The sequence below is a fragment of the Bradyrhizobium sp. HKCCYLRH1034 genome, assembly GCF_051168375.1.
Taxonomy (GTDB): Bacteria; Pseudomonadota; Alphaproteobacteria; order Rhizobiales; family Xanthobacteraceae; genus Bradyrhizobium.
The window spans coordinates 1-230,686 of record NZ_JBNPUW010000007.1; the positions used below are offsets into that span (position 1 = coordinate 1).

The 230,686-nt window shown below is 64.6% G+C and carries 194 protein-coding genes, 4 tRNA genes and 1 pseudogene (1 of these 199 cut by a window edge); 98 read left to right on the forward strand and 101 right to left on the reverse strand.

Features of this window, described 5'->3' with window-relative positions:
* Nucleotides 1-504: 504 nt before the first annotated feature.
* Together ACQR0W_RS17770 and ACQR0W_RS17775 are read right to left on the reverse strand one after the other, a co-directional pair.
* A complete protein-coding gene (locus tag ACQR0W_RS17770; RefSeq protein ID WP_315712623.1) occupies nt 505-897 on the reverse strand; it encodes a hypothetical protein in 393 nt (130 codons plus the stop codon).
* 72 nt (nt 898-969) lie between these two features.
* Nucleotides 970-1,761, reverse strand: coding sequence for a transporter substrate-binding domain-containing protein (locus ACQR0W_RS17775; RefSeq protein WP_316167958.1), 792 nt, complete (start codon nt 1,759-1,761; stop codon nt 970-972).
* An 84-nt stretch (nt 1,762-1,845) separates the two neighbouring features.
* On the opposite strand from ACQR0W_RS17775, the gene ACQR0W_RS17780 reads away from it, so the two are divergent.
* Nucleotides 1,846-2,361 (forward strand): DUF1993 domain-containing protein, encoded by a 516-nt coding sequence (locus ACQR0W_RS17780; protein ID WP_315751578.1) that lies wholly within the window; start codon nt 1,846-1,848, stop codon nt 2,359-2,361.
* Between the two features lie 124 nt (nt 2,362-2,485).
* Here ACQR0W_RS17780 and ACQR0W_RS17785 read toward each other — a convergent pair whose 3' ends face one another.
* The 6 genes from ACQR0W_RS17785 to ACQR0W_RS17810 form a co-directional block, all read right to left on the reverse strand.
* Nucleotides 2,486-2,872, reverse strand: coding sequence for a hypothetical protein (locus tag ACQR0W_RS17785; protein ID WP_315711965.1), 387 nt, complete (start codon nt 2,870-2,872; stop codon nt 2,486-2,488).
* Nucleotides 2,873-3,065: 193 nt separating this feature from the next.
* On the reverse strand, nt 3,066-4,064 hold the full coding sequence (locus ACQR0W_RS17790) for a hydroxyacid dehydrogenase (protein ID WP_315751577.1): 999 nt from the start codon (nt 4,062-4,064) through the stop codon (nt 3,066-3,068).
* 28 nt (nt 4,065-4,092) lie between these two features.
* On the reverse strand, nt 4,093-5,193 hold the full coding sequence (locus ACQR0W_RS17795) for an ABC transporter ATP-binding protein (protein ID WP_315711961.1): 1,101 nt from the start codon (nt 5,191-5,193) through the stop codon (nt 4,093-4,095).
* A gap of 19 nt (nt 5,194-5,212) precedes the next feature.
* On the reverse strand, nt 5,213-6,124 hold the full coding sequence (locus tag ACQR0W_RS17800) for a carbohydrate ABC transporter permease (RefSeq protein WP_315711960.1): 912 nt from the start codon (nt 6,122-6,124) through the stop codon (nt 5,213-5,215).
* The gene (locus ACQR0W_RS17805) at nt 6,124-7,059 is read right to left on the reverse strand and encodes a carbohydrate ABC transporter permease (RefSeq protein WP_315711958.1); all 936 of its coding nucleotides are present in this window, start codon (nt 7,057-7,059) and stop codon (nt 6,124-6,126) included. Before ACQR0W_RS17805 ends, ACQR0W_RS17800 begins: the two co-directional genes overlap by 1 nt.
* Nucleotides 7,060-7,183: 124 nt before the next feature.
* Nucleotides 7,184-8,524 carry an ABC transporter substrate-binding protein gene (locus tag ACQR0W_RS17810; protein WP_316172048.1) on the reverse strand — a complete coding sequence of 447 codons (1,341 nt, stop codon included), beginning with the start codon at nt 8,522-8,524 and terminating at the stop codon, nt 7,184-7,186.
* Between the two features lie 469 nt (nt 8,525-8,993).
* Here ACQR0W_RS17810 and ACQR0W_RS17815 point away from each other — a divergent pair, with 469 nt between their 5' ends.
* The gene (locus ACQR0W_RS17815) at nt 8,994-9,638 is read left to right on the forward strand and encodes a Spy/CpxP family protein refolding chaperone (protein WP_316172049.1); all 645 of its coding nucleotides are present in this window, start codon (nt 8,994-8,996) and stop codon (nt 9,636-9,638) included.
* Between the two features lie 363 nt (nt 9,639-10,001).
* Nucleotides 10,002-11,333, forward strand: a complete 1,332-nt coding sequence (locus tag ACQR0W_RS17820) for a hypothetical protein (protein ID WP_316172047.1) — start codon at nt 10,002-10,004, stop codon at nt 11,331-11,333.
* Between the two features lie 603 nt (nt 11,334-11,936).
* Here the strand turns inward: ACQR0W_RS17820 and ACQR0W_RS17825 are convergent.
* A tRNA-Ser gene (locus ACQR0W_RS17825) sits at nt 11,937-12,026 on the reverse strand.
* 339 nt (nt 12,027-12,365) lie between these two features.
* Here ACQR0W_RS17825 and ACQR0W_RS17830 point away from each other — a divergent pair.
* Both ACQR0W_RS17830 and ACQR0W_RS17835 read left to right on the forward strand, forming a co-directional pair.
* Nucleotides 12,366-12,620: a hypothetical protein gene (locus ACQR0W_RS17830; RefSeq protein ID WP_316167964.1), complete on the forward strand. Its 255-nt coding sequence runs from the start codon at nt 12,366-12,368 to the stop codon at nt 12,618-12,620.
* A gap of 332 nt (nt 12,621-12,952) precedes the next feature.
* The gene (locus ACQR0W_RS17835; RefSeq protein WP_316172046.1) at nt 12,953-13,870 is read left to right on the forward strand and encodes a septal ring lytic transglycosylase RlpA family protein; all 918 of its coding nucleotides are present in this window, start codon (nt 12,953-12,955) and stop codon (nt 13,868-13,870) included.
* An 87-nt stretch (nt 13,871-13,957) separates the two neighbouring features.
* On the opposite strand, the gene ACQR0W_RS17840 is transcribed toward ACQR0W_RS17835, so the two are convergent.
* Nucleotides 13,958-18,376 (reverse strand): beta strand repeat-containing protein, encoded by a 4,419-nt coding sequence (locus ACQR0W_RS17840; protein ID WP_434840756.1) that lies wholly within the window; start codon nt 18,374-18,376, stop codon nt 13,958-13,960.
* A 617-nt stretch (nt 18,377-18,993) separates the two neighbouring features.
* Here ACQR0W_RS17840 and ACQR0W_RS17845 point away from each other — a divergent pair.
* The 4 genes from ACQR0W_RS17845 to ACQR0W_RS17860 all read left to right on the forward strand — a co-directional run bounded on the left by ACQR0W_RS17845 (nt 18,994) and on the right by ACQR0W_RS17860 (nt 21,277).
* Nucleotides 18,994-19,536: a phage tail protein gene (locus ACQR0W_RS17845; protein ID WP_315751569.1), complete on the forward strand. Its 543-nt coding sequence runs from the start codon at nt 18,994-18,996 to the stop codon at nt 19,534-19,536.
* A gap of 83 nt (nt 19,537-19,619) precedes the next feature.
* On the forward strand, nt 19,620-20,147 hold the full coding sequence (locus tag ACQR0W_RS17850; RefSeq protein WP_315751568.1) for a phage tail protein: 528 nt from the start codon (nt 19,620-19,622) through the stop codon (nt 20,145-20,147).
* 49 nt (nt 20,148-20,196) lie between these two features.
* A complete protein-coding gene (locus ACQR0W_RS17855; RefSeq protein ID WP_316187114.1) occupies nt 20,197-20,745 on the forward strand; it encodes a phage tail protein in 549 nt (182 codons plus the stop codon).
* A 55-nt stretch (nt 20,746-20,800) separates the two neighbouring features.
* Nucleotides 20,801-21,277, forward strand: coding sequence for a GNAT family N-acetyltransferase (locus ACQR0W_RS17860; protein WP_315711946.1), 477 nt, complete (start codon nt 20,801-20,803; stop codon nt 21,275-21,277).
* Here ACQR0W_RS17860 and ACQR0W_RS17865 read toward each other — a convergent pair.
* Complete coding sequence (locus ACQR0W_RS17865) at nt 21,274-22,227, reverse strand: alpha/beta fold hydrolase (protein WP_316187115.1); 954 nt, start codon at nt 22,225-22,227, stop codon at nt 21,274-21,276. The genes ACQR0W_RS17860 and ACQR0W_RS17865 overlap by 4 nt on opposite strands.
* Before the next feature lie 179 nt (nt 22,228-22,406).
* Here ACQR0W_RS17865 and ACQR0W_RS17870 point away from each other — a divergent pair, with 179 nt between their 5' ends.
* The 7 genes from ACQR0W_RS17870 to ACQR0W_RS17900 all read left to right on the forward strand — a co-directional run bounded on the left by ACQR0W_RS17870 (nt 22,407) and on the right by ACQR0W_RS17900 (nt 29,929).
* On the forward strand, nt 22,407-23,666 hold the full coding sequence (locus ACQR0W_RS17870; RefSeq protein ID WP_316187116.1) for a D-alanyl-D-alanine carboxypeptidase family protein: 1,260 nt from the start codon (nt 22,407-22,409) through the stop codon (nt 23,664-23,666).
* A gap of 4 nt (nt 23,667-23,670) precedes the next feature.
* Nucleotides 23,671-24,351: a dTMP kinase gene (gene tmk, locus ACQR0W_RS17875; RefSeq protein ID WP_315827617.1), complete on the forward strand. Its 681-nt coding sequence runs from the start codon at nt 23,671-23,673 to the stop codon at nt 24,349-24,351.
* A complete protein-coding gene (locus ACQR0W_RS17880) occupies nt 24,348-25,388 on the forward strand; it encodes a DNA polymerase III subunit delta' (protein WP_316187117.1) in 1,041 nt (346 codons plus the stop codon). Before tmk ends, ACQR0W_RS17880 begins: the two co-directional genes overlap by 4 nt.
* Before the next feature lie 70 nt (nt 25,389-25,458).
* On the forward strand, nt 25,459-27,534 hold the full coding sequence (gene metG / locus ACQR0W_RS17885; protein WP_316187118.1) for a methionine--tRNA ligase: 2,076 nt from the start codon (nt 25,459-25,461) through the stop codon (nt 27,532-27,534).
* Nucleotides 27,534-28,325 (forward strand): TatD family hydrolase, encoded by a 792-nt coding sequence (locus ACQR0W_RS17890; RefSeq protein WP_316172040.1) that lies wholly within the window; start codon nt 27,534-27,536, stop codon nt 28,323-28,325. The genes metG and ACQR0W_RS17890 overlap by 1 nt, the downstream gene beginning before the upstream one ends.
* Nucleotides 28,322-29,119 (forward strand): MBL fold metallo-hydrolase, encoded by a 798-nt coding sequence (locus ACQR0W_RS17895; RefSeq protein WP_316172039.1) that lies wholly within the window; start codon nt 28,322-28,324, stop codon nt 29,117-29,119. The genes ACQR0W_RS17890 and ACQR0W_RS17895 overlap by 4 nt, the downstream gene beginning before the upstream one ends.
* A gap of 180 nt (nt 29,120-29,299) precedes the next feature.
* Nucleotides 29,300-29,929: an antibiotic biosynthesis monooxygenase family protein gene (locus ACQR0W_RS17900; protein ID WP_316172038.1), complete on the forward strand. Its 630-nt coding sequence runs from the start codon at nt 29,300-29,302 to the stop codon at nt 29,927-29,929.
* 119 nt (nt 29,930-30,048) lie between these two features.
* On the opposite strand, the gene ACQR0W_RS17905 is transcribed toward ACQR0W_RS17900, so the two are convergent.
* The 3 genes from ACQR0W_RS17905 to ACQR0W_RS17915 all read right to left on the reverse strand — a co-directional run bounded on the left by ACQR0W_RS17905 (nt 30,049) and on the right by ACQR0W_RS17915 (nt 34,724).
* Complete coding sequence (locus ACQR0W_RS17905; protein WP_316172037.1) at nt 30,049-31,692, reverse strand: acyl-CoA synthetase; 1,644 nt, start codon at nt 31,690-31,692, stop codon at nt 30,049-30,051.
* Nucleotides 31,693-31,720: 28 nt separating this feature from the next.
* A complete protein-coding gene (locus tag ACQR0W_RS17910; protein ID WP_316172036.1) occupies nt 31,721-33,607 on the reverse strand; it encodes a TRAP transporter large permease in 1,887 nt (628 codons plus the stop codon).
* 88 nt (nt 33,608-33,695) lie between these two features.
* Nucleotides 33,696-34,724, reverse strand: a complete 1,029-nt coding sequence (locus ACQR0W_RS17915; RefSeq protein ID WP_315711928.1) for a TRAP transporter substrate-binding protein — start codon at nt 34,722-34,724, stop codon at nt 33,696-33,698.
* 464 nt (nt 34,725-35,188) lie between these two features.
* On the opposite strand from ACQR0W_RS17915, the gene ACQR0W_RS17920 reads away from it, so the two are divergent.
* The gene (locus ACQR0W_RS17920) at nt 35,189-36,028 is read left to right on the forward strand and encodes a hypothetical protein (RefSeq protein ID WP_315827608.1); all 840 of its coding nucleotides are present in this window, start codon (nt 35,189-35,191) and stop codon (nt 36,026-36,028) included.
* A 60-nt stretch (nt 36,029-36,088) separates the two neighbouring features.
* Here the strand turns inward: ACQR0W_RS17920 and ACQR0W_RS17925 are convergent, their stop codons facing one another.
* From ACQR0W_RS17925 to ACQR0W_RS17950, 6 genes are all read right to left on the reverse strand, one after another.
* A complete protein-coding gene (locus ACQR0W_RS17925; RefSeq protein ID WP_316172035.1) occupies nt 36,089-37,558 on the reverse strand; it encodes an ATP-binding cassette domain-containing protein in 1,470 nt (489 codons plus the stop codon).
* Nucleotides 37,559-37,566: 8 nt separating this feature from the next.
* Nucleotides 37,567-38,496, reverse strand: a complete 930-nt coding sequence (locus ACQR0W_RS17930) for a branched-chain amino acid ABC transporter permease (protein ID WP_315751553.1) — start codon at nt 38,494-38,496, stop codon at nt 37,567-37,569.
* A 2-nt stretch (nt 38,497-38,498) separates the two neighbouring features.
* Nucleotides 38,499-39,374, reverse strand: coding sequence for a branched-chain amino acid ABC transporter permease (locus ACQR0W_RS17935; RefSeq protein WP_315751552.1), 876 nt, complete (start codon nt 39,372-39,374; stop codon nt 38,499-38,501).
* 75 nt (nt 39,375-39,449) lie between these two features.
* Nucleotides 39,450-40,682 (reverse strand): ABC transporter substrate-binding protein, encoded by a 1,233-nt coding sequence (locus ACQR0W_RS17940; protein ID WP_315711922.1) that lies wholly within the window; start codon nt 40,680-40,682, stop codon nt 39,450-39,452.
* A 310-nt stretch (nt 40,683-40,992) separates the two neighbouring features.
* Nucleotides 40,993-41,718 carry a site-2 protease family protein gene (locus tag ACQR0W_RS17945; protein WP_316172034.1) on the reverse strand — a complete coding sequence of 242 codons (726 nt, stop codon included), beginning with the start codon at nt 41,716-41,718 and terminating at the stop codon, nt 40,993-40,995.
* Nucleotides 41,715-42,533 carry a DUF2167 domain-containing protein gene (locus tag ACQR0W_RS17950; RefSeq protein WP_316216115.1) on the reverse strand — a complete coding sequence of 273 codons (819 nt, stop codon included), beginning with the start codon at nt 42,531-42,533 and terminating at the stop codon, nt 41,715-41,717. The genes ACQR0W_RS17945 and ACQR0W_RS17950 overlap by 4 nt, the downstream gene beginning before the upstream one ends.
* A 358-nt stretch (nt 42,534-42,891) precedes the next feature.
* On the opposite strand from ACQR0W_RS17950, the gene ACQR0W_RS17955 reads away from it, so the two are divergent.
* Nucleotides 42,892-43,713: a hypothetical protein gene (locus tag ACQR0W_RS17955; RefSeq protein ID WP_315711919.1), complete on the forward strand. Its 822-nt coding sequence runs from the start codon at nt 42,892-42,894 to the stop codon at nt 43,711-43,713.
* 82 nt (nt 43,714-43,795) lie between these two features.
* Here the strand turns inward: ACQR0W_RS17955 and ACQR0W_RS17960 are convergent, their stop codons facing one another.
* Together ACQR0W_RS17960 and ACQR0W_RS17965 are read right to left on the reverse strand one after the other, a co-directional pair.
* Nucleotides 43,796-44,725, reverse strand: coding sequence for a hypothetical protein (locus ACQR0W_RS17960; protein WP_316187119.1), 930 nt, complete (start codon nt 44,723-44,725; stop codon nt 43,796-43,798).
* 242 nt (nt 44,726-44,967) lie between these two features.
* The gene (locus ACQR0W_RS17965; protein WP_315711917.1) at nt 44,968-46,428 is read right to left on the reverse strand and encodes a GH1 family beta-glucosidase; all 1,461 of its coding nucleotides are present in this window, start codon (nt 46,426-46,428) and stop codon (nt 44,968-44,970) included.
* Between the two features lie 278 nt (nt 46,429-46,706).
* On the opposite strand from ACQR0W_RS17965, the gene nthA reads away from it, so the two are divergent.
* The 4 genes from nthA (at nt 46,707) to ACQR0W_RS17985 (ending at nt 49,341) form a co-directional block, all read left to right on the forward strand.
* A complete protein-coding gene (gene nthA, locus ACQR0W_RS17970; RefSeq protein WP_316187120.1) occupies nt 46,707-47,342 on the forward strand; it encodes a nitrile hydratase subunit alpha in 636 nt (211 codons plus the stop codon).
* Entirely contained in the window at nt 47,342-48,004 is a 663-nt protein-coding gene (gene nthB, locus ACQR0W_RS17975; protein ID WP_316187121.1) for a nitrile hydratase subunit beta, read from the forward strand. The genes nthA and nthB overlap by 1 nt, the downstream gene beginning before the upstream one ends.
* Complete coding sequence (locus tag ACQR0W_RS17980; RefSeq protein ID WP_316187122.1) at nt 48,001-48,387, forward strand: nitrile hydratase accessory protein; 387 nt, start codon at nt 48,001-48,003, stop codon at nt 48,385-48,387. Before nthB ends, ACQR0W_RS17980 begins: the two co-directional genes overlap by 4 nt.
* Before the next feature lie 183 nt (nt 48,388-48,570).
* The gene (locus ACQR0W_RS17985) at nt 48,571-49,341 is read left to right on the forward strand and encodes a hypothetical protein (protein ID WP_316172032.1); all 771 of its coding nucleotides are present in this window, start codon (nt 48,571-48,573) and stop codon (nt 49,339-49,341) included.
* A gap of 52 nt (nt 49,342-49,393) precedes the next feature.
* Here the strand turns inward: ACQR0W_RS17985 and queC are convergent, their stop codons facing one another.
* Nucleotides 49,394-50,110: a 7-cyano-7-deazaguanine synthase QueC gene (gene queC / locus ACQR0W_RS17990; RefSeq protein WP_316167993.1), complete on the reverse strand. Its 717-nt coding sequence runs from the start codon at nt 50,108-50,110 to the stop codon at nt 49,394-49,396.
* 134 nt (nt 50,111-50,244) lie between these two features.
* Here queC and mazG point away from each other — a divergent pair, with 134 nt between their 5' ends.
* Nucleotides 50,245-51,063 (forward strand): nucleoside triphosphate pyrophosphohydrolase, encoded by an 819-nt coding sequence (gene mazG, locus ACQR0W_RS17995; protein ID WP_315751542.1) that lies wholly within the window; start codon nt 50,245-50,247, stop codon nt 51,061-51,063.
* Nucleotides 51,064-51,086: 23 nt separating this feature from the next.
* On the opposite strand, the gene ACQR0W_RS18000 is transcribed toward mazG, so the two are convergent.
* Nucleotides 51,087-51,989, reverse strand: coding sequence for a LysR family transcriptional regulator (locus tag ACQR0W_RS18000; protein ID WP_316172031.1), 903 nt, complete (start codon nt 51,987-51,989; stop codon nt 51,087-51,089).
* Between the two features lie 129 nt (nt 51,990-52,118).
* Here ACQR0W_RS18000 and ACQR0W_RS18005 point away from each other — a divergent pair, with 129 nt between their 5' ends.
* From ACQR0W_RS18005 to ACQR0W_RS18020, 4 genes are all read left to right on the forward strand, one after another.
* Nucleotides 52,119-53,492 (forward strand): MFS transporter, encoded by a 1,374-nt coding sequence (locus ACQR0W_RS18005; protein WP_316172030.1) that lies wholly within the window; start codon nt 52,119-52,121, stop codon nt 53,490-53,492.
* A gap of 23 nt (nt 53,493-53,515) precedes the next feature.
* Nucleotides 53,516-55,201 (forward strand): FAD-dependent oxidoreductase, encoded by a 1,686-nt coding sequence (locus ACQR0W_RS18010; protein WP_434840753.1) that lies wholly within the window; start codon nt 53,516-53,518, stop codon nt 55,199-55,201.
* A gap of 16 nt (nt 55,202-55,217) precedes the next feature.
* Complete coding sequence (locus ACQR0W_RS18015) at nt 55,218-56,951, forward strand: thiamine pyrophosphate-requiring protein (protein WP_316235154.1); 1,734 nt, start codon at nt 55,218-55,220, stop codon at nt 56,949-56,951.
* 338 nt (nt 56,952-57,289) lie between these two features.
* Nucleotides 57,290-58,479, forward strand: a protein-coding gene (locus ACQR0W_RS18020; RefSeq protein WP_434840752.1) for an IS3 family transposase whose coding sequence is annotated in 2 segments (ribosomal slippage) — nt 57,290-57,539 and nt 57,539-58,479 — 1,191 coding nt in all. Because the reading frame shifts where the segments join, the coding sequence is not laid out codon by codon here.
* A 116-nt stretch (nt 58,480-58,595) separates the two neighbouring features.
* On the opposite strand, the gene ACQR0W_RS18025 is transcribed toward ACQR0W_RS18020, so the two are convergent.
* The 8 genes from ACQR0W_RS18025 to dusB all read right to left on the reverse strand — a co-directional run bounded on the left by ACQR0W_RS18025 (nt 58,596) and on the right by dusB (nt 70,160).
* Complete coding sequence (locus tag ACQR0W_RS18025) at nt 58,596-60,263, reverse strand: HNH endonuclease signature motif containing protein (RefSeq protein ID WP_315751122.1); 1,668 nt, start codon at nt 60,261-60,263, stop codon at nt 58,596-58,598.
* Nucleotides 60,264-60,736: 473 nt separating this feature from the next.
* Nucleotides 60,737-62,116 (reverse strand): GTPase HflX, encoded by a 1,380-nt coding sequence (hflX, locus tag ACQR0W_RS18030; protein WP_315711897.1) that lies wholly within the window; start codon nt 62,114-62,116, stop codon nt 60,737-60,739.
* 27 nt (nt 62,117-62,143) lie between these two features.
* Nucleotides 62,144-62,392: an RNA chaperone Hfq gene (gene hfq / locus ACQR0W_RS18035; protein WP_006613906.1), complete on the reverse strand. Its 249-nt coding sequence runs from the start codon at nt 62,390-62,392 to the stop codon at nt 62,144-62,146.
* Between the two features lie 269 nt (nt 62,393-62,661).
* Entirely contained in the window at nt 62,662-64,032 is a 1,371-nt protein-coding gene (locus ACQR0W_RS18040) for a sigma-54-dependent transcriptional regulator (RefSeq protein WP_315711893.1), read from the reverse strand.
* Nucleotides 64,033-64,049: 17 nt separating this feature from the next.
* Nucleotides 64,050-66,395, reverse strand: a complete 2,346-nt coding sequence (locus ACQR0W_RS18045; protein ID WP_315751121.1) for a sensor histidine kinase NtrY-like — start codon at nt 66,393-66,395, stop codon at nt 64,050-64,052.
* 175 nt (nt 66,396-66,570) lie between these two features.
* Nucleotides 66,571-68,013 (reverse strand): nitrogen regulation protein NR(I), encoded by a 1,443-nt coding sequence (gene ntrC, locus ACQR0W_RS18050; RefSeq protein WP_315711890.1) that lies wholly within the window; start codon nt 68,011-68,013, stop codon nt 66,571-66,573.
* 9 nt (nt 68,014-68,022) lie between these two features.
* Nucleotides 68,023-69,210, reverse strand: coding sequence for a two-component system sensor histidine kinase NtrB (locus tag ACQR0W_RS18055; protein WP_315751120.1), 1,188 nt, complete (start codon nt 69,208-69,210; stop codon nt 68,023-68,025).
* A complete protein-coding gene (gene dusB / locus ACQR0W_RS18060; RefSeq protein ID WP_316175428.1) occupies nt 69,207-70,160 on the reverse strand; it encodes a tRNA dihydrouridine synthase DusB in 954 nt (317 codons plus the stop codon). Before dusB ends, ACQR0W_RS18055 begins: the two co-directional genes overlap by 4 nt.
* Before the next feature lie 450 nt (nt 70,161-70,610).
* Here dusB and ACQR0W_RS18065 point away from each other — a divergent pair, with 450 nt between their 5' ends.
* A complete protein-coding gene (locus tag ACQR0W_RS18065) occupies nt 70,611-71,792 on the forward strand; it encodes a bifunctional 2-C-methyl-D-erythritol 4-phosphate cytidylyltransferase/2-C-methyl-D-erythritol 2,4-cyclodiphosphate synthase (RefSeq protein WP_315827594.1) in 1,182 nt (393 codons plus the stop codon).
* A 66-nt stretch (nt 71,793-71,858) separates the two neighbouring features.
* A complete protein-coding gene (locus tag ACQR0W_RS18070; RefSeq protein ID WP_315774796.1) occupies nt 71,859-72,470 on the forward strand; it encodes a CinA family protein in 612 nt (203 codons plus the stop codon).
* An 81-nt stretch (nt 72,471-72,551) separates the two neighbouring features.
* Here ACQR0W_RS18070 and ACQR0W_RS18075 read toward each other — a convergent pair whose 3' ends face one another.
* Nucleotides 72,552-75,230 (reverse strand): NACHT domain-containing protein, encoded by a 2,679-nt coding sequence (locus ACQR0W_RS18075; protein WP_316205715.1) that lies wholly within the window; start codon nt 75,228-75,230, stop codon nt 72,552-72,554.
* Between the two features lie 871 nt (nt 75,231-76,101).
* Between ACQR0W_RS18075 and ACQR0W_RS18080 the strand changes: the two genes are divergently transcribed.
* The gene (locus ACQR0W_RS18080; RefSeq protein WP_315711879.1) at nt 76,102-77,364 is read left to right on the forward strand and encodes a methyl-accepting chemotaxis protein; all 1,263 of its coding nucleotides are present in this window, start codon (nt 76,102-76,104) and stop codon (nt 77,362-77,364) included.
* Between the two features lie 374 nt (nt 77,365-77,738).
* Here the strand turns inward: ACQR0W_RS18080 and ACQR0W_RS18085 are convergent, their stop codons facing one another.
* Entirely contained in the window at nt 77,739-78,212 is a 474-nt protein-coding gene (locus ACQR0W_RS18085) for a type II toxin-antitoxin system RatA family toxin (RefSeq protein WP_316187128.1), read from the reverse strand.
* Nucleotides 78,213-78,222: 10 nt separating this feature from the next.
* On the reverse strand, nt 78,223-79,182 hold the full coding sequence (gene lipA, locus ACQR0W_RS18090) for a lipoyl synthase (RefSeq protein WP_315827589.1): 960 nt from the start codon (nt 79,180-79,182) through the stop codon (nt 78,223-78,225).
* A 135-nt stretch (nt 79,183-79,317) separates the two neighbouring features.
* Here lipA and ACQR0W_RS18095 point away from each other — a divergent pair, with 135 nt between their 5' ends.
* Entirely contained in the window at nt 79,318-79,941 is a 624-nt protein-coding gene (locus tag ACQR0W_RS18095; protein ID WP_316187129.1) for a DNA-3-methyladenine glycosylase, read from the forward strand.
* Nucleotides 79,942-80,049: 108 nt separating this feature from the next.
* Here ACQR0W_RS18095 and ACQR0W_RS18100 read toward each other — a convergent pair whose 3' ends face one another.
* From ACQR0W_RS18100 to ACQR0W_RS18120, 5 genes are all read right to left on the reverse strand, one after another.
* Nucleotides 80,050-82,914 carry a valine--tRNA ligase gene (locus ACQR0W_RS18100; protein WP_315751111.1) on the reverse strand — a complete coding sequence of 955 codons (2,865 nt, stop codon included), beginning with the start codon at nt 82,912-82,914 and terminating at the stop codon, nt 80,050-80,052.
* 309 nt (nt 82,915-83,223) lie between these two features.
* Nucleotides 83,224-83,967, reverse strand: coding sequence for a PopZ family protein (locus tag ACQR0W_RS18105; RefSeq protein ID WP_316170218.1), 744 nt, complete (start codon nt 83,965-83,967; stop codon nt 83,224-83,226).
* A 379-nt stretch (nt 83,968-84,346) separates the two neighbouring features.
* Nucleotides 84,347-85,732 carry a TolC family outer membrane protein gene (locus ACQR0W_RS18110; protein ID WP_316168010.1) on the reverse strand — a complete coding sequence of 462 codons (1,386 nt, stop codon included), beginning with the start codon at nt 85,730-85,732 and terminating at the stop codon, nt 84,347-84,349.
* Between the two features lie 282 nt (nt 85,733-86,014).
* On the reverse strand, nt 86,015-86,680 hold the full coding sequence (locus tag ACQR0W_RS18115) for a protein-L-isoaspartate O-methyltransferase family protein (RefSeq protein WP_316170217.1): 666 nt from the start codon (nt 86,678-86,680) through the stop codon (nt 86,015-86,017).
* Between the two features lie 133 nt (nt 86,681-86,813).
* Complete coding sequence (locus ACQR0W_RS18120) at nt 86,814-86,999, reverse strand: hypothetical protein (RefSeq protein WP_316168012.1); 186 nt, start codon at nt 86,997-86,999, stop codon at nt 86,814-86,816.
* Between the two features lie 257 nt (nt 87,000-87,256).
* On the opposite strand from ACQR0W_RS18120, the gene ACQR0W_RS18125 reads away from it, so the two are divergent.
* From ACQR0W_RS18125 to ACQR0W_RS18145, 5 genes are all read left to right on the forward strand, one after another.
* A tRNA-Asn gene (locus ACQR0W_RS18125) sits at nt 87,257-87,331 on the forward strand.
* A gap of 228 nt (nt 87,332-87,559) precedes the next feature.
* Complete coding sequence (locus ACQR0W_RS18130; RefSeq protein WP_434840751.1) at nt 87,560-88,873, forward strand: tyrosine-type recombinase/integrase; 1,314 nt, start codon at nt 87,560-87,562, stop codon at nt 88,871-88,873.
* A 106-nt stretch (nt 88,874-88,979) separates the two neighbouring features.
* The gene (locus ACQR0W_RS18135; RefSeq protein WP_434840750.1) at nt 88,980-89,447 is read left to right on the forward strand and encodes a thermonuclease family protein; all 468 of its coding nucleotides are present in this window, start codon (nt 88,980-88,982) and stop codon (nt 89,445-89,447) included.
* A gap of 83 nt (nt 89,448-89,530) precedes the next feature.
* Complete coding sequence (locus ACQR0W_RS18140; RefSeq protein WP_434840749.1) at nt 89,531-90,268, forward strand: class I SAM-dependent methyltransferase; 738 nt, start codon at nt 89,531-89,533, stop codon at nt 90,266-90,268.
* An 89-nt stretch (nt 90,269-90,357) separates the two neighbouring features.
* Nucleotides 90,358-90,921, forward strand: a complete 564-nt coding sequence (locus ACQR0W_RS18145; RefSeq protein ID WP_434840748.1) for a hypothetical protein — start codon at nt 90,358-90,360, stop codon at nt 90,919-90,921.
* A 54-nt stretch (nt 90,922-90,975) separates the two neighbouring features.
* Here the strand turns inward: ACQR0W_RS18145 and ACQR0W_RS18150 are convergent, their stop codons facing one another.
* On the reverse strand, nt 90,976-91,359 hold the full coding sequence (locus ACQR0W_RS18150) for a hypothetical protein (RefSeq protein WP_434840747.1): 384 nt from the start codon (nt 91,357-91,359) through the stop codon (nt 90,976-90,978).
* 209 nt (nt 91,360-91,568) lie between these two features.
* Here ACQR0W_RS18150 and ACQR0W_RS18155 point away from each other — a divergent pair, with 209 nt between their 5' ends.
* The 5 genes from ACQR0W_RS18155 to tcmP are packed head-to-tail and all read left to right on the forward strand — an operon-like array spanning nt 91,569 to nt 94,612.
* Complete coding sequence (locus ACQR0W_RS18155; RefSeq protein ID WP_434840746.1) at nt 91,569-91,982, forward strand: hypothetical protein; 414 nt, start codon at nt 91,569-91,571, stop codon at nt 91,980-91,982.
* 49 nt (nt 91,983-92,031) lie between these two features.
* A complete protein-coding gene (locus tag ACQR0W_RS18160; RefSeq protein ID WP_434840745.1) occupies nt 92,032-92,580 on the forward strand; it encodes a hypothetical protein in 549 nt (182 codons plus the stop codon).
* A 30-nt stretch (nt 92,581-92,610) separates the two neighbouring features.
* Nucleotides 92,611-93,273: an SOS response-associated peptidase gene (locus tag ACQR0W_RS18165; protein WP_434840744.1), complete on the forward strand. Its 663-nt coding sequence runs from the start codon at nt 92,611-92,613 to the stop codon at nt 93,271-93,273.
* Between the two features lie 13 nt (nt 93,274-93,286).
* The gene (locus ACQR0W_RS18170) at nt 93,287-93,697 is read left to right on the forward strand and encodes a hypothetical protein (protein WP_434840743.1); all 411 of its coding nucleotides are present in this window, start codon (nt 93,287-93,289) and stop codon (nt 93,695-93,697) included.
* A gap of 15 nt (nt 93,698-93,712) precedes the next feature.
* Nucleotides 93,713-94,612 carry a three-Cys-motif partner protein TcmP gene (tcmP, locus tag ACQR0W_RS18175; RefSeq protein ID WP_434840742.1) on the forward strand — a complete coding sequence of 300 codons (900 nt, stop codon included), beginning with the start codon at nt 93,713-93,715 and terminating at the stop codon, nt 94,610-94,612.
* Here the strand turns inward: tcmP and ACQR0W_RS18180 are convergent.
* The 11 genes from ACQR0W_RS18180 to ACQR0W_RS18230 all read right to left on the reverse strand — a co-directional run bounded on the left by ACQR0W_RS18180 (nt 94,568) and on the right by ACQR0W_RS18230 (nt 98,812).
* Nucleotides 94,568-95,311, reverse strand: a complete 744-nt coding sequence (locus ACQR0W_RS18180) for a DUF5131 family protein (protein ID WP_434840741.1) — start codon at nt 95,309-95,311, stop codon at nt 94,568-94,570. The genes tcmP and ACQR0W_RS18180 overlap by 45 nt on opposite strands.
* Before the next feature lie 121 nt (nt 95,312-95,432).
* Nucleotides 95,433-95,792, reverse strand: coding sequence for a hypothetical protein (locus ACQR0W_RS18185; RefSeq protein WP_434840740.1), 360 nt, complete (start codon nt 95,790-95,792; stop codon nt 95,433-95,435).
* 4 nt (nt 95,793-95,796) lie between these two features.
* Nucleotides 95,797-95,976, reverse strand: coding sequence for a hypothetical protein (locus tag ACQR0W_RS18190; RefSeq protein ID WP_434840739.1), 180 nt, complete (start codon nt 95,974-95,976; stop codon nt 95,797-95,799).
* Complete coding sequence (locus ACQR0W_RS18195; protein ID WP_434840738.1) at nt 95,976-96,164, reverse strand: hypothetical protein; 189 nt, start codon at nt 96,162-96,164, stop codon at nt 95,976-95,978. The genes ACQR0W_RS18190 and ACQR0W_RS18195 overlap by 1 nt, the downstream gene beginning before the upstream one ends.
* Complete coding sequence (locus ACQR0W_RS18200) at nt 96,161-96,946, reverse strand: hypothetical protein (protein WP_434840737.1); 786 nt, start codon at nt 96,944-96,946, stop codon at nt 96,161-96,163. The genes ACQR0W_RS18195 and ACQR0W_RS18200 overlap by 4 nt, the downstream gene beginning before the upstream one ends.
* Before the next feature lie 25 nt (nt 96,947-96,971).
* Nucleotides 96,972-97,190, reverse strand: a complete 219-nt coding sequence (locus ACQR0W_RS18205) for a hypothetical protein (RefSeq protein WP_434840736.1) — start codon at nt 97,188-97,190, stop codon at nt 96,972-96,974.
* 9 nt (nt 97,191-97,199) lie between these two features.
* Nucleotides 97,200-97,547, reverse strand: a complete 348-nt coding sequence (locus tag ACQR0W_RS18210; protein ID WP_434840735.1) for a hypothetical protein — start codon at nt 97,545-97,547, stop codon at nt 97,200-97,202.
* A gap of 3 nt (nt 97,548-97,550) precedes the next feature.
* Nucleotides 97,551-97,937, reverse strand: a complete 387-nt coding sequence (locus ACQR0W_RS18215; protein ID WP_434840734.1) for a hypothetical protein — start codon at nt 97,935-97,937, stop codon at nt 97,551-97,553.
* 13 nt (nt 97,938-97,950) lie between these two features.
* Nucleotides 97,951-98,169, reverse strand: coding sequence for a hypothetical protein (locus tag ACQR0W_RS18220; protein WP_434840733.1), 219 nt, complete (start codon nt 98,167-98,169; stop codon nt 97,951-97,953).
* 66 nt (nt 98,170-98,235) lie between these two features.
* A complete protein-coding gene (locus tag ACQR0W_RS18225; protein WP_434888671.1) occupies nt 98,236-98,415 on the reverse strand; it encodes a hypothetical protein in 180 nt (59 codons plus the stop codon).
* A 220-nt stretch (nt 98,416-98,635) separates the two neighbouring features.
* Nucleotides 98,636-98,812 carry a hypothetical protein gene (locus ACQR0W_RS18230; protein WP_434840732.1) on the reverse strand — a complete coding sequence of 59 codons (177 nt, stop codon included), beginning with the start codon at nt 98,810-98,812 and terminating at the stop codon, nt 98,636-98,638.
* 36 nt (nt 98,813-98,848) lie between these two features.
* Between ACQR0W_RS18230 and ACQR0W_RS18235 the strand changes: the two genes are divergently transcribed.
* The 3 genes from ACQR0W_RS18235 (at nt 98,849) to ACQR0W_RS18245 (ending at nt 100,164) form a co-directional block, all read left to right on the forward strand.
* Nucleotides 98,849-99,472, forward strand: coding sequence for a hypothetical protein (locus ACQR0W_RS18235; RefSeq protein WP_434840731.1), 624 nt, complete (start codon nt 98,849-98,851; stop codon nt 99,470-99,472).
* Between the two features lie 234 nt (nt 99,473-99,706).
* Nucleotides 99,707-99,973, forward strand: coding sequence for a hypothetical protein (locus ACQR0W_RS18240; RefSeq protein ID WP_434888672.1), 267 nt, complete (start codon nt 99,707-99,709; stop codon nt 99,971-99,973).
* Nucleotides 99,970-100,164, forward strand: a complete 195-nt coding sequence (locus tag ACQR0W_RS18245) for a hypothetical protein (RefSeq protein ID WP_434840730.1) — start codon at nt 99,970-99,972, stop codon at nt 100,162-100,164. Before ACQR0W_RS18240 ends, ACQR0W_RS18245 begins: the two co-directional genes overlap by 4 nt.
* A 141-nt stretch (nt 100,165-100,305) precedes the next feature.
* Here the strand turns inward: ACQR0W_RS18245 and ACQR0W_RS18250 are convergent, their stop codons facing one another.
* The 3 genes from ACQR0W_RS18250 to ACQR0W_RS18260 all read right to left on the reverse strand — a co-directional run bounded on the left by ACQR0W_RS18250 (nt 100,306) and on the right by ACQR0W_RS18260 (nt 102,652).
* Complete coding sequence (locus tag ACQR0W_RS18250) at nt 100,306-101,076, reverse strand: hypothetical protein (protein WP_434840729.1); 771 nt, start codon at nt 101,074-101,076, stop codon at nt 100,306-100,308.
* 869 nt (nt 101,077-101,945) lie between these two features.
* Nucleotides 101,946-102,446 (reverse strand): terminase small subunit, encoded by a 501-nt coding sequence (locus tag ACQR0W_RS18255; protein WP_434840728.1) that lies wholly within the window; start codon nt 102,444-102,446, stop codon nt 101,946-101,948.
* Nucleotides 102,446-102,652, reverse strand: coding sequence for a hypothetical protein (locus ACQR0W_RS18260; protein ID WP_434840727.1), 207 nt, complete (start codon nt 102,650-102,652; stop codon nt 102,446-102,448). Before ACQR0W_RS18260 ends, ACQR0W_RS18255 begins: the two co-directional genes overlap by 1 nt.
* Before the next feature lie 949 nt (nt 102,653-103,601).
* On the opposite strand from ACQR0W_RS18260, the gene ACQR0W_RS18265 reads away from it, so the two are divergent.
* The 6 genes from ACQR0W_RS18265 to ACQR0W_RS18290 all read left to right on the forward strand — a co-directional run bounded on the left by ACQR0W_RS18265 (nt 103,602) and on the right by ACQR0W_RS18290 (nt 107,102).
* The gene (locus ACQR0W_RS18265) at nt 103,602-103,844 is read left to right on the forward strand and encodes a helix-turn-helix domain-containing protein (protein ID WP_434840726.1); all 243 of its coding nucleotides are present in this window, start codon (nt 103,602-103,604) and stop codon (nt 103,842-103,844) included.
* A gap of 267 nt (nt 103,845-104,111) precedes the next feature.
* Complete coding sequence (locus tag ACQR0W_RS18270; protein WP_315751108.1) at nt 104,112-104,615, forward strand: NUDIX domain-containing protein; 504 nt, start codon at nt 104,112-104,114, stop codon at nt 104,613-104,615.
* Nucleotides 104,616-104,630: 15 nt separating this feature from the next.
* Nucleotides 104,631-105,476, forward strand: a complete 846-nt coding sequence (locus ACQR0W_RS18275; protein WP_316170215.1) for an EamA family transporter — start codon at nt 104,631-104,633, stop codon at nt 105,474-105,476.
* A gap of 230 nt (nt 105,477-105,706) precedes the next feature.
* On the forward strand, nt 105,707-106,171 hold the full coding sequence (locus ACQR0W_RS18280; protein WP_315711869.1) for a response regulator: 465 nt from the start codon (nt 105,707-105,709) through the stop codon (nt 106,169-106,171).
* Nucleotides 106,149-106,553 (forward strand): response regulator, encoded by a 405-nt coding sequence (locus ACQR0W_RS18285; RefSeq protein WP_315711868.1) that lies wholly within the window; start codon nt 106,149-106,151, stop codon nt 106,551-106,553. The genes ACQR0W_RS18280 and ACQR0W_RS18285 overlap by 23 nt, the downstream gene beginning before the upstream one ends.
* A gap of 369 nt (nt 106,554-106,922) precedes the next feature.
* Entirely contained in the window at nt 106,923-107,102 is a 180-nt protein-coding gene (locus ACQR0W_RS18290; RefSeq protein WP_315711867.1) for a hypothetical protein, read from the forward strand.
* Between the two features lie 114 nt (nt 107,103-107,216).
* On the opposite strand, the gene ACQR0W_RS18295 is transcribed toward ACQR0W_RS18290, so the two are convergent.
* Nucleotides 107,217-108,950, reverse strand: coding sequence for a methanol/ethanol family PQQ-dependent dehydrogenase (locus ACQR0W_RS18295; RefSeq protein WP_316170214.1), 1,734 nt, complete (start codon nt 108,948-108,950; stop codon nt 107,217-107,219).
* Between the two features lie 91 nt (nt 108,951-109,041).
* Nucleotides 109,042-109,617: a ubiquinol-cytochrome c reductase iron-sulfur subunit gene (locus tag ACQR0W_RS18300; protein WP_316170213.1), complete on the reverse strand. Its 576-nt coding sequence runs from the start codon at nt 109,615-109,617 to the stop codon at nt 109,042-109,044.
* A 453-nt stretch (nt 109,618-110,070) separates the two neighbouring features.
* On the opposite strand from ACQR0W_RS18300, the gene ACQR0W_RS18305 reads away from it, so the two are divergent.
* Nucleotides 110,071-110,144 (forward strand) — tRNA-Cys (locus ACQR0W_RS18305).
* A gap of 50 nt (nt 110,145-110,194) precedes the next feature.
* On the opposite strand, the gene ACQR0W_RS18310 is transcribed toward ACQR0W_RS18305, so the two are convergent.
* The 6 genes from ACQR0W_RS18310 to ACQR0W_RS18335 are packed head-to-tail and all read right to left on the reverse strand — an operon-like array spanning nt 110,195 to nt 120,305.
* Nucleotides 110,195-110,368: a hypothetical protein gene (locus ACQR0W_RS18310; protein ID WP_316170212.1), complete on the reverse strand. Its 174-nt coding sequence runs from the start codon at nt 110,366-110,368 to the stop codon at nt 110,195-110,197.
* Between the two features lie 50 nt (nt 110,369-110,418).
* Nucleotides 110,419-111,156, reverse strand: coding sequence for a tRNA-uridine aminocarboxypropyltransferase (locus tag ACQR0W_RS18315; RefSeq protein ID WP_315711862.1), 738 nt, complete (start codon nt 111,154-111,156; stop codon nt 110,419-110,421).
* A 39-nt stretch (nt 111,157-111,195) separates the two neighbouring features.
* Entirely contained in the window at nt 111,196-114,300 is a 3,105-nt protein-coding gene (locus ACQR0W_RS18320) for an efflux RND transporter permease subunit (RefSeq protein WP_316170211.1), read from the reverse strand.
* Nucleotides 114,300-117,428, reverse strand: coding sequence for an efflux RND transporter permease subunit (locus ACQR0W_RS18325; protein ID WP_315711858.1), 3,129 nt, complete (start codon nt 117,426-117,428; stop codon nt 114,300-114,302). The genes ACQR0W_RS18320 and ACQR0W_RS18325 overlap by 1 nt, the downstream gene beginning before the upstream one ends.
* Nucleotides 117,429-117,457: 29 nt before the next feature.
* On the reverse strand, nt 117,458-118,861 hold the full coding sequence (locus ACQR0W_RS18330; protein ID WP_316170210.1) for an efflux RND transporter periplasmic adaptor subunit: 1,404 nt from the start codon (nt 118,859-118,861) through the stop codon (nt 117,458-117,460).
* Nucleotides 118,851-120,305, reverse strand: coding sequence for an efflux transporter outer membrane subunit (locus ACQR0W_RS18335; RefSeq protein ID WP_316170332.1), 1,455 nt, complete (start codon nt 120,303-120,305; stop codon nt 118,851-118,853). Before ACQR0W_RS18335 ends, ACQR0W_RS18330 begins: the two co-directional genes overlap by 11 nt.
* 366 nt (nt 120,306-120,671) lie before the next feature.
* Between ACQR0W_RS18335 and ACQR0W_RS18340 the strand changes: the two genes are divergently transcribed.
* The 4 genes from ACQR0W_RS18340 to ACQR0W_RS18355 all read left to right on the forward strand — a co-directional run bounded on the left by ACQR0W_RS18340 (nt 120,672) and on the right by ACQR0W_RS18355 (nt 125,295).
* The gene (locus ACQR0W_RS18340; RefSeq protein ID WP_315711856.1) at nt 120,672-121,985 is read left to right on the forward strand and encodes an NAD(P)/FAD-dependent oxidoreductase; all 1,314 of its coding nucleotides are present in this window, start codon (nt 120,672-120,674) and stop codon (nt 121,983-121,985) included.
* Between the two features lie 7 nt (nt 121,986-121,992).
* Nucleotides 121,993-122,838 (forward strand): DUF1365 domain-containing protein, encoded by an 846-nt coding sequence (locus tag ACQR0W_RS18345; RefSeq protein ID WP_316170209.1) that lies wholly within the window; start codon nt 121,993-121,995, stop codon nt 122,836-122,838.
* Nucleotides 122,839-122,946: 108 nt separating this feature from the next.
* Complete coding sequence (locus tag ACQR0W_RS18350) at nt 122,947-124,179, forward strand: cyclopropane-fatty-acyl-phospholipid synthase family protein (protein WP_316170331.1); 1,233 nt, start codon at nt 122,947-122,949, stop codon at nt 124,177-124,179.
* Nucleotides 124,180-124,260: 81 nt separating this feature from the next.
* Entirely contained in the window at nt 124,261-125,295 is a 1,035-nt protein-coding gene (locus tag ACQR0W_RS18355; RefSeq protein ID WP_315751100.1) for a cysteine synthase A, read from the forward strand.
* Between the two features lie 99 nt (nt 125,296-125,394).
* On the opposite strand, the gene ACQR0W_RS18360 is transcribed toward ACQR0W_RS18355, so the two are convergent.
* From ACQR0W_RS18360 to ACQR0W_RS18375, 4 genes are read right to left on the reverse strand one after another with little or no spacing between them, the layout of a single operon-like run.
* Nucleotides 125,395-126,138, reverse strand: a complete 744-nt coding sequence (locus ACQR0W_RS18360) for an amino acid ABC transporter ATP-binding protein (protein ID WP_315711850.1) — start codon at nt 126,136-126,138, stop codon at nt 125,395-125,397.
* Nucleotides 126,139-126,160: 22 nt separating this feature from the next.
* Nucleotides 126,161-127,681, reverse strand: coding sequence for an amino acid ABC transporter permease (locus ACQR0W_RS18365; protein WP_315751098.1), 1,521 nt, complete (start codon nt 127,679-127,681; stop codon nt 126,161-126,163).
* A complete protein-coding gene (locus ACQR0W_RS18370; RefSeq protein ID WP_315751097.1) occupies nt 127,678-128,883 on the reverse strand; it encodes an amino acid ABC transporter permease in 1,206 nt (401 codons plus the stop codon). The genes ACQR0W_RS18365 and ACQR0W_RS18370 overlap by 4 nt, the downstream gene beginning before the upstream one ends.
* Before the next feature lie 28 nt (nt 128,884-128,911).
* Nucleotides 128,912-129,928 carry an amino acid ABC transporter substrate-binding protein gene (locus tag ACQR0W_RS18375; protein ID WP_315711846.1) on the reverse strand — a complete coding sequence of 339 codons (1,017 nt, stop codon included), beginning with the start codon at nt 129,926-129,928 and terminating at the stop codon, nt 128,912-128,914.
* Between the two features lie 316 nt (nt 129,929-130,244).
* Between ACQR0W_RS18375 and metC the strand changes: the two genes are divergently transcribed.
* The gene (metC, locus tag ACQR0W_RS18380) at nt 130,245-131,438 is read left to right on the forward strand and encodes a cystathionine beta-lyase (protein WP_316170208.1); all 1,194 of its coding nucleotides are present in this window, start codon (nt 130,245-130,247) and stop codon (nt 131,436-131,438) included.
* Nucleotides 131,439-131,560: 122 nt separating this feature from the next.
* Nucleotides 131,561-133,258, forward strand: a complete 1,698-nt coding sequence (locus tag ACQR0W_RS18385; RefSeq protein ID WP_316170207.1) for a Na/Pi cotransporter family protein — start codon at nt 131,561-131,563, stop codon at nt 133,256-133,258.
* 64 nt (nt 133,259-133,322) lie between these two features.
* Here the strand turns inward: ACQR0W_RS18385 and ACQR0W_RS18390 are convergent, their stop codons facing one another.
* From ACQR0W_RS18390 to ACQR0W_RS18415, 6 genes are all read right to left on the reverse strand, one after another.
* Complete coding sequence (locus tag ACQR0W_RS18390; protein ID WP_172109779.1) at nt 133,323-133,661, reverse strand: lipid-A-disaccharide synthase N-terminal domain-containing protein; 339 nt, start codon at nt 133,659-133,661, stop codon at nt 133,323-133,325.
* Nucleotides 133,661-134,398, reverse strand: a complete 738-nt coding sequence (locus ACQR0W_RS18395; protein ID WP_315711843.1) for a glycosyltransferase family 2 protein — start codon at nt 134,396-134,398, stop codon at nt 133,661-133,663. Before ACQR0W_RS18395 ends, ACQR0W_RS18390 begins: the two co-directional genes overlap by 1 nt.
* A 93-nt stretch (nt 134,399-134,491) precedes the next feature.
* Nucleotides 134,492-135,283 (reverse strand): phosphatase PAP2 family protein, encoded by a 792-nt coding sequence (locus tag ACQR0W_RS18400; protein ID WP_316170206.1) that lies wholly within the window; start codon nt 135,281-135,283, stop codon nt 134,492-134,494.
* Nucleotides 135,284-137,026, reverse strand: a complete 1,743-nt coding sequence (locus ACQR0W_RS18405) for an ArnT family glycosyltransferase (RefSeq protein ID WP_315827577.1) — start codon at nt 137,024-137,026, stop codon at nt 135,284-135,286.
* Between the two features lie 51 nt (nt 137,027-137,077).
* Nucleotides 137,078-139,306: a penicillin-binding protein 1C gene (pbpC, locus tag ACQR0W_RS18410; protein ID WP_316170205.1), complete on the reverse strand. Its 2,229-nt coding sequence runs from the start codon at nt 139,304-139,306 to the stop codon at nt 137,078-137,080.
* Nucleotides 139,303-144,528 (reverse strand): alpha-2-macroglobulin family protein, encoded by a 5,226-nt coding sequence (locus tag ACQR0W_RS18415; RefSeq protein ID WP_434840725.1) that lies wholly within the window; start codon nt 144,526-144,528, stop codon nt 139,303-139,305. Before ACQR0W_RS18415 ends, pbpC begins: the two co-directional genes overlap by 4 nt.
* A 464-nt stretch (nt 144,529-144,992) precedes the next feature.
* Here ACQR0W_RS18415 and ACQR0W_RS18420 point away from each other — a divergent pair.
* From ACQR0W_RS18420 to ACQR0W_RS18430, 3 genes and pseudogenes are all read left to right on the forward strand, one after another.
* Nucleotides 144,993-145,069: transfer RNA gene (locus ACQR0W_RS18420), tRNA-Arg, on the forward strand.
* A 136-nt stretch (nt 145,070-145,205) separates the two neighbouring features.
* A pseudogene (locus ACQR0W_RS18425) lies at nt 145,206-145,940 on the forward strand (FkbM family methyltransferase); the annotation flags it as partial.
* A 402-nt stretch (nt 145,941-146,342) separates the two neighbouring features.
* Nucleotides 146,343-146,504: a hypothetical protein gene (locus ACQR0W_RS18430; RefSeq protein ID WP_315751088.1), complete on the forward strand. Its 162-nt coding sequence runs from the start codon at nt 146,343-146,345 to the stop codon at nt 146,502-146,504.
* Nucleotides 146,505-146,587: 83 nt separating this feature from the next.
* On the opposite strand, the gene ACQR0W_RS18435 is transcribed toward ACQR0W_RS18430, so the two are convergent.
* The 3 genes from ACQR0W_RS18435 to ACQR0W_RS18445 all read right to left on the reverse strand — a co-directional run bounded on the left by ACQR0W_RS18435 (nt 146,588) and on the right by ACQR0W_RS18445 (nt 149,578).
* Nucleotides 146,588-146,800 (reverse strand): hypothetical protein, encoded by a 213-nt coding sequence (locus ACQR0W_RS18435; RefSeq protein WP_315711835.1) that lies wholly within the window; start codon nt 146,798-146,800, stop codon nt 146,588-146,590.
* 120 nt (nt 146,801-146,920) lie between these two features.
* Nucleotides 146,921-147,394, reverse strand: a complete 474-nt coding sequence (locus ACQR0W_RS18440) for a hypothetical protein (protein WP_315827573.1) — start codon at nt 147,392-147,394, stop codon at nt 146,921-146,923.
* Between the two features lie 147 nt (nt 147,395-147,541).
* Nucleotides 147,542-149,578 carry an acyltransferase family protein gene (locus ACQR0W_RS18445; RefSeq protein ID WP_316170203.1) on the reverse strand — a complete coding sequence of 679 codons (2,037 nt, stop codon included), beginning with the start codon at nt 149,576-149,578 and terminating at the stop codon, nt 147,542-147,544.
* A gap of 1,139 nt (nt 149,579-150,717) precedes the next feature.
* Here ACQR0W_RS18445 and ACQR0W_RS18450 point away from each other — a divergent pair.
* Together ACQR0W_RS18450 and ACQR0W_RS18455 are read left to right on the forward strand one after the other, a co-directional pair.
* Nucleotides 150,718-150,873, forward strand: a complete 156-nt coding sequence (locus ACQR0W_RS18450) for a hypothetical protein (protein ID WP_315711831.1) — start codon at nt 150,718-150,720, stop codon at nt 150,871-150,873.
* 266 nt (nt 150,874-151,139) lie between these two features.
* Entirely contained in the window at nt 151,140-151,415 is a 276-nt protein-coding gene (locus ACQR0W_RS18455) for a hypothetical protein (protein ID WP_315712614.1), read from the forward strand.
* An 86-nt stretch (nt 151,416-151,501) separates the two neighbouring features.
* Here ACQR0W_RS18455 and ACQR0W_RS18460 read toward each other — a convergent pair whose 3' ends face one another.
* Nucleotides 151,502-151,870, reverse strand: coding sequence for a PRC-barrel domain-containing protein (locus ACQR0W_RS18460; protein ID WP_315738064.1), 369 nt, complete (start codon nt 151,868-151,870; stop codon nt 151,502-151,504).
* 467 nt (nt 151,871-152,337) lie between these two features.
* Between ACQR0W_RS18460 and ACQR0W_RS18465 the strand changes: the two genes are divergently transcribed.
* Nucleotides 152,338-153,351: an SDR family oxidoreductase gene (locus tag ACQR0W_RS18465; protein ID WP_434840755.1), complete on the forward strand. Its 1,014-nt coding sequence runs from the start codon at nt 152,338-152,340 to the stop codon at nt 153,349-153,351.
* Nucleotides 153,352-153,522: 171 nt separating this feature from the next.
* Here the strand turns inward: ACQR0W_RS18465 and ACQR0W_RS18470 are convergent, their stop codons facing one another.
* Nucleotides 153,523-153,714: a hypothetical protein gene (locus ACQR0W_RS18470; RefSeq protein ID WP_315711826.1), complete on the reverse strand. Its 192-nt coding sequence runs from the start codon at nt 153,712-153,714 to the stop codon at nt 153,523-153,525.
* Nucleotides 153,715-154,398: 684 nt separating this feature from the next.
* On the opposite strand from ACQR0W_RS18470, the gene ACQR0W_RS18475 reads away from it, so the two are divergent.
* Together ACQR0W_RS18475 and ACQR0W_RS18480 are read left to right on the forward strand one after the other, a co-directional pair.
* A complete protein-coding gene (locus ACQR0W_RS18475) occupies nt 154,399-160,659 on the forward strand; it encodes a HAMP domain-containing protein (RefSeq protein ID WP_409977885.1) in 6,261 nt (2,086 codons plus the stop codon).
* Nucleotides 160,660-160,672: 13 nt separating this feature from the next.
* Entirely contained in the window at nt 160,673-162,166 is a 1,494-nt protein-coding gene (locus ACQR0W_RS18480; protein WP_315712612.1) for an HWE histidine kinase domain-containing protein, read from the forward strand.
* 14 nt (nt 162,167-162,180) lie between these two features.
* Here the strand turns inward: ACQR0W_RS18480 and ACQR0W_RS18485 are convergent, their stop codons facing one another.
* Together ACQR0W_RS18485 and ACQR0W_RS18490 are read right to left on the reverse strand one after the other, a co-directional pair.
* The gene (locus ACQR0W_RS18485; RefSeq protein WP_315711825.1) at nt 162,181-164,463 is read right to left on the reverse strand and encodes an FdhF/YdeP family oxidoreductase; all 2,283 of its coding nucleotides are present in this window, start codon (nt 164,461-164,463) and stop codon (nt 162,181-162,183) included.
* Nucleotides 164,464-164,748: 285 nt separating this feature from the next.
* Nucleotides 164,749-165,309 carry a type 1 glutamine amidotransferase domain-containing protein gene (locus tag ACQR0W_RS18490; RefSeq protein ID WP_315711823.1) on the reverse strand — a complete coding sequence of 187 codons (561 nt, stop codon included), beginning with the start codon at nt 165,307-165,309 and terminating at the stop codon, nt 164,749-164,751.
* Between ACQR0W_RS18490 and ACQR0W_RS18495 the strand changes: the two genes are divergently transcribed.
* From ACQR0W_RS18495 to ACQR0W_RS18510, 4 genes are all read left to right on the forward strand, one after another.
* Nucleotides 165,299-165,832, forward strand: a complete 534-nt coding sequence (locus ACQR0W_RS18495) for a hypothetical protein (protein ID WP_315711822.1) — start codon at nt 165,299-165,301, stop codon at nt 165,830-165,832. The genes ACQR0W_RS18490 and ACQR0W_RS18495 overlap by 11 nt on opposite strands.
* Nucleotides 165,833-165,874: 42 nt before the next feature.
* Entirely contained in the window at nt 165,875-166,096 is a 222-nt protein-coding gene (locus ACQR0W_RS18500; RefSeq protein ID WP_316187130.1) for a hypothetical protein, read from the forward strand.
* A gap of 176 nt (nt 166,097-166,272) precedes the next feature.
* Nucleotides 166,273-166,464, forward strand: a complete 192-nt coding sequence (locus ACQR0W_RS18505; RefSeq protein ID WP_316170201.1) for a DUF3072 domain-containing protein — start codon at nt 166,273-166,275, stop codon at nt 166,462-166,464.
* A gap of 130 nt (nt 166,465-166,594) precedes the next feature.
* Nucleotides 166,595-166,882, forward strand: coding sequence for a hypothetical protein (locus ACQR0W_RS18510; protein WP_315711818.1), 288 nt, complete (start codon nt 166,595-166,597; stop codon nt 166,880-166,882).
* A gap of 14 nt (nt 166,883-166,896) precedes the next feature.
* Here ACQR0W_RS18510 and ACQR0W_RS18515 read toward each other — a convergent pair whose 3' ends face one another.
* Nucleotides 166,897-168,264: a glycoside hydrolase family 3 N-terminal domain-containing protein gene (locus ACQR0W_RS18515; protein ID WP_316170200.1), complete on the reverse strand. Its 1,368-nt coding sequence runs from the start codon at nt 168,262-168,264 to the stop codon at nt 166,897-166,899.
* Nucleotides 168,265-168,478: 214 nt separating this feature from the next.
* Between ACQR0W_RS18515 and ACQR0W_RS18520 the strand changes: the two genes are divergently transcribed.
* The 7 genes from ACQR0W_RS18520 to ACQR0W_RS18550 all read left to right on the forward strand — a co-directional run bounded on the left by ACQR0W_RS18520 (nt 168,479) and on the right by ACQR0W_RS18550 (nt 177,642).
* On the forward strand, nt 168,479-169,957 hold the full coding sequence (locus ACQR0W_RS18520; protein ID WP_316170199.1) for a DUF4153 domain-containing protein: 1,479 nt from the start codon (nt 168,479-168,481) through the stop codon (nt 169,955-169,957).
* Between the two features lie 23 nt (nt 169,958-169,980).
* A complete protein-coding gene (locus ACQR0W_RS18525) occupies nt 169,981-170,682 on the forward strand; it encodes a response regulator transcription factor (RefSeq protein ID WP_315751067.1) in 702 nt (233 codons plus the stop codon).
* Entirely contained in the window at nt 170,679-172,280 is a 1,602-nt protein-coding gene (locus ACQR0W_RS18530; protein ID WP_316165362.1) for an ATP-binding protein, read from the forward strand. Before ACQR0W_RS18525 ends, ACQR0W_RS18530 begins: the two co-directional genes overlap by 4 nt.
* A gap of 285 nt (nt 172,281-172,565) precedes the next feature.
* On the forward strand, nt 172,566-174,182 hold the full coding sequence (locus ACQR0W_RS18535; RefSeq protein WP_316165361.1) for an ABC transporter substrate-binding protein: 1,617 nt from the start codon (nt 172,566-172,568) through the stop codon (nt 174,180-174,182).
* Nucleotides 174,183-174,206: 24 nt separating this feature from the next.
* The gene (locus tag ACQR0W_RS18540) at nt 174,207-175,184 is read left to right on the forward strand and encodes an ABC transporter permease (RefSeq protein WP_315711812.1); all 978 of its coding nucleotides are present in this window, start codon (nt 174,207-174,209) and stop codon (nt 175,182-175,184) included.
* A 2-nt stretch (nt 175,185-175,186) separates the two neighbouring features.
* On the forward strand, nt 175,187-176,017 hold the full coding sequence (locus ACQR0W_RS18545) for an ABC transporter permease (RefSeq protein ID WP_315711810.1): 831 nt from the start codon (nt 175,187-175,189) through the stop codon (nt 176,015-176,017).
* Complete coding sequence (locus tag ACQR0W_RS18550; RefSeq protein ID WP_315711809.1) at nt 176,014-177,642, forward strand: ABC transporter ATP-binding protein; 1,629 nt, start codon at nt 176,014-176,016, stop codon at nt 177,640-177,642. Before ACQR0W_RS18545 ends, ACQR0W_RS18550 begins: the two co-directional genes overlap by 4 nt.
* Here ACQR0W_RS18550 and ACQR0W_RS18555 read toward each other — a convergent pair.
* Nucleotides 177,639-178,949: an NAD(P)/FAD-dependent oxidoreductase gene (locus ACQR0W_RS18555; protein WP_316170198.1), complete on the reverse strand. Its 1,311-nt coding sequence runs from the start codon at nt 178,947-178,949 to the stop codon at nt 177,639-177,641. The two genes, ACQR0W_RS18550 and ACQR0W_RS18555, sit on opposite strands and share 4 nt — an antisense overlap.
* A 150-nt stretch (nt 178,950-179,099) precedes the next feature.
* Between ACQR0W_RS18555 and ACQR0W_RS18560 the strand changes: the two genes are divergently transcribed.
* Complete coding sequence (locus ACQR0W_RS18560; protein ID WP_316165359.1) at nt 179,100-179,957, forward strand: VOC family protein; 858 nt, start codon at nt 179,100-179,102, stop codon at nt 179,955-179,957.
* Nucleotides 179,958-179,997: 40 nt separating this feature from the next.
* Here ACQR0W_RS18560 and ACQR0W_RS18565 read toward each other — a convergent pair whose 3' ends face one another.
* Genes ACQR0W_RS18565 through ACQR0W_RS18575 form a run of 3 tightly spaced genes read right to left on the reverse strand, consistent with a single transcriptional unit; the run spans nt 179,998 to nt 183,142 of the window.
* Nucleotides 179,998-181,032 carry a 2Fe-2S iron-sulfur cluster-binding protein gene (locus ACQR0W_RS18565; protein WP_315711805.1) on the reverse strand — a complete coding sequence of 345 codons (1,035 nt, stop codon included), beginning with the start codon at nt 181,030-181,032 and terminating at the stop codon, nt 179,998-180,000.
* Nucleotides 181,032-182,963, reverse strand: a complete 1,932-nt coding sequence (locus tag ACQR0W_RS18570) for an ethylbenzene dehydrogenase-related protein (RefSeq protein WP_316165358.1) — start codon at nt 182,961-182,963, stop codon at nt 181,032-181,034. The genes ACQR0W_RS18565 and ACQR0W_RS18570 overlap by 1 nt, the downstream gene beginning before the upstream one ends.
* Nucleotides 182,960-183,142: a hypothetical protein gene (locus ACQR0W_RS18575; protein ID WP_315711801.1), complete on the reverse strand. Its 183-nt coding sequence runs from the start codon at nt 183,140-183,142 to the stop codon at nt 182,960-182,962. Before ACQR0W_RS18575 ends, ACQR0W_RS18570 begins: the two co-directional genes overlap by 4 nt.
* Nucleotides 183,143-183,918: 776 nt before the next feature.
* On the opposite strand from ACQR0W_RS18575, the gene ACQR0W_RS18580 reads away from it, so the two are divergent.
* The 9 genes from ACQR0W_RS18580 to ACQR0W_RS18620 all read left to right on the forward strand — a co-directional run bounded on the left by ACQR0W_RS18580 (nt 183,919) and on the right by ACQR0W_RS18620 (nt 203,025).
* Nucleotides 183,919-185,781: a type I secretion system permease/ATPase gene (locus tag ACQR0W_RS18580; RefSeq protein WP_315711800.1), complete on the forward strand. Its 1,863-nt coding sequence runs from the start codon at nt 183,919-183,921 to the stop codon at nt 185,779-185,781.
* Nucleotides 185,782-185,784: 3 nt separating this feature from the next.
* Nucleotides 185,785-187,740 (forward strand): HlyD family type I secretion periplasmic adaptor subunit, encoded by a 1,956-nt coding sequence (locus ACQR0W_RS18585; protein WP_315711799.1) that lies wholly within the window; start codon nt 185,785-185,787, stop codon nt 187,738-187,740.
* Between the two features lie 67 nt (nt 187,741-187,807).
* Nucleotides 187,808-189,937, forward strand: a complete 2,130-nt coding sequence (locus ACQR0W_RS18590; RefSeq protein ID WP_316170197.1) for an autotransporter strand-loop-strand O-heptosyltransferase — start codon at nt 187,808-187,810, stop codon at nt 189,935-189,937.
* 553 nt (nt 189,938-190,490) lie between these two features.
* Entirely contained in the window at nt 190,491-193,754 is a 3,264-nt protein-coding gene (locus tag ACQR0W_RS18595) for a beta strand repeat-containing protein (protein ID WP_316170196.1), read from the forward strand.
* 569 nt (nt 193,755-194,323) lie between these two features.
* Nucleotides 194,324-196,138, forward strand: coding sequence for a hypothetical protein (locus tag ACQR0W_RS18600; protein WP_316187131.1), 1,815 nt, complete (start codon nt 194,324-194,326; stop codon nt 196,136-196,138).
* A gap of 227 nt (nt 196,139-196,365) precedes the next feature.
* A complete protein-coding gene (locus ACQR0W_RS18605; RefSeq protein WP_316170195.1) occupies nt 196,366-200,592 on the forward strand; it encodes a sulfotransferase in 4,227 nt (1,408 codons plus the stop codon).
* A gap of 700 nt (nt 200,593-201,292) precedes the next feature.
* Nucleotides 201,293-201,886, forward strand: a complete 594-nt coding sequence (locus ACQR0W_RS18610) for a formyltransferase family protein (RefSeq protein WP_315711792.1) — start codon at nt 201,293-201,295, stop codon at nt 201,884-201,886.
* Between the two features lie 298 nt (nt 201,887-202,184).
* A complete protein-coding gene (locus tag ACQR0W_RS18615; protein ID WP_316170194.1) occupies nt 202,185-202,535 on the forward strand; it encodes a hypothetical protein in 351 nt (116 codons plus the stop codon).
* A 22-nt stretch (nt 202,536-202,557) separates the two neighbouring features.
* Nucleotides 202,558-203,025: a hypothetical protein gene (locus ACQR0W_RS18620; protein WP_409977878.1), complete on the forward strand. Its 468-nt coding sequence runs from the start codon at nt 202,558-202,560 to the stop codon at nt 203,023-203,025.
* A gap of 6 nt (nt 203,026-203,031) precedes the next feature.
* Here the strand turns inward: ACQR0W_RS18620 and ACQR0W_RS18625 are convergent, their stop codons facing one another.
* A complete protein-coding gene (locus ACQR0W_RS18625) occupies nt 203,032-203,262 on the reverse strand; it encodes a hypothetical protein (protein WP_315711788.1) in 231 nt (76 codons plus the stop codon).
* Between the two features lie 211 nt (nt 203,263-203,473).
* Between ACQR0W_RS18625 and ACQR0W_RS18630 the strand changes: the two genes are divergently transcribed.
* Together ACQR0W_RS18630 and ACQR0W_RS18635 are read left to right on the forward strand one after the other, a co-directional pair.
* The gene (locus ACQR0W_RS18630; protein WP_316170193.1) at nt 203,474-204,364 is read left to right on the forward strand and encodes a DMT family transporter; all 891 of its coding nucleotides are present in this window, start codon (nt 203,474-203,476) and stop codon (nt 204,362-204,364) included.
* A 198-nt stretch (nt 204,365-204,562) separates the two neighbouring features.
* Nucleotides 204,563-206,023, forward strand: a complete 1,461-nt coding sequence (locus ACQR0W_RS18635) for a caspase family protein (RefSeq protein ID WP_316187132.1) — start codon at nt 204,563-204,565, stop codon at nt 206,021-206,023.
* A gap of 75 nt (nt 206,024-206,098) precedes the next feature.
* On the opposite strand, the gene ACQR0W_RS18640 is transcribed toward ACQR0W_RS18635, so the two are convergent.
* The gene (locus ACQR0W_RS18640) at nt 206,099-206,338 is read right to left on the reverse strand and encodes a BrnA antitoxin family protein (protein ID WP_315711784.1); all 240 of its coding nucleotides are present in this window, start codon (nt 206,336-206,338) and stop codon (nt 206,099-206,101) included.
* 2 nt (nt 206,339-206,340) lie between these two features.
* Nucleotides 206,341-207,303, reverse strand: coding sequence for a cysteine synthase A (gene cysK, locus ACQR0W_RS18645; protein ID WP_315827553.1), 963 nt, complete (start codon nt 207,301-207,303; stop codon nt 206,341-206,343).
* 480 nt (nt 207,304-207,783) lie between these two features.
* On the opposite strand from cysK, the gene ACQR0W_RS18650 reads away from it, so the two are divergent.
* The gene (locus ACQR0W_RS18650; protein WP_315711782.1) at nt 207,784-208,002 is read left to right on the forward strand and encodes a hypothetical protein; all 219 of its coding nucleotides are present in this window, start codon (nt 207,784-207,786) and stop codon (nt 208,000-208,002) included.
* Nucleotides 208,003-208,170: 168 nt separating this feature from the next.
* Here the strand turns inward: ACQR0W_RS18650 and tgt are convergent, their stop codons facing one another.
* Complete coding sequence (tgt, locus tag ACQR0W_RS18655; protein WP_316170191.1) at nt 208,171-209,325, reverse strand: tRNA guanosine(34) transglycosylase Tgt; 1,155 nt, start codon at nt 209,323-209,325, stop codon at nt 208,171-208,173.
* Between the two features lie 272 nt (nt 209,326-209,597).
* On the opposite strand from tgt, the gene ACQR0W_RS18660 reads away from it, so the two are divergent.
* Entirely contained in the window at nt 209,598-210,623 is a 1,026-nt protein-coding gene (locus ACQR0W_RS18660; RefSeq protein ID WP_316165352.1) for an aspartate-semialdehyde dehydrogenase, read from the forward strand.
* Nucleotides 210,624-210,662: 39 nt separating this feature from the next.
* Here ACQR0W_RS18660 and queA read toward each other — a convergent pair whose 3' ends face one another.
* From queA to coaD, 4 genes are all read right to left on the reverse strand, one after another.
* Nucleotides 210,663-211,757: a tRNA preQ1(34) S-adenosylmethionine ribosyltransferase-isomerase QueA gene (gene queA, locus ACQR0W_RS18665; protein WP_316170190.1), complete on the reverse strand. Its 1,095-nt coding sequence runs from the start codon at nt 211,755-211,757 to the stop codon at nt 210,663-210,665.
* Between the two features lie 139 nt (nt 211,758-211,896).
* Nucleotides 211,897-212,361 (reverse strand): peptidylprolyl isomerase, encoded by a 465-nt coding sequence (locus tag ACQR0W_RS18670; RefSeq protein ID WP_315799860.1) that lies wholly within the window; start codon nt 212,359-212,361, stop codon nt 211,897-211,899.
* Between the two features lie 294 nt (nt 212,362-212,655).
* Nucleotides 212,656-213,219: a peptidylprolyl isomerase gene (locus ACQR0W_RS18675; RefSeq protein ID WP_316170189.1), complete on the reverse strand. Its 564-nt coding sequence runs from the start codon at nt 213,217-213,219 to the stop codon at nt 212,656-212,658.
* A gap of 68 nt (nt 213,220-213,287) precedes the next feature.
* Nucleotides 213,288-213,782, reverse strand: coding sequence for a pantetheine-phosphate adenylyltransferase (coaD, locus tag ACQR0W_RS18680; RefSeq protein ID WP_316170188.1), 495 nt, complete (start codon nt 213,780-213,782; stop codon nt 213,288-213,290).
* Nucleotides 213,783-214,075: 293 nt separating this feature from the next.
* Between coaD and ACQR0W_RS18685 the strand changes: the two genes are divergently transcribed.
* Nucleotides 214,076-214,333 (forward strand): hypothetical protein, encoded by a 258-nt coding sequence (locus ACQR0W_RS18685; protein WP_315827549.1) that lies wholly within the window; start codon nt 214,076-214,078, stop codon nt 214,331-214,333.
* Nucleotides 214,334-214,367: 34 nt separating this feature from the next.
* Here the strand turns inward: ACQR0W_RS18685 and gyrA are convergent, their stop codons facing one another.
* The 4 genes from gyrA to ACQR0W_RS18705 form a co-directional block, all read right to left on the reverse strand.
* On the reverse strand, nt 214,368-217,112 hold the full coding sequence (gene gyrA, locus ACQR0W_RS18690) for a DNA gyrase subunit A (protein WP_315827548.1): 2,745 nt from the start codon (nt 217,110-217,112) through the stop codon (nt 214,368-214,370).
* A 170-nt stretch (nt 217,113-217,282) separates the two neighbouring features.
* Nucleotides 217,283-217,681, reverse strand: a complete 399-nt coding sequence (locus ACQR0W_RS18695; RefSeq protein ID WP_315827547.1) for a DUF2306 domain-containing protein — start codon at nt 217,679-217,681, stop codon at nt 217,283-217,285.
* Between the two features lie 14 nt (nt 217,682-217,695).
* Nucleotides 217,696-218,328, reverse strand: coding sequence for an HD domain-containing protein (locus ACQR0W_RS18700; protein WP_315827546.1), 633 nt, complete (start codon nt 218,326-218,328; stop codon nt 217,696-217,698).
* 114 nt (nt 218,329-218,442) lie between these two features.
* Nucleotides 218,443-218,940 carry a single-stranded DNA-binding protein gene (locus ACQR0W_RS18705; protein WP_316170187.1) on the reverse strand — a complete coding sequence of 166 codons (498 nt, stop codon included), beginning with the start codon at nt 218,938-218,940 and terminating at the stop codon, nt 218,443-218,445.
* Between the two features lie 462 nt (nt 218,941-219,402).
* Between ACQR0W_RS18705 and ACQR0W_RS18710 the strand changes: the two genes are divergently transcribed.
* The 6 genes from ACQR0W_RS18710 (at nt 219,403) to uvrA (ending at nt 227,318) form a co-directional block, all read left to right on the forward strand.
* Entirely contained in the window at nt 219,403-220,158 is a 756-nt protein-coding gene (locus tag ACQR0W_RS18710; RefSeq protein WP_315711763.1) for an outer membrane protein, read from the forward strand.
* Between the two features lie 193 nt (nt 220,159-220,351).
* Nucleotides 220,352-221,107 carry an outer membrane protein gene (locus ACQR0W_RS18715; protein WP_316170186.1) on the forward strand — a complete coding sequence of 252 codons (756 nt, stop codon included), beginning with the start codon at nt 220,352-220,354 and terminating at the stop codon, nt 221,105-221,107.
* A 264-nt stretch (nt 221,108-221,371) separates the two neighbouring features.
* On the forward strand, nt 221,372-222,157 hold the full coding sequence (locus tag ACQR0W_RS18720) for an outer membrane protein (RefSeq protein ID WP_316170185.1): 786 nt from the start codon (nt 221,372-221,374) through the stop codon (nt 222,155-222,157).
* A 212-nt stretch (nt 222,158-222,369) separates the two neighbouring features.
* Nucleotides 222,370-223,110: an outer membrane protein gene (locus ACQR0W_RS18725; protein WP_315827542.1), complete on the forward strand. Its 741-nt coding sequence runs from the start codon at nt 222,370-222,372 to the stop codon at nt 223,108-223,110.
* 293 nt (nt 223,111-223,403) lie between these two features.
* Nucleotides 223,404-224,048, forward strand: coding sequence for an outer membrane protein (locus ACQR0W_RS18730; RefSeq protein ID WP_315827541.1), 645 nt, complete (start codon nt 223,404-223,406; stop codon nt 224,046-224,048).
* A 276-nt stretch (nt 224,049-224,324) separates the two neighbouring features.
* Nucleotides 224,325-227,318 (forward strand): excinuclease ABC subunit UvrA, encoded by a 2,994-nt coding sequence (gene uvrA / locus ACQR0W_RS18735; protein ID WP_315827540.1) that lies wholly within the window; start codon nt 224,325-224,327, stop codon nt 227,316-227,318.
* 191 nt (nt 227,319-227,509) lie between these two features.
* On the opposite strand, the gene ACQR0W_RS18740 is transcribed toward uvrA, so the two are convergent.
* From ACQR0W_RS18740 to ACQR0W_RS18750, 3 genes are all read right to left on the reverse strand, one after another.
* On the reverse strand, nt 227,510-227,839 hold the full coding sequence (locus ACQR0W_RS18740; RefSeq protein ID WP_315751036.1) for a hypothetical protein: 330 nt from the start codon (nt 227,837-227,839) through the stop codon (nt 227,510-227,512).
* A gap of 237 nt (nt 227,840-228,076) precedes the next feature.
* A complete protein-coding gene (locus ACQR0W_RS18745; protein WP_315751035.1) occupies nt 228,077-228,391 on the reverse strand; it encodes a hypothetical protein in 315 nt (104 codons plus the stop codon).
* A gap of 161 nt (nt 228,392-228,552) precedes the next feature.
* The gene (locus ACQR0W_RS18750) at nt 228,553-229,545 is read right to left on the reverse strand and encodes a lipase family protein (RefSeq protein WP_316165342.1); all 993 of its coding nucleotides are present in this window, start codon (nt 229,543-229,545) and stop codon (nt 228,553-228,555) included.
* A gap of 273 nt (nt 229,546-229,818) precedes the next feature.
* Here ACQR0W_RS18750 and ACQR0W_RS18755 point away from each other — a divergent pair, with 273 nt between their 5' ends.
* On the forward strand, nt 229,819-230,463 hold the full coding sequence (locus tag ACQR0W_RS18755; protein WP_316170184.1) for an HAD hydrolase-like protein: 645 nt from the start codon (nt 229,819-229,821) through the stop codon (nt 230,461-230,463).
* Between the two features lie 184 nt (nt 230,464-230,647).
* Here the strand turns inward: ACQR0W_RS18755 and ACQR0W_RS18760 are convergent, their stop codons facing one another.
* Nucleotides 230,648-230,686: the 3' end of a cytochrome D1 domain-containing protein gene (locus ACQR0W_RS18760; protein ID WP_316170183.1), read on the reverse strand. Its footprint extends 939 nt past the window's final position; only the last 39 of its 978 coding nucleotides appear in the window; its start codon lies beyond the right edge, outside the window; it ends in the stop codon at nt 230,648-230,650.

Below are 230,686 nucleotides of genomic sequence, written 5' to 3' on the forward strand. Positions count from 1 at the left end.
TCCAGCAGAAGCGCTTGACGAGCTGCTGTCACGAATGAAAACACTTGGTGTTGCGACCACCGATTGAGCCCGCCACCGGCATTCCCTGCGCGACGGTCTTAACGCTTATACGCAGTCTCCCTGGTGCGCCGGGCTTGTTGGCCACCATGGTCCGCGCGGCGCGTTAGCGCCGCCGCGAACGTGACACCAGCGTCGGGGTGTCAGGACCCTGCGACTTCACGTCCGCAAGCTGCCGTTCGTCCGCGTGCAAGCACGCTTTCGGCATCTCGCGGCCATCGCCTCCCCACCTCGCGTGTCGTGACGATTGCGCGCGACGCCCCTCTTCGATGAGGCGGGATGGCGGCAGTGAACCATATTTTTCTGAAAAACGAAAGTCGAATATTTTTCGCCCGGGGACTGGACAGGGGTCTTCCTACTGAAATTGCGAAAGAACATTTTGTTTCGGCGCAGCTCCTCCTTGCGGGTTCTCCTCAGGTGCCGGCAGACGGCAGCGACTTCCAGGGACTATGCACTCGGCAAATCGAGGCCGTCAGGCAGCCTGATCCACAGGACGGTTTGCGCGTCCGCGGAGTGACGCGACAGATGACCCTTTCCGTGCGTGTCCTCCACCAGCACAAACTCGCCTGCGGAGACGCGCCGCACCTCGCCGTCGCTCGTCTCGTATTCGACCGCCCCGCTCAGTCTGACGGTCAACACCCGCCCCGGAACGGTGTGCCAGTCAACCTGGCGCATACCGGCGGGGATCTGCGTAAACTCGACGCTTGAGGCGATATAGCGCTTGGAAACTTGAAACGGCTTGGCGCCGGGGGCGACGGTCACAGCCGCCGCCGTCGGGATATCCACTTCACCGAAGCGGGACTCGCCGTCGGGCGTTGCGTAGATCCGAAGACACTTCATCGCATGTCGTCCTTTGCTGGCGGGCCAGAAGATCATCCGGTCATCATTGCCCGACGGAAGACCGCGGACATGTTACTCGAACCAATTCTTGTAGATCGCCTGGTAGCTGCCGTTCTCGGTCGAGATATGCAGCCACTGGTCCACGAACGCCTTCAGCGCCACGTCGCGCTGCAGCCAGTAGGCTTTCTCGGAGAAATCGAACGGCTTCTCCGGGTGCACGGCGCAGAGCACGCCAGGATGCAGCTTCTGCTGATAGCGCGTCTCGGAGGCGTCGGTCATCATCAGGTCGGCGTCGCCCTTGGCGATCTCGTCGAAGATGGTGACGTTGTCGGGGTGGACGCGGATGTCGGCTGACTTGATGTTGGCGCGGGCGAAGCGCTCGTTGGTGCCGCCCGGATTGACCACGACCCGGGTGCCGGGCTTGTCGATGTCGGACAGCGTCTGGTACTTCGAGGTGTCGGTGCAGCGCGCGATCGGGGTCTTGCCCTCGCGCATGATCGGCGTCGAGAACAAGCCCTTCTTCTGGCGGTCGAGCGTGATCGATACGCCGCCCATCGCGACATCGAACTTGTCGGCCTCGAAATCCTTCATGAGCTGCGGCCAGCTCGTCGGCACGAACTCGACCTTGACGCCGAGCGCCTTGCCGAGCGACTCGGCCATGTCGACGTCGAAGCCGGAGAATTTTCCGGTCGCCTTGTCAAGATAGGTGAAGGGCTTGTAGTCGCCGGTCATTCCGACCCGTAAGCTGCCGCGCTGCACGATCTCGTCGAGGCGCGAGGGCTGGTCGGCGAGTGCGGCAGTGGCGAGACCGCAGGCCAGCACGGCTGCGGTCACGGCGGCGACGGTCCGGTTGAAAAATCCCATATTGAATCACCTCGCATGATGTGGCCGCGCTATTCATAGCGGAGGTCGCCACGCGCGACGAGGGGCAAGCAGGAAGGTTGGTTGATGAGCATTTCCTTGGTGCAGGCGTCGGTCGAGGTGTTCGTGCCTTATCTTCACAACCTCTCGGGGGTGCTCGACAAGGCCGCTGCCTTTGCCGAGGCGCGCCGCATCGATCCCGCCGACCTGCTGCAGGCCCGGCTCGCGCCCGACATGTACAACCTGATCCGGCAGGTCTGCGAAGCCAACCGCCACGCCACCATTGCTTGCGCGCTGCTCGCCGGCCGCGCGCAGCCGACCGTTGCCGACAGCGACACGGATATGGCCGGGTTGAAGGCGCGGATTGCAACCGCGATCGACGATGTGCGCAGCGTGCCACCTGCGGCGATCGAGGAGGGCGCGAAGCGGGAGGTCAGCTTCACCTTCCGCAACGGTGCGACGCGCAGCTTCGACGATGGCCGCTCATTGCTGCTCACGTTCAGCCTGCCGCAGTTCTTCTTTCACGTCACCACCGCCTACGACATCCTGCGTCACGCCGGCGTGCCGCTGGCGAAGCCGGACTATCTGGGCGCGCGGAGGTAGGCGCTTCCGGGGCGGGACGGCAGGCGGCCTCAAGGTCCACAAAATACGAATGGCCAGGATGGAACCCGGCCATGGGATTTGGATACATCGCAACGAAGACGGAGTGGTCCGGGCGGCCGGAGCGCTACCTCTCGCTGGGCGCAACCGGGCCCTTGCCGGTCATCTCGTTCTTCAGCGCCTCGAAGCGCTCGATCGCCTCTCGCGCGCGGGTGTCGACCGTCTTGACGGCAGCTTCGGCGGTCATCGGTCCGCTGCTCACGGCGATCGAGGTCGGCCCGACGGTCTCGTCGACATAGTAGCCGTCCTCGCCCCGCCGTGCCGTCCAGCGGAAGCGGATCGCGGAAATCGGCCCAGGTCCGAGCTTGGTGTAGCCGTCGGCCTGATCGAGTGAGACGACAGTCGCGGCAGCCTTCTTCGACGACGGCGCCGCCTTGTCTGCCGACCTCGTCGCTTCAGGCTGATCGAGAATGCTCGCTATCGTTGCGAGCGCGTGCTCGGTCGCAACACTCATGGCCGCCTCTGTTCCTACCGGCGCGCGTAAAATCCGGTGCCGATAGTCACAGTTGTAGCTGGATTTGGCCAAGTTGCAAGAATGCGTTGAAAGTTGGGCGCCAAAGCGGTGGAGAAAGGTCCTGACATCCGCGTGATGAGGGCGGGTCCTGCCTCGTCGCCGACGGGACAGGACCATTGCACCGGCCGGACGACTACAAGACGTCCTGATTGATCACGTTCTGCCGAATCGGATCGCCATCGAGCACGCTGAGAATGTTGCGCGCCGTCTGCTCGCTCATGCGGTCGACCGCCTCTCGCGTCACGCCAGCGACGTGCGGAGCCATGATCACGTTGGGCAGCGCATGCAGCGCGTGGCCGACCGGCGGCGGCTCCTGCTCGAACACGTCGAGGCCAGCGCCGGCGAGCCGGCCCGAGGACAGCGCGTCATAGAGCGCGGCCTCGTCGATCAGGCCGCCGCGCGCGGTGTTGATCAGATACGCCGTCGGCTTCATCAGCTTGAGACGCGCGGCGTTGAACAGGCCGATGGTCTCCGGGGTCTTCGGGCAGTGGATGCTGACGAAGTCGGCGCGCGGGAGCGCAGTGTCGAGATCGGCAACGGGCTCGCAGCCCGCGGCGGTGATGTCGGCTGCGGGCTTGTAGGGATCGTAGACCAGGACCTGCATCTCCATCGCGAGGCAGCGCTTGGCGGTGCGGGTGCCGATGCGGCCGAAGCCGATGATCAGCACGGTCTTGCCGTAGAGATCGAACGGCAGCACGCCGAGCCGCGCGCCCCAGGTGCCGTCCTTGACCATCGCATGCATCTCGTTGGCGCGCTTGGCCAGCGTCAGCATCATGAACAGCGCCTGCTCGGCAACCGAGGGCGAGTTCGCCGTGCCCGCGACCATCAGCGGCACCTTGTGCCTGGAGAGCGCGGGCACATCGACCGCGTCGAAGCCGACGCCGATTCGGGTGACGACTTTCATGTCGCCGGCCGCGATCAGCTCCGGCTCTCCGAAGCGCGTGGCGCCGAGCGCGACGCCGTGCACCGGCGCGTGGGACTTCAGCAGGTCGGAAAAATCCACCGCCGAGATCATGTTGGGGAACTCGATCATCTCGACATCATCGCGCGCCGCCAGCAGCGCGCGGCCCTTGGCCGAGAAGGATTCCGTGACGAGGATCTTGTTCTTGTTGGTTGCCGTCCTGGTGGTCATGTCCTGCCCTTGAAGCTTCTTATGCTCGTCAGATGACGAGGCCTGAAGCCTCATTTAGCAGGTGCATGTTGTTGAGGTCCATTGCCATGCGCAGAGGGCTGCCATCCCGCGCGCCGGCGTTGGGGTTGACCCGCCCGCAGACCGGCGTCTCGTTGAGGGTGAAGTAGACAAGCGTCTCCATGCCCATCGGCTCGGTGACGTCGAGCAGCGCCTCGAACGGCTCAATCCCAGGCTCCGCATGCGGCTTGGTCTCGGCGATGTGCTCGGGCCGGATGCCGAGCAGCAGCGGCTCGTTCCGCGACACGGATTGATAGCGCGCGGCGCGCGCCGGCGGCAGCGGAAAGGCGATCCGGTCGGTGAGGCGGATGTGGAGCCGGCCATTGGCCTCCTCGAGCCGGCACGGCACGAAGTTCATTGCGGGCGAGCCGATGAAGCCGGCGACGAAGCGTGTCGCCGGATTGTGGTACAGCTCGTTCGGCGTGCCGATCTGCTCGATGCGGCCCTTGTTCATGACCACGACACGATCGGCCAGGGTCATCGCCTCGACCTGGTCGTGGGTGACGTAGACCGTCGTGGTGCGGACCTTCTGGTGCACCTTCTTGATCTCGATGCGCATCTGCACGCGCAACTTGGCGTCGAGGTTGGACAGCGGCTCGTCGAACAGGAACACCTTGGGATTGCGCACGATCGCACGGCCCATCGCGACGCGCTGGCGCTGGCCGCCGGAGAGCTGCTTGGGCTTGCGGTCGACGAGGTCGGCGATGTCCAGCATGCGCGCGGCCTCCGCCACGCGGCTCTTGATCTCGGCCTTCGGGTAGTGCTTCAGCCGCAGCCCGAACGACATGTTCTCGGCCACCGTCATGTGCGGGTAGAGGGCGTAGTTCTGGAACACCATGGCGATGTCGCGATCCTTCGGCGGCACGTCGTTGACGACGTCGCCGCCGATCGTGATGTCGCCGTCGGAGATGTCCTCGAGCCCAGCGATCATCCGCAATGTCGTCGACTTGCCGCAGCCGGACGGGCCGACCAGCACGACGAACTCGTGGTCGGCGATATCGAGATCGATGCCCCTGACCGCCTCGACGTCGTCGTAACGCTTCACGACCTTGCGCAAGCTCACTTCAGCCATCTGTGATCAACCCCCGTCATCAGCCTTTGGTCGCGCCGGCGGTGAGCCCGGCAATGTAATAGTCCATCAGGAACGCGTAGATGATCAGCGGCGGCGCCGCGCCCAGCAGCGCGCCGGTCATGATCTGTCCCCAGTTGAAGACGTCGCCCTTGATCAGGCTCGTGACGATGCCGACCGGCAGCACCAGTTGGTCGGTCGAGGTCGTGAACACCAGCGGATACAGGAACTGCGCCCAGGAGACGGTGAAGGCGAAGATCGTCGCGGCGATCAGACCGGGCAGGGCGACGGGAATGAAGATCCGCGTCAGCGTCTGCAGCCAGGAGGCGCCGTCGATGATCGCGGCCTCGTCGAGCTCCTTCGGGATCGAGGCGAAATAGCCGATCATGATCCAGGTGCAGAACGGCACCGTCAGGGTCGGATAGATGAACAGCAGCACGTACCAGCGATTGATCAACTGGATGCCGGTGACGTCGCCGATCAGCGCGAACATCTTGAACAGCGGAATGAACAGCAGGCTGTCCGGGATCAGATAGGTCAGGAATACGCCGGTCGCCAGCGTCGCCGAGCCCCAGAACTTCATCCGCGACAGCGCGAATGCGGCGGGGATGCTGATCAGCATGGTGATGATCACCACGACGATCGAGACCATGGCCGAGTTGAAGAAGAAACGCTGAAACTGGTTCGAGGTGAGCAGCTCGACATAGTTCTCCAGCGTCGGATGGAACACCCACCACGGATTGGTCGCCGCGGAGATCTCCGCGCTGCCCTTCAGCGAGGTGATCAGCATGTAGAGCGGCGGCACCAGCGAGAAGATCGCGAACAGCGTCAGGAAGAAATACGACCAGCGCAGCGCCCAGGCGCGGTCGCGGCTCATCGAGCCATATTTGACGGTACGGGTCGGGCCGGCCTTGTCGATCGTGACGGTGCTCATCAGGACTCGTTCCCCCGCTTGTTGACGTCGCGCAGGATGAAGATGGCGGCGACCGCCAGGATCGGCACCATGAACAGCGAGACGCTGGCGCCGAGCGGAATGTCGCTGCCCTCGATGCCGACGCGGAACGCCCAGGTCGCGAAGATGTGCGTCTTGTCGAGCGGGCCGCCGGCGGTGAGGATGCGCACGATGTCGAAATTGGCGAACGTCACGATCAGAGAGAACAGCGTCGTGATCGCGATGATGTTGCGCATCATCGGCAGGGTCACGTACCAGATCCGCTGCCACCAATTGGCGCCGTCGATCGCCGCGGCCTCATAGAGCTGATCCGGGACAGATTTCAGCGAGGCCAGGTACATGATCATGAAGAACGGCGCGCCGTACCAGATGTTGACCAGGATCACCGAGAACCGCGCCCAGGCGGCATCCCCGGTCCACGGGATCGGGCCGATGCCGAAGAAGGCGAGCGTGTAGTTGAAAGCGCTGTAGGACGGGTCGAACAGCCACAGCCAGGCCAGCGTGCTCATCGCCGGCGGGATCACCCAGGGTACCAGCAGCATGCCGCGCCATTTGCGCTGCCCCTTGGCGGGGATGTTGTGGACGAAATGAGCGACGATGAAGCCGATCAGCGCCTTGAACACGACGGCCGTGATGGCGAAGATGCAGGATTGCTTGACGACCAGCCAGAACGTGTCGCGCTTGAACAGAAACTCGAAATTGCCGAAGCCGACGAAGCGCTGCATCGACTTGTTCAGGGTCGCCAGATGCACCGAATACAGGGCGGGATAGACGACCAGGAGCACGATCAGCAGGATCAGCGGCAGCGTCATCAGGAAAGCGGCGGTCGATTTCCGCTTCAACGCCCTGTGCAGACCATTGCGGCGGGCCGCGCGAGGGCGGGCGACGGCGTTTTCACCGATGGCGGCATCAACCATGAGAAAAGGCTCCTCGTGATGTCCCCTGCGACAGCGGGGTCCTCACTGGATGGGAAACACTGACAAGGTGAAAGGGGGCGGCCCGCCTGCTGAAGCGGACCGCCGGCGTTGCTTCGAGCATGCCTCAGCTGCGCATGAAGCCCTCGCACTCGCCTTCAGCCCAGGCGAGGGTCGATTCCATCTTCTCGCCCTGAGCGTAGCGCAGGCACATCTTGGTCATCGTCGCCTGCGCATAGATCTGCTGCGCGATCTTGGGCGGAGCAGGGGAGGCTGCGATCGACAGCGTCTGGTGATTATAGGGGTTGGGATAGTGATAGAGGGTCCCCTTCGGCGGTCCCTCCTCCTGCCACACCTTGAGCGTCGTCAGCTTCTGATAGGCCGGCAGATCGTAGCCGCCGCTCGCCACCACCATCTTCTCGATCGATGACGGCTTCGACAGGTGCACGATCAGGCTCTTGGCCGCCTCCTTATTCTTGGAGAACGACCAGATGCTCCAGAAGTAGGGCAGGAACGGCGCGAAGCGGCCCTTGGGGCCGGCCGGGAAGCCGTGGGTCCAGCACTGCTCGGCGATCTGCGGCGCGTCGCGCTTGGCCACCGCCCAGGCGCTCGGCGGATTCATGATCATCGCGCCCCTGCCCGAGACCAGCCATTTGTTGTTCGATGCGTCGTCCCACGAGGCGACATCCGGCGGCAGCGCCGCGATCAGCCGCTTGTAGAACTCGAGCGCCTGGCGCACGGCATCCGTCTTCACCGTGACAGCGCCCTTGGCGTTGACGAGATCCGCGCCGAACGCCTGGAAGAACGCGCCGGCGGAGTCCACGCTGTCGGTGGTTTCGCCAAGCCCGATGCCGAACGGCACGCCAGCCTTATGGCAGGCCTCCGCCGCTTTCAGGAAGGTCTCCGTGGTCCAATTGTCGGCCTTCGGTGGAGATCCGGCCGGATACATCTCCTGCACATCGATGCCCGCATGCTTCTTCATCAGATCGATGCGGGAGCAGGGACCCTTGATCTGACTGCCGACGCAGGCCGGCACGGCGAGCCATTTGCCGCCGGACTGTCCGAGATATTTGACGGTGCCGTTGACCTCGCCGTTCTCCTGGATGATCGGCTCCATGATGTCGTTGACCGGCTCCAGCAGTTCCGCATGCGCATGCGGCCACCAGGTCGGCATGGCGATCAGATCGTGGCCGGACTTCGCGGCGCCCTCGGCGGCGATCGTCAGCTCGATCTTCTTGCCCTGGCTGGTGATGTAGTCGATCTGGACCTCGACCTTCTCCTTGGCGGCCCACTCGTTGACGAGATCGGTCGAGGCCTGGTTGGCGCCCGGAACCCAATGGTCCCAGAAGCCGATCGAGAGCTTGCCGGCGGCGTAGGCGCCGCGCACATAGGGCGCGGCAATCATGACCGCCGAGGTGGCAGCGGTCGCAGCAACGAATTGTCGGCGGTTCAGCTTCCTCCGTGACATGGCGTTCCCTCCCTGGTGAGCCAAGCATTCTGTCGATGCGAATCCGATTTGTTAGTTGTTGCGTCGCGTCATGCGCGCATGGATTTCGCTTGGATGCAATCAGAGCAGAATTGCGAGCGGCTGTCGAGAAAGCCGGTGAGGCGAATCCTAGAACTAATGGCGTGCACAATTCGTCGCAGGTTCCGCAACTGATTGCATCGCAGTGCTGAGCGCTGCAGTGCAAAGCGCGTCTCGGCCGAGCAGGAAGCCGAGAGGAACCAGTGTAGCTGGGCGCGTCGGATGCATCGCACTGCATGCGGTAGATGGACTTGCGCGTTGCGGCAACGGTAGAATTCGTTGGAATCATGGTCGTCACGACCAGCGACTGCGCACGGAGCCTGAACTGATGATGATGAGCCCCGGCATCTGGCGCCGGTCTCTCCGGTGCATCGCAATAGGAGTGTCAATAGGCCTCATTGGCCTTGTGGGCCTGCCGCGTCAGCCTGCCGCGCAGGGCCTGTTCAAGGGCGTCGAGCAGGGTGCGCGCGAAGGCAACAGGGCGGCGGGCCCGGTCGGCGGTGTGCTCGGCGGCGCGATCGGCGGTGTCGTCGGCGTGGTCACCGGCGTGACCGCGGCGTTCACCGGCAACAGCGGCCAGCAGAGTGCGCAGCCCGAGGCGCCGCCGGCCGAGGGCAGGAAGGCGAAGCCTTCCAAGGCGACGAAGACGAGCAAGGTCGCCAAGGCGACGCCGATGCTGACGCAGCCGGGCGCCCCGCAACTCACGGCCGACCAGATCGTCGCCAACAGCGATAGCAATATCGAGCGCCTGAAGACCGGGCTGAACCTGACGGAAGAGCAGGCGAAGAACTGGGGTCCGTTCGCCAACGCGATGCACGCGCTCGGCCGCAACGGCGCGGATCGACTCGAGCTGCGCATCGCGCGGTCGAAGCGCGATCCGCCGGACGACATCGTCGAGCAGATGCGCAACGAGGCTCAGTTCCTGGTCGATCGCGCCGCCGACCAGCGCGCGGTGGCCGACACATCGGAACCGCTGTTCACCAGCCTCGACGACAAGCAGAAGCAGATCTTCATCGACGAGATGGTGCGCCTGAGTCGCGAGCGCGGACTGGACTAGCTCAACGGAGTTGGCGTCGTCGCGGCCGTGCCCGTTGGCAACAGCGGCGCCGGCGGCGTGCCGTGACGCATGACCACCGCACTCGCGCCGCATCGCGGTGTATTAATACCCTCAAATGGCCATTAGTCGCGCGGCATGCACATTTTTCGGGCACGAGCGGGCGCGGCTCGCGCAACGTGCCGGCCATCATCGCTGCCTCTGCAACCGAATTGCGATGCAGTTTGATGTACATTGCAATTGTATTACATGGAGAGCCGGAGCCGGCAGGGCGGTCTTCGCAGGCGTGCTGAATCGCAGCGATCGGGCGGCAGACGATCAGCAGGCCGTTCGGCTCGATTTCTTGGAGGATTATTGTTGTCGAGAGTGCGACTGCGCCGGTGGATCCAGAACCGGCTGGGGATTGACACCGCCAGCACCGAAAGCCGCCTCGATGCGGATGTGAAACGCTTCGTCGATGCGCTGCAAGCGGAGTTGATCGCCGCGAAGGACGAGTCCGAGCGGTACAGGCGCATCACGGAAGAAAGGGGCGTGATCATGGGCCGCCTGCGCGACGAGCGCGACGGCTATAGGCTGGAGTGGGAGGCGGCGTCCGCGGAGCTTCGCCGGCTGGCGCGTAAGCGCCTGGCCGTGGTCTCGGACAATGGAGCGACGCGCCCCTCCGGCAATGGCCGCGACGCGGCCCTGAGGAATTCTCCGCCTTCCGCGCTGCGGGTGCTGTGCGTCGGCACCGGCCGGGACGGCACGACGTCGCTGACGCGGATGATGCAGGAGGTGTTCGACAACCAGGGCAACGGCGACAGGGCCGTGCACGAATGGGCGTCGAGCGAGCTCAATGAGCTGTTCTGCCAGCTCAAGGAAACCAACGATCCCGGCTTCACGGATCAGATTCGTCAGACGATCCTCGATTGCCCCCATGCGTGCGTCGTCGGCAATGGTTATGCGGCCGTGCTGCCGATCATCGCCGAGCTCCTCGGCGATCAGGTCACGCTGGTGCATCTGCGCCGGCGTGACCGCGCGGCATGCATCGCAAGCCTGGTGGAGAATGCCGAGCTGTCGCCGCAGAACCACCTCTACTACGCCGACTCGCCGGCCGCGCAGCGCAAGCGTCCGACCGCTTTCCACTTCGGAGAGATGTCGAAGCAGCAATGGATGGATCTGTCGCTGGCCGACAAGTTCGGCTGGTACTACGACAAGACCCACGCCTTGATCGAACGCTACAAGAGCATGTTCCCGAACACGCTCTCCGTCGATACCGAGGACCTCAACGCGGACAGCGTGCGCCTCGCGCTGGCCCAAGCGGCCGGCAGTGCCGAGGCGCCGCGCGCCTTCCACGTCAACCGGTTCGTCGATCTGCGCCATGTGCCGCCCGATCGGCGCAGCTTCGTGCAGCGGCTGCTCGGCCAGCTCGACGTCCAGAAGCTCGCCCATGACGACCTGTACGGGCTGCGGCAGGTGCTCAACGAGATGATCTATCATCTCTCGCATTTTCCCGACGCGGCGCCGGGCGCGGTGGATGAGCTGCGCTGGACGCTGACTGAGATGCACGGCCTTCTCGACAGCCGCATCCGCGACGTTCGCGAACTGATGGAGCGGGTCGGCGTGCCGCCCGAGACCGCCGGCGCTGTGAACGGCCACCGCGCGCCGCAGGCAAGCCCTGGAGCGCACCCTGGTCGTTGGCCAGGCGCCCGGCTCTGAGCACGGGGAGGCGGCGGGCGCCTCGCCAGCGTTGCGCAGCCAGCCGGTCCATCGCACGCACTGCGATCAGCAACAAGTTCGGGGACGTGGAAGAGGACGAGATCGTCGCAAAGCTGATCTGAGAACGACCCGCCGGCTCCGCACCGGCGGGTTTAGTGTTTGGCCCGGACTACGCCCTAGTCGAACGCCTCTGGTTTGGTTTTTCCAGTCCCTTCGCACTTTGGACACTCACGATAGGGCTCGTTTTTCTTGCCCCATCGAACCGGCCGCATTTCCACGTGATAGCCTTTGCCCGCGCAAGCTTCGCATTGTGTCATGCCAACTCACCTCCTCTCGAAGCCCATGGTTGGGCCGCGGGGGCGAGTGCATCCCCTTATGCAATCGGCAACAACGCACCCGGTCAAAGCATCGCGCTTGGCATCCGGACAGCTTCAAGGAATGGCCGAGCGCGAGCCTTTGCCCTCGACAGGACCGCCAAGCACAAGGACAGCCAGAGCAGGGCAGTCAGCAGGACAAGGCCGAAAGCAATCCTGAGCGCATTGTGCCTTGGATTGCGCGCTGGAAGCCTAAGCGCTCTGCAAATTATTGATTTTATTGATGTCTTGGCGGAAGGGGTGGGATTCGAACCCACGGTACCCTTGCGGGCACGCCGGTTTTCAAGACCGGTGCCTTAAACCACTCGGCCACCCTTCCATCCGGCGTCGTGTCCGGGACGTCGGCGACGTCCACGCCACGGCGGCGCGGTATCGACGCGATCCTTGTTTAGGGTGCGGGCTTGCGGCTCGTCAACGGCGCATTCACGCCTGCCCGGACGGCCTCAGCTCAAAGCCCGCGCTCACCTGAGCGCAAAAGCCATCAGGCCGGAGCACAAGATTGCCGTGCTCAGCGCTGCCAGGGCGAGAAAGCTCCCCGAGAGCAGGTCTTGGTGTCGCAACGCTTGATGTCGTAAATCTTGGTGTCGCATGGGCCACCTGCTGCGGCTGCGCTACCGGTCCGATCTCGCACCGGCCGGAGAAAACCGAGGGCCGGGCGATGAGCGGTCTGGATGATCTGCTGGTCGAAACTGCCAGCTTCAGGGATGCTCCTGAAGTGTCGTTATTGAAGCGGACGCAAACATCGACGCGGACGAGAGCCGACCATGGCGTCGGCTGTCCGATCTGTCCGGACTCAGGCCCGCGAGCGGACGCCTTCAAACGCATGAGCAAGGAAGATCCCGGCGCCAACCAAGCCCATCACTGCCGTCATTGCTTCGATCATAGCGAACACACCCTGTTGCGCCCCACGTGAAGCAAACGACGTGCAGCCCTGCACAGTCAAAATGATTCAGGTCCCGGGAAATGAGAACACTCGTAGGTGAGGATTTCACGCAACATATGTGTCCAAAAAGGTGCACTCGCAACACGGAGGCACAGCGGAGTGCACGCCTGGGCGGCCACCGTCCACGTCACAACCGCAGGAAAGCTCCGGTTAACCACGGCGGGGCCCACCCCATTTCCGCCGTCTTCGGGTTGCGTTATCCTTGTGCATTGAGTTGCGGGGATGCGACTCGGGGACAAGCCGGGACGCGCGGGCCTGACGGGATGGCTCGGCTGCGACCGGCACATTGGTAATTGGGGTCGATGGGGATTGGTCAAACAGATCCGGTCGAGAGAGCGGTGCGCAGTGCCGTCGCCGTCCTCGCCTGCCTGATGGTCGCGAACTGCGCCTCTTCCAACAAGTTCGCCAGCAAGGTCGATCCGAAATACGGCGTGTCGTCGAGCCCGCGCGTCGTCGGATTCGGCGAGCCGGTGCCGAAGGGCGGTGGCGTCTACCGCATCGGCAAGCCCTATACCGTCGCCGGCAAGACCTATGTTCCCGAGGAGGACACCAACTATCGCGCCGAGGGCATGGCCTCTTGGTATGGCGATGATTTTCACGGCCGGCTGACCGCCAATGGCGAGGTCTTCGACATGACGTCGCTGACGGCCGCCCATCCGACCCTGCCGCTGCCGAGCTACGCCCGCGTCACCAATCTCGCCAACGGCAAATCGCTCATCGTCCGCATCAATGATCGCGGCCCGTACCACGGCAACCGGCTGATCGACGTCTCCAACAAGGCGGCCGATCTGCTCGAGTTCAAGGGCAACGGCGTCGCCCGCGTCCGCGTCGAATATGTCGGCCGCGCCCCTCTCGAAGGGTCCGACGATACCCAACTGATGGCAACCCTGCGCACCGGCATCCCGGCGCCGGCGCCTTCTCTCGTCCGCGTCGCCTCCGCCCGGCCGTTCGTTCCCGAGATCGGCTCAGGCCGCCCGATTCGCGGCGAGGTCCCGCTGCCCGAGGGGCGTCCCTACACGCTCGGCAACACCTCCGCCGACCTGGCATCGGTTGCCGCGACGTCGGAGATGTCGGCCTCCAGCCGGACCCGCGGACGGAGCCTCGATAACCCGCGCGCGGTGTCCTACGATCAGGGCGGCCGATACGTGCCGTCATCGAGCGGCGCGGCGGACGGCGCTGACGAGGCCCGCGAGATCCTTGGCGGCCGCGGACTGTACTGATCTTCCATACGATCTCGCACGTCGAACCAGCCGCCCCAGCCGGGGCGGTTTCGATTCGAGTGCGCCGCCAAGGGCTATTGGGAATGCCTATTGGGCGCTGAACGGCACCCGCGCCTTGGCCGAAAACGTCCAGACGCGGGTGTTGCTGCCGATGCCGCCGAGCTCGGCACCGAGGCCGACACCGATGCCGCCGGCTGTCTGGATGCCGAGACCCCCGGTGGCGCGGGCCGACCAGCCTTGCAGCAGCGGAGTCGAGGCCAGCGCGCCGGCGGCGAGCGTGTTGGCATCCTCCCTGGTGAAGTAGTAGTCGCCGTACAGGCCGACGAACGGCGTCAGAAGAAGCCCGCTATCGAGCCAAGCGACAGGGTAGGCGGCGCGCAGGCCCCCCGACGCGCGGCCGCTGGCGAAATCGTTGGTGCCCTGCCGCGTGCCCAGCGAGTCCGTATAGGCGTTCTGGTGTTCCCACAATGCATAGACCTTGGTGGACGGCTCCAGCACCAGGCCGGCCCATTTATACGTGCCGGTCAGACCGGTGGAAACCATCCAGCGCTGGCCGCTGAAATTGCCCTGGGCGGTTCCGGCGCTGCCGTCATAGCCGATGCCGGAATAGGCTACGGCTGCATCGAAGCGCAGCGTGGGAATGATCTTCCAGCCGAGATAGGCGCCGGTGGTCCAGCCGTCGCCCTTCAGCTTCCCGTTGATGTCCTGCTGGGTGTAGCTGAAGGTCTCGTAGCCGCCGAGCACGCCGACGAGGAAGTTCGGCGCGGCGCGGTAGGTCAATCCCATCGTGGCGTTGAGCTGCTGGCCATAGATCGAGGCTTGGCTGGCCTGGGTGACGCCGCCGATGCTGGTGCTGCCCCAGCGGTCGACGCCAGAACCGCGCACATCGGCCCACAGCAGCCACTCCTTCTGCTCGTGCCATTTCGGCGCGGCCTGCTTCCTGTCGCCACGATCGATGGCCGCGAACGCATCGTCGATCCGGCCGCGACCACGTCCACGTGGCTGGGACGCGCCCGGCAGCAGCGAGGAATAGGCGTTGCTGTCGCCGCTGCCAGCGCGGTCGCCGGCCGGGGACCGCTCGTCCTGATCGCGCGGATCGGCCGAGAAGTTGAAGCGCATGCGGGCATTGCCGGGCGTCAGGAACGAACCGCCATCGTTGAAGCCGTCGGCGATGGCGTCATCGATCGCGCCGGAGATCGCCTGCCCGGAATTCTGCGCCACCAGCTTGCTGACGGTCTGCTGCAGCGAGCGCAGCCGAACGCTGTCGACCGGCACGTTGACGGTCTGGGCAAGGCCGGGCGAGGTGCTCGCCGTAAACAGCGTGGTGCCGGCATAGCTCGCCGTGATCGTGTGGCTGCCGACCGCGAGCGTCGAGGTGGCGAACGTCGCAACGCCGCCCGCCAGCGTCGCCGTGCCGATCGGCGTGCCATTGTCGTTGAAGGTGACCGTTCCGGTCGGGGTGCCGCCCGACGCTGACACCGTGGCCGTGAAGGTCACGGGCTGCCCGAACTGGCTCGGGTTCTGCGACGAGGTCAGCGCGACCGTCGTGACCAATTGGCCCACCGACAGATTGAAGGTGGCATTGGCCGAGGCACTGTTGGTGTCGGTCACGGTCACCGTATACGTGGTCATTGCCGCCGGAACCGTCGGCGTGCCGGTGATCTGGCCATTGCTCGTGTTGAAGCTCAAGCCGGCCGGCAGAGCCGGTGAAACGGCAAACACCAGCGTGCCGGTACCGCCCGAGCCCGTGACCGGCGTGAATGGCGTCACCGCTTGGTTGATCGGCAGCGAGCTGGACGGCACGGCCGTCGTGGCCGTCACCGCACCATTGATGGTCAGGCTGAATGTGTTGCTCGCGGTCGCGTTGGCGGCGTCGGTCACGGTCACGGTGAATGTCGTCGCCGCGCTGGTCACCGTGGGCGTTCCGGAGATGCTGCCGTTGGCCGCATTGAGGGACAGTCCCGCGGGGAGCGTCGGCGAGACGGAATAGGTGAGCGGCGCGGTGCCGCCGCCGCCCGTGACCGGCGTGAACGGCGTCACGGCGTGGTTCGCAGTGAGGGTGGTCGACGCGATCGCCTGGGTCGCGCTGACCGCGCCGTTCACCGCCAGGCTGAACGTATTGGTCGCCGTTGCAGTGTTGGCGTCGGTCACCGTGACCGTATAGGTCGTGGCGCCGCTGGTGGCCGTCGGCGTGCCCGTGATCGCACCCGAGGTCGTATTGAAGGCGAGCCCTGCGGGCAGCGCCGGCGCGATGCCGTAGCTCAGCGGCGAGGTACCGCCGGCGCCGGTGATCGGTGTAAAGGAGGTCACCGCCGTGTTGACGGTCAATCCTTTGGACGCGATCGCCTGGGTCGCCGTCACGGCACCGTTGACGGCCAGGCTGAACGTGTTGCTGGCGCTGGCACTGTTGGCGTCGCTCACGGTGACCGTATAGGTCGCGGCCGTGCTGATCGCGGTTGGCGTGCCCGTGATGGCACCCGTCGAGGTGTTGAAGCTGAGCCCGGCGGGCAGTGTCGGTGCGATGCCATAGGTGAGCGGCGACGTGCCGCCGCCCCCGGTCACCGGGGTGAAGGATGTCGCGGCGACATTGACGGTCAGGGACTTGGCCGGGATCGACTGGGTGGCGCTGACAGCGCCGTTGACTGTCAGGCTGAAGGTGTTCGAGGCGGTCCCGTTGTTGGTGTCGGTGACGGTCACGGTGTACGTCGCGGTCGCCGCGCTCGTCGAAGGCGTGCCGGAGATCGCGCCCGTGGAGGCGCTGATGCTGAGGCCGGCCGGAAGGGACGGAGAGATCGAATATGTCAGTGTCCCCGTGCCGCCGCCACCGGTGACCGGGGTGAAGGCGGTGATGGCCTGGTTGGCGGTGAAGGTCCGCGAGGCGATCGCCTGCGTCGCGGTGACCGCGCTGTTCACCGTCAGGCTGAACGTATTGCTGGCCGTGGCAGTGTTGGCGTCGGTGACCGTGACCGTGTAGGTCGTAGCGCCGCTGGTCACGGTCGGTGTGCCGGTGATCGCGCCGGTCGAGGTGTTGAGCGTCAGGCCCGTCGGCAGCGCGGGGGCAACGCCGTAGGAGAGCGGCGGCGTGCCGCCCGATCCGGTCACCGGCGTGAACGACGTCGCTGCGGCATTCTGCGTCAGCGTCTTCGAGGCGATCGCCTGCGTCGCGCTCACCGGCCCATTGACGGTGAGCTGGAAGGTGTTGCTGGCGGTGCCGCCGTTGGAATCCGTCACCGTCACCGTGTAGGTGGTCGTGCTGCTGGTCACCGTCGGCGTGCCGCTGACCTGGCCGGTGCTGGTGTTGAAGCTGAGTCCGGTCGGCAAGGTCGGCGCGATGGCATAGGACCGCGGCGTTGTGCCGCCACCGCCGGTGACAGGGGTGAACGTCGTGATGGCCGTGTTCACGGTCACCGTGGCCGAGCTCACCGACTGCGTCGCGGTGACGGCGGTGTTCACCGTCAGGCTGAACGTATTGCTGGCTGTGGCACTGTTGGAATCGGTGACGGTCACCGTGTACGTGGTCGCGCCGCTGCTTGCGGTCGGCGTGCCCGTGATCGCGCCGCTGGAGGTGTTGAGCGAGAGGCCGGCGGGCAGCGCGGGCGCGATGCTGTAACTGAGCGACGGGGTGCCGCCGCCGCCGGTGACCGGCGTGAACGATGTCGCGGCCACATTCTGCGTCAGCGTCTTCGAAGCGACCGATTGGGTCGCGGTCACGGCCGAGTTGACTGTCAGACTGAACGTGTTCGAGGCGGTCGCGCTGTTCGCGTCGGTCACGGTCACGGTGTAGGTCGTGGCGCCGCTCGCGGCCGTCGGCGTGCCGGTGATCGCGCCGGTCGATGTGTTGAGCGTGAGACCGGTGGGCAGGGACGGTGACACGCTGTAGGTGTAGGCCGGGGTGCCGCCGCCGCCGGTGACCGGCGTGAAGTTGGTCGATGGTTGATTCTGCGTCAGCGTCTTGGAGGCAACGGACTGCGTGGCCGTCACCGCGCCGTTGACCGTGAGGCTGAAGGTATTGCTGGCGGTCGCGGAGTTGGCATCGGTGATCGTGACCGTGTAGGTGGTCGCGGCACTGGTGACCGTGGGCGTACCGGTGATGGCGCCCGTGGACGTGTTGAAGGACAGACCGGTCGGCAGCGTCGGGGCGATGCCATAGCTGAGCGGTGCGGTGCCGCCGGAGCCGGTGACCGGCGTGAAGGATGTCGCGGCGGTATTGACGGTCAGCGACTTCGACGCGATGGCCTGCGTCGCGGTCGGGCCGGGCAACGTGACGGTGATCGTGAACGAGGTGTTGGTGGTGCCGGCGCCGCTACAATTGCCGGCGGTGTGCGAGCAGTCGCTGGCATAAAAGAGCGTGATGTTCTCGGTTCCCGATCCGGACAGCGAATCGATCCGGATGGTGTATTCCGGCACCTGCGTGAAGTCGCCGCCGATCGGCACGGGAATCAGGGTGTAGGTCGCCTTGGCGCCGGTGTAGCTGAGATTGGTGTAGCTCAGGCCGCCCGCCGTCATCGGGAGATTGTTGAACGCATCAATCGGCGGGCTGTTGGTGCCATTCGAGTGTCCATAGAGACCCCAGAGCACCACGTCGTTGGTGACGCACAGACCGACGGCGTTGCCGGCGCCCGTTCCGTTGATGGTGATGCTGGTGCTGGTGGTCGAGCCGGTCGTGAAGTTACAGGCCGCCTGCGCGCCCACCATCGGGGCGAGCATCAAGGCAAGAACCACCGAAACAAAACCCAGCGCACGCCGCAGAGGCGTGCATGCCGCATGAAAATTCCGGCGCCAAGTCCCGGTTGACAATTTGGTCGTGCCCCTTACGGCCCCTCATTGGCTGAGAGTGCCGCTGAAAAAAATTGGTTCGAAGAAATTTTGGTAACGCAATCGTAACCTTGGAGAAGCAGCGCCTTCCGGGCAAGTCGATTCAACCAGACCGGGCACGACTTCTGCTTGGCGTTGCATAGCGGCAACAGCGCAATCTACGGAACTTTATTGTCTTGACGGATCCGAGCGACGCAACCTAGACTTCTCCTACAGGTTGTTTCTCACGCTCTCAAAAATTTCAATGCGGAGGCTGTTTGATCAAGCCGCCGCCATTCGTTTCAAAATGACATTGGGGAGAGACGCGCATGCCGTTGACGCCTGTGTTGGGGCAGATCATGCCTTTTGCGGGATCTCAGCCGCCGAGAGGGTGGGCGTTCTGCAACGGCGCGCTACTCGCCATCCAGACCAACCAGGCGCTGTTCTCACTGCTCGGCACCTATTACGGCGGCAACGGCGTGACGACATTCGCGCTGCCGGATCTGCGTGGCCGGGCCATCCTCGGATCGACGGGCAGCTCCGGTCAGTTTCCCGCAGGGATGGTCAGCGGCGAAACGACCGTGACGCTGACCCTCGCTCAGATGCCGGCTCACAATCACCTGGTGCAGGCCTCGACGACCAATGGTGCCGGCCGAAGCGCGGGTCCCACGAACAATCTGTTCGGGACCAATACGCTGCCGGCGGACGATCCCAAGAAGATCTTCGCGACCGCAGGATCGGGCGAGGTCCCGCTGGCCGTGGGCACGAACATTCCCGAGATCGGCGGCGGGCAGGCGCACAACAACATGCAGCCCTACCTCGTGATCAACTACCTGATCGCGATGCAGGGCGTCTTCCCCTCGCGCAACTGAGCGTCTTCGGATCGATCGAATCCCCCCAGTTCCGCGCCGCGCCTGCTCTCGCGGCGCCCACGGCTCAATGAAAGGATGTCGGGATGTCAGACCCGTTTCTCGGTGAGATCAGGCTGTTCGCCTTTCCGCGCATACCGGACGGCTGGCTGGCCTGCGACGGCAGCTCGCTGTCCATTTCAAACTACGATGCGCTCTATACGATCCTCGGAACGACCTATGGCGGCGACGGCATCCAGACGTTCAACCTGCCCGATCTGCGCGGCCGCGTGCCGCTCGGGCAGGGCACGCCGCCCGGTGGCGCGACGTATGTGCTTGGCGAGGTCGCGGGCGAGGACGAGCACCTGCTGATCACGACCGAGTTGCCCGCGCATAGCCATGCCCTGCTGTCGTCGACGGTCACGGCCGACACGGCGATCCCCGGACCCACGGTCCATCTGGCGACCGCGTCCACCGGGAATCTCGATGCCCCCATCGCCGATGCCGGCACCTACTCGGTCATGGCGCCCTGCGTGGCCGCCGCGGGACAGAGCGTCCCGCACAACAACATCATGCCGACCGTCGTGGGCAACTACTGCATCTGCATCAACGGCGTCTATCCCTCGCCAGGCTGAGGCGTCGCGGTTCGACCGGCTTCATCGCACATTCTCGAGGAGAGACGACGTGTCTGATCCCTTTGTTGGCGAAATCCAGGCTTTTCCCTTCACTTTTGCAACCGGCGGCTTCAATAGAGCGTGGTTGCCGTGCTTCGGCCAGCTGCTTCCAATTCAGCAATACACGCCGTTGTTCGCCTTGATCGGCACCTATTTCGGCGGCAACGGCACGACCAACTTCCAGCTCCCCAATCTGAGCGGCGCGATCACCAACGGCCAAGGCGACGGACCCGGCCTGCAGCCCCGCGTGATCGGCGAGATGATGGGCAGCAGCACTGTCGGGCTGGTTTCGACCGAAATGCCCGCGCACACGCATAACCTGCAGCTCGGCAGCAGGTCCGCGCCGAACGCGGCCCCTGGGCCGGGGACGCCCGGGACGATGGTGGCGATCGATCCCTCGTTCAACGGCTTCGTGGCGCCGCCGGCGAATGTCAACCTCGCTCCCAACGCGGTCACGACGTCCGGGCAGAGCATCCCGCACGACAACATGCAGCCGACCCAGGCACTGATCTGGTGCATCTGCTATGCGGGCATCTTCCCGTCGTTCAACAACTCCTGAGCCGAGCAGGCTCGGAGTGACGACCGGGAGCGAGATCGTCTCGCGGGATGTTCGCTTGCGGCTGCGGCCCGCCGAGACCGCCGACGAGCCGTTCCTGCGCGACCTCTTTGGCTCCGTCAGAGGTGCGCAGCTCGCCGCGGCCGGTCTGCCGCCGGCGATGCTCGATCTCGTGCTGGCGCAGCAATATCGCGCCCAGGTCGCGGGCCACGCGGCGCAATGTCCGGCAGCGCAGTCGCTGATCATTCTCCGCGATGCCGCGCCGGTCGGGCGGCTGCTGCTCGACCGCGCGGCGTCGCGATGGCACGTGGTCGATCTCGCGCTGCTGCCGGGCGCGCGCAACGCCGGTGTCGGACGCGAGATCATGCAGGCGGTCGCAACGGCGGCACGGGAGCAGGGCGCCGACGTGCTCTCGCTCGCGGTCGCGACGACGAATGAGGACGCGATCCGGTTCTACGTGCGGCTGGGGTTCCGCGATGTGGCGGACGAGGCGATGGCGTCGCATCGCATGATGGAGCTGCCGCTCGCGCGCTAGCGAGCAGGAGCCACCTCGCGCAGGAACGCGATCAGCGCCGCATTCACCTCGGCAGAGCGTTCCTGCTGGATCCAGTGCCCGGCCCCCTCGATGATCAGCTTGCGCCGCAGATCCGGCAGAACTCGCGCCATGTCCTGGACGCGCTTGGCGCCGATCAGCCCGGTCACGACGGCGTCCGCGCTGCCGGCGATGAACAGCGACGGCTGGCGGATCTGCGCGTCCTGCCACGGCGCGGTGAGCTCCCAGTTGCGATCGATGTTGCGGTACCAGTTCAGGCCACCGCGGAAGCCGGAGGCGCCGTAAGCCGCGACGAACTCGGCGAGATCGTCCTCGCTCAGCCACGCAGGCAAAGGCAGATCGGGGGCGACGTCGCCGAGAAAGCCTTTGTCCGGTGCGACGAACAGCGACTGCGGATCGGAGAATCCGCGCGCCAGCATCGTGCGCATCGTCAGCGCCACGTCACGCTCGAGCTCGGCCTCCGCCACGCCGGGCGTTTGAAAATACTGCCAGTAGAAGTTCTCGATGCCGCCGGCACTGAGCGTGTCGAGCGGCCGGGCGCGACCGCGAAACGGGGGAGGGACGCTCAAGCCCGCGACGGCCGTGAACACGTCCGGACGGAACAGCGCCGCATGCCAGGCCACCGGCGCGCCCCAGTCGTGGCCGATGATGACGGCCCGACGCTCGCCGAGCGCCCCGACCAGTCCGACCATGTCGCCGACCGTGTCGAAGATGGTATAGGCGCCGATATCCTCAGGCGCCTGCGAGCGGCCGAAGCCGCGCATGTCGGGCGCCACGACGCGATAGCCGGCGGCGGCGAGGGCCGGGATCTGGTGCCGCCACGAATACGACAGTTCGGGCCAGCCGTGGCACAGCACCACGAGGGGGCCTTCGCCCTGTTCGCGCACGAACAGCTCGATTCCGTTGGCCTTGATGATCCGCGTCGATGACACTGTTTCCACCCTCGATCGCTCGATTTTCGAGTTGGCCGTGTTGATTGCCGGCGCTCGACCTATCGCACCGCGCGACGGGCCGTGCAAATCCACGGGACAGCGGACGCATCCGCGGGATTGCCGAGTTGTTTGCGTCCCCTGCAACTGCTAGAATCCCAGTGCGCTCCAGAGCTTAGCCGATGAATTTCATGACCTTACCGCTGCGCCGCTCCGGTTTCACGTCCGGACGGGCGACGCGTGCGCTCATCGCCTTGACGGTGGCGGTTGCCGTCGGCTGGTGCGGCGCGCTGTACGCCGCCAACCAGAGCGTCCAGGGCGCGCGCAAGGAGGATGGCGGCTTCGACGGCGATGCGCCGACCGCGATCCTGATCGAGGCCAACAGCGGCAGCGTGCTGTTCGAGAAGAACGCGGACGAGCTGCGGGCGCCCTCCAGCATGATGAAGCTGATGACCGCCGAGGTGGTGTTCAACGCCGTCAAGGAGGGCACGATCAAGCTCAACGACGAATACCGCATCAGCGAGAATGCCTGGCGCCGGGGCGGGGCGCCCTCCGGCACCTCGACGATGTTCGCCGCGCTCAACAGCAAGGTCTCGGTGAGCGACCTCCTGCATGGCGCGATCATCCAGAGCGGCAACGACGCCTGCATCGCGCTTGCCGAAGGCATGGCCGGCAACGAGAAGATCTTCGCCGCCGACTACATGACCAAGCGGGCGCGCGAGCTCGGCCTCACCAGATCGACCTTCGCCAATTCCAACGGGCTGCCCGATCCCGGCAACAAGATGACGGTGCGCGAGCTCGCCATGCTCGCCCGGCACATCATCCTGGATTTCCCGGAGTTCTATAAGATCTTCGGCGATAAGGAGTTCACCTGGAACAAGATCCGTCAGCAGAACCGCAACCCGCTCTTGAACGCGATGGAAGGCGCCGACGGCCTCAAGACGGGTTTCACCAAGGAAGGCGGCTACGGCATGGTCGGCTCGGCCGTGCAGAACGGCACGCGGCTGATCGTGGTCGTCAATGGCCTGGAGGATTCCGAGGACCGCGCCACCGAGGCCAAGAAGATGCTGGAATGGGGTTTCCGCAATTTCGAGACCCGCACCCTGTTCGCCGCGGAGCAGCCGATCGGCTATGCCAAGGTGTTCGGCGGCGAGAGCCGCTCGGTCAAGCTGTCGAGCCCGGTGCCGGTCAAGGTCATGGTTCAGAAGAACGGCGGCGACAAGCTGATCGCCCGCATCGTCTACAGCGGCCCGGTCAGGGCTCCCATCGAGCCCGGGCAGAAGGTCGGGGTTGTCAGGGTCTGGCGCGGCCCCAATATCGCCATGGAGGCCCCTGTCTATGCTGCGGAGGCGGTGAGCAGGGGATCCACGATGCGGCGTGCGATCGATGGGGTCAGCGAGCTCGTGATCGGGATGTTCCGCGCCGGGGCCGAGAAGCTCTAGAGACATGGCGGAAGCAGCTTTGAAACGTGGTCCTGGCCGCGGCCGATTCGTCACCTTCGAGGGTGGCGAGGGCGCCGGAAAATCGACGCAGATCAAGATGCTGGCGGACCATCTGCAGAAAGAGGGTGTGCGCCTGGTGCTGACCCGCGAGCCCGGGGGATCGCCGGGCGCGGAGATCATGCGCCACCTCGTGCTGTCGGGCATGGGCAAGCTGCTGGGCCCGGAGGCCGAGACGCTGCTGTTCGCGGCCGCGCGGGACGACCATGTCCGCAACGTGATTCTGCCGGCGCTGAACCAGGGCAGCTGGGTGCTGTGCGATCGCTTCTTCGATTCGACCCGGGCCTACCAGGGCAGCCAGGGGAAGGTCGCGCCGGACGTGCTCAATGCGATGCAGCGGGTCACGATCGGCGACCTCAAGCCGGATCTGACCCTCATCCTCGATGTTCCCGTCGAGATCGGTCTGCAGCGTGCCGGGGCGCGGCGCGGCGCCGGAACCCCGGACCGGTTCGAAGGCGAAGACATCAAGTTCCACAAGGGACTGCGCGACGCCTTTCACAAGATCGCCGCCGAGGATCCCCGGCGCTGCGTGCTGATCGACGCTACGGCGAGCGCGGAAACGGTCTCGCAGCTCGTTTGGGACGCCGTGCGCGAACGCCTGTTCACGGAAGTGGCGGCGGCGTCATGAGCGCACGCAAGGTCGAACCGGAGATCGCGGTCCGCCATCCACGCGAAACCACCGCCTTGTTCGGGCATCGCGACGCCGAGGCGGCGCTGCTTTCCGCCTACCGCAGCGGACGGATGGCGCATGCCTGGCTGATCGGCGGCCCACAAGGCATCGGCAAGGCCACCTTGGCCTACCGCATGGCGCGCTTCGTGCTGGCCCACCGCGATCCCACCACCGCCGAGGTGCGCGCCGCCGATTCGTTGTACGTCGACGCGGAGGACCACGTCGCGCGCCTGATCGCCTCCGAGGCTCATGGCGGGCTGCTCACCTTGGAGCGCTCGGCCAACGACAAGGGCGTGCTGCGCACGGTCATCACCGTGGACGAGACCCGCGAGACGATCTCGTTCTTCGGCTCGACGGCGGCGGTCGAGGGTTGGCGGGTGTGCATCGTCGACACCGTCGACGAGCTCAATCCGAACGCCGCCAACGCGCTGCTCAAGATCCTCGAGGAGCCGCCGCAGCGGTCGCTGTTCCTGCTGGTCAGCCACGCGCCCGCGCGGGTGCTCGCCACCATCAAGTCGCGCTGCCGCCGGCTGGCGCTGCGGGCGTTGTCCACCGACGACGTCGTCAGCGCCGCGGCCGAGGCCACCGGAATGGACGGAGCCGATCCGGCGCTGCGCGAGGCCGCCAGGGCCTCCGAGGGCAGCGTCGCCCGGACCCTCATGCTGTTGGGCGGCGACGGGCTGCAGCTGCAGACCCGGACCGCGGCGCTGCTCGCGAGCCTGCCTCGGATCGACCCGGGCGAGCTGCATGCCCTGGGCGATGCGCTCGGCACCAGCGACCGCGTCGCGCTGGCGAGCTTCCTCGACAGTATCGAGCGCTGGGTGGCGGAGCGGCTGCGGGCCGCAGATCCCAACGCGGAACTGCCGCGCCTTGCACGGCTGGCGGAGGTATGGGAAAAGATCGTCCGCGCCGCGCGCGACACCGAATCCTATAATCTGGAGCGAAAACCGCTGGTTTTCTCGGTGTTCGGGATGCTCGCCGAAGCCACGCGGTAACCGCGCCGACCATCATCCCGGGATCATCAGGATCAATCCGTCGACCGACGTCGTCAAAGAGGAATCTGCCGTGGCGAAGGCCAGCAAGACAAGCGTGAAGAAGGGCAAGCCCGCGAGCAAGAGCGGCGCGAAGAAGGCTGCCGCCAAGGGGCCTGCGAAGGGCAAGGCCAGCGCCGCCAAGGCGAAGGCGGCGAAGGACAAGGACGCCAAGAAAAAGACCGCCAAATCCAAGACGGCGCCCGCGAAAGCCAAGAGCAAAGCCCCGGCGGCGAGCGCGGCCAAGAAAGCGTCGAAGAGCGCCGCCAAGAAAGCGGTCAAGAAAGCTGTGAAGGCTCCGGCCAAGAAGGCCGTGGCAAAGCCCGCCACAGCGCCGGTCAAGAAGACGGCCGCCAAGCCCGCGGCAGCAACGAACAAGCCTTCGGCCGCGAGAAAGCCCGCCGCTCCGAAACAGCCGGCTGCACCGAAGAAGGTCGCGCCGGCCATCGTTGAAGCGCCGAAGCCGCCACGCGCCGCGAAGCCGAAGGCACCGCGCAAGCCGAAGGTCGAGGCCGTGGTCGTCGAGATCGACGAGATCGTAGCGCAGGTCGCGGCAGCTCCCGTCGACAAGAACACCTTCTACGTCACGACAGCGATCGCCTATCCCAACGGCAACCCGCATATCGGCCACGCCTATGAGGCGATCGCGACCGACGCCATCGCGCGCTTTGCGCGGCTCGACGGCAAGGACGTGTACTTCCTGACCGGCACCGACGAGCACGGTCTGAAGATGGTGCAGACCGCGCAGAACGAGGGCATGACGCCGTCCGAACTCGCGACCCGCAATGCCGGCCGGTTCCGCGAGATGGACGAGCGGCTGAACGTCTCGTTCGACCGCTTCATCCGCACCACCGAGCCCGCGCATCATCGCTCCGTCCAGGCGATCTGGAACCGCATGCGCGAGAATGGCGACATCTATGCCGACAGCTATGCGGGCTGGTACTCGGTACGCGACGAGGCCTATTACGCCGAGGATGAGACCGTCGTCGGCGAGGACAACGTCCGCCGCGGACCGCAGGGCACGCCGGTGGAGTGGGTCGAGGAGAAGAGCTATTTCTTCCGCCTGTCGGCCTATCAGGAGAAGCTGCTCGCGCTCTATGAGAGCCAGCCCGATTTCATTGGGCCGGATGCGCGCCGCAACGAGATCATCAGCTTCGTCAGGGGCGGGTTGAAGGACCTGTCGATCTCGCGCACCACCTTCGACTGGGGCGTCCGTGTGCCTCACGACGAGGAGCACGTGATGTATGTCTGGGTCGACGCGCTGACCAACTACATCACCGGCGTCGGCTTTCCCGACGAGAGCGATGCAAACTGGAAATACTGGCCTGCCGACGTGCACGTCATCGGCAAGGACATCATCCGCTTCCATGCGGTGTACTGGCCGGCGTTCCTGATGTCGGCCGGCGTGCCCGTGCCGAAGCGGGTCTATGCCCACGGCTTCCTGTTCAACAGGGGCGAGAAGATGTCGAAATCGGTCGGCAACGTCGTCGATCCATTCAATCTTGCCGACCAGTATGGCGTCGACCAGCTGCGCTATTTTTTCCTGCGCGAAGTGCCGTTCGGCCAGGACGGCAACTACAATCACGAGGCGATCGTCGCGCGCATCAACGCCGATCTCGCCAACGACCTCGGCAACCTCGCACAGCGCTCGCTGTCGATGATCGCAAAGCAGCTCGGCGGCGTGCTGCCGGAGCCCGGCGAGTTCTCGGCCAATGACAAGGCGATCCTGGCGGAGGCCGATGCGATGATCGGCGCGGCGCGCAAGGCCATGGCGACGCAGCAGATCCACCAATGGCTCAATGCGGTCTGGTCGGTCGTGGCCGAGGCCAACCGCTATTTCGCGGGCGAGGCGCCGTGGGCGCTGGCGAAGACCGATCCGCAGCGCCAGCATACGGTGCTCTATGTCACCGCCGAGGTGATCCGTCAGGTCGCGATCCTGACCCAGCCGGTGATGCCGGCCGCGTCGGCAAAGCTGCTCGACAGCCTCGGCATTCCCGAGGACGAACGGAATTTTGCGCGACTCGGCGGCGACGTCCGGATTGCGGCTGGCACGCAGCTGCCGGCACCGCAGGCGGTGTTCCCGCGCTACATCGAGCCGACGGCGGCGTGATGCTGGTCGACAGCCATTGCCATCTGGATTTTCCGGATTTCGCCGAGGATCTGGATGGCATCGTCACGCGTGCCGCCGCCGCCGGCGTCGGCCGCATGGTAACGATCTCGACGCGGGTGCGGCGCTTGCCCGAGCTGCTGGCGATCGCCGAGCGGTTCGACAACGTGTTCTGCTCGGTCGGCACCCATCCGCACAATGCGGATGAGGAGGACGGCATCGCGGCCGAGGAACTGATCGCGCTGACCAGGCACCCGAAGGTGGTCGCGCTCGGCGAGGCCGGGCTCGACAATTTCTACGACCACGGCTCCAAGGACGCCCAGGAACGCGGCTTCCGCGCCCACATCGCAGCAGCGCGCGCGACCGGCCTGCCGCTGGTGATCCACACCCGCGAAGCGGACGAGCAGTGCAGCCGCATCCTCGAGGAGGAGATGGCGCGCGGACCTTTCCAGGCCGTGCTGCATTGCTACACCGGCGGGCGTGAGCTGGCGATGAAGGCGATCGACCTCGGACTGCACATCTCGTTCACGGGCATCGTGACGTTCAAGAAGTCGGACGCACTTCGCGCGCTGGCCGCCGAGGTGCCGGCCGACCGCATCATGGTCGAGACCGACGCGCCGTATCTCGCGCCCGGCAAGTTCCGCGGCAAGCGCAACGAGCCGGCCTACGTCGTCGAGACGGCGAAGGTGCTGGCGGAAACCTGCGGCGTCTCGTTCGAGGAATTCTCGCGCCAGACCACCGAGACCTTCTTCAAGCTGTTCTCCAAGGTGCCGCGGCCAAAGGAGGCTGCATGACGCTGACGCTCACCATCCTCGGCTGCGGCTCCTCGGCCGGCGTGCCGCGCCCGGCGCTGGGGTGGGGCGCCTGCGATCCCAACAACCCGAAGAACCGCCGCAGGCGCTGCTCGCTTCTGGCTGAGCGCCGCGGAGCCCATGGCGTCACGCGGGTCGTGATCGACACGTCGCCGGATCTGCGCGAGCAGTTGATCGACACCAACGTCGATCACATCGACGCGGTATTCCTGACGCACGAGCATGCTGACCAGACCCATGGCATCGACGATCTGCGCTCGGTGGTGATGCATCAGCGCCGGCGCATTCCGGTCTACCTGAACCAGTCGACCGCGAAAGACATCATGCACCGGTTCTCCTATTGCTTCATCTCGCCACCGGGAAGCGACTATCCGCCGATCCTGACCCAGCACGCGATCGAGGCGGGCGAGACCCAGGCGGTGGAAGGCAAGGGCGGCGAGCTGAAGCTGACGGCGTTCCTGGTCCAGCACGGCAATATCCCCGCGCTCGGCTATCGCATCGGCGATGCCGCCTACACGCCGGACCTCAACGACATCCCCGAGGAGAGCTGGGGCGCGCTGGAGGATCTCGACCTCTGGATCGTCGACGGCCTGCGCCCTGCCTCGCATCCGAGCCATTTCTCGGTCAACGACGCTCTCGCCTGGATCGAGCGCTTCAAGCCGAAGCGCGCCGTCATCACCAACATGACCGCCGATCTTGACTACGAGGTGCTGCGCCAGAGCCTGCCGGCGGGCGTGGTGCCGGCCTATGACGGGATGCGGCTGGAGGTCGGGTAGGGCGATCGTCCGTCGGCCAAGGCCGTCATTGAGAAAAGCCGAAGGCGACGAAGCAATCCAGAGTCGTCGGAATGCTTCTGGATTGCCTCGCTTCGCTCGCAATGACCTTCATGCGCGGCCGGCTGCGATGGCCACCGCGTTTGAAGTTCAGCCGACGTCCAAAAACACGGAGACGCTGCCATGCTGTCGCTGTTCTTCGAGGTCGAGGTCAAGCCGGGCCGCCTCGACCAGTATCTGCAACTCGCCGCGGCGCTGCGGCCCGAGCTCGATGCGCTCGGCGGCTGCCTGTTCCTCGACCGCTTCCGGAGCCTGTCGCGCGACAATCTGATCCTGTCCTACCAGATCTGGCAGGACGAGGGCGCCATGACCGCCTGGCGCGTCCATGCCCATCATCACGACATCCAGACCCTCGGCCGCGACAAGGTGTTCTCGGACTACCGCCTGCGTATCGCCGAGTTGGCCCACGAGGTAAAGCCAGGGCAGGCGGCCTGGCAGCCGGAGCGGCGAGGCACCTACAATGATCCGAAGCGGCGTGCGCCGACCTATGTGCTGGCCGTCGAGACGGCGGCCCCGCAATTGAGCGGCGTGAAGGACCTGCCGGTCGCGAGCTTCTCCAGCGTCTACCGGGAAGGACGCTTCGCGCATCTCGTCGAATTGCCGAACGAGCCGACCGGCGTCGCACTGAGCACGCAGCTGCTCGCCGAACCCGGCGCCGACAACATCCGCGTCGTCGAAGTCACCCGCGACTACGGCATGTACGACCGCCGCGAGGCGCCGCAATACTATCCGGAGAAGAGCAGGGGCTCTTGATCATTTTCGTCATTGCGAGCGCAGTGCGTAGCGCGGATTAGCGGAGCGCAATCCGCCATTCTGGCGTCAAGGACGGCGGGTTACGCGCCGAGGCGCTAACCCGCCCTACTCATGGGCACCTACGCCGAGATCGCCTTGGCCGAGTTCACCTCGTTGCGCAGCAGGAATTTCTGGATCTTGCCCGTCGACGTCTTCGGGATCGGGCCGAACACCACCACCTTCGGCGTCTTGAATCCGGACATGTGGCTGCGGCAATAGGCGATGATCTCCGCTTCCGTCGCCTGCGCGCCGTCCTTCAGCTCGATGAAGGCGCAAGGCACCTCGCCCCATTTCGGATCGGGCTTGGCGACGACGGCGGCGAACAGCACGGCAGGGTGCTTGTAGAGGATGTCCTCGACCTCGACCGAGGAGATGTTCTCGCCGCCGGAGATGATGATGTCCTTGGAGCGGTCCTTGATGATGACGTAGCCGTGCTCGTCGAGCACGCCGAGGTCGCCGGTGTGGAACCAACCACCGGCAAAGGCTTCCTGCGTCGCCTTCTCGTTCTTGAGATAGCCCTTCATGACGATGTTGCCGCGGAACATCACCTCGCCGATGGTCTCGCCGTCGCGCGGCACCTCCTGCATCGTCTCCGGATTGAGCACGGTGACGGCTTCCTGCAGCGGATAGGGCACGCCCTGGCGCCGCTTCAGCCGCGCGCGCTCAGGCGCCGGCAGGTCGTCCCAGCCGGGCTGCTCGGCGCAGACCGAGGCGGGGCCGTAGACCTCGGTCAGGCCGTAGACATGGGTCAGCTTGATGCCGATGCTCTCGGCACCTTCGAGCACGGCGACCGGCGGCGCGGCGCCCGCGATCAGCCCCACCACCGGCTTGTCGCGCTTGCCCTTGGGCGCGTCGGGCGCGTTGATCAGGACGTTGTAGACGATCGGCGCGCCGCACATATGCGTCACGCCGTGGGTCTTGATCAGCTCGAAGATCCTGGTCGGCTCGACCTTGCGCAGGCAGACATTGACGCCGGCCGCAGCGGCCATGGTCCAGGGGAAGCACCAGCCGTTGCAGTGGAACATCGGCAGGGTCCAGAGATAGACCGGATGCTGGCCGAGCCCGCCGGCGAGGATGTTGCTGACGGCGTTGAGGTACGCGCCGCGGTGATGGGTGACGACGCCCTTGGGATTGCCCGTCGTGCCAGACGTATAGCTCATCGCGATCGCGTCCCATTCGTCGGTGGGACGGCGCGGCTCGAAGCTGGGATCGCCCGAGGCGACGGCTGCTTCGTACTCGATCTCGCCGATGCGGCTACCGCCGGCATAGGAGGCGTCGTCGACGTCGATCACGAACGGCTTTGCGCCGCTCATCAGCTTGAGCGCCTCGCTGATCACGCCGGAGAATTCCGGATCGACCAGGATGATCTTGGCCTGGCCGTGGTCGAGCTGAAACGCGATCGAGGACGCATCGAGCCGGATGTTGAGCGTGTTGAGCACGGCGCCGGCCATCGGCACGGCAAAATGCGCCTCATTCATCGCGGGGATGTTCGGCAGCATCGCCGCCACGGTGTCGCCGACCCCGATGCCGCGGCCCGCGAGGTACGACGCGAAGCGCCGGCAGCGGTCATAGGTCTGGCGCCAGGTGAAGCTGCGGCCTTCATAGACCGTGCTGACGTGGTCGGGATAGACGGCCGCGCTGCGCGCCAGGAAGCTGAGCGGGGTCAGCGGCACGTAGTTGGCCGGCGTCTTGTCCAGACCGAGCTGATACTGGTTCGTGCTCATCACCACCCTCCCTCGTCATCTGAAGAGTCTACAGGAACCCGATCGAAATCCACGGAAAAATCGCAACGATGACGAGGCCGATGAGAAGCGCCAGCAGGTAGCCCCAGATCGGGCGGATGCCCTTCGCGGGATCGACCCGGCCAATCGCGCAGGCGGCGTAATATCCGACCCCGAACGGCGGTGCGAACAGACCAATTCCCATCGCCAGGATGATCACCATGGCATAATGCACCTCGTGCACGCCGACGGCACGCGCGATCGGAAACAGCAGCGGGCCGAACAGCACGATCGCCGGAATGCCCTCGAGCACGCTGCCCAGGATCGTGAAGGCGACGATCGAGACCGCGATGAACGTCGCCGGGCCGCCCGGCAGCCCGGTCATGGCCGCCGCCAGCGCCCGCGAGAAGCCGGACTGCGTCAGGCCCCAGGCCATGCCGGTCGCCGTCCCGATGATCAGCAGGATGGCGCCGGACAGCGCCGCCGTCTCGATCAGCATCGGCATCAGGCGGCGCCAGTCGAAACGGCGATAGACCAGCAGGCCCGCCAGCACGCCATAGACGATGCCGATGGTCGAGACCTCCGTCGCCGTCGCGACGCCCTCGACGACGGCAGCGCGGATCACGAAGGGCAGGGCCAGGGCAGGGAGCGAGACGATGAAGGCCTTGCCGATCTCGGCTCCGGTCGCGCGGCGGACACCGCTCATGTCCTCGTTGCGGTAACGCCACCACACCAGCGCGCACAGCGTGATCGCCAGCACCACGCCCGGCAGCAGGCCGCCGGTGAACAGCGCCGCAATCGACACGCCAGTGACGGAGCCGATCGTGATCAGAACCAGGCTCGGCGGAATGGTCTCGGTCTGTGCGCCGGTGGCGGCGAGCAGGGCGACGAGATCGCCGGGCTTGGCGCCGCGCGCCTTCATCTCCGGAAACAGCACCGGCGCGACCGCCGCCATGTCGGCCGCCTTGGCGCCGGAAATGCCCGAGACGAGATACATCGCGCCGACCAGCACGTAATGTAGCCCGCCGCGGACGTGACCCAAGAGGCTCGCCAGGAACGCGACCATGGCGCGGGCCATGCCGGTCATTTCGATCAGCAGGCCGAGAAAGACGAACAGCGGCACCGACAGCAGGATGAGATGGCTCATGCCCTCGTCCATGCGCCCGACCAGCACCATCAGCGGCGTGCGCGTCGTCAGCGCCAGATAACCGAAGATCGCGAGCCCGAAGGCGAACGCGATCGGCACGCCCGCGAAGACGCACAAGCCGACCACGCCGACGAAGAAGATCACGAGGTTGATGTTGCCGAGCGGCTTCAGCAGCGGCTGTGCCACCCAGAACAGCGCGATGACGGCTGCGACGGAGACGACGGCCAGCAGCATCGTCCTGACGCTGGCCGTGCGGGCGAGACGGATGAGGGCGAACAGCGCCATCAGTCCGATGCCGACCGGCAGCGCGGCGGCGCGCCAGATGTTTTCGATCTGCAGCGCCGGCGTCGTGATGAAGCTTTCCTCGTAAGCGTACTCCCAGGACGGCCAGGCGATCATGACAAGGAACGCCAGCGCCGCGGCAGTGGCGACCAGATCGAGATAGGCGCGCAAGCCGGGGCTGGCGCGCGCCACCATTGCCGTCATCCGCATGTGCTCGCCGCGGCGGAACGCAACCGCAGCGCCGAGCATCGCGAGCCACAGGAACAGGATCGAGGCCAGCTCGTCCGACCAGATCAGCGGCCGGTGCAGGACGTAGCGCGCCACGACGCCCGCGAACAGGATGACGATCTCGGCCACGACCAGCAGCGCGGCTGGGATCTCGACCAGGAGACCCAGCAAGGCATCCAAGCCATCGAGCCAGGACCGGCGGCGAGGGATCTCGATGACCACCTCGCTGATCGCAATTTCCGTGAACTCGGCATGCGCCATGACGTCACCCGAACGCGTCTACGTCATTCTTGTTTTGAGCATGATCGTTTCGGAAAGCCGGTCCCACGTTTCCGGATCACGCTCGAGGTTACGACAGCTTGCCGACGGCCTTTTCCAGCAGCGCCCAGGCCTCGTCGCCATACTTGCCCTTCCACTCGGCATAGAAGCCGGCGGTACGCAGCTTGTCGCGGAACGGCGCGACGTTGGGCTGATTGAAGGTCAGGCCCTTCGACGCGAGCTCTGCTTGCAGGCCGGCATTGAGCTTGGCGACGTCCTCACGCTCCTTCACGGCGGCCGCGTTGATGTGCTTGGCGACGATCGCGCGCATGTCGGCCGGCACGGCCTCCCAGGCGCGGCGGTTCGCCAGGAACCAGAAGCCGTCCCACATGTGGTTGGTCAGCGAGCAGTATTTCTGTACCTCGTAGAGCTTGGCGGTCGAGATGATCGCCAGCGGGTTTTCCTGGCCCTCGACCACCTTGGTCTGCAGCGCCGAATAGACCTCGCTGAAATTGATCGAGGCGGGCGCGGCCTCGAACGCCTTGAACATCGAGGTCCACAGCGGCGACACCGGCACGCGGATCTTGAAGCCCTTGAGGTCGTCGGGCCCATTGATCGGCTTGGTCGACGACGTCGTCTGACGGAAGCCGTTGTCCCAGATCTTGTCCATGACCACGAGGCCGGCCTTGTTGATCTGGCCGCGCACGTAGGCGCCGAGATCGCCGTCCATGGCCTTCCAGACCGTGTCGTAGTCCGGGAACGCGAAGCCGATGCCGTTGATCGACGCGGCCGGCACCAGGGTCGCCAGGATCAGGCCGGACAGCGTGAAGAACTCGACGCCGCCGGAGCGGATCTGGCTCAGCATGTCCGTGTCGGAACCGAGCTGGTTGTTCGGGAAGATCTGCAGGTCGAACTTGCCGGCGGTCTCGGCCTTGATCGCCGCCGCCATCTCCTTGGCGCGGACGTTGAGCGGATGGGAGTCGGGCAGGTTGTTGGCGTATTTGTAGGTGAACTCGGCGCTCTGCGCGCGCGCCACATGCGGCACTGCGACGGTGCCAATTCCACCCAGTACGGCTGTCGCCGCGGAGGCCTTCAACAGCGCGCGTCGTGACAGGCTCATGCTCGTTTCTCCCTGGAGAAGCTTCTTCTTGTTGCATCGCGCCGCCGCAAGCATCGCCGGACGAATCCAGCGACATCAGCGACGTCGTCTGCGCTTATTGCAGCGATGGGCCGCAGCAGCAATATCGGCGTTCGCAGCAGGTCATGCGCAGCGCGAGTCTCGGCCATGGCGAACGGCCCGTCAGCTCGGGCTGGACGGGGGTTCTGAAGGGCCCGCGGCTGCCGCAAATTCGAGGATTTGGCGCCAAGTCGTTGAACTCGCTACGCATATAAATATTCCATAATATACCTTATGCGAATAGGCTATGGGCGACTGCCTGACGGTGGAAGCCGCACATCGGCCCGCCCAGCGCACGTCGGCGCCTGTGCGAAATCGCCCCCGCCTCGTCACCCCGCAGTCTTCGTTTGGTCAAAGCCCAGAGGTCAAAACCGCATCCTTCAGGATTGGGCACGGGCGTATCGTGAATGGGATCCGAAGACATGCCAGTTCAGTCGACGTCGAAGGAAGTTGATCCGGGTGATGTCGCGCTGCCGCCTGACGACGCTGTCTGCGAGGAGATCTATCAGCGGGTGCTGGCCGAGGTGCGCGCACGTATCGATCAGCGGATCGCCGACATCGAGGCCCAGGCCGCCGCTGATGCGGTCGAGGCTATCGAACCCGCTGCAGGCAGCGAACACGTGGAAACGCCTCCTCCGGCCCGGCGCCGGCCCGTATTGCGGGCCATGATCACGCTGATGGCGTCGGCCGGGCTCATCGGCGCTGCCATCACCCTGGCGCGGGACCATACCGAGACCATCACCTCCGTCACCGACCGGATCGAAGCGGCGGTTCAATCCATCCGGCGTGAGAATGCTCAGGCGGCGAATCCGCCGGTGGTGGCACTGGAGACGGCGGCGAACGGATCGAGTGCGGCCGAGACGGCCCCTGCCTCACCATCACCATCCGTTTCACCAACACCGGAGACGTCATCGGCATCGACGTCAACGCGCGCCAGCGATCCATCCTCCGCGATGGCGGAGGCTACGCCGGAGCATGACGTGCCGTCTGCTCCCGACCGGGACGTCGCGCCGCTGATCGACAAGATCGCGCATGACGTGGCCGAACTGCAGAGCGGGTTTCAGGAGTTCAAGTCCAGCCAGGAGCAGGCCAACCGCGATCACGCCAGGGCGATCGAACAGCTGCAGGCCAGCCAGGACCAGCTCGCACGCGCGTTCCGCGCAGCGAAGACCGAGCCGACGACCGTCGGCGCCGCGGCGCGCCTTGCGCCCCGGCCGCCACAGGCGCGCCCGCCTCGTTTCCCGTAGCTCCGAACTCATGAGATCCGGGCAGGGAGCAGGGACGCCCCTGCTCCCTGCCCCCGTCCCTCACAGATAGTTCGCCGCGGCTTCGGCCTCGAACCGATCCGGCGGGCCTTCCCAGACGATCTTGGCATGATCCAGCACGTAGACGCGGTCGGCGTGCGGGAGCGCGAAGGTGACGTTCTGTTCGCCGAGCAGCACCGTGATCTTGGTGGTCTCGCGCAGTCGATCGAGCGCCTTCGACAACGTCTCCAGGATCACCGGCGCAAGTCCGAGCGTCGGCTCGTCGAGGATCAGGAGCTTCGGCTTCATCATCAGTGCGCGCGCGATCGCCAGCATCTGCTGCTCGCCGCCGGACAGCGTGCGCGCCAGCTGCGGCTGCCGCGACTTGAGGATCGGAAACAGGCCGAACAGCCATTCGAGCCGCTCGGCACGCTCGGCGTCGGACAGCGCATTGCCGCCGAGCTCGAGATTTTCGCGCACGCTCATGTCGCCGAACAATTCGCGCGTTTCCGGACACTGCACGATGCCTGAGCGGGCGATCTGCGCCGCCGTGCCGCCGGCAAGGCTGCGCCCTGCCCACTTCACGTCGCCCGAATACGGCACCAGGCCCGAGATCGCGTTGAACAGCGTCGTCTTGCCGGCGCCGTTGAGGCCGACGACCGAGACGAACTCGCCCTCATGGACGTGCAGCGAAACGTCCTGCAGCGCCTGCGCCTTGCCGTAGAGCACGCCGACCTTGTCGACCTGCAGCGCCGGCGTGACGTCCTTGAAGCTGGCCTCCGGCCGCGCGGTCGAGACCAGCGCGCCGCCGAGATAGACCCGGCGGACGGTCTCGTCCTGCATCACCTCGGTCGCCCTGCCCTCGGCGATCTTCTCGCCGAGATACATCGCCAGCACGCGGTCGACCAGTGCCGACACGCTCTTGACGTTGTGGTCGACCAGCAGCACCGCGTGGCCGTCGTCGCGGAATTCGCGGATGAGCTCGGAGAAGTCGGCGACCTCGGACGCCGTGAGGCCGGCGAAAGGTTCGTCCACGAGCACCAGCTTCGGGCTGCGCGCCACCGCCTTCGCAAGCTCGAGCCGGCGCAGATCGGCAAATGCCAGCGTCGGCGGCCGCCGGTCGATGACGCCGCCGAGGCCGACGCGCTCGGCGATCGCGCGTGCGCGCGCATCGACGTCCTTGTCGGCGAACAGCCGCGTCAGCTTGTCCGGCAGCAGTGCGACCTTGATGTTCTCCAGCACGGTCTGGCGCGCCAGCGGCCGCGAATGCTGGAACACCAGCCCCACGCCCATGCGCGCGATGCGGTGCGACGGCAGGCCGGCGAGCTCGACGCCGTCGAGCCTGACCGAGCCCGCGGTCGGCCGCTCGACGCCCATGACGCTCTTCATCGCGGTCGACTTGCCCGAGCCGTTCGGCCCGATCAGGCCGAGGATCTCGCCGGGCCGGATCGAGAAGCTCAAATTCTTGACGGCGACGAGGCCGCCGAACCGTTTGGTGAGGCCGTTGACCTCCAGCATCGGAGCGCCGCTCATGCCTTGCGTCATGCCTTGGCCCCTCCCCTGATCATGCCGAGGAAGCCGTCGGGGAAGAACAGGATGACCACGAGCGCAATCACGGAGACGATGAGGGTCGCGAGCTCGCCGAGCGGTCGCAGCAGCTCGCCCATGCCGATCAGGAAGATCGCGCCGATCGCGGCGCCGATGACGGTGCGACGGCCGCCGAGCACCGCGGCGATGATGATCTGCACGCCGACGCCGACATCGACAAAGGTCGAGACCGAGGCCGTGCCCATGTAGAACACCATCAGTGCGCCGGCGAGCCCGGAGAAGAACGCGCTGACGACGAAGGCGGCGAGCTTGTGCTTGGTGACGTTGAAGCCGAGCGCGCCGGCCTGGATCTTGTCCTGCCCGCTCGCCTGCAGGATCAGCCCGATGGCGCTGCGCGACAAGCCGAACAGGATCGCACCGCTCACCAGCATGAAGCCGAGCGCGATCCAGTAGTTGGTCTTGGCGTCGATCGAGATCACGTCCGGCACGGCGAGGCCGATCTCGCCGCCGGTCAGCCCCGCGGCGACGACGATGAAGTTCTGCAGCATCAGCACGGCGACCAGCGTCGTCAGGCCGAAATACGGCCCGCTGACGCGCAGCGCCGGCAGCGCCAGCACGACGCCGCCGACGACCGCCGCCAGGGCGCCGGCGGCGATGCACAGCCAGATCGACAGGCCCGGCGAGAAGTGCGCATCGAGAATGCCGGCCGTATAGGCGCCGACGCCGATCAGGAAGGTCGGTCCGAAATTGACCTCGCCGGCGAAGCCGAACAGCAGGTCCCAGGACATCGCGAACACGGCCGTGTAGTACGCGACCGTCAGCAGCCCGAGGACGTAGCCTGAGACGTAGGCCGGCAGGACCAGAGCCACGATCACGGTCAGGAGTGCGATCCAGAACAGCCGCGACGTAACGAATGCAGGCATGCTCACCTCCGTCCGAACAGCCCTTGCGGGCGCAGATACATGACGACGACGAGCAGCAGCAGCGCCGGGATCGTCCGGTAGGCCGGCGAGATCAGATAGGCCGTTCCGGTCTCGAGATAGCCCACCACATAGGCCGCGATCAGCGAGCCCGACACGCTGCCGAGGCCGCCGAGCACGACGATCGAGAACGCGCTCGCCGTCAGCGGCCCGACGCTGTAGGAGCTGACCCCCAAGAACATACCGAGCAGGATGCCGGCCACCCCCGCCAGCAGGCCGTAGATGGCCCAGACGGTGAGGTAGATCGACGATAGTTCGATGCCCAGCAAGGTGACGCCGCGCGGATTCATCGACGCCGCCATGACAGCCTTGCCGCGCCTGGTGCGGTTGACCAGGAACCACAACAGCCCGATGGCGACCCAGCAGATCACGGCGGTGAAGTATTCGTTGCGTGGCGTGCGCACGCCGAACACCGTGGTGACGCCCTCGACGATCGGCAGCACGGTCTTGGCATTGTTGGTGAAGAAATATGCGATCGCCTCCTGGATGATGATGCCCCACAGCAGCGTCGCGGTCAGGATGAAGATCTCCTTCTCCGATTCAGCAATCACCTTGGAGCGCTGGATCGGCCTGACGGCGATGAAGTAGGTGGCGAAGGCCAAAATGAAGCCGGCGAGGACTCCGATCAGCGCGCCGGTGTACGGCCCGACACCGAATTCGCTGGCGGCAGCCCAGGCTGCAACCGCGGCGCCGACCATGATGGCGCCGTGGGAAAGGTTGAGCACGCCCGAGACACCAAAGATCAGTGTGAAGCCGGTCGCGCCGAGGGCATACAGCGCGCTGATGGCAAAGCCATCGATCAAGATCTGCCAGAAAAGCATTGAAAATCGACCTGCAACGTCAGACTGAGGCACCAAGAAAATGGGCCGCTCCTTGAAGGAGCGGCCCGCGATGCGTCAGTTGCTGGCCGCCTTGAGCTTGATGAAGGACGGCCAGGTGGCGGTGCCGGCGGCGAGCTCCTTGGGCCAGACGTTGACCTGCTTGCCGTTCTGCCATTGCAGCATCAGCCCGGTGATGTAGCCCTTTCCGGTCCGCAGCGCGTGCGGGTTCGGGTCGCCCTTCGGCTTGAAGGCGATGCGGCCGATCGTCCCGACATAGTCGGTCGCTTCCATCGCCTCGACCATCTTGTCGGGATCGGTGCCGCCGGCCCGATGGATCGCATCCGCGATCATGTAGACGTCGTCATAGGAGGTGTAGCCGGCATAGGACGGGAAGTTTCCGAACTTCTTCTGATAGGCCTCCACGAACGGCAGCGTCTTTGGCGTTACCGCGACGCCCGGTCCCGACACGGCATTGTACATGACGCCCTCGACGGCGCCGTTGGTGTCTTTCCAGAAGGTCGAGTTGGTCGCCTGCGAGGAAATGCCGAACATCGGGATCGGCACCTGCTGGCTCTTCCACTGCACGGTCGGCTGGGTGCCGACATGCGAGATGCCGGTGATCATGACGTCCGGCTTCAGGCCCTCGATCTTGTTGAAGATCGGCGTGAAGTCGGTGGTGTCAGGCGACATGCGGATGTGGTCGACGACCTTGAGCCCGATCTCCGGCAGGCATTTCTCGTAGCCGGCGTCGAGCGGCGTCGTCCATGCCGCGTCCTCGCTCATGATCACCGCGGTCTTCATCTTGTAGGGCTCGACCAGCAGGTCCTTGGCCGCGTCGCAGACGAGGCCGGCCAACGAGGTCGAGGTCAGATAGCCGTGGAAGGTGTATTTGAGCTGGTCGTAGTTCTTGGCGATGTTCTGCGTGATGACGTCGGACGCTGCACCGGGCGTGATCATCAGCGTCTTGAGGCGCCCTGCCCACGGCTCCAGCGCCAGCACGACCTCGGAGATGTAGCTCGCGATGACCGCGTTGACCTTGTCCTCGCTGACGGCGCGCTGGAAGGCCCGCACCGATTCCGCCGAGGAGGAGTGATTGTCGTAGACGACGATCTCGATCTTGCGCCCGTCGATGCCGCCCTTGGCGTTGATCTCCTCGGCGGCCAATTGCGCTGCGGGTGCGATCGACGAGCCGGCGACGGCCTGTGCCTCGGAGATGACACCGATCCTGATCGGGTCTGCGGCCCAGGCGGCCGAGGAGACGAGCGCAGTTGCGCAGCTCGCAAGCAAGATGGACTTGAGCGAAATCATGAAACCTCCCGAATCCTTATGCCTCTGACGGGCAGGCTCGACTTTGGTCTCCCACATGCCAGTGAGCAAGGGAACATCCCGAGACGTGCTCTGCGCTCAGCGCATTGTGATAGCGCGCCGCGCTCATGGCTCATTGAATATCTCGCAGGACTGCATGGTTCCTGCGCGCCGCCCAAATATATCCGCTGCATTGCAGCAGCGGAAATTCCGAGTTGAAGAAGGCCATGTCCTTACGACGGGGCGCTTCCTTACGACGAGACGGTGCCCTTTGACCTACATGAAGCTTCTCGACTGAAGCGGCAACCTCAACTCAACCAAACTGACGCACGTGCCCAAGCATCTCGTGCACGTCGTAGGTCATGACGGCGAGAAGCGCCGCGAGCGCGAGATAAGTCCCGGCATATTCGAGCTTCGTCTGCAGCGTCGTGCCATAATAGGCGACGTTCTCGGGCGCGCCGGGATCGTAGCGCCAGGCCTTCATCAGTTGCGGGGCTGCGAGGATGGCGATGATGATCAGCATCGGGCTCGGCCGATAGAGCATCAAGGCCAGCAGCATGGGAACGCCAAGCAGCCAGATGCGCGGACTCAGCACGCTGGTGACGCGGCCGCCGTCCAGCGGCGAGATCGGCAGCAGGTTGAACAGGTTGAGGAACAGGCCGGAATAGGCGATCGCAAGCAGCAGATTGCTGTCGTCCGATCGCGCCCACAGATAGACCGCGAGCGCGGCCGCGGTCCCGACCAGCGGACCGGCGAGTGCCACATAGGCCTCCGTCTCGACGTCGACCGGCTGCTCCTTGAGCGCGATCCAGGCGCCGACGAACGGGATGAAGGCGGGAGCGCCGACGTCGAGGCCGCGCTGACGTGCGGCGACGTAGTGTCCCATCTCATGGGCAAACAGGAGCGCAATGAAGCCGGCCGCATAGCGCCAGCCCCAGATGCCGGCATAGACGACCAGCGACAGCAGCATCGTGCCGCCGCTCATGGCGAGCTTCCCCCATTTCAGGCCGGAGAACAGGATCAGCAGGAGACCCTTCACGTCGGCCCGCCCGCGTTGTCGCCGCGCGGCTTGCGGCGCAGGAAGTTCATGACAGCGGCCCCGGCGCCGACGACGGCGAAGATGATGATCTTGGCGAACTTCAGGACGAACGCACCGGCCAGCGCCAGCAGCCCGAGCTTCTTCGCGGCAACGCCGCCGACCAGCGCCAGCAATCCATATTCGGCGATCCGATCCGTGCTGGCACTGAAATCCTCATAACGCTTGCCAGCATTGTAGGAGAGATCGGACAGCAGCTCGTGCGCCACCGCCTTGTCGCCCGCGATCCGCTCCGAGCCGGACAGGAGGTTCAGGCTGAAATAGCCGTCACGCCCGAGTGCGTAGGTGTTGTAGTTGACGTTCTTCGGCGCATCGTCGGGCTGGCCCTTCTCCTTGGCGAGCAGCGACCAGACGAGACGATGCGTCGTGGCGTCGTAGGCCGGCGGCTCGACCCAGCCGACCACGGCCATTTCCGGAAATCCGCGCGCCGCACGGTCCTTGTTCGCCTCGTCGGCGCCGGCGCGAAGGTTGCTCAGCAGATCGTCCGCGTTCCAGCTCTTGGCGTCGTCGTCTTTGATGTAGCCTTCCTTGATGTGCTTGATGACCACCATCCAGTCGTCGTTCTGGCGTCTGCCGACGACCAGCCCGACGAAGGTCGCGTCGTTGACGACGTTGCCGAGCGCGCGAAGGACCCGCAGGCCTTCGTTCTTCGGGACGTAGAAGTAGTCGGCCGGCAGCTTCAGCGTGCCCTGGTCGATCAGCACGATGTCGCTTGGTCCGTCGGTGCCCGCTTGGCTCGCCGCCTGCCAGGCCGCCATCAGTTCAGCCTTGCGCGTGGCCTCATCCAAAGGCACGGCCTGCGCGTGAGCGGACAGGACGACGAACGCTGCGCACAACATTGCGCGCGCAATGACAATCAAGCTTTGCACCGGCCCCAATCCCCCCAAGAACATCGGTCGGATAGTACCTCGAAGGCTCGGCAGCGCGCAACAAGAGGGCGATTCAGGCCTCTCGAAGCGATCGACTGGCGCTGCAGCGAGGGAGAGATGGTCCGAAAAGGCCCCCTCCTCGTCACGACGCTGTCTTGCTTTCGGCCAAAGCGGCGGGTCGAGTCACGTTTGAAAATTCAAAGAGAACATCGGCGTCGGCGGCGGGCCAAGGGTTTGGGGATCAGCAATGCAGTCCACACAGAACGTGCAACAGATTGATCAGAGCGAGATCGGCCTCGCCCCTGGGAAGCCCGAGAAGACAAGCTATGATCAACTGTACCGGCGGGTCCTGCGTGAGGTGCTGACCCGGATCGATACGCGGCTCGCGGCGATCGAGAGGCCCGGCGTGGCGGCGGATGCCGCGGCGGCAGCGAGCACGAGCGGGGCGGCAGACGCCGGGGCCAGCCGCTGGGCGCGGATGAAGGCACCGCTCGGCAGGCTGCGCGGGCGCAACGCCGTGGGTCTCGCTCTGCTGGTCGTGCTGGTCGGTGGCTCGGTCGCCTGGTCGCAGCGCGACGCCGGCACCTCGCTGATGGACCGCTGGATGCCGGGCGCCAGCGAAGCGCCGCAGGACGAGGCGTCAGCCCAGCAGGGCAGCGAGGATGCCATGATGTCGAATGCCTCGCTGAGGGGAGCGGAAGACACCACCGGCCCCCGCGAGCCCGCGACGTTGATGCAGAGGATGGCGCGCGACATCGCCGATCTGCAGCAGGGCATCGAACAGATCAAGTCGACGCAGGATCAGGCCAGCCGCGATCACACCCGCGCCATCGAGCAGCTGCAGGCCGGCCAGGATCAGCTGATGCGTCTGGTGTCACGAATGTCCAACCAGTCGGTGCAGGCACGCGGCACGGTCCCCCCAGGCCCGCCCCAGCAGATCATCGTGACGCCGCAGCAGCGGACCACCACGGGAATGGCCCGGCCGCAGCCGGCGCAGCCGCAGGGCTCGACGTTCGGGACACTCTTTACCCGCAACACCTCGGGCATTCAGCCGCCGATGCCGCGTTGATGGTGTGATCGGCCGTGCTCACCGGTGGCGGTCTTGGCCGCCGCCGATCCGCGCGCTTGCCGATCGGCCCCTTATCGGCCCGTTACGAGCAGGTGTGAACGCGCCCGTCGTAGCCGCGGTAGATGCCCTTCTCCGCGTCATAGGTGCGGAAGCTCTTGCAGTTCACACCCCGCCTCTTCGCCTCCCGCTTGATTTCGCTCTTCGGCTTGCGGGCCCGGTGCTCGCGCTTGGCGGGCTTGGCGTCGTCCTCGGCATGTTGGGCATGCGCGTGGCCGTGCCGTCCGGGCTTGGCCGACGGGGACGCGGTGTCCTGCTTCGCAGCCGCCTTCCCCGGCGTGGCCGCGGAAGAAACTGCGGCCGGCGGCGCGGATGTCTTGGGCTCGGCCGGCGCAACCGCGGGCTTCACCTCGGCGGCGGCAGCCGGCTTTTCGGCGGGCGCCGCGGCTGCGGGCTTGCTCTCCGCAGCCTTCTCTTCGGCTTTCTCCGGTGCGGGCGCGTCCTTGGCGACGGCGGCGGGCTGAACGGCCGGAGCGGGCTCTGCCGGTTTCGACTCGGTCACGGCCGGCTTCTGGCCGACGTCGGTGCCGGAGTTCGGTTCGACCTTGGTCTCGGATTTGGCCTCGGCCGGCTTGCTCTCGGCCGCAGCATCCGTCGCGGTTTTTTCGGTTGATACTTTGTCCGCCGGCTGCTGGCTCGCGCTGTCTGTGGCCTGAACGGGCTTGGTGTCCGCAGCGGCTGGCTCGCCGGGCTTCTCGGCCGTCTTCTTAGGCTCGGCCGCAAGCTTGCCGGCGGCATCCGAGGGCTGCTCGGCGGGCCTAGTTTGAGCAACCGCGGGTTTCGGCTCGGACTCTACGGGCTTTTCGGCCGTCGGCGCGGCAGACTGCTCCGTGGCGGGCTTGGCCGCATCGTTCGCGGCTCCCTGGGCCCAGGCGCTGGAGCCAGCGATCACTCCGAGGACGCAGAACAGAACGCCCGCGCGGACGGCTGGCGGACAAACAACGGAAACTTGCATGCTGGAAAACTCGCTTGAGGGGCCGGCAGATTGCCGGTTTACGTCATCGGCAGCCAGCTTTCGCCACGAAAACGGCATGCGCGCAAAAGAGTCGCACGAGGTGTGCTTTCCGCATCATGGATTTGCAATCGCGACGTGAAGGCCGGCGCGCCGACACTCAATGCGTCGGATGCCGACGGCACATCGGCCGCCTGAATGGCGCGGACTGCGCCCGACGGGACCCCGGGTGGCGTCGCGGCGCTTCACGCGCTCACGGCGTTGCGGCTGATCACGTGATGGTAGTACGACGCGCTGAGCTTGGGCGTGCGCACCTGGGTGTCGAAGTCGACGTGATAGATGCCGAAGCGCTGCTTGTAGCCGAACACCCACTCGAAATTGTCCAGCAGGCTCCACAGGAAGTAGCCCTTCACGGGCACGCCCTCGGACGTTGCGCGCTGCAGCTGGGCGAGATAGTTGCGCAGATACATCACGCGGTCGAGGTCGTGGACCTTGCCATCGGCGGTCAGCTTGTCGTCCGAGGAGGTGCCGTTCTCGGTGATGTAGATGGTCTGGAGATTCCAGATCTTGGCGGCGAGCTTCGGCACCCAATAGGCCGTCTCCGGACCGACCAGCAGCCAGGGTGAGCTCATGTGCGGGAACGAGGACGGCATCGGCAGCACGTCGAATCCGGCCGCGCGGTCCGACGCGACGACATAGGCTTGCGGCGCGTAGATGTTGAGGCCGACGAAATCGACCGGCGCCGAAATGATCTTCAGTTCGTCGGCGGTGAATTTCGGCGCATCCTTGCCGGACCACGCCAGGAAACCCTCCGTGTAGCGCCCCTCGAGGATGACGTTGAGGAAGCCGGCATTCAATTCGCGCGTCGCGATCTCGGCGGCGCGGATGTTCTCCGGCGTGTCGATCGCCGGCAGGCAGGCCGTGATGTTCTCGGCCATGCCGACGCGCATGCCGGCGCGCCCGCCGGAGCGGATGGCCTGGACGGCGAGACCGTGCGCCAGCGCCACGTGATGGCGCGCCTGGTTGACCTGCTGCTGCGGCAGCTTCAGCCCGGGCGCGTCGACGCCGAGGCCATAGCCGAACGGAACGAAGCGGCCGCATTCGTTGATGGTGAAGATGGTCTTCACACGGTCGCCGAGATGCTCGGCGACGTAGCCCGCATAGTGCGCAAAGGCCCTGGCCGTGTCGACCGAGAGCCAGCCGCCGACCCGGTCCTGCAGCGCCTGCGGCAGATCCCAATGATACAGCGTTGCGTACGGCGTGATGCCGTTGGCCAGGAGCTCGTCGACGAGGCGGTTGTAGAAGTCGAGGCCCTTCGGATTGGGAGTCAGCCCCCCGTCGGGAAACAGCCGGGGCCAGGCGATCGAGAACCGATAGGCCCGGCAGCCGAGCTCCTTGATCAGCCGCACGTCGTCCTTGTAGCGGTTGTAGTGATCGCAGGCGACGTCGCCGGTGCTGCCGTCCTCGATGTTGCCCTGCAAATGCGTGAACACGTCCCAGATCGACGGCCCACGGCCATCGGCCGTGGCCCCGCCCTCGATCTGGTACGACGACGTCGCCGTCCCCCACACGAAATCGGCGGGAAACCGCCGCCCGGCATCCTCCTTCACCGCGCCCTCCTCCGCTTGCGCCGGGCCATTGGCCGCCCCGAGGGCGGCCAGCCCGGCCAGCTTTGCAAGATCACGGCGGGAGACGTCGTTCGGCATTGATGAACCTCAAACCTCTGTTGCTATCGTGCCCGATCGGGACGGCGAAAGCATTACGAACCATATCTGCGCTCCGATTTGAACAGCCCGAGGTGGCGGCAAGGGAGCGGCCTCGATCACATCTGCGTCCGGAATCGGCGCGTCAAAGACCGACGGCGCCGCGCTCGGCATTGTGACCGCCGCACGGCTGCGGCGGCGTTGAAACGCGACTGCTCGCACCGTCGGTTTGTAACGTCCTCGGCTCGACAGCGGTGCCGGATTACGCCTATGGTTGTGCCATGACGGATCACGACCACCATCACGACCATCCGCACGATCACTCGGACCTGTCCGAGACCGATCTGCGGGTCCGCGCGCTCGAAAGCATCTTGACCGAGAAGGGATATATCGATCCCGCTGCGCTCGACGTGCTCATCGAGACCTATGAGAGCAAGGTCGGTCCCCGCAACGGCGCCCAGGTCGTGGCGCGTGCCTGGACCGACCCGGCCTATCGGGCACGCCTTCTTGCCGACGCCACGCCGGCGATCGGCGAGCTCGGCTATGCCGGCCGCCAGGGCGAGCACATCGTGGCGGTCGAGAACACGCCGGATCTGCACAACATGGTCGTGTGCACGCTGTGCTCCTGTTATCCGTGGCCCGTGCTCGGCCTGCCGCCGGTCTGGTACAAGGCGGCGCCCTATCGCGCCAAGGCGGTGAAGGATCCGCGCGGCGTCCTAAAGGATTTCGGCTTCGACTTGCCGCCGACGACGAAGATCCGGGTGTGGGATTCGACGGCCGAGGTCCGCTATTTCGTGCTGCCGATGCGTCCCGCGGGGACCGACGGCTGGAGCGCGGAGCGGCTCGCCGAGCTCGTCACGCGCGACAGTATGATCGGCACCGGCCTGCCGAAGCAACCGAACGAGGTAGGCCGCTGATGGATGGTGCGCATGACATGGGCGGCGTCGCCGGCTTCGGTCCGGTCCGCCCCGAGCCGAACGAGCCGGTGTTTCACGCCGAATGGGAGCGCCGCGCGTTCGCCATGACGCTGGCGATGGCGCCCCCCGGCGGCTGGAACATCGACATGTCGCGGTTCGCGCGCGAGAACCGTCCGCCGGACGACTACCTCGGCATGAGCTACTACCAGATCTGGCTCGCGGGCCTGGAACGGCTGATGCAGGAGCGGCATCTGGTCGACGCCGATGAGATCGCCGCCGGCAAGGTGCTGCATCCGGCCAAGCCCGTCGCCAAGATCCTCACTGCAGATGCCGTCGCGCCGACACTGCGTCGCGGTGGCCCGACCGAACGCGTGGCGACGCAGCCGGCGCTGTTCGCCGTCGGCGACAGTGTACGGGCCAAGGACATCCATCCGTCGACGCACACGCGGCTGCCGCGCTACGTGCGGGGCCATCTCGGCCGCGTCGCGGCGGTCAGAGGCATGCACGTGTTTCCGGACAGCAACGCCCATGGCGGCGGCGAAGATCCGCAATGGCTCTACACGGTGGCGTTCAGCGGTGCCGAGCTGTGGGCCGATGCGCCCGATCCGCTGCTGGAGGTTACGGTCGACGCTTTCGAGCCCTATCTGGAGCCAGCCCGATGACACCCGACCGTGAGGCGGCGGTCGCGGCGACGCGCGCCCTGCCCGGCATTCCCGTCGATGACAGCGGGCCCGTATTTCGCGAGCCGTGGGAAGCGCACGCCTTCGCGATGGCCGTCACGCTGCACGCCCGCGGGCTGTTCACCTGGCCCGAATGGGCCGCCGCGCTCGCCCAGGAGATTTCACGCGCGCAAGCGGCCGGCGACGCCGATTGCGGCGATACGTATTATCGACACTGGCTGGCGACGCTCGAACGTCTGGTCGCCGAGAAGGGCGTCACCTCCGCCGATGCGCTCGCGCGCTACCGCGACGCCTGGGATCACGCGGCCGATCGCACCCCACATGGCAAGCCCATCGAGCTCCGGCCCGAGGATTTTGCCGGCTGAGCGTTTCGCAGGCGTCCCGAGGATGCTTAATGCCCGGTGAGCGGGCGATCCTGCTTTTGATGGTGCGGTCTTAACGGCCGGCTATTCATGCCACGAACAGCCGTATTCGTTCGAAATTGAACATTCATCAGTGCGTCCGTAGCGTCCCGCATCTTCTTTGCCGAAGTTGAGGGGACGTTGAAAATGCCCGCGCCAGAGTTCGCCACCATCGTCGACACGCTCGCCGGCGTGCGTCAGGACTATCATGAGAAGCTCAAATCGATTCCGCAATACGAGGCCTTCCTGCTGATCGAGAGCTCGACCGAGAAGGCCGCCGGAGCCCTGCACGGCACCGAAGCGTCGGGCTCCTCCATCGCCACCGACGTGATCGACTCGCTGCAATATGCGCGCAACCGGTTCGAGCAGCACATGGCCTCGATCCCGGAATATCGCGTGCTGGTGGCGATCGACCGCGTGATCAAGGAGATCTCGCAGCATCTCGGCCTCGCGCCGCATGATGATGCGCCGGCCACAGAGAGCCTTGCCGCGGCCGCCGAACAGCCTGCCGAAGCCGCCGAGGCGGTGGCCAGCGCTGCGAGCGCCGACACGGATGCTCCCGCCGAAGAGGCCGTCGACCCGGCGCCGGAGCAGGCAGAAATGGCCGAGGACGAACCGGCCGCAGCGGAGCCGGTCGAAGCCGAGGCCCCGACCCTGCGTATCGTCGACAAGCCGGTGAAGTCGCCGTCGATCGTGCCCGCCGATCACGACGGTGCCGCCCACGACGACGACATCGTGGTGCTGAACGCGCCTGCCTGGGAGAAGAGCGGCAAGGACGCCAATCACGACATCACCGCGCGCCTCGTCGCGCAGGCGGCCTCCGCCGCAGCCAGTGAGGCCGATGACGGCCACGACCTCGCCGATGCGGATCTCGTCATCGTCAGCCAGCGTGAGCCGTCGGACAACGAAGCCGCCTGAGCGCTCGCCTGTCGCGCAACTCTCCGCGGGGCCCGAAGGCCCCGCTTCCGATTCAGGATGGCCCGCCCGCCGCGATGTATTCGCGCCATCCTTTGGCGCGCAGCTCGCAGGCGGGACACTGTCCGCAGCCATGCCCCCAATCGTGCCGTGCGCCGCGCTCGCCGAGATAACAGGTGTGCGACCGGTCGCGGATCAGGTCCACGAGCCCGGTGCCGCCGAGATCATGCGCCAACTGCCAGGTCGCGGCCTTCGACAGCCACATCAGCGGCGTGTGCAGCTCGAACGCGCGCGCCATGCCCAGGCTCAGCGCGCTCTGCAGCGCCTTGATGGTTTCGTCGCGGCAGTCAGGATAGCCCGAATAGTCCGTCTCGCACATGCCGCCGACGATGTGGCGGATGCCGCGGCGATAGGCGAGCGCCGCCGCAAAGGTCAGGAACACCAGATTGCGGCCCGGCACGAAGGTGTTGGGCAGGCCGTCAGCGCCCATCTCGATCGCGACGTCGCGCGTCAGCGCCGTCTCGGAGATCGCAGCCAGCGTTGGAATGTCCAGCGTGTGGCTGTCGCCGAGCTTTGCCGCCCAGTCGGGACGCAGGCGCGCGATGCCCTCGACCAGCCGGTCGCGGCAGGCGAGCTCGATCGCATGGCGCTGGCCGTAGGCGAATCCGATCGTCTCGACGCGCGCGAAGCGGTCGAGCGCCCAGGCCAGGCACGTCGTGGAATCCTGCCCGCCCGAGAACAGCACCAGGGCTGTCGTGTCCTGCTCACTCATGGCCCCCCGCTTAGCATCATCGACGGATCGGGCCAACCCGCGGAGCGATCCCGCGTAATCGCCCTTTTTGCTGGGAGCCGCGCGCGGCTTGGGGCATACAGGACACGATCGAACGATGCTGTCAGGACCTGCCCATGATCCCCTCCCGCGACATCTCACGCCTGATCGAGATCATGGCGGCGCTGCGCACGCCGGTCACCGGCTGCCCGTGGGATATCGAGCAGACGTTCCGGACCATCGCGCCCTACACCATCGAGGAAGCTTATGAGGTGGCCGATGCGATCACGCGCGACGATCTCGACGATCTGCGCGAGGAGCTCGGCGATCTCCTGCTGCAGGTGGTCTATCACGCCCGCATCGCCGAAGAACAAGGCGCGTTTGCATTCGGCGACGTCGTCGAGGGCATCACGAAGAAGATGATCCGCCGCCATCCGCATGTGTTCCCGGACAAGGACGGCAACGTCACTCAGCCCACCAAAGGCACATGGGACCGCATCAAGGCCGAGGAGAAGGCCGAGCGCGCCGCGCGGCGGCCGCCCGAGGCGCAGACGGGCAAGTCCTCACTGCTGTCAGGCATCAAGGCCGGACAGCCTGCGCTGGTCCGCGCGATGGAGCTGCAGCGCAAGGCCGCGACCGTCGGTTTCGACTGGAACGATCCGCGCGCGGTGTTGCAGAAGATCCGCGAGGAAGCCGACGAGATCGAGGCCGCGCTCGACAACAAGGATGCGACCGAGCTGACCGAGGAGACCGGCGATCTCCTGTTCGCGCTGGTCAATCTTGCCCGCCATGCCGAGGTGGATCCGGAGACCGCGTTGCGGGGCACCAACGCCAAGTTCGAGCGCCGTTTTGCGCACATCGAACAGGCGCTGACGGCCAAGGGCCGTACACTCGAACAAGCGTCGCTCGACGAGATGGACGAATTGTGGAACGAGGCGAAGCGACTGGAGAAGTAGCGTCCCCGTCTCCGAAGCCGTGATCAGCCGCCCTTCCGCGACAGCACGGCCTTTGCGATCTCGACGAAGCGCTGCGCGGCCGGCGACAATCCAAAGTCGGCGCGGCTCAGCAGCGAGACATGCCGATGGATCGTCGGCTGCGACAGCGGGATCGCGGCAAGCGTCGGAAATTGTGCCTTCGGCAGCATGTGCGCGGGCAGGATGCTGATGCCGGCGCCCTCCGCCGTGAGCGCCAGCGCGGTCGTGATCAGCGACACCTCCCACGCCGGCTTCAGCGCCCGCCCCGTCTGCGCCAGCGCTTCGTCGATCTGACGGCGGATGCGCGTGCCGTGACGAATCGTGATCAGATCGGAGCTCATGATGCCGTCCCAGGTCAGACGGCGGTGCTTCTCGAACCGGCCGTCCTTGATGCCGATCGCCGAGAGCGGACTTTGCATCAGTGTATCGATCCTGACCTCCGGCACGCCGTCGTCCTCGACGCTGCCGAGGCCGAACTCCGCGTGCCCGGCCATCACGATCGCGAGGAGTTCGTCGGGCGCGACATCACGCAGATCGATCCTCACCTCGGGATGGCGCGATCGAAACGTCGCAAACACGCGTGGAAGCAGCGCCGACGCGACGCCCGCTGAGACCGCGATGGAAATTCGGCCGGCCTTGATCTCGGCAAGGTCGCGCATCCGCTGCGACAGCCCCTGCGTCCCCGCCAGGATGCGTTCCGCGGCGGTGATCGCCTCACGGCAGGCCGCCGTCGGGTGCAGCGCCCGCGTCGTGCGATCGAACAGCTTGAGCTGAAAGTTCTCCTCGATCTGCCGGATCAGCAGGCTGATCGCCGACTGCGTGACGCGCAGCTCGGCGGCGGCCCTGGTGATGCTGCCGAGCCGATACACCAGGACCAGGGCCTCCAATTGCCGCAAGGTCGGGGGCATTAGCTTTCCTCATGAATGAATGAGAATTTTGTGGCTAATCGAAAGAGTTTGATCATGCAACATATTTGCAAACAGCCGGCGGCTGCTGCGAAGCGCGCCAGGCAACAACAAGCACATGGGGAGGGACATTTGACGCAAGCGATCAATCTCACGCGCTACGTCGACGATCGGCCGCTGTCGGGCTTCCAGATCAGGGTGATCTGCCTGTGCGCGCTGGTCGTCGGGCTCGACGGCTTCGATGCCCAGGCGCTCGGCTTCGTCGCCCCTGCCCTCAGCAAGGACCTGCATCTGGCGCCGGGCGCGTTGGGGCCCGTGTTCGGTGCGTCCCTGTTCGGCGTGATGATCGGCTCGCTGGTGTTCGGCGCGCTGGCCGACTATCTCGGGCGCAAATGGCTCGTCGTCGCCGGGGTTCTCGTGTTCGCGCTGGGATCGCTGGCGACCACCCAGGCCACCAGCGTATCCGACCTCGTCATCATTCGGTTCCTCACCGGCCTCGGGCTCGGCGGCGTCCTGCCCAACACGATCGCTCTGACCGGCGAATATTCGCCGCAGCGTCGCAGGACCCTGTTGATCATGCTGATGTTCATGACGGTGTCGCTCGGATCGGCGATCGGCGGAGCGGTCGCGGCGAAGCTCATCACCGCCTATGGCTGGCAGATCATCTTTCTCATCGGCGGCATTCTGCCGCTCATCCTCTGTCCGGTTCTCATTATCTGGCTGCCGGAATCGCTCTCGCTGCTGGCTCTCGACCACAACAAGAATGTTCGCGTGCGCGCGCTGCTGAGCCGGATCGATCCGTCGGACCGCCTCCCCGCCGACGCGCGCTTTACGATCATCGAGGAGAGCGGCAAGGGCTTCCTGCTGCCGCAGTTGTTCACCAAGCGGCGCCTGCTCCCGACCCTGCTGCTGTGGGTGATGTTCTTCATGAACATGATGGACATCTATTTCCTCAACAGCTGGCTGCCGACGCTCACACATGGTGTCGGGCTTGACGTCCAGGCGGCGATCGCCGTCGGCATCGCCTTCCAGCTCGGCGGCATGCTTGGCACCGTCGGGCTCGGCCTGCTGATCGAAAAGTTCGGCTTCGATCGCGTCCTGTTCGCGACCTACGTTGCCGGCTTCCTCTCGATCATCACCATCGGTATCGCGGGAGCCTCGTTGCCGATTCTCGTGCCGGCCGTCTTCATTGCCGGCGTCGCGGTGATCGGCGGACAGATCGGCTGCAACGCCTACGCGGCGCGCATCTATCCGACCTACATCCGCGGCACCGGCATCGGCTGGGCACTGGGCATCGGCCGCTTCGGCTCGATCCTCGGCGTCACGATCGGCGGGTTGATGCTCGCGGCGAAATGGGACGTGTCCTCGCTGTTTCAGGCCAGCGCGGTGCCGCAACTGTTCTCGGCACTGGTGATCCTGGCCCTTGCCGTCCTCGGCATGCGCGGCAGTCTTCCGACCGCCGACGGCACGCAGCGGGATGCGCTTTCGACAGCCGAGCGTGCCTAGGTTCAGAGCAGAAGAGAACTGACATGAAGACGATTCAAACCCAGGTGCTCATCGTGGGCGCCGGTCCGGTCGGACTGACCGCCGCCATGGATCTCGCCTCGCGCGGCATCGAGGTCGTGGTCGCGGAGATCAGGCGCGCCGGAGAGCCGCCCAACGTAAAATGCAACCACGTCTCCGCGCGCTCGATGGAGGTGTTCCGCCGCCTTGGCATCGTCCAACAAGTGCGCGAAGGCGGCCTGCCGGCCGACTTTCCCAACGACTGCGCCTATCGCACCACGGTCGTCGGCCGCGAGCTGACGCGCATCCCGATTCCGTCCCGCAAGGACCGCTATACGGCGACCGGTGGGCCCGACACCGATTGGCCGACGCCCGAGCCGCCCCATCGCATCAACCAGATCTATCTCGAGCCCATCCTGTTCGCTTGCGCCGAGGCGCAACGCGGCATCACGATCCTGAACCGCGTCGAGGTCGATCGGTTCGACCAGGATGAAAACGGCGTGATCGCGCGGGCACGCGATCTCGACGCCGGCCGAGACATCACCATTTCGGCCGATTATCTGATTGGCTGCGACGGTGGCCGCTCCGCGGTGCGCAAGCTGATCGGCGCGCGGCTCAGCGGCACCGATGTCGTGCAGCGGGTGCAGTCGACCTACATCCATGCCCCTGCGCTGAAGGACCTGATCACCCAGAAGCCGGCCTGGATGACGATGTCGCTCAACCCGCGGCGCTGCGGCACCACCGTCTCCATCGACGGCCGCGACAACTGGCTGATCCACAACCACCTCGCGGCCGAGGAAGTCGAATTCGACAGTGTCGATCGCGATTGGGCGTTGCGCACCATTCTCGGTGTCGACGACCGTTTCGAGTACGAGGTCATCAGCAAGGAGGACTGGATCGGACGCCGCCTGGTGGCGGATCGCTTTCGCGATCGCCGTGCCTTCATCTGTGGCGATGCGGCGCATCTGTGGATTCCCTATGCGGGCTACGGCATGAATGCCGGGATCGCCGATGCGGTCGACCTGTGCTGGATGCTCGCCGGCGTGCTGCACGGCTGGGCTGCCCCTGCCCTGCTGGACGCCTATGAGGCGGAGCGGCAGCCGATCACCGAGCAGGTGTCGCACTTCGCGATGAACCATGCGCTCGCCGTGATGAGCCAGCGACGCAGCGTGCCTGCCGAAGTCGAAATGGACGGCCCCGTGGGCGATGAGGCGCGCCGCAAGGTGGGACAGGCGGCCTACGACCTCAACGTGCAGCAATATTGCTGCTCCGGCCTGAACTTCGGCTACTACTACGACCGGTCACCGGCCATTTCGTACGATGGCGAGACGCCGCCGCCCTACGGCATGGGCCATTTCACCGCGTCGACCGTGCCGGGCGCACGCTCCCCGCATGTGTGGCTCGCCGATGGCCGCTCGCTGCTCGACGCGCTCGGCCCGGCCTATACGCTGGTCCGGTTCGATCCAACCATCAATGCCGAGGCGCTGGTCGCGGCCGCAGCCCGCCAGGGCGTTCCCTTGACGCTCGTCGACGTCGACCGGGCCAAGGCCGGCTACGACTTCGCTGACAGCCTGCTCGTGGTGCGACCGGATTCGCACATCGCCTGGCGCGGCGCGGCCGCACCTCAGGAGCCCGACGATCTGTTGGACCGCCTGCGCGGCCTCACAATCCAGGCTGAGGCCGTGCGCCGTGACAATGCCGTCGTCGCCTGATCCTCGCCAGCGCGCCATGACACGCCACACCACCGCGCACTACTTCCTCGAGGCGCTCGTCGAGAGCGGCATCGACTACATCTTTGCCAATCTCGGCACCGATCATGTCTCGCTGATCGAGGAACTTGCACGCTGGGACAGCGAAGGTCGACGGCACCCCGAGGTGATCCTGTGCCCCCACGAGGTGGTCGCGGTGCACATGGCGATGGGCCATGCGAGCGCGACCGGCCGCGGTCAGGCCGTGTTCGTCCACGTCGATGCCGGCACGGCGAACGCGTGCATGGGCATTCAGAACGCCTTTCGCTACCGGCTGCCGGTGCTGCTGTTCGCTGGGCGGGCTCCGTTCGCGCTGCATGGCGAGCTGCCGGGAGGACGTGACACCTACGTCCACTTCGTGCAGGAGAGCTTCGATCAGGGCAGCGTCGTGCGGCCCTATGTCAAATGGGAATACACGCTGCCGTCGGGCGTCGTCGTCAAGGAGGCGGTGGCCCGCGCTGCCGCGTTCATGCACAGCGATCCGCCCGGCCCGGTCTACATGATGCTGCCGCGAGAAACCCTTGCCGAGACCTGGGACGAACAGGCGATGCCGGCCTACCCGGCCGCGCGCTATGGCAGCGTCAAAGCGGGAGGCATCGAGCCGGAACGCGCGAAGGCGATCGCGGACGCGCTGATGAAGGCGGACAATCCGATCGCACTGACCGCTTATCTCGGACGCACCGCCGAGGCCGTCTCTGTGCTGGAGCGGCTGGCGCTGGTCTGCGGAATCCGGGTCGCCGAGTTCAATCCCATCACGATGAACATCTGCCAGGACTCCCCTTGCTTTGCTGGCGCCGACCCTGCCGCGCTTATTGCTGGCGCCGATCTCGGACTGCTCATCGACATCGACGTCCCCTTCATTCCGCAGATGCTGAAGGCGGCCGATCGGCTGCGCTGGATTCAGATCGACATCGACGCCCTGAAGGCGGACATCCCGATGTGGGGATTTGCCACCGACCTCCGCATTCAGGGCGATTCGGCCGTCATTCTTCGGCAGGTCCTGGAGATCATCGTTGCCCGTGGCGACGACGCCTATCTCACGAGAGTGCGCGACCGGATCGCGAGCTGGCAGCCGGCACGCGAGGCCGCGCAGGCGAAACGGATATCTGCAGCTGCACAGAAGGGCCGGATCGGAGCGATCAACCCGGCCTATTTGTTTGCGCGGTTGCAGGCGCTGCTGTTGGAGGACGACATCGTCCTCAACGAGGCGGTCCGCAACGCGCCAATCCTGCAACAGCAGCTTCGCCGCACCAAGCCGATGACCTATGTGGGCCTGGCCGGCGGCGGCCTCGGCTTCAGCGGCGGCATGGCGCTCGGACTCAAGCTAGCCAATCCGTCACGCCGCGTCGTGCAGGTCGTCGGCGACGGCGCCTACCATTTCGCTGCGCCGGATTCCGTCTACGCCGTAGCGCAGCAGTATCAGCTGCCAATCCTGACCGTGATCCTCGACAACAACGGATGGCAGGCGGTGAAGGCATCGGTTCAGCGCGTCTATCCGGACGGCGTGGCACAGCAGACCGACTCATTTCTTTCCCGGCTCTGCACCGGCCGTCAGGACGAGCAGCGTCGTCTTGCCGACATCGCCTGCGCATTCGGCGCCCATGGCGAGCGGGTCGACGATCCCGAGGCGCTCGATGCAGCCATCGAACGCTGCATCGCAGCCGTCGATGGCGGTCGCGCCACGGTGCTGCACGTCGACATCACGCCGCTTTAGTTCGATCGAGCGCGACCAAATGGCGCGGCCTGATTCGGCGCGACGGTCAGTTGTGCAGAGATGTAGACGACCAGTGCGGCCTACCCACAGCAGCAAACAACAATCCGCTCCGCCACGACATCACGTTTGACGCTATCAGCGCGTACCGCTCCTTCTGCGCGGTACCTGTGACGATTGGCGAGAAGCCCAGCGGGATCGAGGCCACGCTTCTTGACAGTCGAGCGGTGCCAACGACGATCTACAACACCTCCTTGCCTACATCGAACTCGTCCCTGCTGACCTTGCCCCTGGGGCTTAATCCAGTTTGAAGTTCGTTCTGGCCCAACGAGGACCAGAGCATGAAGCGCAGCCGCTTTACGGAAGAGCAGATCATCGGGATTTTGAAGGAGCACGAGGCTGGCGTTCCGGTCGCCGATCTCTGCCGCAAGCATGGCGTGAGCGACGCCAGCATTTACAAGTGGAAGGCCAAGTTCGGCGGAATGGACGTCTCGGAGGCCAAGCGTCTGAAGACGCTGGAGGACGAGAACACGCGGCTCAAGCGGCTGCTGGCGGACGCCATGCTGGACAATGCCGCCCTGAAGGATCTCCTGGGAAAGAAGTGGTGACGCCTGCGGCGAAGCGGAGAGCTGTCGCACATCTCGTGCGCGTTCACGGGATGAGCGAACGGCGGGCGTGTAAAGCCATCGGCTGTTGCCGCATGACGGTCAGATATCGGACGAGCTGGGCCGATGATGCCGGGCTGCGGGAGCGCATGAGGGCGATCGCCCATGAGCGTCGCCGCTTCGGCTATCGTCGCCTGCACGTCATGCTCAAGCGGGAGGGCTACCTGGTCAATCACAAGAAGCTGTTCCGGCTGTACCGGGAGGAACGGCTCACGGTGCGCCGCAGAGGTGGCCGCAAGCGCGCTATCGGGACGCGAGCGCCGATGACGGTGCCGCTGCTCCCGAATGATCGCTGGTCACTCGACTTTGTGTCGGATCAGATGACCGATGGCCGGCGCTTCCGCATCCTGACCGTGGTCGACGACTGCACCCGCGAGTGCCTGGCGCTGGTGGCCGACACTTCACTCTCGGGCGCCCGGGTCGCCCGGGAGCTGGACCGGCTGGTCGCCGAGCGCGGCAAGCCCAAGATGGTGGTGAGCGACAACGGCAGCGAGCTCACGAGCAATGCCATCCTGACATGGACCGATCAGAGCCGTGTCGCCTGGCACTACATCGCGCCGGGCAAACCCATGCAGAACGCCTTCATCGAGAGCTTCAACGGTCGCCTGCGGGATGAACTGCTGAACGAGACGCTGTTCACCTCGCTTGCTCAGGCCCGCGTCGCGCTCCGATGCTGGCGGACCGACTATAACGACGCTCGGCCGCACTCCCAGCTCGGATGGAAGACGCCATCCGAGTTCGCCGCCACCTGCAATCCGCGTCGGGATCTGGCGCTGCGCTATGCCGAGAGCTCCGCGCCAGCTCCCGCCGCTACGACCGCCCAGATGAACACATCAAACCGCCCGAACGAACTCAGATCTGGATAAAACTTGGGGGCAAGGTCACTGCAGACGAGGCCACTCTGGACGCTGTCTTGCCTGAAGGTGTCGACAGCTGTGGAACGACACGGAGAAAGCAACTTGGACACGAGGTACAAAATGCATCATGCCGAGCTTCGAGACAGACCAGGTGACTCTTCCAATCTGGCTAGGGATGCTTCTAGATCAGCGATTGCGCTCCCATATCGCGCGCTTGCCACGCTCCGGGCCCTAAGCAGGTGCGCCCGTGCTTCCTCCAGACGCTTCACGTGCAAGCAGGCCCGCACACGTGCAGCATGTATCGGAAACCTATGCCCTCCATAGCGACTGGCGCGTTCGAAAAACCGCATTGCGAGATCCAGATCAGATCTACAACGAGCAGTCAAAGTGCCTAGCATCGTCCAGAACTCTGCTTCATCGACACCGAAGAGCACGTCGTGGCCGAACGCGTCTTGTCCAAAAAAGCGCCGCCGCGCATCCGTCAAGATGTTCGCGAGTTGGTTCGGAGCTTCGAGATCAGCCTCAAACTTGGATAACAGATTAATATCGAACCACTTTTCATCCACAATGGACCTGCAAGCAATCCAAGCCTTGAAATTGTGGGCATGATCGAATCCCTGACGCAATGCCTCCGAAAGAAACGAGAGTGCATCATTCACAATGGTCAATCCTCTGCTTCGATCTTGCGAATATGCAGCAGTCGAAGCCTCGCCTATGACGTGTGCCACACGGCTCAACGCAGGACGAAATCCGAAATCGATGCCCGTCCAAAATGCGTCTATCGACTTGGTATATTGAAATGTTTGTCGATAGAAGATTGGACGATATTTCGCAGCCGCGCCGTACTCTAAAAGCTCGGGGCTTTCTAAGGTTTGGCCTATAGCGGCTATTCGTTCATCGTACTCCGCGACCGACCTCAGGGGGAGCAATCTTGCTTTCGAGTATTCCACGAGCAAAGACTGCAGCAACGCCGACGAGGATCTAACGAGAGAAAGGCTGCGTTTCGCGCAGCGTTCAGCTTCGCTGAACGAGCGTTCTTGATGTGATTGAAGTCGCTGCAAGCGACCTCGCCACCTGACCACGGATGACTTTACAATTAAACTATAAGCCAATGCGTCACGATCGTCAGCTGAACCACTAACGGAATCGAGCTTGTCGTTCAGCGACTTCGCCAGCGTTAGCTTTCTCTGTGCATCGAATACACCGTATTCATCCCTTAAGAAAAGCAGCATAAGCGAAACCGCGACGGGCACTTTTCGCGGGTCTACTATCGTTTTCAGTATAGCGATGCTCGCCTGCAGCCCCTTCTCCCATCGAGACGAGGAATAGTCGTTCTCCAACAACGTAGTTTTGAGCTCAAGTCGCGCCAGCTCCACCCATTGCACGGCAGTTTCAACCAAGGGATTGAGCGCAATGTCGCCCAGGACACGCTCTGCCTGCCGGAGAAGACTGCGCCCCTCTTTTGGTCCACTCAGGGTCGCCTCATTCATCAGGTCATATATTCGACCGACCCTGACATCTTGCGCCAACTCGTGGTGGTCGAACCTAAATGGACTACTCTGAAACAAGTCGTCCACGAATCTGGCGACGTGACGAGCCTTGTTAATGACCATCTGGAAAAGAATCGCCGGCGGGTATTCGCTCGGCTTCTCTTGATCGATCAGGTGATGGTGCTTTCGGCAAAGCAGCATCAAGTTGTTCTCAGAATCGAGATCGACGTGCGGAAACGACGCTTTGAATTCGGATCGACTACCCTCATTCACCGGCAGGATGTGACAGAGCTCGCCGATCATCTCGATGTGCCCATTGGACCATCTTGCTGCGATTTCCCCACAAGCCCCGTACTCACAGCGGCCAATCGATCTCATAAAGATCGAGGTTCGGACACTCTGTCGGATTTTTTCTCTTGAGGCCATACGCGCAACCCGCATGTCGCTCGACAAAATAATCTGATTTAGACGAAAGGCGCTTCTGAACGGCGTGGCTGTTGGCAGCTCTTGATACAAGGCAATATTGAGAATTAACACGTTTTAGTTGTAAGTTTTCTATGTGTAAAGTCATCTGCGTCTATGAGCGGAGATGGCTGTGAGAGCCGTTCAATCGGCTGCATCCGTTTGATTCTGCTGCGCGATGATGCTGATGTGGCTTACTAGGCGACCGCCGGAGACGCTCAAAGAATATAGAGAATAAGCGCTCAAATCAGCTGATTTGGATGATTGCCGCTCGATCGCGGGGCAATCGATAGTGGTCGGGTACCTTTACTGTTTCACGCCACCCGCGGCACGCCGTGATAGCGCTCGACCACGATGTCGCGCTTGGTGGCGTCGACGCGCACGGTCATGTCGTAGCGGCCTTCGTTCAGCTCCTTGGCCAGCACCTCGGCGTTGCGATGCAGCCAGGAGATGCCGGCGCCGTCGGCAGCGTCGATGGTGAGATCGAGCGTGGTCCGCGCCGCCGCGAGACGGTCCTCGATCGTCTGCAGGAGCGCGTCGACGCCGTCCCCGGTCTGGGCCGAGACCAGCAGGCATGGCCGCTCCGGCGGCCGACGCCCGGCGATGTTGGCGAGGTTCTCGCGCGCTGCCTGGTCGAGACGGTCGATCTTGTTCCAGACCTCGATGATGGTGTCGGTGGCCTCGGGATCGATGCCGAGCTGGCTGAGCACCAGCTCGACATCGTGCTGCTGCGCCTCGGCATCCTCGTGCGACATGTCGCGGACGTGCAGGATCACGTCGGCCTCCAGCACCTCCTCGAGCGTGGCGCGGAAGGCGGCGACGAGCTGCGTCGGCAGGTTGGAGATGAAGCCCACGGTGTCCGACAGCATCGCCTTGCCGCCATGCGGCAGCGTGATCGCGCGCAAGGTCGGGTCAAGCGTCGCGAACAGCATGTCGGCGGCCTGGACGTCGGCGCGCGTCAGGCGATTGAACAGCGTCGACTTGCCGGCATTGGTGTAGCCGACCAGCGCCACGACGCGATACGGCACGCGCTGGCGTCCGGCGCGATGCAGCCGCCGCGTCGCCTGGACCTTCTTCAACTCGTTCTCGAGCCGCGTGATGCGGTCGCCGATCAGGCGGCGGTCGGCCTCGATCTGGGTCTCGCCGGGACCGCCCATGAAGCCGAAGCCGCCGCGCTGGCGTTCGAGATGGGTCCAAGACCGCACCAGACGGCTGCGCTGATAGTTGAGATGCGCGAGCTCGACCTGCAGCGCGCCCTCCTTCGTCTTGGCGCGGCGGCCGAAGATCTCCAGGATCAAGCCGGTGCGGTCGAGCACCTTGGTGTTCCAGGCCTTCTCAAGGTTTCGCTGCTGGATCGGCGACAGCGCGCAATCCATCACCACCAGCTCGACGCCATGGCCGGCGATCACACCCGCAATCTCTTCGACCTTGCCCTTGCCGAGATAGGTCGCAGGGCGGATTTGCCCGATCGGCGCGAGAATGGCCTCGGCCACCGTCAGGTCGATGGCCCGCGCGAGGCCCGCCGCCTCGTCGATCCGTGCCTCGAAATCACGCATGTCGGATTGGCCTGCTTGCGCGCCATCGTCGCCGCGGCGCGCTCGCAAGTAGGGGCCGACCACGATGACGAGCCCGGTCCCCTTATTGTCATCCGGCCTCGACAGGCCGATGGTCCCTTCGCGATCGCGGGGTTCCAATCAGGTCACTCTCACGTCAGGTCACACTCACGCAGACGCGTCCTCGCCGCCTTCGAACAACTGGATCGGCGCGCCCGGCATGATGGTGGAGATCGCATGCTTGTAGACGAGCTGCGAGTGACCGTCGCGCCGGAGCAGCAGGCAGAAATTGTCGAACCATGTGACAATACCCTGCAGTTTCACGCCATTGACCAGGAAGATCGTGAGCGGCGTCTTGGTCTTGCGGACATGGTTGAGAAAGGTGTCTTGTAGGTTTTGTGCGCGGTCGGCCGCCATTGTTGTTATCTCGCAGTCTTGTGCTTTTTCTTATTGAACCTTCGATGACCCGATCGCAGGCCCCGGATTCATCGAGGTGACCCATGGTCCATTGAGATCCCCCTCGAGGGACCATGGGATGCCGGATTAGAAGACAGGCGAGCATATTAGGCAAGCCGCTTGCAAGGAGGCCGGTTCCAAAAGAACCGGATTCATCCGTAAAATTCCGGAAATGGACGAATTTTCCAATGTAAATTCGTCCAGTCGGCAAGTTTGGCCGAGCTGGAGCCTCAGCCGACGCCGAGCGCCTTCAGCTTGCGATGCAGGGCGGACCGCTCCATGCCCACGAACTCGGCCGTGCGCGAGATGTTGCCGGAGAAGCGGCTGATCTGGGCGATGAGATAGTCGCGCTCGAACACCTCGCGTGCCTCGCGCAACGGCAGTCCCATGATGTGCTCGCCATTGTTGCTGGTCGGCATCGCCGGCACCATCGATCCCACATCCGGCGGCAGCATGTCGGCGGTGATGATCACCTCCGGTCCGCCGGCGGCCAGAATCATGACGCGCTCGACGTTGTTGCGAAGCTGACGGACGTTGCCGGGCCACACATGCGACTGCAGCACGGCCATGGCGTCCTGGCCGATCTGCCGCTTCGGCAGGCCGGTCGTGGCCGAAATCTGCTCCATGAAATAGTCGATCAGCTCCGGAATGTCCTCGCGGCGCTCCGACAGCGGCGGAACCCGGATCGGAACCACCGACAGACGGTGATAGAGGTCCTCGCGGAAACGCCCGGCGGCAATCTCCTCCTCGAGATTCCGTGCGGTCGAGGAGATGATGCGCACGTCGACGTGCACCTTGGTGGTGCCGCCGGCGCGCTGGAACGTCTGGTCGACCAGCACGCGCAGGATCTTGTTCTGCGTCTCGCGCGGCATGTCGGCGATCTCGTCGACGAACAGCGTGCCGCCGTGGGCCTCTTCGAGCGCGCCGGTCTTGCGCGCCTGCTCGCCATTGGACTGCTCGATGCCGAACAGCTCCTCCTCCATCCGCTCCGGCGTGATCGCGGCGGCGTTGATGACGACGAACGGGCCCTCGGAGCGCGGCGACTGAGCGTGCAGCGAACGCGCGGCGAGCTCCTTGCCCGAGCCGGGAGGGCCGACGATCAGGATGCGGCTGTTGGCCTTGGCGGCGCGCTCGATGGTCTGGCGCAACTGGTTCATCGATGGCGAGCGGCCGGTCATGCTGCTCGCGGTCGGCGCCAGCTGCTTGAGCTCTCGCACCTCGCGCTTGAGCCGGGAATTCTCCAGCGCACGCGTCGCTACCAGAATCAGCCGGTCGGACTTGAACGGCTTCTCGATGAAGTCATAGGCGCCGCGCTTGATCGCGGCGACCGCCGTTTCGATGTTGCCGTGGCCGGAGATCATCACGACCGGAAGGTCGGGATGGTCCTTCTTGATCTGCTCGAGGAGCTGCAGACCGTCGAGCTTGGAGCCCTGCAGCCAGATGTCCAGGAACACCAGGTTGGGACGGCGGCTCGTGATCTCCGCGAGCGCCGAATCGCTGTCGCGCGCGGTTCGCGTCGTGAAGCCTTCGTCATCCAGGATGCCGGCGACCAGCTCCCGGATATCGGCTTCATCGTCGACAATCAGAATATCACTCGCCATGGGTCACGCCTGTCTCGTCAGCTGCCGGTTGCGGCTTGGATTTTTGGTTCATCATTGGTCGTTTGAACCGTGTCAGCGGTTTCGCCGCCAACCTCGGTCTTCTGCGCATTGTCAGACGCCGCCGCCTGCTCCTTCGCGCCCGTCTTCGCGGCCTGGCCGGAGACGGCAAAGCGCAGCCGCATCCAGGCGCCGCGCTGGCCGGGACGGAAATCGGACGCGTCCTTCAGCTCGAGCTTGCCGCCATGGTCTTCCAGCACGCGGCCGACGATCGCGAGCCCGAGGCCGGTGCCCTTGGCGCGGGTCGTGACATAGGGCTCGAGCAGCCGCTGCCGTGCCACCTTCGGCAGGCCGATGCCGTTGTCGATGACGTCGATCAGCACGTCCTCACCCTCGCGCGAGGCGACCACGTCGATACGGCCCTTGCCGAGCTCCGCCTCTGGCACCACCTCGATCGCCTCGGTGGCGTTCTTGATGATGTTGGTCAGCGCCTGCGAGATCAGGCGGCGATCGAACTGCGCGCGCAAGGGGTCCTGCTTGATCTCGGTCTCGATGTCGATCTCGGGATGCGCGACCTTCATCAGGAACACGGCCTGCCGCACGGTGTCGGCGACGTCCTCGCCTTCCATCACCGGCTTCGGCATCCGCGCGAACCGCGAGAACTCGTCGACCATTCGCCTGATGTCGTCGACCTGCCGCACGATCGTCTCGGTACATTGCTCAAATATCGCCTTGTCCTCGGTGATGACCTTGCCGAATTTGCGGCGAATTCGCTCTGCGGACAGTTGAATTGGCGTCAGCGGATTCTTGATCTCATGCGCGATGCGCCGCGCGACGTCGCCCCAGGCCGAGGTGCGCTGCGCCGACACCAGCTCGGTGATATCGTCGAGCGTGATGATGTAGCTGTCGCGCGCCTGGTTGGTCTGCTCGGCGGTGACGCGCACCGACAGATTGCGCTCGTGGCCGTCGCGCTGGATCGTGATCTGACCCTGCACCAGCCGCTGCTTGCCCTCGCGCGCGGTCTTCATCATATCGTCGAGCTCGGGCAGCACGTCGGAGAGCGGATGATCGAGCACCTCCTGCTCGGCATGTCCGATCAGCTTCTCGGCCGAGCGGTTGAGGATGCCGACGCTGCCAGAGGCATCGACGCCGATGATGCCGGCGGAGGCCGACGACAGCACCGCCTCGATGAAGCGGCGCCGGCTGTCGATCAATTCGCTGGCGCTGACCAGCTCGTCGCGCTGGGTGCGCAGCTCCTGGGTCATCTTGTTGAAGGTCTGGCCGAGCTGGGCGAGATCGCCCTCCGAGCGATGCACCGGGACCTGGACGTTGAGATCGCCGGTCGACACGGTGTTGGCGGCATTCATCAATTGCCGGATCGGCGCCACCAGCCAGTTGGCGAAGTTCAGCCCGATCAGCACCGAGGCCATCAGGATGGTCAGCGCGATCACCGCGAACATCAGCGCGAAGGCGATCTGGATGCCGAAGCGCCGCGCCTCGACCTGGGCGTATTCGGCGACCGACAGCTCGGTCTGCTTGAGCTGCTCGACGACCTGCGGATCGAGCGGACGCGCGACGTAGAGGAAGGTGTCGTTGAACGCGCGCAGCCGGATCACCGCGGCGACGTAGTTCGACTCCGGCAGGACCGCGATCTCGGGCTCCTCCTCCCGGACATTGTTGAGGAACTCGGGCGCCGGCGGCGAATAGGCCAGTTGCACCCCGCCGGTCTCGGCCCAGACGATCGGGTTGGTGTTCTTGTCGATGATCATCGCGCCGGGCAGATTGCGCGAGGCGGCGCTGGTGGTGAGCAGCTCGCGGAAGCTGGCGCGGTCCTGGTCGAACAGCGGCCGCGCGCGTGCGATGTCGGTCGCCATGCCGATGATGTCGCCGCGGATGAACTGCGCGTGCTCCTGCATGTAGGCGCGCGCAATGGTCAGCGAGTTCTGGATCGCGACTTTCGCTGGTCCGGAGAACAGCCGGTCGAGGCCGCGATCGATGGTGACGTTGGCCGCCACGGCGACCAGCACCGCCGGCAGGACCGCGATCACCGAGAACAGGCTGACGATCTGGACGTGCAGCCGCGCCGCCGCCCGGCCGCGCCGGCGGGCCTGCACCACCTGCCAGACCTCGCGGATGATGATCCCGACCAGGACCAGGATCGTTCCGGCGTCGATCAGGTAGAAGGTCTTGACCACGTCGGTCGTGGGCTCGACCGGGGTCAGCCCGACCAGCACGATGAAGGTGAGGAAGGCCGACAGCAGCGCCAGCGCCACCGCCACCGGCGCCAGCCAGGTGCGCCAGGTCCAGCGCCGGCCCTCGGTGGACGACGAATCGAAGGGGGTGGCCGATGTCTCTGCGCTGGTCATTCCGGCAAGGTGGGTGATGCTGAACGCGGCACGTCCGGGAATCGGACTGATGCATTCCTACCACGCTGTTGCCAAATTGCGACAAATCCGCGGCGCCGGAGCGCGTCGCGGATTTGTCTACATTAATTCTCACCTGAGGCGGGTCCGAGCCCGCCGTAGAGGTATCAAATAACCGTCAAGCGCCGCTGCGGTACACTTGAATGTCGAGGTCGCGGATCTTCTTGCGCAGCGTGTTGCGATTGAGGCCGAGCAGATCGGCGGCGCGGATCTGGTTGCCGCGCGTCGCCGCCAGCGCTGCCGTCAGCAGCGGAATCTCGATCTCCTTGAGGATGCGGTGGTACAGCCCCGGCGGCGGCACGCCGTTGGGAAATCCCTGGAAGTGCGAGGACAGATAGGCCTCCACTGCTCCGCCCAGATTGTCGATCGAGGTCGGCGTGTTCGAGCCGGTGGTCACCGCCGGCGGCGCCAGCTCGCCATCGATGACTGACGCCGTGATGACGTCCTGCGGATACAGCGCGGCCAAACGCCGGGCGAGATTCTCCAGCTCGCGGACATTGCCCGGCCAGCGGTGCTGCTTGAGCCGCTCCAGCGCCGCGGCATCGAGCTTCTTCGGCGGCAGCCCGTCCTTCTCGGCCAGCGCGAAGAAGTGGCGGACGAGATCCGGCAGGTCCTCGATGCGTTCGCGCAGCGGCGGCAGCCGCAGGGGCACGACGTTGAGGCGGAAGAACAGATCTTCCCGGAAAAGCCCCTGCTGGATCAGGATGCGCAGGTCCTTGTTGGAGGCGGCGACGATGCGCACGTCGGTCTTGATCGGGGTGCGGCCGCCGACGGTGGTGTACTCGCCCTGCTGCAGCACGCGCAAAAGCCGCGTCTGCGCCTCCATCGGCATGTCGCCGATCTCGTCCAGGAACAAGGTGCCGCCCTCAGCCTGCTCGAAGCGGCCGGAGGCGCGGGTGTTGGCGCCGGTGAAGGCGCCGCGCTCGTGCCCGAACAGTTCCGATTCGATCAGGTCGCGCGGGATCGCCGCCATGTTGACCGCGACGAACGGCCCGTTGCGGCGCTTGCCGTAATCGTGCAGCGCGCGCGCCACCAGCTCCTTGCCGGTGCCGCTCTCGCCCGAGATCATCACCGTGAGGTCGGTCTGCATCAGCCGCGCCAGCACGCGGTAGATGTCCTGCATCGCCGGCGAGCGGCCGACCAGCGGGATCGATTCGAACTCGCCGTCGTCGGGCTGGCTCGCCGCACGCTCCTTCGGCTCGGCCAAGGCACGGCCGACGATCGCGATCAGCTCCTTCAGGTCGAACGGCTTCGGCAGATACTCATAGGCGCCGCGCTCCGACGCCTTGATGGCGGTCATGAAGGTGTTCTGCGCGCTCATCACGATGACCGGCAGGTTCGGCCGCATCTTCTTGATCCGCGGCAGCAGGTCGAACGCGTTCTCGTCCGGCATCACCACGTCGGTGATGACGAGATCGCCCTCGCCCTGGCTCACCCAGCGCCACAGCGTCGCGGCATTGCCGGTCAGCCGCACCTCATAGCCGGCGCGTGACAGCGCCTGGTTCAGGACCGTGCGGATGGCCGTATCGTCGTCGGCAACGAGAATGCTACCTGCAGGCATAGGTGGTCCTCAATTTGATCCCTGTGAGGCATGCAACGGCGTCCCCGAAACGTCATCGCCATGGCTGTGATTTGGGCTTTGGTCTGGTTGTTTGGTTGCGCTGTACATCGGCATCAGCACCCGGAAGGTCGTCTTGCGCGGCTGCGACTCGCACTCGATGATCCCGCCATGGTCGCCGACGATCTTCGCGACCAATGCAAGTCCGAGGCCGCTTCCGGTCGGCTTGGTGGTCACGAACGGATCGAACAGATTGGGCATCAGGTCTTCCGGCACGCCGGGGCCGTTGTCCCTGACGCAGAACTCCAGCGGCAGCGACACCCGCGACTTCTTGCCGGGCACCGACAGGCGCACACCCGGGCGGAACGCCGTGGTGAGCTGGATTTCCGCATCCGAGCCGAGATCGACGACCGCTTCCGCGGCATTCTTGACCAGGTTCAAGAACACCTGGATCAGTTGATCCTGGTTGGCGAGCACCGGCGGCAACGACGGATCGTAGTCCTCGACGAAGCGGATGTTGCGGGCAAAGCCGGACTGCGCCAGCCGCTTCACGTGATCGAGCACGGAATGGATGTTCACGGGCCCGCGCGCCACCGGGCGGTCGTCGCCGAACACCTCCATGCGGTCGACCAAAGTGACGATGCGGTCGGCCTCGTCGCAGATCAGCCGGGTCAGCATGCGATCCTCGGAGGAGGCCTGCTGCTCGAGGAGCTGCGCGGCGCCGCGGATGCCCGACAGCGGGTTCTTGATCTCGTGCGCGAGCATCGCGGCCAGTGCGATCACCGAGCGCGCCGCGCTGCGATGGGTGAGCTGGCGGTCCATCTTGTCGGCGATGGTGCGCTCCTGCAGCATCACCACGATATGGCCGGGCCGCTCCGGCAGCGGCGCGACGTGCAGGTCGACGAGCCGATCGGCGCCGGTGCGCGGCGTGCCAAGATCGACCTTGTACTCGTTGACCGGCGCGCTGGTGGTGCGGACCTGATCGATCAGCGCCAGCAGCGGAGAGCCGAACGGCACCAGCTTCTTCAGCGACTGCCGCTGCAGAAACTGGGTGGAGGAATCGAAGAACGATTCCGCCGCCATGTTGGCGTCCATGATCATACCGTCCGGGCCGATGACGAGGACCGGATTCGGCAGGGCGTTGAGGATGGCGTCGCCATCCGATGGAAGTCGCTTGCGCTGTTCTGCGGCTGAGCTCATGCGGCTGCACTCCAGGCAAAATCGTCGAAGGCCTCACGCAGCGCCCGATGCACCAAGGACGGCTGCTCGGACGTCAGGATACGGTCGCGCCAGGCCTTCAGTTTTTCGGCCGGCGCTTGCGCGTGCTGGGCGGCGACGTCGAGCCCCCAACTGAGATGCTTGCGGGCGTGGCGCAGGCCGACACGCGCGCCATAGTGACGGCAGATCTCGTCATAGAGCGCGGTGAGAAGACTGAGCTGCTGCGCCAGCTCCGGCGCGCCCTCTTCCGCACCGCCCTCGAGTCGGCGGCCGATCTGGCCGGGCAGCCAGGGCTGGCCTTGCGCGCCGCGCCCGATCATCACGGCATCGGCGCCGGAGGCGTCGAGCGCCTCGCGCGCGTCCTCATAGCTGGTGATGTCGCCGTTGACGACGACCGGCAGATCGACGGCGTCCTTCACGGCGCGCACCGCGCTCCAGTCGGCTTCGCCCTTGTAGAACTGCTGCCGCGTACGGCCGTGCACGGTGATCAACTGCACGCCCGCGGCCTGCGCGCGGCGCGCCAGCTCCGGCGCATTCAGGCTGCGCTCGTCCCAGCCGAGCCGCATCTTCAGGGTCACGGGCACATCGACGGCCTCGACCGTCGCCTCGATCAAGGTCAGCGCATGATCGAGATCGCGCATCAGGGCCGAGCCGGACTGGCCGCCGGTCACGTGCCGTGCCGGGCAGCCCATGTTGATGTCGATGATCTCGGCGCCGCCATCCTCGGCGACCTTCGCGCCCTCGGCCATCCAATGCGCCTCGCAGCCGGCGAGCTGCACCACATGCGGCCCGACGCCGCTCGCCTCGCAGCGCAACCGGGATATCCACCGCCCGCGCACGAGATCGTCGCTCGCAGTCATCTCGGACACCACCAGCCCGGCGCCGAGCTCGGCCGCGAGTCGGCGGAACGGCGCGTCGGTGATCCCCGACATCGGCGCGAGAATGGCCCGGTTGGCGAGCGAAACGTCGCCTATCTTCAAGGCTTTGGCTTGTGTATTGGCCGGACCGGTCACGAACGACTCTTAAAGCTCTTTGGACGCATCATCGCGTCTGCGCTGCACTCTCAAGCACAAATCTTGTGCAGTCAAGCGTCATGCCTACACTTTAGCCAAGACGATCGGCATTTCAAGTGCAGTGCAGCAAAATATGCTTGTTCGGCAGTCATGGTAAACCCGTGAGCCGCCGGATTTTTGCATGGCTCGGCAAGGTGCTCGCAGGCGGCAGGTGCGACCGCCCCCCTCAACGCGCCAGCGGATCCCGGCGCTTGTGTCGCGATCGCAGGTGCCGTTCATGCGACGTGTGATCCTGCTCGCTTAACATCTTCTGCAGATGTAAGAAGCCGCGAACCCCATCATCCTCATCAGCATCGATACCCTGTTCCCATGACGACTTCTCAGCGGACTGCAGCCATTCTCGTCGCGGCCGGACGTGGCCTGCGCGCCGGCGCCGGCGGTCCGAAGCAATATCGCATGATCGGCGGCCGCACGGTCATCCATCGCGCGCTCGCCGCCTTCGCCGATCACCCCGAGGTGGCGGTGGTCCAGCCGGTGGTGAACCCCGACGACATCGACATCTTCAACGCAGCCGTCTTCGGCCTGCGCCACGAGGCCCCAGCGCATGGCGGTGCGACGCGACAGGCCTCGGTGCTCGCGGGCCTGGAAGCGCTGGCGCCGCACAAGCCCGACATCGTGCTGATCCACGATGCCGCGCGTCCGTTCGTCACGCCCGCCGTGATCTCGCGCGCGATTCGAGCGGCCGGCAAGACCGGCGCGGCGATTCCCGTGGTGCCGGTCACCGACACCATCAAGGAAGTCGGCACGGGCGGCGACATCACCGCGACACCGGAGCGCGCGAAGCTGCGCATCGCCCAGACGCCGCAGACCTTCAAGTTCGACACGATCCTGGAGGCACACCGCCGCGCCGCGCGCGACGGCCTCACCGAGTTCACAGATGATGCGGCGATCGCCGAATGGGCGGGATTGACCGTCGCGACCTTTGAGGGCGATGTTGCCAACATGAAGCTCACCACACCGGAAGATTTCGTGCGCGAGGAAGCGCGCCTTGCCGCGCAGCTCGGCGACATCCGGACCGGCACCGGCTACGACGTCCACGCCTTCGGCGAAGGCGACCATGTCTGGCTGTGCGGCCTGCGCGTGCCGCATAGCAAGGGGTTCCTTGCCCACTCCGACGGCGACGTCGGTCTGCACGCTCTGGTTGATGCAATTTTGGGCGCCCTGGCCGATGGCGACATCGGCTCGCACTTCCCACCCTCCGACATGAAGTGGAAAGGCGCCGCATCCGACCAGTTCTTGAAATACGCCATCGAGCGCGTGACCGCGCGCGGCGGCCGCGTTGCCAATCTCGAGGTCACGATGATCTGCGAGCGCCCGAAGATCGGCCCGCTGCGCGACCAGATGCGCGCCCGCATCGCCGAGATCACCGGCGTCGACATCTCGCGCATCGCGGTCAAGGCCACCACCAGCGAGCGGCTCGGCTTCACCGGCCGCGAGGAAGGCATCGCAGCGACGGCGAGCGCGACGATCCGTCTGCCGTGGAGCGCCTAGAGGCGCACCACCCTGTCACCGCTCATGGAGCTTTCGATCTGACGGTCGGATGAGGACAACGCAGCCATGGCCAGCGAACGTCAAATCGGCTCTACCAGCGCGCTGGCCCGCTCGCTGCTCGACCTCTGCCGGTCGCGCAAGCTGATGATCGCGACCGCCGAGTCCTGCACCGGCGGCCTGGTCGCCGCGGCCCTGACCGACATCCCCGGCTCCTCCGATGTCATCGACCGCGGCTTCGTCACCTATTCGAACGAGGCCAAGCGCGCCATGCTCGGCGTCGAGGCTTCGACGCTGCAGACCTTCGGCGCCGTCTCCAAGGAGACCGCGATCCAGATGGCCGTCGGCGCCCTGGAGCGCGCCGACGTCGATCTCGCGGTGGCCATCACCGGCATCGCCGGCCCCGGCGGCGCCACCCCCGGCAAGCCGGTCGGTCTGGTCCATTTCGCCGTCGCCGCCCGCGACGGCCGCATCACCCACCGCGAACACCGCTTCGGTGCCATCGGCCGCAGCACCGTGCGCACCCGCTCGGTGCTGGAAGCCCTGCGCCTGCTGATGGAGCTGGCACGGCCGCAGGTCGCGGCCAAGCCGAAGCGCGCTGCCGCGACACGACTGCGTCCGCGCGTCGCCCGCGCGCCGCGGCTGCATCCGGTGAAACGGCCACGGCGGCCGCGGACGTAGGTACTCGTGGCGCGCCCTGCCCTCGCCACACCGTCATCGCGAGCGCAGCGACGCTATCCAGTCTTGACCGCGAGCGCGCGCCTACCGCTGAAGTTTCATTCTTTGCAACATAATGAGCCTAATCAATTTTCTAGACTTCCGAGGGACCAAGCAATTTCCTTCTCGTGGGTATGACCAACTGCGAGGATTATCTGCTCCGTCTAAGACACCGCCCCGCCACTTCAGCATCAAGAGGCGCCGAACACCGGATGAGAACAACGCCGCTGGCGTTAGTGGAGGGGTAACGTTTAGGGCAGCGCAGTACAAGCCCCTCCGGTAAGTATAACTTAGTCCAAATAAAAATGACAAAGCCGCCAAAATCGCAACACCTGCAGCAATCAGATTAGTCCAACTTGCGAGATTGGTCACAGCGTTGTCAATTGCCCGGCGCTGCATGAATGATGATGCTAGTACTCCGCCCGAAAAGTACATAGCGCCAATCCATAGTTCTAACCTTCTGCCACAGAGCACGCCAATTCTTGAGAATGCGCCGGGAGCCGCGAGTGTCGATAAAATGTTCAGCAGCGGTGTATTCGGATGCTGGAGTCGAGCGTCGTACGCCAAGCTAATGCAGTCAAAATAGAATGAGTCTCTTCCAAAAAGGGGCGAATACCATCGGCGAGAGCGAGGTACCTTAGCCACGACGACCCCCTGCCAAGGCCGCTCCGATCGTCTTCCCAAAAGATCCGCCGCTGCCCGCGACCGAAGCCCTCCCTCAGCAAACAAACTCATCCAGATTGCCAGCCGTTCTTGCTCGCGGAGCGCGCGCTCTAGAGCCAACGCCAAGAACGGAGGCTGACTACATCCCGACACAACGATTTCTGGTGCTTCATTTAGCAGATCGATGCCACAAAGGTTCGCAACTCGAAACGCCGCACTGGCGTCTTGTTCTGCATAGCTTTGGATCAACCGCACAAGAGACTGAACTTCGACCCTGGCAAACTCTTCGAAGAAGGCGTCGACGACATCGGAGCGCGCAACTCCTCCCATCACCTCTGCCGATCGTTCTGCATCTGACGCAACAACAAGGAATAGATGCAATTCACGGAGCCAATCTGCATCCCATTTATCTCTGCCCGCCCCTGCACTCAATCTTGCGATGCTCTCGTCCACGAATTTCGGCCACAGTTCATGATCGTAGAGCTTGGCCTCCAGGAACGTCATTGCTAGCAGATGCAAATTGTTGCAGGCGCCAACCTGCTGTAAGGCATCACTCCTCATATGGCGCGGCATGAGAGCCACTGCGAAGGGTAAGCACTCAACCAACCGGGCTCTGAGGGAGGCATCCGCCTGAAAAAGGCGATAAGAGTTCATCAGGACATTCCAACCATCCTTTTGCCCATGAACAGCTTCGTATGCACAGAAAAACTCGCAAAACGTTAGATGAATGAACCGAAATGATTCGCCCTCTTGTTCCTCGCCGATTAACCCGGTTTCTTTTGAAAGTTCTCGCAAGTATCGCGTCGCATCCTCTCGGTCTTTGCAGCGAGCTATATTAATCACAACATCGACAGCCTCACTCCACTTTAGATGATTTGGAGATTGATCCTTATCAAGCAAGTGATTGAATGCAATTCTGCCTAATATCTGCTGCCGCTGCTGCCGAACGACAGCCTGAGCCGAAAGGGCGCCAATCTGCTTGGCCCGACGCTTGATCAGCAACTCTTCCACGACCTTAGAATAGAATTCCGATCTCGAATCCGGCGCGAGCAGACCGCCCCCAATCTGATCCTGAGCAACATACATCGACAAGACCAGGGGATTGGTGCACATCTCCCGCAAGCTTGGCCGGTCAGTTAGCTCATTATATATTCTTACAACGTTCTCAAATCGACCAGTTGCAAAGGGCCATCTCGTCAAGAACTCGTAGATATCGGAGGGACTAAAGCGCTTTACTGACAAGACTGTAGGGTAAGCGTCTTGGAAGTCAGGCCGGACTTGTTGGTGGAACTGAGTGCGCAGCGTTATAACAATAACGTTATTATCACCGAGTTGTTGTAGCGTCTCAGAGAACAAGTTTAGGGCCACTGCAATTCGCTGGTAGTTTGCAGACGACACTTCATCGAGTCCGTCAAAAATAACTAGTAAACCAGTCTTGTAAGTATAAACATCGAGGCACTTCAACAAGTTGTAAACGTCATGTTTCGCGCAGTTTTCGCGAACATAAGTTAGCATCCAGTCTCCGAGCTTCTTCGCTGCGACATTTTTGGGTATGTCCAATGTTCTGAGCTCTATAAAAACCGGAAATCGCGCGCGCGATGGAGCAATAATAGCGCGTTGGCACTCATCCCGAAATAGCCGCTTTGCTGCGGAGCTTTTTCCAGAGCCAGGGTCGCCAATGATCCTAATTCTACTCCCTGCGCTTAAGATCGATGAGCTATTATAACTAGCCCCCACTCCAAAGTTCTCGAGGACTAGTGGTATAAATATCTCGTCTATATCAATACTGACTTCGGTTGAAGCAGGTATTCTAAGTAACTTAGTCGAGCCCGCGAGCTGCAATCGGCAATAGCGTCTGAGCGTGAATGCAGCAGCAACCTTGTGTACGAACGCTTTGTTCAGGCTGTAAATGATTCCATCAACAAGATAGCCTGCAGATTCTTTGATGAAACGTCGAATTTTGACAATAACGTATATTCCAATTGGAAGGACCACCATGGTGAAGATCGACGAAATGGGGTCGAACTTCCATGCTTCTAAGAAAGAGAATGGATTTTTCATGAGCTTGTCGCCGAGCGGATTTCGAGCGTCCCCGTAATTGCTTATTGATACATTATACAACTATTGCACGAAAGGGATTCTGAGCGGTTTTCGGCTAGCTCGTTTGGTGTCGCTGATGACGCGCCCGTTAGCCGGATCACTCGCGGTGCAGTTTCGTGTAGGCAACGGTCTGAGTTCATTTCGGCCGGCGGCAACTGCCTGAGGTTTCCCGCGCCAAAACGCAAAATTCTCGCGCACTTTCAACGCCCGACTCGCTGTCCAGTCCCTCCCGAAAAAATATTCCACTTTCGTTTTTACAGAATCCATGCTTTCCTCCCCTCATCCCGCCTCGGCACGAGGGGCGTATCGCGATCGTCACGACACGCGAGGTGGGGAGGCGATGGCCGCCGATGGGTCGTCGCGCGTCATGGACGTGCGGACGAACGGCTCTTGGCGGACGTGAAGTCGCAGCGTCCTGACACCCCGAAGCTGGTGTCACGCCGGTGGTGATGATGACCCGCCGGTCACGGGGGCAAGACAGCCGGTCCCCGGGGAGACTGCGTATAAGCGTGAAGACCATCGCGCAGGGAATGCCGGAGTTCGGCTGAACCTGTGGTGACTGCCGCCTGCTTTTTTGCTGCAGGCGGGCCATGGGTTGCGGCCAGCGCCCGGCATTCCCTGCGCCCTCGTGTTTCAGAGGGCCCGTCGAGATCCACAGCCCGGGCGTCGTTGCGCCGCGGGAGATGCGGCTGCGCGCCAGCAAGCCCCCCTGTCCGTATTTCAGGATCGCGCCGCCCGATGATTATCGTTGGCGGTCCCGCCCGAAAGGTTTTGGTTAATTTTGTCCTGCTACGTCTCGCGCATTCTTCTCTGACAGTGGATTCGGGACCCCATGGCTTTCTTCTCCGGCAAGTCGGCTGATCGCACGCATAACCTCCTGATGACGGAGCTGTTCGAACGCCATCGCGACGCCATCCTGGTGATGTCCGACGGCAAGATCATCGCCTGCAACGAGACCGCGGTCCGCTTCGGCGGCTTCCGCAGCAAGCAGGACCTGCTGTCGCGTTCGCCGGCGACCATGGCGCCGGAGTTCCAGCCCGATGGCAAGCGCTCCGCCGACGTGGTGCGCGAGATGGATGCCAAGGCGAGGCGCGAGGGCCACGCGACGTTCGAGTGGACCACCAAGCGCGCCGACGGCAGCCCGGCGCTGGTCCAGATCACGCTGGTGCCGACCCAGGTCGAGGGCCAGACCTACGTCATGAGCTTCCGCCGCGATCTCTCCGACCTCGTCGCCGCACGCGAGGAGAAGAAGCGCGCGCTCGACCGGATCGCCAAGGATTTCGAGACCTCGGTCGGCGCCATCGCCAATGCGATCTCCGGCGCCTCGCGCGAGGTCGAGACCACGGCGGCCTCGCTGACGACGACCGCGGATCAGGCCGCGCAACGCGTGGCGCTGGTGGCGTCGGCGTCGAACTCCGCCTCCTCCAACGTGCAGTCGGTGGCCGGCGCCACCGAGGAGCTGTCGACCTCAGTCAGCGAGATCAATCGCCAGGTCGCGACCTCCTCGACCATCGCCGCCGAGGCGGTCGAGGCGTCCTCGCGCACCAACGACCTCGTCAACAGCCTGGCGGACGCGGCGGCCAAGATCGGCGCGGTCACCGACATGATCAACGCGATCGCGAGCCAGACCAACCTGCTGGCGCTGAACGCGACGATCGAGGCGGCACGCGCCGGCGATGCCGGCCGCGGCTTCGCCGTCGTGGCCTCGGAGGTGAAGAGCCTGTCGAGCCAGACCGCCAAGGCGACCGACGAGATCAGCGCGCACATCAGCGCGATGCAGCGCGCCACCAGCGACACCGTGGCTGCGATCCAGGGCATCGGCGGCACCATCGGCCAGATCAGCGAGATCGCCAAGACCATTGCGACCGCGGTCGATCAGCAGGGCCACGCGACGCAGGAGATCGCCCGCTCGGTCAGCCAGGCCGCCAGCGGCACCCGCGAGGTCGCCACCAACATCGGCTCGGTCAGCCAGACGGTGGAATCGGCCGGCGGCGCAGCGCGGCAGATGCTGGGTGCAGCTGGCCAGCTCGCCAAGCACGCCGACGAGCTGCGCGGCAAGGTGAAGGACTTTTTGACCGCCGTGCAGGCGGCGTAGGTTTCGGTCGCGGCTCGACGTGTCCGCGATCAGAACGGCTCCGCGGCGATGTCGCGGAGCAGCTGTTTGAAGCGTGGATAGGATTTTGAAGCCAAGTTGCGCTGGCCACGGCTTCGTGGGTGCAACTTGCTGTGAGTTGGCAGGCCGCCAGCCTCACCCTCCGCTGTCATCCCGGGCAAGCCGCAGCGGCGCAACGCGCCGCGGAGGCGCCGACCCGGGATCCATACGCCGCAGCAGATGTGGTTGGACGAGCTCGGAGTTACCTGCCTGCCGCCACAAGCAGTCCTGTGGTTATGGATCCCCGCTTTCGCGGGGATGACGACTGAGGGTGAGGCGCCCTCTATCGTCTACCACTGGAAGACATGGAGAAAGACTTACGTCGACGACACCGCGGGCTTGCGGCCGTAGATCGCATCGGCGCGCTTTTCGAACGCCGCCGACATGCGCGCGAAGATGGTGTCGAACATCGAGCCCATCAGCATCGCCAGCATGCGGCTCTTGAACTCATAGGCGATGAAGAACGTTACCTCGCAGGCGCCCTGCTCGCGCGGCTCGAAGCTCCAGCGGTTTTCCAGGCTGGAGAACGGCCCGCTCACATACTCGACCAGGATGTTGCGCTTGGCCCGATCCAGCGTAACCCGGCTGGTGAAGGTCTCCTTCACGAGCTTGAACGACACCGTCATGTCGGCGACGACGACCTCGGTGCGGTCAGGCTTCTGGCTGCGCTGGCGCACCACCAGCTTCTCGCACAGCGGCACGAACTCCGGATAGCGCTCGACATCGGCGACGAGGTCGAACATCTGCTCGGCCGTGTGCGGCACGCGCCGCTTGTTGGAAAATCTCGGCATCTCGTCTCGATCAGCGCGCCATGGCTTCGCGCGCGGCCTTCAGCTTGGCGAAATCCTCGCCGGCGTGGTGCGAGGAGCGCGTGAGCGGGCTCGCCGACACCATCAGGAAACCCTTGGTGTAGGCGACGGTCTCATAGCCGGAGAACTCCTCCGGCGTGACGAAGCGCATCACGGCGTGATGCTTCTTGGTCGGCTGCAGATACTGCCCGATGGTGAGGAAATCGACCTCGGCCGAGCGGAGGTCGTCCATCACCTGCAGCACCTCGTGGCGCTCCTCGCCGAGGCCGACCATGATGCCGGACTTGGTGAAGATGGTGGGGTCGATCTCCTTGACCCGCTGCAGCAGCCGGATCGAGTGGAAGTAGCGCGCGCCGGGCCGAACCGAGAGGTAGCGCGATGGCACGGTCTCGAGATTGTGGTTGAAGACGTCGGGCTTGGCGGCGACGACCTGCTCCAGCGCGCCGTCCTTGCGCAGGAAGTCGGGCGTCAGCACCTCGATCGTGGTGGTCGGACATTTCGCGCGGATGGCGCGGATGGTCGCGGCGATATGGCCGGCTCCGCCGTCGGCGAGATCGTCGCGGTCGACCGAGGTGACGACGACATGGGCGAGGCCGAGCTTGAAGGTCGCCTCCGCGACGTGCTCCGGCTCGCCGGCGTCGAGCGCCTCGGGCAGGCCGGTCTTGACGTTACAGAAGGCGCAGGCCCGCGTGCAGGTGTCGCCCATGATCATGAAGGTGGCGTGCTTCTTGTCCCAGCACTCGCCGATATTCGGGCAGCCGGCCTCCTCGCATACAGTGACGAGGCCGTTCTCGCGCACGATGTTGCGGGTGTCGGCATAGCCGCGGGTGGTCGGCGCCTTGACCCGGATCCAGGCCGGCTTGGCCGGCGAGATGGAATCCGGCCGGTTCGCCTTTTCGGGGTGGCGGGGGCGCAGCGGCGTGTTCGCGTTGATGTCGACGATGGTGACCATGGGATTCGCACAAACCTCTGTTGCGCCCTAGCTATTCCGTGCCGCGGCGCGCCGCAACCGGCTGGCCGAGGATACCAGGGCATGGCAGATATGGGCAGCGCGGAACAGCGCTCAACACGGCGGATTTCCCTGAGAATGGCGCAAAAACCGGCAAAAGCCCCCGGGGTTTCACGGCCCCGGCGCAATGCTGCGGCCAAGCGGCTGACGCGGGCGTTCTTCGCCCGCGAGGTGCTCGCGGTGGCGCCGGAGCTGATCGGGGCGACCTTTCTGGTCGACGGCGTCGGCGGGACCATCGTCGAGGTCGAGGCCTATCACCACACCGACCGCGCGGCGCATTCGTTCCGGGGCCCGACGCCGCGCAACCAGGTGATGTTCGGTCCGCCCGGTTTCGCCTACGTCTACCGCTCCTACGGCATCCACTGGTGCATGAACTTCGTCTGCGAGGTGGAGGGCTCGGCGAGCGCGGTCCTGATCCGGGCGATCGAGCCGACCTTCGGGATCGACGAGATGCGGCGGCGGCGCGGGCTGGAGGATGTCAGGGCACTATGCTCGGGGCCGGGCAAGCTGACCGAGGCGATGGGGATCACGATCGCCCATAATGGCCTGGCGCTGGATGCTGCACCGATCGAGCTGTTCGCCCGACCTGAGGATGTAGAGATCGTCACCGGCGTCCGCATCGGCATCACCAAGGCGGTCGAGCTGCCGTGGCGGTTCGGGCTCAAGGGCTCTAGGTTCGTGAGCAAGCGGTTTCCGCGCTAAGCCGCTGGCCGTCGTTCCGGGATGGTCCGAAGGACCAGACCCGGAATCTCGAGATTCCAGGTTCGATGCTTCGCATCGCCCCGGAATGACGAAGGAGAGAGGACTACGTCACGCGCCCTGAAGCCGCGACAACGCCTCCTGGAACTTGGCCTTGCGCGCCAATGCCGCCTCGCGCTTTTCCTTCTCCTCCTCGACCAGTTCCTCGGGCGCGTTGGCGACGAACTTCTCGTTGCCGAGCTTCTTGTCGACGCGCTCGATATCGGCCTCGGCCTTGGCGATTTCCTTTCCAAGGCGGGTGCGCTCGGCGGCGAGATCGACGACGCCCTTGAGCGGCAGCGCGGCGACCTCGCCGCGCACGACGAGCTGGGCGGAGCCTTCGGGCGCCGTATCGGCGAAGGAGATGTCGGAGAGACGCGCAAGGCGCTTGATGACCTCGCTCCAGCGCGGTGCGCGCTCCCTCGTCTCGGCGGAGGCACCGACGAGCGCGAGCGGCATCAGAGTCGCCGGCGGGATGTTCATCTCGGCGCGGACCGAGCGGATGGACGTGACGAGATCGACCACCCAGCCGATCTCGGCCTCGGCCGCCTCGTCCTTGAAGCTGGCGGCGTCGAACGAGACCAGCAGCGGCGGCACCAGGGGGTCGCCGAAGCTGGCGGCCGACAGCGCGGCGATCTCGGCGACCGTCGGCCTGTCGGTGCGGTGCGGCCAGGGTGACAGGGTCAGCAGACCGTCGCGCTTGGCGGTCGACTCCCACAGCGCCTCGGTGATGAAAGGCATGAAGGGATGCAGGAGCTTGAGGATCTCGTCGCGCGCCCAGGCCACCATCGCGCGGGTCTCGGCCTTGGCGGGGCCGTCCTCGCCGAGCAGGGTCGGCTTGGAGAGCTCGACATACCAGTCGCAATAGACGTCCCAGACGAAGCGGTAGATCGCATTGGCCGCGTCGTTGAAGCGATACGCCTCCAGCGCCTCGGTGACCTCGCGCGTGGCAGCGGCCGCCTCATGGGCGATCCAGCGGTTCAGCGTCTCCTTGGCGGAGCCCGGATCGAAGCCGTCCGGCACGGTGCAACCGTTCATCTCGGCGAAGCGGCTGGCGTTCCAAAGCTTGTTGGCGAACTTGCGGTAGCCGTCGACGCGCTGGGTCGACAGCTTGATGTCGCGGCCCTGCGCCGCCATCGCGGCCAAGGTGAAGCGCAGCGCATCGGCGCCGTGCTCGTCGATCAGCGCCAGGGGATCGATGACGTTGCCTTTCGACTTCGACATCTTGGCGCCCTTCTCGTCGCGGACGAGCGCATGGATGTAGACCGTCGAGAACGGCACTTCCTTCATGAAGTGCAGGCCCATCATCATCATGCGGGCGACCCAGAAGAAGATGATGTCGAAGCCGGTGACCAGCACGTTGGTCGGATAGTAGCGCTTCACCTCGGGCGTGGCGTCCGGCCAGCCGAGCGTCGAGAACGGCCACAGCGCCGAGGAGAACCAGGTGTCGAGCACGTCCTCGTCACGCGTGATGAAGCCTTCGCGCTTGTTGCGGTCGAGCGCCATCTCGCGGCCCTGCTCCGCCGTGATGACCTCCTGCTCGACGTAGTAGCCGATCGCGTGGCCGACGGCCTCCTCCTCGGTCTCGGCGACGAACACCTTGCCGTCAGGGCCGTACCACGCGGGAATCTGGTGACCCCACCACAGCTGGCGGGAGATGCACCAGGGCTGGATGTTCTCCATCCAGTCGAAATAGGTCTTCTCCCAATTGCGTGGCACGAACGTCGTCGCGCCCGACCTGACGGCCGCGATCGCCGGCTGCGCCAGGGTCTTGGCGTCGACGTACCACTGGTCCGTGAGATACGGCTCGATGACGACACCGGAGCGGTCGCCATGCGGCACCATGTGCGTGTTCGGCTCGACGCGCTCGAGGAAGCCGAAGGACTCCAGCCGCTCCAGGATCTTCTTGCGCGCAGCAAAGCGCTCGATGCCGTGGAACTCCCTGGCAAACTCCTCGGAGCCCTCAGGCAGGCCGCGCAGATAGTCCTCGTTGTCGACCAGCGCGATGCAGCCCTCGCGGTCGAGAATGCTGATCTGCGGCAGGCCATGGCGGCGGCCGACCTCGAAGTCGTTGAAGTCGTGCGCCGGCGTGATCTTGACGGCTCCGGTGCCCTTCTCCGGATCGGAATAGGTGTCGGCAACGATCGGGATCTCACGCCCGACCAGCGGCAGGATCACGCGCTTGCCGACGAGATGCTGATAGCGCTCGTCGTCCGGATGCACCGCGACCGCGCTGTCGCCAAGCATGGTCTCGGGACGCGTGGTCGCGACAACGATGAAACTCGTGGGATCCTCGGGGCTGAACGTCGTCCCCTCGATCGGATAGCGCAGGTACCAGAGGTTGCCCTTGACCTCGATCTGCTGGACTTCGAGATCGGAGATCGCGGTCAGCAGCTTCGGGTCCCAGTTGACCAGCCGCTTGTCCTTGTAGATCAGGCCCGCACGGTGCAACTCGACGAACACCTTCACGACGGCCTTGGACAGACCCTCGTCCATGGTGAAGCGCTCGCGACCCCAGTCGCAGGAGGCGCCGAGCCGCTTGAGCTGGTTGATGATGGTGCCGCCGCTCTCGTCCTTCCACTGCCAGACGCGCGCGAGGAACTTTTCGCGGCCCATCTCGCGGCGGCCGGGCTGCTGGCGCTCCATCAGCTGACGCTCGACCACCATCTGGGTGGCGATGCCGGCATGGTCGGTGCCCGGCTGCCACAGCACGTCGCGGCCCCGCATGCGCTCGAACCGGCACAGGATGTCCTGCAGCGTGTTGTTGAGCGCGTGCCCCATGTGCAGCGAGCCGGTCACGTTCGGCGGCGGGATCACGATGGTGAAGGGATCCGCATTGCGCCGATCGGGGCGACCGGCGGAGAACGCGCGGGCATCCTCCCAGACCAGGGACATGCGACCTTCGAGATCGGTGGGCTGATAATTCTTATCGATCATGGCATTTCCAGCGGCGCGGGGCCGGCTGTCCAATTCGGGATGTCGCGGAACTCGTCCGGGCCTTTTGTGACATGACCTGAAAAAGCTCGCGCAAGCTGTTGGTGCTTGGGCTGTTTTCGGACTGATGTCCGACCGCGGACCGCGCTCCTGGAAGAGCCCTCTCGATCCGTCCGGCAGGGATCAGCTTGACAGGGCTAGAAAGCCGCCGCGGCGCGCCAAGTCAACAGCAGCGGCGAACATTGACGGATAGCGTCTACCGCCCGCCGCGGCTCACTCCAGAACGGAACACGAGATCGTGCCGTCCTGGCGTCAGCGGCCGCGCGAGACGCGCTCGATCTCGGCCTTGACGATGCGCTCCACCAGGGCCGGAAGATTGTCATCCAGCCACGATTTCAGCATCGGACGCAGCATCTCCTTGACGAGGTCCTCGAGCGTCCGGGCGTTGTTGCTCAGCACCGTATTGGCCAGCGCGTTGAACGCCGATTCGACGGCGTTCACCGTCGATGGGGCCAGGATCGGCTGCTTCGGCGTGACTTGCTCGAACGCGGACTCGAAGCTGGCAGCCTTCTGATTGAGCCGCCCGGCCTCGATGAACTCGATATCGTCCCGCGGATCCACCTTTCGGAAGGATGCCGCCGCGGGGGTTGGCGCTGGAGCGGGAGTCGGTGGGGCCACTGCCATGTCGTCCGTCAACTCGAGTACTTCAGGTTCGGGCTCGGGTTCTGCCGGCCGGACCTCTGCAACCGGAGTCGTTTCATCCAAACCCGCCAGCAATGCGTCAATGTCATCCTGGTTGTTGCTTGCGGACGCCGCCGGCGGCGCGGGAGGCGGAGGTGCGGGCTTGGCGGGAGCCGCAGCAGCGATCTTCGAAGGTGGGATGTCGTTCATTACCGGCTTCGCAGCCGGGGCCGCCGGCTTCTCGGCCTTGACCGGCTCCGGCGCGGCGGCCTTGTCTGCCGCCGGCGGCTTACCCTCGTCGTCGGCAATGATACGCCGGATCGACGCCAGAATCTCCTCCATGGAGGGTTCTTGGACCTTCGCAGGCTGCGTCATTTCCGACTCCAAATCAGCAACGCTGCCGCACGAACCGGCTCAGCGCAAAAGTCCCGGGCGCCGGATCCAAGTGGCTTGGAGTTCTCAACGGGCATGCCAACTTGTCTCCGGACAAGGCCTGATCGATGCAAAACAACAGAACGATACTGCCCATGTCGGAGTCTATTCTTGGAAGAACTTCCGACGCAGTCCGAATCGTTCGGCGGCCATTTTGAGGCTATGTCATGGCAACAAATGAATGCAAGCAACGCCCGCCGCGAACCCGGTGGAGCACGGAGGTCGCCTGTCAAGCGTCGCCCATTCGTCACAACCACAGCATGTGCCACAAAAAAATCCCCCGGCCAAGGACCGAGGGATCAGGGTCGGTATTAAGAATGTACTAATGACCATCCGGCGTCCGTACACCCGCCCAGTTATCCCGGACCTGCTGGTAGTGCACGCTGGGATCGTAGGTGGTCGTCGGCAGGTTCAGCACCTGCGGTGACAGCCGCCCCACGGTCTGAAGCACCGTATAGGATGCCACCACGCGGTCATGCTGGGCGTTCACCAGCGAATTCCGCGCGTTGACCAGCGCCTGCTGAGCGTTGAGGACATCCAGCGTGGTCCGCTGGCCCGCCTTGGCTTCCTCGCGCACGCCGTTCAAGGCGATCTCGGAGGCCGCCACCTGGGCCTGTGCCGACTGCACCTGTGCCTTGCCCGCGAGCAGCTTGCCCCAGGCAGATACCACGTCGGAGCGAGCCTGATCGCGGGTCTGCTCCAGGACCAGACGCTGCTGCGCCAGCGACTCCTTGGACTGCCGGATCAGCGCGTATTCCGCCCCTCCATTGTAGATCGGGACGTTCACCGAGGCGACAGCCGACGCGCTGAACCCACGATAGGATTGCAGGCTCGACTCATAGCCCTGCTGCGCCTGAGCCTGGACGTTTACGGTCGGCAGCAGAGCACCCTCGTTGATCCTGACCTGCAGATACTGGACGTCGATGCCGTACATCGCCGAGGTTACGTTCGGGTTTTCCGTCAGAGCCGTTTCGACCGACTGCTGGAGGGTCGCCGGCAAATAACGGTCGACAGGAGAGCCCGGCGCCAAGTTCTGGGGATCGTTGCCGATGATTCGGCGGAAGTTCGAGCGGGTCGCCGTTAGTTGGGCCTCTGCTGTGAGCTGCTGCGTGCGGCCGGCGGCGAGCTGAGCCTCGGATTGCGCGACGTCGGTGCGGGTGACCTCGCCGACGTTGAACCGATCGCGGGTCTGCTTGAGCGTCTGCTCCAGCACCCGCGTGTTGCTGCGCTGGACCTCGACGATCGCCGCATCGCGCAGATAGTCCATATAGATCGTGGCCGCCGCTAGCAGCACCTGCTGCTCAAGAATGCGGAGAGCCTCGCGTTGCGCCGAGACGTTCGCCTCGGCCTTGCGCACGCCGTTTGCCGTCTGCTGACCGTTATACAGATTCTGGTTGACCGTCAGGCCGACGCTTCGCGGCCTCTGCACGCCGTTCACGGCCGGCGTCGCGGGTGCCGCTTGCAAATCCGTATACTGAATGCCCGCCGTCGCATTCAGACTGACCTTCGGCCGATACCCCGAGAGTGCCTGCGGAACGCCTTCGTCGACCGCACGAGCCTGGGCCCGCGACGCGTTCAGTTGCGGGTTGTTCTGATAGGCACGCACCAGCGCAGCCTCGATCGTGTCGGCCAGCGCAGGCGTCGGGCCTGCACAAGCCATCACGAGGACCGCAGCCGCCGCTGCGGTGACGAGCTTCACCCCAAACATCCCTGTTCCATTCATTTGTTACCGGCTCGAACGCCAGAGCCGGGCCGTAACCTGTTGAAGAGACTCCCGCGCACCTCGCACCTTATTCCCCATGCAAGCGCAACGGAACCACCCAAGCCTGGAACCCGTATCGAAAACTGTCAACGTGCAGCATCCAGGCCACACTTCTGATTTAAAACAGAATTTTGCCCGCCCGCGGCCGCGAAGACGACGCACCAAACCGTGCTGCGCGACGGGCGGCCCGGCAGTTCAGGAGAGTCGCTAAGGACCTCGTCGGACGACTTAAAAAACGAACTCGGGGACCCGTTCGAGACCGGAAATGACCGGCGCCGCAGCATCGAACAGAACCCTGCTGCCGATATCACCATGCGATCGCGTAAAGATCATGGCGCGGGCGGGACGCGCGGTGGCGAAGACGCCGACCAGGCGGCCGCCCTCCTTCAATTGACGGCACAGACCGTCCACGGCGACCTCGGTCGCTCCATTGAGGAGAATCACGTCGAAGCGGCCGTCCGCCGGATCACCCTCCGCGGCCGGCGCGACCCGAATCGTAACCGGGCAGCCATCGACGGCGGCAAGCAGCTGCTTGGCGCGCCCTTCGATGGCAGAATCGACCTCCGTCGCCGTCACGCTGCCCGCCAGTCGGGCGGCCAGCGCGGCGAGATAGCCCGTTGCACATCCAACCACCAGCACGCTGTCGGTCGGCTTGATCTCGGCAGCCTGCAGCAGTTTTCCCGTCAGCATCGGCTTGATCAGATACCGCTTGGCCGAGGCGGATTCGGAGACGTCGAGATCCAAGTCGAGATAGGCCAGCGCCTGCCGATCTGTGGGAACGTAGGCTTCCCGCGGCACGGTCAACAACGCATCCAGCACGCGGTGATCGGTGACGTCGTTGGTCCGGACCTGACCATCGACCATTTTCTGGCGCGCCGTCGCGAATGAAGACATGAGCAGACCTGCAAGCAAAGCGGATGGACCGCGGACGATCTGCGCAATCTTTTGGTACAAGGCCCTGGAAAAGGCAACATGCGGGTTTCAACGGAGCCGCTGGGACGCCGCCTGTGAGTGCGCCGACCGCCGGCTACTCGATCACCACGGCCAGTCGCCCGAGCAACTGCACGATCTCGTCAATATGTTCGGAATCACCGCGCGTCATCATGTCGGCCAACCGCGTGAGACATTCGTCATCGCTGAGACGCTCGACCTGGTCGGGAATCAACGAAGGCGCGGAGACTGCTTCAGCGAATGGGACGACGGTGTTTGGCATCTACGACACTCCATGACCGCGGGCACTGGCCGGTTCCAGCAAACTATCGGGGCCGGTTTGCTCCCCTCCAAGTGAATTTCCTGTCATCGAACTGTGGGCGACCGCTGCCCAGCAAGTGTTCAAAATCAATCTAACCATCTGAAATTTCGGTATTTTATTCCTGAGCCCGCAATCGTCGCAAAGATGCGATTTCGTTCTATGCAAGGCGAAACGGCTTTGTTATACGCAGCCGCATTCGCGAACATTGCTTCGCCTGTTCCTCGGTAGCTCAGCGGTAGAGCATTCGACTGTTAATCGAATGGTCGCTGGTTCGAATCCAGCCCGGGGAGCCATTTGGCTCTTACCGCCACTTCCCAAACATTCCAGATCGATCCAAAACGCAGGCCCAACATCCTGCTTTTGCTATTGTTCTTGGCATAAATCCCTTCCGCCCCCGTCCTGAGACTTCCCAAACATCGCCCGGACATGGGGGTATCGGTTGGGGGTACCGGCCTTTTGGGGGTGCAAAGTTGGGGGTATCATCCATTCGTTCCCCAAACGGAGCCCGGAGATACTCCCAAATGAAGGCGATCCATAAGCTTACCGACGCCAAGATCAGGTCGTTCAAGCCCAAGGCCGCGCCGTACAAGGTGTCGGACGGCGGCGGGCTTTACCTGCAGATCATGCCGACCGGAGCCCGCTATTGGCGTTACAAGTTCCGAATCGGCGGCAAGGAACAGACGTTCGCGATCGGAACCTATCCCACCGTCACCCTTGCGGAGGCCCGCGAAGAACACCGCAAAGCGGCCTCGCTCGTCCAGCGCGGCGGCGATCCGAACGCCGAAAAGCGCAATCGCAAAGAGGAGCAGAAGCAGGCGGTGCCCTTTCGCGAGGTCTCCGCGCTCTGGCTGAAAGAGCAGGCCTTGGGCGATGGCGTCGCCAGCAAGACGGCCGACCGCGCCGAGCGCATGGTCCGCTATCTCGACAAGGCCTTTGGCAAGAAGCAGATCGCCGAGGTCAAAGGGGCCGATCTGGTCGAACTGCTGCGCAAGGTCCAGGACGAGGGTAAATACGAGACTCGCGTCCGGCTCCAGGGCGTCGCCAAGAACATCATGGCTTATGCGCAGAGCCACCATTACATCCCGGCCAACCCGTTCGCTGGCATCAACAATGACGGCAAGGCCTTCCGAGGCACCAAGCGGAGCCGGAAGAAGCGCCCTGCTCTGGTGACCGAGGTCGAGTTTGGCCAATTGCTCCGGGCGATCGACCAATACGAGGGCCGCGAAGGCAATCTCACGGGCATTGCATTGAAGCTGCTCGCCCTGACCTTCGTCCGGCCGGGCGAATTGATCGGCGCCCGATGGGACCAAATCGATTTCGAGGCCCGGAAATGGTCGGTGCCATTCAATATCCTGAAGCAACGAACGCAGAGGGCCGAGTCGGACGATCCCCGCGCGGGCAAGCCGCACGAAGTCCCGCTCGCGAGGCAGACCATTGGCCTGCTGCAGGAGCTGCATGATTTGACCGGGGACACGCCGTACCTGTTCCCTGGCCGCCAGTCGGCCCGGACCATGAGCGAGAACACGCTCAACGTCGCGCTCAAGGCCATGGGCTACACCAACCGGCACGTTGCCCACGGCTTCCGCTCCAGCGCCTCGACCCTCATCAATGAGGCCCGCATTGAGCGGAACGGCCGTCCGGATTGGCTTTGGCCGGAGCAAGGCACCCTCGTTGAGATGCAGCTCGACCACAACGATGATTCGACCCGCTCGCTTTACAAGCGCTCGGCCGATGGCGCTTGGCGCGAGCGGACCGAGATGATGCAGTTTTGGGCCGACAAGATCGACGAGCTGCGGACCCCTCCGAAACCCGATTTGCGAGCCGTGGCCGCATAAGCGAGAGCCCCTGATGCAGTGTCCGCCCCCATCAATCTTCGCATTGTTGGCAGTGGCATGCCTTGCATCCTTACCCTCGACTGCGTCGGCGTTCGCTGATGATCTCGTGGGCCACGCCACCGTTGTCGACGGCGACACCATCGAAATCCACGGCCAACGCATTAGGCTATGGGGCATCGACGCGCCGGAGAGCGACCAACTCTGCCGCAACGACGAGAGCGACCTTTACCCATGCGGCCGACAGGCAGCGGCGTCGCTCGCCGCGCTGTTCTACGCGATCCCCCGCCCGGTCACCTGCTCTCCACGAGGCCAAGACCAATATGGCCGCACAGTTGCGGTCTGCGTGCTCGGAATCCCCGGTCCGGACCTTGGCCAATGGCTGGTCGCCAACGGCCATGCTCTCGACTGGCCGAAGTACTCGCAGGGTCGATACGAGGACAAGCAACGCGGAGCGGAGAAAGCTGGCCGTGGCATATGGTCGGGCAGCTTCGTTGAGCCGTGGCGTTATCGGGAGTGCATCCGTGCCGGCGGACGTCCCGCCGCCTGCTCCGACGATCCAGACCAACGTCCATAGAGCCGCCATTGTCACCTGATCATCAGGTACATACACCCTAACCCGCGTTGCCAATCTGCATCGCTTCTGCCAAGCGTAAGCCCATGAGCCCGAATTACGAGTTTGTATTTCAACGAGCGCTTTCGCTATCGGGAGTTGAGCGGCCCCGCGTCCTGGATTACGGCTGCGGGCGCGGCGAGGTAGTCACTCACGGGCGTCAGGCTGGCTACGAGTTTTTTGGAGCAGATTTGGACGCCCCGGCGTCGGAACGTCCCGAGCACTTCCGAGCGCTCCGGGATGGCCGACTCGACTTCGATGACGGGTTCTTCGACGTCGTCATCTCGAACCAAGTATTCGAACACGTCAGAGACCCAGAGCTTGCGGTGTCCGAGATCGCCCGCGTGCTGAAGCCTGGAGGGACGTTCCTGGCTTTGTTTCCTGACCGGACGTCATGGTTCGAGGGCCACGTCGGGCTTTACTTCGTGCAGCACCTGCCCGATGCCATGGCGCATCGCTACATGCGCGCCGCCCATCGCCTCGGCTTCGGCTACTACCGAGAGGGCAAGAGCCCGAAGGACTGGGCCGATTTCATGCTGAACCAGCTCAAGACTGACGTCTTCTACTACTCGCCCAAGGACCTGCGAACCTGGTGGCGATCGGCTTTCGGTTCTGCTCCGGTCGCGGCCGAGGCTGACTTTATGCGGTTCCGCCTCCAGTCCAACGGACTTGAAGGGCTGTCACGGCTCGCGCACGCGCCGGTGGCTGCGAACATCCTCGCATTCGTCTGCCGCAAGCGGGCCGGCATCGTTTGGGTAACACGCAAGTCCAGCGCCCCAGCTTGATGGGATCGCTGGCCGCGTGACCGACTGTTTCCGGTGAGATTGCGCTTCTCCACCGCTTCCGGTTGAATAGCCCGATGAGATCGGGGAGCGTGATCATTCTGCTGGGGCTCACTGCCCTGGTGTCGTATTCGGTCGGGCAGCAAGGCGCGCCCGGCAACGGCACGGCCACGCCTGCACCTACCCCGGTCCCTGCCGCGCAAGTCACCCTGACCAAGCCGGTGGCGTTTACGGCCGTCCCGGCCGAAACGGCGAGCCCGCCTGCCACAAGACCGGAGACCGAACGTCGGGTCATTGCGGCGCCGACCAATCTCGCCCCGTCAGCGAAGCCAGAAAGCAATCGCCAGCCCGCTCCAACGCAGGCCAAGCTCGCGCCGCCGGAGAAGCCGGCCGCACCCGATACAAAGCGCAAGGTTGAGACCGCGCTCACGGCAGCAGCAATCGTGGCGATCCTGATCAAGGCCAGCCGAGACCAGTACTACCGCACGGGCCACCCCTGCGCCTGTCCGGACGATCTGATGCGGAACGGCAGAGCCTGCGGAGCGCGCAGCGCACACTCAAAGCCAGGAGGGGCATCGCCCCTGTGCTATCCGAGCGATGTGACAGCCGAAATGATTGACACCTATCGGCGTCAAGCGACACAGGCGAGTCGATAGGAACGGGTCCACGCCATCGGCGGCACGGATGGCGCGTCGCTCGCGCCGCCGGTGTTACCCCTGCGGCTTCATGCCAAGGCGCTCGCCGCACATGCTGCCGTAAGCCCCCACCACGCCGAGGAGGCCGTCACCCGCGTTCGGGTCCTCCGTGTTGAGCTGTTCTATGATTCCGGTCGGCGATACGACGACGTTGACCTTACATGCGTAGGTCTTTGCGCTTCTGTCACTCGTTAACGTGGTCTCGGTCGCAAGCTGCCAGACATACGACGATTGACCGCTGTTCATCCGGAAACTGCTGGTCGGCGGCCCCCACTTCATCACGAGGGTATCGACATTCTTGCCGACATATTCCTGACCGAGGCGCGCCCGGACCTCCGGCGCAGATGCTGCACAAGCGCCCAATACGGCACAGATGGCCGTCACCCCAACCAATCGCATCGGCTCCCCCTCTAATACCAATGAACCGCAATCGTTCGGGTCTGGCAACACCCCAGGTAGCGCCGTGAATCTTTTTCCCGAATTATCTCTGGGATTGGGCAACGCGCCGCCGGCTAAAGGTCACCCGGTCCCGCAGCTTGCGCCGAGCGTATGCACAGCCCCAAGACCTAGCGGCTTTCCTGAAGCGGCAATTGGCGAGATCATGGAGCATGAGCACCAAGTCGCGCGAACGCCTTTACGGGTCCGCCATTCGCATTGCAGCGGAGCAGGCCGCTCGCGCACGCAAGGAGGCAGATCGCCTTGCCTGCATCGCCTGGAACAAGCTCATGCTTGAAGCCGGCGGACCGGCGCAGCCGTCGCCGACGCTCGGCGACGCCTTGAACGCGGGTTTCGGTTATCTTGAGGTTCGATGCCTCGGCTGCGACACCAACCAGACCGTGGCGCTCGACATCGTGCGGCGACCGAAGACAACGCCCATTCATGAGCTGGAGCGCTACATGCGCTGCAAGGACTGCTCGGCGCTGCGGGCCTATTCGTACAAGCGGAGCGTGCTGGTCGCGTTGCGTGAGACCAAGATTTCAGCTGCGCACCCGGCTTCGGTCTGGTGGCCGGGAGAGCGCTGATCAGTTAAGGCAGCAAACGTATTCCAACACACCGATGAGGTAACTCGACATGAGCCGTTTTGAAGAACTCACCAAACTGTTCAACCCATGGCGCAGAAATTGGGTTGAACAATACCGTGCACATCAAACCCTCCCGTATCGTATAGCAAGGCACATTCAGAACTTTCTCGGCTGTCCTGAATACTTTGGCGATCCCAATCCAACTTCGGGAGATCAACGACACAGGTACGTGTCACCGACCCATGCGATATGGGACAACGAGAACGGCTTTTTCAATCTGCAAGCTCATGATGACATGTATGCGGATGTCGAGTTTCACGAGGACGGGCATTTCTATTTTGGCCTTCGCGTGTTCCTGGAACATGCTCCCAGGACCTACCCAAAGGAGGCATTCTGGTTGCTATATCGAAGTCGGTTCGACGGTTCGCGATTCTTCGTAACAGAGCAGAGTTCTAGGCAAGAGTTTGACGTAGGGTTCGATCCACTGATCCTCGACCCACTCGCCGAGAATCTTTTCGAACGACTCAAGGCAGATTTGAACAAGAGCCCAATGGTGGTGACGGACTTCGATCGTCCTCGCAAAATCGGCTTTGTTTGACAGTTAGAGCGGCACTAATCAACGAAGCGCATGTGCAATCTGTACTCCATCACTACGAACCAAGCCGCGATCGCCGAGCTGTTCCGGATCGTCCGGCGTTACGAAGGCAACCTGCCGCCGATGCCCGGCGTGTTCCCGGACTATCCGGCGCCGGTCATTCGCGGCAACGACGACGATCGCGGGCTGGTGCTGATGCGCTGGGGTATGCCGCCTCCTCCGCGCACGGGCGGGCCGCCGGTCACGAACATCCGCAACACGTCCTCACCCCACTGGCGCGGCTGGCTAAAGCCGGAGAACCGCTGTCTGGTCCCGTTCAACAGCTTCGCCGAATACGCACCGGAGCCGAACCCGGAGACGAAGAAAAAGGACGTCGTTTGGTTCGCGCTATCGGATGATCGGCCGCTGACCTGCTTTGCCGGCATCTGGACCGAGTTCAAGGGTGACCGTGGCACCAAGTCGAAGCCTGTGCCGGGCCCGCATCTGGTCTATGGGTTCCTGACCACAGAGCCCAACGCCGTGGTCGCGCCGATCCATCCCAAGGCCATGCCGGTTATCCTAACCACGGCCGAGGAGCGCGAGGTCTGGCTGCGTGCGCCGTGGGATGAAGCCAAGGCGCTGCAGCGGCCGTTGCCGGATCACGTGTTGCATATCGTGATGCGGGGCACTGAGAAGGAAGATATGGCGCCAACATAAAATCGATCGGCGGATGCGTCGTCCGTCGCGCGAGGCGGAAACCGGCGAATGTCGGTCCTCTAAGGTGACAGAGATTCTGGCGATGGATTGGGTTCAGTACCTGAGTGCTCTGCTGGTTCCCTCGCTCGCAATCTTTGGGGCTGTCATCGCCGGGCTCCAATGGAGAACTAACGAGCGTAAACGCAAGCAAGACCTGTTTGATAGGCGTTTCGCCTTCTACATGAAGGCCGTTTCGTACTACGAGGACTTCTGGTCCGATAGAGCTGGCACAAGCTCTGCCTACGATTGGAAGACCCTCTACGTCGAAGCCGGCTTCCTGTTCGGGCCGGATATCGTCAAGCATTTACAGTCAATGAATGGCAAGATGAAGTTTGATATTCAGTGGTTTTCCGAGCCGTTTGGGAAATATATGCAGCTGAAATGACGGATGGGGGCGGTGATGTCAGTCGAGCATGAATTTGGCGGGCAACATACTGACCTGAAATTGTCGATCGTCGAAGGTTATCTCAATGCTTACACCCGTGCGTTGCGCGGGCATTTCGAGCATCTTTGGTATATCGACGCATTTGCTGGCACCGGCAGCCGTACGGTACGGACAGAGCGCCGAGGCGCAACTCTGGTCGAATTGCCTGTCGACGAAGTATTAGACCAAAGGCGCGGCTCCGCGCAGATCGCAGTCGATGTCTCGCCCCCGTTCGATTTTATCGTCTTCATTGAAAAGAACAGCAACTACGTGGCCGCGCTCAACGATCTCGCGGCAAAGCACCTGCAGCGGCGCATCCAAGTTGTTGAGAGTGACGCAAACACAGCACTGCGGCTGTTGGTCGCCAATAACACGTGGAATGACAAGCGCGCCGTGGTTTTCCTAGACCCTTATGGGATGGAGGTGGAATGGAACACGTTGGAGGTGCTCGCAAGGACCGAGGCCATCGATGTTTGGTTTCTTTTCCCGTTGGCTGGGTTGTATCGGCAGGCGACGCGACGGCTCACCGACATCGACGAACACAAACGAGCTGCGCTTACTAGGATATTTGGGTCTGACAAGTGGGAGTCTGAGCTCTATCCTGATGGCGATCCCGACATGTTCGGCGTCATACCCGAAAGAAGGCGCGAACTCGATCCGCGAGGCTTGGAGCGTTACGTTCAGCAGCGGCTAGGCGAAATATTTTCCACCGTGCTGGCCCCTCTCGCCCTTCCAATTGATCGGGGGCCACAGATGTTCTCGCTATTTCTCTGCATCTCGAATCCGGCGCCCAGTGCGATCGGCTTGGCACAGCGTATTGGGAACCACCTACTAGACCCGAAGCGGCATCTCATCATACGTTCGTCCGCGCAATAGGCGTCCGGCGGCTTTCTTGTTCTTGCCGCCCCATTGTTTGAAGAAGAAGGCGGTTCCGTCGCGGCGACACATGGCTTTGACCTCGTCGACCCATCGCGGGTCCATTGGCCGTGCTCGCGGACCACTCTCGCCCCCGACTATCGCCCAATGAATGTCGGAGAGGTCGGCCGCTGCGACTGATCCCAGCAATGGCTCAAATGAAATGAACCGAACAACAGACCGCGTTCGGCGAAGTTCTTCGACCCGATCAAGATGATCAGCGCTCTCAACGCTTGTGCCAAGCCAGACGTTCGACAGCACCGGCAATGATGAGGTGATCGCTGCCATCCGATCAGGTCGTTTCGTGAGGACCTGATACGTGTGCTGCGGCGTGGTCTTCATCGTTGACCACACGTCTGCAACAAAATCTTGGGGTACATCCGGATGGAAAAGATCGGACATCGAGTTGACGAAGATGTGCCGGGGCCTTTTCCAGGAGATCGGCACCTCGAGCGCTTGTCGGTCAACGGCAATTCTCCCGGTCCAAACCGCTCGCCCGCCGCTCTTCCTGGTGAGCCGGCTATATTTCGTAACTCCCATAGCTTCGAGACGAGCTGCCATCCGCATTGCATAACAATTGGTGCAGCCAGCCGACAGCACAGTGCAGCCAGCTACTGGGTTCCAAGTCGCGTCCGTCCATTCGATGTTCGTCTCGGCCATGACGATCCTCCATCTGGTACAAGACCTGACACGCGCTCGTTAAGCAACGCTAAACCGATTCGCCAAGCAATGTCCGCGCCGTCGGCACTCCGTCCCGCCGGATGCGCGCGCGTTCGCCCAGCTAGAATGAGAACGTGTATCGTAATGACCGAGCGATGCCAGCGTGCGTCGTCATCAGAGCGATCGGGCGGGTCGAGTCAGCCGTGACAGACTCGAACATGCCGTTTGATGTGGTCGCGAACCTCTGGACGATCTTACCAGGGATGATCCGCTCGCCTTCGCCCGCCGACCTCAGCTCATAGCCCGCCTCCGTCAGCTCGCTGACCAGGGACGATCCGGGCACGCACTCGACGATAACCGGATCGGCCCCCGGCAGCGACACAATCCAGCCGCCGCGCGCGGTCACCCACCGATTGAGAGCCGCAAACCGCTCGTTGGCACTCTTGGCCGGCTCGAACTGCTTGCCGGGGAAATGCCTCATGTGGCTACTCGCAATCGTGGGCATAGGCCATGACCTTATCAACGAGGTCCTGCAACACCTTGCGCAGGCCGGTGACATCTTTACGTCCCGGCGTGTGACGCAGCGTGACAAGCCGTGTCGCCACGTTCGCCATGATCTCGTCGATGGCTCGCAACTCGTAATCCTTGGCGGTCGGGATGGCCATCAGTGAACCGTGATCTTGACCGCGCCGGCTGCCGCCGCGCCGAACTCATCTCGAACGGCGCCGATGATCTCCGCGCGCGTCTTGGGTGGCCAGCTTGGCACCCCGGCCGGACACCAAGGATGCCTCATCCGGTCGTGCATCAGGAGATCAACGGCCTCGTTGATGCGGGGATTGTCGCTGTAGGTCACCCCTGCCCTCCGTATTGACCGGACGCCAGCATTGCCAAGTAGCGCCGCTTATTGGCGGCATACATCCGCTCTTTATCGTGGTCCGACATGTGCAGCCCGCTCACCGCACCAAACGAGTTGCGGGCAATGGCCCGTTCCTCGGCGGTCAACGTGATCGTTCCGATGTCCTGCCTGCCCGATGCCGTCGGCACGCCTCGCGAAACCGGCGCCGAAACCGGAACACGTCGAGCCGGTGCCTGAGAGAGAAGTCGCGGCAGCGATGCCCCTGATTGCGGCGCTGGCTCCGCTCCAGGTCGTTGGACCGAGACGACGGCGGGTGTCGCGGAGGACGCCGGATCGGTCCGCAGCGCCCCGGTGCGGGTCCGCTGGATCAGCTCAAGGTCGGCTGTGACGCCTCCGAGGATACGGCTCTTCATCGCCTCGGTGTCGTCCTCGACGCCGTCCGCCAAGGCTGCCGCGTAATGCCGCGACGCCAGCGGCGCGATGCCGGGGTCCAGGAGACGCGGATATTGCTTCAACGTCTCGCGCTTGAACTCGGAGATGCCGGGGATGCGGTCAATCTGTTCCTCGATCGTTGGGGGGCGCGGCGGCGGCTGCTTCGCCAGCTCCTCGGCGCGGCGCTGCGCCTCTAGCGCTTGCTTGATTGGGTCGTCCGGTCCGGCATGGGTCGCAGCATCTGCCGATGGTTCGGACGGTGCACCTGGCGGCGGCATATGGTCGACGACCGGCACAACGCCACCATCCTTGAACGCCAGCGGCTTCCGATACTTCCGACGGGTCACCAACGGGTCACCAAAGGGCTTGAGGTCAGGCGCTGACGCGGCGGACGTTCGGCATGTAATCGTCCTCGCCGACATGGTTCTTGTCGGTCCGGCCCGGTCCGCCCGCCTTCGGCTTTTTCTGGCCGCTATGATACGAGTTCTCGCTGGCGCGCTCGGCCCAATAGCCGAGGTCCACCGGACTGCGGCTCGCACCGCTCGGGCCAGCCTGTCGCTTGTACTCTCGTAGACGTTTGATGCTGCTCATTTCAGGCTCCTATTGGCCGCGTTCCCGGAAAGTCGTAACTTCCATCGGCTGCCCCATGTCATTGATCGGCACGTTGGCATCGCGCGTCTGACGCTCGGGGCGGTGACCACGCGCAGCCTCCTGCAGATATGAGGTGCGGGTGCGATTGAGGTACTCGGCGAGCGCCACGGCGACATCGCCATGCGTGCCATAGATGTTGCTGCAAGGCCGAATGCCTGCCGGATGCTCGACCTGTGCCGACCATTGCTTCGGGTTGTTGTTCATCTGCATCGCGCGGGCGATGCGCTTGTCGCCATTGGCTTCAAGCTCAACGATGTAGACCTCGGCAACGCGGCTGCTCTTGAGCGTCAAGACCATGGCTCACCTCCGGACCGTGCCCTGGTCGTCGCGGTAGGTCCCATCGCGCCGCATCTGCGCGTATCGCGCCTTCTGGCGTGAATAAATCTCAAGTTTCTGCTCGTGTGATAGGTTCGGGCTCTGACTGAAGTTCGACGCGACCTGCATCTCCTCGTCGGTCAGACCATGCGGGTTCTGGCGCTTCGCGGGGGCTTGAGCGAAATACGCATTCGCGCGCTGAGCCAGCATGGCATGCTGCGCGTCAAGCTCAAGAATGCGGTTCGCCGCGTAGTTGACCCGATCCGGGTCCTCGGACATGCGGCCCGCCTCCAGCTCGGCCACATGCTCGGCCCGCTCGGCCTCGATGCGCTGCGCTTGCGCCGTCAGGATTGCTTCATAGCTGTATGACATCGGAACACTCCTGTCAGATTGCCTTGCAAGATGCGCCGGGTTCGGCGCCATTTGATTGCTGCTGCCGAACAGCAGCAATTGCGCCCTGCTGCATCAGGTAGATGTTGACCGCCTGCCGAAGATGGTCTGATCGATCAATCAGGGACATCTCAGCGAGCAATTCGAGCGCGGCGTATTGCTCCGGAGTTGTCCAGAATTCCAGCTTGATAGGAAAGCGCGGCTTCTTGGCCATGACGTCAACCTGATCTCTACATGTCACGATCGGCGTCAGCGCCGACTGCAACGTTCCTTTGCCCTGTCAGTGCCGGGGCACAATCCCGCCGGAGCAATCGCGATAGTCGCTCCAAGCGTCCGCGAGCCGATCGTTGGCCTTGTTCAATTTCGTGGGTGACCCGCCGCGCCGATATTCCTCGGTTGCTCGGCGGACGTCTGCTTCTGCTGCGGCGATCGCAGCGGCAGAGCGTTCCAGATCGCTCATAACCTGTTCTTTCTTGAACTTGCCATCACATAAGCGCAGTTTATACCCGGAGCTGGCGGCATGCAACGCGCCGTCTTGTGTCATAGGAGACGAGTGTGCAGCCGCGCTACGTCAGTGTTAGTAGTTCGGGGTCAAGCCCGTGGCAGTTGACAAACTGGCACAGCAAGCCGCCTATGATGCTCGGCTTCGGAATCCGCGTTGCGTCGTTGTCGTCGCAATATCAGATCGACGTCACCATGGACGACCCGACCAACGTCTTCCCGTCGTCAGCCGGCCCGACTGTCTTTTCGGCGAGCGCGATCGGCGGCCCGTTGACCAGCTCGGCAAACCAGATCGCCAGCATTTCGACATGTCCCATCGCCGCATGGCGTCTGACCAACAGCAGCACGGGCGGCATTGTAACGGTCACGGCACTCCAAGTTGGACTCGGATGATGGTCGGCGACAACGACATCATCACGCAGGGGCGCGAGGCCATGGCTCGCATCCGAGAGGGCGAACGGATGTCATTTCAGGACTGGTGCGCTGTCGGCCGCGCCTGTCGCATCGGCCGCCGCGAGGCGATGGCCCTGGCCAAGGTCAACTCGCCGAAGGGGGCAGCGTACAGCCTCCGCATGAATGGCTGGCTAGCTGATCAAGGACTCGGAGACATCAGCCGCGTGGATCAGTTCTGGTCGATGCAGATGGCCGACAATGCGGAAGCGATCGCGACGTGGCTTGACGCCCTGCCCGCAGCCAAGCGGCGCCGCTTCACGTCACCGCACGGCATCGTCAACGGCTGGCAGAGGAGCTTTCAACGCCCGTCGCCGAAGGTGCGAAACATCGTCCAGAAACCGCGCCAGGTATGGAAGCCGAAAGCCGCCCCGATTGGCATTCCAGGCGACATGATCCAGCGCGCGGCCCTCGCTTTGCGCGACGGATGGTGCAATGACGTCGTTGTTCTTGCTCGTCTCGCTCTTCAGGCCGCCATCCGCAGCGAGGCAGATGTCATCGAGCTGCTTCCGATCAGACGGGGGCCGGCTGCCGCCCGTGCCGGCAATCACGCACCTGCCGTGTAGCCGGGGCTATTGTTTACGGGGCAAGCCGTAACATAGATTCAAGTCTTGATAGAGACGACAAGAACATCAGCGGCGCTGATATGCATCGTGGTCGTACTCATACGCCGATTGTGGCACCCGGACCGATTAACTAACGGTAACCGAACGGCGCGGCAGGCGGTGGCTAAGTCCCGATCCAGAGCCGCAACAAACCGCGCCGGCTAACCCGTTGATCCGGAACGATCAAAAAAGTCGATGCCAGATGCGCAGCAAAAGATCACCTTCGCCGAGATGCGCGCCGCTGGCTTGCGCGGCGTCTTGGGTCTGCAAGATTACAAACGCGGGCATGGGTCCGGTTCTCGCCAGATCAATGGTCAGAAGCGCGGCGCGCTCCGCGAAACAAGGGGCGGCCGGCGAGCTGACACGATCCAAAAAGCCGTCGCATTGGCGCTGATCGCCCCTGGCGCCCTGTCCATGGCCCGTGCTTGGCTATTGCGGGCTTTTCGAGGTTTCCGACCATGATCAAAGTTTGGGTTCTGCTGATCTTTACGAGCAACGCTCCTGCCGTTGATCTCTCGACCATCGAGACCGTCAAGCACGCATTCCGAAGTTTCGACGAATGCCAGCAGGCGCGAGCTGCGCTCGAAGCAACTTGGGCCGCGCAGCACCGCTGGGCGCCTTCGCGCTGCGATGAAGTCGTCGTCCCGCCATGAACCGCAGCAGCCAACGCGCAATGCTGGGAGAGGCGGCACGGCGACGCAGGGGTGAGAAGGAGGAGGCCCGCGCGGAGGTGATGTCAGGCCGGATTGGCAACGTCGATGATCAGCGCCGGGTTGGGCCTCCAAGCAAGCCACCTACTCCATGGCCCGTTTCTTCCAATCTGGGCCGCATTCGTCATCTGAGCAATTGTGGCGATCGCAAAGCTCTCCCTCGGCCCGCACGGGCTGGTTTGCAGGATAGGTAGCAAAGTTGAAAGTTGGCAGAGGTCTCGCGATGTAGCAATACTCGGTCAAATGCCAACCGCCGAGGATGTCCTGATACCTAATTATACCCGCAGCCCCGAATTTTGGGCCGTTTTGCATCTGCTTGAAGCCTTCGGGATTGTTTCCCACCGTCTGAGCTATAGAGCTTCCTTTTGGGGCAATCATTCTGTGCGCGCGCGGCTGCTGTTTTGAGGGATCGCCCCAAGGGAAACCGGTCGGGAGCCCAACCGTGCCCTGTGTAAACGTTGTCATGTTTCTGGTCTGAGTATTGCCGGCATTCTCGATCAGCGGAAACGCCAGCCATACACGCCCAGGGTCCGATGGCTCTTGATACGTGATATACTGAAATGCGTTCGAAAACACGAAAGCCCGGTTCGCTACAATCGTGCCTTCGCGGGCGATCAAGGCTTGCCAACCCGCGAAAATCGCCGCAGCAAAACCACCAATCGCTGCGATGAACCCGAAGAGCGCTGTCGCGTAGTCGATCCAGTGTTTGCTACTCCCTCTCAAACCTGTTGTCTCCGCAGAAGCAGGTTGGATTTCGCTATGGGGCCGGTCCAGGGGCTGCCCGTCAGCCGTCGTGGCCTTTTGCGTCTGGCCATGTGACGCCTGTGTTTTGCGTCTACCCAGTTTTCTGTTCATCCCAAACACCCCCACCCCGATGATGACGGCGAGCCCGGCTCGACGTCGTCGCAACGTTGAGGCGGCATATATCGGATCGTCTCAAGACGCCTACGTCATCTGCGGCTCGGCAAGAACGAGACACATCTACGGAATGGAGCCGCCGGTTGATCACACTGGCGGCGCCTACTACTTCGTACCGAGCTTGCGAGCCACGGCGCTCGCGATGGCGTCAACGTCAGGCAAAACACCAAGGACAGCCCGACAGGTCGGACACTTGGCCACGAAACCACCCACAAGCGGACCCGTGACGGTGTTACCCACCGGCCCAGCTTCGAGTGCAACATTCGAGATCGCCTTATCGCAAGAAGGGCACTTTAAATTCATTGCACCGTCTCCGATTACCTAAAGTAGTAAGTGATCTTACCGACAGCTCAGGAGTCCCTCAAACGGGAAGACTGAGATATGCACCACCTTGCCGAGGTATCGATCCTCGTGGTCACGTCGGGTGACCATGGACCGACCTCCCCCAAAGCGGTCCCCATGGAAACCGCACCTCCTGAAAAGACAGGACTCCAGGATGCGCACGTGGCGGCAGGGGATCGGGTCCCATTTTCTCAGGGGCGGTGCGTTCAATGCGGCCCCTACCCCCGGTTGGGTCCCCCCGCCCGCCCTGGCCGGCGGCCCGCCCCTGCCGCCCGGCCTGCCGTGGTGCGGCGCGGCGGCTGGCGATCTCGTTGAGATGTTGCCGTAAGTGCGCTCGTCACTGTCTGGAACAGGCGGTGAGGCCTGTTCCGTTTTCTGAAGGAAAGAGAACATGCTCCAGGGTGAGGATCAAAGTCCCATTGATATTGTTTGGCTTTCTGCCAGATTTTGGCAGATGCCCCCAACTATCCCACCAACCGGGCCTTGTCGGCCGCTCGCCGTCGCGCGAGGTCGACCATGAACTCCAAGCCCTCGACCAGCTCGGCAGGCCCGCCGAAGTCGGCCTCAAGCCGGTCCAGGACCTCGTCAGGCGTCCGGCAGGCGTCACACTCGCCCGGGCCGCCGATCTCGATCTGATCGCGCAGCAGGCCCGTCAGCTTGCCGATCAGAGCGAGGCTGCCGTTGACCGCGCCGAACTGCTTCGCGGCCCGCGCGGCCTCGACCGTCGCCTGCAGCTCGGCGAGCAGCGACTGCACCGTGATCCTGTTTTTCTGCGCCACTGGCCGCTGTAGCTCGGTGATGCGTTCATTCACCTTTGCGTTCCTTAACAACCGGCTCGCGCAGGCGTCGGCGGCCGGACGATCTTCGAGTCCATAGACGATCTGATAGGCGCGGCCAGCGTTGAGGTTGTTGGCCAGCAGGGTATGACAGAAGGCTTCATGTTTGCGGTTGGGTAGTTCGGGCATCAGCGAGTCGACGTCAGCGTTGCATGGGCCAGTCCGAGCTGGGCCGACGTCATCGTACCATACGTCTCAAGCTGTCGTCCGATCGTTTCGAGCATCGCCTTGCGGCCCGGCGTCTGCGCTCGCCTGATCGCCATCGAAATCAGCAGCTCATGCTTGGTAGAACTCGCCGGGGTAACCATCGTCGTCTCCTCATCCGCGTGTGACATGTGCTCGCCTGTCGGCTGCGGCTCATGTCACGCGCTGGTCGTCACAGCCCCGCGCTAGTTGTTTTTGGACAGAGTCCGCCCTTTTCTCCGTGGGATGTGCGCAGGAGCCGGAGGCCCAATGCCGCGTACACACCCACGCCCCTGACTGGAGCAGAGGCATTTGCGCCTCCGGATACTCAGTGTCCGCCCCCGTGAGGGGGCGGCACACACCTCACGGTGCATGTCTCCGACGCACTTTCCGGCTGCGTCCAGCGCGGCGCTTGTCATTGCTCCGCGCCTGTTTACCTCCTCGGGTATGCCGAGCATTCCCACGGACCAGGTCGCAAGGGCACAGCGTTGCCTGGATTTGTTTGTTTCCGAGATGGAGCGCTCGGCGCGCTGCGGTCGTCATCGACGGCTTAACTTCAGACTGCCGGGCGACAGGAACACGGCCGGACTCGACCTGTCGCCACTTCAGCGACCGGTCTTCTGATGAGCTGATAATTGCAGGGACCACCGAGCAGCAATTATCGACACGCATTGAAGACCGGGTGCTGGTCTTCCGCGCATCGGGCAATTGCATGTACCGAGAATGAAGGCTATTTGGATGCTGTCCGGAGTTGAGGCCGGATGCCTTCTTCGCGGCGCGCGCAACTTGCCCTTGCGCGTGCCGCCCTCAGAAGCTGAGGGCTGGGGACCTTTTTACGGCTCATCCGAACGCGGCTCAATGCCAAGGGATTGGGCAAAACCGCCGATCCGTCAGCCCTCTTTAACAAACTCTTCCCAAGTCGCTTTAAGGGGCGCGCGTAAGCCGTTGGCTGCGCGTGCAGTTTATCTCTGTTAGTTGACCAGAAAATTATTTCGCGCGCTCTATCGACACTCGATCGACAACAGCGCCTTCCATGGACGCGCGCGATCAACTACAAACTACATCGTCCGACATTGGACGATTTCAAACCTGAGCGGAGACATGACTACATCGGCAGCGCGGCCCAAGCCGCGCCTGTGCACCGTCAAGGAAGCCTGCGACTATGCCAAGGTCAGCAAGAGCCAGCTGTACGTTCGGTTGGCCGCCGGAGAGGTGAAGGCCTACAAGCGCCACGGCACCACGCTGATCGACATGGACTCGCTTGATGCCATGAACTCCAACTTGCCCGAATGGAAGCCCGTCGCTGGAGCCGGTCCGCGCCGTCAGCGGAAGGCGAATCAGTGAGCCGAGGCGCGGGCAAAGTTGGGGGCACAAGTTGCCCGCGCCTCGCAAACACTGTCAAAATAGGCATCTTGTAACAAAATGTGATCCAGCCCGGGGAGCCATTCTGGCCATGCCGAATGGTTCTATATATCCTCCCAATCCCTCTTTCTTGTGACGCGGGACATCCGCCGATTGGCCGCGAACGTGCGCCGATCTTCGCTGTCTTGCCTTGACCGCGCATGGAGCGTCGGGCAAGCGGGGCGAATCTCTTGCAAGTGACGACCAGCGATGCCGATTTCCGATCATCTGAGAGCCGTCCGCAGCAAGATCGGCCATGATCTTTTGGCGACCACAGCGGTTTCCATCTCCGTGTTCGACAACCAGGGCCGCATTCTGCTCGGGCGCGACGCGGAGACGGGCCTCTGGACGTTGCCCGGCGGCGCCATCGATCCGAATGAGCACCCGGCCGACGCGGCCACCCGCGAATGCTTCGAGGAGACCGGGCTCGTGGTCCGGCCGATTCGCCTGCTCGGGGTGTTCGGGGGCCCGGAGTTCCTCATCCGCTATCCCAACGGTGATCTGACCTACTACACGGTGATCGCCTTCGAGGCCGTCATCGAAGGCGGCGCGCTTGCGCCCGATGGCGAGGAGATCGCGAGCCTTCGATTCGTCGATCGTGGGGAATGGGACCAGCTCCCGGTGTCGCCATCGAGCCGGATCATCTCGCGGCAGGCGCTCCAGCACGACCCCACCCCCTACTTCGCTGCCGCGAGCTGGCGGCCCGAAAGCTGAACCGGACTCGAGTCGTTGGATCCTGTCGCCGCAATTCTCATGCTGATGGCCGGTCTGCTTCACGCGAGCTGGCATGCCATCGTCAAGACCGGCAGCGGCCTCTCCCTCCTCGCTGGCATGGGTCTGGTCAGCAGCGCCCTGATCCTGCCCTTCCTGTTTCTCGTTCCCGTTCCGGCACTCGCGACCTGGCCGCTCATCGTGGCCTCACTGGTCTTGCACGCGGGCTACAAGGCGAGCCTCGCAATGGCCTACCGCTCGGCCGAGCTTGGACGCGCCTACCCGATCGCGCGTGGCATCGTTCCGCTGTTCGCAACGCTATTTGCCTCGCTGGGTCTGCAGCAACTGCCACGGAGCGGGCAGTTGATCGGAATTGCCGTCATCGTCCTCGGCATCACCGGCCTGGCGCGCGACCGAATCCACGGTCCGATCGACCGCCGTGCGTTCTGGGCCGCGGTCTGCGCCGCCGCACTGGTCGCCGGCTATTCGGTCGTCGATGCGGCAGGCACCCGGCAGACCGAAGGCTGGGCTTCGTTCACGGTCTGGATGATCGTGCTCGACAGTGTCGTGTTCTTTCTCGTCGCGATGATGCTGCGAGGACCTGCTCTGGTGGTGGAGATCCGAGACGCCTGGCTTCCGGTGCTGATCGCAGGCACCCTGGGGCTGACGTCATTCGTGGTATTCCTTTGGGCCTTGAGCCGCAATCCGATTGCCAATGTGGTCGCGTTTCGCGAATGCAGCGTCCTGTTTGCGACGCTGATCGGCGTGCTGTTCCTGAAGGAGCGTGCAACGCCGCGACGGCTCTGCTGCGCAGCGTTGATCGCAGTGGGGCTGGTCACGGTCGCCCTGCTCAAGCCGGACTGAGATTCTTCAAACAACCGGAGCCATCCACTCCCGGAAATCATAGTTCCATCTTCATCGCATGATGCACAACAGGCGGCCGGCCTGCGGCCCGGACAGGAAAGTTCCGTAAAACCGCTAGTTGCAGAATCGGGACAACTAATTCAGTGTTAACTACTTTGCCATTTTCGAGCCTCAGCCTATTGTCCTTGTAGCGTGAGCGTCCTTCAGTCCTGCTGATACTGAGGTGGCCCATGCCTACTGTCCTCATTATTGACGATGATTGTGCCACGCGCGCTGCGCTGGAAACATTATTGAAGAAGAAGCGGTTCTGCGTGTTTCTCGCGCCGGATGGTCCGACCGGCATTCGATTGATCGGCAGCGTGTCCTTCGATGCCGTCGTGATCGACATGTTCATGCCGGGCATGGACGGCATCGCAACCATTCGCGAGCTCATCAAGCTCGATCCCACGGTCCCGTTCATCGCGATCTCCGGCTACGCGTTCACCGACAAGAAACTGGGTGCTCCAGACTTCCTCGGTATGGCAATCAAGCTCGGAGCGACGGCAGCGTTGCAGAAGCCGTTCGACATCCTCGATCTGCTCGAAGCGGTCGATCGTGCGATCGAGGTGCGCCAACGACTTCTGAGCGAGGCGCGGCACGTCGCTCCTCATCCACGTCTGTCAGGAAGGGCTCATGATGAACATCCTGGTCGTTGATGACGAAGTCGGCGTTTGCTGTGTCATCCAGCACCTTCTGGTTCGCGAGGGCTACGCGGTCACTGCCGTCACCGACGGTCGGCTGGCCATGGATGCCGTGTCCCGCGATGATTTCGCCGCGGCTCTGATCGATCTCAACTTGGCCGACATGGACGGCAACGAGGTCATCCGGGCTGCACGGGCGGCCCGGCCCACGATGCCCATCGTGATGATGTCGGGCATGGTGCTGGAATCAGGACGCGGGACGCCTGATTTGCTCGGCCCCTCGCCCAGAATGGTCGGCCTTCATCGTTTGGCGAAGCCGTTCAAGCCGAAAGACCTGTCGCAGCTGATGCGCGACATTCTGGTGCAGGACACCGAGCTTCTCGCCGTCGCGGTTTGACCGCCAGCGATTCTGCCGCTTGCGTCGAGCCGGACGTTTGGAGCGGGTCGCCTCTTCGGCCTTTGCCAGTGAAGCGGCCTGCGACTCGCGGCAGGCGTTGCGGATCTCTTGCTCCCGGTCGGCTACGGGCCGGATCGTGATCGCTGCACGGCATCACCTGCCGCGCGGGCAGACGGGTCACCGACGACGCGAAGCCTTGGGATGTGAGCCCGTTCACACTGGAACAAAGCGGACCGCGGTATATTTGGAACGAAGGGCACCGCTAACCAATTGGGTCCGTCGTGCCCGATCGTTAGAATTTGAACGATCCGCTCAATTTGAAAAAAGTGGAATTTCGCCATCGTGGCTCGCAGTTTGCGCGAGGGCGAGATGAGCGAAGCCGAATACGAGTTGTTGATGGACGTTGTGAGAACCGCTATTGCGCCCGAGACCGAGACCGATTCCATGGCCCGCTTGTTCTCAATTCTGCATTTCCCCACGGCGGCCAACGACAACCAGGGCGCCTGGCCGCTGATCCCGTTTCCGGACGGCTGGTTCGCGGCCTGCTGACGCGCGATCTTCTGTCGTCATGCAAGCCAAGGGATCGGCACGCCGGAACGCTGCCGCGGTCTTCATTTTCTGAGATGGCGACTGCCGAGGCCGCCGCCCTTCAGATCACCGGCGCTACTTCCTGACTGCGAATACCCAGACGACGCCGCCCTGCGGGACGTTGTCCTCCAGACCAATGTCGCCTTTCGAGAGCGCATCCTGGATGCGCTGCGCATCGACGCCCCAGCCGGATTGCACGGCGATGTACTGCGTGCCATCCGCCTCATAGGCGACGGGCATGCCCATGATGCCCGAGTTCGTCTTCTGCTCCCACAGCAGCTCACCGGTCTTGGCATGGAACGCCCGGAACATCCGGTCGTTGGTGCCGCCGACCAGAACGAGATCGCCCGCCGTCGCGGTCACCGACCCGAACAGCTGGGATTTCGGGAAATTGTGCGACCACACCTTCTTGCCTGTCGCCGGATCCCAGGCCTGCAGCTCCCCGAAATGGTCGGCACCGGGCCGCACCGTGAGCCCGATGTCCTCGGCCTTGGTGCCGAGCCAGAGCTGGCCGGGAACGAGCGGCAGCTTCTCCCCGGTGAAGCCGCCGCAGAAATTCTCGTTCGCCGGCACGTAGACGAAGCGCGTCTTCTGGCTGTAGGCCGCGGACGGCCAGTCCTTGCCGCCCCACAACGAGGGACAGAAGTCGACACGCTTGCCGAGCGTCGGCTTGTGCGCGGGATCGACGATCGGCCGTCCCGTCTCGGGCTCAATTCCCTTCCAGACATCGGTGTGGACGAAGTTCCAGCCGTTGACGTAGTTGATTCGCTCCGGCGTGCGCTCGAGCACCCAGAAGATGGCGTCGCGTCCGGGATGGATCAGGCTCTTGAAGCTGCGGCCGTCCCGCTGCAGGTCGACCAGCATCGGTGCATCGACCTCGTCCCAGTCCCACGAGTCGTTCTGGTGATACTGGAAATGCGTCTTGATCTTTCCGGTCGCAGGATCCAGCGCGATCACCGAGCTGGTGTAGAGATTGTCGCCGGGGTGCAGGCCCCCCGGCCAGGGCGCGGCGTTGCCGACGCCCCAATACACCGTCTTGGTGTCCTTGTCGTAGGTGCCGGTCATCCAGGCAGACCCGCCGCCATTCTTCCAGTCGTCGCCGCTCCACGTGTCATGCCCGGGCTCGCCTTCGGAAGGAATCGTGAAGGTGCGCCAAAGCTCCTTGCCGTCCTCGGCGTCATAAGCGGCAACATAGCCGCGGACGCCGAACTCGCCGCCGGATCCGCCGACCATCACCTTGCCGTCGACGATCAGCGGCATCAGCGTGAGATATTGTCCCTTCTTGTAGTCCTGGACCTTCTTGTCCCAAAGCACCTTGCCGGTTTGGGCGTCGAGCGCGACCAGATGATCGTCCGTCGTGGCGAGGTAGAGCTTGTCCTGCCAGAGGCCGACGCCGCGATTGGTCGGATGCAGCTGGAACAGATCCTCGGGGAGCTCGCGCTTGTAGCGCCAGTACTGGTCGCCGGTCTTTGCGTTCAGCGCGATCACCTGCCCCATCGGCGTCGTGATGAACATGACGCCGTTGTTGACCAGAGGCGGCGCCTCGTGCCCTTCGACGACGCCGGTGGCAAAGGTCCAGACCGGCACCATGTCCTTGACGTTCGTGGTGTTGATCTGGTCGAGCGGACTATAGCCTTGGCCATCATAGGTCCGACGATACAGCATCCAATTGCCTGGCTCGGGATTTTCGAGCCGTGCGGGCGTGACAGGACTGTAGTTGTCGATCGGGCCGGCCACGGCTGCCGGTGCGGCGAGACAGGTGAACGCCACGGTGCTCGATAGCAGCCATTGCTTGATCGCGGTGGACATGGACAAACCTCCCCTGCTTCGTTTTTCGATTCACTTGTTGTCGTGACGGGTGTCGAGACGATGCGAGTTCCGATAGGCACATGGGATCTCATCAGCCCTGTTGGCCACCTACCTTTCCAATGAAGGGCGCAGCGATCATGAGCGCGCCGTCCTTGAGCACGAGGGGAAGCGCGGCGAGCCGCCGGGGCGCGGGGCCGAACACGACCTGCGCCCCGCGCCTCGGGTCGTACTCGGAATTGTGGCACATGCATTTGAAAACATCGTCGTTGCCCTCGGTCGCCTTGATCCAGGCCGTGACCGGGCACCCCGCATGCGAGCAGATGGCCGAATAGGCGACGATGCCTTCGGCCGCACGCTGACGCGTGTCTTCGTCGAGTTCGTTTGGATCGAGCCTGACGAGCAGCACCTCGTTCAATCGCGACCCGTCACGCACGATCGCATTCGCTGGATCCTTCGGCCACCCATGAACCGGTGGCTCGCCAATCTTCAAGTCATCAGGCGTGATCGTCTGCCCTTCGCGCTCCCCTTCCGAGAACACGAGCAGGTCGCCCTTTTGCGGCCGCTTCTCCTTGCGCGGATCGTCGTCATCGGCCGCCGCGCTGGCAACCGTTGCGCATGCGGCAAGCGTGCCGAAAACCACCGAGCGGCGTGTCGGGTGATCATCCATGACAGATCTTTGCGTGTGAAGTTGTGTGCGAGTCGCGGGCGTGCTGTTCTAGAGAGCTCGGCTCCCCGCAACGCACCCTGACATAGAACAATTAGAACTACACAACCTGACGAAATCAAGGCGCGTTGCGCGATTTCGCCGCGATGTCTTCAACTATCGTCGCTGCTGCGCGCCATTGCCGGTGCAGCAGTTCGGCGAAAGCTCCTAGCGATCGGGAGCGACGGTGTCGCCAGCTCCGTCTGGAATTGCGACCACGCGAGTTGTGGACCAGGGTTCGCGATGAGGGCGGCGCGACAATCCCTCTCTGCGCTGCCGTGCCCGATGCGACCAGTTCGAAACGCGGCTGGGCGGATCGAAATTCCAGCTGGCCGAAGGCCCGGATCGACGACGTCGGCCTTCGCGACGAGAGTGGTTGCCTAACCGAGAGATTGCCTATATTGCTCCGCCCACAGGGGCCACGTGGCGGAGTGGTTACGCAGCGGTCTGCAAAACCGTTTACACCAGTTCAATTCTGGTCGTGGCCTCCACTCAATCAAGATCAAGCGGTTGGACTACCCATTGGGGCCGCGAACCGGCGCTAGATGGGCAGATCGTCGATGCCGCCGGGATAGCTGACCTGCGCGCGCGGCCAAGTCAGAATTGCCCCTCGTTCACCGGCCGAGACGCCCGTCCGATCCGAGCCGGATCTGCCGGCCAGCCGGGGCGCGTAATCCCGGAGCTGCACCACGTTGGACTTTTCTGCTTCCGGCATGGCTCTCATCCTCGTTCCATGCTGCAATGCAAGAAGCGTACCTCCGGTTCCTAAACCCGCCGTTTACGGTTGCGCCAATCCGGCTTGCGGGCCTTTGGGCGGGGCGTGAGCTCCGGCTGCGCTTTTTCCACCTCCCGATACCGCGCCAGCATGCGCTCGAAGCTCGCGTCGAGGGCCGTGGCAATCTCCGGCCGCCGTTCCAGCGCGGCCATCAGCATCCCGGCAGCCTCGATGGTCGACAGCCCGTCGCGGCGCGGTTCGCGGCGCAGCCGGCCGTAGCGCGACGGCTGCCGCGGCCCGAGGATCACGCGCTGGCATTTCAGCATCCACGGATTGCGCCACCACAGCGCTTTGGCCTGGCTCCAGGTGCCGTCGAGCAGGATCACGCCCTCGATCGACTTGAGGATGGCGCGCTGGTTGTCGGCGACCTCACCCTTGCGGGTCACCGCGACCACCTCGCTCTCGGGATCGAGCTCGGCCGCCTTCGCCGAGCCGAGATAGAGAATGGCCCAGCGCGCGGGATCGGCGACCGGCCGTCCCAGTGCCTTGGCGAGGCTCGGCCAGGATAGCCCGACCTTGACCACCGCGTTCTTGAAATGCAGGGCGGCGAGCCGCGCGGTGCCGAGCGCGCGATCCTGCTCCTGCGGATGCTGCAGGATCAGGAGCCCCAGCCGGCTCTCCAGCGGTGTGACGCTGTCGCAGATGCACAGCGGCAGCGGTTTCTGGCAACGCGGGCAATCGGGCGGCGCCTCGGTGGCGAGCGGCGGATGGTCGTGTGGTTCTGGCATGCGGCGGCTATACGCGCCCGCGGACAGGGCCACAACGGCTCATTCAGCGGACGCGGCGAGCGGCTCCGGGGTCGAGCGGCGGCGCAGCCGGTCGATCAGCAGGTAGATCACCGGCGTGGTGTAGAGGGTGAGGATCTGCGACACCAGCAGCCCGCCGATGATGGTGATGCCGAGCGGGCGGCGCAGCTCGGTGCCCGGACCGGTCGCGATCACCAGCGGCAGGCCGGCGAACAGCGCGGCGAGGGTCGTCATCAGGATCGGGCGAAAGCGCACCCGGCAGGCCTCGAAGATCGCATCGGCCGAGGACATGCCGCGCTGGCGCTCGGCCTCGAGCGCGAAATCGACGAGCATGATGCCGTTCTTCTTGACGATGCCGATCAACAGGATGATGCCGACGAAGGCGATCACTGTCAGCGGTGTGTTGGTGACCTGCAAAGCGAGCAGCGCGCCGAGCCCGGCCGACGGCAGGGTCGAGATGATGGTCAGCGGATGCGCCAGGCTCTCATAGAGCACGCCGAGCACGATATACATCGCGGCCAGGGCGAACAGGATCAAGAGCGGCTGGCGGCCGCTGCTCTTGTTGAAGTCCCCGGCATTGCCGTCGAAGCTGCCGCGGATGCCCTCCGGCATGTGCAGCTCGTCGACGGCGCGCTGGATGTTGGCGGTCGCGGTCTGCAAGGGCACGTCCGGCAGCAGGTTGAACGACACGGTGGTCGAAGGGAACGATTGCGAGTGATACACCGCCAGCGGTGACAGGCCACGCTCGGCCTTGACCAGCGCCGACAACGGCACCTGCGCGTCCCCTGCCCCGGCCACATAGATGCGGTCGAGATTGGAGGGATCGGTCTGGAATTTCGGGTCGATCTCCAGCACGACCATGTACTGGTTGCGCTGGCTGTAGACGATCGATATCTGGCGTTGCGCGAAGGCGTTGTTGAGCGCGTTGTCGATATCCTGGACGCGGACGCCGAGGCTCGCCGCCTTTTGTCGGTCGATCCGCAGCGCGAGCTGCAGGCCACCGGGATCGCGGTCGCTGGAAATGTCGGTGATGCCGTCAACCGTCTCCAGGCGCTTGGCGACAATCGGCGCCCATTTCTGCAGAAGGTCGAGATCTGGGCTGCTCAATGTGTACTGATAGTCGGAATCGCTCTGACGGCCGCCGGTGCGCACGTCCTGCGCGGCGAACATGAAGAGCCGAATGCCGGGGACCGTCGCGAGGCTCCGCCTGAGGCGGTTGATCACGAGCTCAGTGGAGACGCCCTCGCGCTCCGCCGGGGGCTTGAGATTGATGAACATGGTGCCGCGGTTGGACGTCGCGCCACCCGGCCCGCCGCCGCCCCCGATCGTCGAGCCGATACCGGCCACGGCGGGATCGGCCATCACGATGTCGGCGAGCCGCTGCTGCAGACCAAGCATGGACTGGAACGAGATGTCGGCCGAGGCGCGCGTCGCACCGATGACGAAGCCGGAATCGTCGGTCGGGAAATAGCCCTTGGGCACCTTGATGTAGAGCGTCACCGTGAGCGCGATGGTGGCGAAGAACACGATCAGGGTGAGAAACGGATAAACCAGCACGCCGCGCAGCGTCCAGGCATAGAAGCGGACCATGCCGGACAGCGCGCCTTCGACGATACGGTCGAACCAGGTGGCACGATCGGACAGCGTCTCCTTGATGTAATGCGCGCAGATCATCGGCGTCACCGTCAGCGACACCAATGTCGACACGACGATTGCGAAGGTCAGCGTCAGCGAGAACTCACGCAGGAGACGGCCAACGACGCCGTCCATGAAGATCAACGGCACGAAGGCCGCAATCAAGGAAAGGCTGATCGACAACACGGTAAAGCCGATCTGGCGGGCGCCGTCGAGCGCGGCGCGCATCGGCGACAGGCCATGCTCGAGATTGCGGTACATGTTCTCGATCATGACGATGGCGTCGTCGACGACGAAGCCGACGGAGATCGCGAGCGCCATCAGTGACAGATTGTCGATCGAGAAGCCTGCGAGCCACATCGCCGCGCAGGTGCCGGCGAGCGCCAGCGGCACCGAGACGCCGGCCGCGACCGTCGGCACCAGACGGCGAAGGAACAGGAACACGACGACCATCACCAGCACGGCGGTCGCGAGCAACGTCCACTGCATGTCGTCGACCGAGGCGCGAATGGTCCCGGTGCGGTCGACCAGAGTGGATATCTCGATGCCCGCCGGCAGCCATTGCTTGAGCTCCGGGATCAGCGCCTTCACACGGTCGACCGTCTCGATCACGTTGGCATCGCCCTGCTTGGCGATCTGGATCAGCACCGCCGGCTGCTTGTTGAACCAGGCGATCGAACGCACGTTGCGTACGGAATCCTCGACGTCGGCGACATCCGACAGCCGCACGAAGCTCCCATTGCTGCTCTTGATCAGGATGTCGCGGAATTCGGCCGCGCTGCGCATCTGCCGGTTGATGGCGATGGTCTCGCTCTGGCGGCCGCCCTCGAAGATGCCGACAGGTCCGATCGGATTGGCATTGATGATCGCCGTCCGGACATCGTCGGTCGAAATGCCGGCATTGGCGAGCGAGACCGGATTGAGCGCGATGCGCACGGCGGGTTGATCGGCGCCGCTGACAGTGACGTTACCGACGCCGGGCACCTGGAACAGCCGCTGCGCCAGCACGGTGTCGGCGACGTCGTACATCGCGCTCGTCGTCATCGTCTTCGAGGTCAGCGCCAGAACGAATACGGGAGCCGCGGCCGTGTTCGCCTTGCGGAACCGCGGCAGCGCCGGAAGGTCGCTCGGAAGGTCCGACAGCGAGGCATTGATGGCTGCCTGCACGTCGCGCGCCGCCTTGTCGACGTCGCGGCCGATCGAGAATTGGATCTGGATGTTGGTGGTGCCGAGCGAGCTCGTCGAGGTGATCTGGTTGACGCCAGCAATCTCGCCGAGTCGCCGCTCCAGCGGCGCCGCGACCGTCCCCGCCATGACGGACGGGTCCGCACCCGGGCGCGACGCGCTGACGAAGATCGCGGGGAAGTCGACGTTCGGCACCGGTGCGACGGGAAGGAAGATATAGGCGACGATCCCGACCAGGAACAGGCCGATCGAGAGCAGCGTGGTGCCGACCGGCCGGCGGATGAACGGCTCGGAGATCGAGGCCATCACTGGATGCCTTCGGTCGCACCTGCGATCGGCGGCGACGGCAGGTCCGGCGCCGACGGCAGCGCGCGCTCGAAGCGACGATTGATGCGGTCGAGCGCGAGATAGATGACCGGCGTCGTGTACAACGTCAGCAATTGGCTGAGCAGCAGGCCGCCGATGATGGAGATGCCGAGCGGAAAGCGCAGCTCCGAGCCGGTGCCGCTCTCGATCGCCAGCGGGAGCGCGCCGAACAGAGCGGCCAGGGTCGTCATCATGATCGGGCGGAAGCGCAGGAGACACGCCTGCACGATGGCGTCGTAGGGGGGGCGGTTCTCGTGACGCTCCGCCTCGAGCGCGAAGTCGATCATCATGATCGCGTTCTTCTTGACGATGCCCATCAGGAGGATGATGCCGATCAGGCCGATCACCGAGAGATCCTGGCCGAACAGCATCAGGGCCAGGATGGCGCCGACGCCCGCCGACGGCAACGTCGACAGGATCGTGATCGGATGGATGTAGCTCTCATAGAGCACGCCGAGCACGATGTAGATCGTAACCACGGCCGCGAGCAGCAGCCAGGGTTGGCCGGCCAGCGACTTGGCGAACTCGGCGGCATCGCCCGAATAGACGCCGATGATGCTGCCGGGCATGCCGATGCGGTTCTCGGTCGCATGAAGCGCGTCGACCGCCTCGCTGAGCGCCGCGCCGGGCGCGAGGTTGAAGCTCAGCGACACCGCCGGAAACTGCGCCTGATGCGAGATCGCCAGCGGCGCCGTGGTGCGCTTGAGGCTTGCCACCGCCGAGAGCGGTACCTGGCCGCCGGCGCCGGGCAGATAGAGCTTCGACAGGACCGACGGGTCGCGCTGATACATCGGCAGCGCTTCCAGCACCACGCGGTACTGGTTGGCCTGGCCGTAGATCGTCGAGATCTGCCGCTGCGCGAAGGCGTCATTGAGCGTGTCGGTGACGCCCTGCAGGCTGACGCCGAGCTGGCCGGCGCGCTGGCGGTCGATGGTCAGCTCCGCGCGCAGGCCGCCCTCCTGGGCTTCGGAGGAGACGTCGCGGAATAGAGGGTCGCGGCGCATTTCTCCGACAAGCTGCCTCGCCCATTTCGACACCTCGGCGGCATCGGCACCGGTCAGCGTGTACTGGTACTGCGAGCGGCTCGCCTGGGTCGAGATCTGCACGTCCTGGACCGGCTGGAAGTACACGGTCATGCCGGGCACGCCCGAGGTCTTCTGCTTCAGCCGGTCGATCACCTCGGCGACCCCGTCCTGCCGCTCGCCAAGTGGCTTCAAGGTCATGACGAGACGGCCGACATTGGTGGTCGGATTGACCGATCCGGCGCCGATCACCGAGACGACGCCGACGACGTCGGGGTCAGCCTGGATCGCGGCGGCGACGTCCGCCTGGCGCTTCTTCATTTCGGCGAACGACACGTCAGGGCCGGCTTCGGTCACCGCCGTGATCGAGCCGGTATCCTGCAGCGGCAGGAAGCCCTTGGGCGCGACGACGTAGAGCGCCAAGGTCGCCGCCAAGGTCGCGAAGGTCACGACGAGCGTCTCGGTCTGGCGGTCGAGCACCCAGAGCAGGCTGCGGTGATAGACCGCTACCGTGCGGTCGATGAAGCGGCTGATGGCGTTCAGCCCCGGCAGCACCCATTCCTCGCTGGCATGCTTCAACAGCCGCGAGCACATCATCGGCGTCAGGGTCAGCGAGACCACCGCCGACGTCACGACTGCGATCGTCAAGGTCAACGCGAACTCGCGGAACATGCGACCGACAAGCCCGGACATGAACAGCAGCGGAATGAACACCGCGATCAGCGACACGGTCAGCGAGATCACGGTGAAGCCGATCTCGCGCGCGCCGCGCAGCGAGGCGTTCATCGCGCTCTCGCCATTTTCCATGTGGCGCACGATGTTCTCGATCATCACAATGGCGTCGTCGACGACGAAGCCGGTGCCGATGGTGAGTGCCATCAGCGAGAGATTGTCGAGACTGAAACCGGCGAAGTACATCACGCCGAAGCTCGTGATCAGCGACAGCGGCAGCGCGACGCCGGCGATGATCGTGGCGCGCAGCGAGCGCAGAAACAGCAGCACAACCAGCGTCACCAGCACCACGCTGAGCACCAGCGTGAACTGCACGTCGTGCACCGAGGCGCGGATGGTCACGGTGCGATCGCTGACGATGGCGAGCTTCACGCCGGCGGGAAGCGTGCGCTGCAGCTTCGGGATCTCGGCACGGATCTGCTTGACGACCTCGATAACGTTGGCACCCGGCTGGCGCTGGATGTCGAGGATGACCGCAGGGACACCCTGGTACCAGCCGCCGGTCCGATCGTTCTCCAGACCATCGATAATCGTTGCGACATCGCCGATCGTGACCGGCGAGCCGTTGCGGTAGGCGATGATGATCGGCTTGTAGGCGTCGGCGGCTCCGATCTGGTCGTTGGCCGTGATCAGATAGGCCTGCTGGGCACCGTCGAGCGATCCCTTGGGACCGGAGACGTTGGCGCCTGCGATGGCGGCGCGCAGGTCCTCCATCGAGATGCCATAGGCGGCGAGCCGCGCCAGGTCGGCCTGCACGCGCACCGCGGGCTTGAGTCCGCCGAGCACCGAGACGCGGCCGACGCCGGAGACCTGGCTCAGCCGCTGCGCCAGGATCGTGTCGGCCATGTCGCTCATCGCGCGCAAAGAGATCGTGTCCGAGGTCAGCGCGAGCGTCATGACCGGTGCGTCGGCCGGATTGACCTTGGCGTAGGTCGGCGGATAGGGCAGCGACTTCGGCAAGACGCCGGCGGCGGCATTGATCGCCGCCTGGACGTCCTGCGTGGCGCCATCGATGTCGCGTCCGAGATCGAACTGCAGCGAGATCTGGCTGACGCCGAACGAGCTCGTCGAGTTCATCGCCGAGAGCGACGGGATCTGGCCAAGCTGGCGCTCCAGCGGCGCCGTGATCAGCGAGGCGATCACATCGGGGCTGGCGCCCGGCAGTTGCGTCGTCACCTGGACGGTCGGGAAGTCGACCTGCGGCAGCGCCGAGACCGGCAGCGCGAGATAGCCGAGCAGCCCGCCGATCAGCAGCGCGACGCCGAGCAGCGAGGTCGCGATAGGACGGCGGATGAAGGGTTCGGAGACGCTCATCGCGACTGCTCGTCACTCTTGCGGTCGCGTCATGGCTGCGCCTTCGCGCCGCGACCTGCTTCACTCCCTCCCTGGGGCGCTGCACCGGCATCGGTCTGGCCCGCGGCCTGAGGCCTGCGACGCAGCTCGCCGTCCTTCGGCGCGCCGTCAGGCGGAGCTCCGCCCTCCTTGGCCTGGTCCTTGCCTTGATCCTTTGCTTGCGGATTGCGGCCGCGTTTGCGTGGCGCCAGATCGGCCTGCGGCGTCTGCTCGGCGCGCCCGACCACCACTTTGACGCCCTCGGCGAGGTTGGCAAAGCCTGTCGTCACCACACGGTCCGAGGGGCTCAAGCCGCTCGCGATCACGGCCTCGCTCTCATTCTGCTGCACGACCGCCACCGGATGCGCAGAGACGATGTCGCCCTCGCCGATCACGTAGCTGAACGTACCTGCCGGCCCGCGCTGTACGGCCGACGTCGGCACCGTGATCGCCTGCGACAGGGTCTCGACCTTGAGGCGGACATTGACGAACTGTCCCGGCCAGAGCTGAAATCTACCGTTGGGGAATTCTGCTTTCAGCTTCAGCGTGCCCGTCGTCTGATCGACCTGGTTGTCGATGCCCCGCAACGTGCCGGTGTCAATGACGGTGACGCCGTCATTGCCGAACACGTCGACGGCGAGCGGTCCCTTGGCGGCGGCCGCATTGACGCGCATGATCTGCTGCTGGGGCAGGCTGAACTGAACCGCAATCGGCTGCAGCTGCGTGATGACGACGAGGCCGGTCGCGTCAGAGGCATGAACGATGTTGCCCTGGTCGACCTGGCGCAGGCCGGCGCGGCCGGAGAGCGGCGCCACGATCTTGGTGTAGCTCAAGGTCGTCGCCGCATTGTCGATCGCGGCCTGATCCGCCTTGATCAGCGCCTGCTGCTGCGCCACCACCGCGCGCTGCGTGTCGGCCTGCTGCTTGGAGCCGGCATTGCTGGCGGCGAGCTGCTCGTAGCGGGCGAGGTCGAGCTTCTGGTTGGCGAGTTGCGCCTCGTCCTGCGCCTTCTTGGCAACGGCCTGATCGTACTGCGCCTGATAGATCGCCGGATCGATCTCCGCGAGCACGTCGCCCTTCTTGACGTCCTGCCCTTCGACGAAATTGACCGCGATCAGCTTGCCGTCGACCTGCGAGCGCACCGTGACCGTGTTCAGCGCGCGCACCGCGCCGACGCCGTCGAGATAGACCGGCACGTCCTTGATGGCAGGCGAGGCAGCCAGGACCGGAACGGGAAGGTCGGGCCGCGCGAAGCGGTTATTGGCCTGCTGCTTCTGCTGCATCGCCGACCAGCCGATATAGCCGAGGCCGCCGAGGATCAGCAGCGTGATCGCGATCGACACCAGTCGCCGTGCCACGCTGGACCGCGCGCGCTTCACTGCCGCTGCTCCCTTCTCGTCCGGTTTAAAGAGCATCGGCCGACTTCTCCATGCGCGGCTCCCAGCCGCCGCCGAGCGCCTGGTAGAGGCTCACAAACGCCTGCAGGCGCGCCAGTTGCGCCTGCGATAGCGCGTCCTCGGCCTGGAACAGCGTCAATTGCGTATTCAAGACGGTCACGATGTCGGCAGTTCCCGCGCGCAACTGCTGCTCTGACAATTCGAACGCACGCCGCGAGGCGGCGACGACCTGGCGCTGCAATTGCAGTCGGATCGTGGTCTGCTTGATCGAGAACAGCGCATTGTCGACGTCGGTGAAGGCCTGGATCACGGTCTTGCGGTAGGTCTGCAGCAGTTCATCCTGCCGCGCCTTGGCGTTCTCGAAGTTGCCCAGAATCCGGCCGCCGTCGAAGATCGGCTGGGTCAGGCTGCCGGCGAGGCTGAAGAACGCCGCATGCGGCTGAAACAGCGACACCAGTGCCGCGCTCTGGTAGCCGCCGTTGCCGGTGAGCTGGATGCTCGGAAAGAACTGCGCCCGCGCGCTGCCGACATTGGCCGTTGCCGATGCCAATTGGGCCTCCTGCCGGCGGATGTCCGGACGCTGCGTCAGGATCTCCGACGGCAGACCAGGCGTGACCCGCGGAGTCCTGATCTGATCGAGCGAGCCGCCAATGACCCGAATGCCTTCGGGCGATCGCGCGACCAGCACGGCCAGGGCATTGACGTTCTGATCGAGCGTCTGGCGCAGCGGCGGCACCGCCGCCTTCTGATTGGCGAGCACGCTCTCCTGCTGCGCGACGTCGAGATCGTTGCCGGTGCCAGCCTTCTGCCGCTCGCGGATGGCATCGAGCACACGCGTGGCGCTGGCGATGTTGCGCTCAGCCGTCCGAATCCGATCCTGCGCGGCCAGCACCTGGAAATAGGCATTGGCGACGGTGGCAAGCGTCGTCAACTGCGTGACGTCGCGGTCGAAGCGGTTGGCTACCGCGGTTTCCTCGGCCGCCTGCAGCGCGTCGCGATTCTGGCCGAAGAAGTCGAGCTGGTAGCTCGCAGAGAGCGAGGCTTGGTAATTGACGACCTCGCGGCCGCCATTGGTGAGCCCGCTGGAGCTCGACCCGGACGTGCGCGAATAGGTCTCCTGCCCCGTGCTCGACAGGCTTGGCAGCAGCGCCGCGCCGGCCTGCCGCGCCAGCGCATCGGCCTGCCGGAACCTTGCCACAGCAGCGGCAATGTCGAGGTTGACGCTCTGCGCCTCCTCCATCAGCTGGGTCAGCTCGCGTGATCCGAAGCCGCGCCACCAATCCAGCGGCGGCGGCGCCGTCATATCGGAACCGGACGCCGCCTTGTAGCGCTGGGGCAAGTCGAGGGCCGGATCGGGAATATCCTGGGTCAGCAGGCAGCCGGCCGAGTTCGCCGCCAATCCGATCGCCGCCAGCCAGTGGACAAATCGCCGCAGGGTAGCCGGCACACGGCGCTCCCGCATCCCGGCGACGATCCGCGGGTCAGCGGACGCGCGGCAAGGCTCGTCGACGGCGATCGGCACGATGGACACTGGCGTGATGCTTCCCTGTAGTCTTGGGAATCATTCTAGCCGCAGCCCACGGCGGCGGACAGCCCTGCAGCCCCCCGTCGCCCCAGCAGCGATGGTGCCGATAAAGTCCACCGAATCGACGAATCTCCCGTAAATCAGCGGAGTTTCGTGCAGGCAGGGCCACGGGCCTCCGGCTGCCGCCTTACCAAGATTTCATCTGTCGAATGCCGTTTTGGCCGGGGTGTGACGCGGCGAGCGCGGCCGTGAAACCCTTTGGCGGGGACTCCGTAACTTGCACGTGAACTTCAGGGGGCATTCATGCGAGTTGCGGTGGTCGGAACGGGTATTGCGGGTAACGCCGCGGCCTGGTCCTTGGCGAAACGTTATCCGATCACCGTCTACGAGCGCGATCTCCGTCCGGGCGGCCACAGCCATACCGTGACGATCGACTATGACGGCGCTCCGGTCTCGGTCGACATCGGCTTCATCGTCTACAACGAGCTGAACTATCCTGAGCTCACCGCCTTGTTCGACCATCTGGGGGTCGAGACGGTCGACAGCAGCATGAGCTTTGCCGTCACCGCGGATGCCGGCCGCTTCGAATGGAAAGGTGGCGGAAACACCTGGCTCGACACCGCCAAGGGGCTGTTCGCGCAGCCGAGCAATCTGCTGTCGACATCCTATCTCTGGATGCTCAGGGACATCCTGACCTTCAACGAGCAGAGTACAGCCGACTTCAAGGCCGGCCGCCTGCATGGCCTTACGCTCGGGGATTATTTCCGGCGCAACCATTTCGCTCCGCGACTGCTCACCGACTATCTGGCGCCGATGGGGGCCGCGATCTGGTCAGCCCCGGCGTCCGAGATGCTGGACTTTCCGGCCGAGAACTTCGTTGCGTTCTTCAGCAACCACAGGTTGCTGCAATATGACCGTCCCGTCTGGCGCACCGTCAAGGGCGGCAGCCGGCGCTATGTGGAGAAACTGACGTCGAGCTTCCGCAACCAGATCAGGCTCGGCAGCGCCGTGACCAGCATCGAACGCACCGCCCACGGCGTCGTCGTTCAAGACAGCAGCGGGCGTCGGGACACCTACGATCATGTGGTGATTGCCGCACACAGCGACCAGGCCTTGTCGATGCTCACCGACGCGGACGAGCGGGAGCGCGGCATCCTCGGTGCGATCAAATATTCGCCCAACACGATCTATCTGCACCGTGACAGCAGGCTGATGCCGAAGCGCCGCCGCGCCTGGGCCTCGTGGAATTTCCTGCGCTGGCAGCGTGAGGGCGTTCCCATGAACGACGTCGCCGTCACCTATTGGATGAACAACCTGCAGGACATCGACGACGCCAAGCCGCTGTTCGTCAGCCTCAACCCACCCTTCGCTCCGGCCCCGGAGCTGACCTTTGGCAAATATATCTGTGAGCATCCACAATATACGGCTGCGGCCTTTGCGGCGCAGAAGCGCCTGGCAGCGATTCAGGGGCAGCGCCATACTTGGTTCTGCGGGGCCTGGACCGGCTACGGCTTCCATGAGGACGGGCTGCGCTCGGGTCTCGCCGTGGCGGAGGCGCTCGGCGCGAGCGTGCCATGGCGCGGGTTTCCCACCGAGCTCGCCGAGGCTGCGGAATAGGCGCGATATGGACATGGATCACTCGGGACAGGATGACCGAACGGAAGCGGCCGCGCTCTATGTCGGAGAGGTCATGCATGCCCGCATGCGGCCCACCACGCACCGCTTCCGGTATCGCGTGATGAGCCTGCTGATCGATCTCGGCCGGCTCGACCAGGCGGACCGGCAGGCCTCGCTGTTCGGGGTCAATCGGCGAGCGCTCTACAGCTTCCACGAGGCCGACCACGGTCCGCGCGACGGCTCGTCGCTGCTGGCCTATGCGCAGACCTGCGCGGCGGATCAGGGGATCGATCTCGGCGGCGGACGCGTGCTGTTGCTGTGCTATCCGCGGCTGCTCGGCTACGTGTTCAATCCGCTGTCGGTCTATTTCTGCTATCGCAGCGACGGCACCCTGGCGCTGATGATCTACGAGGTCCGCAACACCTTCGGCGAGATCAAGCCCTATGTGCTGCCGGTCAGATCCAATGAGCTGTCCGCGGCAGGACTGCGCCAGACGCAGGACAAGACCTTCTACGTCTCGCCGTTCATCGACATGGCGATGCGCTACCATTTCCGGGTCATGCCGCCGGGCGACAAGGTCAAGTTGCGGATTCTGGAAACTGGCCCCGACGGGCCCCTGCTCGCTGCAACCTTCTCTGGCCGCCGTCGCGGGCTGACGTCTGGCTCCCTGCTCGCAGCCTTCGTCTCGCTCCCGCTGGTGACTGTCAAAATCTTCGCCGCGATCCATTGGGAGGCACTGCGGCTGTGGGCCAAAGGCGTCCGCCTCGTCCCGCGTGGCGAAATCAGTGCAAGCCCTGGAACCAATACCGGCTTGGCGGGGAACGGCAGCCACGCTTATATGTCACGACGCTGACCGGAAACGGCCGGCTCGCTCTGCGTCCGTGATCCCTGCCCGCACAGGTGCCGCACCGGCCAGCCGACGGGGACGTGGGCTGGAGCCGTTTGCGTGAGTGGACCTGCCATGCCGGACGTCATCCCAGTCACCCCTGATACCATCGACAAGGTGCTTGCCGATCTTCCCCGCCTGCCCCGCCTTGCCCTCGGCTTCGGCTCGCGGTTGCGAAAAGGCACGCTCGACGTGACCCTGCCGGACGGACGGGTGATCCGGCTCGGCGGCGTTGAGCCCGGGCCGGCCGCCGCAATGATCCTGGCCAATTACGGCTTCGCATCGCGTCTTCTCAATGGCGGCGACATCGGCATCGCCGAGGCCTATCTGAACGGCGACTGGGATACGCCGGACCTGACGCAGTTTCTCTATCTGTTCTGCGTCAACCAGCACCTGCTGCAGTCGATGCTGGAAGACAAGCCGCTGATCCGGTTTGCCCAGCTGGTCCGGCACTGGTTCAACCGCAACACCAAGCGTCAGGCGAAGCGCAACATCTATGCCCATTACGACATCGGGAATTCGTTTTACTCGGCCTGGCTGGATCCGAGCATGACCTATTCCTCGGCCTTGTTCGAGGAGCACACCACCGACCTCAGTGCCGCGCAGACCAACAAGTACAAGCGGCTGGCCGAGGCGATCGATCTCAAGCCCGGGCAGAAGCTGCTCGAGATCGGCTGCGGCTGGGGCGGCTTTGCCGAATATGCCGCCAAGACGTTCGGCGCCAAGGTCGTTGGGTTGACGATCAGTCAACAGCAGCGCGACTTCGCGCAGCGCCGCATCCAGGAGGCCGGGCTCGCCGAGAAGGTCGAAATCCGCCTGCAGGATTACCGGGACGAGCGTGACCACTACGATCGCATCGCCTCGATCGAGATGATCGAGGCGGTCGGCGAACAATTCTGGCCAAAATATTTCTCGCAACTGCGAGACCGCCTGCTGCCGGGCGGACTGGCCGGTGTCCAGGCAATCACCATCCAGGACAGCCTGTTCCAGCACTACCGCCGCGAGGTCGACTTCATCCAGCGCTACGTCTTTCCCGGCGGCATGTTGCCGACACCGCAGATTCTGAAGTCGCTCGGCGACCGCTTTGGCATACCCGTCATCCGCGAGCGGATCTTCGGGGAAGATTATGCCAGGACGCTTGCGATCTGGCGAAATAACTTCCGAGAGGCTTGGCCGGACCTCACGCCCTCCGGATTCGACGAGCGCTTCAGGCGGCTCTGGGAATATTATCTGTCCTACTGCGAAGCAGGTTTCCTCTCCGGGAATATCGATGTTCGCCAGGTCGTCTTTGCGAAATCGGGGGGCTGATCCAGCCGGCTTACGCTCCCCTGGATATCAGGCTAGGGTCCTCTTAAGTGTGCTCGAGGAAACTCCTACGGTATCTGCAAAATGACCATTCATAACGACGTCGTCGCGGCGATCGGCAACACACCGCTGATCAAGCTCAAGCGCGCCTCGGAGGCGACGGGCTGCACCATTCTCGGCAAGGCCGAGTTCATGAACCCGGGCCAGTCGGTCAAGGACCGCGCCGGCAAGTGGATGATCCTGGAGGCCGAGAGGCGTGGCGATCTCAAGCCCGGCGGCCTCGTGGTGGAGGCCACTGCCGGCAACACCGGCATCGGTCTGGCCGTGGTCGCCAGCGCGCGTGGCTATCGCACGCTGATCGTGATTCCGGAGACGCAGAGCCAGGAAAAGAAGGACATGCTGCGGCTGTGCGGCGCGGAGCTGGTCGAGGTGCCGGCGTTGCCGTTCAGCAATCCCAACAACTATCAGCATGTCGGCCGCAGGCTCGCCGACGAACTGCGCATGACCGAGCCCAACGGCGTGCTGTTCGCCGACCAGTGGAACAACCTCGACAACGCCAAGGCGCATTATGAGTCCACGGGACCCGAGATCTGGGAGCAGACCGACGGCAAGGTCGACGGCTTCATCTGCGCGGTCGGCACCGGCGGCACGATCGCCGGCACGAGCCGCTATTTGAAGGACAGGAACAAGGACATTGTCACCGCCTGTGCCGACCCGCACGGCTTCGCGATGTACGAATGGTTCAAGAACGGGGTCGTCAAATCGACGCCCGGCGATTCCATCACCGAAGGCATCGGCATCGGTCGTGTGACGCCCGTGATCGAGACCGCCAAGGTCGACGACGCGTTCCTGGTGTCCGACGAGGACGCCGTCAACACGATCTACGACCTCGTGCAGCATGAAGGCCTGTGCCTGGGCGGCTCGACCGGCGTCAACGTCGCTGGCGCGGTGCAACTCGCCAGGAAGCTCGGCCCCGGCCACACCATCGTGACCATCCTGTGCGACTCCGGTGCGCGCTATCAGTCGAAGCTGTACAATCCGGAGTTCATGCGTTCGAAGAACCTGCCGGTGCCGGCCTGGCTGGAGCGGCGCAGCGGGATCAAGCCGCCTTTCGTTTGAGGGCGAGTAGCGAGTAGCGAGTAGCGAGTAGCGAGTAGCGAGTAGCGAGTAGAATTTCTCGCCCTATTCGCTATTCGCAAGTCCCGATTCGCTTCCTCATCAATGCCGCAGGATCTGGCTCAGGAACAGCTTGCTGCGCGCATGCTGCGGGTTGGCGAAGAATTCCTGCGGCGTGTTCGATTCGATGATCTGGCCGGCGTCCATGAACACGACGCGGTTGGCGACCTCGCGTGCAAAGCCCATCTCGTGGGTCACGACCAGCATGGTCATGCCCTCCTTGGCGAGATCGACCATGGTGTCGAGCACCTCCTTCACCATCTCGGGATCGAGCGCCGAGGTCGGCTCGTCGAACAGCATGACCTTCGGGTTCATCGCCAGCGCGCGCGCGATGGCAACGCGCTGCTGCTGACCGCCCGACATCTGGCCCGGATATTTCTGCGCCTGATGCGGGATCTTGACCCGCTCCAGGAACTTCATCGCAGTCGCCTCGGCTTCCTTCTGCGGGATGTTGCGCACCCAGATCGGAGCCAGGGTGCAGTTCTCCAGCACGGTCAGATGCGGAAACAGGTTGAAGCTCTGGAACACCATGCCGACCTCACGGCGGACTTCGTCCACCCGCTTGAGATTCGGACCCAGATCGATGCCGTCGACATTGATCTCGCCCTCCTGGAATTCCTCCAGCGCGTTGATGCAGCGGATCAAGGTCGACTTGCCCGAGCCCGAGGGCCCGCAGATCACGATGCGCTCACCCTTTCCGACGGAGAGGTTGATGTCGCGCAGGACGTGGAATTCGCCGTACCATTTGTTGAGGGCGGAAATGCTGACGATCGAATTTGCAGTCATGGATCTCTCGACGATATCTGGGTCAATGGCGCCGGTGCGCGTTGAGGCGGCGCTCGACCAGCATGGAGTAGCGTGACATGCCGAAACAGAAGGCGAAGTAGATCATTCCTGTGAAGGCAAAGCCGGTGAAAGCCGTGGTCGGTGTCGCCCAGACCGGATCGGCCAACGAAGCCTTGAGGCTGCCGAGCAAGTCGAACAGCGCCACGATCGAGACCAGCGAGGTATCCTTGAACAGCGAGATGAAGCTGTTGACGATACCGGGGATGACGTGGCGCAGCGCCTGCGGCAGCACGATGAAGCTCGTCGTCTTCCACCAGGACAGGCCGAGCGCGCTCGACGCCTCCGCCTGGCCGCGCGGAATGGCCTGCAGGCCGCCGCGGATCACCTCGGCCATGTAGGCGCCGGAGAACAGCGCAACGCCGATCAGCGCCCGTACCAAGCCGTCGACCCTGACATTGCCGGGCAGGAACAGCGGCAGCATGTAGGTGGCGAAGAACAGCACCGTGATCAGCGGCACGCCGCGCACCAGCTCGATGAAGGCGATCGAAAAGACGCGGATCAGCGGAATGGTCGAGCGGCGGCCGAGCGCAAGCGCAATGCCGATCGGCATCGACGCGACGATGCCGATCACCGAGACGACCAGCGTCACCAGCATGCCGCCCCACAGCCTTGTGTCGACGATGGGAAGGCCGCCGCGATCGAGGCCCATGATCGCAATGACGATGGCGATGCCGGCGAAGGTCGCGGCCGTGGCGATGACGCTGCGCAGCGCCCTGCTCCCGCCGCCGATGATGAACACCAGCGCGGTGACAATGATCGCGGAGAGCGCGAGATCATTCCACACGGGCTGGTGAGATTGCTGCAGTTCATTGCGGATCCAGACCAGCGGCCAGATCACGAGCGATGCGAGCGTTCCGATCAGCACGACCAGCTTGCCGAGCAGCCACAGCAGCATGCCGACCACCGGCACGTTATCGCCGGCGCGCACCAGCGCGTTACCGGCCGTATCGATGCTCTCGACGAACAGCTGGAGGGTGCCTGTGGTCCAGCTCACGCCGAAGCCCTCCAGCCCACCGCCATAGAGCAGGAAGAACGCGACCACCGGCAGCGCGAAGAAGAACAGACCCGCATTAAGGCCTTTGGCCGGCAGGCGCGGAATCAGCAGCGGCACGAGCAGCACCACCGCCAGCACATAGGTCAGATTGACGCGCCAGCGGTCGGCCTCCGGGTAGAAGCCGTACATGAACTGGCTGAACTTCGCCGAAATGTAGGGCCAACAGGCGCCGACCGGATGGCCGGCGTTCTGCGCCAGGCATGCATCGCGGTCCTTGCCGACCCACACCGCGTCGACCAGCAGGAACTTGACGGCCGGGATCACGGTGAACCAGATCAACAGCGCGCTCACCAGGGTGAGCAGGATATTGGTCGGCGAGTTCAACAGCCTCGTGCGGACGAAGCCGACGAAACCGGTCGTCTTGATGGGCGCCGGGCGTTCTCCGGCCATGTCCTGACGGATGAAGGTTGAGGCCGTGATGTCGGTCATGCGCCAAGTCTCTTCCCAAGCCGCCAGCTATAGAAGCTCATCATCGCGCTCGTAATCAGCGACAGCGCCAGATAGACGCCCATCGTGATTCCGATGATCTCGATGGCCTGCCCCGTCTGGCTCATCGTCGTGCCCGCGAACACCGACACGAGATCGGGATAACCGATAGCGACCGCGAGCGAGGAATTCTTGGTCAGGTTCAAATACTGGTTCGTCAGCGGCGGCAGGATGACGCGGAGCGCCTGTGGCACGACGATCAGGCGCAGCACGGTGCCGCGGCTCAGTCCAAGCGAGAGCCCCGCTTCCATCTGTCCCTTGTGGACCGAGAGGATTCCCGCCCGTACCACCTCGGCGATGAAAGACGCCGTGTACATGGTGAGCGCCAGGGTCAGCGCAACGAGCTCTGGAATGATGCGGGAGCCGCCGGCGAAGTTGAATCCCTTGAGCGCCGGCACCTCGAACGAAATCGGCACGCCGAACACGAGCATTGCAATTAGCGGCAGGCCGATCAGCAGCCCCAGCACGTAGGGCCAAATCCGGATCACATGGCCGCGCAAGAACAGCTCACGCCGCGCGTAATAGTGCAGACCGATCGAGACCACGATCGCCACACCGAGCACGATCGCGAACGGCGTGAAGCCGGGCTCCTCGATCGGGCGCGGAACGATGAAGCCGCGGTTGTTGAGAAAGAAGGTCGAGAAAAGAGAGATGCTCTGCCGCGGTCCGGGCAGAGCCGCCAACACCGCGAGATACCAGAACAGGATCTGGAACAGGAGAGGCAGGTTCCGGATCAGCTCGACATAGGCGCCGGAGACCCGCGAGAGCAATACGTTCGGTGACAAGCGGCCAAGCGCAACCAGAAAGCCAAGGATGGTCGCCAGCACGATACCGATGACGGAGACCAGCAGCGTGTTCAGCACGCCGACGATCAGCACGCGGCTGTAGCTGTCGGAGCCGGAGTAGCTGATCAGGGTCTGGTTGACGTCGAAGCCGGCCGTATTGTTGAGAAAGCCGAAGCCCGACGTGATCCGCTGGGTGGCGAGGTTGCTGCGTGCGTTGGCCACGATCTCGTAGCCAACCCACACCAGCACTGCGACGAACAGGATCTGGAGGATGATGCCGTTCCATCCTGCCTTGCCACCCAGCATACGCTTCAGCCGAAGCCCATATTGCGTAGGCGGTAACCTTGCTTCGATGCTCATTCGCCGCAGCCCCGCTATCGCGCAGTGATCAGCGGATCGGCGGCGCGTATTGCAGGCCGCCCTTGTTCCAGAGCTGGTTCAGACCGCGCGCGATCTGCAGCTTGGAGCCGGCGCCGACGTTGCGATCATACATCTCGCCGTAGTTTCCGACCGCTTTCACGATCCGGTAGAACCAGTCCTTGGTGAGGCCGAGCTGCTCGCCGAGATTGCCGTCGGTGCCGAAGGCGCGCTTGAACTCCGGCTTGTCCGACTTGGCCATTTCATCGACGTTCGCCTGCGTCACGCCGAGCTCCTCGGCCGTCACCAGCCCGAACAAGGTCCACTTGACGATGTCGAACCACTGGTCGTCGCCATGGCGGACCATCGGGCCCAACGGCTCCTTCGAGATCACTTCCGGCAGCACCACGTGATCGGCCGGATTGGCGAGCTTCAGCCGCTCGGCGTAGAGGCCGGAAACGTCGGTCGTGAAGACGTCGCAACGGCCAGATTCGTACGCCTTGATGGTCTCGTCTTGGCCGGCGAATGCGATCACCTCGTACTTCATCTTGTTGGCCTTGAAGTAGTCGGCGAGGTTCTGCTCAGTCGTCGTGCCGGTCTGCACGCAGATCGAGGCGCTGTTGAGCTCGAGCGCCGAATTGACCTTCAGGGCCTTCTTCACCATGAAGCCCTGGCCGTCGTAATAGGTCACGCCGGCGAAATTGGCGCCCAGCGAGGTGTCACGCGACAGGGTCCAAGTGGTGTTGCGCGACAGCACGTCGATCTCGCCCGACTGCAGTGCAGTAAAGCGATCCTTGGCGGACAGTGGAACGAACTTGACCTTGGTCGGATCGTTGAAGATCGCGGCGGCAATGGCGCGGCAAACGTCGACGTCGAGCCCGGTCCAGTTGCCCTTGTCGTCGGGCGCCGAGAAGCCAGGAAGGCCCTGGCTGACGCCGCAGGCGAGCATGCCGCGATCCTTGACGGTCTTGAGCGTTTCGGCCTGGGCGCCGACGCTCGCCAGCACCGGGGCGAGAGCAAGAGTAAGAGCCAGAGTGACGCGTTTCATAAATACAGCCTTTCGCGGGTCGTCCTTGGGGAGCGATGAATCTCAGCGCGTAGGAGGGGCCGACCTGAATCCGCCTCTGCAAACGCCATACCAAGAATATGGCGCGCGCCATGCACGACGGAGCCGTGCATGCGAGATGAAGCGGAAATCGCGGCAAGCCCCTCAACGTGCAGCGATCGAATTGCGCCGGCATCACAGAACGACTGGCGGTCCGGGTCAAGGGGTTGACGGGCCTGTTCTGCATTCTGTTATTAACGACCGCAGTGCGGCCTGATTTCCAGCTATCCCGGCAGGTTTAAAGAGAAAAGACACGCGAATGGCATCATCGAACGACCCCGCTGCGGCGGTGCGACAAAACGTCGAGACACGGCTGGTCACGGCGGGGCGGGACACGAAAGCGCAGCACGGATTCGTGAATCCTCCTGTCGTTCATGGTTCAACGGTCCTGTATCCAACGGCTGAAGATCTGCATGCACACCGCGGTGAATTCCAGTACGGCCGCCACGGCACCCCGACCACGAAGGCGCTGCAGCAAGTGCTGATGGCGCTCGAGGGGCCGCAATGCGCCGGCGTCGGCATCGCGCCGTCAGGCCTCGGCGCCATCTCGACCACCCTGCTGTCGGTGCTCAAGGCCGGCGACCACGTTCTGGTGTGCGATAGCATCTATCGTCCAACCCGCAATTTCTGCGACGGCATGCTGGCACGCTATGGCGTCGAGACGACCTATTTCGACCCCTTGATCGGCGCAGGAATTGAGCAACTGCTCAAATCGAATACACGCGCGGTGGTTGTCGAGGCGCCGGGCTCGCAGTCCTTCGAAATGCCGGACATCCCCGTCATTGCCGCGGTTGCGCATGCGCACGGCGCGCTGGTCATCGACGACAACACCTGGGCGACGCCGCTCTACCATCGCTCCCTCGATCAGGGCGTCGACATCAGCATGCAGGCGGCCACCAAATATATCGGCGGCCACTCCGACATCATGTTCGGGACGATTTCGGCCAATGCGAAGGCGTGGCCGCTGATCTCCGAGGGCATCCGCCTGCTCGGCGTCTGCGCCGGACCGGACGACGTGTTCCTGGCCTTGCGCGGCGTACGGACGCTTGGCGTGCGCCTGGCGCAGCATCACCGGTCAGGCCTGGAGATGGCGCGCTGGCTCGCCGCGCGTCCTGAGGTGATCGAGGTGCTGCATCCCGCGCTGGAAAGCCATCCGGGGCACGCGATCTGGAAGCGCGATTTCACCGGCGCCTCCGGCCTGTTCAGCATCGTGCTGCAACCAAAGGCGCAGGCCGCCGTCGACGCCATGCTCGACACGCTCACGCTGTTCGGCATGGGCTATTCCTGGGGCGGCTTCGAGAGCCTGGCGATCCCGTTCGACTGCGCGAGCTACCGCACGGCGACCACATGGGCACCCGGCGGTCCGACATTGCGGCTGCACATCGGTCTCGAGAATACCGAGGATCTCAAGGCCGATCTCGATCGCGGCTTTGCCGCGTTCAACGCCGCTTGACCACGCCGCCCGCAGGGGCGGAGCGCCGCGCGATCGGGCAACCGGGGCCGCCAAATTGGCGTTGATCCCCGGCCGATTGGGCGTAGCCTTGGTCTGAAGACAAGCGGGAACGAACGGGAATCATGGTTCTGCTCGATCTGATGGGTGGCGTGGCGCTGCTGCTGTGGGGCCTTCACATGGTCCACAGCGGCATCCTGCGCGCCTTCGGCCCGGATCTCAGGCTGCTGCTGTCGCGAGCGCTGCGGAACCGTTTCAGCGCCCTTGCGGCCGGACTCGGCCTCACCGCGCTTCTCCAGAGCAGCACGGCAACGGCGCTCATCACCACCTCCTTTGCTGCGGAAGGCCTCGTCGGCCTGATCCCCGCGATGGCGATCATGCTGGGCGCCAATATCGGCACCACGCTGATCGTCCAGGTGCTGTCGTTCAACGTCGCGGCCGTCGCGCCGATCCTGTTCGTGCTCGGCCTGGTGGCGTTCCGCAGCGGGCCGCGATCGCGCATCAAGGATCTCGGCCGGGTGTCGATCGGCCTCGGCCTGATGCTGCTGTCGCTCCATATCCTGATCGACACGCTCGCGCCGGCCGAGGAGGCGCCGGCGATGCGCGTGTTCATGCAGGCGATCACCGCCGACGTCACGCTGTGCATCATCTTCGGCGCCGCCGTCACCTGGATCGTGCATTCCAGCGTCGCGAGCGTGCTGCTGGTAATGTCGCTGGCCTATGCGCATTTCATCACGGCCGATGCGGCCATGGCACTGGTGCTCGGGGCCAATCTCGGCAGCGCCGTCAACCCGGTGTTCGAGGGCGCCCGGCGCGACAATCCCGCGAGCTATCGCCTGCCCGTCGGCAATCTCCTCAACCGCATCATCGGCGTCGCGCTGATCGCACCCTTCCTCCATCCGCTCGCGGCTCAGCTGCAGCAATGGCAGCCGGATCTGTCGAAGCTGACCGCGCAGTTTCACATGGCATTCAACCTCGGCACGGCGCTGGTCTTCATCGGTCTGCTCGGCAGCATCGAGAAGCTGCTCGTCAGACTGTTCCCCGACCGCCCGGCCGAAGTCGATCCCGCCAAGCCGCGCTACCTCGACGAGACCGCGCTGGAGACACCGTCGCTGGCGCTTGCGGACGCGGCGCGCGAGGCGCTGCGCATGGGCGATCTGGTCGAGACCATGTTGCGCAATGTCATGACCGCGATGATGACCAACGACCGTGGCCTCGTGGATCAGGTGTCACGCGCGGACAATGTCGTCGACCGGCTCGACGAAGCCATCAAGCTTTACATCACCAAGCTGACGCGGGGCAGCCTGGACGATCGCGAGGGCAAGCGGGCGATGGAGATCATCTCCTTCGCGATCAACCTCGAACACATCGGCGACATCATCGACAAGAACCTGAGCGAGCTCGCGACCAAGAAGATCAAGCGCAGGTTCCAGTTCTCCGCGGAGGGCGCCGACGAGTTGCAGGCCTTTCACCGCCAGATCATGGAGGCGCTCCGCGTCGCGTTCGGCATCTTCATGTCCGGCGATGCGCAGCAGGCGCACCAATTGCTCGATCAGAAAGCCGAGCTCCGCAACGCCGAGCTCGGCGCGACCGAGCGGCACCTCGAACGTCTGCGCGACGGCCGCTCGGAGACGCTCGAAACCACCTCACTGCATCTCGACGTGCTGCGTGACCTCAGGCGGATCCACTCGCACATCTGCTCGGTCGCCTATCCCGTGCTCGATGCCGCCGGCGAGATTGCGACGCGCCGCGGCGAGGCGGCTGACAGCGTGGCGACGACCGTGACCCTGCCCCCATCCTCGGCCCAGCCGCTGCCGCGCTGAGCGCAGGACGGCCCCACGAACGGGCGACGGCACATCCGCCCTGTGAACCTGAAGCCCGCTCCGGTCAATTGCTCAGCGTCTGCGACTCGCGCTGACGGTTCTTGAAGATCAGCATCACGTTGCGGACGTAGATGATGTTCGACAGCAACTGGCCGAAGATGATGACCGGCTCGCGTTTGACGAGACCATAGATCAGCGTCATGAGGCCGCCGCCGATCGAGAAGAACCAGAAGGCAAGGGGCACCACGCTCTTGCCCGCGCGCTCGCTGGCGATCCACTGCACAAGGAAGCGCGCGGCGAAGGCCAGTTGGGCGGCGAGGCCGAACACCAGCCAGAAATCAAATTTGGCGATGAAGATGTCGTAGAGATAGTTGCTGAACGCCTGCCCGAATTGAATCAGCATTACTTTACCTCGATCACAACCGGCGTCGGCTTCTTGCGGCGGATCAGCCACCACACGCCGGCGAGATCCATGATCCCGATCCAGAGCCGGTCGAAGAACCCGTAGTTCGAGACACCGGAGTGCCGGGGTCGATCTGTCACGTCGATGTAGGCGATGTCGTAGCCCTCACGCCGCACCAGGGCGGGAAGGAAGCGGTGCAGACCATCGAAATACGGCATCATCAGGAAGACGTCGCGGCGGACCGCCTTGAGGCCGCAGCCGGTATCGCGGGTGCCGTCATGCAGCACCGCATTGCGGATCTTGTTGGCAAGCCGCGATTGCAGTTTCTTGAAGCCGGTGTCCTTGCGACCGACGCGCTGGCCTGCGACGAGGCCGACACCCGCCCCGCCCTTTTCGAGCGCAGCGATGAGGTCGGGCAGGAAAGCGGGATTGTTCTGCCCGTCGCCGTCCAGCGTCGCAACCATCGCGCCGTGGGCCGCGCGGATGCCGCTTCTCACGGCCGCCGATTGCCCGGACGACTTCTCATGGCGCAGCACGCGCAGGTTCGGCCGCCGCGCCATCTCCTCGGCGAGCCGTTGCGCGGTGTCATCGGTCGAGCCGTCGTTGACGTAGATGATCTCATAGGCCCAGAGACCGTCGAGCGCGGCCGCGATCTCGGTGATCAGGGGCGTGATGTTGCCGGCCTCGTTGCGCACGGGAACGACGATGGAGACGGCAACGGGGGTTTCGGTCGACAAGATGAGACTCGCGATGGCGTGACTGGACCGGTTCCTGCCCCGGGCGATGCGGCGGAGGCTTATTATGGGGCTTGGGGCCGCCTATCAACCCCTTTAGCGCGGTACGATTTGGCCGTCCTTGCCCAGGCGGAAGCCCAGCCGTCGTGCTGCGAACCAGTAGCGGACCAGCATGGCGCAGGCCAATCCGACCACGGCGCCGGCGACCACATCGCTTGGATGATGCGCCAGCAGCACCAGCCGACTCAGGGCAATCACGACGGCATAGATGAACATCGGTATCCGCAGCCGCGACCAGACGGCCGCAACGGCGAATGCGAGCGCGAAGGCGGTCACCGCATGCGCCGACGGCATGCTGAAATAGGCCGGCGTGCCGTTGAAGGGTTCGAAATTGAACGCATTGGCCTTGCCGCCGACGAAGGGACGGCCGCGCCCGATGATGTATTTCAACACCTGGGCCGACAGCACGGAGAGCAGAACCGCGAAGAAGAAAAACTGGACATGCGTCGCAAAGTTCAGAAGGCGGCTGCGCGAAGCCTCAGGCCACAACGGCGCGATCAGGATCGTCGCGACTACCCCCACTGCCAGCAGTCCCAGCACGTATTCGTCCTGGCCGAATTCGGTGATGATGCGCACCAGCCACAGGCTGGGTGTTCCACGCGCCGGCATCAGCCCGATTTCGTAGGCATCGAAGGTGAACATCAGCATCAAGACCACACTCAGGCCGATGGCACCGAGCAGGAGAAGCTCGCGTCGCAGGCGTTGCCGGCCCGCAGCGTCCGGCGCGGTCTGCGGCCGCCGAACCAGCCGGCCGAACGAGAATTTGCCGACCAGCGCGAGCTGGGCGAGATAGCCTGACGACAGCGAGGGCGTGTGTGGCGCCGACATCTACTCGGTGCCTTCCGAACGATAGATCGCAATCGAGACCGGGCGGCCTTGCGAGATGTTGTAGCCGTCGATGCGCTTGGCGACGTTGTAGCGCAGCCCGATGGCCTCGGCGCGCTGCACGAACGCCCGTTCGGTGCGCTGCTCGACAAGCGCGAAGCGGCACGTGCCATGGTTGAGGAAGTCGGCCGCCCCCGAGCCGTCGGTGAGCTGTGTCGAGGTTCCTGTCATGAACACGAGGCTAGGTTCGTGGAAACCTGCCGCTGCTGCCTTCGGCCCGACGCAGACCACGTTGCGCAGCGCGCGCGCAATCTCCGCGCTGGGAAACAGCGGTGTCAGCGCCGGCAGCACGGCGCCATACACCACGAACGCCAGGAACATCGCCGCCACGCCGGCATTCAAGAGCGAGCGCTCGGCACGGCCGTCGTCATAGAGCCACCAGGCGAACAGGCCGAAAATCAGCGACGCCGCCACGAACGGCCAGGCCAGGAACACCGGCTGGTGCGTGACGATGATGGCGCCGATCACGGCCACCACCGACGTGATGGCGGGAATCGCGAACCACCAGGCGGCGCCGCGCCGCAGCCAGTTGCGCGCCAGCACCCGCCGCTCCAGCGCGCCCACGGTGAGGACGGCGATTGCCGGATAGAGCGGCAGCACGTAATGCGGCAGCTTGGTCAGGACGGCCTCGAACACGACCCAGGACGGCAGCAGCCAGGCCAGCAGGAACTGCGCCCCTGGCTCGCGCCGCGCGCGCCAGACGGCGGGGGCTGCCATGGCGGCCAGCGGCGCGCCGGGCCAGAAGGTGATGAACAACAGCAGCAGATAGAGGCCCGGCGGTGCGCCGTGCGACTCCTGGGCGCCGATCTTGCTCAGCATGTCGCCGCCGACGGAATCGGCGAAGAAGGTGTCGCCGGCGCGCAGGAAGATCAGCACGAACCAGGGCAGCACCAGCACCAGCATCCACATCAGTCCCCATAGAGGGCGCAGACGCGATAGCCAGCCGGCACCACGATCCATGATTGCCAGCGCCACGATCGTCAGTCCTGCGAACATCAGGATCAGCGGGCCCTTGATCAGGATGCCGCCGGCGAGCGCCGTCCAGAAGATCGCAGGCGGTCCCCACGGTGGATGCACCGGATCCTCGCCGCGCTGCCACGACAGATAGACGCGGGCCAGCGCACCCATCGCAGCCACCACGGTGAATAGCAGCATCGCGTCGGTCTTGGCGAGCCGGGCTTCCGCCCCGAGCAGCACCGAGCAGCACATCAGCAGGGCGGCGAACACGGCGCCGCGCCGTGTCACGAAGGAGAGCGCGGTCCAATAGGTCAGCAGCACCGCGCCGATCGCACCGATCAGCGAGGGAATGCGGTAGACCCAGATGCGCAGCTGCGCACGCGGCAGACCGATCGCCGACGCCGTCTCGACCGCAGCCGATTGCAACCAGTAGATGCCGACCGGCTTCTTGTAGCGCACGTCGTCCTGGAAGCGGATATCGACGTAATCGCCGCTCTCGACCATCTGTTTGGTCGCCTGGGCGAAGCGCGCCTCGTCGCGATCGATCGGCGGGATGGTGAAGAAGCCCGGCAGGAACAACAGCAGCCCGCAGACGAGCAGGAACGTCACCGCCCTGGTGTGGCTCACGGTGACGACATCGATCATCCGCACCAGCCGATTGCCTGGATTGACCAGGTTCTTCGGCTCGCGCGGCTCTCCAAAACGGGGGCGGGCAAAGGTCTCGACCATGGGGTTCCGAATACGCTGAAACCGCTATGTCGACAACCGCTTAGCGAACCCTCACTGGATTCTGACCACAACTGTGTCCGCAGCGCCCGTGGCATCGATCACGGTGAGGCGGGCAAAGCCCGGCCCGGGCGGATCGATCAGGCGCTGGCGCCGGCTGTCGATCTCGCCGACGGCTAGTCCATTGACCAGCATGGTCAGCGGCAGCACGCCCCCGGACACTTTCACCGGCATCACCGACGCCTCGGGACCGGCGGACCGGTCGACATCGATGCGGGAGCCGTTCAGCGGGAACTGAATGTGCGGCGCCTGCTCCGCGCCGGTCCGCACCAGTTCTCCGACCGGCCGGAACCGGCGCAGGGGCAGCGGCAACTTTGAATTGCTGGCGACAAGCGCACCCTTGGGCGGCTTTGGCAGTGTCACCGGCAGCTTGCCGCTGCGGGCAAAAGCGTCGAACAGGATCGGCGCCGCGGCGACGCGGCCGATCAGGCCGGGCACCGGCGCGCCATCGGGCCTGCCGACCCAGACGCCGATCGTCACGCGGCCGTCGAAACCGACCGACCAGGCGTCGCGATAGCCGTAGCTGGTACCGGTCTTGAAGGCGATCCGGTTGCGGGCTGCGTTTTCCGGCGGCGGGGTCCCCAGCAGCACGTTGCCGACCTGCCAGGCGGCCGCCGAATCCATCAGCCGCAACGGCTCGCGGGCATCGTCGGTGCCCTCCCCGGTCATGATCTCACGCAGCGGCCTGGTGGTGCCCAGGCGCGGGAATCCGGCATAGAGCTGGGCGAGGTCCTGCAGGGTCACGCCGACGCCGCCGAGGCCCATGGCAAGGCCTGGGGCTTCGTCCTTCGGCAGCACCAAATTGCCGCCGGCCTGTTTCAGTCGCGACGACAGCCGGCTGGCGCCGACACGGTCGAGCAGCACGATGGCGGGAACATTCAGGGACAGTTGCAGCGCCTTGCGCACCGGCACCGTGCCCTGGAACGTCATGTCGAAATTTTCCGGCGCGTAGGAGCCGAAGCGCACCGGGCGGTCCTCGATGAGGCTCTCCGGGTGCACGAAGCCGTCCTCGAAGGCGAGCCCATAGATGAACGGCTTCAGGGTCGAGCCTGGCGAACGCACCGCGCGGGTCATGTCGACCTGCCCTGCCCGCCTCTCGTCGAAATAGTCGGCCGATCCGACATGGGCGAGCACGTCGCCGCTGTCATTGTCGACCACGATGATGCCGACCGAGACGTTCGGTCCCAATGCGATGGCGCGATCGCGCGCCAGCGGCTCCAGCACCTTCTGCAGCGAGGCGTCCAGCGTAAGGCGGATGATCGGCTGATCCTTGACGGTCGCCGAGGCCTGGTCGGCAGCATGCGGCGCCAGGATCGGCATCGGCTGGCGGAAGGCCGGCACGGCTTGCGCCTTCGCCTGCGCCGCGTCCTCGGCGGAGATCACGTTCTCCGACACCATGCGGTCGAGAACGCGGTCGCGGCCGCGTCGAGCGGCCTCCGGATGCCGGTCGAGCCGCCGCGTCTCCGGTGACTGCGGCAGCGCCACCAAGAGTGCCGCTTCCGCCAGTGACAGCCGCTTCGGCTCCTTGCCGAAATACGCGATCGAGGCGGCGCGGATGCCTTCGAGATTGCCGCCATAGGGCGCGAGCGTCAGGTAGAGATCGAGGATCTCGTCCTTGCTCAGCTCATGCTCGAGCTCGAGCGCGCGCACGATCTGCCTGAGCTTGGCGTGCAGCGAGCGCTGCCGCCTGGGCTCGAGCAGCCGCGCCAGCTGCATCGTGATGGTCGAGCCGCCCGACACGATGTGGCCGTGCGCGCCGAGCTGGATCGTGGCGCGCGCCAGCGCGCGGGGGTCGACGCCGTGATGGTCGTAGAAGCGCTGGTCCTCATAGGCGAACAGCAGTCTCAAATAGGTCGGATCGACGTCCTTCTTCGCGCTGACCGGTAGCCGCCATCGCCCATCCGCCATCGCATAGGCGCGCAGCAGCTTGCCGTGGCGGTCGACGACGGTGGTGGACACGGCTCTGGCCTCGCGCAGCGGCAGCGGGCCGAGAGAGATGGTGTAGGCGGTGAAGGCAAGGACGACTGCGACGAACAAGAACAGCGCGCCCGCGAGCAGCCGTTTGACGCTCCGCCCTCTCCTCGGGTCATGGCCGGGCTTGTCCCGGCCATCCGCGCCTTCGTCGCCGCGAGCGATGGATGCCCGGGTCAAGCCTGGGCATGACGGAGTGTGCGGCTCCGTCCGGCCACCCAACTCACGATCGCTCGTTCCACCCTCGCTCATTTCGCCGCGCGGACCTCCACGGAGCCCGTACCGGTCCGACCATAGCGTGAGGGATTGTACATGTCCTCGACATAGGCCTGCGGCAGCACGTATTTGCCGGGCGACACCGCGCGTACCACGTAGGCGACCGTGAACACGGACTTGGAATCCGCGGCGCGGTCGAGCGCGGCGGTGAAGCGGTCGTCGCGGAACTCGGTATTGACCGGCTCCTGGCCGTCCTCGATCCAGTCGAGCGTGCCGCTGTCGCCCGACGACACCAGATGCGGATTGTCGATCTCCAGCCCCGCCGGTAGATAGTCGGACACCATGATGTGCCCGTATTCCGGCTTGGCCTCGGTGACCTTCAGCACGACAGCGAAACGGTCGTTCTGCTTCGCGGTTCTGATATCGGCCGGCTTGCCGTCGAGCGTGTAGTAGCCACGCTCGATCTTGAAGCCGTTCGATGCCGCCGGCTCCGGCGTCAGCGGCGAGCCGGAGGCGGAGACCACCGCCTGCACCGGCGCATCACCGGTGTTGGTGATCTTCAGCGGCTGGCCTGAGAGCTCAGCCGCCTTGTAGCTGCGGTACAGCGCCTGCTTCACCGCCTGCCCGTTGACATCGAGCGTCAGCGTCTCCTTGGCGAGCGCACGCGCCGCCAGCACCATCCACGCATTCTCCTGCGTCGAGGTGTACGGCGTCAGGCCACGCGCTGCCTCGACGCGGGTCACCGCCTGCGTCAGCGTCGCGCGCGGCGCATTGCCTTCGCCGGCCAGTGACACCAATGCCGCCGCATCACGCAGGTCGGAGCCGTAATCGGTGCGGCCGAACACCAGCACCGGCTTCGGCGCGAGGCTGTCGGCGGCTGCCGCATAGACCCGCTCGGCGCGGGCGCGGTCGCCGACCAGCGCGAGCGCCGCGGCGAGCTGCGCCTTGGCAATTGGAGTTGCGAGATTGCCGAGCTTGGTGTCGGCGAGATAGCGCAGGTCGCCGATCGGCGCCGCGCCGTTGCGCGCGAGCACGTAGAGGCCGTAGGCGAGATCGCGGCCGCCGCTCTTCTCCGGCTCCTCGGCATTGACCACCGAGTTTCTGACGCGGTCGAGCGCGCTCTTGAACAGCACGTCCGGCACGGCAAAGCCCTTTTCGCGGGCGCGGGTCAGGAAGTCCGTCACGTAGGCATCGAGCCAGGGATCGTCGCCGCCGGCCGACCACAGGCCGAACGAGCCGTTGGAGCCCTGACGCGCCAGCAAGCGGTCGATCGAGTCGCGGATGCGCTGGTCGACCTCGGTGTCCATCGCGAGATGCGCGCCGGCTGCGAGCTCGTTGACATAGAGCAGCGGCATCGCGCGGCTGGTGATCTGCTCCGAGCAGCCATGCGGATAGCGGTCGAGCGCCTTGAGGATGGTTGCCGCATCGAGCGCGGTCGACAGTCCCGCCGACAGCGACACCGTACCGGTGCCCGCCACGAGATCATTGAACATGTCCGATGTCAGCGTCAGGCTCTCGCCCTTCGCGAGCGTGCGGATCGAGCGCCGCGCCAGCACCTGGGTCGCCGGCTTGACGTCGAGCTGATAGTGCCGCGCCAGCGCCAGCCCGTTGGGGCCCTTGATATCGACGTCGAGCTGCGCCGTACCGGTGCCGCTGGCATCCAGCGGCAGCGTCGACGACGCCCGCTGCTTGGCGGCGAGCTTCAGCGTGACGTTGGCATTGCCGGAGACCTTGACCGGGCCGCTGGCCTTGACGCCGACGACATAGTCGCCGGGCGCGCCCTCGACGTTATCGAGGTCGAACGACAGCGTGCCGCGGTCGCCGCTCAGCAAAAAGCGCGGCAAGGTCGCGGTCAACACCACCGGATCGCGCACGGTGACGTCGACATTCGCCCGGCCGACTTTCGTGGCGCTCCATGCGACCGCCATCACCCGCGCAGTTCCTGCGAACTCCGGGATATCGAAGCTGACCTCGACGGTGCCATCGGGCCCGACGGTCACGATGCCCGAATACAGCGCCAGCGGCTTCTGCGTCGGCGGCGAGCCTTGCAGCTCGGCTCCGCCACTGTCACCGCCCGAGCGGATCTGGCCGCGCGTGCCCTGCATGCCGTCGATCAGCTGGCCATAGAGGTCGCGGATCTCCGCGGAGAGCTGGCGCTGGCCGAGATAGTAATCGTCGGGCGCCGGCGGCTTGTAGTTGGTGAGGTTGAGAATGCCGACATCGACCGCCGCGATCACGATCTTGGCGTCCTCGCCGGGATTGAGCCCACCGACCTTGACCGGAATCTTCAACGCCGAGCCCGGACGTACCAGCGCAGGCGGCGTCAGAGCCACGTTGAGCGTGCGCGCTGATTTGTCGATGCCGAACCAGGCGACGCCGAGCGCGCGGCCCGGCATGCGCTGCGCGGCCGCATCGAGCGGACGGCGCAGCGTCGTGACGACGTAGGCGCCGGTGCCCCAATCCTTGCCGACCGCAAGCTTGACTTGGTTGGTACCTTCCTTGACCTCGGTGGTCTGCGTCGTCAGTAGCCGGTCGCCGAGCACGTTGACCGTCAGCTTGCCGGCAGTGCGCGCATTGACCGTCACGATCATGCTCTCGCCGGACTGGTATTGCGGCTTGTCGAGCGAGGTCTCCAAGAGATCCGGCGTGTCGGCGCTGCCGTCGGTGTACCAGCCGACATCGAACTGCAGCGACGTCACCGGGCCGTCGGCATCCGCCGACTTGACGTCGAGGCGATAGCGCCCGGCCTCCGGCTGGAAGCTCAGCCGCGCCGGCTTGTTGGCTGATATCGTGACGTCGCCGTCGCCGACGCGCCGCGTCGATTTCACCGGCTCATACTCCCAATAGGAGTTCTGCCGGTACCACTGGTAGCGCGACTCGATCTTCAGCAGCTCATAGCGCAGCCCGCTTCGCGCCAGCGTCTTGCCCTCCGGCGAGACGAACACGACGTCGAACTCGGCCTTGTCGCCCTCGCCGACGCTCTTGCCGGAGAACGACGGCTTGATGCCGATCTGCGCCGCCTTGGGCGCCACGGGGAGCACCAGCTTGCGCTCGACGGCGCGGCCGCCGGTCTCAGCCAGGCGCACATAGATCTGCGCCTCCTGCGGCCGGCTGGAGGACGGCGGCTTGGGCAGGCTGACCGGGAACGTCGCCGCGCCCTTCTCGTCCGTTTCCGGCATGCCTTCGATCGGGGTGCGCTCGTTGGAGGCGCTCTCCTCGTCGGCGACGCCGAACTGGTAGCCCGGGAACCCCGGCCGCTCGGGCGCGGTCGTCACCAGCAGGTCGCCCTCGAGCTGCAGGCCGGAGGCCGGCGCACCGTAGAGGAAATGGCCGTCGACCTTCACCTCCACCGGAGTCTCAACCTTGATCTGCTTGTCCTTGGAGCTCAAATCGAATTCCAGCCGCTCGGGGACGTAATCCTCGACCATGAAGGTGGTCTCGCCGACCGCCGTCCCCTTTGGGTCGGTGAAGGCGCGCACGCGGTAGGTGCCGGTCGGCACCGCCGAGTTCAGCGCCACGCTGAACGAACGGCCGCCGGCGCCCTGGTCCGGCAGCACCGCGCGGCGAAACTCGACGCCGTCGGGACGCTCGACGACCAGCGTCAGCGGCGTGCCGGTCATGGCATTGCCCTTGCCGTCGCGCAGCAGCGCGGTGAGGTAGACCGTCTCGTTGGAGCGGTAGACGCCGCGCTCGGAATAGACGAAAGCGTCCGGCCCCGTGGGCGCTTCGCGCCCGGCGACGCCGCGATCGGACAGGTCGAAGGCTGACGTCTTCAGGCTGAGGAAGGCATAGTCGGTCTTCTCGCCCGACACGGTCAGCATCGCTGGCGACAGCCCGCCCTCGCCACGCGCCAGGCCCGTCTCGAACAGCACGTGGCCGGCGTCGTCGGTCTTGCGCGTCGCGAGGATCTCGTTGTTGCGCGCCACCAGCCGCACCTCGGCGCGCGCGACCGGATCAGTCGAGGCCAGCGAATTGACGAACACGTGAATGCCGTCATTGCCGGAGAACGCGGCGACTCCGAGATCGGAGACGATGAACCATTGTGTCGCGAGTTGGCCGCCGTCCTCGTCATTGCCGCTCGTCGGCCCCTTCGGCGCCGCCGTCATCACATACACGCCGGGCTGCATGTCGCTCAGCGCCTGATCGACCGGGAAGGCGGTGGTGACGTCCTGGTTCAGGGTCATCGCGGTCGACAGCTCGCCGCTCCACACCTTCATGCCGCGCTCATTGCCGAGATCGGTGAGCTGATAGCTCGACAGCGGCCGCTGGAAGTCGCTGTCGATGACGGTGTTGATCAAATTGCGGTCGCCGATCCGGAACACGTTGACGGTGACCGCCGGCGTGTTGACGCTGACCAGCGGAATGCCCTTCTGCCCGGTGCGCGGCAGCACATAGGCCTTGCCGGTGAAGCGCACGAACGGCTTGCGGTCGCGAACATAGATGTTGAACTCGGCCGATTTCGGCAGGCTCTCCTTGACGCCCGACGGCAGTCCGGCACGAAGATTGATGTTATAGCGCTCGCCATGCTTGAGGCCTTCGACGCAGAGCTGCTTGTCCTCCGAGGTCAACGCCGGCTTGTCGGTGCCGGCCTGCGCCACGAAGGGCGAGAAGTCGGTGCGCTTGGCGAGATCCTCGGAGAACTGGAAGCAGGCGCGCGGGCTCGCCGAGTCCGAATCCACGGTATAGTCGAGCAGCTTGAAGCCATGCTCGTCGCGCATCCGCTCATACTGCCCGCGGACGTCAGCGACCTCGCGCAGTTCGAGCGACATCCGCAGCGTATCCAGCGCCGGCCGCCACAGCTTGCGCTCCGCCATGGTCTTGCCGAGCACCGCGAGCGCGTCGGCTTCCTCCCCGGCATTGCCGGCGCGCTGGTAGGCGATGTAGGCCGCCGTCGAGGCGCGCTCCAGCAGGAAGGTCTGCTCCGAGGAATTGATCGGCTTGATCTGGTTCAGCACGGTGCGCGCCAGCCGCAGCCAGTTGCCGGAATCATCCGGCGCAGCGGTCGCGATCTGCCCGAGGATCTGCAGGCCTGTCCGCAGGTCGTTCCGCCGCAGCGCCGCGTCGGCATCGGTGCGGAGCATCGCCAGCGGCTTGTTCACCGCCCCCGCCTCGCTCTTGATCTGCGCCTCCAGCTTGATCGCGGCATCGGCGAGGTCGTCGCGCTTGAACGCCTTGTCGGCGGCAAGGGCAGCACTGGCGGAGGCGAGGCCAAGCACCAGGGTGGCGCAGAGGGCGACGGCGCGAACCAGACCGGTCATGGGCAGCTCCTTGGACGTTTCCTTGGACGTGTCGTCAGCCGGCTCTTCGGCACGGGCGGATGGCGGTCCGTGTTTGGCCGATTCGTGGCGAGAATGGACGCGAAATGGTGACGGACTGATGGCGGCGGTTGCAGCGGCCAGCATAGCGGCCCACCGCGGGGGCGGCCATCGGCGAAAGGGCGCGGCCGGAAAAATGGGGTCATCAACGGCAATTCACAGCCTGCAGCATATCGGCACAGCCCGCGGCGGCCGTTCATCCGCCACCGCTGGCGCGGGACCCAGGGGCATGCGCCCTCCTCCCGCCTCCGCTTGGTCGCGCCTGGCCCGGATCCGGTTCGGCCGCTCTTGGCGAAACCGAAGATTTTTCCTATGAACCCTGCTATGGATGCCGCGACCGGACGGGCTTCACGGCCCCGCGGCATTCATCCCGTGACGTGATCGCCTGACGCTCACGCCGTGACGACGGTCCCATAGCTCAACTGGATAGAGTAGCGGATTTCTACTCCGCGGGTTGCAGGTTCGAGTCCTGCTGGGATCGCCAATCGCCACGCCAGCGCCATCCTGGCGCCCCGCCACTCGTCCATTTTGAAGCATTGCCGTGAACGACAGGGGCGTGCGCACCCGAGCTCGCCCTCGTTTGGCGGGCGCGTAGCCATGGCGTTGGGGGGGGGGCTCGGTTGGCGAAACATGAGGCATCCCGGTTTCTGGTCAGAATCCTGCGGTCCCGATTCCGCGACCACAAGACGGAGCTGTCCGAGTTGCAGCGTCACATCCGGCGCGGCGACATCGTCTGCGACATCGGCGCCAACAAGGGCAGTTTTCTCTACTGGCTGGCACGGTGGTCGGCGCCGGGGCGGGTCATCGCCTTCGAGCCCCAGCCGGATCTTGCCGAACGATTGGCGCGGCTCTGCTCCCGGTTCTCGCTCGACAATGTCGTCGTCGAACCGCGCGCCGTCTATTCGCGCTCCAGCAGGAAAACCCTGTTCGTTCCCGAAGGGCATCAGCCCGGAGCTTCGCTGCTCCGGCCCGCCGAGACCTCGAAGGCGATCCAGGTGCAGACGACGTCGCTGGACGACTATCTCCCTGACACCGCAAACGTCTCTGCGATCAAGATCGACGTCGAGGGTGCCGAACTCGACGTACTGCGCGGCGCCGAGCGCACCTTGCGCCGATGCCGGCCGTTGATCGTGGTCGAGTGCGACCGCCGCCTGGCGACGCTCGACAGGGTGAAGGAGACATTCTTGCTCCTGCGGGGTCTCGGCTATCGGGGCCAATTCCTGAGCCGCGGGAGATTGCTTCCGTTGTCAGCCTTCGACCCGGAAATCCATCAGCGCGCCGATGGCGAATGGTTCTGGAAACGGAAGGACTATTGCAACAACTTCATCTTCAGGAGCGTGCGCGCGCCGACGTCCTGTGACCACGAAGCTTTCCTGGCACCGATCGAAACCACTTCGCCGGGCGCACGAAGTCGTCCTGAAACAGTCCCCCGGCAAGTTGCCCAGCATCACATCGACTGATGGGGGTTACCGATGTCCACGTTGCTGAGCTTTATTTTCGAATCCTATTGCCTGAGCTGCCGGGCGATGTTTCCGGAGCTTGATACCGGTCAGCCGACCGTCGCTGAGTAGCTTGCGGCGAGCAGCCGGACTCTCGACCCGAGGTTCAGCCGCGCGGACCCAGAGGTTCTGCTTTGGCTGTTCGCCTGCAACGCAGGATGCCTCGCGTGCATTAAGCTTTCCTCTTCAGCTTAACGCCGGCTTCCATTTGACGCCGACGCCCTTCATCCGCCACGTGCTGTGCGATGGAGTTGAACCATGTTCGAACTAGCCATTTTGACTGCAATCTGTTTCATCGCCGCCGTCGCCCTCACGATCATTTACCAGCGGCGCCAGGATGTCCTGTACGGCCCCTACATTACCGATGTCTCGTGGCGGACGGCGCTCCCCGACGACCGCGTCGAAGCGTCGTCATCCTGAGCCTGGACGCACTCCCGAAATGCTCCCGCACAAGCCGTCGCGATCACGCCAGGGAAGAGTGGCGGTGCGCCCGACGCCCGATTTCAGAAGCCGATGCGCCCGCCAGAATCGTTAAGCAGCGCATCGAGCCGGTCCGGGCTCATGCTTTGTCCGCCGGGCATCTCGATGCTGACGCAGGCGGCGCCGAGACGCAGATAGGCATTGGCCGTCAGCAGCGCGTCCTGCGCGCTGCGGCACCTGATGGTGGCGATCGCGCTGGCGCTTTCGGCCCGTACGGTGAAGGACGCTGCGGCCATGAAGGACTGGCTCATCTGTAAGCGGCGGCTGAAATGAAGCCGAAGCTTATTCAGAGGAGCCCGACGGTATCATTGAGGTGGATCAAAGCCGCCAGCCGAAGACTTCACTAAGCGCCCCCCTCAGCTTCGGTTCAGCGACAGGCTGATGCGGGTGACGATGCCGTCCCAAGCGCGCTCCCAGACCCGGGGGTAGTTGATCAGCACGCAATGCACGTAGCCGCCAACGAAGTTGCAGCGATTGTACCAGACATAGTCGCCCTTGTAGCTCGACACCGCGAAGAATCGCGAGGTGACGCGCTTGTATTGAATATTCGGCGGAGGGTTCTTCCTGGCAAGGAACCGCGCAGGTGACTCCCGCGCGTTATTCGATACCGACTGCACGGTCAGATTGGCGCGGCCGTCGGCAGTCTGGAAGCGTTGGCCGTAGCCCTCGGGTTGGCCCGCCGTGTCGCTGAAGATCGAGACCGGAATGTCGACCGATGTGCCGGTCTCCGGGATCCTATAGGTGTTCCAGCGAACCGATTGGGCCGTCGCGGCGGTGCTCCAGCAGGCGGCGCACGCAAGCACTGCCATCGCCTTGATGATCGGATTCATGTGTGTCGTCCCGAACGGCTTGAGAACACGATGACGTTGGATCACTTTCGCGGCCGCCCGAAGGCAATGTCCGACATCAACGGCAGGCGAACGCACGACACCCGCCGAAGTTCATGGCTCCCGAGGTCCCGTGCTCGGTCGCTTCCATCATTGAACGCGGGAGGGGGCAAGGTTCCGGGTTGCCGCCGGACCGTCACCAGCCATGAGCTCGTTCGTTCCGGTCTCGGAGGGCTGCTCCAGCCTTCGCAAGAAGGCATCCAGTTGCGGCGCGAGTTGCGAGACGACGAACCTCGAGCCTTCCGGGGTGAAATGGATGGTATCCCAGACGATCGGGGTTTCCGCGTCAATCGTCAGCGGACAACGCCTCTTGCTGCAAATCGTGTCGAGAATGGAAACGTATTGAACGAGCGGATACGCGCGGGCGATCTCTCTCAGACGATCGTCCGCCTCGAACGACGCATCTTTCGGCACCAGCGAATTGCCGATCGGGACGTGCGTCTGCTCATGGTTGAACAACGTCGAAGCCAAGGGAACTGGAAACTCGATCGAGGGACCGAGCAGCAGGACGGGAACGCCCGTTTCCTGAGCGACCGCCAGCAGCGCGTTCAAATAACCGTCGACGCGCCGTGCGGGAGGCCGGCCATAGGTTTCGAGATAGGCGCGCCAATTGCCGGAAAGAATGATGGCGTCAAAGCGGTGCGCCTTGATCTGATCGCGCAGCAGCTGATTGACGTCGTTACAGTTTCGCGAGCTGCTCAGCTTGAGCTCGACGAACGGCGGGCAGCCCCCTGACGTGAGCTGCAGAAGATGGTAGGCATCGGACGACAGGTAGCTGCGCAACGCCCAGGCATAATGCGCGGCAAGGCTGTCGCCGGCGAGCAGAATGTTGCGCTTGTTCGCAGCCGGTTTCAGGCACGCCTCGAAATCGTAGGCCGATGCCGGCTCATCGGGCTGCAAGAAGCAGCTGTGCGCACGATAGAACGGCTCCATCGTCCGGGAATCGTACCGGAGCATTCGTGCCTGTGATTGCGGGAAGCGATCGGCGTAGCCGTCATGCGCGACGCCGTGAACTCCGACCGCGACCATGACGGCGGCAATGCCCGCGATCACCGGGGAGCCACGCACGCCACCCCATACCGTTCGTGCGCGCGCAGGCCGCTCGACGATGACGTAGGACAGATAGGCCAGCAGCAGCGAGCACAGCAGGAGTCCAACCGTAGCTGCCGCCGAGGTCGCCACATCCAGCGGCAGCGCGGCCCTGCCGAGGACGAAAACCGGCCAGTGCCAAAGATAGAGCGAGTAGGACAAACGGCCGAGGAATGCTCCGAGCTCACTGAATGGCAGCCCGGGTCTGCCCTTCTCCTGATTGAACGCGACGATGTAGACCGCAGCACCGACACAGGGGACCAGCGCGTGCAATCCCGGGAAGCGGGTCTCTGCGCGGAAGATGACCACGGCAAGCAGCATGGAGACCATGCCCGCGGCCGCGAAGGCCAGGCGCGTCACGCTTCCAACCGGCGACCATCGATGCAGGAAAAACGCAATGCTTCCGATCAGGAACTCCCAGGCCCGCAGCGGGGCGATGTAGAAGGCGGTCGAGGGCGATTGCTTGATCCAAAGCTCGTCGAGCACACACAGCGCGATCGTTCCGAGGATGACCAGCCCGAGCGACGGCTTCGACGTTGGATCGGGAAACAGCCGGCTCCAGAGCCAAGTCACGACCGGAAACAGGAAGTAGAACTGCTCCTCCACCGACAATGACCAGGTGTGGATGAGAACCTTCCCGATCGTTGGTAGATCGAAATAGCCGGTCTGCGACCAGAAGAAGACGTTCGACGAAAACAGCACCGTGGAGATCGCGCTTCCGAAGAACATTCGGTAGTCGCCTGGAGGCGCCAAGAACCACGCGACCATCGCGGTGACGACGATCATCAAATAGAGCGCCGGAAGCAGCCGCCTCGCCCTCCGTTCGTAGAACTCAATGAAGGAAAACGAATCGGATTGAATGCCCGTCCAAATGAGCCGGGAGATCACATAACCGGAGATGACGAAGAAGATGTCGACGCCGACAAACCCACCGCCAAAGCCCGGCAGCTCGTAATGAAATCCAATGACCGAAACCACGGCGACGGCGCGCAGCCAATCTATGTCCGGCCGGTACTCCAAAACCTTTGTGCGCGTCATGCTGGTAGCCTGGGCGGGCCGTTCGCCCTAACAGATTACCTGCTGACATGTTCCAAAATGAATTGCAACGTTCAGAAACACACGGAAATACCGTTGTTGGTTGGTGTATCCGAATTGCCGCACCGCCTCAGGAGCCCATCACGCGGGGATGCTGGAGGATAGCGGGCACGGCCGGCGCCCATTCCGCCTGCGGCGTCATCCGCTTCGCATCAGGAGGATTGGCGATCGGTCGCGACATCCCGGTACTGACGTGGGGAGGGTGACCGAAAGCTCGACAGAGCAGCGAGAACGTGCAGCATCCGTCCAGGCCCACCTTGCGAGCAGGCCAGATCCATGCGCCGCGCTGGCGCGCGCTGCCCAACGCAGCCTTCGACCCGACGGCCGCTTGGGTGTCGGTAACTACTCAACCTTGGGCCTTCTCTTTTTGCTCAAGCCTAGCAACGCGCCTTCATCACCGAGGGCGGGCATGCCACGCGCGCTTCCTCCATCATGATTCATGAACTGCCCATCATGCTGGCGCCTCAACTGGGCTCGACCCGAGACGCCCGTGCGATCCCTGCTCGATGATGGTGGGGCTGTTGTATGATGAGCACACCCGCCAGCGAGATTTCGGCGACCGGCTTCCGTCGTCACCACCCACATGATACCAGTCATGCCAAAGAAACCGGCGAGCGAGTGGCGACATCGCCATAGCCGTTAACACCTCGCCACAAATTGGCCGAGGTCGAGGTGAGCTGCCTCTATACTTGGAGTTGCTTTTGCAACCGCATTGGCGCCGTAGCCCGGATGGTGCTCGTCGCCACCGAGCCGCGCAGGCTGAGCACGCTCAAACCGCCTCCCTGAAGGAATTAAGCTTAAAAACGTGCGGCGCCGCGTCTCCGCAACCTGGCAACTTCTTTCAACAGCCAAGACGTGCAACAATACTGCACGCAACTAATATCAACCTCAGATTTAATTTACTGATCATTTACTTTCCGCAACTTTGCCCCAAAAACTGCACGATGCTGGGTTCCTCTTTCACAATTAGAACTCTTCTGGGACTCTACAAAAACCACCTCCCCAGAAACGGGATCTAACAACCTCGGATATACTTTTCATAACTCACTCTCCGTCTTCGTTTCGCGTACAGAGGTCCCACAATGACAACACTCATCAAGGCTCTCCCGACCCATCTCGAAGAGACCCGTATCGACACCGAGAAGCTGCGCACGATCCTGATGCTCTGCGGCGCCACGGCGTTTGGCTTCATCCTCCACGCCACCTACGGTCTCGATCTCAGCTACGCCTTCTTCTGATTTGATCAGTCAACCGGTCGCGGGGTGGCGACTCTTCATTGCCGGACGCGATCGGCGTCGGTCCAGACTCGCGGGGTTATTGAACGGCCCCGCGCGTCGCCTTTTCGAAGCGATACGCGCCACGCGAAGAATATGGCAGATGCCGTCAATCACAGGCTTGATCGTGCTTTTGCACAGCCTGGCCGCGCCGCTCCCACAATTCCGCCGCGACGACGCGACACGCTGGGGCTGTTGAGAATTGCGGTTGCTTGAGGACGAGTAGCGTCATGCGTTCACCAGTATATGATCTCTATCAGATGAAGCAGGATCGCTTGCCGAAAGGAGCCCGTTCGGCATGGCTGAGGACGAGGCCGAATGAGCCTCCCCCCATCGCCGATGACTGGGTCTTCGTCGGCAAGGAACGGCATCCGAGCCGGTGGACGGTCGCAGAGATGAATGAAAAAGGCACCTGCTACCGCGAGATTCCGATCTGGCTATCGAGCCGCCGCAGCATGATGGCTGGATCGGCGGCCGAAAACGGCGCTCAGCCGCCGGCCGCCTGAGATTTCATCGGGGGTCGCGGACAAGGCCGCGATACGCGAGGTTCGTCGGCATCCTCGCCAGCGCGCAATGAACAAGGGCGACGGTCCTAAGCGAGTTGGACGCCGTAATAGTCGTCGACCTTGCGCCCCGCCCCGGCATCCCCCCAGTCCCACTCGCGCTCGTCGGAATATTTCGGCGCGCCCCGCAGCTGGTTCTCGGTCACGCCGGTAACGTAGCCGCCGAGTCGCGTGTCGTACTTCAGGGATTGCCAGGGCAACGGGTAGTGATCATTGCCAAGCCCGAGGAAACCGCCGAAGCCCAGGACGGCATACGAGACCCGCCCGCTGAGCTTGTCGATCATCACGCGTTCGATGGTGCCGATCTTGGTGTCGTCGGCGCCATAGACGGCCGTGCCTTCGACCTTGTCGCTTCCAATCAGGTTGCCATATTCGCGTTCATCGAGCATCGATGTCATGTGATCCTCCCGGTGCTAATGGATCGATAACGTTCGGCCGTCACCGGCCGTTCCCAAGGGCCTGAAGGGCTCTCAGTCACCCGCCGACAGGTTACTGTCCTGCTCGGGATGACGTGTCGCCTCGCGGGACGGAGCATCGGGAGATGTGGTCCTATGAACCTGCTGCGCACGCTCCTTGTCGGCGGGCTGATCCTCCCCGCGTCCTGTCCTAACGATGCCTTGGCCTTGCTGCGCCATCGGATGGCTCTCCTTGGTTGGTGATCCACGAAGGGCGTCGGATTGGATAGTGCCGACGCCACTCCGATTCGATCGAAAACGACGCGGGCCGCGCCCGTTCGTTCCTCCCTGAGCCAACAGGCCGCAGAGCCGACCAGTGCATCTGGCGCGCGACACGGTGCTTTAAGCGATCCAAATGAAACGTTGGTGGTCTCAGGCCGTTGACCACGTCCCTCAAGAGGAGACACCGCATGGCAGGCGATCGCACAACGTCGATGTCCCGCCGCCAGACGGTCGGAGGCACCGCAACGCTTGCGGCCGCATCGCTGACCTCGGCAACAGCGAAAGGACGCGAGACGATGGCCGCAAATTCAACCCCGCCCGAACCGCTCGTCGACCCCAAGGACAAATATCCGAAGCCGCCGTTCGAACACCAGTCGCAGCCCTGGCCGGGTCTTGCGAGCAAGATGTCGCCGCGGCCGGATCACGGTGAAACCAGCTACAAGGGTTCCGGGCGTCTCGCCGGGCGCAAGGCGCTGATCACTGGAGGCGATTCCGGCATGGGACGCGCGGCCGCCATCGCCTATGCGCGGGAAGGGGCCGACGTCGCGATCAACTACTACCCAACCGAGGAGCCGGATGCGCAGGAGGTCATCGCGTTGATCGAGGCCGAGGGGCGAAAGGCCGTCGCCATCCCCGGCGATCTGCGCGACGAGGAGTTCTGCCGGCGGCTGGTGCAACAGGCCGTCGATGCGCTGGGCGGACTCGACATCGTCGTCAACAACGCCGCGCGGCAGCAGGCACGCCAGTCGATCCTGGACGTCTCGTCCGAAGATTTCGACGCGACGATGAAAACCAATATCTATGCCCCGTTCTGGATCATCAAGGCCGCCCTGCCCCATCTGAAGCCGGGATCGGTCATCATCGGCACTTCATCCGAGCAGGCCTACGATCCCTCTCCCGACCTCTATGACTACGCGCAGACCAAGGCGGCGACCATGAACTACGTGAAGTCCCTGGCCAAACAGCTCGGGCCGAAGGGTATTCGCGTGAACGCCGTCGCTCCCGGGCCGATCTGGACGCCCCTTCAGGTCTCAGGCGGGGCCACTATGGAGAAACTCGAAAAATTTGGTGGTCAGACTCCACTCGGTCGTCCTGGCCAGCCGGTGGAGCTTGGATCGATCTACGTCCAGTTGGCCGCTGCGGACGCGAGCTACGCCAACGGGCAGGTCTATGGATCTTCGGGAGGGTCCGGGCAGCCCTGAAGCCGCCCGCCTCGCTCAAATGCGGGTGACAGGCTGCGGAAGCGAATACGCTTCCGTATGCACCTGACGGATGGTTGTGAACGCAGCGACAGCCGACGCCAAGCTGAACGCAGTCAGTAGCGCAATGAGAATCGTTCGTGGGGTCATCGGACGCTCCTGCATTCTAATTGGTTACTCGTGCCGCGCAGCCTTCGGCTCGCCGAGCGGCGCAATCTCGCCGTCGAGCCAGTCCTGCTGGAGGGCGAGCGCATTCCAGCCCTGGGCCATGCGCCGATAGCGCCGGAAGGCCGGCTCTTCCTGCGTGCGCTCCGCAAGCTGGAGGCAGTTGTCCGCGTTCTCTCTGAAAAGATCTGATTGTTTCATACAAATTTAGCTGGTGGGCGCCGCGCGCCGACGCAATCGTGTTACACGATATTAATGATCATGGAACTGTCGGCAGTTCTCTATCGAAAGCGGAGAGCAGTACGTTCTGTTCCAAGTTGCAAGATGCTCGTGAGACCGAGCATCACAACGCTCTGCCGTGGTTTGCTGACTCTCTGACCTCTTCCCCTTCGGGATCGCGTCGCAGCCCTGGACTGCATTGTCATCCCGCGCTCCGAACAACGAGGTCCCCGCTGCACCCGCTGCTTGCTGCGCTGCGGTCGGAGCGTTGCGGAACTGGCGGGCGCATCGCCCGTCGCTCCCGGGCCGCGGGACTTGGCGGTGGACGACCATGAAGGCGGCCACGACACTGAGTTGAGAATCGTGCTTCTCGTAACCCCTCGGCACGACCAGCGAAGGCTAATCTCTGGCTTGGTTCCGGAAAGGGATGGCTCATACTCGCAAGAGAGAAAAGGAATTCTGGAACGTTCCGCCTGGAGTGGAGTTGAGCCATTTGTGCCGGCAAATGCCGGTTCCATCAGTCGGAGAAGTCGGCCTCCCGGCTTGATTTGATTAGTTGCCGCGGCTTCTATGCCGCCCGTCATAAGTGTCTCAGATTCTTGATGGTAGACGATTCTGACTTGGGGGAACTTGATGAGCGATGATGCTGCTGCCGGTGCGATGCCCATGCGCCAGGGGTTCGGTCGCCACGGCAACGGAGTCGAGGCGGCCGATGCCAGCCAGGATCTGCTCCGCGTCCTCCAGGCCATGCGTTCCGGAGATTTCTCCGTGCGCATGAGCGGCGACTATCTCGGCATCGACGGCAAGATCGCTGATACGTTCAACGAGATCATTGCAGCCAACGAGCGGATGGCGCAGCAGCTCGAGCGCGTCGGCCAGGTCGTGGGACGCGAGGGAAAGACGCGCCAGCGCGTGCGGTTCGGCATCGCCAGCGGTTCCTGGGCGGATATGGAGAGCTCGATCAACACGTTGATCGACGATCTTCTATGGCCCACCCGCGAGGTGACTCGCGCGGTCGCCGCCGTAGCCCAAGGCGACCTCCTGCAGACCGTGAAGCTGGATGTCGATGGCCGGCCTCTGGGCGGCGAGTTCCTGCAGTCGGCGACCATCGTCAATACGATGATCAAGCAGCTCAGCGTCTTCACGTCCGAAGTGACCCGCGTGGCGCGCGAGGTCGGCACCGAGGGCAAGCTCGGCGGACAGGCCCAGGTTCCCGAAGTCACGGGCGTCTGGAAGGACCTGACCGAGAGCGTCAACTCGATGGCCAACAACCTCACCGGCCAGGTCCGCAATATCGCGGAGGTGACGATCGCGGTTGCCAATGGCGACCTGTCGAAGAAGATCACGGTCGACGTGCGTGGTGAAATCCTGCAGTTGAAGGAGGCGATCAACACGATGGTCGACCAGCTGCGCTCGTTCGCGTCGGAGGTGACGCGCGTGGCCCGCGAGGTCGGCACCGACGGCAAGCTCGGCGGTCAGGCCATCGTTCCCGGCGTTGCCGGCACCTGGAAGGACCTCACCGACTCCGTCAACGCGATGTGCGGCAACCTCACCGCTCAGGTCCGCAACATCGCCAACGTCACCACTGCGGTCGCCCGCGGTGACCTGTCACGCAAGATCACGGTCGATGTGCGCGGTGAGATCCTGGAGCTGAAGGACACCATCAACACGATGGTCGACCAGCTCAACGCCTTCGCATCCGAGGTGACGCGCGTGGCGCGCGAGGTCGGCACCGAGGGCAAGCTCGGCGGACAGGCACAGGTGCCGGGCGTTGCCGGCACATGGAAGGATCTCACCGACAACGTGAACTTCATGGCGTCGAACCTGACGGCACAGGTCCGCAACATCGCCGACGTCGCGACCGCCATCGCCAGCGGCGATCTATCAAAGAAGATCACGGTCAACGTCTCCGGCGAGATCCTTCAGTTGAAGGAGACGCTGAACACGATGGTCGACCAGCTCAATGCGTTCGCCGGCGAGGTCACGCGCGTGGCGCGCGAGGTGGGCACCGACGGTCGGCTCGGCGGCCAGGCCAACGTGCTCGGCGTTGCCGGCACCTGGAAGGATCTCACCGAGAGCGTCAACTCGATGGCGTCGAACCTGACGGCGCAGGTCCGCAACATCGCCGAGGTGACGACCGCCGTCGCCAACGGCGACCTGTCGAAGAAGATCACCGTCGACGTGCGCGGCGAGATCCTGGAGCTGAAGGACACCATCAACACGATGGTCGACCAGCTCAACGCGTTCGCCGGCGAGGTGACCCGCGTCGCCCGCGAGGTCGGCACCGAGGGCAAGCTCGGCGGCCAGGCCATGGTGCGCGGCGTCGCGGGCACCTGGAAGGACCTGACCGACAGCGTCAACTCGATGGCCTCGAACCTGACCGGCCAGGTCCGCAACATCGCGGAGGTCGCCACCGCCGTCGCCAAGGGCGACCTGTCGAAGAAGATCACGGTCAACGTCTCCGGCGAGATCCTTCAGCTGAAGGAGACGCTAAACACGATGGTCGACCAGCTCAACGCCTTCGCCGGTGAGGTGACGCGCGTGGCGCGCGAGGTCGGCACCGACGGCAAGCTCGGCGGCCAGGCCGAGGTGCCCGGTGTGGCCGGCACATGGAAGGACCTCACCGACAGCGTCAACTCGATGGCCGGCAATCTGACGGCGCAGGTGCGCAACATCGCCGAGGTGGCGACGGCCATCGCCGGCGGCGACCTGTCGCGCAAGATCACGGTCGACGTGCGCGGCGAGATTCTGAGTCTCAAAGAGACGCTGAACACGATGGTTGATCAGCTCAACCGCTTCGCGGGCGAGGTGACGCGCGTCGCCCGCGAGGTCGGCACCGAGGGTCGGCTCGGCGGCCAGGCCAACGTGCCCGGCGTCGCCGGCACCTGGAAGGATCTCACCGACAGCGTCAACTCGATGGCCGGCAATCTGACGGCGCAGGTCCGCAACATCGCCGAGGTGACCACGGCGGTGGCGCGCGGCGACCTGTCGCGCAAGATCACCGTCGATGTGAAGGGCGAGATCCTGGAGCTGAAGAACACCATCAACACCATGGTCGATCAGCTCAACGCCTTCGCATCGGAGGTGACGCGCGTGGCGCGCGAGGTCGGCACCGAAGGCAAGCTGGGCGGCCAGGCCGAGGTGCCCGAAGTCGCAGGTACCTGGAAGGACCTCACCGACAGCGTCAACTTCATGGCCTCGAACCTGACCGCGCAGGTCCGCAACATCGCCGAGGTCGCGACCGCGATCGCCGGGGGCGACCTGTCGAAGAAGATCACGGTCGACGTGCGCGGCGAGATCCTGCTGCTCAAGGACACCCTGAACACGATGGTGGAGCAGTTGCGCTCGTTCGCGGCCGAAGTGACGCGGGTCGCGCGCGAGGTCGGCACCGAGGGCCGGTTGGGCGGCCAGGCCGTTGTGCCCGGCGTCGGCGGCACCTGGAAGGATTTGACCGACAACGTCAACCTGCTCGCGGCCAATCTGACCACGCAGGTCCGAAACATCGCCGAGGTGACCACGGCAGTGGCGCGCGGCGACCTGTCGCGCAAGATCACCGTCGACGTGAAGGGCGAGATCTTGGAGCTGAAGAACACCATCAACACCATGGTCGATCAGCTCAACGCCTTCGCCGGCGAGGTGACGCGCGTGGCACGCGAGGTCGGCACCGAAGGCAAGCTCGGCGGACAGGCGCAGGTGCCGGGCGTTGCCGGCACCTGGAAAGACCTCACCGATACCGTCAACTTCATGGCCGCGAACCTGACCGAGCAGGTCCGCGGCATCGTCAAGGTCGTGACCGCCGTCGCCAACGGCGATCTCAAGCAGAATCTCACGGTCAAATCGAAGGGCGAGGTCGCAGCGCTCGCCGACACCATCAACAACATGACGGAGACGCTGGCGACCTTCGCCGACCAAGTGACGAGCGTGGCCCGCGAGGTCGGCGTCGAGGGCCGGCTCGGCGGCCAGGCCAACGTGCCCGGCGCGGCCGGCACGTGGAAGGACCTGACCGGCAACGTCAACCTGCTCGCGGCCAACCTGACGTCCCAGGTGCGCGCCATCGCCGAGGTCGCGACCGCCGTGACCAAGGGCGATCTCACCCGCTCCATCCAGGTCGATGCCCGCGGCGAGGTGGCCGAGCTCAAAGACAACATCAATACGATGATCACCAATCTGAGGCTCACCACCGACCTCAACACCGAGCAGGACTGGCTCAAGACGAACCTCGCCAAGTTCACCAACATGCTGCAGGGCCAGCGCGACCTGACCACCGTTGGCCGCCTGCTGCTGACCGAGCTGACGCCGCTGGTGAACGCCCACCGCGGCGTGATCTACCAGGTCGAGACCGAGTCCGCGCCACAGCTGCGCCTGCTCGCCTCATACGCCGATGACGGCATCTATCCTCACCGGACGCACGTCCAGTTCGGTGAGGGGCTGATCGGGCAATGCGCGATCGACAAGCGCCAGCGGCTGGTCTCGGAGATCCCATCCGACGTCATCCCCGTGGGCTCCGCCCTGCTCCGCGCCGTCCCTAAGAACCTCGTGGTGCTGCCGGTGTTGTTCGAGAACCAGGTCAAGGCGGTGATCGAGCTGGCGTCGCTCAGTCCGTTCACGACGTCGCAGATGACGTTCCTCGAGCAGCTCACCGACTCCATCGGCATCGTGCTCAATTCGATCGAAGCCACGATGCAGACCGAGGGACTGCTGAAGCAGTCGCAGCAGCTCGCCGCGGAGCTTCAGACCCAGCAGCGCGAGCTGCAACAGACCAACGAGCAGCTCGAGCAGAAGGCGCAACAGCTCGCCGAGCGCAACGTCGAGGTCGAGCGCAAGAACCAGGAGATCGAGCAGGCCCGCCGCGCGCTCGAGGAAAAGGCGACCGAGCTCGCGCTGACGTCCAAGTACAAGTCCGAGTTTCTCGCCAACATGTCGCACGAGCTGCGCACGCCGCTCAACAGCATCCTGATCCTCGGCCAGCAGCTGACCGAGAATCCGGACGGCAATCTCACCCTCAAGCAGGTCGAGTTCGCCCGCACCATCCATGGCGCCGGCACCGATCTGCTCAATTTGATCAGCGACATCCTCGATCTCTCGAAGATCGAGTCCGGCACCGTGACGGTCGATGCCGAGGAGATCCTCACCACCAACCTCCTGGAGACCGTGGGGCGTCCGTTCCGCCACGAGGCGGAAAATCGCCTGCTCGCCTTCAACATCGACGTCGACCCGAACCTTGCGCGTAGCATCGTCACGGATTCCAAGCGCTTGCAGCAGGTGCTGAAGAATCTGCTCTCGAACGCCTTCAAGTTCACCGCCGAAGGAGGGGTGCGCTTGAAGGTGTCTGCGGCGCTCGGCGGATGGAGCGCAGAACATCCGGTGCTCAACACGGCACCGGCCGTGATCGCGTTCGAAGTCTCGGACACCGGCATCGGCATTCCGCAAGACAAGCAGAAGCTGATCTTCGAGGCGTTCCAGCAGGCGGATGCCGGCACGAGCCGCAAATATGGTGGCACTGGTCTCGGGCTCGCGATCAGCCGCGAGCTCGCCAACCTCCTGGGCGGCGAGATCCACCTCAAGAGCGCCCCCGGCAAGGGCAGCACCTTCACGCTGTATCTGCCGCTCAAATATTCAGGTCCCGCAACGGCGCCGCGCGTCAGTCCGGCATCGCCCGTTCCCTACGTTCAACCTCCAGCCCTACAGCAAGCGGCCGCGCCAGAGCGCGGGATCGAGCCCCCGCCGGACGATCGTCTCGATCTCGAACCCGGCGATACGATCCTGCTCGTGGTCGAGGACGATCCACACTACGCGCGCGTCCTGATCGACCTCGCGCGCGACAGGGGCTTCAAGGTCCTGACCGCCAGCCGCGGCGCCGAGGCGCTGGATCTCGCCAAACAGTATCAACCGGCCGCGATCTCTCTCGACGTCTTCCTGCCGGACATGCTCGGCTGGACCGTTCTGAGCCAGCTCAAGCATAATCCGCTGACGCGGCACATCCCGGTGCAGATCATCACGCTCGACGAAGACCGCCAGCACGCTTTGGCGCGTGGGGCCTTCTCCTTCGTCAGCAAGCCCACGACAACGGAAGGCGTCAGCGCGGCCCTGTCGCAGATCAAGGAATACGCGAAGCCGCGACGCAAGCGGCTGCTGATCGTGGAGGACAACGCGGCCGAGCAGCTCAGCATCCGCCAGCTGTTGGATCACGACGACATCGAGATCATCGCGGCGGATACGGGAGCTGCGGCGCTCGAGACGCTGCGCAGCGCACCGTGCGACTGCGTGGTTCTCGATCTGCGGCTGCCCGACATGAGCGGGTTCGACGTGCTCGATCAATTGCGCTCCGACGAGTTCTTGTCGAGCGTTCCGGTGGTCGTCTTCACCGGGCGGGAATTGTCGGCCGAAGAGGATGCGGAACTGCATACGATGGCGCGGAGCATCGTCGTCAAGGGCGTGGAATCGCCGGAGCGGCTGCTCGACGAGACGTCGTTGTTCCTTCACCGCGTGATTACGGAACTGCCGCTCGAGAAGCAGCGCATGCTCGAGAAGCTGAACAGTTCCGACGAGGATCTGATCGGCAAGACGGTGCTGCTGGTCGACGACGACGCCCGCAACATCTTTGCTCTTTCCAGCGTGCTGGAACGCCGCGGCATGAAAGTGCTGACGGCCACCACCGGCAGCGAAGCGATCGACCTGGTGCAGAGCAATCCCGCGATCGCGATCGTCCTCATGGACATCATGATGCCGCAGATGGATGGTTATCAGACGATCGGCGTCATTAGGCAAAACCCCGCCTTCGTCCGGCTCCCCATCATCGCGTTGACCGCGAAAGCCATGAAGGGAGACCGCGAAAAGTGTCTCGAAGCTGGCGCCTCCGATTATCTGGCAAAACCCGTCAACACCGAGCAGCTGCTTCTTGCGATCCGCATGTGGCTGCACCGCTGAACGGCTCATCATGATGGAACATGCGAAGGTCAACATCCTCTTGGTCGACGATCAGCCGGCGAAGCTGCTGGCCTACGAGGTCATCCTGAAGGAACTCGGCGAAAACCTCGTAGTCGCCACGTCTGGTCGCGAGGCGCTCGAAATTCTGCTGAAGAACGAGATCGCGGTGATTCTCGTCGACGTCTGCATGCCTGAGCTCGACGGCTTCGAGCTGGCGCAAATGATCCGTGAGCATCCGAGGTTCCAGAAGATTGCGATCATCTTTATCTCCGCCATCCAGGTGAGCGACTTCGATCGCCTTCGTGGCTATGAGATGGGCGCCGTCGACTACGTGCCGGTTCCTGTCGTGCCGGAGGTGCTGCGCGCCAAAATCAAGGTTTTTGCCGAGCTCTATCGCAAGACACGCGAGCTGGAACATCTGAACCTTGAGCTGGAGGACCGGGTACGGGCCCGCACCGCCGAGCTTGAGCGATCGACAGCAAAGCTCGTCGAGAGCGAGCAGCGTCGGAGCATGGCGATCGCGGCCGGCAGGATGGGCTCGTGGGACTGGGACGGTGTCAATGGCGACTGGATGTGGGACGAGGGGCAGTACCGCATCTTCGGCGTCACGCCGCAGAACTTCGAGCTGAACACCGTGAACATCATGGCGCTGCTGCACCGGGAGGATGCCGAGCGCGCCCGCCAGGTGGTCGCGGAATTCAGCCGTGGCGCGACGTCGTATGAGGCTGAGTTCCGGATCCACCGGCCCGATGGCGAAGAGCGGTGGTGCGTGGGAACGGCCGCGGCGACCACCGACAGGACCGGCCGCGTGGTCCGCGTCAGCGGGGTCACGATCGACATCACCGAGCGCAAGCGCGCCGAGGAACGCCAGAACCTGCTGACCCGCGAGGTCGATCATCGTGCCAAGAATGCGCTGACCTTGGCTCAGTCGATCGTTCGCCTGACCAAAGCCGACAGCGTGAAGACCTATGTCAACGCGGTAGAGGGGCGCATCAGCGCACTGGCCCGCGTTCACACCATCCTCTCGCTATCAAGCTGGGAAGGTGCGAAAATAGGTAGGTTGGTGGCCGAAGAGCTCGCGCCCTATGCAACCGGCGGCCAAGTCGCCTTTGACGGCGTCGATCTGCAGCTTGAGCCTGCGACCGCGCAGACGCTGGCGCTGGCGCTGCACGAGCTGGTGACAAACTCGGCCAAATACGGCGCGCTGTCGGTCCGCTCCGGGCATCTCTCGGTCAAATGGAGCATCGAGGATGAGCGCCTGGATCTGATCTGGATTGAAACCGGCGGTCCCTTGGTGCGCGCGCCGACCTCGCGCGGCTTCGGCACGCGCAGCCTGATGGCCAGTGTGGAAAGCCAGCTCGGTGGGCGCGCCTCGTTCGACTGGCGTCCCGAGGGATTGGTGTGCCGGCTGGTCGTCCCGCTCCGCCCCGGCGCGACCCCGCCGGAGATCACGAGCCCTTGCGCAACGGCGGCGCCGGGCGACGCACGACAACGGGCTGCTGGCTGACCGCTCCGGATAGCTCAGGCCATGTCGCGCGAGATCCGGACCGGGATCGACTTGGCGGCGGGCACCTTGCTCCCTTCCGCGTAGTGCCATAGCGGAATCAATCCGTTGCATTCGGGGTAGTAGGCCGCAACGCTGTAGCGCGGAATGTCGAACGCCACTGCCTGGAGCCCGCCCAGCGAGCGCTCCACGCCGTCATCGGCCTCGGTCGAGAGCCGAACCGGCTCGCCCTGCTTGATGCCCAGATCAGCCATGTCGCTCGCGTTCATGAAGACGATCTGACGGCCACCGGTGACGCCGCGAAACCGGTCGTCCTCGTTGTAGATGGTGGTGTTGAACTGGCCGTCGGCGCGCAAGGTCATCAGCTGGTAAACGCCATTGCCTTCCTCCGGCGGATTGAGCGCCGCCTTGGGCACGGTGAAGTTCGCCTTGCCGGTCGGCGTCTTCCATTTGCGTTCGCGGGCACCAAGCGGCCGCGGAAAGCCGCCGGGCTCAAACAGGCGCTTGTTGAAGTCTTTGAACTGCTCGGGATAGGTCCGCTCGATCGCGTCTCTGACGCGCGCGTAGTCGCCCACCCAGGCATCCCAATCGACGCGCGGATTTGGCTTCAGGGTGGCCTTGGCGAGACCGGCGACAATGGCTGGTTCCGACAACAGGGTCTCTGCGACGGGTTGGCGCTGCCCGCGCGAGCCGTGAATGCAGGTGGTGGAGTCCTCCATCGAGACCGCCTGATCTCCGCCTGCCTGCCGGTCGATTTCGATGCGGCCGAGGCACGGCAGCAGATAGGTCACCTCGCCTGGGACGATGTGGCTGCGATTGAGCTTGGTTGCGATCTGCACCGACAGCCGCAGCTTCGACCACGCCGGCTCCATCAGCGAGCGTTCAGGGACGGCGCGCAGGAAGTTACCGCCGAGACTGACGAAGCCCTTGACGTCCCCCTTGATGATGCCTTGGCAGGCATCGACCGTGCTGAGACCGTCCCAACGCGGCGGCTCGAACGAATAGAGCTCGGCAAGCTTGTCGAGCGGCACCAACTTGGTCTTCTCGGAGATGCCGACGGTGCGTTGCCCCTGAACGTTGGAATGGCCACGAACCGGCGAGATGCCGGCCCCCGGCTTTCCGATGTTGCCGCGTAACAGCAGCAGGTTGACAATCATCTTCGCGGTTTCGACGCCATGCCGATGCTGGGTTATTCCCATCCCATAATTGGCGATCACGGCGTGCGAGCCTGCGTAGACCTTGGCAGCCTCCAGAATGGCGCCGCGCGTGAGGCCGGAGGAGCGTTCGATATCGCTCCACGACGCCTGCCGGCAGCAGGTTGCGAAAGCTTCGAAGCCGGACGTGTGCCGCTCGATGAAGGCGACATCGAGCACGGGCGGGCTCTTGGTCGCGACCGCGGCATCATCCGCCTCGATCACGGCCTTGCACAATCCGAGTAGTGCCGCACCATCGCCGCCAATGCGCAGCTGATGATACTGCGTGCTGATCCGCGTTCCCCCCGTCAGCACCATTTGAATGGGATTTTGCGGATTGGTGAAGCGCTCCAGCCCACGCTCCCGCAGCGGATTGAACGTGATGATGGGCACGCCGCGTTGTGCCGCCTTCTGCAACGGATGCAGCATGCGCGGCGAGTTGGTGGTCGTGTTCTGGCCGAAGAAGAAGAAGCAATCCGCCTTGTCGAAATCCTCAAGGAGCACCGTACCGACGGGGACGCCAATCACCTCCGGCAGAGCAACTGATGTGGATTCGTGGCACATGTTGGAGCTGTCGGGAAAATTGTTGGTGCCGTACATGCGGCCGAAAAGCTGATACATGTAGCTCGTCTCGAGCGAGGCCCGGCCCGACGTGTACATGACGACCGAGCGTGGATCGAGCCTGTTCAACTCCGCCCCGATGTCGCGAAGGGCCTCGTCCCAGCTCACGGCAACATAGCGATCCGCCGCAGCGTCATAGCGCATCGGATGAGCAAGACGCCCCTGCTCTTCGAGCTGATGATCCGACCAGGATCGCAATTCTGTCAGACTGTGCCGAGCAAAGAACTCCGGTCCGACTGTCTTGCCGGTGATTTCCCACGCGGTCGCCTTGGCGCCATTCTCGCAGAATTCGAACGGGTGCGGCTTTGCCGGCTTGGCCCAGGAGCAGCTGACGCACATGAAGCCGCCTGGCTTGTTCTGTTTCAACAGGATCTCGCTGCCAAGCAGGGTCACCTCCTCCTGCGTCAGGATGCTGGCGACCGCGTGCACCGAACCCCATCCGCCGGCCGGAGCCCTGTAGTCCTGGATTTTTGCTTTCTCGCTCACGACGCTCTCCGCGGCCTGTTCAAAAGCGGCAAACCCGGGATGAGCAGCGAAGTTCCGATTCCTCACTGAACGTTGCGAGGCTATCTTCGAAGTCCCGCGGGCGAAGGTCCGCGCTAGGAATTGGGAACGACCCGGCCCGCCGCGAGTCATTTCCATGCCTCTGGCGGCGTTCCCCCATCTCGCTGGAGGCACTCCGTGTGGACTGCGGCCCAGCGTTCGACCCCTCGGGCGCTGGGCCCGTCCCACTGAGGTAGCCGGGTTTTCTCCCGGCTTCCGATCTCAGCATCAAGCCGCGCTGCGCTTGAGATGGCGGCCTTCCTTGACCTCTTCGATGATCTTGGCGCTGAAGGCTTCCAGATCTCCGGGATTGCGCGAGGTGATCACGCCCTGATCGACCACGACCTCCGCGTCCTGCCAATGCGCGCCGGCATTGGCAACGTCCGTCTTGATCGATTTGTAGGACGTCATCTTTCGCCCCTTGGCAATTCCGGTCTCGATCAGGAGCCACGGCGCATGACAGACCGCCGCAACGATCTTCTTGGCTTCAAAGATCTCCTTGATGAACCGCAGCGCCTTCGGCTCGAGCCGCAGCAGATCCGGATTGATCTGACCGCCCGGCAGCACGACGGCGTCGTAGTCCGAAGCAGACGCCTGGTCCAACGTCTTGTCGACCTTGACGGTCCGTCCCCAGTCCTTCTCATCCCAGCCCTTGATCTCGCCCGGCGCGAGCGAGATGATCTCGACGGTCGCGCCCGCCTGCTTGAGACGATCGCGCGGCACTTCGAGCTCGGATTGCTCGAACCCGTTGGTTGCGAGGATCGCGATCTTCTTTCCCTTGATATCCATTGGACTCTCCTGGCCATTCGACACCGCCGGCAACCTCGCGCTGGCCTCCATGTTCCGCCTGGCAGGCCAGGCGGATCGTCACAACTGGTCGATCGAGTCAGCGCTCGCCTGGGTGGAACCAGCCTGCCTATGGCGCCGTTTGTTTGGACGTCCCTGCCTTGAATGGATGGGCGGCGTCGAGCGGCACGGCATCGCTGCATCGGCGGATCGCAATCTGGAGGCGCTCGTGCCCTACGCATTGTTTGAGAATGACGAACAGATGACCCGCCCGTTTCGCACCGAGCGCGAGGTCTGGGAGGCCGCGGAACAGGCCGATCTCATCACGCTCGGCACGCATGGCGAGAAAATCCTCGACAACAATTTCGAGATCAAATCATGCGAGGCCACACCGGAAGAGCTTACCGCCGCGCCGCCGGACATCGTATTGCCCGAAGCTCACACGCCCGATGCTGATCGAGGGAGCCGGACTACCGACCAATCTTTCTCCTCACCGGCCAAATTGAAGATGCGGACGTCCTCATGACCCGGCGCAGGTTGGCCTTTGCGGCTCAGGTGTTCGTCGGCCATGTCGGTTCCTGGCCTGATCATCGGACTACGGACGAGCGGCGGATCGCTCGGCCTTACCGCCAGCGTCTCATGCGCGCCGGGCGCCGCGCTGCTTGCGAGGCAGTCGGCTCGCTTCCTCCAGCTCGAGCCGCTCTCGCTGTTGCCGCAGCCGGTCAAGCGTCTCCAGCATGTGGTGCAGAAGCACTTCGGCGGCCGCCGTCGAGGCCCGAGCTCGCCGTAGCTGCACGATTTCACGGCGCTGCCGCCCGACCCGGAGACGCATACGGTCGATTTCGGCTCGAACCACACATAGATCGCGCATGAAGCACCCGAGCAAGAGTAGGATCGCACAATAGAACAAAATAGGAACACTTTGCAAGCTTTCCCGTTGAAGCCGGGCAACAACGGGAGATCCCCATGGCCGAACAGCTGCAGAAAGATCCCGAGGACTGGGTGTCCGGAGCCGTTCCGATGACGGATACCCAAGCTTCCTACTTGAGAACGCTCAGCGAGCAGGCTGGCCGATCCGATCCCACGCGAGCGGAGATGACGAAGGCTGAAGCGTTCGAACTGATTGATGAGATGAGACGCGCCGCAGGGTTGGATTGAACCGGCATATTCGACTCACCAGGACGATGGGTCGGCAGATCGGTATTCCAATGTTGGCGATGCCGGTCCGAAGCTGTCGCGAATCAGAAATCGGTCGTTTAGTCTCCGCGGCATTTCGCGGGAGTCCACCATGGTTGCGGACAGTGACAGCAAGGTTGCCTGGCATCGCGCCCAGCTCAAAAAGAATCGCGCGACCTTGAAACAGATCGAGACGGCGCGGTTCACGGTGGGCGAGAGCGCCGATGCGAAGGCGCTTGAACAGACCAAGCGGCAGGTTGCGGAACTCCAGGTCAAGATCCGCGAATCCGAGCACCTCATCGCTCAGCACGACAAGCAGACGCGACGCCCGCTGGCGACCGACCTGCGAAGCCTCTCGAATGTCGCTTGGCGCAACTGGACCGGCAATGGCCCGCGCTGAGGGCTCGCTGCCATTCAGTCCACGATCTTCTGATGCACGCCTCCAGGCTGTTGCATAACCGTAGACACATTCGACGGCTGTGATTTGCCAACCGTCGGCGCCCAGCGCTTCAGTCGCTCATCGCTCCTGCTGATTGCATCGAGGTCGATGCGTCCTTCCGCCAGAGCCTCCTTGGCGCAGGCGAGCGCGCGGTGGAACTGGGTGCCGTCATAGGCCACCAGCAACAGATCGGCGCCGCCGTTGAGAGCCTCCACGACAGCTTTGCAGAGATCGCGGCCGTAGATCGCCCCCATCACGATATCATCCGTCACGATCACGCCCGGATAGTTCCAGCGGCCGCGAATGAGTCCCTCGAGCACGGCTTTGGAATGTGAGGCAGGCCGCTCTGGATCGATCGCATCGACCGTCACGTGACCGACCATCATTGCCGCGTGCGAGCCCTGCAGCACCTGTCGGAACGGCCGCCAATCCGACCGTTCCAAGACATCTGCCGGCGTGCCGAGCTGTGCCGAGAAATGATGCGTATCGGCTGCGACGCGCCCCAGACCAGGGAAATGCTTGACGGCCGCGCGGACACCGCTTGCTTCCAGGCCACGGACGTAACCGAGCGCAATGTCGCCAACCACCGCGGGATCGTTGGAGATCGCGCGGCGGCCGATCAAGGTGTGAAAGTCCAGTCGGTTGCGTGTCCAGCTCGGGCGAAGGTCGACGACCGGAGCCAAATTGAAGGTGATGCCGGCAGCCGCGAGAGCCTCACCCTGGGCGCGCCCCATCGCGAACGCATCCTGCGCGCGCCGCGAGGCCGGCAGATCGGCCAGCGTTGCGAGGCCGGGCATGTTCGGCAGGGTCGGAGACAGGTGTGCGACGGCGCCTCCCTCCTGATCCGCCGCAACCAGCAGAGGCGGCAGCCCGGCACTCCGGCGCGCGTCCTGCAATCGCGCCATCTCGGCGCGCAGCTGAGGCTCGGTCCGGCCGCGGATGTTGTGGTGTGTCACATAGACGCCCGCGATCAACCCCTGCCGGGCCAACGCGGCTGCGTCATCGACGGCCGTGTAACCGACGATGAAATGCCGGCCGAGCAGATGCGCCACGTCGGGGGGCGTCCGGAACGTCTCGTACTTGCGCCAGGCAAACATGAACTGCGTCGACGTCAGCATGATCAGCGGAACGCACCATGCTACGACCAGAGCGCGTCCGGCGGGCCCCCGCCGCCACCGACCGCCGAGCATCAGCAGCAGCGGAACGGCAAGCCCGATGAGGAGCAGGGCTGCGTGGCCGCTGCCCCGCAGCCGAACCAGATAGGGCTCGTTGCTGTTCAGCGTGACGAAAATGAAGAGCAGAGCGAGGATCCAGAGAACCGCGGTCCTGATACGTCCGAGCATGTGTGCAGCCGATCATCCGAGGGGAAAGACGGCCATTGCCGTAACAACCACGTTTTCCCTGCGCCAGATGTGGAATCGCGTCTGCACGAAATCTGCAAACAAATCCTGAAATGCTGCAGATCCCCTCGTGAGCTGCTGCATGGGCAGGCGTCATGCTTGGCTCATCGGCTTGTGCCTCCCGGCCCGAACGATGACCCAAACCAAGGATTCCTCCATGACGACTCTCGCCGAGCCGACGGCTGCGCCCGTCGCGCCCGATTCCATGTGGCTCAAATTCGCCATCACTGCCGGTCTCGTCGGCCTCGCCGACACGCTGCTCTACAACGGCCGGCCGATCGGCCTGGCATTCCCGCTGTTTTTCGCCGCGCTCGCCGCAGCGAGCATTCTCGCCAATCTTGCCAAGACCGATCGAAACCGTCTGGTCGGAGCTGCAGTTCTCTTCGTTGCCGGCCTGGCTCCCGCCATCGAGGAGCTGAACCTGCTTTCTTTTCCTGTCCTGCTGCTCACGACGCTGTCGGCTATCACGCTGGCGACCAACCGATCCGCGCGCGGCTTCCGGCTTCCGCTGACCGCCGCGCGGCAGTTGCTCCTGATCGGGCCGTTTCGACTGATACCTGATGCGATCGTGACGCTGCGCGCGAACATGATCACGCGAACTCTCGTTGTCTGGAGCATCCCGCTGGCACTCGGCTGCGTGTTCTTGGCTCTGTTCGCAGCAGCCAATCCGGTCATTGAGCGGTGGTTCGCCGTCCTTAGTCCCGAGCGCGTCGCCTCCCAACTCACGATGGGGCACGCGATCTTCTGGCTCGTGACGTTGTCCATGGTCTGGCCATTCGTCAACCTTCGCTGGCGCGAGCGGACCAAGACCTCGAGCCCGCCGATCGAAAGCGAGCCCGATCAGCCGTCAATGCTGACGACCGTGCTCGGCCCTGAAACCGTGATCCGGGCGCTGATCCTGTTCAACATCCTGTTTGCCCTCCAGACGGCGCTCGACGGCGCATATCTGTGGGGACATGCTGCGCTTCCGGACGGCATGACCTATGCGACCTATGCGCACCGAGGCGCCTACCCCTTGATCGTCACGGCGCTGCTCGCGGCTGCCTTCGTCATCGTCGCCGTCCGCTCCAAGACCACGGCAAACGAGTCGCGACTGGTCCGGCCGCTGGTCTATCTCTGGGTGGCTCAGAACGTGATGCTGGTCGTGTCCTCGATTCAACGGCTTCACATGTATATCGAGACTTATGCTCTGACCTATTGGCGAATCGCGGCCCTGATATGGATGATCCTGGTCGCGATCGGCCTGATCCTCATCGTGCTCAGGATCGCTCTCGACAAGTCCAACGCATGGCTGATCCGTATGAACCTGCTGGTGCTCTCGGCGACCATCTACGGCTGTGCGCTGATCAATTTCGACCGGCCGATCGCAGACTTCAATGTCTCCCATAGTCGTGAGGCGGGACAGAGCGGCCCTCTCATCGACGGCTCCTATCTCGTCTGGCTCGGGCCCGAGGCACTGCCGGCCATCGAGCGGGCGATGCTGTTGCGACCGACGGACCGAGGGCTGGCCAGCGACCGTGATCGGCTCCTTGAGCAACAGGAAAGCAGCATGGCGTCCTGGCGATCCTGGAGTTTTCGCGGCTGGCGCCTGCAGCGCTATCTCGATACACATCCTGTGTCGCAGAAACCAAGCTGATGCCTCGCCGCGGAGTAAAGCTCGTGTCTCCCCGAATCCTCATCGTCGACGATGACCCGCATATCCGCGAAGTCCTGCGCGTGGCCTTGAGCAAGGCCGGCATGGCGGTGAGGGAAGCCGCCGACGGCCGCGCCGCGCTGGCCAGGGTCACCGAAGACCGTCCGGACCTGATCGTGCTCGACGTCGGCATGCCGGAGTTCGACGGCCTCGAGGTCTGCCGGCGCATTCGCCGGACCTCGCAAGTGCCGATCCTGTTCCTGTCGGCCCGCGACGAGGAGATCGACCGCATTCTCGGGCTCGAGATCGGCGGCGACGACTACGTGACAAAGCCGTTCAGTCCGCGCGAGCTGGTTGCCCGCGTCAACGTCATTCTCCGCCGGGTCGCGAACGGCGGAGGTGATCGCTCGGCCGAGCCGGAGAAGCTCGTCCATGGCCGGCTCCGGCTCGACCCGCAGCAGCACCTGGCCCGTTTCGATGACATGCCGCTGACGCTCACCGCGCTGGAGTTCAGCATCCTGCGCACGCTGATGACGCGTCCTGCGGTCGTGTTCAGCCGCGAGCAGATCATGGCCGCCGCCTATCAGCTCAACATTCAGGTCTCCGACCGAACGATCGACAGCCACATCCGCAACATCAGAGCGAAGCTCGCAGCCGCGCATTGCGAGGACGCGATCGAGACGGTCCATGGCGTGGGCTTCCGGCTCGGCCGCTGCGGCACCCCATGATCGCGCCCAAGCCCAAGGCAAAATGGCGGCCGTCGTTAGGACAGATCGTCTTTGGCGTGCTGGCGCTGGTCGGCACCTTGCCGCTCGTCGGGCTGTTCTTCTTTCGCATCTATGACAACCAGCTGATCCGCCAGACACAGGCGGAACTGATCGCGCAGAGCCGTGTCCTCGCGGCGGTCTTCGCCGAGGAGGTTTCCGCGCGCCTTGCCACCGGCGTTCCGCTCGGCGCCGAGGTCCCGCCCGAGTCACGTCCGGATGCGTCCGACGAGGTGACGCCCATTCGCCCCCTGCTCGATCTTCTGGCCAACGATCTTTTCGTCCGCCGCCCGGACGCCCGCGACGCGGTCCATCCTGCGGATCCTGCCTACGTCGCGATCGGCACGCGGCTGCTGCCGATCGTCAGGGAGACGCAGAAGGTCACCTTGGCCGGGTATCGCGTGCTCGATCCCCAGGGGGTCGTGATCGCCGGCCGCGATGAGATGGGCAAATCACTCGCTCATATCGACGAGGTGGCTGCCGCCCTGAAGGGACGCTACAGCGCCGCGCTCCGCATTCGCATTCCGGACAAGGCCCCGCCACCGATCTATTCGATCAGCCGCGGCGTCGGCGTCCATGTGTTCTCGGCCATGCCCGTGATCGTCGACGATCACGTTGCCGGGGTCATCTATACCTCGCGCACGCCCCGCAACATCTTCGAGCATCTCTATCAGGAGCGCGGCAAGTTCATCGCTGCCGGCTCCACCATTGTCCTCACGACGCTGCTGGTCGGCCTCGTCGTGGCACGCACGATCACACGGCCGATGCGCGAGCTGGTCGATCGCGCCGGCAGGATCGGACGCAACGATCCCGCGGGTTTCCGTCCGCTTGCCCATTACGGCACCCGCGACTTCGCGGAGCTCGCCGAGCACTTCTTCGCCATGGCCGAGCAACTGGCGCAACGCTCCAACTACATCAGGAGCTTTTCCGCGCATCTGACGCACGAGCTCAAATCGCCGCTGACCTCGATCAAGGGCGCAGCCGAGCTGCTGCTCGACTCTCTGGCCAGCCCTTCCGAGACCCTGACCCGCGCCGAGCAGGAGAAATTCCTCACCAACATCCTTGGCGACGCCGACCGGCTCGCGGCGCTGGCCCAACGCTTGCGCGAGCTGGCACGGGCGGAGACGGTGTCGACGGTCGAGGCCGGTAGCATAGCCGAGGCCGTCGGCACGCTGCGAGTGCGTTTCCCCTCGACTGTCATCGAGACGTCCGGCCCGGTCGAGCGCAGCACTAGGCTCCCGAACGAGACCGTGCTGATCGTGCTCACGCATCTCGTCGACAACGCCGTCCGGCATGGCGCCCGGCGCATCCGCCTCGAGGCCGAGGAGAGCAAAGGGATGCTGATCGTCATCGCCAGCAATGACGGCGATCCGATCTCGCCGGAGAACCGCGACCGCATCTTCGATGCCTTCTTCACGACCCGGCGCGACAGCGGCGGTACCGGCATGGGGCTGGCGATCGTGCGCGCCATCATGGCAAGCCATGGCGGCGAGATCTCGCTGGGGCCGGGCGACAAAGGTGTCGCGTTCGAGCTGCGGCTGCCGATCGAAGGCGCCCCATGACGTCGATCTGAGATAGCGCAGTCTATTGGCGCCGCGTCAGAGTTGCCTCCGGTTGTTCGTGGCAGCCGGCAATCCCCACCTCAGTCAAGTCCCTGTCGGCGAATATCTTCTCCCAATCGTTCGTATACGAGCAATGTATGCCACGGTGCCGCCGGCTGCATGGGCCGGCCGAGAATGCCGCAGAACTGCATGGCAATTCGCAAATGACTTGGACCCGCGATCCGCGTAATCTTCGCGCCGATTGCGCCATCGGCCAGCGTCCCGCTTGGCCTTCGGGAGACCTTGATGAATTCGAGCCGTTTCGAGATCAGCCGCCGGACCGCCCTCCTGACCTCCGCTGCCATCGCGGCGAACGTGGTCAATCCATTCCGCGCCTTCGCCGAGGAGACGCCGCGCAAGGGTGGCGTGTTCAACGTTCACTACGGCGCCGAGCAGCGCCAGCTCAACCCGAGCCTCCAGGCTTCGACCGGCGTCTACATCATCGGCGGCAAGATCCAGGAGAACCTCGTCGACCTCGATGCCAACGGCCAGCCGGTCGGCGTACTTGCCGAGAGCTGGGAGGCGACGCCGGACGGCAAGACCGTCACTTTCAAGCTGCGCAAGGGCATCACCTGGCATGACGGCAAGCCGTTCACGTCGGAGGACGTTGCCTTCACCGCGATGAACATGTGGAAGAAGATCCTGAACTACGGATCGACCCTGCAGTTGTTCCTGACTGCGGTCGACACGCCAGATCCGCAAACCGCGATCTTCCGCTACGAGCGGCCGATGCCGCTCAACCTGTTGCTGCGCGCCCTGCCCGATCTCGGCTACGTCTCGGCCAAGCACATCTACGAGAGCGGCGACATCAGGCAGAACCCCGCGAACCTCGCCCCCATTGGCACTGGTCCGTTCAAATTCGTGAAGTACGAACGCGGCCAGTATATCATCGCCGAGCGCAATGCCGACTACTGGCGGCCGAACGCGCCCTATCTCGACCGCATCGTGTGGAAGGTGATCACTGACCGTGCAGCGGCGGCGGCGCAAATGGAGGCAGGCGAGCTGCACTACAGCCCGTTCTCGGGCCTGACCATCTCCGACATGGCGCGGCTCGGCAAGGATAAGCGTTTCATTGTCTCGACCAAAGGCAATGAGGGCAACGCGCGCACCAATACGCTCGAGTTCAACGTCCGCCGCAAGGAGCTGGCGGACGTGAAGGTCCGCCGCGCCATCGCGCACGCGATCAACGTTCCCTTCTTCATCGAGAACTTCCTCGGCGATTTCGCCAAGCTGGGCACCGGTCCGATCCCGTCGACCTCGACCGACTTCTACCCCGGCGCCAATACGCCGCAATATCCCTACGACAAGGCCAAGTCGGCGGCGCTCCTGGACGAGGCCGGCTACAAGCCCGGCGCTGGCGGCACCCGCTTCTCGCTGCGGCTGCTGCCCGCGCCATGGGGGGAGGACATCTCGCTGTGGGCGACCTTCCTCCAGCAGTCGCTGGGCGAGGTCGGCATCGCGATTGAGATCGTGCGCAACGATGGCGGCGGCTTCCTCAAGCAGGTCTATGACGAGCACGCCTTCGATCTCGCGACCGGCTGGCACCAGTACCGCAACGACCCCGCGGTTTCGACCACGGTCTGGTATCGCTCCGGTCAGCCCAAGGGCGCGCCGTGGACCAATCAGTGGGGTTGGGACGATGCCAAGATCGACAAGATCATCGATGACGCGGCGACCGAGGTCGATCCGGCCAAGCGCAAGGCGCTCTACGCAGATTTCGTGCGCGAGGCCAATACCGAGCTGCCGGTGTGGATGCCGATCGAGCAGATCTTCGTCACCGTGATCACGGCCAAGGCGCGCAACCACTCGAACACGCCGCGCTGGGGATCGTCGAGCTGGCACGATCTGTGGCTTTCCGCCTGAGCCGGAATCCGTCAGGATAAGGCCATGCGCATCTTGAGCCTTGCGGGGCGGCGGCTCGCCGCCTCGATCCCCACCCTGTTCTTGATCCTGATCGGCGTCTTCCTCCTGCTGCAGCTCGCGCCGGGCGATACGGTCGACGCGATGATGGCTCAGATGGGCGGCGGCGATGCGGCGACCGCCCGTGAGCTGCGCCGCTTCTACGGGCTGGATCTGTCGGTCCCGATGCAGCTCGCCAACTACCTGTGGCGGCTGGTGCGTCTCGATCTCGGCTTCTCCGCGATCTACGGCAAGCCGGTCGCCGCCGTGATCCTGGAGCGGCTGCCGCCGACCCTGCTGCTGATGACCTCCGCTCTCTCCTTTGCGTTCTTCTTCGGCCTCGTGTTCGGCGTGATCGCGGCGCGCGGCGTCAATCGCTGGCCGGATACGCTGATCTCGACGGTCGGCCTGATCTTCTACGCCACGCCCTCGTTCTGGTTCGGCCTGATGGCCATCGTGGTGTTCTCGATCTATCTGCAATGGCTGCCCGCGGGCGGCTTCGAGGACATCGGCGCCGTCAGCACCGGGATCTGGCGCGTGCTCGACATTGCGAGCCATCTGGTGCTGCCGTCGCTGACGCTCGGCCTGATCTTCCTGGCCATCTATCTGCGCATCATGCGCGCATCCATGCTCGAGGTCCTGAACCTCGATTTCGTCCGCACCGCGCGTGCCAAGGGCCTCGACGAAACCCGCATCATCACCCGCCACGTGTTGCGCAACGCGCTGCTGCCAATGGTGACGCTGATCGGACTCCAGGCCGGAACGATGCTCGGCGGCTCGGTCGTGGTGGAGACCGTATTCTCGCTGCCCGGCCTTGGGCGCCTCGCCTATGAATCGGTGGTCCAGCGCGATCTCAACACGCTGCTCGGAATCGTCTTCGTCTCCGCGCTGCTGGTGATCCTGGTCAACTTCGTCACCGACCTGCTCTACGCGCGGCTCGATCCGCGCATCACGGCGGAGGGCTGAACATGGACGCCGCGAAGCGCTACTTTCGCAGTCCGGCTGCGGTGCTGGGCCTGATCCTGCTGCTGATCGTCGTAGGCATGGCGATCAGCGCCGGCTATCTGTATCCGCGCGATCCGCTCGCCCTCGCCGGCCGGCCGCTGATCTGGCCGTTCGCCAATCCACGGTTCCTGCTCGGCACCGACAATTCCGGCCGCGATATCGCCGCCCAGATCTTTCACGGCGCCCGCATCTCGCTCCTGATCGGCGGCGTCGCCACGTTCATTGCCGTGGCGATCGGAATCATGGTCGGCGCGCTCGCCGGCTACTACGGCGGGTGGGTCGACAACATCCTGATGCGCATCACCGAGGCCTTCCAGACACTGCCGAATTTCGTGCTGCTGCTGGTGCTGGTCGCGGTGTTCGGCTCGACCTTGACGACGGTCACGATCGCCGTCGGCATCGTCTCATGGCCGGCGCCGGCGCGGTTGACGCGGGCTGAGTTCCTCTCGCTGCGCAGCCGCGAATTCGTCCAGGCAGGCCGCACCCTCGGCATGCGCGACACCCAGCTGATGCTGGGCGAGATCCTGCCCAACGCGCTGCCGCCGGTGATCGTCTATGCCGGCGTCGTGATGGCGGTTGCGATCCTTCTGGAGAGTGCACTCGCCTTCCTGCGGCTGTCCGACGCCAACGTCGCCTCCTGGGGCAATCTGATCGGCCTGGGACGCGATGTGCTGCGCGTGCAGTGGTACGTATCGGCGATCCCCGGTGTTGCCATCCTCATCACCGTGCTTGCGGTGTCGCTGGTCGGCCAGGGCCTCAACGATGCACTGAACCCCCGGCTGAAGCAGCGATGAGTCCAGCCAAGCCCGTTCTGACCGTCGACCGCCTCAGCGTACGTCTGCCGAAAGGCGCCGACCGCATGCATGCGATCTCGGAGGTCTCGCTTTCGATCGCCGAAAACGAGATCGTCTGCATCGTCGGCGAGTCCGGCTCCGGCAAGTCGATGATGGCCAACACGATCATGCGGCTGCTGCCGGACGGCGTGACCACCGACGGCGGCCGCATCCTGTTTGCCGGCCACGACCTCTGCACCGCCACGGCGGCCGAGATGCGCCGCATCCGCGGCGCCGAAATCGCGATGGTGTTCCAGGAGCCGATGACCGCGCTCAATCCATTGCGCACGATCGGCGACCAGATCGGCGAGGTTCTGGACATCCATACCGATCTGTCGAAAGTCGAGATCAAATCACGCGTGCTGTCGCTGCTGTCGGACGTCAACATTCCCGATCCGCCGCGCGCGGCGAAGGCCTATCCGCACGAGTTGTCCGGCGGACAACGCCAGCGCGCAATGATCGCCATGGCCTTGGCGCTCGATCCGAAGCTGCTGATCGCCGACGAGCCGACGACGGCGCTCGACGTCACGACGCAGGCCCAGATCCTCAAGCTCATCCGCGAGCTGCAGCAGAGGCGCAAGACTGCGGTGCTGTTCATCACGCATGATTTCGGGGTCGTCGCCGAGATCGCCGACCGCGTCGTCGTGATGCAACATGGCAGCGTCGTCGAACAGGGCGCGGCGGCGGATGTCCTGCAACGGCCGCAGCATGACTACACCAGGCAACTGATCGCCGCGGTGCCGCCGGTAGCGGCGCCCCCGGCACGCAAGCTGTCGGACCGGATGATCCTCACCATCTCCGCTGTCTCGAAGACATATCGCACCGGCGGCTTCCTCGGCCGCGGCGAGCGCGTCACCCATGCGGTCAGGGACGTCTCGCTCGCGCTGCCAAAGGGCGCGACGCTCGGCATCGTCGGCGAGTCGGGCTCCGGCAAATCCACCCTCGCCCGCTGCATCATTCGCCTGATCGATCCCGACGCAGGAACGATCCTGCTCGACGGTGAGGACTGGGCGCCCCTCTCCCGCAGCGAGGTCAGAAACCGGACCCAGCAGATGCAGATGGTGTTTCAGGACCCGTTCGCCTCGCTGAACCCGCGGCGCAAGGCGGTCGATCTGGTGGCGCAGGGACCTATCGTGCACGGCACCTCGCGAGAGCAGGCGCTGACGGAGGCGCGCGAGCTGTTCAGCCTGGTGGGGCTCGACCCGTCGGCCGCCGATCGCTTCCCGCATGAGTTCTCCGGAGGTCAGCGTCAGCGCATCGGGCTGGCGCGCGCGCTGGCACTGAAGCCCAAGGTGCTGGTCGCGGACGAACCGGTGTCCGCGCTCGACGTCTCCGTTCAGGCGCAGGTGTTGAAGCTGCTGACCAGCCTGCGCGAGCGCCTCGACCTGTCGATCATCTTCATCACGCACGACCTGCGCGTCGCAGCCCAGATCTGCGATCTGGTCGCGGTCATGAAGGACGGCGTCGTCGTCGAGCATGGACCCACGCACGACGTGTTCGGCAACCCGCAGCATCCGTATACGCAGGCTCTGCTCGAGGCCATTCCGGGCGGCGACTTCGCCCGGACCGAACATCCCACGTCTTAGCCGATCTCACGCGCGTCGCGATATCGGTACAACAGCAGCATCAGCGGCGCGAACGGACGCAGCAGGGCGTGCGCCGGAATGGTGACCGGCTCCGTGAACGGCAGCGCCAGCTCGTTGGCCGGCACGCCCCGCACCGCTTTCGCAAGCTCCGCACCGAGGGGGATCGTGAGCGCGACCGCGCGGCCGTTGCAGCCGGTCCAGCCATAGGCATCAGGACCGAGGCGATGAATCCGCGGCATGTAGTCCGTGGTCATGCCGACATAGCCGTTCCAGACATAGTCGAACCTGACCTCGCCGATCTGCGGCCACAGGCGCTGCAGGCGTTCGGCGACCCGCGCCTTCAGCCGCTCGGCCTTATTGCCGGGGCCGATCACGGCGCCGCCGGTGACCAGTCGGTTGCGGGCGTCGTAGCGCGCAAAATAGAGTTCGCCATGGGTATCGGACATCGCCTGCCGCGCCGGGATGACGGTCTTGCGGACATTGTCCGACAGCGGCTGCGTCGCCATCTGCCACGACAGCACGGGCATCACCTCGTGCGCGATATCCGGTGCGAGCGCCTTGGAGAACTCGCCGCTATAGGCATTGCTCGCCAGCACCAGCGCGCGCGCCGACAGCTCCCCCCGTGCGGTGCGCACGATCCAGCGATCCGCCCGCCGGGCGAAGTCGATGACCGGTGAGCGCGCATAGATCCGGCCGCCCAGGCTCAGCACCGTCCGCGCCAAGCCACGCGCCAGCGCGAGCGGATTGATGTGGCCGCCGGTCTTGTTCCAGAAACCGCCATGCCAGGCGTCCGAGCCGAGCATGTCTCGCGCCTGATCGCGCGACAGCAGCTCGACCGGCGCACCGAACTTCGACCACTGCTTGAACCTGCGCTCGGCGATCTTGATGCGGCCGGGCGTATGCACCGGCTGGACCCAGCCGGCCTGTTCATGCTCGGCGTCGATGTTGTACCGTCTCACGGTATCGAACAGATTGGACGCGCTGTCGCGCAACATCGCCACGAAGCGCTCGCCCGCGGCGCCATGACGCGCGACGAGGTCGTCCGGATCGGGACGTGACAGCGTCGGAATGACTTGACCGTTGTTCCGGCCGGATGCGCCCCAGCCGGGCTCCATCGCCTCGACGATGGCGACGTCCGTCCCAGCTTCGCGCAGATGCAGCGCCGTCGACAGCCCCGTGAAGCCGCCGCCGATGATGACCACGTCGGCCTGCACACTGCCCTGAAGCTCGGACAGGTCGGGTCCAGGCGGGGTCTGCGCCGCCCAAAGGGATGGCGGCCATTGAACGGAATCTGTGGTGGTGCTCATCGCGGACAGCTCATCCTTGCTGGTCGACCACCCTGCCGGAGATCGATCTTGCCTTGCGCCCAGCGCCCCGCAGCGCCGGTTGCGGCGCATGGGTCGATTGGGCATAGTTCGGCCGCCAATATGCCAAGTTCGCTGCAAGGAGACAAACGCGTGGCCCTCAAGAATGTCATCGGTATCGATCACGCGGTCGTCGTGGTGAAGGATCTCGACGCCGCGGCGGAGACCTGGAAGCGGCTTGGTTTTACGCTGTCTCCGCGCGGCACGCACAGTGCCAAGATGGGATCCGGCAACTACACCATCATGCTCGATCCTGACTACATCGAGTTGCTCGGCATCCTCGCCGAGACCGATCACAACGTTCCAACCCGCAATTTCCTTGCCCAGCGCGGCGAAGGCATCGAGCGCATCGCCTTCACGGCGACCGATTCCGCGGCCGGCGCCGAGGAAATCCGCGCGAAAGGTTTTGAGCCGATTGGTCCCATCGACTTCGAGCGTCCGGTGCCGCTGCCCGACGGCAGCATCTCGGCAGCGAAATTCCGCGTGTTTCAATGGCCGGTCGCGGAGGCTCCGGGCGGCCTGCGCATCTTCGCCTGCCAGCACAAGACGCGCGAAACGGTGTGGATCCCGGAACTGATGCGCCATGCCAACGCCGCCAAGCAACTGAAGCAGGCGCTGATCGTGACGCCGGATCCGGCCAAGGACGCGGCTCACCTGTCGCGCCTGATCGATCGCGACGGCCGGGACGAAGCCGACGGCGCCGTGACCGTCACCTCGGGCGGTGACCGCGCCGATTTCGTATTCCTGACCAGGGACCAGCTCGCAGCGCGCTATCCGGGTGTGTCGCTTGCCGGCCTGCCGGAGCGAGGCGGCGCAGGCCTGGTGCTGGCCTCACACGATCTGACCGCCACCGAAAAGGCTCTGGGCGCGGCAGCGGTGCGCAGTGGCGCGAGCCTGATCGTTCCGCCCGCGTCGGCCACCGGCACTCTGCTCGCTTTCATGGCCGGCTGAGCGCCGGACTGCGGCCGCGCGCGTCGCGGCCGCAACGATCTCATTCCGCCGGCTGGAACATGGCCGGCCGGCCTCGCTGGCTGTCGAGCCACCCGACCAGCCGATCCATGAGTCCGCCGCTCGACTCGGAGGGCTGCGCCGACGAGACGAACGGATCGCAATGACACTTCGCTCCGGCCGCGCGCGACATCTTCGCGACCGCCTCCGTCATAGCCGGCGCGCCGCAGGTGTAGACGACGTCGTTGGGCGTGAGCTCCGGCATGTGTTCGGTCGGCCGGCCGCTGCGAATCGCCGGCGAGACGTTCTGCGGCTCCGACACGATCGGGATGATCTTCACGTTCGGGAAGCGCGCCAAGCGGCACAGCGCCTGATGCATGTAGAACGACTGCAAGGTGCGTGACACGACGATGAAGACGATCTCGCGCTTCGGATTCTCCGTGATGGCGGCGACCGCGATCGCCCACATCGGCGCGAAGCCGGTGCCGCTCGCCACCAGGATGATCCGGCCGCGATGCTTCTGACGGAAGAACGCGGTGCCGAGCGGCGCCGTCAGCTTGACGCGATGGCCGACCTGGATGTCACGGCCGAGCGCCGAGGACACCAAGCCATCCTTCAGGATGCGGATGTGCAGATACAGCAGATGGCTATCGGGCGCGCCGACCATCGGATAGGTCGGGCTGTAGCAGCGTGTCGGAAAACCGCGGTACTGGACCTTGGCGTATTGTCCGGGGAAGAATCGCAGCGGTTTCGGCATCTCGAGGGTGACACCGACGACGTCGGGCGCGAGCCGCACGAGATCGCCCACCTCGCAGTTCATCGTCACCGTATCCGGCACGGGCTCCGTGATGATCTTGAGGTCGGACACGACACGCGCCTGGCACGCATGCGCCATGTCGCCCTCCATGCCGCCGAACAGCTTGCCGTCGATGACCGTCACTTTGCAGGAGCCGCAGATTCCGCTGCGGCAGTCATGGGGCAGATCCACACCACTGTTGATGGCGCCGTCGAGCAGGATATCGCCCACATTCGCGTAGAACGTTTCCCTGTTGTACTGGATCTTGCAAATCTTACCCATTACTGCACCTCAAGTCGCATCGGCCGGATCTGCCTGGTATGTCTGATCTGGGTATGGTCGAACGCTGCGACACGCATGAACACGCCATTCTTGATCGGAACGTCGTACTTGCTTTTCGTGTCCATTTTGCGGGCAATTTCGAGCGTCCAGTGGCCCGCGGCCCAACGCGCAGCGCAACGGATGTCCGCGCGATCACCGGTGAACTCGCCGCTGACGAGAACACCGGGCACCACGGTCCCGATCGGCGTCTGGGCATCCGCCTCGGCCGAATAGGGCACCGATTCGGCCTCTGTCATGAACCAGCGCGCGCCTTCACTCTCGCCGATGTTGGGATCGAGATTGATCTCGCCCATCGCCGCGGTCATCGCGGCGACGTCCTTCGGAAGGCGCTTCGGTCTCACGCCCCGATTCCCCAGTCTCGCGGCCTCCCTGTCGATCACGAAATTGTCCGAATAGTTCGCAGTCCCCGGATCCGGTGCGAACCCGCCCTTGTAGGGCGTGAGTCCCTTGACCTGATCCGGTGTCGGCTCCGCAGGCGGACCGAAATGATCATCGTCCATCCATCCGGTCGGGCCGCCGCTCGTCGCCTTCCACAGCCAGGCGTCGGCATAGAGATTCGGCGCCGGCGTGTAGTGGATGCCGCGACCCGACAGCGTCGGCGGCTTGTCCGGCATCGGCTGCGAGCTCATGTGAAAAGTTCGGTCCGCGGCCAAGGTGATCGGCAGCGTCGTGAACAACAGCGAGAACTTGTCCTCGTTGAAATCGTTCTCGTCGCCCTTGTCGAATCCATTCTGCAGGAGATGCCAGCCATCCGCCTTCTTGATCAGCGGCAGCTGCTTCAACGATCGCGTCGGATCCTCCCAGATGACGAGGAAGTAGACCCACGTGCCGTCATGCGCCGCCTTGATCCAGACGCGCGATTCGCCGGTACCGTCGAAATTGTCGCCCTGGTTGGTCGTCACCATGTGCGGCTGGATGTTGCGCCAGACACGATCCGACGAATCGCCGTCAAGCGTCGGCGCATCCGATGTCGCGATTCGATACACCGTGACGGTGTCCTCGGCGTAGTAGTCGGCGGCGAACATCGCCGAACCGATCACGATGGCTGCGGCGATCGCGACCATGAACGGGTTGGATTGGAAGCTCGGATTGCGGCGGCGGGAATTGCCCTTGGCAGGTGTCGGCGGCGGACGCATGCGGCCCGGCGGCACACGCGGCTCGGACCGGGCCCGCATCGGCTCCTCCATGCGCCGCGGCGCCGGCATCGGCTCACGTGCTGCAGGCCGCGCAGCTGGCGCCGGCCTCCTCGGAGGCGCCTCCGCTTCCTCCAGCTTTTCCGACTGCTCGACCAGCATCGTGAGGAGTTCGACGGGATCGAGCTTTGGCGGCGGCGGCGGCAAGGGCGCCGGCCGGAACACGCGATAGAGCTGCATCTTTCCGCCGATGCTGAAGTGAACCAGGACGTGCAGCACCACGAAGGCCGGGATCACCCAGGTCGCGTACCAGTGGATCATCATGGTGACGTAGCCGGAGGCTACGCCGAAGAAGAGCATGCCTCCGGTGACGATCAGGATCGCCATGGAGATGAAAAGCACCCAATGCAGCATCACGCTGATCGAGCCCAGCCGCGCCGGCCGGCGGCCGAGCAAGCCCTTGAAGCGCATCTTGTCGATGGTGACGCGACGGCCGAGCCCTGACTTCGAGATATAGATCATGTAGGCGACGGCGACGCTCGCGAGCACGACCCCAGCCGGCATGTGCCAGGTCCAGGTCCGGTGCCGGGGCAGCAGCCAGTCGAGATTGTTGGCGATCCATGCGTGTCCAGGCGCTTCGGTCGCCATGCGAAGCCCCGTCAGGAACGCGATCACCGTGGCCCCAACCAGGGTCCAGTGCAGGATGATCGTTCCATAGTCGGTCTTGCGGATCTTCATGCGTGCGCCTCCAGAGCTGCGCGCACGCGATCGGCGCGATTCACCGCCGACCTGGCGACCGTATTTCGTCTCAGCGGACCGATCCGGCGCAGGATGATCAAGTATTCAACCCTGCGGGCCGCCCCTCGACCCGAATCCATTCCCGCATCACGCGTCTCGATGGTGATGTCGTCCAGCAACTTTGTCGTCCCCCGGATACGCTTTACTAAGTGAGCAACTTCGTCCGACTTCGGCGTTACGGCGCCGTTCTGCACCCAATCGTTGCCCCGCTACGCTTGAGCGTGATCGGTTGGATCACGCCTATGGTTGATCAGCTGCCGTGGCCCGAGCCGGTGACGAGTTGCTCGGATCGCACGCGGACTGATCTGCTTCGTCCTCCCTGGAGTTGATGTTGATCTCGTGCGCCCGATGCTTGGCGGGTCACCGGTTGCACAGCGGCCGCACGTTCGATGATAGAACACATCGTCGGCCGCCATGCCCGGCTGAGCTGACTGCACGTCTTGGATTGGTGCGCGGAGCCGCATGTCCTTGTGTTGCCGCCGCCATCATGATCGTTCTCCGCACCATCATCGAATACCGCATGATCGAGATGACAACGCCTGTGCGTTGCACCGCAGGAAGATTTATTCGGCTTCGTGGCGTCATTCGGCCCGGACCGCGACCAATGAGTACGGAACCAAGGTGATAGACGGACGAATGTGTGACACGCGTCGCGAGCCGATGGCTGCTATCACGCTGCAACTATCGACGATCGCGGACGGATTTCGCACGGACCCGATCGCGCTGAACGATGCCACACTTTTTCAGAGCCGCCCCGGCGCATTGCGCCTCGTGCCGGTCGTTTGCCCGCGACGCTGCGACGGAATTGCCCACTTGTCCAATTGTTGCCGGAAAATCGTCGGTATCGACTGTCAATAGCGCGGAGTGAAGCACTGTGTTTGGGAGACGCGCCTGGATGAGTCTGGCTCAAGACCGCCCGAGAACGAAAGCCGCGGCTGCCCTCAACGACCTTCTCTCGGGAAGCGACGATCCGGTGACGCGCGGGTTGCGCCAGGCTGTCAAACGCATGGCCGGCATCGGCGTGTTCAGCGGCGTCATCAACATCCTGATGCTCTCGGGCTCGGTTTATATGATGCAGGTCAATGATCGCGTCGTTCCGAGCAAGAATCTCGCCACGCTCGTCGGCCTGTCGGTGATGATTCTAGCCGTCTATCTGATTCAGGGTTATTTCGACGCGTTGCGCACCCGCATGCTGTGCCGGGTGGCGACCGTGTTCGACGCGAGCTTGCAGGACGCGATTCATCACGCTCTGGCCACCCTGCCCCTGCGCGGCACCAAGCCGATGCTGATGCAGCAGCCGCTGCGCGATCTCGACCAGCTGCGCGCCTTTATGTCGAGCATGGGACCAACCGCCTTTCTCGACATGCCATGGATACCAATCTTCCTGATCGGCATGTTTCTGTTTCATCCGCTGATCGGCATCACGGCCGTCATCGGCACGGCCGGAATCATCTCGATGACGCTGGTGACCGACCGGTTGTCGCGTCAGGCGAGCAAATCCGCCAGCGATACGAGCGCCGCGCGGCAGGTTCTCGCCGATGCCACCCAGCGCAATGCCGAGGTGATTCGCGCGCTCGGAATGCTGGATCGCTTCTCGGCACGCTGGAACGCCGTCAACGAGCGCTATCTGAAGGACAACATTCGCGCGAGCGATGTCTACGCCAATCTCGGGGCCGCCGCGAAAGTGCTGCGCTTCATCCTGCAGTCGGGCATGCTCGGCATCGGCGCGGCGCTCGTCGTCTCCGAGCAGGCCTCCGGCGGCGTGATGATGGCCTCGTCGATCCTGATGGGCCGCGCGCTCGCCCCGATCGAGATCGCACTTGGCAGCTGGAAACAGCTGGTCGCCGCGCGCCAGGGCATCGCGCGTCTGCGCGATATCTGCAAGGCCACCGCCAGGCCGGAAGCGCCGCCGGTCGCGTTGCCCCGCCCGTTCCGCGAGCTGACCGTACAGGAGCTGACGGTCACCGCGCCGGGCACCGATCGGCCGATTGTTCAAAACGTGTCGTTCTCGATCAAGGCAGGCACGGGTCTGGCACTGCTCGGCGCGAGTGCCTCCGGCAAGACCTCGCTCTCGAAGGCGCTGGTCGGCATCTGGCCTGCACAGCATGGATCCGTCCGCCTCGACGGCGCAGCGCTCGACCAATGGAGCAACGAGGATCTTGGCCGCCACATCGGCTACCTGCCGCAGGACGTTGCCCTGTTCGACGGCAGCATCGCCGACAACATCTGCCGCTTCGACGAGAATGCGAGCTCGGATGCGATTCTGAAGGCGGCGCAGATCGCCGGCGTGCACGACATCATCCTCCGGCTGCCGGAAGGCTATTCGACGCGAATCGGCCAAGGCGGCATGTCGCTGTCGGCCGGTCAGCGGCAGCGCGTGGGTCTGGCCCGCGCGGTGTATGGCGATCCCTTTCTCATCGTCCTCGACGAGCCGAATGCCAATCTGGACACCGACGGCGAGAACGCGCTCAGCCGCGCCATTCAGATCATGCGGCAGCAGAACCAGAGCATCGTGATCGTGATTTCGCACCGTCCCAGCGCGCTGAATGCGCTCAACATGGCGCTGGTGCTGTACGAGGGCAAGGCGATCGCATTCGGTCCCTGCCAGGAGATCTTTGCCCGCGTCGCCGGAGCCAACAAGGCCGCGGGACCCGCCGTCGCGCATGCCCCCGCTCCGCCCAGGGTAGCTGCTCCCGCAGCGGCGCCAAATCCGAACGCCCGCTCGCTTCGTCGCGCCGCCCCAGCAGAAAGCGCTTGATCAATGAAACACATCAACGACTTCAGGCCGTTCGACGACGACGATTATGTGCGACCGAAGACTCGCGCGGTCGGTCCGCAGGGCGATGCATTGATTCTCGAGCTGCAGCGGCTGCAGGGCGCATTCGACGACGGCTCCGACGAGGACCCGCGGCAGCGCCACGGCACACGGGACGGCGGCAAGAAGCGACGGCGTCCGCCACCGTCGCCAGGCAGGCCAAAGCCGCGTTCGAAGAAGAAGGGCAGCACCATGGGCCGCGCCCTCGGTGCGTCGCTGTCGCTGTTCGGTCTCGGCGCCCAGGCGCCCCGGACACGCCGGGGTGAAGGCATCCGCGAGATGGACTGGCAGCAGCCCGCACCGATGCGCGGCAACGAGCCGGAGCTGTCGCCGCCGCCGCGCCATCCGCCCGCGCGCATGGCGGGCAGCAATTCGGCGCCCCTGCTCGACCTGCAGGATGCACGACGCGACGGCAATTTCGGCGTCGGCGCGCCGCGCGCGGTCGGGCAGCAGAACCTTCCCGCCCGTCTGGCGCATGCGCCTGCCGTTCCGCAAACCCGTGTCGGCCGCCTGGTCGGTACCGCCGGTACGGCCTTGACCACCGGCATGACCTTCATTGCGACGCAAGGAACGGCGGCCGATCTCGACGACGGTTCGGACGAATCGCTGGTGCCGCGCGTCAGCCGCATGTTCGAGAACGAGTTGCGTCTCGGCTTGCGGGTGCTGCTTGTCGCCGGCGTTCTCGGCGGCGGCTGGCTGACCCTCGTGCCGCTCGCCGGCGCGATCGTGGTTCCCGGCAATCTCGTGGTGCAATCCAACGTGAAGGCCATTCAGCATCCGACCGGCGGCATTGTCGCGGAAATCAAGGTCGACAACGGCAAGCGCGTCGCGGCGGGCGATCTGCTCGTGCGGCTCGACGCTACGCAGAGCCAGGCCCAGCTCCAGGCGATCACCAAGCAATTGAACGAGCAGCGCGCCAAGATTGCGCGGCTCTCGGCCGAGCGTGACGGTCTCGATCAGCCGGACTATCCGTCCACTCTGACCTCACGTCAGGACGATCCGAACGTCCGCACCGTGATCGCGTCGGAGAACGCGCTGTTCAAGGCCCGTGCCACGACCCGCAAGAGCCAGAAAGAGCTGCTGCAGGGCCGCATCGTCCAGCTGAACAACGAAATCAGCGGCATGGAGTCTCAGCTCGAATCCAAGAACAAGCAGATCGAGCTGATCAAGGGCGAGTTGGCCGGCGTGCAGGAGCTCTATGACAAGCGGCTCGTTCCGCTGACGCGACTGACCACGCTGCAGCGGGAAGCCGCTCGGATCGACGGTGAACGCGGCCAGCTGGTGTCCAGCGTGGCGGAGACGAGGTCCAAGATCAGCGAAGCCGAGCTCCAGACCGTCAAGATCGATCAGGATTTCCGCAGCGAGGTGGTCAAGGACCTCAGCGAGTCCCAGGCCAAGGAAGGCGATCTGGTCGAGAAGGGCGTCGCCGCGCGCGACCAGCTCGATCGCATCGAGATGCGCGCGCCGAACTCCGGCACCATCCACCAGCTCGCGATCCACACCATCGGCGGCGTCATCAAGCCGGGTGAGACCGTCATGGAGCTGGTCCCCGATTCGGACGAACTGCAGGTCGAAGGGCACGTCCAGCCCAAGGATATCGATCACGTTCACACCGGGCAGGATGCGATGGTCCACTTCAACGCCTTCAACCAGCGCACCACGCCGAAATTGAGCGGCCAGGTCTCGTTCGTGTCGCCTGATATCACCAATGACCCACGAACCGGCTCCACCTTCTACACGGTCAGGATCACGCTGTCCGACGAGGAGCGCAAGCGGCTCGGCAACGTCAACCTGATGCCCGGCATGCAGGCCGAAGTCTACGTTCAGACCGGCAGCCGGACGATGCTCAGCTATCTGATGAAGCCGGTTCTCGATCAGTGGCGCCGCGCCTTCGTGGAGTAACAAGACCGAACGGCCGCGGTCGGCGTCATCGCTCACGAATGAACGCAGATCGCGTCAGCACCTCGACATGAACGTTGCAAATTTTCCCCGCACCTCAGACCCGGCGATGGTGCCGGCAAGTGCGTTACCGTCCGCCCAGCCCGGCGCCCGCACCGAGGCGTCTGATCACGCACGCAAGCCGCGACTGCCGCCGCCAGCGGCCGTGCCGACCCAGGAGGGTCCCCAGGGGCTGCGCTTCGACTTCAACGACGGCTGTCGTGTCATGCTGCCCGACACCGGACACGCCTGGCACGTCCGATTGAGCGATCTCGAGACCGCCAACGTCCTGTTCGACATCGACCTGCGTTCTGGGCACGTCAACAGCAGCAAACGCTACTTTGTCCCGTTCAGGCTCGAAGTGTGGTCAGGGCCCGAGCTGCTGCTGTGCCACGACTATGACGCCACCGACCGCGACGTCCTGATCCAATTCCCGGTCGGCACGATCGGCGACATCATCGGCTGGATGAGCTATGCAGTGAAGTTCAAGGACCTGCATCGGTGCCGCCTGAGCTGTGCGATGGGCGAGCCGCTGATCCCGCTGTTCCGCGACGCCTACCCTGACATCGCATTCCTCAGCCACGAGACGGTCCAGCCGGAGCGATACTACGCAACCTACTCGGTCGGGCTGTTCTTCGACGATGCCGAGCTGGTCCATCAGCCCTATGATTTCCGGCAGGTCGGCCTGCATCGGACCGCAGCTCACATTCTCGGCGTGGATCCGGCCGAGCGTCCACCTCGCGTCGCGTTGAGCGAAGACAGCCGTCCCATCGACGACCCCTATGTCTGCATCGCCATGCAGGCAACGACCGCGTGCAAGCACTGGAACAATCCCGAGGGCTGGCAGAGCATCGTGGCCTTCCTCCGCGCGACCGGCTATCGCGTGATCTGCATCGATCAGACCGCGGAGCGCAGCCACGGCGCCTACCGGACGCAAATTCCCGCCGCAGCCGAGGATCAGACCGGCGACCGGCCGCTGCCCGAGCGTGCCCGCTGGCTCAAGCATGCCGCATTCTTCATCGGGCTTTCCTCGGGGTTGTCATGGCTGGCCTGGGCGGTCGGCACTCCGGTCGTGCTGATCAGCGGCTTCACCCACCCGACCAACGAGTTTGCGACCCCCTATCGGGTCATCAACCATCACGCCTGCAACAGTTGCTGGAATGATGCCAGTCATCGCTTCGACCATGAGGACTTTCTGTGGTGCCCGCGATGGCAGGGCACGTCCCGACAGTTCGAATGCACGCGCCTGATCACGGCCGCGCAGGTCGAGGGCATGTTGCGCCGAATTCCCGGCTTCGGACAGGGATTGCATCCGCAACCGCGCACCTCTCAGCAGCAGGCGGCGCCTGCGCCCTTTGATCGGCATCGAACCTCGAGGGCAGAGTCGGCGCCGGAATCCGTGGAGAGCGACGAACCGGTCGCGCTCGCAGCACTGCTGGCGCGACCGTGCGGCGACGTTGCCCGCGGGGGCCTTGCAGTCGGCGTCACGGTCGCCGCCGGCAGGCTGCTGGATCAGGCTGCCGCCGGCATCGCGGAAGGCGATCACGCAGCCACCGCGAGCGATCTCATGGGCGCGTTGCAGAACTACAAGCAGAGCATCGCCATCGTCAGGTACCTGACCGCAGCCAATCCGGACGACGCCGGGTTTCAACGCAACCTCTCGGTCGCCTTGAACCGCATTGGCGCCGTGTTGTTCGTTCAGCGAAACCTCGAGGCTGCGCATGCCGCCTATTCCGCCAGCCTCGCCATCATCCGGAAGCTGACCGCAGCTCACCGCGGCAATCTCAGCTTTGAGCGCGACCTCGCGTGGTGCCACGCTCTGCTGGCGGACGTGCTCGCCGCCCAGGGCCGCCATGCCGAAGCCTTCGAGCAGCGTCGCGCCAATACCGCGCTGATCACCCACCTCGCCAACACGGTCGCCAACGATCCGTCGCTGCAGCAGGCGCTTGCAAATTCCTACCAGAGTCTGGGCGATGCCTTCATTCCACTCGGCAACATCGACGGCGCGCTCGCCGTCTACCGGATCAGCCTGGGCCTGACCAAGCAAGGGCTGGACGCGAACGGGCAGAATGACCCGGCCTGGAATCAGATCTACACTACACTGCTGCAGAAGATCAGGACTGCGCTCCTGGCACAGCGTCAGGCCGCGCCGCCGTCCTGAACGGCGCACGGCGAGGTCGGCCGATACGCCCAGGCGCGTTCGCCTCTCACTCCCCCGGACAGACGATCCATCGTGGCGTTTTTCCAGCAATCGCGCTGCGACAATGCCGCGCGCCCTCGTCGCTGGGCAGCCTTAGGCGCATCAGACCAACCCTGCGTCTCATCTCCGGAGACCGGCCACTCACCGGCGAGATGCAGGCAGCATCTTGACGACAACATGCAATTCGCGCCCGATCGCCGCACCCCGCATTTGCTGCTTGCCGCCAGAAATCAATCACTTGGCACGCGATCGCGGCGCATCTGTCACAGATCCGCGATGTCCCGAGAACAACATATTTGCGGACTCCCCCACGCCTTTTTTGGCCCGATTGCTCCGAGCATATAGCGAGGTGCGACAAAGTAGCGCGCGTCAGAAAAGCGCGCGACACAGCGGCGCACGGGCGTGAGGCGCGGCGCAGCACGTCCGACGCAGGGCCGATGCGCTTCCGCATCGTCCGGCCAGTTTCGGTACGGGGCCCTGCCGGGCGTCGGATGAACTTGGGGAGAGATGATCTATGGCGAATAACACCTTCAACCCGACGGCGCTGGCCAACGGAACGTCGAACCTGCTGGTGCGCGCCTCAGCGCTCAAGATGTCGACCGACCTCGTCCAAGCCGGCGTGGTGTTCAACGATGCGGTGCGCGCCTCGCTCGGCCTGTTCACGCAGGCAGGCAGCGGCAACTCGAACCCGTTCCTCGGCAGCTACACGACCGATCTCCACGCCGTACAGAACGACATCGCCGCGATGCTCGCAAATCCCGGCCAGGTGACCCTGGGCGGCCAGGCCTTCACGCTGAATGCGACCGACACCGCCGTTCTCACCAACGTGCAGGCGCAGATCTCGACGCTGCTCACGGCCGCACCGCAGACCACGAATGCTGCGACGATCACAGCCGCGGATCAGACCCTGCACGCGGTCCAGCAGGAGATCCTGCAGGAGATCAACGGCGACGCGCATCTGTCCGGCGCGCTCAACAAGGTCAACTTCCTCGCCAACACCGGCGGCCAGGACGTCGGCTTCCAGAACACGCCGGCCGGTGCCGATGATGCGGCGACCTTGGCCGCAGCGACCGCAGGCAACACGCTGAAGGATGTCGGCCTCGTCTTCAACAAGGTCGTCGACCTCGCCTCCGGCGGCATCAGCACCGCGAACCTGCAGGAGGTAACGAACGACCTCACCGCAATCTCGCAGGGCCTGACCAACATCCTCAACAACAAGACCCAGCTGGCGCAGATCGAGAAGGGCGAAACGGCGAACGCGGCCGCGCTCACGACCATCCATCTGCAAACGGTGCTCGGGCAGATCAATCTCGAGCTCAACCAGTATGCCAAGGCGGAAACAACCGGCAATCAGGCTGCGCTGCGCGGCACGGCGGACAATCTGCTCGACAGCATCGACATCATTCAGAACGACGCCAATCTGAACAAGGCCGCGGGCGGCAACGGCATGCCGGGCCATGCCGGCGGGTTCGCGGAGGATCCGGGCGGGTTGACCGGCACGGTCACCAAGTTCCAGGACAACCAGGCGCAGACGAATTTCTGGGCCGCCTTCTTGGCGGAAGGCAACACCATCAACGCGACCCTGCAGAAGATCGCAACCGGCGGAGCGCAGGCCAGCGCCGCACTGGTCACTCAGATCCAGAACTATCAGGCATTTGGCGCCAATTTCGATGCCGCGCAAGGCAACGTCTTCCGTGGCCGCTTCGACAACGAGCTTCTGAGCGGCACGCTCGAAGCCGACACGGCGGCCGCGGTGAAGGGCCTGCAAGGCATCCTGAACGGCGATACGGGCGCTGCGCTTGCCGCAGACAAGGCGATGCTCGCCGCGGCCGGCCAGGGCTTCGCGGCCGACGCCATGGACGTTTCCGGCAACAACATCGCGATCGGCGGCGCGACCTATGTCGGCTCGGCGACCACGGTCTCGACGGCCACGTCGGTGCACGGACTCGCCCAGGGCACGATCCCGGTCACGGCAACCCCGAACATTGCCAACGGCACCGGCGGCTCATCGTCGACGCCGCCGGCTGGTGGCGCCACGCCGGTGAATTTCAGCCCGACCGCGCTTGCCAACGGCACCTCGAACCTTTTGACCCGTGCCACGGCGATCCAGCATTCGACCGACCTGGTGCAGGCTGGCGTCGTCTTCAACGACGCGGTGCGCGCCTCGCTCGGCCTCTTCAGCCTCGCCAACAGCGGCAACTCGCCGGCCTTCCTCACCAGCTACCAGGCCGACATCACGGCGGTGCAGACCGATATTGCGGCGATGCTGGCCAACCCTGGTCAGGTCACGCTCGGCGGCAAGACCTTCGCCCTGAACGCGACCGACACGGCGGTGCTGACCAATGTCGAGGGGCAACTGGGCACACTGCTGCAGGCGGCGGGACAGTTCGCCAACGCCAGCACATCGGCAGCGGCAAGCCAGACGATCCACGCGCTGCAGCAGGAAATCCTCGGCGAAATCCACAACGACGCGCATCTGGCGAACGCGTTGAACAACGTCCCCTTCCTCGCCAATACCGGCGGCCAGGACGTCGCCTTCCAGACGTCGCCCGCGGGCGCGGACGATCCGGCGAGTCTTGCCGCCGCTACCGCCGGCAACAGCCTGAAGGACGTTGGTCTGGTCTTCAACAAGGCCGTCGAGGTCGCCTCGGGCGGCATCAACACCGGTAACCTTGCCGAGGTGACCGCGGACTTCACCGCCGTCCAGCACGGACTGACGGCCATCCTCAACAACAAGACCCAGCTCGCGCAGATCGAGGCTGGCGAGACTGCCAATGCCGCGGCGCTGACGACGATCCATCTGCAGACGGCGCTCGGCCAGATCAACCTGCAGCTGGGCAAGTATGATCAGGCTGCGACCACCGGCAATCAGGCCGCTCTCCGCGGCACGGCCGACAACCTGCTCGACATCATCGACATCATCCAGGGCGACACCAACCTCAACATGGCGGCAGGTGGCAACGGCAACGCCGGCCATGCGGGCGGCTTTGCCGAGGATCCGGGCGGGCTCAAAGGGACGGTCACCAAATTCCAGGACAACCAGGCACAGACGAATTTCTGGGCCGCATTCCTGGCCGAGGCCAACACCATCAATGCCACGCTGCAGAAAATCTCGACCGGCGGTGCGCAGGCGAGCGCGGCCCTGATCACGCAGATCCAGAACTACCAGCAGTTCGGCGCCAATTTCGACGCCGCCCAGGGGGCCGTGTTCCAGGGTCGGTTCGACAACGAACTGCTCAGCGGCACGCTCGAAGCCGACACCGCCAACGCGGTCAAGGGCCTGCAAGGCATCCTCAACGGCGACACCGGCGCAGCACTTGCGGCAGACAAGGCGATGGTCGCCGCGGCCGGCCAGGGCTTTGCCGCCGACGCCATGGACGTCTCCGGCAACAACATTCCGGTCAATGGCGGCACCTATGTTGGGACGGCCACGACGGTCTCGGCGGCGACCTCAATCAAGGGGACCGCGCACGGCACCATTCCGGTCACCGCGACACCGAACCTGGCCAACGGCACCGGCGGCACTGCTGCGGCAGGAACCACCGCCGCCGGTGGCGCTGCAGCCGGTGGCACCGCGGCGAACGGAGGCACGTCGACCGGCGGAACGGCGGCTGGCGGCACGTCGACGGGTACCACGGCCAACAACGGCAGCAACGCCACGCATCACAGCGATCATCACCATCATCACGATCAAAGCCAGGGCGCGCATATGAGCCAGGCCGCGGCTGCCGGGCCCGACATGTCGCATCTCCACGCGATGCATCACATGTGGGGTTGACGAGGCAGCCGCAGCAGCCGCTGCGGCTGGGATACGGATACCCGGGAGCACAAGCAGATGAGGTCCACTCGCGCAGTGCTCCCGGGGGAAATGAGAAGGACAATGAGCCGGGCGAGACGACACGCGTTGAAGAAGGAGGCCTCGGAAGATCAACAAAGATGCACGTTCCGTTCCGCACCGCGGAGGCTCGTCACGCTGGAACTTTTCTAAGGAGAGATCGGTGACCGGTCGCAAGATCGGGGCAACTTCTTGTCTGGACCGTGCGTCGAAGCGCCGCTGAGCGACGATGTTGCGGGGATGCCACGACAGAAATCAACGAGTTAGTAAGCTTCCGACCGTCGCCGTGACCCGGCTGCGACAGGAGCCATTTGCCCGAACAACATCATATTTGAGGACTCCGCGGCGCTTCTTTTGGCCCCATTGGAGCAAATAATTCCCAGGTGCTCTGAGGCTGCGACATTTCGCCCGTTCCGCGAAGGAGCGAACGAGACGTCGCTGCCCGATCAACGCCCGCGTGCTGCCGATACGCCAAGCAGCAGACGCCGGGTTGAAACTTGGGGAGATGATCAATGGCAGCCAATACCTTCAACCCGACGGCGCTGGCGAATGGCACGTCCAATCTGCTGGTTCGCGCCTCTGCGCTCAACCCGTCGACCGACCTCGTCCAGGCCGGCGTCGTGTTCAACGACGCGGTTCGCATCTCGACCGGTCTGTTCTCGACGCCCCAGAACAGCGGCAACTCCAACCCGTTCCTCGGCAGCTACACCACAGACCTGCATGCCGTGCAGAACGACATCAACGCGATGCTGGCCAATCCCGGAGATGTCACGATCGGCGGCAAGGCATTCACGCTCAACGCGACCGACACCGCGGTGCTCACCCAGGTCTCGAACGAGATCACGACGCTGATCAACGCCGCGCCCAACACGACCAACCCGGCGACCCTCGCCGAGGCCGACCAGACCATCCACAACGTGCAGATGCAGATCCTGGCGCAGATCCAGGGTGACGCGCATCTCTCGGCCGCGCTCAACAACGTTCCCTTCCTGGCCAACACGGGTGCCATGGACGTGGCGTTCCAGAGCCTTCCCGCCGGCAACGACAGCGCCACCAATCTCGCTGCAGCGGCCGCGGGCGACCTGACCGCCATCGGAACGGTGTTCAATGCCGCCGCTGACCTTTCGCTGGGCGGCATGAGCGCCAACAACATCAACCAGATCCAGGCTGATTTTACGGCCGTGACGCAGGGCCTTCAGGCGATCCTGAATGACCCCGCGAAGCTCGCTGCGATTGAAGCCGGTGAAACCGCCGTTGCGGCCCAAACGACGACACTTCACCTGATGACGCTGCTCAGCCAAGCAAACCTTCAGCTGAACAAATACGATGTCGCCGAGACGATGGCCAATCCGACGGCGCTGCGCGGCTCCGCCGACAACATCGTCGACATGATCGACGTGTTTCAGAACGACGCGGCGCTCAACGCAGCGGCGGGCGGCACCGGCGCGCCTAGTCACATCGGCGGGTTCTCCGAAATGCCCGGCGGCCTGACCGGGACCGTCACGAAGTTCCAGGATAATCAGGCGCAGACCAATTTCTGGGCGTCGTTCCTCGCCGAGGGCAATACGCTGGGTGCGAAGTTGGTTGCGGTCGCAAATGGAACAGGTACGGCGTCACAGGCCCTGATCGACCAGATCACGAACTACCAGAACTTTGGCGCCGCGTTCGATGCGGCGCAGGGGGCGGTGTTCAAGGGACGGTTCGACGACGAGCTCGCCGCCGGAGCTCTACAGTCTGACACCATCATGGCCACCAAGGCATTGATGGGCATCATGAACGGCGACACGGGTGCAGCCCTGGCGACCGATCAGGCGATGTTGAAGGCTGCCGCCGCGAACTACATCGGCAATGCCGGAGACATTGCTGGCAACAACATCGCGATCGGCGGATCGGCCTACGTGACCTCAGCGACGAGCTTCGTGACAGCGACTGCGGTCAATGGCATTGCCCAGGGCACCGGCATGCCGGCGGGCGCCAATCCGAACATCGCCAACGGCACGGGCGGAACGCCTACGAGCACGACCACGCCCGGCGGCGGCATGGGCGGAGGTGGCACGACCGGTGGTGGCACCACCGGAGGCGGCACTGCGGGCGGTGGCACCACGGGTGGTGGGACGACCGGTGGCGGCACGACGGGCGGTGGAACGGCCGGCGGAGGAACCACCGGCGGCAACAACACCACCACGACGCATCACTGCGGCGGCCACCACAGCCATCATAGCAGCCACCACACGGCGGCAGCCGCGGCCACAGCCGCAACGGCGGCAGCAGCCTCGAGCGGTCCGGACATGTCCCACCACCACGCGATGCACCACATGTGGGGCTGACGCCTTCAGCAACCTGACCAACATTGGCCGGCGCAGATCCCTTGGGTCTACGCCGGCTCGTTGCGTGGTGGCAGCACCGGCCATCGACGCTGCACGTGGCCGGACAAGCTCCATCCGCTGCTCGAAGGGTTCTAGCCTACCGTTTGCGATCGGCCTCACCTAAGCCTCCGTTTCGCTTCAATCCGCCTCGACAACGGCATTCGTCGAACATTCAGCAAGTTGCCATCATGAACGAGCTCGCCGTCGCCTTCCGTCCCCGCCTCGTCCCCGCAGCGTCCGACGGCAGACAGCCGTCGGCGGCCGCGCTCAATGATCAAGCCTTGCGCATCGCCGAGCAGGCCTACCGGAAGGTTCTTTCGCTTCAGCCCCGTCATTTCCGCACCCTGTGCAGCCTCGCCATGGTCCGCCTGCAGCTCGGCGACACACATGAGGCACGCGACCTGCTCGACCAGGCCGCAGAGGAAGCCGGTGACGCCGCGGATCTGCACCTGTCGCTCGGCAAGTCCTTCGCAGGCCTCGGCGACCTCGCCAAAGCGAGCGCGCATCTGCAGCGCGCCGTCGCGCTCGACGAGACCTCGACCGAGGCCAGGCTTCTGCTCGGCAGCGCGCTCACCAGCCTCGGCGATCCTGCCGGCGCGGTTCGGCATCTGGAGCTGTTGCTGGCCGCGGACGCGGGCAGCGCCGATGCGCACCAGGCGCTCGGCTTTGCCTTGCAGCGCCTCGACCAGTACGAGCGCGCGCTCGCGCATCACGAGGCCGCACTCGACGCGCGGCCGGATTTCGCCGCAGCCGCCGCCAGCCTCGGCGACGCCTGCCGCATGCTTGGGCGGCACTCGGAAGCCATTGTCCACTACTCGCGCGCGCTCGCGATCCAGCCCAACGCGCCGGTCGTGCTGCTCAACATCGGCGGCTGTCAGCAGGCCACCGGTCAGCTCGACGCCGCGATCCACACCTATCAGCAGGCCCTTGCCCTGAACCCCCGGCTCGCAGAGGCGCACTACAATCTCGGCAATCTGCACCTGGAGATGAAGAGCGGCCCTGCCGCCATCTTCCATTACGAGCGTGCCATCGCCGCGCGGCCGGACTTCCCGGAGGCCCATAACAACCTCGCCAATGCGCTGCGATCGCGCGGCAAGCACGACCTGGCGCTCGCGCATTACGACGAGGCGGTGCGCCGGCGCCCCGACTATGCCGTCGCCCACCGCAACCGCGGCGATGCACTGCGCGACATCCAGCGCTACGAGGACGCCGTCGCGAGTTATCGAACCGCCCTCGCCCACGATCCCCGCGATGCCACGACGATGAACCATCTCGCTGGCGTGCTGATGATCCTGGGGCGGCTCGACGAGGCGGCGCTCGCGTATGAATCGGCCCTGGCTGTCAACCCGCGCAGTATCGGCACGCACCTCAATTACGGCGTGGTCAAGCCGTTCGCGGTCGACGACGCGCGCTGGGCACCTCTGCAGGATCTGGCCGCGAGATCGGAGACACTCACCGAGGATGCGCGCATCGCCCTGCACTTCACCCTCGGGCGGGCTTATGCCGACATCAAGGACGGCGAACGGTCGCTGGTGCACCTCAACGCCGGCAATGCTCTCGAGCGCCGCCGCATCAACTATGACGAGAACCAGACGCTGCGCCAGATCGAGCGCATCCGCGCGGTGTTCTCCAGGGACATGCTACAGGCGCGCGCAGGCCATGGCGATCCATCGCACGCGCCGGTGTTCGTCATCGGCATGCCCCGGTCCGGCACCAGCCTGGTCGAGCAGCTCCTCGCCAGCCATTCCGCCGTGCATGGCGCCGGCGAGGTCAACTATTTCGCGGCCGCCGCGGGGCTGTTCACCGATCGTGACCGCGGTGACTATCCGGAGATGCTCGCCAAGCTGTCCGACGCCGACATCACGACCCTCGCGCACGCCTATCTCGACCGGTTCACGGACCTGCCGGCGGACACCAAGCGCATCGTCGACAAGATGCCGTCGAACTTCCTGTTCGCCGGGCTGATCCATCTCGCGCTGCCGAATGCCCGGATCATTCACGTCCGGCGCAATCCGATCGACACCTGCCTGTCCTGCTACACCCAACTGTTCGCCGAGCCGCAGCCCTTCGCCTACGATCTGGCCGAGCTCGGCCGCTACTACCGGGCCTACGACGCCTTGATGAGCCATTGGCGCTCGGTGCTGCCAGAGGGCGTCATGCTGGAGGTGACGTATGAGGACATGGTGCGCGACTTCGATGCGCATGCCCGCAAGATCGTTGCGCATTGCGGGCTCGATTGGGATGATGCCTGCCTGTCGTTCCACGAGAACGAGCGTCCGGTGAACACCGCCAGCCTGGTCCAGGTCCGTAAGCCGCTGTTCTCCGGATCGGTCGGCCGCTGGCGCATGTATGGCGACCGGCTCAAGCCGCTGCTCGATGCGCTCGGCAGCGAGGCCGTGCGGCCGACGATTGCCGAGGCGATCGCGGGCGCCAAGCCGCCCCAGCCGGTGAACGTCGCTCCGCCCGTGGTGACGCCGACGACAGCATCGCTTTCCTTCGCTTCGCAGCAGGCCGGATCGCTGCAGACTCTGGCCGAAGGCGCCGCCGCCGTGGCAAAGAAGCTGCAAGGCCGCGGTGACTTCAAGGATGCCGAGACGATCTTCAAGCTGATCCTCGCGGGGCAGCCGAACCAGTTCGACGCGCTGGTCGGGCTCGGCATGGTCTGCACCACCGCCAACCGGCTCGACGAGGCCAAGGAGTTCTTCCGGCGCGCGGTCGCGGTGAACGACAAGTCCGCCGAGGCCCATGGCAGCATCGGAGCCGTCGAGGCCTCCGCCGGCCATTATGAGACGGCCGTCCAGCACTACGAGACGGCACTTGCGCTGGCGCCGAGCCACGCCGGCATCCTCTATGCCTTCGCCATGGTGCGCCAGAACCAGGGGCTGATCGACGAGGCGATGGCCCTGCTCCGGCGGGCGATCGACAACAAGCCGCAGCACCTCGATGCGCATTTTGCGCTCGGCAACCTGCTCTATACGGCGGGCAAGGATATCGAGGCGGCGAAGCACTATCTCAAGGTTCTCGACTTCAGTCCTGAACACGCCGAGACCCACAACAACATCGCCAACGTGCTGCTGCGCCAGGGCCATCGCGAGCGCGCCATCGAGCACTACAAGCGGGCGATCGCGAGCCGGCCCGACTATGCCGACGCCTATGGCAATCTCGGCAATGCCTTCCTTGAGCTCAACCGGCTCGAGGAATCGATCGAGCAGAACCTGCTGGCCATCAAGATCAAGCCGGAACGCTTCGGCTCCTACAACAATCTCGGCGTCGCCTACCAGGCGCTCGGCCGCTTCGACGAGGCGACGGCGGCGTTCCAGAAGGCCTTGGAGCTGGCGCCGGACGACGCGCCGATCCATCTCAATCTCGCGAATATGTCGAAGTTCAAGCCGGACGACAGCCGGCTTCCTGGTCTGCGGCAGCTCCTCGAACGCGTCGACCGTCTCGATCAGGAGAAGCAGATCGCAGCCCATTTCGCGATGGGCAAGGCGTTGTCCGACCTGAAGGACTACGACCAGGCCTTCTCGCATCTGCACAAGGCGAACACCCTCAAGCGCAAGACCTTCGACTACGACTCCGAGCAGCGGCTCGGCATGATGAAAAATGTCGCGGCGCGCTTCACGCCCGAGTTCTTTCGCATGGTTGCAGGGCACGGCGACGACTCCTGGGCCCCGATCTTCATCGTCGGCATGCCGCGCTCCGGAACCACCCTGATGGAGCAGGTGCTGGCCAGCCATTCCAAGGTCTTCGGCGCGGGCGAGCTCGAGACCTTCAAGGATCTCGTCGGCGAATGCGCCAACCGCCAGAAGGTCGTTCCGGCGTATCCCGATCTGATCACGCTGCTGCCACCCGAGGAGATGACGAAGATCGGTCAGGAGTACACCGCCCGCGTTCGGACGCTGGCGCCCGAGGCCGAGCGCATCGTCGACAAGATGCCGCTGAACTTCCTGTTCGTCGGGATGATCCATGCGGCGTTCCCGCGCGCCAGGATCATCAACACGCGGCGCGACCCGCTCGACAATTGCGTTTCCTGCTACTCGCTGCTGTTCACCGGCTCACAGCCCTTTGCTTACGACCTGACCGAGCTCGGCCACTACTACCGGGGCTATGAGGGCGTGATGGAACACTGGCACCAGGTGCTGCCGCCCGGCGTCCTGATGGACGTTCGATACGAGGATCTGGTCGACGACCTCGAGGGCGTGTCGCGCCGCGTGCTCGATCATTGCGGCCTCGACTGGGAGGATGCCTGCCTCGACTTCCATCGCACCGAGCGCATGGTGCGCACGGCGAGCCTGATGCAGGTGCGCGAGCCGATCTACCGCCGGTCGATCGGAAGCTGGCGCCGCTACGAGAAACATCTCGGACCGCTTTGCGAAGCCCTCGGCATCGACCTTCCGCCGCCGGAATCCACATGACCGCCGGCAAATAACCGGGTGCTGTTGCCCAGGGATTGGTGACAGGCGCGGCACCCGGCTATCCGGCCGCGCGGCGGAGCGGCCGGAGCATTGTGCTCCGTGGCCTTTAAGAAATTATCTTCGTCATATGCAGAAGCGTCAGTTTTAATACGCAGACCGACAACTAATTACACAATCAAAGGTTTATCTATCCACTCAGCCATTGGCTGAGGCGAATTGCGTTCGCAGACCGGCCAGATCGAACCCATGAGCCACCAGGATAGCACCTTCGGTCGTCCTTATCAGTTCAATTGATAGTTCGCTCCTAAGGGGTTTGAGGCCTGTCGACGGGCATGCCGCGATGCGGCACCGGTCCGGACACAACCTTTCGGCGAGTTTCGGGTATCGGTCCTGCCTCGCGGTCCATCTGATGCTGACGCCGGTCCCAACGAGGGTGTGTCATCCGCCACGGTCATCTCGGCCTGCACCTTGATGGCGCCCCACGGCATTCGGCGAGGTTGAAGCGCCCGCCCAACTCTGGCTCGCAGCAGCTTTCTCCTTTCCCGTTTGAATCCCCCCAGCGCCTCCACCGGCCGGACGAAGCCAGACTGTGACGACGGCCCAGCAGGCGCTTGACCTGGAGGCCAAGGCTTGGTTTGACCCGTTTCATCCGGTCAGAGCCCGACCGGATCCAGCCCCCAACCGTGGAAGATCCCTGACCATGCGCATCACTCTCGTCGGCTCCCGCCATTTCGGTGTCGCCACACTGAACATGCTGCGCGAGAGAGGAATCGAGATCGCGCGGGTCGTCGTTCATGATGGCGAGGACCGGCTCGCAGCCGCGGCGCGAGCAGCCGGGATCGAGGTCGTGGTCCAGGCCAATCCGAAGGTCGTGCCCGCCGGTGAGATCGCCCCCGACACGGACCTGATCGTCACGGCACATAGCCACGCCCGCGTCACCCACGAGGCCGTCGCAGCCGCCCGGCTCGGCGGCATCGGCTACCATCCCTCGCTGCTGCCGCGCCACCGGGGCATCGCCGCAGTGGAGTGGACCATCAAGGAGGGCGATCCGATCGCGGGCGGCACCATCTACCACCTCGCCGACCGCATGGATGCCGGCGCCATCGCCGCCCAGGAATGGTGCTTCGTCAAGAAGGGCGAGACCGCGCGCGAGCTGTGGGAGCGCGCTCTCGCACCGCTCGGGCTCAAGTTGCTCGGCGATGTCGTCGAATCGGCCAAGGCGACCGGCACGATTCCGGCCAAGCCGCAGGACGAGCAGTTCGCGACCAACGCGCCCAGCCTCACCCCGCACTGAACATCTGATCGCATCGCCCCGATAAGTTGTGGACATCCTCCCCGCTGGCGCCTTCGCGGTGCCCTGCGAACGGCAGCATGGGCGGTCAGCGGAAGGATGTGGGCGGTCGTCCGCTCATGTGGTGGGCGAAGGCGCAGTTTGCGCACAATGCCGCCCGAATGGCTCAAAGCCGGGTTCCGCATTAATCGTTAATGGACTGAAATTGCTCGATAAAAATTCGTTGCGGCGCTGCGGCAAATTTTCGTCACAATTCCTCCAAATAAGGTACCAATCAAACGACATTGAGGGACAACGATTCATGCGTCTCGACCGCATTGGAATGGCTTTCGCCGCGTCGATCCTGGTGGGTAGCTCGGCCGCCCCCGCATTCGCCCAGTCGCCCTATGACGGTCAGTGGCAGGTGACGATCGTCACCAACAGTGGCAGCTGCGAGCCCACGGCCAGCTCGACCTTGATCGTCGCAAACGGTAAGATTTCTGCGGCTGGCGCCAATGTGTCGGGTTCGATTGGACGCGAAGGCCTCGTCAAGGTCTCCATCAATGGCGCATATGCGAATGGGCAGCTCAACGGCAATTCTGGCTCGGGCAAGTGGAACGGCGCCTCGGCCGGCATCCCCTGTAGCGGCCGCTGGCAGGCTTCGCGCCTGTAACGGCGCGCACACGCTCCTGAAGATGGTGCGGCGGGCCGCGGCCGCCGCCGTCGTTTTGACAGCGGGTATGACCGCCTCGCCGGGACACGCCGATCCGGGCCCCTTCACCGGCATGGCCGGAACGTGGGGCGGCAGCGGCACGGTTGCCCTTGAGGACGGCTCAACCGAGCGTATCCGGTGCCGGGCCAATTACGGCGTCTCGGGACCGCGGATGACGCTCGTCCTGACCTGCGCAAGCGATGCCTACAAGTTCGGGCTGCAGGCCGAGGTGATCGCCGAGGGCTCGGCCATCTCGGGGACCTGGAGTGAGACCAGCCGCGGCATCAATGGCGTGCTGCAGGGCCGTGGCGGCGGCGGCAACTTCCAGCTGCTCGCGACCACTGCCGGCTTCAACGCCAACATCGCGCTCGCCACCCGCGGCAAGAGGCAGTCCGTGTCGATCCGGGCCGACAGCCAGTTCCGCGCAGCCAACATTTCACTGTCGCGGTGATCTCGATCAACCGCCACGCTTGGCGCCGGGGATTGCACCTGCGGAGGGCGCCGGAGCAAGCTGCGCGGCGGTGCGCTTGATGGTCTTGGCGACCAGCAGCGCCTGCTCCCGCGTCATGGCGAAGTCCTGCACACCTTTATGGGTGGTCAGCGACAGCACCATGAGATGAGGCTCCCGCTCCGGCCAGCCGGTGGCAAAGGCGGTCACGAAGTCGGCTGAAGCGGCGCGTTCGGTCATGTCGTGTCTCTGGCTGCCTTGGGCTGTATCGCGGCGGTCGCTTTAGGACGAAACACAGCCACACTCCACGTTTTTCTCGATGACACGCGTCCGTCGCGAGCAAAGCCTGCAGCGGCGTTGGTGCACTGCACCGTTGATTTCATTTGCATTGCTCTGCACGCGAGGTGATACAGCCCGCCTTCGCCGCCCTCCTCCCTCTCCCCGCCACCTCATGAATCGTCCCGCTTCGAAACTGATCGCCGCACTGTGGATGACGGGCTGGCTCAGCCTGATGCTGGTGATGGCGGTGGCCGGACGCGAAGCCATGCGCGAGCTCAACGTGTTCGAGCTGATGGAGCTGCGCTGCCTGATCGGCCTGGTGATGCTGTCGCCGGTCATCGCATTGAGCGGCGGCTTTGCCAGGCTGCGCACCTCGCGCCTCAAGCAGCACGCGGCGCGCAACCTCGTCCATTACGGCGCGCAGCTTGGCTGGTTCTTCGCGCTCACCTTGATCCCGATCGGCCAGGTGGTGGCAATCGAGTTCACGATGCCGATCTGGACGGCGCTGCTGGCGGCGGCCTTCCTCGGCGAGCGCATCACCCTGTTCAAGCTGGCGGCGATCGGGCTCGGCCTCGTCGGCGTCGTCGTGATCGTCCGCCCGGATACCGGGGCGATCAATCCGGGACAGCTCATCGCGCTGGCCGCCGCGGTCGGCTTCGGTATCTCGATCGCGCTGGTCAAGCTGCTGACGCGCACCGAACCCACCGTGTCGATCATCTTCTGGATGCTGGTGGTGCAATCCATCGCCGGCCTCATCCCTTCGCTCGTATTCTGGACGCCGCCCTCGGCCGCGACCTGGGGCTGGATCCTCCTCGTCGCCTTCTGTGGGACCTTCTCGCATTTCTGCATGACGCGGGCGCTGCTCTACGCCGACGCCACCATCGTGGTGCCCATGGATTTTCTCCGCGTTCCGCTGACCGCCACCGTCGGCTGGCTGGTCTATGCGGAGCGTCTCGACGGATTGACCGTGGTCGGCGCTGCGTTGATTCTCGCCGGAAACCTGCTGAACCTGCGTCCGCCGCAGCCTCGGGCCGTGCCGATGGGCAGTTCGGCTGGGACCTGAGGCGCCGGGGAGCCCTCAAGCGGCGTGATCCGGATCACGGAACCGGCGCGCTACACGCGATCGTCGTGGATCGGGCGCAACACCCGCGAACTGGTTTGTGGCGGAAGCGTGATTTTTTGCCTGGGAACAAGACTTTTCGCGCCGATCCGCGACAAATGCTGCAGTGAACGCTTCGCTTGATCGTTGGGGGATCTCCTGATGCGCTATCTCACCGTCGCCCTGTCCCTGCTCTGCATGGCGCTGACCGCTGAAGCCGCCAAGGCCGACCGCCGCGTCGCCTTCGTCGTCGGAAACGGCGCCTATAAGAGCGTGGCTCAACTGCCGAACCCGCCGGTCGACGCCAAGGCCATGGCGGCCACCCTGCGCAACGTCGGCTTCGACGTCGTCGAGGGCACCAATCTCACGCGCGACAAGATGACCGAGAAGCTGCTCGATTTCGGTCGCAAGGCGCAGGGCGCCGACATCGCGGTGTTCTATTACGCCGGGCACGGCATCGCCATTGCGGGCACCAACTACCTGCTGCCGGTCGACGCCGACCTGAAGTCGGAAATGGACGTCAAGCTGGGCTCGGCCATCAATATCGACGTGACGCTCGACCAGACGATGGGGGACGCCAAGGTCAAGCTGGTGTTCCTCGATGCCTGCCGCGACAATCCGTTCGCCGCCAAGATCAAGTCGAACTCGCCGACCCGCAGCGTGTCGGTGCAGACCGGTCTGGCCGAGATGAAGTCCGGCGAGGGCACGCTGATCGCGTTCGCCACCGGCCCGGGCCAGACCGCCCTCGACGGCGAGGCCGGCGCCAACAGCCCGTTCACCCGCGCGCTGATCTCGCACATCGCCCAGCCCGGCGTCGAGATTCAGCAGGCCATGACCGCCGTGCGCGCCCAGGTCAATGAGGAGACCAGCAAGGGCCAATTGCCCTGGGGGCATACCAACCTGATCGGCGCGGTCTACCTCAACCCGGCGGCTGCCCCCGCTGCAACGGCCGCCACGGCCGGCACGACGCCGGCCGTCGCGACGGCCACCGTGACCGCAGGCGAAGCCGAGCTCGAATTCTGGCGCTCGGTGAAGGACTCCAACAAGCCGGAAGAGCTCAACGCCTATCTCTCGACCTACCCGAACGGGCAGTTCAAGTCGCTGGCGATGGCGCGCATCGCCGCGATCGAGAGCGGGGCCATCAACACCGCCACCCGCAACGTCGCCAAGGGCGTCGATCCCGCCACCTACACCGAGGAAGGCACTCAGGTCAGCGAGGATCAGATCGGCCTCGACAAGACCAAGCGCCGCGACGTGCAGCGGCGGCTGACCGGTCTTGGCTTCGACACCAAGATGACGGGCGTGTTCGACGACCAGACCCGCGGCGTCATGAAGCGCTGGCAGGCGGCCCGAGGCTATCCGTCGACCGGATTCCTGACCAAGCTGCAGCACAAGGCGCTGCTGGCAGAGCCGCAGCCGGCGCCGGCGACCGCCGCAGTCGGCGATGAGGCCAGGCCGCGCCGCGCCAAGCCGGCGGGCAACGTCGCGGCCGGCGGCCCGCCGCCGCAGGGTGCGCCGGTCTATCGCAATCCGCCGCCGCAGGACAACGCGGGCAACGCCGCCGGCGCCGCCTTCATCGGTGGCATGATGGGCGGTGTGCTCGGCAGCGCGCTGCGCCGGTAAACGTCTTCGTCTTTCCCACGTAAAAAAAGCCCGGAGCACGAGCTCCGGGCTTGTTCGTTAGAATGCAGCCGGCCCTCAGAGCCCTGCCGCCTTGCGCAGCGCCGCATTGATGCGGTCCTGCCAGCCCGGCCCTTCGGACTGAAAGTGCTCGAGAACGTCCTGGTCGATCCGCAACGTCACCTGCTCGCGCACGCCAGGAACCGCCGCCTTCTTCGGCGGCGCCTCCACCGGCTTGGTGGTCACCTTCTTGAACGCGGCCTCAGCCTCGGTACGGGCGTCAGCGAGCGTGCGGGGCCGCCGCGGCTGGTCGGCCATGGTCAGATCCCCTCGAACAGCGCGGTGGACAGATAACGTTCGGAGAACGAGGGCACGATCGCCAGGATCGTCTTGCCCGCGCTTTCCGGTCGCTTGCCGATCTCGATCGCGGCCGCAATCGCCGCGCCCGAGGAGATACCGCCGGGAATGCCCTCGTTGCGGGCCAGCGCGCGCGAGGTCTCGATGGCGGTGGTGCTGTTGATCTTGACGATCTCGTCGATCACGGACCGGTCGAGAATGTCGGGCACGAAGCCGGCGCCGATGCCCTGGATCTTGTGCGGCGAGTGCTGGCCGCCCGACAGCACCGGGCTCTCCTCCGGCTCGACCGCGACGACCTTGAGACCGGGCTTGCGCGCCTTCAGCACCTGGCCCACGCCGGTGATGGTGCCGCCGGTGCCGACGCCGGCGACGAACACGTCGACATTGCCCGCCGTGTCGTTCCAGATCTCCTCGGCGGTGGTGCGGCGATGGATGTCCGGGTTTGCGAGGTTCTTGAACTGCTGCGGCATCACCGAGTTCGGCGTCGTCCGCAACAGCTCCTCGGCGGTGGCGATGGCGCCTTTCATGCCCTGCGACGCCGGCGTCAGCACGATCTCAGCGCCGAGGAACGCGAGCATCTTGCGCCGCTCCACCGACATCGACTCCGGCATCACCAGCTTCAGCTTGTAGCCGCGCGCCGCAGCAACGAAGGCCAGCGCGATGCCGGTATTGCCCGAGGTCGGCTCGATCAGCACGGTGTCGGGCTTGATCACGCCGGCCTGCTCCATCGCCAGGATCATGCCGACGCCGATCCGATCCTTCACGCTCGCGGCGGGATTGAAGTATTCCAGCTTGGCGAGGATGGTCGCCTTGACGCCATGTTGCTCCGGCAGCTTTCGCAACCGCACAATCGGCGTATTGCCGAACGCGTCGACAATTGAATCAAATACGCGCCCGCGTCCGGGACGCTGTGCTGACGACTCCATGAAATCACTCCTCTGCGCGCGACGTCGACAACGATTCCGACCATCTTCAGCGAGCCTGTTGCGCTGCGCAAGCACGTTTGCGCGATCTTAGGACGATCGCGGCGCACAACAAGTCGTGGCTAAATTGCGAAAAACCAACGCATTTGTGTTGCGACAAGGTCAATAAACTCGGTGTATGCTTGATTGCAGCCGGACGAAGATTCACGGTGCAGGTCGACTGCAACCCGGGCGGACATCAGCAAGATGTCATCTTCGGAGTGATACAATCGGGGCGTTCGTGCCAAACGACAGCACCGTTGTAGAATAGACATAAGAACAGACCACCCAAACAAACTCTTTGTGTGACGGACTTGATATCCGCGAAAGTTGGACTCGTCGGAATAGACCCGTTCGAACGCGACTCGTTCGAAATCGACCCTTTTCGAAATTGACGTCGTTCAAGCAGAGATCGCCAACAAAGAGATCGTCCAGGAGGTCAATATGTCAGCACTCGCTGATCTCGTGTCGACCGCAACCGCACGCCCGAATCCTCGCGGCTGCGATCTGCCGACATGCCCGGTCTGCGCCGACTCCATGATTGCCGCGGAGGCGTCGGCATATTTGGCTGACAATGCGATCAGCTATCTCTGGACCTGCGACACCTGCGGCTATGGCTTCGTCACCAAGCACTCCGTGAAAAGCCGCTTCGTGTGCAACTGAACGGCGCCAGGGCGAGAGAGTTCCGCGACGTGATGTCGCGGCCGTTCCGTCGCTGAGGATAACGCGACCGTCGGGCAGGTCGGCAATGCATGATCAGCACAATTTCAAGAGGGCCGGCGCATAGGGCCGGGCTCACAACGAGCTGGCGGCCTTCACCTGAAGCGGCTGTCAGCCGGCGCGCGGGGCGATGTCGCCGCGCGCCCAATCGGCCTTGGTGCGCTCGTAGAATTCCGTGAAGCGCCCTTGTGCGATCGCCGCGCGCATCCCGGCCATCAATTGCTGGAAGTAGGCAATGTTGATTTCCGACAGCAGCGTGGCGCCGAGCGCCTCGCCGGCCTTGATCAGATGATGCAGATAGGCGCGGGCATAGCTGCGCGCCGCCGGCCACGGGCTCTCCTCATCCAGCGGCCTGTCATCATCGGCATGACGCGCATTGCGCAGGTGCACCGGCCCGAAGCGTGTGTAGGCGACGCCGTGGCGGCCGTTGCGGGTCGGCAGCACGCAGTCGAACATATCGATGCCGCGCCGGACCGACTCCAGGAGATCGTCAGGCGTGCCGACGCCCATCAGGTAGCGCGGACGGTCGGCCGGCAGCACCGGCGCGGTCGCCTCGATCATCTCGAGCATGACCGCCTGCGGCTCGCCGACGGCCAGGCCGCCGATCGCATAGCCGTGGAAGCCGATGTCGACCAGCGCCTGCGCGCTGGCGACGCGCAGTGCGGGCACATCGCCGCCCTGCACGATGCCGAACAGCATGTAGCCTGCCGGCGCACTCTCGAACGCGCGGCGGCAGCGTTCGGCCCAGCGCAGCGACAGCCGCATCGCGCGCTCGATATCGTCGCGCTCGGCCGGCAGCCGCACGCATTCGTCGAGCTGCATCGCGATGTCGGAGTTGAGCAGGCGCTGCACCTCGATGGCGCGCTCCGGTGACAGCTCGATTTTCGCGCCGTCGATGTGCGAGCGGAACGTCACCGCCTGCTCGGTCACCTTGCGTAAACCCGACAGCGACATCACCTGGAAGCCGCCGGAATCGGTCAGCATCGGCCCGCCCCAGCCGGTGAAGCGCTGCAGGCCGCCAAGCGCAGCGATGCGCTCCGCCGTGGGCCGCAGCATCAGGTGATAGGTGTTGCCGAGAACGATGTCGGCGCCGGCCTCGCGGACGTCGCGCCAGTGGATGCCCTTCATGGCACCGGCGGTGCCGACCGGCATGAAGGCCGGGGTGCGGACCACGCCATGCGGCGTCGTCAGCCGGCCGGTGCGGGCCGCGCCGTCATTGCCGAGCAGTTCGAAATGGTTGCGAAGGTCGCTGGCCGAGGAGCTCATGGCCGGCTTATTGCGTCAGGATGGCCCCCGATTCAACCGCGATGGCGCCGTTTTCGTCCATTTCGGCCGTTGACGGCGGTTCCGACCGCCCCTATGGTCGCGCGCCATGTCGATCTCGACCAAACGCACGACGAAAACCACCAAGCCCACGAGGGCCTCGGGAGGCGTGCGCGCGTAGTCGAACTCGATTGCGACCATCTTCGAACCGAAGCCCCGCCTGATGAAGGTCCGGGGCTTTTTTATTGCCCGAATTTCAACCGGAGACTTGAGACGTGTCCCACGATCCCACCATTGCCATCGTCGGCGTGACCGGCGCCGTTGGCGCCGAATTCATCGCCACCCTGGACCGCCGCAACGTCCGCGTCGGCCAGCTAAGGGCGCTGGCGAGCGCCCGCTCGGCCGGCCAGACCCTGACCTTCCGCGGCCAGACCATCGTGATCGAGGAGCTGACCGAACGCTCCTTCGAGGGCGTCGACATCGCGCTGTTCTCGGCCGGCAGCGGCATTTCCAAGAAGTTCGCGCCCATCGCCGTGCGCTCTGGCGCCGTCGTGGTCGACAATTCCTCGGCCTTCCGCATGGATCCGAACGTGCCGCTGGTGATCCCGGAGATCAACGCCCGCCGAATCCGCGACCACAAGGGCATCATCGCCAATCCAAACTGCGCGGCCATCACGGCGCTGGTGCCGCTGTGGCCGATCCATCAGAAGAATCGCATCAAGCGCGTGATCATCTCGACCTATCAGGCCGCCAGCGGCGCCGGTGCGGCGGCGATGGACGAGCTGGTGCAGTCGACCCGCGCGAGCCTCAACGGCCAAGTCTATGCGCCCAAGGTGATGCCGCATCCGTTCGCCTTCAACCTGTTCAGCCACAACACCGCCATCGATCCTGAGACCGGCTACAACGACGAGGAAACCAAGGTCATCAACGAGACCCGCAAGATCTTTGAGGACGAAGGCATCGCCATCGGCGTCACCTGCGTCCGCGTGCCGGTGCTGCGCGCCCATTGTGAATCCATCACCTTCGAATGCGAGAAGCCGATCTCGGAGGACGACGTCCGCCGCATCCTGGCGACCGCGCCCGGCGTGCGCGTGGTCGACGACCGCGCCAAGAACTACTTCCCGATGCCCGTCGACGCCTCCGGCCAGGACGACGTGCTGGTCGGCCGCATCCGCAAGGATCTGTCCGATCCGTCAGGCCACTCGATCGCGATGTTCGTTGCCGCCGATCAGCTGCTCAAGGGCGCTGCGCTCAATGCGGTGCAGATCGCCGAGCTCCTGCCCGAGCGGGCGATGGCGTAGCTCTCAGGGCGAACTTGCAGGGTGGGCCTTTTGCCCACCCTACGGCTCGACGATGCGCTCGTCTGGCTGACGAAACAACAGGCACGCATCGCCATACGAATAGAAGCGATAGCCGCTGCGGATCGCATGCGCATAGGCCGCGTGCATCGTCTCCAAGCCGGCGAAGGCTGAGACCAGCATGAACAGCGTCGAGCGCGGCAGATGGAAGTTGGTCATCAGGATATCGACCGCGCGGAAGCGATAGCCGGGCGTAATGAAGATCGACGTCTCCGCCTCGAACGGCGCGATCGTGCCGTCGGGCTGCGCCGCGCTCTCCACGAGCCGCAGCGACGTCGTGCCGACCGCGACGATGCGGCCGCCCTTGGCGCGCGCCTCGTTCAATGCGGCCGCCGTGTCCGGCGTGAGACTGCCCCACTCCGCATGCATGCGGTGGCCTTCGGTGTCATCGACCTTCACGGGCAGGAACGTGCCGGCGCCGACATGCAGGGTGACACGCTGCAGCCCGACGCCACGCTCGCGCAGCCGCTGCTCAAGCGTCGGCGTGAAATGCAGCCCAGCCGTCGGCGCAGCCACCGCGCCCTCTTTGGCCGCGAACATGGTCTGATAATCTGTCGCGTCCTGCTCGTCTGCGGGCCGCTTGCCGGCGATGTAGGGCGGCAGCGGCGGCCGGCCGAGATCGGCGATCGCTTGGTCGAGCGCTGGCCCATGGAACACAAAGGACAGCGTCAGCTCGCCCTCCTCGCCCTTGGCCTCGACGGTGGCGTCGAGATGGCCGAGCAGGCAGACCTTGCCCTCGTTGCCGAACCGGATCGTATCGCCTGGCGCGAGCTTCTTGGCGGGCCGCACCAGCGCCTGCCAGCGCGAGCCGTCGAGGCGCTTGATCAGGGTCGCCTCGATCTTCGCCTCGGTCTCGCGGCTGATGCGCCGACCGGACAGCTGCACCGCGATCACCTTGGTGTCGTTGACGACGAGCTGATCACCGGGCTCCAGCCAGTCCGGCAGGTCGGCGACCGTGCGGTCGCGTAGGACACCGTCGCCTTGCACCACCAGCATGCGCGCGGACTCGCGCGGGCTCGCCGGGCGGAGCGCGATGTTTTCGGGGGGAAGATGGAAATCGAACAGGTCGGTGCGCATCGTCGTTCTGGGACGACCATCGGCCCTTCATCCCGGGGAGCGTGCGACAGCACGCGTCGCGAAGGATGAAGGCCCGACTGTCTGCCTCATGGTGCGAGACGCGTGCTGCGCACGCGCCTCACCGTGAGGATCGCAAAGTCTAAGCCGCGTCGGCGGCCATGTAGGCCTTCACGATCTTGTCCGGGTTCTGCACCGGCTCGCCGCGCTTGATCTTGTCGACGTTCTCCATGCCCTCGGTGACCTTGCCCCAGACCGTGTACTGCTTGTCCAGGAAGCGGGCGTCGTCGAAGCAGATGAAGAACTGGCTGTCGCCAGAATCAGGATTGGCCGCACGCGCCATCGAGGCGGTGCCACGAACATGCGGCTCGGCGTTGAACTCGGCCTTCAGCTTCTTGCCGGAGCCGCCGGTGCCAGTGCCCTGCGGGCAGCCGGTCTGCGCCATGAAGCCGTCGATGACGCGGTGGAAGACGATGCCGTCGTAGAAGCCCTCGCGGACGAGCTCCTTGATGCGCGCGACATGGCCGGGCGCGAGATCGGGACGCATCTCGATCGTGACGGGGCCCTGAGTGGTCTCGAGGATCAAGGTATTTTCGGTCACAGCCATTCTGGTCTCTCGGTTTTTGTAGAATTGACGGGGGTCAGGACAAAGCAAATCCTGGGTCTGAAATGTCGCGGCGCCTTCCCATTTGCGGCCGTCACCCCTCCTGACGGCAATCCGAGCACGACGAGGCCCGCGATGCTGGCCCAGAATAGACCCAATGCGCTTAAAGCTGAAGCCACCGGCCCTGTCGATGTGACGGGGCGGCAGAATCGGCATGCCTCCGCGACGTGGCAAAAGGTTCCTTAAGGCCCGGGGGAACCCGGGCGCGAGACCCGGGCATGCCCCCGCTCTGCCTGCCTACTTGATGTCCGAGGCGACCTGAACCTTCACCATCTTGTCCGGATCGGTGACGGCACCGCCCGACGAGCCCGGAGGCGCCTTCTTGAGCTTGTCGACGACGTCCATGCCCTGCACGACCTCGCCGATCACGGTGTATTGGCCGTTGAGGAAGGACGCATCGCCGAAGCAGATGAAGAACTGCGAGTTGGCAGAATCGACGCTATCGCCCCGACGCGCCATGCCGACGGTGCCGCGCTTGAACGGCGTGCTCGAAAACTCCTGCTTCAGGTTCGGGTACTTCGAGCCGCCGGTGCCATTGAAGTTCTGGCCGTCGCCGGTCTGCGCCATGAAGCCGTCCATGACGCGGTGGAACGGCACGTTGTTGTAGAAGCCTTCGCGCGCCAGCGTCTTCAGTCGCTCGGCATGCTGTGGCGCCAGATCGGTGCGCAGCTTGATGATGATGCGGCCCTTGGTGGTGTCGATGACCAGGGCATTCTGCTTGTCGAGGCCGGTAGGCAGCGACTGGGCCAGCGCCGGCAATGCGAACACGAGAGCAAAGACGAAGGCGAGAGCGCGGATCATGGCAACTCCGATGACATGAGACGATGAGGAGAGGAAGGCACCGCCGGAAGCGGCCGGTGCCCGAAGGATCACTTGAACTTGGCCTTGAGACTTTCGGCCACCGACGGCGGCACGAAATGCGAGATCTCGCCGCCCATGGCGGCGATCTGGCGAACCAGCGTGGCCGCGATCGGACGGACACCCACCGAGGCTGGAACGAACACCGTCTGGACCTGCGGTGCCATGGTCTGGTTCATGCCGGCCAACTGCATCTCGTAGTCGAAATCGGTGCCGTCGCGCAGGCCCCGGATCATCATGATCGCACCGGCCTCTTGCGCGGCGGTGACGGTCAGATTGTCGTAGGTCGAAGCCTCGAAGCCGCAGCCCGCCGCGGCTGCGACGGGACCGAAGATCTCGTGCGCCATCGCCAGCCGCTCCTCGGTCGAGAACAGCGGCTTCTTGCCGTGATGCACGCCGACCGCGACGATCAGGCGATCGCAGAGATGAACGGCCTGCCGGACCACATCGAGATGGCCGTTGGTGACGGGATCGAACGAGCCCGGATAGAGCGCAATGCGTTGCATGCGCCCGTCCTATACCGCCCGGAACAGGCCGGCAAGCCGCCGTCAGGCCCGCTGGCGTGGCTGTGATGGGCAAAGAGCGGCCGAGAGACCGCACCGCAATGAAATGGGTTGCGACACCGGGGAGCCGGAACTGTGGTCGGCTACCGCGATTGTTTCATCGGAACTCGGGACACGAAACACGCTCGCGCCGAGACGAAACCAATTCGCCCGTTCCGCGAAGACGTCTCGAAACCCGAACTGATTATCAAATCCTTAACGAACAACGGGCCGAACGGCCCAGACAGGGGACCGTCATGATCAAAGCGCTATCTGCAGTCGCAGCGGCCGGCTTGGTGGCTGCCGGCATCACCCTCCTGCCCGGCTTCGCTCCTCAGGTCGAAGCCAGCGTGCCGCGTCCGCTCGCCAAGGCGGACCGCCTGGACATTCGACCGATCGGCCGCGACTGCTCACAGCAGGCCTGGCCGAACTTCGAAGCGGGCTGCCTGCGCAGCGCCGGAACCAGAGGAACGGTCCGCGAGGCCAGGATGGTCTCCGTCGAGCGGACGGAGTAAGCGAATAGCTACTCACTATTCGCCGGTCGCGCCTTCACTCGCCATTTGCCTGCTCGCTGGCCCCGTTGCCGTTCTCGGCCTCCTCGCCGATATGCTCCACCGACACGACATGCTCATCATCGGCGGTGTCGAACACGATGACGCCCTGGGTCGAGCGTCCCGCGATGCGGATGCCGTCGACGGGGCAACGGATCAACTGCCCCTTGTCCGTCACCAGCATGATCTGATCGCCATCCTCGACCGGGAATGAGGCGACGAGCTTGCCGTTGCGGTTGTTGACGGACATCGCGACGATGCCTTTGCCGCCGCGGCCGGTGGTGCGGTACTCGTAGGACGAGGTGCGCTTGCCGTAGCCGTTGACCGAGACGGTCAGCACCACCTGCTCCTGCGCCGACATCTCGACATAGCGTTCCTGCGACAGCTGGATCGCGCCAGCGGCCGCCTCCTCGCCCTCGGTCTCGACGGGCTCCTCGGTGGCAGCATCGCCCGACATCGCCCGGCGCATCTTCAAGTACGCCGTACGCTCGTCCGAGGTCGTTTCGACATGGCGCAGGATCGACAGCGAAATCACCTTGTCGCCGCCGGCGAGCGCGATGCCGCGCACGCCCATCGAGGTCCGCCCGGTGAAGACGCGCACGTCGGTGACGGGGAATCGGATGCACTGCCCGCCCGACGCCGTGAGCAGCACGTCGTCACGCTCGGTGCAGATCTGCACGTTGACGATCTCCTCGCCCTCGTCGAGCTTCATCGCGATGATGCCGGAGCGGCGCACGTCGACGAAATCCGACAGCTTGTTGCGGCGGACGTTGCCGCCGGTGGTGGCGAACATCACGTCGAGATTGGCCCAGGAGGACTCATCCTCCGGCAGCGGCATGATCGTGGTGATGCGCTCGCCCTGCTCCAGCGGCAGGATGTTGATCAGCGCCTTGCCGCGCCCGTTGGGCGCCGCGATCGGCAGTCGCCAGACCTTCTCCTTGTAGACCTGGCCGCGCGACGAGAAGAACAGCACCGGCGTGTGCGTGGAGGCCACGAACAGCCGGCTGACGAAATCCTCCTCGCGCGTCTGCATGCCCGAGCGGCCCTTGCCGCCGCGGCGCTGCGCCCGATAGGCCGACAGCGGCACGCGCTTGGTGTAGCCGGCATGCGACACGGTCACGACCATGTCCTCGCGCTGGATCAGGTCCTCGTCCTCGACCTCGCCTTCCTGCTCGGCGATCACGGTGCGGCGCGGCGTGCCGAACTCCGCCTTGATCGCGGCGAGCTCGTCCTTGATGATCCCCTGCACCCGCGCCCGCGAGCGCAGGATGTCGAGATAGTCGTTGATCTCGACCTTGAGCTTGTCGAGTTCGTCGGAAATCTCTTCACGGCCGAGCGCGGTCAGGCGCTGCAGACGCAGGTCGAGAATCGCCTTGGCCTGCTCGAACGACAGCCGGATGGTACCGTCCTCGGCGAGGCGATGACGCGGATCGTCGATCAACGTGATGATGGCCTCGACGTCGCGCGCCGGCCAGTCGCGCGACATCAACGCCTCGCGCGCGGACGCAGGATCGGGCGAGGTCCTGATGACCCGGATGACCTCGTCGATATTGGCTACGGCCACGGCGAGGCCGACCAGGATGTGGGCGCGGTCGCGCGCCTTGTTGAGCAGGAACTTGGTCCTGCGCGTGACGACACGCTCGCGGAACGCGACGAAGATCGTCAGCAGGTCCTTCAACGTCATCGTCTGCGGGCGGCCGCCGTCGAGCGCCAGCATGTTGGCGGCGAAGCTCGTCTGCAGCGGCGTGAACTTGTAGAGCTGGTTGAGCACGACGTCCGGCACGGCGTCGCGCTTCAGCTCGACGACGACGCGGTAGCCGTCGCGGTCGCTCTCGTCGCGCAGGTCGGCAACGCCTTCGACCTTCTTCTCGCGCACCAATTCGGCGATGCGCTCGACCATCGTGGCCTTGTTCACCTGGTAGGGAATCTCGGAGATGATGATCGCCTCGCGATCCTTGCGGATCGTGTCGATCGTCACCTTGCCGCGCATCATGATCGAGCCGCGGCCCAGATGATAGGCCGAGCGGACGCCGGCGCGTCCAAGAATGATGCCGCCGGTCGGGAAATCCGGCCCCGGAATGATGTTGATGAGCTCGTCGATCGTGAGCGCGGGATTGTCGATCAGCGCGATGCAGGCATCGATCACCTCGCCGAGATTGTGCGGCGGGATGTTGGTGGCCATGCCGACCGCGATGCCGCCGGCGCCATTGACCAGCAGGTTCGGATATTTGGCCGGAAGAACCGACGGTTCCTTGTCCGAATTGTCGTAGTTCGGCTGGAAGTCGACGGTGTCCTTGTCGATGTCGTCGAGCAGCGGGATCGCCGACTTGGCGAGCTTCGCTTCGGTGTATCGGTAGGCGGCCGGCGGATCGCCGTCGACGGAGCCGAAATTGCCCTGGCCGTCGATCAGCGGCACGCGCATCGAGAAGTCCTGCGCCATGCGCACCATGGCGTCGTAGATCGACTGGTCGCCATGCGGATGGTATTTACCGATGACGTCACCGACCACGCGCGCGGACTTGACGTATTTCTTGTCGGGCGTGTGCCCCTGCTCGTACATCGAATAGAGGATGCGCCGATGCACCGGCTTCAGGCCGTCGCGCGCATCGGGCAGCGCTCGCGACACGATCACGCTCATCGCGTAATCGAGGTAGGAGCGCTTCATCTCATCGAGGATGGAGACGGGACGAATGTCGGAAGGTCCGCCCGGCTCGCCGGGCTTCTCATCTTCTTTATCGGACAAAGGGGATACCGGTCGGTTTTGACACGCGAAAATCGCTTGGAATCATATAGCGCAGGAGCGTGCCGCAGGCCACCCCCAAGGCGATCCGAAGAGCGCTTTTTCTGCTCGCCTTTCCAGTCACTTAACCGGCTGCCGCGGCCGCCCATGGCAGGCTCCGGGAACCGTTTCGGCTACGGCCCGAAGACGACCTTGTGCATGATACGTCCCGGCAGCAGCGTGAACAGTCCGGCGATCACCAGGGCGCCGGAAAACAGCATGATCATGGCCCGGCGATGGGCCGCCACCCGGTGCCGGTGCGCAGCCCACACCGCCAGCGGCAGCACGGCCAGCGTGTAGATCGACAGCAGGTGGATCGGGCTCCATGGACCGACCAACCGGATGGTGTGAATCCAGAACGAACTGGCTGCAACGGCAACCATGAGCGCGACCCAGATCCAGCCGACCGTTCGATGCGGCACGGTCCCCTTCGGGGCGGCGAACTGAACGAGCCCGAGCGCGAACGCCGTCATCGCGGCGACGGCGTGCAGCTGGACGGCGGGCTCGGCGTCGAGCAGCGGCGCGAAGCTCATGGCAGCCCCCAGAGCTAGATCGCAGCCCGCAGCTCGTGCAGACGTTCCTTGATTGCGTCGACATCCACGCTGCCAGCACGCATCTTGGCTTCGGCTTGGCCTTTCACCAGCCCGCACAGTTCGACGAGCATGGCGTCATGGGCGCATACCGCGTCCATCTTGGTGTAGACGAGATCGTACTCGACGGGCTCCCAGGTCCCAAGATCGGCAAGGTTGTGCTGCATCTGAACCTCGAGGTGATCGAGCGCCGCGGCGAACTTGGCCTCCGCCGTGAGCTTCGCCTCAAATTCATGGAACAGGTCGAATATCTCCTGCCCGCCTCCCCCGGGCAAGCGCGACCGGATGACTTCGATCGCCTCGCGCTCCTTGGCGACCTTGGCATCCTTTCGGCTGCCGGTCTCGAAGAAGGGGACGTCTCCGACCAGCGCCTCGACGAGGTCGTGGACGATGATCATCTTCAGCACGCGATCGATCTCGACCGGTCTTTCGAGATGACGGTGCACGAGCAACGCGAGCAGAGACATGCTCCAGCTATGCTCGGCCACGCTCTCGCGGCGCCCGTCAGACAGCCAGCTGTGGCGCAACTCGCGCTTCAGGCCCTCGGCGAGCCGATAGAAGTCGAGGGTCCTTGCCACAGCCTCCATCATCGTACCAACCTCGCACGATCGCTTGCAGCACCCCGGCCGGCCCCCTCGGATGACCGCCGGCCTGCCGTCCAGACACGGGCAAGCCGGCTCGCATCAGCAGCGTCCGCGCGCGCCTCAGAACGGAATGTCGTCGTCCATGTCGCTGTTGCGTCCGCCACCGCCCGCCGAAGCAACCGCGCGGCGCGGCGGCGCCGTCGACGGACCGCTGCTGCCGAAATCACCGCCACCCATGTCATCGGAGAAGCTGCCGCCACCGCCGCCCCGGCCATCGAGCATCGTCAGGGTGGAGTTGAAGCCCTGCAGCACGACCTCGGTCGAGTACTTCTCGACACCGCTCTGATCGGTCCATTTGCGGGTCTGCAGCGCGCCCTCGATGTAAACCTTGGCGCCCTTCTTCAAATACTGCTCGGCGACCTTGCAAAGACCTTCGTTGAAGATCACCACGCGGTGCCACTCGGTCTTTTCCTTGCGCTCGCCTGTCGCCTTGTCGCGCCACGTTTCCGACGTCGCAATGCTCAGATTGGCGATCGGCCGCCCATCCTGCGTGCGCCGGATCTCGGGGTCCTTGCCGAGATTGCCGACCAGAATCACCTTGTTCACACTACCCGCCATCACCACTCTCCCGCGGTTCTCGATCATCGGACCGGCCGTCCACACCGGCCTCACGGCGTCCGGTGGCTAACCCTTCCTCTCGCGGCGGACCCTATACGGTTGCCGCGCGGTCCACCCGCCCTGTCCATTGCTTATCCACATATAGCAGGCGGAAGGCCATTGTTCCAGTTTTGTTCGCGCGCATATGTCTACAACCGTGCGTCGAGTTCCGCGGAACTCGACGGAACCGCAAATTCTCGCAATGGAACCCGGAAAAAGTTCCCTTATTCACGAAAAAGGGATTAACTTTCATCAAGTTAGACAGCCTCACTTCCTCCTCGGCTGTGGCTTTTGGGAGACGGTATCCAGAGTTGAATCGCGTATATTTGAGGGCGGATTGGGGCCGCAAGCGTGGTCGCACCAACTTCACAGACGAGCGTCTCCGGGGACCATTTTGGAGACGCCCAACGCGGGAGACTTGGGATGAAACGAATTTTTCTCGGAGCTGTCAGCTTGATGGTTTTGGGGGCGCTGACGCCGGCGGGAGCCGCCGATCTCGCCGCCCGCCCGTACACGAAGGCCCCGGTGATGGCGCCGGCGCCGCTTCCGACCTGGGCCGGCTTCTACCTCGGTCTGCAGGGCGGCGGCGGCTGGGGCCGCAGCAACGAGACCTTCTTCGGGGCGCCGAATACGGCGATCTTTGCCGGCACCCAGAACTATGACACCAGCGGCGGCTTCGTCGGCGGTGTGGTCGGCTACAACTGGCAGGTCGACAACATCGTGTTCGGTCTCGAGGGCGACTATCACTGGGCCGACATCAACGGCCGGTCGGGCGTCGTCAACGCCGGCCTCGGCGATACCTACTTCACCAGGCTGCGCGGCTTCGGCGACATCAAGGGCCGCCTCGGCTGGGCTGCGGGTCCGGCGCTGTTCTTTGTCAGCGGCGGCGCTGCCGTCGGCGATCTCCAGCACCGCTACGACGCAGCGCTCAATGGTGGCGCGGCCAATAGCTTCGCTCAGAACAACTGGCGCTGGGGTTGGACGATCGGTGCCGGCGCCGAGTACATGTTCGCGCCGAACTGGTCGGCCAAGGTCGAATACAACTATCTCGACTTCGGCAAGAGCTCGATTCAGTACAGCGCGGTTCCGACCAACCGCTCCGAGTGGAGCGACACCGTGCACACCGTCAAGGCGGGCGTCTCCTATCACTTCGGCGGCCCGATCGTGTCGCGCTACTGATTGCACGCAAAAAGCGAATATGTCGAAAGGCCGGCCTCGCGCCGGCCTTTTTTTGTGTGCCAGAACCGGCACTTGCCGAGCCGTTGTGTCCTTTGGGTGACGGCTTTTTACGGCGGAAGGAGCTATCAACGTCCGGCGGGTGGGCGTTGGTGAGAGCGTGCGTGCGGGCGTCGGACGTGGTTTGGGGAATGCGATGAGAAGGCTGTTGCTGGGGGCGACAACTTCGCTGGCGCTGGGGATTGCGCCGGCCATCGCTGCCGATCTGCCCGCGCGCACCTTCACCAAAGCGCCTGCGATGATCACGACGATCTATGATTGGAGTGGCTTCTATATCGGCCTGAATGCCGGTGGCGCAGCGGCCCGCACCTGCTGGACCAACAAGGTCAGCTTTGCCGGCGTGGCCGCAACCAACGCGGAAGGCTGCCATGATGCGACCGGCGCGCTGGCGGGCGGCCAGATCGGCTATCGCTGGCAGGCTGGCGGCTGGGTGTTCGGCATCGAAGGTCAAGGCAACTGGGCCAACCTCAAGGGCAGCAACACCAGCCAGTTCGCCCCGGCCGTGACCAACCAGACCAAGATCAACGGCATCGGCGTGTTCACCGGCCAGATCGGCTATTCCTGGAACAACGTGCTCTGGTACGTGAAGGGTGGCGCCGCGGTCGCGGGTGAGAAGTACAACGGCCTCTCCACGGCCACGGGCGTGGTGCTCGACGTGTCCAGCGCCACGCGCTGGGGGGCTGCGGTCGGGACTGGTGTCGAGGTCGGCTTCGCCAAGAACTGGTCGGTCGCAGCCGAATACGAGCACCTGTTCATGGGCAACCGCACCTTCGGCTTCTCGGGTGTTCCCCTTGGAGCCGCGGGCCGGACCGATGCGGTCGGCCAGGACGTCGACATGGCGACGGTCCGCGTGAACTATCGCTGGGGCGGTCCCGTCGTTTCCAAGCACTGACCCTCGAGGGCTGACACTCGGGATCTCACGCGGCGGCGCTTGCCCGGCCTGTCGTCACTCACGCTGTGACACAGCTCCCCCCGTCGGCATTGGCAGTCGCCGTCTTTACCCGCGCTTAAGCACGATCGGCACATCCCGCCACACGGCACGTCCCGGTCACGAGTTTGGAAAGCAGTCTCCCTTACAACCAGCCACAGGCCACCTTCGCGTGGGCCCGGATCGGAGGGATCCGGAGCGTGGTGTATTGGGACTGGGGAGAGACGAATGCAGAAGACGACCTTGATCTTGACCGCAAGCGCCGCGGCGCTGGGACTGGCGCCGGCCTCGGCGGCCGACTTCGCGACGCGCCCTTACAGCAAGGCGCCACCGCCGGCCTATGTCACGCCGCTGCCGAGCTGGGCCGGGTTCTACCTCGGCGTCAATGGCGGCGCCGACTGGAGCCACAATTGCTGGACGCTCAACCGCGTTGGCGGCGTGCCGGTCGTGCCGACCCAGTCCGAAGGCTGCCACAATGCCTCGAGCGGCCTCATCGGCGGCCAGGTCGGCTATCGCTGGCAGGCGGCGAGCTGGGTGTTCGGCGTCGAGGCCCAGGGCAACTGGACCGACCTGAAGTCGTCCAATGCGAGCACGGCTGCGCTGGCCGCGGGCATCACCAACACCACCAAGACCGATGCGATCGGCCTGTTCACCGGCCAGGTCGGCTACGCCTGGGGCAACGTGCTCTGGTACGTGAAGGGCGGCGCCGCCGTCACCCACAACAAATACACCGGCACGGCGAATGCGGCCGCGCCCTTCCCGGTCGGCACGCTGCTGGATTCCGCCAGCGAGACCCGCTGGGGCGGCACCGTCGGCACCGGCGTCGAGTTCGGCTTCGCGCCGAACTGGTCGGTCGCCGTCGAGTACGACCACCTGTTCATGGGCTCGCGCGACATCAGCTTCCCGGCCACCGCAACCGTGCTGTCGCGCGTCGATACCATCAAGCAGGACATCGACATGGCGACCGTCCGCGTGAACTATCGATTCGGGGCGCCGATGGGCACGCGCTACTGAAAAAAGCCGCCGCTCGCACGCATTCGGAAAGGCCGGCCCTCGCGCCGGCCTTTTTCGTGTCAACAGCCCGGCAGCGTCGCGGCGTTTTTGTGCTAAATATATGATATATAACGCTTTTTCATTCCTGTGGCGGGCGCGTTACAGCCTCTCCGGGATGCCCTGTGTATGACTTGCCCATCGCTTGTCATTCCAACCTCCCGGGGGAGAATTTGATGAAGAAGTTGCTTGTGATCACGACGGCGCTCGTCGGCATCGCATCCGCCACATCCGCGTCGGCGGCCGACATGGCGGCCCGCCCGTACACCAAGGCGCCGCCGATGGTCGCGCAGATCCTGAGCTGGTCGGGCCTCTACGCCGGCATCCAGGGCGGCGGCGGCTGGGGCACCAGCAAGGAGACCTTCCTCGGCCGCTTCAATGCGCCGGGCTTCCTGGGCACCCAGAACTACAACACCAATGGCGGCTTCGTCGGCGGCGTGGTCGGCTACAACTGGCAGGTCGACAACGTCGTGTTCGGCCTCGAAGGCGACTATCACTGGGCCGACATCAACGGCCGCTCCGCCGTGGTCAATGCCGGCGTCGGCGACACTTTCTTCACCAAGCTGACCAGCTTCGGCGACATCAAGGGCCGCCTCGGCTATGCCGCCGGTCCCGCCCTGTTCTTCGTCAGTGGCGGCGCCGCGGTGGGCCAGTTGCAGCATCGCTATGACGGCGTGCCCGGCAACGTCTTCAGCCAGAACACCACCCGCTGGGGCTATACGGTCGGCGCCGGCGCCGAATACATGTTCGCGCCGAACTGGTCGGCCAAGCTCGAGTACAACTATCTCGACTTCGGCAAGAGCACGATCCAGTACAGCGCTGCGGCGCTCAACCGCTCCGAGTGGAAGGACACCGTTCACACGGTCAAGGCCGGCCTCAGCTACCACTTCGGCGGCCCGGTCATCGCAAAGTACTGATGCCTGCAAACCGACAGGTTCCGAGAAGGGCCGGCGAAAGCCGGCCTTTTTTGTTGCCCTGATGCCACCTTGCCGGCTCGCCACACCCGGAACCAAGTAATTGAGTGACATAGGCTTTCTGGAACTTGGCCGTAAAAACGCGGTTTGGGCGCGAGTGTGTCTTCAGGGTGACGGTAATCCGTACGGAACCGGGCTATAGGAACCTCGTCAACTTGAACGGGTGAGTCTGTTTCGTGCGTAAGCTTATCGGTGCGATGCGGACTTCGAGGAATAAAAATAAACTGGAGACTGGAATGAAGAAGATCCTGCTCGCGACCGTGGCCTTGGCCGCCCTGGCCGCTCCCGCTGCCGCCGCTGATCTTGCCGCGCGCCCGACCTACACCAAGGCCCCGGTTGCCGCGCCGGTGCTGACCTGGACCGGCTTCTACATCGGTGCCATGGGCGGCTACGCCAACGAGAATGCTGACTTCGCGGCCATGAAGGGCGGCTTCGCCGGCGGCACCGTCGGCTACAACTGGCAGCAGGGTGCTGTCGTGTTCGGCCTCGAGGCCGACGCCGCTTGGGCCGACATCAACGCAAACGTCGGCGCGCTCGGTGTCAACGCCGAGTCCAAGATCCGCGACTGGGGCACTGTCCGCGGCCGCATCGGCTACGCCTTCGGCCCGACCCTGCTGTACGCGACCGGCGGTTACGCCTGGGCCGACAACCGCATCTCGCTGACGGCCCCCGGCTTCGCCGCTGCCGACAGCAAGATCCACTCCGGCTGGACCGTCGGCGCTGGCGTCGAGTACATGTTCGCCCCGAACTGGTCGCTGAAGGGCGAGTACCTGTACAAGAGCTTCGGTGGCGAGAGCTACACCTTCACCGGCCTCGGCACGCTCACGACCGGCACCCTCAACGTGCATTCCGGTCAGGTCGGCATCAACTACCACTTCTAAGTTTTTGCCTCCGGGCCAACGCACACAGCCTCCGCTCTGCCAGAGCGGAGGCTTTTTCTTTGTGGGATCGTGCACAAAACAGGACGGAACCGGCAGCCTCCTGCCAGTCGCTGCCATTCCCTGAGCGCATTGTTGATGATTCGCTGACGGCACTGGAAATCCAGCTCCGTTCTTCCTACGTTCCGACCATACCTTTTCCCCCTGGCGTCCGATGGCCGGCTTCCGGCGAAACGCGCCTGCAACGATGGCGCGACTCTGCGCCGTGGGACGATCGTCATGGATGAAGTGCTCAAGGCCAAGCAGCGCGCGCAAGCCAACCAGTCGAGCCTGCGGGCCATCACCATCCGCGGCGCCCGCGAGCACAATCTGAAAAACATCGACGTCGAGATCCCGCGCGACAGGCTCGTCGTGTTCACCGGCCTGTCCGGCTCCGGCAAATCCTCGCTCGCCTTCGATACGATTTATGCTGAGGGCCAGCGCCGCTACGTCGAATCGCTGTCGGCGTATGCCCGCCAGTTCCTGGAGATGATGCAGAAGCCGGACGTCGACCAGATCGACGGCCTGTCGCCGGCGATCTCGATCGAGCAGAAGACGACCTCGAAGAACCCGCGCTCGACGGTCGGCACCGTCACCGAGATCTACGACTACATGCGCCTGCTGTGGGCGCGCGTCGGCGTGCCCTACTCCCCGGCGACCGGCCTGCCGATCGAAAGCCAGACCGTCTCGCAGATGGTCGACCGCGTGCTGGCGATGCCCGAGGGCACCCGCCTCTATCTGCTGGCGCCGGTCGTGCGCGGCCGCAAGGGCGAGTACAAGAAGGAGCTCGCCGAATATCTCAAGAAGGGCTTTCAGCGCGTCAAGATCGACGGCACCTTCCATGAGCTCGCCGAGGCGCCGACGCTCGACAAGAAGTTCCCGCACGATATCGACGTCGTCGTCGACCGCATCGTCGTGCGCCCCGACATCGGCCAGCGTCTCGCAGAAAGCTTCGAGACTGCGCTGAAGCTCGCCGAAGGCCTGGCCGTCATCGAGTTCGCGGACGCTCCCGCCTCGGCCGCGCCCGCGGAGGAGAAGGAAAAAAAGAAAACCGCAAAGATCCACGACAAGAGCGGGCCCGAGCGCATCCTGTTCTCGGAGAAGTTCGCCTGCCCGGTCTCCGGCTTCACGATCCCCGAGATCGAGCCGCGGCTGTTCTCGTTCAACAACCCCTATGGCGCCTGCCCGGAATGCGGCGGCCTGGGGGTCGAGCAGCACGTCGATGCCGACCTCGTCATTCCCGACAAGGACGTCACCCTGCGCAAGGGCGCGATCGCGCCCTGGGCCAAGTCGTCGTCGCCCTATTACCTGCAGACGCTGACCGCGCTCGGCAAGTTCTACAAGTTCACGCTGGACACCAAGTGGAAGGATCTGCCGAAGAAGACGCAGAACGCGCTGCTGCACGGCTCCGGCGACGACGAGATCAAGTTCACCTATGAGGACGGCGTCCGCGCCTACGACACCAAGAAGCCGTTCGAGGGCGTCATCACCAACATCGAGCGCCGCTTCCGCGAGACCGAGAGCGAATGGGCGCGCGAGGAGCTCGGCAAATACTTCAACGACGTGCCCTGCGCCGGCTGCAAGGGTTTTCGGCTGAAGCCCGAGGCGCTGTGCGTCAAGGTCGGCGGCAAGCACATCGGCGAGATCAGCGACCTCTCCGTCAAGGCCGCCGGCGAGTGGTTCGCCGAGGTGCCGAAGCAGCTCAATGCGCAGCAGACCGAGATCGCCACCCGCATCCTGAAGGAGATCCGCGACCGCCTCACCTTCCTGCTCGACGTCGGCCTGAACTACCTGACCCTGGCGCGCTCCTCCGGCACGCTGTCCGGCGGCGAGAGCCAGCGCATCCGCCTGGCGTCGCAGATCGGCTCGGGGCTGACCGGCGTGCTCTACGTGCTCGACGAGCCGTCGATCGGCCTGCACCAGCGCGACAATGCCCGCCTGCTCGACACGCTGAAACGGCTGCGCGACCTCGGCAACACCGTGATCGTGGTCGAGCATGACGAGGACGCCATCCGTCTGGCCGACTACGTGCTCGACATCGGCCCCGGCGCTGGCACCCATGGCGGCCACATCGTCGCCGAGGGCACTCCGGCCGAGATCATGCGCAATCCGGCCTCGCTGACCGGCAAATATCTCACCGGCGAGCTCGAGGTCGAGGTGCCCGAGCGGCGGCCGCCGAACCATCGCCGCACCATCAAGGTCGTCAACGCCCGCGGCAACAATCTGAAGAACGTCTCGGCCGAGATTCCGCTCGGCCTGTTCACCGCGATCACAGGCGTGTCCGGCGGCGGCAAGTCGACGCTTCTCATCGACACGCTCTACAAGTCGATCGCACGCAAGCTCAACGGCGCCAACGAGGCCGCCGCGCCGCACGACCGCATCGAGGGGCTGGAGCATATCGACAAGATCATCGACATCGACCAGTCGCCGATCGGCCGCACGCCGCGCTCAAACCCCGCGACCTATACCGGCGCGTTCACGCCGATCCGCGAATGGTTCGCCGGCCTCCCCGAATCCAAGGCGCGCGGCTACGAGCCGGGCCGGTTCTCCTTCAACGTCAAGGGTGGCCGCTGCGAGGCGTGCCAGGGCGACGGCGTCATCAAGATCGAGATGCACTTCCTGCCCGACGTCTACGTCACCTGCGACGTCTGCAAGGGCAAGCGCTACAACCGCGAGACGCTCGATGTCCTGTTCAAGGGCAAGTCGATCGCCGACGTGCTCGACATGACCGTCGAGGAGGCCGCGGAGTTCTTCAAGGCGGTGCCGCGCGTGCGCGACACCTTCGAGACCCTGCGCCGCGTCGGCCTCGACTACATCCACGTCGGCCAGCAGGCCACCACGCTGTCCGGCGGCGAGGCCCAGCGCGTCAAGCTCGCCAAGGAGCTGTCCAAGCGCGCCACCGGCCGCACGCTCTACATCCTGGACGAGCCGACGACGGGCCTGCACTTCCACGACGTCAAGAAGCTCTTGGAGGTGCTGCACGAGCTGGTCGCGCAGGGCAACACGGTGGTCGTGATCGAGCACAATCTCGAGGTCATCAAGACCGCCGACTGGGTCATCGACCTCGGCCCCGAAGGCGGCGACGGCGGCGGCGAGATCGTCGCCTGGGGCCCGCCGGAAGATATCGTCAAGGCGCCGCGCAGCTACACCGGGCAGTTCCTCAAGCCGGTGCTGGAGAAGTCGGCCAAGCCGAAGAAGCGCGGCCGCGGCGCGGCGAGCGAGGCTGCGGAGTAGTTGCCCTCAATTCCCTTGTATCGATCGTCATTGCGAGCGAAGCGAAGCAATCCAGGGCCGCGTACGCGACTCTGGATTGCTTCGTCGCTGCGCTCCTCGCAATGACGCATGTGGTCGATACCGGTTCATCACAGCAAAGCCCGCCGCTCTCGGCAGAGCGGCGGGCTCGATGTTTCTGCAACGAACTCAGATTACCACTGACGGTAATACCCGCTCCGCGTGCCGTTGTTGTTGCCGCGCGGGCCGACGTCGCCCTGGGTCGAGCTCGGGGTCGGGTGGTTGGTGCCGTTGTAGCCGGCGCCCCAGCCCGGGCCGTCATACGGGCCCGGCGCGACGGCGACGTAGCCTTCCTCATAGACCGGCCCTGGCGCCCAGGCGAAGGAGTCGCGGTAGGCATAGGTGCTGGTGACCTGGCCGCCATAGCCGTAGCCGCCCGGCCCGTATTCGCCGGCCGAGGCGCCGATCGTGCCGGCGACCAGCGTGACGGCGGTGAGTGCTGCCAATCCAAACGTGCGTGTCATGAACTTGCTCCGTTGTTCCTAATTCATCGAGGAACAAACCATCGTCATGCCCCGGCAGTTCCGCCACCCGCCACAACATGTGTGCGACACAACGTGGCGCTCACGTTGCCGCGATCAGATGATCCGGAATGCTGGTCGCATCACCTCGCAAGCGACTGGGCGCCCTCTCGGACGACAAACCCGCCGCTCTTGTCGGAGCGGCGGGCTTGATCGACTCACTTCAGCGCGAGATGGCAACTACCACTGCCGGTAGGCGCCGGTCAGCGTGCCGTTGTTGTTGCCGGACGGACCGACGTCGCCCTGGGTCGAGCCAGGGGTCGGATGGTTGGTGCCGTTGTAGCCGTGGCCCCAGGCCACTGGGCCAGCCACCGGACCCGGCGCGTAGGCCGGCGCCGGCGCGGCGCCATACACCGGCTCGGAATCGGAGGTCTGCGCCGGCGGCACCCAGGCCATCGAGTCGCCGAAACGGGCATAGCCCTGTGCGGACGCCGCGGCGGTGCCGATCACCAGCGTGGCTCCGGCCAGCGCGGCCATCTTGATCGTGCGTTGCATGTCTCTCTCCTTGCTTCCGTGCGGGGTCAACCACCGCACGGCGCAAGGCGTTCCTGCAGCGCACACTCACAATAATCGTGATGAAAGGTTGATCGGCCGCCGCACCGAGCCCCCTTGCAGGACTGAGCGAACCCAGCCCCGCAAAAGCTGCCCTGCGGCGCTCAGGCCGCGACGGCGACCGCCCGTGGCCGCGCCACGCCGGTCTTGGTGACTCCCGGCAGCGGCGGCGCCTTCGTGCCGGTCGCATGCGGGAAATACTGCAGCTGCATGGAATGCATGTAGCCGGCTTCCGCGGTCCAGGAGTCGTTCGCCTCGACGATCGGCGTGATCGTGAACAGATCCGGATTGCTCGGCGCAATCGACGTATAGGTCGGGATCGCTGCGCTGAGCCACTCGAGCGGTTTGTAGATCGAGTAGTAGTTTGTGTCCTTCAGGACCGGCGCCGGCGGCGGATAGGTACCGAGAATTCCGTTCAGGTTGGCCCAGGCCATCGGCACGATGTCGTTGCTGTTGACCGCCGCGTAATAGGTGTAGCTCTTTGCGAAGGTCGTCGCGAAGCCCGCGTTCCACATCGTCGGAGCCGCGAAGGTGTGCGGCCACAGCGTGAACGTCAGCGACGAGTTCAGCTTCGGCAACTGGTCCTGCAGCCACGCCGTCGCCACCACGGCGAGCGCGCCGCCGAGACTGTGCCCGGTCACCATCAGTTGCAGGTTCTGCTTGGCCGCAAGGCCGCGCAGATAGTCCAGCAGCGACAGATCCGTCGTGGGATCGGTGAGCGCGATGACCAGCGCCAGCGCGTCGTTGATTCCGGCGCTGATCTGCAGCGGCGCTCCGGCCTGCTGCGGATAGAGCCACGGCACCTGGAAGACAGCATCGGCATCGGCGAGCACGTTCTCGAACGCGCCGGCGACCGAGCCATCGACATCGGTGCCGCGGAACGCCACCGCGTAGCTGCCGTCGCTGCCTTGCGCGACATAGGCGAGCACGCCGTTGTTGACCGCCGGGCCCCAGCATAGCGACCACGGACCGTTCGCCGCACCCGATGGGACGGACTTCAGCATCGCCACGAAATCGCTCGGCTGAACCACATCGAGCGCGTCGTCGATATAGGCGAAGTAGGACAGATACGCTGCAGCAACCTTGTTGAGGGCCATGTGAAATCTCTCTGGCTTGAATGATGAAAACAATTTCGATCAAATCGGGCAGGCAGACCATGATCCGCCGGCCCACCGGGATGATAGACCGCGTTATCTCCAGGTGCACATCACAACATGTTCAACCCCTGATCATCGAACGTCACCGTGGAGCTGCCGCACGCAATGATCGCATCTCATTGCGCGCCGCCCCTCCCATTGCTATGGCGCAGGGCTGTCGCAGGACGACACGCCTCGACGATCATCAGCTCCTCGCCACGCTCACCTCGCGCGATGCCCTACTCTCTCGTCATCTTTGATCTCGACGGCACGCTCGCCGACAGCTTCCCGTGGTTTCGCACCCACGTGAACATCGTCGCGCAGCGCTTCGGCTTTCGTCGGGTGAAGGACGAGGACATCGACGGGCTCCGCCATGCCTCGACCCGTGAGATCCTCGATTTCCTTCAGGTGCCGCGCTGGAAGCTGCCCTTCATCGCGCGCCACGTGCGCCAACTGAAGACGGCGCATGCGGCGAGCATCCCGCTGTTCGCAGGCGTCGACATCATGCTCGACACCCTTGCCGCGAACGGCACCATGCTCGCATTGGTCTCGTCGGACAGCGAGGCCAACGCGCGGCAGAAGCTCGGATCGAGCGCCGGGCTGTTCGCCGATTTCGATTGCTCCGCCTCGGTGTTCGGCAAGGCACGGAAGTTTCGCCGGGTGCTGAAGCGGCTGCGCGTCGACCCGGCAGAGGCCATCGCGATCGGCGACGAGACCCGCGACATCGAGGCGGCGCGTGCCGCCGGCATCGCCTTCGGCGCGGTGACATGGGGCTATGCCGCGGAGCAGGCGCTGCGCGACCACCAGCCGGAGATGCTGTTCACCCGGATGGACGAGATCGTGGAGCGGTTAGTGGTGCCCGCCAGACGAGATTCGTAGCCTGCATCAGCGCCGCCGGCGACATGCAGGGATAGTGACGAGCCTCGATAACCTCACCGCGTCATTGCGAGCGCAGCGAAGCAGTCCAGAGTCTTCGCGCGGCCTCGATTGCTTCGCTGCGCCGCTGCGCTCGCAGTGACGGAGGCTGCAGATGCAACTCCATTCCCGCCACCGGCGGACCTGCTCACCGCCGCAGGAACGCGCCGAATGCGCGCGGACCGTC

Bases quoted from the DNA above. Each gene is read 5' to 3' on its own strand.
- ACQR0W_RS18650 (WP_315711782.1), top strand. From the start codon at position 207,784: ATGTCAGCACTCGCTGATCTCGTGTCGACCGCAACCGCACGCCCGAAT.
- ACQR0W_RS18210 (WP_434840735.1), bottom strand. From the start codon at position 97,547: ATGGTCTTGACGCTCAAGAGCAGCCGCGTTGCCGAGGTCTACATCGTT.
- ACQR0W_RS18515 (WP_316170200.1), bottom strand. From the start codon at position 168,264: ATGCTCGGACGTATCAGGACCGCGGTTCTCTGGATCCTCGCTCTGCTC.
- ACQR0W_RS18270 (WP_315751108.1), top strand. From the start codon at position 104,112: ATGCCGATTTCCGATCATCTGAGAGCCGTCCGCAGCAAGATCGGCCAT.
- ACQR0W_RS17830 (WP_316167964.1), top strand. From the start codon at position 12,366: ATGAGCGGTCTGGATGATCTGCTGGTCGAAACTGCCAGCTTCAGGGAT.
- ACQR0W_RS18620 (WP_409977878.1), top strand. From the start codon at position 202,558: ATGGTGCGGCGGGCCGCGGCCGCCGCCGTCGTTTTGACAGCGGGTATG.
- ACQR0W_RS18705 (WP_316170187.1), bottom strand. From the start codon at position 218,940: ATGGCGGGTAGTGTGAACAAGGTGATTCTGGTCGGCAATCTCGGCAAG.
- ACQR0W_RS18260 (WP_434840727.1), bottom strand. From the start codon at position 102,652: ATGTCACACGCGGATGAGGAGACGACGATGGTTACCCCGGCGAGTTCT.
- coaD (WP_316170188.1), bottom strand. From the start codon at position 213,782: ATGCAACGCATTGCGCTCTATCCGGGCTCGTTCGATCCCGTCACCAAC.
- ACQR0W_RS18115 (WP_316170217.1), bottom strand. From the start codon at position 86,680: ATGTCTTCATTCGCGACGGCGCGCCAGAAAATGGTCGATGGTCAGGTC.
- ACQR0W_RS17880 (WP_316187117.1), top strand. From the start codon at position 24,348: ATGAGCGCACGCAAGGTCGAACCGGAGATCGCGGTCCGCCATCCACGC.
- ACQR0W_RS18285 (WP_315711868.1), top strand. From the start codon at position 106,149: ATGATGAACATCCTGGTCGTTGATGACGAAGTCGGCGTTTGCTGTGTC.
- ACQR0W_RS18455 (WP_315712614.1), top strand. From the start codon at position 151,140: ATGCGTTCACCAGTATATGATCTCTATCAGATGAAGCAGGATCGCTTG.
- ACQR0W_RS18075 (WP_316205715.1), bottom strand. From the start codon at position 75,230: ATGAAAAATCCATTCTCTTTCTTAGAAGCATGGAAGTTCGACCCCATT.
- ACQR0W_RS18755 (WP_316170184.1), top strand. From the start codon at position 229,819: ATGCCCTACTCTCTCGTCATCTTTGATCTCGACGGCACGCTCGCCGAC.
- ACQR0W_RS18465 (WP_434840755.1), top strand. From the start codon at position 152,338: ATGGCAGGCGATCGCACAACGTCGATGTCCCGCCGCCAGACGGTCGGA.
- ACQR0W_RS18205 (WP_434840736.1), bottom strand. From the start codon at position 97,190: ATGAGCAGCATCAAACGTCTACGAGAGTACAAGCGACAGGCTGGCCCG.
- ACQR0W_RS18065 (WP_315827594.1), top strand. From the start codon at position 70,611: ATGACGACTTCTCAGCGGACTGCAGCCATTCTCGTCGCGGCCGGACGT.
- ACQR0W_RS17785 (WP_315711965.1), bottom strand. From the start codon at position 2,872: ATGAGTGTTGCGACCGAGCACGCGCTCGCAACGATAGCGAGCATTCTC.
- ACQR0W_RS18600 (WP_316187131.1), top strand. From the start codon at position 194,324: ATGGCAGCCAATACCTTCAACCCGACGGCGCTGGCGAATGGCACGTCC.
- ACQR0W_RS18340 (WP_315711856.1), top strand. From the start codon at position 120,672: ATGCGAGTTGCGGTGGTCGGAACGGGTATTGCGGGTAACGCCGCGGCC.
- ACQR0W_RS18605 (WP_316170195.1), top strand. From the start codon at position 196,366: ATGAACGAGCTCGCCGTCGCCTTCCGTCCCCGCCTCGTCCCCGCAGCG.
- ACQR0W_RS18470 (WP_315711826.1), bottom strand. From the start codon at position 153,714: ATGAAACAATCAGATCTTTTCAGAGAGAACGCGGACAACTGCCTCCAG.
- ACQR0W_RS18375 (WP_315711846.1), bottom strand. From the start codon at position 129,928: ATGAAACGCGTCACTCTGGCTCTTACTCTTGCTCTCGCCCCGGTGCTG.
- ACQR0W_RS18570 (WP_316165358.1), bottom strand. From the start codon at position 182,963: ATGAAGATCCGCAAGACCGACTATGGAACGATCATCCTGCACTGGACC.
- ACQR0W_RS18550 (WP_315711809.1), top strand. From the start codon at position 176,014: ATGAGTCCAGCCAAGCCCGTTCTGACCGTCGACCGCCTCAGCGTACGT.
- ACQR0W_RS17790 (WP_315751577.1), bottom strand. From the start codon at position 4,064: ATGACCACCAGGACGGCAACCAACAAGAACAAGATCCTCGTCACGGAA.
- ACQR0W_RS18230 (WP_434840732.1), bottom strand. From the start codon at position 98,812: ATGCCGCCCGTGCTGCTGTTGGTCAGACGCCATGCGGCGATGGGACAT.
- ACQR0W_RS17805 (WP_315711958.1), bottom strand. From the start codon at position 7,059: ATGGTTGATGCCGCCATCGGTGAAAACGCCGTCGCCCGCCCTCGCGCG.
- ACQR0W_RS18480 (WP_315712612.1), top strand. From the start codon at position 160,673: ATGGAACATGCGAAGGTCAACATCCTCTTGGTCGACGATCAGCCGGCG.
- ACQR0W_RS18040 (WP_315711893.1), bottom strand. From the start codon at position 64,032: ATGGCGAGTGATATTCTGATTGTCGACGATGAAGCCGATATCCGGGAG.
- ACQR0W_RS18110 (WP_316168010.1), bottom strand. From the start codon at position 85,732: ATGTTTGGGGTGAAGCTCGTCACCGCAGCGGCGGCTGCGGTCCTCGTG.
- ACQR0W_RS18750 (WP_316165342.1), bottom strand. From the start codon at position 229,545: ATGGCCCTCAACAAGGTTGCTGCAGCGTATCTGTCCTACTTCGCCTAT.
- ACQR0W_RS18025 (WP_315751122.1), bottom strand. From the start codon at position 60,263: ATGATCGGCGAGCTCTGTCACATCCTGCCGGTGAATGAGGGTAGTCGA.
- ACQR0W_RS17840 (WP_434840756.1), bottom strand. From the start codon at position 18,376: ATGACGGCGGGCGGCCTGAGCTACACCAATCTCAGCTACACCGGCGCC.
- nthB (WP_316187121.1), top strand. From the start codon at position 47,342: ATGGATGGTGCGCATGACATGGGCGGCGTCGCCGGCTTCGGTCCGGTC.
- ACQR0W_RS17890 (WP_316172040.1), top strand. From the start codon at position 27,534: ATGCTGGTCGACAGCCATTGCCATCTGGATTTTCCGGATTTCGCCGAG.
- ACQR0W_RS18225 (WP_434888671.1), bottom strand. From the start codon at position 98,415: ATGAGCGATCTGGAACGCTCTGCCGCTGCGATCGCCGCAGCAGAAGCA.
- uvrA (WP_315827540.1), top strand. From the start codon at position 224,325: ATGGATGAAGTGCTCAAGGCCAAGCAGCGCGCGCAAGCCAACCAGTCG.
- ACQR0W_RS18160 (WP_434840745.1), top strand. From the start codon at position 92,032: ATGAGCCGTTTTGAAGAACTCACCAAACTGTTCAACCCATGGCGCAGA.
- ACQR0W_RS17940 (WP_315711922.1), bottom strand. From the start codon at position 40,682: ATGATTTCGCTCAAGTCCATCTTGCTTGCGAGCTGCGCAACTGCGCTC.
- ACQR0W_RS17910 (WP_316172036.1), bottom strand. From the start codon at position 33,607: ATGGCGCATGCCGAGTTCACGGAAATTGCGATCAGCGAGGTGGTCATC.
- ACQR0W_RS18435 (WP_315711835.1), bottom strand. From the start codon at position 146,800: ATGGCCGCAGCGTCCTTCACCGTACGGGCCGAAAGCGCCAGCGCGATC.
- ACQR0W_RS18120 (WP_316168012.1), bottom strand. From the start codon at position 86,999: ATGCCAAACACCGTCGTCCCATTCGCTGAAGCAGTCTCCGCGCCTTCG.
- tmk (WP_315827617.1), top strand. From the start codon at position 23,671: ATGGCGGAAGCAGCTTTGAAACGTGGTCCTGGCCGCGGCCGATTCGTC.
- ntrC (WP_315711890.1), bottom strand. From the start codon at position 68,013: ATGCCTGCAGGTAGCATTCTCGTTGCCGACGACGATACGGCCATCCGC.
- ACQR0W_RS18555 (WP_316170198.1), bottom strand. From the start codon at position 178,949: ATGAGCACCACCACAGATTCCGTTCAATGGCCGCCATCCCTTTGGGCG.
- ACQR0W_RS18080 (WP_315711879.1), top strand. From the start codon at position 76,102: ATGGCTTTCTTCTCCGGCAAGTCGGCTGATCGCACGCATAACCTCCTG.
- ACQR0W_RS18365 (WP_315751098.1), bottom strand. From the start codon at position 127,681: ATGACCGACATCACGGCCTCAACCTTCATCCGTCAGGACATGGCCGGA.
- ACQR0W_RS17900 (WP_316172038.1), top strand. From the start codon at position 29,300: ATGCTGTCGCTGTTCTTCGAGGTCGAGGTCAAGCCGGGCCGCCTCGAC.
- ACQR0W_RS18585 (WP_315711799.1), top strand. From the start codon at position 185,785: ATGAAACACATCAACGACTTCAGGCCGTTCGACGACGACGATTATGTG.
- ACQR0W_RS18405 (WP_315827577.1), bottom strand. From the start codon at position 137,026: ATGGTCGAGACCTTTGCCCGCCCCCGTTTTGGAGAGCCGCGCGAGCCG.
- ACQR0W_RS18745 (WP_315751035.1), bottom strand. From the start codon at position 228,391: ATGCAACGCACGATCAAGATGGCCGCGCTGGCCGGAGCCACGCTGGTG.
- ACQR0W_RS18715 (WP_316170186.1), top strand. From the start codon at position 220,352: ATGAGAAGGCTGTTGCTGGGGGCGACAACTTCGCTGGCGCTGGGGATT.
- tcmP (WP_434840742.1), top strand. From the start codon at position 93,713: ATGTCAGTCGAGCATGAATTTGGCGGGCAACATACTGACCTGAAATTG.
- cysK (WP_315827553.1), bottom strand. From the start codon at position 207,303: ATGGAGTCGTCAGCACAGCGTCCCGGACGCGGGCGCGTATTTGATTCA.
- ACQR0W_RS18685 (WP_315827549.1), top strand. From the start codon at position 214,076: ATGATCAAAGCGCTATCTGCAGTCGCAGCGGCCGGCTTGGTGGCTGCC.
- ACQR0W_RS17915 (WP_315711928.1), bottom strand. From the start codon at position 34,724: ATGAGCCTGTCACGACGCGCGCTGTTGAAGGCCTCCGCGGCGACAGCC.
- ACQR0W_RS17845 (WP_315751569.1), top strand. From the start codon at position 18,994: ATGCCGTTGACGCCTGTGTTGGGGCAGATCATGCCTTTTGCGGGATCT.
- queA (WP_316170190.1), bottom strand. From the start codon at position 211,757: ATGCGCACCGACCTGTTCGATTTCCATCTTCCCCCCGAAAACATCGCG.
- ACQR0W_RS17895 (WP_316172039.1), top strand. From the start codon at position 28,322: ATGACGCTGACGCTCACCATCCTCGGCTGCGGCTCCTCGGCCGGCGTG.
- ACQR0W_RS18325 (WP_315711858.1), bottom strand. From the start codon at position 117,428: ATGAGCGTCTCCGAACCCTTCATCCGCCGTCCTATCGCGACCTCGCTG.
- ACQR0W_RS17810 (WP_316172048.1), bottom strand. From the start codon at position 8,524: ATGTCACGGAGGAAGCTGAACCGCCGACAATTCGTTGCTGCGACCGCT.
- ACQR0W_RS17770 (WP_315712623.1), bottom strand. From the start codon at position 897: ATGAAGTGTCTTCGGATCTACGCAACGCCCGACGGCGAGTCCCGCTTC.
- dusB (WP_316175428.1), bottom strand. From the start codon at position 70,160: ATGTCGGGGATCACCGACGCGCCGTTCCGCCGACTCGCGGCCGAGCTC.
- ACQR0W_RS18505 (WP_316170201.1), top strand. From the start codon at position 166,273: ATGGCCGAACAGCTGCAGAAAGATCCCGAGGACTGGGTGTCCGGAGCC.
- hfq (WP_006613906.1), bottom strand. From the start codon at position 62,392: ATGGCGGCCGACCGCGCACAAAACCTACAAGACACCTTTCTCAACCAT.
- ACQR0W_RS18740 (WP_315751036.1), bottom strand. From the start codon at position 227,839: ATGACACGCACGTTTGGATTGGCAGCACTCACCGCCGTCACGCTGGTC.
- nthA (WP_316187120.1), top strand. From the start codon at position 46,707: ATGACGGATCACGACCACCATCACGACCATCCGCACGATCACTCGGAC.
- ACQR0W_RS17955 (WP_315711919.1), top strand. From the start codon at position 42,892: ATGCAGTCCACACAGAACGTGCAACAGATTGATCAGAGCGAGATCGGC.
- ACQR0W_RS18150 (WP_434840747.1), bottom strand. From the start codon at position 91,359: ATGCGATTGGTTGGGGTGACGGCCATCTGTGCCGTATTGGGCGCTTGT.
- ACQR0W_RS18400 (WP_316170206.1), bottom strand. From the start codon at position 135,283: ATGTCGGCGCCACACACGCCCTCGCTGTCGTCAGGCTATCTCGCCCAG.
- ACQR0W_RS18595 (WP_316170196.1), top strand. From the start codon at position 190,491: ATGGCGAATAACACCTTCAACCCGACGGCGCTGGCCAACGGAACGTCG.
- ACQR0W_RS18630 (WP_316170193.1), top strand. From the start codon at position 203,474: ATGAATCGTCCCGCTTCGAAACTGATCGCCGCACTGTGGATGACGGGC.
- ACQR0W_RS18370 (WP_315751097.1), bottom strand. From the start codon at position 128,883: ATGAGCATCGAAGCAAGGTTACCGCCTACGCAATATGGGCTTCGGCTG.
- ACQR0W_RS17870 (WP_316187116.1), top strand. From the start codon at position 22,407: ATGAATTTCATGACCTTACCGCTGCGCCGCTCCGGTTTCACGTCCGGA.
- ACQR0W_RS18520 (WP_316170199.1), top strand. From the start codon at position 168,479: ATGACGACTCTCGCCGAGCCGACGGCTGCGCCCGTCGCGCCCGATTCC.
- ACQR0W_RS18265 (WP_434840726.1), top strand. From the start codon at position 103,602: ATGACTACATCGGCAGCGCGGCCCAAGCCGCGCCTGTGCACCGTCAAG.
- ACQR0W_RS18215 (WP_434840734.1), bottom strand. From the start codon at position 97,937: ATGTCATACAGCTATGAAGCAATCCTGACGGCGCAAGCGCAGCGCATC.
- ACQR0W_RS18700 (WP_315827546.1), bottom strand. From the start codon at position 218,328: ATGATGGAGGCTGTGGCAAGGACCCTCGACTTCTATCGGCTCGCCGAG.
- ACQR0W_RS18695 (WP_315827547.1), bottom strand. From the start codon at position 217,681: ATGAGCTTCGCGCCGCTGCTCGACGCCGAGCCCGCCGTCCAGCTGCAC.
- ACQR0W_RS17925 (WP_316172035.1), bottom strand. From the start codon at position 37,558: ATGAGCGGCGCTCCGATGCTGGAGGTCAACGGCCTCACCAAACGGTTC.
- ACQR0W_RS18180 (WP_434840741.1), bottom strand. From the start codon at position 95,311: ATGGCCGAGACGAACATCGAATGGACGGACGCGACTTGGAACCCAGTA.
- ACQR0W_RS18330 (WP_316170210.1), bottom strand. From the start codon at position 118,861: ATGCTCTTTAAACCGGACGAGAAGGGAGCAGCGGCAGTGAAGCGCGCG.
- ACQR0W_RS18240 (WP_434888672.1), top strand. From the start codon at position 99,707: ATGCCAGATGCGCAGCAAAAGATCACCTTCGCCGAGATGCGCGCCGCT.
- ACQR0W_RS18290 (WP_315711867.1), top strand. From the start codon at position 106,923: ATGAGCGAAGCCGAATACGAGTTGTTGATGGACGTTGTGAGAACCGCT.
- ACQR0W_RS18360 (WP_315711850.1), bottom strand. From the start codon at position 126,138: ATGACTGCAAATTCGATCGTCAGCATTTCCGCCCTCAACAAATGGTAC.
- ACQR0W_RS18530 (WP_316165362.1), top strand. From the start codon at position 170,679: ATGATCGCGCCCAAGCCCAAGGCAAAATGGCGGCCGTCGTTAGGACAG.
- ACQR0W_RS18490 (WP_315711823.1), bottom strand. From the start codon at position 165,309: ATGGATATCAAGGGAAAGAAGATCGCGATCCTCGCAACCAACGGGTTC.
- ACQR0W_RS18010 (WP_434840753.1), top strand. From the start codon at position 53,516: ATGAAGACGATTCAAACCCAGGTGCTCATCGTGGGCGCCGGTCCGGTC.
- ACQR0W_RS17985 (WP_316172032.1), top strand. From the start codon at position 48,571: ATGCCCGCGCCAGAGTTCGCCACCATCGTCGACACGCTCGCCGGCGTG.
- ACQR0W_RS17795 (WP_315711961.1), bottom strand. From the start codon at position 5,193: ATGGCTGAAGTGAGCTTGCGCAAGGTCGTGAAGCGTTACGACGACGTC.
- ACQR0W_RS18000 (WP_316172031.1), bottom strand. From the start codon at position 51,989: ATGCCCCCGACCTTGCGGCAATTGGAGGCCCTGGTCCTGGTGTATCGG.
- ACQR0W_RS18670 (WP_315799860.1), bottom strand. From the start codon at position 212,361: ATGGCTGTGACCGAAAATACCTTGATCCTCGAGACCACTCAGGGCCCC.
- ACQR0W_RS17905 (WP_316172037.1), bottom strand. From the start codon at position 31,692: ATGAGCACGAACCAGTATCAGCTCGGTCTGGACAAGACGCCGGCCAAC.
- ACQR0W_RS18580 (WP_315711800.1), top strand. From the start codon at position 183,919: ATGAGTCTGGCTCAAGACCGCCCGAGAACGAAAGCCGCGGCTGCCCTC.
- ACQR0W_RS18345 (WP_316170209.1), top strand. From the start codon at position 121,993: ATGGACATGGATCACTCGGGACAGGATGACCGAACGGAAGCGGCCGCG.
- ACQR0W_RS18045 (WP_315751121.1), bottom strand. From the start codon at position 66,395: ATGACCAGCGCAGAGACATCGGCCACCCCCTTCGATTCGTCGTCCACC.
- ACQR0W_RS17835 (WP_316172046.1), top strand. From the start codon at position 12,953: ATGGGGATTGGTCAAACAGATCCGGTCGAGAGAGCGGTGCGCAGTGCC.
- ACQR0W_RS18220 (WP_434840733.1), bottom strand. From the start codon at position 98,169: ATGGCCAAGAAGCCGCGCTTTCCTATCAAGCTGGAATTCTGGACAACT.
- ACQR0W_RS18070 (WP_315774796.1), top strand. From the start codon at position 71,859: ATGGCCAGCGAACGTCAAATCGGCTCTACCAGCGCGCTGGCCCGCTCG.
- ACQR0W_RS18385 (WP_316170207.1), top strand. From the start codon at position 131,561: ATGGTTCTGCTCGATCTGATGGGTGGCGTGGCGCTGCTGCTGTGGGGC.
- ACQR0W_RS18625 (WP_315711788.1), bottom strand. From the start codon at position 203,262: ATGACCGAACGCGCCGCTTCAGCCGACTTCGTGACCGCCTTTGCCACC.
- ACQR0W_RS18140 (WP_434840749.1), top strand. From the start codon at position 89,531: ATGAGCCCGAATTACGAGTTTGTATTTCAACGAGCGCTTTCGCTATCG.
- ACQR0W_RS18720 (WP_316170185.1), top strand. From the start codon at position 221,372: ATGCAGAAGACGACCTTGATCTTGACCGCAAGCGCCGCGGCGCTGGGA.
- ACQR0W_RS17965 (WP_315711917.1), bottom strand. From the start codon at position 46,428: ATGCCGAACGACGTCTCCCGCCGTGATCTTGCAAAGCTGGCCGGGCTG.
- ACQR0W_RS18335 (WP_316170332.1), bottom strand. From the start codon at position 120,305: ATGCGGGAGCGCCGTGTGCCGGCTACCCTGCGGCGATTTGTCCACTGG.
- ACQR0W_RS17960 (WP_316187119.1), bottom strand. From the start codon at position 44,725: ATGCAAGTTTCCGTTGTTTGTCCGCCAGCCGTCCGCGCGGGCGTTCTG.
- ACQR0W_RS17950 (WP_316216115.1), bottom strand. From the start codon at position 42,533: ATGGCGGCCTGGCAGGCGGCGAGCCAAGCGGGCACCGACGGACCAAGC.
- ACQR0W_RS18280 (WP_315711869.1), top strand. From the start codon at position 105,707: ATGCCTACTGTCCTCATTATTGACGATGATTGTGCCACGCGCGCTGCG.
- ACQR0W_RS18475 (WP_409977885.1), top strand. From the start codon at position 154,399: ATGCGCCAGGGGTTCGGTCGCCACGGCAACGGAGTCGAGGCGGCCGAT.
- ACQR0W_RS18615 (WP_316170194.1), top strand. From the start codon at position 202,185: ATGCGTCTCGACCGCATTGGAATGGCTTTCGCCGCGTCGATCCTGGTG.
- ACQR0W_RS18085 (WP_316187128.1), bottom strand. From the start codon at position 78,212: ATGCCGAGATTTTCCAACAAGCGGCGCGTGCCGCACACGGCCGAGCAG.
- ACQR0W_RS18315 (WP_315711862.1), bottom strand. From the start codon at position 111,156: ATGCCAGAACCACACGACCATCCGCCGCTCGCCACCGAGGCGCCGCCC.
- ACQR0W_RS17780 (WP_315751578.1), top strand. From the start codon at position 1,846: ATGAGCATTTCCTTGGTGCAGGCGTCGGTCGAGGTGTTCGTGCCTTAT.
- ACQR0W_RS18105 (WP_316170218.1), bottom strand. From the start codon at position 83,967: ATGACGCAGCCTGCGAAGGTCCAAGAACCCTCCATGGAGGAGATTCTG.
- ACQR0W_RS18450 (WP_315711831.1), top strand. From the start codon at position 150,718: ATGACAACACTCATCAAGGCTCTCCCGACCCATCTCGAAGAGACCCGT.
- ACQR0W_RS18725 (WP_315827542.1), top strand. From the start codon at position 222,370: ATGAAGAAGTTGCTTGTGATCACGACGGCGCTCGTCGGCATCGCATCC.
- ACQR0W_RS18015 (WP_316235154.1), top strand. From the start codon at position 55,218: ATGACACGCCACACCACCGCGCACTACTTCCTCGAGGCGCTCGTCGAG.
- ACQR0W_RS18460 (WP_315738064.1), bottom strand. From the start codon at position 151,870: ATGACATCGATGCTCGATGAACGCGAATATGGCAACCTGATTGGAAGC.
- ACQR0W_RS18640 (WP_315711784.1), bottom strand. From the start codon at position 206,338: ATGGCCGACCAGCCGCGGCGGCCCCGCACGCTCGCTGACGCCCGTACC.
- ACQR0W_RS17935 (WP_315751552.1), bottom strand. From the start codon at position 39,374: ATGCTTTTCTGGCAGATCTTGATCGATGGCTTTGCCATCAGCGCGCTG.
- ACQR0W_RS18440 (WP_315827573.1), bottom strand. From the start codon at position 147,394: ATGAATCCGATCATCAAGGCGATGGCAGTGCTTGCGTGCGCCGCCTGC.
- ACQR0W_RS18535 (WP_316165361.1), top strand. From the start codon at position 172,566: ATGAATTCGAGCCGTTTCGAGATCAGCCGCCGGACCGCCCTCCTGACC.
- ACQR0W_RS17980 (WP_316187122.1), top strand. From the start codon at position 48,001: ATGACACCCGACCGTGAGGCGGCGGTCGCGGCGACGCGCGCCCTGCCC.
- ACQR0W_RS18235 (WP_434840731.1), top strand. From the start codon at position 98,849: ATGGTCGGCGACAACGACATCATCACGCAGGGGCGCGAGGCCATGGCT.
- ACQR0W_RS17920 (WP_315827608.1), top strand. From the start codon at position 35,189: ATGGGATCCGAAGACATGCCAGTTCAGTCGACGTCGAAGGAAGTTGAT.
- ACQR0W_RS18245 (WP_434840730.1), top strand. From the start codon at position 99,970: ATGATCAAAGTTTGGGTTCTGCTGATCTTTACGAGCAACGCTCCTGCC.
- ACQR0W_RS17800 (WP_315711960.1), bottom strand. From the start codon at position 6,124: ATGAGCACCGTCACGATCGACAAGGCCGGCCCGACCCGTACCGTCAAA.
- ACQR0W_RS18055 (WP_315751120.1), bottom strand. From the start codon at position 69,210: ATGAGCTCAGCCGCAGAACAGCGCAAGCGACTTCCATCGGATGGCGAC.
- ACQR0W_RS18355 (WP_315751100.1), top strand. From the start codon at position 124,261: ATGACCATTCATAACGACGTCGTCGCGGCGATCGGCAACACACCGCTG.
- ACQR0W_RS18415 (WP_434840725.1), bottom strand. From the start codon at position 144,528: ATGACCGGTCTGGTTCGCGCCGTCGCCCTCTGCGCCACCCTGGTGCTT.
- ACQR0W_RS18165 (WP_434840744.1), top strand. From the start codon at position 92,611: ATGTGCAATCTGTACTCCATCACTACGAACCAAGCCGCGATCGCCGAG.
- queC (WP_316167993.1), bottom strand. From the start codon at position 50,110: ATGAGTGAGCAGGACACGACAGCCCTGGTGCTGTTCTCGGGCGGGCAG.
- lipA (WP_315827589.1), bottom strand. From the start codon at position 79,182: ATGGTCACCATCGTCGACATCAACGCGAACACGCCGCTGCGCCCCCGC.
- ACQR0W_RS18095 (WP_316187129.1), top strand. From the start codon at position 79,318: ATGGCGCAAAAACCGGCAAAAGCCCCCGGGGTTTCACGGCCCCGGCGC.
- ACQR0W_RS18590 (WP_316170197.1), top strand. From the start codon at position 187,808: ATGAACGTTGCAAATTTTCCCCGCACCTCAGACCCGGCGATGGTGCCG.
- ACQR0W_RS18295 (WP_316170214.1), bottom strand. From the start codon at position 108,950: ATGTCCACCGCGATCAAGCAATGGCTGCTATCGAGCACCGTGGCGTTC.
- ACQR0W_RS18510 (WP_315711818.1), top strand. From the start codon at position 166,595: ATGGTTGCGGACAGTGACAGCAAGGTTGCCTGGCATCGCGCCCAGCTC.
- ACQR0W_RS18710 (WP_315711763.1), top strand. From the start codon at position 219,403: ATGAAACGAATTTTTCTCGGAGCTGTCAGCTTGATGGTTTTGGGGGCG.
- tgt (WP_316170191.1), bottom strand. From the start codon at position 209,325: ATGAGCTCCTCGGCCAGCGACCTTCGCAACCATTTCGAACTGCTCGGC.
- ACQR0W_RS18430 (WP_315751088.1), top strand. From the start codon at position 146,343: ATGTTCGAACTAGCCATTTTGACTGCAATCTGTTTCATCGCCGCCGTC.
- ACQR0W_RS18445 (WP_316170203.1), bottom strand. From the start codon at position 149,578: ATGACGCGCACAAAGGTTTTGGAGTACCGGCCGGACATAGATTGGCTG.
- ACQR0W_RS18170 (WP_434840743.1), top strand. From the start codon at position 93,287: ATGCGTCGTCCGTCGCGCGAGGCGGAAACCGGCGAATGTCGGTCCTCT.
- mazG (WP_315751542.1), top strand. From the start codon at position 50,245: ATGATCCCCTCCCGCGACATCTCACGCCTGATCGAGATCATGGCGGCG.
- ACQR0W_RS18565 (WP_315711805.1), bottom strand. From the start codon at position 181,032: ATGGGTAAGATTTGCAAGATCCAGTACAACAGGGAAACGTTCTACGCG.
- ACQR0W_RS17930 (WP_315751553.1), bottom strand. From the start codon at position 38,496: ATGCCTGCATTCGTTACGTCGCGGCTGTTCTGGATCGCACTCCTGACC.
- ACQR0W_RS17850 (WP_315751568.1), top strand. From the start codon at position 19,620: ATGTCAGACCCGTTTCTCGGTGAGATCAGGCTGTTCGCCTTTCCGCGC.
- pbpC (WP_316170205.1), bottom strand. From the start codon at position 139,306: ATGAGCGAGGGTGGAACGAGCGATCGTGAGTTGGGTGGCCGGACGGAG.
- ACQR0W_RS18250 (WP_434840729.1), bottom strand. From the start codon at position 101,076: ATGAACAGAAAACTGGGTAGACGCAAAACACAGGCGTCACATGGCCAG.
- ACQR0W_RS18320 (WP_316170211.1), bottom strand. From the start codon at position 114,300: ATGGCCTCGATCTCCGAGCCGTTCATCCGCCGGCCGGTCGGCACCACG.
- ACQR0W_RS18350 (WP_316170331.1), top strand. From the start codon at position 122,947: ATGCCGGACGTCATCCCAGTCACCCCTGATACCATCGACAAGGTGCTT.
- ACQR0W_RS18730 (WP_315827541.1), top strand. From the start codon at position 223,404: ATGAAGAAGATCCTGCTCGCGACCGTGGCCTTGGCCGCCCTGGCCGCT.
- ACQR0W_RS18310 (WP_316170212.1), bottom strand. From the start codon at position 110,368: ATGCCGGAAGCAGAAAAGTCCAACGTGGTGCAGCTCCGGGATTACGCG.
- ACQR0W_RS18185 (WP_434840740.1), bottom strand. From the start codon at position 95,792: ATGAGGCATTTCCCCGGCAAGCAGTTCGAGCCGGCCAAGAGTGCCAAC.
- ACQR0W_RS18675 (WP_316170189.1), bottom strand. From the start codon at position 213,219: ATGATCCGCGCTCTCGCCTTCGTCTTTGCTCTCGTGTTCGCATTGCCG.
- ACQR0W_RS18255 (WP_434840728.1), bottom strand. From the start codon at position 102,446: ATGCCCGAACTACCCAACCGCAAACATGAAGCCTTCTGTCATACCCTG.
- ACQR0W_RS18610 (WP_315711792.1), top strand. From the start codon at position 201,293: ATGCGCATCACTCTCGTCGGCTCCCGCCATTTCGGTGTCGCCACACTG.
- ACQR0W_RS18130 (WP_434840751.1), top strand. From the start codon at position 87,560: ATGAAGGCGATCCATAAGCTTACCGACGCCAAGATCAGGTCGTTCAAG.
- ACQR0W_RS18100 (WP_315751111.1), bottom strand. From the start codon at position 82,914: ATGATCGATAAGAATTATCAGCCCACCGATCTCGAAGGTCGCATGTCC.
- ACQR0W_RS18390 (WP_172109779.1), bottom strand. From the start codon at position 133,661: ATGCTGATTCAATTCGGGCAGGCGTTCAGCAACTATCTCTACGACATC.
- ACQR0W_RS18500 (WP_316187130.1), top strand. From the start codon at position 165,875: ATGTCGGTTCCTGGCCTGATCATCGGACTACGGACGAGCGGCGGATCG.
- metC (WP_316170208.1), top strand. From the start codon at position 130,245: ATGGCATCATCGAACGACCCCGCTGCGGCGGTGCGACAAAACGTCGAG.
- ACQR0W_RS18155 (WP_434840746.1), top strand. From the start codon at position 91,569: ATGAGCACCAAGTCGCGCGAACGCCTTTACGGGTCCGCCATTCGCATT.
- ACQR0W_RS18190 (WP_434840739.1), bottom strand. From the start codon at position 95,976: ATGGCCATCCCGACCGCCAAGGATTACGAGTTGCGAGCCATCGACGAG.
- ACQR0W_RS18300 (WP_316170213.1), bottom strand. From the start codon at position 109,617: ATGGATGATCACCCGACACGCCGCTCGGTGGTTTTCGGCACGCTTGCC.
- ACQR0W_RS17775 (WP_316167958.1), bottom strand. From the start codon at position 1,761: ATGGGATTTTTCAACCGGACCGTCGCCGCCGTGACCGCAGCCGTGCTG.
- ACQR0W_RS18545 (WP_315711810.1), top strand. From the start codon at position 175,187: ATGGACGCCGCGAAGCGCTACTTTCGCAGTCCGGCTGCGGTGCTGGGC.
- ACQR0W_RS18635 (WP_316187132.1), top strand. From the start codon at position 204,563: ATGCGCTATCTCACCGTCGCCCTGTCCCTGCTCTGCATGGCGCTGACC.
- ACQR0W_RS18540 (WP_315711812.1), top strand. From the start codon at position 174,207: ATGCGCATCTTGAGCCTTGCGGGGCGGCGGCTCGCCGCCTCGATCCCC.